The organism is Gemmatimonadaceae bacterium, from assembly GCA_035533755.1.
In the GTDB taxonomy this organism is placed as follows: domain Bacteria; phylum Gemmatimonadota; class Gemmatimonadetes; order Gemmatimonadales; family Gemmatimonadaceae; genus JAGWRI01.
In genome coordinates this window covers 115078-323223 of sequence record DATLTC010000009.1, presented here as the reverse complement: position 1 = coordinate 323223, position 208146 = coordinate 115078, and the positions used below count along the sequence as shown (strand labels likewise).

201 protein-coding genes, 2 tRNA genes and 2 rRNA genes (1 of these 205 only partly in view) are annotated in these 208146 nt (G+C 69.2%); 80 read left to right on the top strand and 125 right to left on the bottom strand.

Features of this window, described 5'->3' with window-relative positions; all coding sequences use genetic code 11:
- From VNE60_02140 to VNE60_01940, 41 genes are all read left to right on the top strand, one after another.
- Positions 1-192, top strand: a 23S ribosomal RNA gene (locus tag VNE60_02140); the annotation flags it as partial.
- A gap of 193 nt (positions 193-385) precedes the next feature.
- Positions 386-502: ribosomal RNA gene (gene rrf / locus VNE60_02135) — 5S ribosomal RNA — on the top strand.
- Between the two features lie 43 nt (positions 503-545).
- A complete protein-coding gene (gene era, locus VNE60_02130) occupies positions 546-1520 on the top strand; it encodes a GTPase Era (protein ID HVB30306.1) in 975 nt (324 codons plus the stop codon).
- On the top strand, positions 1517-1684 hold the full coding sequence (locus tag VNE60_02125; GenBank protein ID HVB30305.1) for a Trm112 family protein: 168 nt from the start codon (positions 1517-1519) through the stop codon (positions 1682-1684). The genes era and VNE60_02125 overlap by 4 nt, the downstream gene beginning before the upstream one ends.
- Positions 1665-2657 carry a hypothetical protein gene (locus VNE60_02120; GenBank protein ID HVB30304.1) on the top strand — a complete coding sequence of 331 codons (993 nt, stop codon included), beginning with the start codon at positions 1665-1667 and terminating at the stop codon, positions 2655-2657. Before VNE60_02125 ends, VNE60_02120 begins: the two co-directional genes overlap by 20 nt.
- The gene (locus VNE60_02115) at positions 2657-3490 is read left to right on the top strand and encodes a hypothetical protein (GenBank protein HVB30303.1); all 834 of its coding nucleotides are present in this window, start codon (positions 2657-2659) and stop codon (positions 3488-3490) included. Before VNE60_02120 ends, VNE60_02115 begins: the two co-directional genes overlap by 1 nt.
- Positions 3491-3613: 123 nt before the next feature.
- Positions 3614-4615: a diguanylate cyclase gene (locus VNE60_02110; protein HVB30302.1), complete on the top strand. Its 1002-nt coding sequence runs from the start codon at positions 3614-3616 to the stop codon at positions 4613-4615.
- 575 nt (positions 4616-5190) lie between these two features.
- Positions 5191-5514, top strand: coding sequence for a hypothetical protein (locus tag VNE60_02105; GenBank protein ID HVB30301.1), 324 nt, complete (start codon positions 5191-5193; stop codon positions 5512-5514).
- A gap of 95 nt (positions 5515-5609) precedes the next feature.
- Positions 5610-6717, top strand: a protein-coding gene (gene prfB / locus VNE60_02100; GenBank protein ID HVB30300.1) for a peptide chain release factor 2 whose coding sequence is annotated in 2 segments (ribosomal slippage) — positions 5610-5666 and positions 5668-6717 — 1107 coding nt in all. Because the reading frame shifts where the segments join, the coding sequence is not laid out codon by codon here.
- Complete coding sequence (gene lysS / locus VNE60_02095) at positions 6714-8204, top strand: lysine--tRNA ligase (protein ID HVB30299.1); 1491 nt, start codon at positions 6714-6716, stop codon at positions 8202-8204. Before prfB ends, lysS begins: the two co-directional genes overlap by 4 nt.
- Entirely contained in the window at positions 8201-9454 is a 1254-nt protein-coding gene (locus VNE60_02090) for an FtsX-like permease family protein (protein HVB30298.1), read from the top strand. Before lysS ends, VNE60_02090 begins: the two co-directional genes overlap by 4 nt.
- Positions 9451-10149: an ABC transporter ATP-binding protein gene (locus tag VNE60_02085; protein HVB30297.1), complete on the top strand. Its 699-nt coding sequence runs from the start codon at positions 9451-9453 to the stop codon at positions 10147-10149. Before VNE60_02090 ends, VNE60_02085 begins: the two co-directional genes overlap by 4 nt.
- Entirely contained in the window at positions 10149-10634 is a 486-nt protein-coding gene (locus VNE60_02080; GenBank protein ID HVB30296.1) for a UvrB/UvrC motif-containing protein, read from the top strand. Before VNE60_02085 ends, VNE60_02080 begins: the two co-directional genes overlap by 1 nt.
- Positions 10631-11713 (top strand): protein arginine kinase, encoded by a 1083-nt coding sequence (locus VNE60_02075; protein ID HVB30295.1) that lies wholly within the window; start codon positions 10631-10633, stop codon positions 11711-11713. The genes VNE60_02080 and VNE60_02075 overlap by 4 nt, the downstream gene beginning before the upstream one ends.
- Positions 11714-11741: 28 nt before the next feature.
- The gene (locus tag VNE60_02070; protein HVB30294.1) at positions 11742-14234 is read left to right on the top strand and encodes an ATP-dependent Clp protease ATP-binding subunit; all 2493 of its coding nucleotides are present in this window, start codon (positions 11742-11744) and stop codon (positions 14232-14234) included.
- Positions 14235-14306: 72 nt separating this feature from the next.
- Positions 14307-16745: an outer membrane protein assembly factor BamA gene (gene bamA, locus VNE60_02065; protein HVB30293.1), complete on the top strand. Its 2439-nt coding sequence runs from the start codon at positions 14307-14309 to the stop codon at positions 16743-16745.
- Positions 16746-16756: 11 nt separating this feature from the next.
- Positions 16757-17344: an OmpH family outer membrane protein gene (locus VNE60_02060; GenBank protein ID HVB30292.1), complete on the top strand. Its 588-nt coding sequence runs from the start codon at positions 16757-16759 to the stop codon at positions 17342-17344.
- Positions 17341-18408, top strand: coding sequence for a UDP-3-O-(3-hydroxymyristoyl)glucosamine N-acyltransferase (gene lpxD / locus VNE60_02055; GenBank protein HVB30291.1), 1068 nt, complete (start codon positions 17341-17343; stop codon positions 18406-18408). The genes VNE60_02060 and lpxD overlap by 4 nt, the downstream gene beginning before the upstream one ends.
- Positions 18405-19673 (top strand): UDP-3-O-acyl-N-acetylglucosamine deacetylase, encoded by a 1269-nt coding sequence (gene lpxC / locus VNE60_02050; protein ID HVB30290.1) that lies wholly within the window; start codon positions 18405-18407, stop codon positions 19671-19673. The genes lpxD and lpxC overlap by 4 nt, the downstream gene beginning before the upstream one ends.
- On the top strand, positions 19670-20446 hold the full coding sequence (gene lpxA / locus VNE60_02045) for an acyl-ACP--UDP-N-acetylglucosamine O-acyltransferase (GenBank protein HVB30289.1): 777 nt from the start codon (positions 19670-19672) through the stop codon (positions 20444-20446). The genes lpxC and lpxA overlap by 4 nt, the downstream gene beginning before the upstream one ends.
- Positions 20447-20463: 17 nt before the next feature.
- Positions 20464-21444 (top strand): Gfo/Idh/MocA family oxidoreductase, encoded by a 981-nt coding sequence (locus VNE60_02040; GenBank protein ID HVB30288.1) that lies wholly within the window; start codon positions 20464-20466, stop codon positions 21442-21444.
- Positions 21437-22561, top strand: a complete 1125-nt coding sequence (gene lpxB, locus VNE60_02035) for a lipid-A-disaccharide synthase (protein HVB30287.1) — start codon at positions 21437-21439, stop codon at positions 22559-22561. The genes VNE60_02040 and lpxB overlap by 8 nt, the downstream gene beginning before the upstream one ends.
- Positions 22558-23241, top strand: coding sequence for a lysophospholipid acyltransferase family protein (locus tag VNE60_02030; protein HVB30286.1), 684 nt, complete (start codon positions 22558-22560; stop codon positions 23239-23241). The genes lpxB and VNE60_02030 overlap by 4 nt, the downstream gene beginning before the upstream one ends.
- A gap of 8 nt (positions 23242-23249) precedes the next feature.
- Positions 23250-24272: a tetraacyldisaccharide 4'-kinase gene (gene lpxK / locus VNE60_02025; protein HVB30285.1), complete on the top strand. Its 1023-nt coding sequence runs from the start codon at positions 23250-23252 to the stop codon at positions 24270-24272.
- 22 nt (positions 24273-24294) lie between these two features.
- Positions 24295-25602 carry a Glu/Leu/Phe/Val dehydrogenase gene (locus tag VNE60_02020; GenBank protein ID HVB30284.1) on the top strand — a complete coding sequence of 436 codons (1308 nt, stop codon included), beginning with the start codon at positions 24295-24297 and terminating at the stop codon, positions 25600-25602.
- 22 nt (positions 25603-25624) lie between these two features.
- Positions 25625-26086: a 23S rRNA (pseudouridine(1915)-N(3))-methyltransferase RlmH gene (locus VNE60_02015; GenBank protein HVB30283.1), complete on the top strand. Its 462-nt coding sequence runs from the start codon at positions 25625-25627 to the stop codon at positions 26084-26086.
- A gap of 154 nt (positions 26087-26240) precedes the next feature.
- A complete protein-coding gene (bshC, locus tag VNE60_02010) occupies positions 26241-27824 on the top strand; it encodes a bacillithiol biosynthesis BshC (GenBank protein HVB30282.1) in 1584 nt (527 codons plus the stop codon).
- The gene (gene murJ / locus VNE60_02005; GenBank protein HVB30281.1) at positions 27814-29436 is read left to right on the top strand and encodes a murein biosynthesis integral membrane protein MurJ; all 1623 of its coding nucleotides are present in this window, start codon (positions 27814-27816) and stop codon (positions 29434-29436) included. Before bshC ends, murJ begins: the two co-directional genes overlap by 11 nt.
- A 37-nt stretch (positions 29437-29473) precedes the next feature.
- Positions 29474-31339, top strand: a complete 1866-nt coding sequence (gene uvrC / locus VNE60_02000; protein ID HVB30280.1) for an excinuclease ABC subunit UvrC — start codon at positions 29474-29476, stop codon at positions 31337-31339.
- A complete protein-coding gene (locus VNE60_01995) occupies positions 31336-32481 on the top strand; it encodes a threonine synthase (GenBank protein ID HVB30279.1) in 1146 nt (381 codons plus the stop codon). Before uvrC ends, VNE60_01995 begins: the two co-directional genes overlap by 4 nt.
- Before the next feature lies 1 nt (position 32482).
- A complete protein-coding gene (gene larC, locus VNE60_01990; GenBank protein ID HVB30278.1) occupies positions 32483-33655 on the top strand; it encodes a nickel pincer cofactor biosynthesis protein LarC in 1173 nt (390 codons plus the stop codon).
- Positions 33656-33729: 74 nt separating this feature from the next.
- Positions 33730-35313, top strand: a complete 1584-nt coding sequence (locus tag VNE60_01985; GenBank protein HVB30277.1) for an FxLYD domain-containing protein — start codon at positions 33730-33732, stop codon at positions 35311-35313.
- Between the two features lie 216 nt (positions 35314-35529).
- A complete protein-coding gene (locus tag VNE60_01980; GenBank protein HVB30276.1) occupies positions 35530-36831 on the top strand; it encodes a DUF512 domain-containing protein in 1302 nt (433 codons plus the stop codon).
- Positions 36828-38135 (top strand): ribosome biogenesis GTPase Der, encoded by a 1308-nt coding sequence (der, locus tag VNE60_01975; GenBank protein HVB30275.1) that lies wholly within the window; start codon positions 36828-36830, stop codon positions 38133-38135. The genes VNE60_01980 and der overlap by 4 nt, the downstream gene beginning before the upstream one ends.
- A gap of 1 nt (position 38136) precedes the next feature.
- Complete coding sequence (gene plsY / locus VNE60_01970; GenBank protein ID HVB30274.1) at positions 38137-38823, top strand: glycerol-3-phosphate 1-O-acyltransferase PlsY; 687 nt, start codon at positions 38137-38139, stop codon at positions 38821-38823.
- Positions 38823-39818 (top strand): NAD(P)H-dependent glycerol-3-phosphate dehydrogenase, encoded by a 996-nt coding sequence (locus VNE60_01965; protein ID HVB30273.1) that lies wholly within the window; start codon positions 38823-38825, stop codon positions 39816-39818. Before plsY ends, VNE60_01965 begins: the two co-directional genes overlap by 1 nt.
- Positions 39815-40177, top strand: coding sequence for a MerR family transcriptional regulator (locus tag VNE60_01960; GenBank protein HVB30272.1), 363 nt, complete (start codon positions 39815-39817; stop codon positions 40175-40177). Before VNE60_01965 ends, VNE60_01960 begins: the two co-directional genes overlap by 4 nt.
- The gene (gene surE, locus VNE60_01955) at positions 40177-40938 is read left to right on the top strand and encodes a 5'/3'-nucleotidase SurE (GenBank protein ID HVB30271.1); all 762 of its coding nucleotides are present in this window, start codon (positions 40177-40179) and stop codon (positions 40936-40938) included. The genes VNE60_01960 and surE overlap by 1 nt, the downstream gene beginning before the upstream one ends.
- Positions 40939-40946: 8 nt before the next feature.
- Positions 40947-41579 (top strand): protein-L-isoaspartate(D-aspartate) O-methyltransferase, encoded by a 633-nt coding sequence (locus VNE60_01950; protein ID HVB30270.1) that lies wholly within the window; start codon positions 40947-40949, stop codon positions 41577-41579.
- Positions 41567-41869 carry an acylphosphatase gene (locus VNE60_01945; protein HVB30269.1) on the top strand — a complete coding sequence of 101 codons (303 nt, stop codon included), beginning with the start codon at positions 41567-41569 and terminating at the stop codon, positions 41867-41869. The genes VNE60_01950 and VNE60_01945 overlap by 13 nt, the downstream gene beginning before the upstream one ends.
- 29 nt (positions 41870-41898) lie before the next feature.
- Positions 41899-42423: an adenine phosphoribosyltransferase gene (locus tag VNE60_01940; protein ID HVB30268.1), complete on the top strand. Its 525-nt coding sequence runs from the start codon at positions 41899-41901 to the stop codon at positions 42421-42423.
- A gap of 9 nt (positions 42424-42432) precedes the next feature.
- On the opposite strand, the gene VNE60_01935 is transcribed toward VNE60_01940, so the two are convergent.
- Positions 42433-43353, bottom strand: coding sequence for a LysR family transcriptional regulator (locus VNE60_01935; protein ID HVB30267.1), 921 nt, complete (start codon positions 43351-43353; stop codon positions 42433-42435).
- Positions 43354-43424: 71 nt separating this feature from the next.
- Here VNE60_01935 and VNE60_01930 point away from each other — a divergent pair, with 71 nt between their 5' ends.
- From VNE60_01930 to VNE60_01920, 3 genes are all read left to right on the top strand, one after another.
- Complete coding sequence (locus VNE60_01930) at positions 43425-44489, top strand: putative sulfate exporter family transporter (protein ID HVB30266.1); 1065 nt, start codon at positions 43425-43427, stop codon at positions 44487-44489.
- Between the two features lie 83 nt (positions 44490-44572).
- Positions 44573-44646, top strand: a tRNA-Arg gene (locus VNE60_01925).
- A gap of 19 nt (positions 44647-44665) precedes the next feature.
- A complete protein-coding gene (locus tag VNE60_01920) occupies positions 44666-45334 on the top strand; it encodes a tetratricopeptide repeat protein (GenBank protein HVB30265.1) in 669 nt (222 codons plus the stop codon).
- 403 nt (positions 45335-45737) lie between these two features.
- Here VNE60_01920 and dapF read toward each other — a convergent pair whose 3' ends face one another.
- From dapF to ndhC, 50 genes are all read right to left on the bottom strand, one after another.
- Positions 45738-46559, bottom strand: a complete 822-nt coding sequence (dapF, locus tag VNE60_01915) for a diaminopimelate epimerase (GenBank protein HVB30264.1) — start codon at positions 46557-46559, stop codon at positions 45738-45740.
- A gap of 34 nt (positions 46560-46593) precedes the next feature.
- A complete protein-coding gene (locus VNE60_01910; GenBank protein HVB30263.1) occupies positions 46594-47316 on the bottom strand; it encodes a polyprenol monophosphomannose synthase in 723 nt (240 codons plus the stop codon).
- Positions 47309-49753 (bottom strand): hypothetical protein, encoded by a 2445-nt coding sequence (locus VNE60_01905; GenBank protein HVB30262.1) that lies wholly within the window; start codon positions 49751-49753, stop codon positions 47309-47311. The genes VNE60_01910 and VNE60_01905 overlap by 8 nt, the downstream gene beginning before the upstream one ends.
- Positions 49737-50702: a lysylphosphatidylglycerol synthase domain-containing protein gene (locus tag VNE60_01900; protein ID HVB30261.1), complete on the bottom strand. Its 966-nt coding sequence runs from the start codon at positions 50700-50702 to the stop codon at positions 49737-49739. The genes VNE60_01905 and VNE60_01900 overlap by 17 nt, the downstream gene beginning before the upstream one ends.
- Complete coding sequence (locus tag VNE60_01895) at positions 50692-51855, bottom strand: glycosyltransferase (GenBank protein ID HVB30260.1); 1164 nt, start codon at positions 51853-51855, stop codon at positions 50692-50694. Before VNE60_01895 ends, VNE60_01900 begins: the two co-directional genes overlap by 11 nt.
- Positions 51856-51859: 4 nt before the next feature.
- Positions 51860-52816: a glycosyltransferase family 2 protein gene (locus VNE60_01890; protein ID HVB30259.1), complete on the bottom strand. Its 957-nt coding sequence runs from the start codon at positions 52814-52816 to the stop codon at positions 51860-51862.
- The gene (gene rpoN / locus VNE60_01885; GenBank protein ID HVB30258.1) at positions 52813-54306 is read right to left on the bottom strand and encodes an RNA polymerase factor sigma-54; all 1494 of its coding nucleotides are present in this window, start codon (positions 54304-54306) and stop codon (positions 52813-52815) included. The genes VNE60_01890 and rpoN overlap by 4 nt, the downstream gene beginning before the upstream one ends.
- Before the next feature lie 13 nt (positions 54307-54319).
- Positions 54320-55540 carry an LPS export ABC transporter ATP-binding protein gene (gene lptB / locus VNE60_01880; GenBank protein ID HVB30257.1) on the bottom strand — a complete coding sequence of 407 codons (1221 nt, stop codon included), beginning with the start codon at positions 55538-55540 and terminating at the stop codon, positions 54320-54322.
- Positions 55537-56952 carry a hypothetical protein gene (locus VNE60_01875; GenBank protein HVB30256.1) on the bottom strand — a complete coding sequence of 472 codons (1416 nt, stop codon included), beginning with the start codon at positions 56950-56952 and terminating at the stop codon, positions 55537-55539. Before VNE60_01875 ends, lptB begins: the two co-directional genes overlap by 4 nt.
- Positions 56952-57503 (bottom strand): LPS export ABC transporter periplasmic protein LptC, encoded by a 552-nt coding sequence (lptC, locus tag VNE60_01870; protein ID HVB30255.1) that lies wholly within the window; start codon positions 57501-57503, stop codon positions 56952-56954. Before lptC ends, VNE60_01875 begins: the two co-directional genes overlap by 1 nt.
- A complete protein-coding gene (locus VNE60_01865; protein ID HVB30254.1) occupies positions 57500-58465 on the bottom strand; it encodes a KpsF/GutQ family sugar-phosphate isomerase in 966 nt (321 codons plus the stop codon). The genes lptC and VNE60_01865 overlap by 4 nt, the downstream gene beginning before the upstream one ends.
- Positions 58462-59025 carry an HAD hydrolase family protein gene (locus VNE60_01860; protein HVB30253.1) on the bottom strand — a complete coding sequence of 188 codons (564 nt, stop codon included), beginning with the start codon at positions 59023-59025 and terminating at the stop codon, positions 58462-58464. Before VNE60_01860 ends, VNE60_01865 begins: the two co-directional genes overlap by 4 nt.
- Positions 59022-59831 (bottom strand): 3-deoxy-8-phosphooctulonate synthase, encoded by an 810-nt coding sequence (gene kdsA / locus VNE60_01855; protein HVB30252.1) that lies wholly within the window; start codon positions 59829-59831, stop codon positions 59022-59024. The genes VNE60_01860 and kdsA overlap by 4 nt, the downstream gene beginning before the upstream one ends.
- A 1-nt stretch (position 59832) precedes the next feature.
- Positions 59833-61503, bottom strand: coding sequence for a CTP synthase (locus tag VNE60_01850; GenBank protein HVB30251.1), 1671 nt, complete (start codon positions 61501-61503; stop codon positions 59833-59835).
- Positions 61503-62264, bottom strand: a complete 762-nt coding sequence (gene kdsB / locus VNE60_01845; protein ID HVB30250.1) for a 3-deoxy-manno-octulosonate cytidylyltransferase — start codon at positions 62262-62264, stop codon at positions 61503-61505. Before kdsB ends, VNE60_01850 begins: the two co-directional genes overlap by 1 nt.
- Positions 62265-62377: 113 nt before the next feature.
- Positions 62378-62959, bottom strand: coding sequence for an aminodeoxychorismate/anthranilate synthase component II (locus VNE60_01840; protein HVB30249.1), 582 nt, complete (start codon positions 62957-62959; stop codon positions 62378-62380).
- Positions 62960-62980: 21 nt separating this feature from the next.
- Positions 62981-63886 carry a site-specific tyrosine recombinase XerD gene (gene xerD / locus VNE60_01835; protein HVB30248.1) on the bottom strand — a complete coding sequence of 302 codons (906 nt, stop codon included), beginning with the start codon at positions 63884-63886 and terminating at the stop codon, positions 62981-62983.
- Positions 63886-64494: a DedA family protein gene (locus VNE60_01830; protein HVB30247.1), complete on the bottom strand. Its 609-nt coding sequence runs from the start codon at positions 64492-64494 to the stop codon at positions 63886-63888. The genes xerD and VNE60_01830 overlap by 1 nt, the downstream gene beginning before the upstream one ends.
- A gap of 4 nt (positions 64495-64498) precedes the next feature.
- On the bottom strand, positions 64499-64978 hold the full coding sequence (ispF, locus tag VNE60_01825; protein HVB30246.1) for a 2-C-methyl-D-erythritol 2,4-cyclodiphosphate synthase: 480 nt from the start codon (positions 64976-64978) through the stop codon (positions 64499-64501).
- Between the two features lie 56 nt (positions 64979-65034).
- Positions 65035-66069 carry a cyclic dehypoxanthinyl futalosine synthase gene (gene mqnC / locus VNE60_01820; protein HVB30245.1) on the bottom strand — a complete coding sequence of 345 codons (1035 nt, stop codon included), beginning with the start codon at positions 66067-66069 and terminating at the stop codon, positions 65035-65037.
- An 11-nt stretch (positions 66070-66080) separates the two neighbouring features.
- The gene (locus tag VNE60_01815; GenBank protein HVB30244.1) at positions 66081-66938 is read right to left on the bottom strand and encodes a menaquinone biosynthesis protein; all 858 of its coding nucleotides are present in this window, start codon (positions 66936-66938) and stop codon (positions 66081-66083) included.
- The gene (gene mqnE, locus VNE60_01810) at positions 66939-68123 is read right to left on the bottom strand and encodes an aminofutalosine synthase MqnE (protein ID HVB30243.1); all 1185 of its coding nucleotides are present in this window, start codon (positions 68121-68123) and stop codon (positions 66939-66941) included.
- A gap of 4 nt (positions 68124-68127) precedes the next feature.
- Positions 68128-69375, bottom strand: coding sequence for a beta-ketoacyl-ACP synthase II (fabF, locus tag VNE60_01805; protein ID HVB30242.1), 1248 nt, complete (start codon positions 69373-69375; stop codon positions 68128-68130).
- Complete coding sequence (locus VNE60_01800) at positions 69375-69614, bottom strand: acyl carrier protein (GenBank protein HVB30241.1); 240 nt, start codon at positions 69612-69614, stop codon at positions 69375-69377. The genes fabF and VNE60_01800 overlap by 1 nt, the downstream gene beginning before the upstream one ends.
- Before the next feature lie 69 nt (positions 69615-69683).
- On the bottom strand, positions 69684-70421 hold the full coding sequence (gene fabG, locus VNE60_01795) for a 3-oxoacyl-[acyl-carrier-protein] reductase (GenBank protein HVB30240.1): 738 nt from the start codon (positions 70419-70421) through the stop codon (positions 69684-69686).
- Positions 70418-71359, bottom strand: coding sequence for an ACP S-malonyltransferase (gene fabD, locus VNE60_01790; protein HVB30239.1), 942 nt, complete (start codon positions 71357-71359; stop codon positions 70418-70420). Before fabD ends, fabG (VNE60_01795) begins: the two co-directional genes overlap by 4 nt.
- A 2-nt stretch (positions 71360-71361) precedes the next feature.
- Entirely contained in the window at positions 71362-72351 is a 990-nt protein-coding gene (locus tag VNE60_01785) for a beta-ketoacyl-ACP synthase III (GenBank protein ID HVB30238.1), read from the bottom strand.
- On the bottom strand, positions 72348-73376 hold the full coding sequence (gene plsX, locus VNE60_01780) for a phosphate acyltransferase PlsX (GenBank protein ID HVB30237.1): 1029 nt from the start codon (positions 73374-73376) through the stop codon (positions 72348-72350). The genes VNE60_01785 and plsX overlap by 4 nt, the downstream gene beginning before the upstream one ends.
- A 2-nt stretch (positions 73377-73378) precedes the next feature.
- The gene (rpmF, locus tag VNE60_01775) at positions 73379-73561 is read right to left on the bottom strand and encodes a 50S ribosomal protein L32 (protein ID HVB30236.1); all 183 of its coding nucleotides are present in this window, start codon (positions 73559-73561) and stop codon (positions 73379-73381) included.
- 34 nt (positions 73562-73595) lie between these two features.
- Positions 73596-74108 carry a DUF177 domain-containing protein gene (locus VNE60_01770; protein HVB30235.1) on the bottom strand — a complete coding sequence of 171 codons (513 nt, stop codon included), beginning with the start codon at positions 74106-74108 and terminating at the stop codon, positions 73596-73598.
- A gap of 77 nt (positions 74109-74185) precedes the next feature.
- Positions 74186-74614, bottom strand: coding sequence for a nucleoside-diphosphate kinase (gene ndk, locus VNE60_01765; protein ID HVB30234.1), 429 nt, complete (start codon positions 74612-74614; stop codon positions 74186-74188).
- Positions 74615-74648: 34 nt separating this feature from the next.
- Positions 74649-75521 (bottom strand): succinate--CoA ligase subunit alpha, encoded by an 873-nt coding sequence (sucD, locus tag VNE60_01760; protein HVB30233.1) that lies wholly within the window; start codon positions 75519-75521, stop codon positions 74649-74651.
- Positions 75518-76663 (bottom strand): ADP-forming succinate--CoA ligase subunit beta, encoded by a 1146-nt coding sequence (gene sucC / locus VNE60_01755; protein HVB30232.1) that lies wholly within the window; start codon positions 76661-76663, stop codon positions 75518-75520. Before sucC ends, sucD begins: the two co-directional genes overlap by 4 nt.
- Before the next feature lie 2 nt (positions 76664-76665).
- Positions 76666-77622, bottom strand: a complete 957-nt coding sequence (locus tag VNE60_01750; protein ID HVB30231.1) for a carbamate kinase — start codon at positions 77620-77622, stop codon at positions 76666-76668.
- Positions 77619-80081: a UPF0182 family protein gene (locus VNE60_01745; protein HVB30230.1), complete on the bottom strand. Its 2463-nt coding sequence runs from the start codon at positions 80079-80081 to the stop codon at positions 77619-77621. The genes VNE60_01750 and VNE60_01745 overlap by 4 nt, the downstream gene beginning before the upstream one ends.
- Position 80082: 1 nt before the next feature.
- Positions 80083-81450 (bottom strand): phosphomannomutase/phosphoglucomutase, encoded by a 1368-nt coding sequence (locus VNE60_01740; GenBank protein HVB30229.1) that lies wholly within the window; start codon positions 81448-81450, stop codon positions 80083-80085.
- Between the two features lie 68 nt (positions 81451-81518).
- A complete protein-coding gene (locus VNE60_01735; protein ID HVB30228.1) occupies positions 81519-83048 on the bottom strand; it encodes an NADH-quinone oxidoreductase subunit N in 1530 nt (509 codons plus the stop codon).
- Positions 83048-84640, bottom strand: coding sequence for an NADH-quinone oxidoreductase subunit M (locus VNE60_01730; protein HVB30227.1), 1593 nt, complete (start codon positions 84638-84640; stop codon positions 83048-83050). The genes VNE60_01735 and VNE60_01730 overlap by 1 nt, the downstream gene beginning before the upstream one ends.
- Positions 84637-86829, bottom strand: coding sequence for an NADH-quinone oxidoreductase subunit L (nuoL, locus tag VNE60_01725; GenBank protein HVB30226.1), 2193 nt, complete (start codon positions 86827-86829; stop codon positions 84637-84639). The genes VNE60_01730 and nuoL overlap by 4 nt, the downstream gene beginning before the upstream one ends.
- Positions 86829-87122 (bottom strand): NADH-quinone oxidoreductase subunit NuoK, encoded by a 294-nt coding sequence (gene nuoK, locus VNE60_01720; GenBank protein ID HVB30225.1) that lies wholly within the window; start codon positions 87120-87122, stop codon positions 86829-86831. The genes nuoL and nuoK overlap by 1 nt, the downstream gene beginning before the upstream one ends.
- Complete coding sequence (locus VNE60_01715; GenBank protein ID HVB30224.1) at positions 87112-87660, bottom strand: NADH-quinone oxidoreductase subunit J; 549 nt, start codon at positions 87658-87660, stop codon at positions 87112-87114. The genes nuoK and VNE60_01715 overlap by 11 nt, the downstream gene beginning before the upstream one ends.
- The gene (locus VNE60_01710) at positions 87660-88157 is read right to left on the bottom strand and encodes an NADH-quinone oxidoreductase subunit I (GenBank protein HVB30223.1); all 498 of its coding nucleotides are present in this window, start codon (positions 88155-88157) and stop codon (positions 87660-87662) included. The genes VNE60_01715 and VNE60_01710 overlap by 1 nt, the downstream gene beginning before the upstream one ends.
- Positions 88157-89437 carry an NADH-quinone oxidoreductase subunit NuoH gene (nuoH, locus tag VNE60_01705; GenBank protein ID HVB30222.1) on the bottom strand — a complete coding sequence of 427 codons (1281 nt, stop codon included), beginning with the start codon at positions 89435-89437 and terminating at the stop codon, positions 88157-88159. Before nuoH ends, VNE60_01710 begins: the two co-directional genes overlap by 1 nt.
- Complete coding sequence (locus tag VNE60_01700) at positions 89434-91002, bottom strand: 2Fe-2S iron-sulfur cluster-binding protein (GenBank protein HVB30221.1); 1569 nt, start codon at positions 91000-91002, stop codon at positions 89434-89436. Before VNE60_01700 ends, nuoH begins: the two co-directional genes overlap by 4 nt.
- Positions 91003-92316, bottom strand: a complete 1314-nt coding sequence (nuoF, locus tag VNE60_01695) for an NADH-quinone oxidoreductase subunit NuoF (protein HVB30220.1) — start codon at positions 92314-92316, stop codon at positions 91003-91005. It lies immediately after the preceding gene.
- Positions 92316-92861, bottom strand: a complete 546-nt coding sequence (locus VNE60_01690) for an NAD(P)H-dependent oxidoreductase subunit E (protein ID HVB30219.1) — start codon at positions 92859-92861, stop codon at positions 92316-92318. Before VNE60_01690 ends, nuoF begins: the two co-directional genes overlap by 1 nt.
- Positions 92862-92904: 43 nt before the next feature.
- A complete protein-coding gene (nuoD, locus tag VNE60_01685; GenBank protein ID HVB30218.1) occupies positions 92905-94218 on the bottom strand; it encodes an NADH dehydrogenase (quinone) subunit D in 1314 nt (437 codons plus the stop codon).
- Positions 94219-94224: 6 nt separating this feature from the next.
- Entirely contained in the window at positions 94225-94929 is a 705-nt protein-coding gene (locus tag VNE60_01680) for an NADH-quinone oxidoreductase subunit C (GenBank protein ID HVB30217.1), read from the bottom strand.
- Positions 94926-95519 (bottom strand): NADH-quinone oxidoreductase subunit NuoB, encoded by a 594-nt coding sequence (gene nuoB / locus VNE60_01675; protein HVB30216.1) that lies wholly within the window; start codon positions 95517-95519, stop codon positions 94926-94928. Before nuoB ends, VNE60_01680 begins: the two co-directional genes overlap by 4 nt.
- 20 nt (positions 95520-95539) lie before the next feature.
- Positions 95540-95944, bottom strand: a complete 405-nt coding sequence (ndhC, locus tag VNE60_01670; GenBank protein ID HVB30215.1) for an NADH-quinone oxidoreductase subunit A — start codon at positions 95942-95944, stop codon at positions 95540-95542.
- Between the two features lie 185 nt (positions 95945-96129).
- Between ndhC and dcd the strand changes: the two genes are divergently transcribed.
- A complete protein-coding gene (dcd, locus tag VNE60_01665) occupies positions 96130-96684 on the top strand; it encodes a dCTP deaminase (GenBank protein ID HVB30214.1) in 555 nt (184 codons plus the stop codon).
- 9 nt (positions 96685-96693) lie between these two features.
- On the opposite strand, the gene VNE60_01660 is transcribed toward dcd, so the two are convergent.
- From VNE60_01660 to VNE60_01485, 36 genes are all read right to left on the bottom strand, one after another.
- Positions 96694-97467, bottom strand: a complete 774-nt coding sequence (locus tag VNE60_01660; protein ID HVB30213.1) for a succinate dehydrogenase/fumarate reductase iron-sulfur subunit — start codon at positions 97465-97467, stop codon at positions 96694-96696.
- Positions 97464-99377 carry a fumarate reductase/succinate dehydrogenase flavoprotein subunit gene (locus tag VNE60_01655; protein ID HVB30212.1) on the bottom strand — a complete coding sequence of 638 codons (1914 nt, stop codon included), beginning with the start codon at positions 99375-99377 and terminating at the stop codon, positions 97464-97466. Before VNE60_01655 ends, VNE60_01660 begins: the two co-directional genes overlap by 4 nt.
- Positions 99378-99379: 2 nt before the next feature.
- Entirely contained in the window at positions 99380-100063 is a 684-nt protein-coding gene (locus VNE60_01650) for a succinate dehydrogenase cytochrome b subunit (GenBank protein HVB30211.1), read from the bottom strand.
- 88 nt (positions 100064-100151) lie between these two features.
- Positions 100152-101081, bottom strand: coding sequence for a malate dehydrogenase (gene mdh, locus VNE60_01645; GenBank protein HVB30210.1), 930 nt, complete (start codon positions 101079-101081; stop codon positions 100152-100154).
- Between the two features lie 232 nt (positions 101082-101313).
- Complete coding sequence (gene moaA, locus VNE60_01640) at positions 101314-102297, bottom strand: GTP 3',8-cyclase MoaA (protein ID HVB30209.1); 984 nt, start codon at positions 102295-102297, stop codon at positions 101314-101316.
- Positions 102294-102743 (bottom strand): molybdenum cofactor biosynthesis protein MoaE, encoded by a 450-nt coding sequence (locus VNE60_01635; protein ID HVB30208.1) that lies wholly within the window; start codon positions 102741-102743, stop codon positions 102294-102296. The genes moaA and VNE60_01635 overlap by 4 nt, the downstream gene beginning before the upstream one ends.
- Positions 102740-102982: a MoaD/ThiS family protein gene (locus tag VNE60_01630; protein ID HVB30207.1), complete on the bottom strand. Its 243-nt coding sequence runs from the start codon at positions 102980-102982 to the stop codon at positions 102740-102742. The genes VNE60_01635 and VNE60_01630 overlap by 4 nt, the downstream gene beginning before the upstream one ends.
- A gap of 138 nt (positions 102983-103120) precedes the next feature.
- Positions 103121-103468, bottom strand: coding sequence for an HU family DNA-binding protein (locus tag VNE60_01625; GenBank protein ID HVB30206.1), 348 nt, complete (start codon positions 103466-103468; stop codon positions 103121-103123).
- Between the two features lie 89 nt (positions 103469-103557).
- On the bottom strand, positions 103558-104673 hold the full coding sequence (carA, locus tag VNE60_01620; protein ID HVB30205.1) for a glutamine-hydrolyzing carbamoyl-phosphate synthase small subunit: 1116 nt from the start codon (positions 104671-104673) through the stop codon (positions 103558-103560).
- A 7-nt stretch (positions 104674-104680) separates the two neighbouring features.
- Positions 104681-105094: a preprotein translocase subunit SecG gene (gene secG / locus VNE60_01615; protein ID HVB30204.1), complete on the bottom strand. Its 414-nt coding sequence runs from the start codon at positions 105092-105094 to the stop codon at positions 104681-104683.
- 95 nt (positions 105095-105189) lie between these two features.
- A complete protein-coding gene (tpiA, locus tag VNE60_01610; protein ID HVB30203.1) occupies positions 105190-105936 on the bottom strand; it encodes a triose-phosphate isomerase in 747 nt (248 codons plus the stop codon).
- On the bottom strand, positions 105936-107132 hold the full coding sequence (locus VNE60_01605; GenBank protein HVB30202.1) for a phosphoglycerate kinase: 1197 nt from the start codon (positions 107130-107132) through the stop codon (positions 105936-105938). The genes tpiA and VNE60_01605 overlap by 1 nt, the downstream gene beginning before the upstream one ends.
- Positions 107133-107139: 7 nt before the next feature.
- Complete coding sequence (gene gap, locus VNE60_01600; protein ID HVB30201.1) at positions 107140-108150, bottom strand: type I glyceraldehyde-3-phosphate dehydrogenase; 1011 nt, start codon at positions 108148-108150, stop codon at positions 107140-107142.
- Positions 108151-108168: 18 nt separating this feature from the next.
- Positions 108169-108936, bottom strand: coding sequence for a double zinc ribbon domain-containing protein (locus VNE60_01595; protein ID HVB30200.1), 768 nt, complete (start codon positions 108934-108936; stop codon positions 108169-108171).
- Entirely contained in the window at positions 108909-109724 is an 816-nt protein-coding gene (locus VNE60_01590; GenBank protein ID HVB30199.1) for a shikimate dehydrogenase, read from the bottom strand. The genes VNE60_01595 and VNE60_01590 overlap by 28 nt, the downstream gene beginning before the upstream one ends.
- Complete coding sequence (locus tag VNE60_01585; GenBank protein HVB30198.1) at positions 109721-110191, bottom strand: low molecular weight protein arginine phosphatase; 471 nt, start codon at positions 110189-110191, stop codon at positions 109721-109723. Before VNE60_01585 ends, VNE60_01590 begins: the two co-directional genes overlap by 4 nt.
- 3 nt (positions 110192-110194) lie before the next feature.
- Entirely contained in the window at positions 110195-110866 is a 672-nt protein-coding gene (locus VNE60_01580; protein ID HVB30197.1) for an L-threonylcarbamoyladenylate synthase, read from the bottom strand.
- Positions 110863-111555, bottom strand: coding sequence for a 2-C-methyl-D-erythritol 4-phosphate cytidylyltransferase (gene ispD / locus VNE60_01575; GenBank protein HVB30196.1), 693 nt, complete (start codon positions 111553-111555; stop codon positions 110863-110865). Before ispD ends, VNE60_01580 begins: the two co-directional genes overlap by 4 nt.
- Complete coding sequence (gene radA / locus VNE60_01570; GenBank protein ID HVB30195.1) at positions 111552-112949, bottom strand: DNA repair protein RadA; 1398 nt, start codon at positions 112947-112949, stop codon at positions 111552-111554. Before radA ends, ispD begins: the two co-directional genes overlap by 4 nt.
- Entirely contained in the window at positions 112946-114352 is a 1407-nt protein-coding gene (dnaB, locus tag VNE60_01565; GenBank protein HVB30194.1) for a replicative DNA helicase, read from the bottom strand. Before dnaB ends, radA begins: the two co-directional genes overlap by 4 nt.
- Positions 114303-115265: a uracil-DNA glycosylase gene (locus VNE60_01560; protein ID HVB30193.1), complete on the bottom strand. Its 963-nt coding sequence runs from the start codon at positions 115263-115265 to the stop codon at positions 114303-114305. The genes dnaB and VNE60_01560 overlap by 50 nt, the downstream gene beginning before the upstream one ends.
- Positions 115255-116475, bottom strand: coding sequence for a bifunctional phosphopantothenoylcysteine decarboxylase/phosphopantothenate--cysteine ligase CoaBC (gene coaBC / locus VNE60_01555; protein ID HVB30192.1), 1221 nt, complete (start codon positions 116473-116475; stop codon positions 115255-115257). The genes VNE60_01560 and coaBC overlap by 11 nt, the downstream gene beginning before the upstream one ends.
- Before the next feature lie 43 nt (positions 116476-116518).
- Entirely contained in the window at positions 116519-116728 is a 210-nt protein-coding gene (locus VNE60_01550) for a DNA-directed RNA polymerase subunit omega (GenBank protein HVB30191.1), read from the bottom strand.
- An 11-nt stretch (positions 116729-116739) separates the two neighbouring features.
- Positions 116740-117381 (bottom strand): guanylate kinase, encoded by a 642-nt coding sequence (gene gmk, locus VNE60_01545; GenBank protein HVB30190.1) that lies wholly within the window; start codon positions 117379-117381, stop codon positions 116740-116742.
- Positions 117378-118241, bottom strand: coding sequence for a YicC/YloC family endoribonuclease (locus VNE60_01540; protein ID HVB30189.1), 864 nt, complete (start codon positions 118239-118241; stop codon positions 117378-117380). Before VNE60_01540 ends, gmk begins: the two co-directional genes overlap by 4 nt.
- A gap of 49 nt (positions 118242-118290) precedes the next feature.
- Positions 118291-120159, bottom strand: a complete 1869-nt coding sequence (locus tag VNE60_01535; protein HVB30188.1) for a Plug domain-containing protein — start codon at positions 120157-120159, stop codon at positions 118291-118293.
- A 59-nt stretch (positions 120160-120218) separates the two neighbouring features.
- A complete protein-coding gene (locus VNE60_01530; GenBank protein HVB30187.1) occupies positions 120219-121697 on the bottom strand; it encodes a leucyl aminopeptidase in 1479 nt (492 codons plus the stop codon).
- A 40-nt stretch (positions 121698-121737) separates the two neighbouring features.
- Complete coding sequence (gene icd / locus VNE60_01525; protein HVB30186.1) at positions 121738-122985, bottom strand: isocitrate dehydrogenase (NADP(+)); 1248 nt, start codon at positions 122983-122985, stop codon at positions 121738-121740.
- 118 nt (positions 122986-123103) lie between these two features.
- The gene (locus VNE60_01520; GenBank protein HVB30185.1) at positions 123104-124369 is read right to left on the bottom strand and encodes an FAD-dependent oxidoreductase; all 1266 of its coding nucleotides are present in this window, start codon (positions 124367-124369) and stop codon (positions 123104-123106) included.
- On the bottom strand, positions 124362-124625 hold the full coding sequence (locus VNE60_01515; GenBank protein ID HVB30184.1) for a 2Fe-2S iron-sulfur cluster-binding protein: 264 nt from the start codon (positions 124623-124625) through the stop codon (positions 124362-124364). The genes VNE60_01520 and VNE60_01515 overlap by 8 nt, the downstream gene beginning before the upstream one ends.
- Positions 124622-125764, bottom strand: coding sequence for an FAD-dependent oxidoreductase (locus VNE60_01510; GenBank protein HVB30183.1), 1143 nt, complete (start codon positions 125762-125764; stop codon positions 124622-124624). The genes VNE60_01515 and VNE60_01510 overlap by 4 nt, the downstream gene beginning before the upstream one ends.
- Positions 125761-126717, bottom strand: a complete 957-nt coding sequence (locus tag VNE60_01505) for a proline racemase family protein (GenBank protein HVB30182.1) — start codon at positions 126715-126717, stop codon at positions 125761-125763. The genes VNE60_01510 and VNE60_01505 overlap by 4 nt, the downstream gene beginning before the upstream one ends.
- Positions 126714-127619, bottom strand: a complete 906-nt coding sequence (locus tag VNE60_01500; protein ID HVB30181.1) for a dihydrodipicolinate synthase family protein — start codon at positions 127617-127619, stop codon at positions 126714-126716. Before VNE60_01500 ends, VNE60_01505 begins: the two co-directional genes overlap by 4 nt.
- Before the next feature lie 9 nt (positions 127620-127628).
- Positions 127629-129077 carry an aldehyde dehydrogenase family protein gene (locus tag VNE60_01495; protein HVB30180.1) on the bottom strand — a complete coding sequence of 483 codons (1449 nt, stop codon included), beginning with the start codon at positions 129075-129077 and terminating at the stop codon, positions 127629-127631.
- Positions 129078-129083: 6 nt separating this feature from the next.
- A complete protein-coding gene (locus tag VNE60_01490; protein HVB30179.1) occupies positions 129084-129752 on the bottom strand; it encodes a GntR family transcriptional regulator in 669 nt (222 codons plus the stop codon).
- A gap of 176 nt (positions 129753-129928) precedes the next feature.
- The gene (locus VNE60_01485) at positions 129929-131950 is read right to left on the bottom strand and encodes a 3-hydroxyacyl-CoA dehydrogenase/enoyl-CoA hydratase family protein (protein HVB30178.1); all 2022 of its coding nucleotides are present in this window, start codon (positions 131948-131950) and stop codon (positions 129929-129931) included.
- A gap of 212 nt (positions 131951-132162) precedes the next feature.
- On the opposite strand from VNE60_01485, the gene bcrC reads away from it, so the two are divergent.
- From bcrC to VNE60_01385, 20 genes are all read left to right on the top strand, one after another.
- Positions 132163-133329, top strand: a complete 1167-nt coding sequence (bcrC, locus tag VNE60_01480; protein HVB30177.1) for a benzoyl-CoA reductase subunit C — start codon at positions 132163-132165, stop codon at positions 133327-133329.
- A complete protein-coding gene (gene bcrB, locus VNE60_01475) occupies positions 133329-134600 on the top strand; it encodes a benzoyl-CoA reductase subunit B (GenBank protein HVB30176.1) in 1272 nt (423 codons plus the stop codon). Before bcrC ends, bcrB begins: the two co-directional genes overlap by 1 nt.
- Positions 134597-135868 (top strand): BadF/BadG/BcrA/BcrD ATPase family protein, encoded by a 1272-nt coding sequence (locus VNE60_01470; GenBank protein ID HVB30175.1) that lies wholly within the window; start codon positions 134597-134599, stop codon positions 135866-135868. Before bcrB ends, VNE60_01470 begins: the two co-directional genes overlap by 4 nt.
- Positions 135868-136731, top strand: a complete 864-nt coding sequence (gene bcrD, locus VNE60_01465; GenBank protein ID HVB30174.1) for a benzoyl-CoA reductase subunit D — start codon at positions 135868-135870, stop codon at positions 136729-136731. Before VNE60_01470 ends, bcrD begins: the two co-directional genes overlap by 1 nt.
- A gap of 8 nt (positions 136732-136739) precedes the next feature.
- The gene (locus VNE60_01460) at positions 136740-137624 is read left to right on the top strand and encodes a xanthine dehydrogenase family protein subunit M (protein ID HVB30173.1); all 885 of its coding nucleotides are present in this window, start codon (positions 136740-136742) and stop codon (positions 137622-137624) included.
- Complete coding sequence (locus VNE60_01455; GenBank protein HVB30172.1) at positions 137621-140503, top strand: molybdopterin cofactor-binding domain-containing protein; 2883 nt, start codon at positions 137621-137623, stop codon at positions 140501-140503. The genes VNE60_01460 and VNE60_01455 overlap by 4 nt, the downstream gene beginning before the upstream one ends.
- Positions 140500-141135, top strand: coding sequence for a TetR/AcrR family transcriptional regulator (locus tag VNE60_01450; GenBank protein HVB30171.1), 636 nt, complete (start codon positions 140500-140502; stop codon positions 141133-141135). The genes VNE60_01455 and VNE60_01450 overlap by 4 nt, the downstream gene beginning before the upstream one ends.
- On the top strand, positions 141132-142346 hold the full coding sequence (locus tag VNE60_01445) for a thiolase family protein (protein ID HVB30170.1): 1215 nt from the start codon (positions 141132-141134) through the stop codon (positions 142344-142346). Before VNE60_01450 ends, VNE60_01445 begins: the two co-directional genes overlap by 4 nt.
- Before the next feature lie 32 nt (positions 142347-142378).
- Positions 142379-143362 (top strand): enoyl-CoA hydratase-related protein, encoded by a 984-nt coding sequence (locus VNE60_01440; protein HVB30169.1) that lies wholly within the window; start codon positions 142379-142381, stop codon positions 143360-143362.
- Between the two features lie 14 nt (positions 143363-143376).
- Positions 143377-144126 carry a 3-oxoacyl-ACP reductase FabG gene (gene fabG, locus VNE60_01435; protein ID HVB30168.1) on the top strand — a complete coding sequence of 250 codons (750 nt, stop codon included), beginning with the start codon at positions 143377-143379 and terminating at the stop codon, positions 144124-144126.
- A 26-nt stretch (positions 144127-144152) separates the two neighbouring features.
- Positions 144153-144938 (top strand): enoyl-CoA hydratase/isomerase family protein, encoded by a 786-nt coding sequence (locus VNE60_01430; GenBank protein ID HVB30167.1) that lies wholly within the window; start codon positions 144153-144155, stop codon positions 144936-144938.
- A 34-nt stretch (positions 144939-144972) separates the two neighbouring features.
- Positions 144973-147225 (top strand): 2-dehydropantoate 2-reductase, encoded by a 2253-nt coding sequence (locus tag VNE60_01425; GenBank protein ID HVB30166.1) that lies wholly within the window; start codon positions 144973-144975, stop codon positions 147223-147225.
- Positions 147226-147244: 19 nt separating this feature from the next.
- Positions 147245-148024: an acyl-CoA dehydratase activase gene (locus tag VNE60_01420; GenBank protein ID HVB30165.1), complete on the top strand. Its 780-nt coding sequence runs from the start codon at positions 147245-147247 to the stop codon at positions 148022-148024.
- Complete coding sequence (locus tag VNE60_01415) at positions 148021-149256, top strand: 2-hydroxyacyl-CoA dehydratase family protein (protein HVB30164.1); 1236 nt, start codon at positions 148021-148023, stop codon at positions 149254-149256. The genes VNE60_01420 and VNE60_01415 overlap by 4 nt, the downstream gene beginning before the upstream one ends.
- Entirely contained in the window at positions 149253-150050 is a 798-nt protein-coding gene (locus tag VNE60_01410) for an acyl-CoA dehydratase activase (protein HVB30163.1), read from the top strand. The genes VNE60_01415 and VNE60_01410 overlap by 4 nt, the downstream gene beginning before the upstream one ends.
- Entirely contained in the window at positions 150047-151864 is a 1818-nt protein-coding gene (locus VNE60_01405) for an AMP-binding protein (GenBank protein ID HVB30162.1), read from the top strand. Before VNE60_01410 ends, VNE60_01405 begins: the two co-directional genes overlap by 4 nt.
- Positions 151861-152937, top strand: a complete 1077-nt coding sequence (gene had / locus VNE60_01400) for a 6-hydroxycyclohex-1-ene-1-carbonyl-CoA dehydrogenase (GenBank protein HVB30161.1) — start codon at positions 151861-151863, stop codon at positions 152935-152937. Before VNE60_01405 ends, had begins: the two co-directional genes overlap by 4 nt.
- Positions 152938-152951: 14 nt before the next feature.
- A complete protein-coding gene (locus VNE60_01395; protein HVB30160.1) occupies positions 152952-153497 on the top strand; it encodes a hemerythrin domain-containing protein in 546 nt (181 codons plus the stop codon).
- 248 nt (positions 153498-153745) lie between these two features.
- Complete coding sequence (locus VNE60_01390; protein ID HVB30159.1) at positions 153746-154867, top strand: glycosyl hydrolase 53 family protein; 1122 nt, start codon at positions 153746-153748, stop codon at positions 154865-154867.
- Between the two features lie 29 nt (positions 154868-154896).
- The gene (locus VNE60_01385; GenBank protein HVB30158.1) at positions 154897-156087 is read left to right on the top strand and encodes an ATP-dependent 6-phosphofructokinase; all 1191 of its coding nucleotides are present in this window, start codon (positions 154897-154899) and stop codon (positions 156085-156087) included.
- Here VNE60_01385 and VNE60_01380 read toward each other — a convergent pair.
- The 5 genes from VNE60_01380 to VNE60_01360 form a co-directional block, all read right to left on the bottom strand.
- Positions 156071-157387: an MFS transporter gene (locus VNE60_01380; GenBank protein ID HVB30157.1), complete on the bottom strand. Its 1317-nt coding sequence runs from the start codon at positions 157385-157387 to the stop codon at positions 156071-156073. The two genes, VNE60_01385 and VNE60_01380, sit on opposite strands and share 17 nt — an antisense overlap.
- A 151-nt stretch (positions 157388-157538) precedes the next feature.
- Positions 157539-157622, bottom strand: a tRNA-Leu gene (locus tag VNE60_01375).
- A 90-nt stretch (positions 157623-157712) separates the two neighbouring features.
- Entirely contained in the window at positions 157713-158285 is a 573-nt protein-coding gene (locus tag VNE60_01370) for a hypothetical protein (GenBank protein ID HVB30156.1), read from the bottom strand.
- Between the two features lie 5 nt (positions 158286-158290).
- A complete protein-coding gene (locus VNE60_01365; GenBank protein HVB30155.1) occupies positions 158291-158836 on the bottom strand; it encodes a zf-HC2 domain-containing protein in 546 nt (181 codons plus the stop codon).
- On the bottom strand, positions 158829-159383 hold the full coding sequence (locus VNE60_01360; protein ID HVB30154.1) for an RNA polymerase sigma factor: 555 nt from the start codon (positions 159381-159383) through the stop codon (positions 158829-158831). The genes VNE60_01365 and VNE60_01360 overlap by 8 nt, the downstream gene beginning before the upstream one ends.
- A 79-nt stretch (positions 159384-159462) precedes the next feature.
- Between VNE60_01360 and VNE60_01355 the strand changes: the two genes are divergently transcribed.
- Positions 159463-160176, top strand: coding sequence for a glycerophosphodiester phosphodiesterase (locus VNE60_01355; GenBank protein ID HVB30153.1), 714 nt, complete (start codon positions 159463-159465; stop codon positions 160174-160176).
- Positions 160177-160231: 55 nt separating this feature from the next.
- Here VNE60_01355 and rpmA read toward each other — a convergent pair whose 3' ends face one another.
- The 20 genes from rpmA to aspS all read right to left on the bottom strand — a co-directional run bounded on the left by rpmA (position 160232) and on the right by aspS (position 183803).
- On the bottom strand, positions 160232-160513 hold the full coding sequence (gene rpmA, locus VNE60_01350; GenBank protein ID HVB30152.1) for a 50S ribosomal protein L27: 282 nt from the start codon (positions 160511-160513) through the stop codon (positions 160232-160234).
- A gap of 12 nt (positions 160514-160525) precedes the next feature.
- Positions 160526-160843, bottom strand: a complete 318-nt coding sequence (rplU, locus tag VNE60_01345; GenBank protein HVB30151.1) for a 50S ribosomal protein L21 — start codon at positions 160841-160843, stop codon at positions 160526-160528.
- A gap of 103 nt (positions 160844-160946) precedes the next feature.
- Entirely contained in the window at positions 160947-162605 is a 1659-nt protein-coding gene (locus tag VNE60_01340; protein HVB30150.1) for an Rne/Rng family ribonuclease, read from the bottom strand.
- Positions 162606-163002: 397 nt separating this feature from the next.
- The gene (locus VNE60_01335; protein HVB30149.1) at positions 163003-164220 is read right to left on the bottom strand and encodes an acyl-CoA dehydrogenase family protein; all 1218 of its coding nucleotides are present in this window, start codon (positions 164218-164220) and stop codon (positions 163003-163005) included.
- Positions 164221-164225: 5 nt separating this feature from the next.
- Complete coding sequence (locus tag VNE60_01330) at positions 164226-166070, bottom strand: RecQ family ATP-dependent DNA helicase (GenBank protein ID HVB30148.1); 1845 nt, start codon at positions 166068-166070, stop codon at positions 164226-164228.
- Between the two features lie 60 nt (positions 166071-166130).
- The gene (locus tag VNE60_01325; protein HVB30147.1) at positions 166131-168629 is read right to left on the bottom strand and encodes a DUF3656 domain-containing protein; all 2499 of its coding nucleotides are present in this window, start codon (positions 168627-168629) and stop codon (positions 166131-166133) included.
- Between the two features lie 32 nt (positions 168630-168661).
- Complete coding sequence (locus VNE60_01320) at positions 168662-168856, bottom strand: hypothetical protein (GenBank protein HVB30146.1); 195 nt, start codon at positions 168854-168856, stop codon at positions 168662-168664.
- Positions 168857-168861: 5 nt separating this feature from the next.
- Complete coding sequence (locus VNE60_01315; GenBank protein ID HVB30145.1) at positions 168862-169218, bottom strand: hypothetical protein; 357 nt, start codon at positions 169216-169218, stop codon at positions 168862-168864.
- Positions 169218-170579: an acyclic terpene utilization AtuA family protein gene (locus VNE60_01310; GenBank protein ID HVB30144.1), complete on the bottom strand. Its 1362-nt coding sequence runs from the start codon at positions 170577-170579 to the stop codon at positions 169218-169220. Before VNE60_01310 ends, VNE60_01315 begins: the two co-directional genes overlap by 1 nt.
- Complete coding sequence (locus VNE60_01305) at positions 170576-172186, bottom strand: acyl-CoA carboxylase subunit beta (protein HVB30143.1); 1611 nt, start codon at positions 172184-172186, stop codon at positions 170576-170578. Before VNE60_01305 ends, VNE60_01310 begins: the two co-directional genes overlap by 4 nt.
- Positions 172183-172593, bottom strand: coding sequence for a cobalamin B12-binding domain-containing protein (locus tag VNE60_01300; GenBank protein ID HVB30142.1), 411 nt, complete (start codon positions 172591-172593; stop codon positions 172183-172185). Before VNE60_01300 ends, VNE60_01305 begins: the two co-directional genes overlap by 4 nt.
- A 59-nt stretch (positions 172594-172652) precedes the next feature.
- On the bottom strand, positions 172653-173366 hold the full coding sequence (locus VNE60_01295) for a methyltransferase domain-containing protein (protein HVB30141.1): 714 nt from the start codon (positions 173364-173366) through the stop codon (positions 172653-172655).
- A 77-nt stretch (positions 173367-173443) separates the two neighbouring features.
- On the bottom strand, positions 173444-175138 hold the full coding sequence (locus VNE60_01290; protein ID HVB30140.1) for a methylmalonyl-CoA mutase family protein: 1695 nt from the start codon (positions 175136-175138) through the stop codon (positions 173444-173446).
- Positions 175135-176217 (bottom strand): methylmalonyl Co-A mutase-associated GTPase MeaB, encoded by a 1083-nt coding sequence (meaB, locus tag VNE60_01285; protein ID HVB30139.1) that lies wholly within the window; start codon positions 176215-176217, stop codon positions 175135-175137. Before meaB ends, VNE60_01290 begins: the two co-directional genes overlap by 4 nt.
- Positions 176214-177179, bottom strand: coding sequence for a CBS domain-containing protein (locus tag VNE60_01280; GenBank protein HVB30138.1), 966 nt, complete (start codon positions 177177-177179; stop codon positions 176214-176216). The genes meaB and VNE60_01280 overlap by 4 nt, the downstream gene beginning before the upstream one ends.
- On the bottom strand, positions 177176-178393 hold the full coding sequence (locus tag VNE60_01275) for a hemolysin family protein (GenBank protein ID HVB30137.1): 1218 nt from the start codon (positions 178391-178393) through the stop codon (positions 177176-177178). Before VNE60_01275 ends, VNE60_01280 begins: the two co-directional genes overlap by 4 nt.
- On the bottom strand, positions 178390-178839 hold the full coding sequence (gene ybeY / locus VNE60_01270) for an rRNA maturation RNase YbeY (GenBank protein HVB30136.1): 450 nt from the start codon (positions 178837-178839) through the stop codon (positions 178390-178392). The genes VNE60_01275 and ybeY overlap by 4 nt, the downstream gene beginning before the upstream one ends.
- The gene (locus VNE60_01265; GenBank protein ID HVB30135.1) at positions 178836-181037 is read right to left on the bottom strand and encodes an HDIG domain-containing protein; all 2202 of its coding nucleotides are present in this window, start codon (positions 181035-181037) and stop codon (positions 178836-178838) included. Before VNE60_01265 ends, ybeY begins: the two co-directional genes overlap by 4 nt.
- Positions 181038-181044: 7 nt before the next feature.
- Positions 181045-182022 (bottom strand): PhoH family protein, encoded by a 978-nt coding sequence (locus VNE60_01260; protein ID HVB30134.1) that lies wholly within the window; start codon positions 182020-182022, stop codon positions 181045-181047.
- Positions 182019-183803 (bottom strand): aspartate--tRNA ligase, encoded by a 1785-nt coding sequence (gene aspS, locus VNE60_01255; protein HVB30133.1) that lies wholly within the window; start codon positions 183801-183803, stop codon positions 182019-182021. Before aspS ends, VNE60_01260 begins: the two co-directional genes overlap by 4 nt.
- Positions 183804-184162: 359 nt before the next feature.
- On the opposite strand from aspS, the gene VNE60_01250 reads away from it, so the two are divergent.
- Complete coding sequence (locus tag VNE60_01250; GenBank protein HVB30132.1) at positions 184163-184951, top strand: hypothetical protein; 789 nt, start codon at positions 184163-184165, stop codon at positions 184949-184951.
- Positions 184948-186033, top strand: coding sequence for a 23S rRNA (adenine(2503)-C(2))-methyltransferase RlmN (gene rlmN, locus VNE60_01245; GenBank protein ID HVB30131.1), 1086 nt, complete (start codon positions 184948-184950; stop codon positions 186031-186033). Before VNE60_01250 ends, rlmN begins: the two co-directional genes overlap by 4 nt.
- On the opposite strand, the gene VNE60_01240 is transcribed toward rlmN, so the two are convergent.
- Genes VNE60_01240 through VNE60_01190 form a run of 11 tightly spaced genes read right to left on the bottom strand, consistent with a single transcriptional unit; the run spans position 185959 to position 196442 of the window.
- Entirely contained in the window at positions 185959-186393 is a 435-nt protein-coding gene (locus VNE60_01240) for a LytR C-terminal domain-containing protein (protein ID HVB30130.1), read from the bottom strand. The genes rlmN and VNE60_01240 overlap by 75 nt on opposite strands.
- The gene (locus VNE60_01235; GenBank protein HVB30129.1) at positions 186390-186935 is read right to left on the bottom strand and encodes a hypothetical protein; all 546 of its coding nucleotides are present in this window, start codon (positions 186933-186935) and stop codon (positions 186390-186392) included. The genes VNE60_01240 and VNE60_01235 overlap by 4 nt, the downstream gene beginning before the upstream one ends.
- Positions 186932-187345 (bottom strand): 2-amino-4-hydroxy-6-hydroxymethyldihydropteridine diphosphokinase, encoded by a 414-nt coding sequence (gene folK, locus VNE60_01230; GenBank protein HVB30128.1) that lies wholly within the window; start codon positions 187343-187345, stop codon positions 186932-186934. The genes VNE60_01235 and folK overlap by 4 nt, the downstream gene beginning before the upstream one ends.
- Positions 187338-187688 carry a dihydroneopterin aldolase gene (locus VNE60_01225; GenBank protein HVB30127.1) on the bottom strand — a complete coding sequence of 117 codons (351 nt, stop codon included), beginning with the start codon at positions 187686-187688 and terminating at the stop codon, positions 187338-187340. The genes folK and VNE60_01225 overlap by 8 nt, the downstream gene beginning before the upstream one ends.
- 6 nt (positions 187689-187694) lie before the next feature.
- The gene (locus tag VNE60_01220) at positions 187695-189773 is read right to left on the bottom strand and encodes a methyl-accepting chemotaxis protein (protein ID HVB30126.1); all 2079 of its coding nucleotides are present in this window, start codon (positions 189771-189773) and stop codon (positions 187695-187697) included.
- Position 189774: 1 nt separating this feature from the next.
- Positions 189775-190560, bottom strand: a complete 786-nt coding sequence (gene trpA / locus VNE60_01215) for a tryptophan synthase subunit alpha (protein ID HVB30125.1) — start codon at positions 190558-190560, stop codon at positions 189775-189777.
- Complete coding sequence (locus tag VNE60_01210; protein HVB30124.1) at positions 190544-192067, bottom strand: HD domain-containing phosphohydrolase; 1524 nt, start codon at positions 192065-192067, stop codon at positions 190544-190546. The genes trpA and VNE60_01210 overlap by 17 nt, the downstream gene beginning before the upstream one ends.
- The gene (locus VNE60_01205) at positions 192064-193791 is read right to left on the bottom strand and encodes a HEAT repeat domain-containing protein (GenBank protein HVB30123.1); all 1728 of its coding nucleotides are present in this window, start codon (positions 193789-193791) and stop codon (positions 192064-192066) included. Before VNE60_01205 ends, VNE60_01210 begins: the two co-directional genes overlap by 4 nt.
- Entirely contained in the window at positions 193788-194975 is a 1188-nt protein-coding gene (gene trpB, locus VNE60_01200) for a tryptophan synthase subunit beta (GenBank protein ID HVB30122.1), read from the bottom strand. Before trpB ends, VNE60_01205 begins: the two co-directional genes overlap by 4 nt.
- Positions 194972-195625, bottom strand: a complete 654-nt coding sequence (locus VNE60_01195; protein ID HVB30121.1) for a phosphoribosylanthranilate isomerase — start codon at positions 195623-195625, stop codon at positions 194972-194974. The genes trpB and VNE60_01195 overlap by 4 nt, the downstream gene beginning before the upstream one ends.
- The gene (locus tag VNE60_01190; GenBank protein HVB30120.1) at positions 195618-196442 is read right to left on the bottom strand and encodes an indole-3-glycerol-phosphate synthase; all 825 of its coding nucleotides are present in this window, start codon (positions 196440-196442) and stop codon (positions 195618-195620) included. Before VNE60_01190 ends, VNE60_01195 begins: the two co-directional genes overlap by 8 nt.
- 91 nt (positions 196443-196533) lie before the next feature.
- Between VNE60_01190 and lexA the strand changes: the two genes are divergently transcribed.
- Positions 196534-197142: a transcriptional repressor LexA gene (gene lexA / locus VNE60_01185; protein HVB30119.1), complete on the top strand. Its 609-nt coding sequence runs from the start codon at positions 196534-196536 to the stop codon at positions 197140-197142.
- On the opposite strand, the gene trpD is transcribed toward lexA, so the two are convergent.
- Positions 197139-198182 carry an anthranilate phosphoribosyltransferase gene (trpD, locus tag VNE60_01180; GenBank protein ID HVB30118.1) on the bottom strand — a complete coding sequence of 348 codons (1044 nt, stop codon included), beginning with the start codon at positions 198180-198182 and terminating at the stop codon, positions 197139-197141. The two genes, lexA and trpD, sit on opposite strands and share 4 nt — an antisense overlap.
- Complete coding sequence (locus VNE60_01175) at positions 198175-199476, bottom strand: GAF domain-containing protein (protein HVB30117.1); 1302 nt, start codon at positions 199474-199476, stop codon at positions 198175-198177. Before VNE60_01175 ends, trpD begins: the two co-directional genes overlap by 8 nt.
- Positions 199477-199613: 137 nt before the next feature.
- On the opposite strand from VNE60_01175, the gene truA reads away from it, so the two are divergent.
- The 11 genes in view from truA to purL are tightly spaced (at most 13 nt apart) and all read left to right on the top strand, a layout consistent with a single transcriptional unit that may run on beyond the window.
- Complete coding sequence (gene truA, locus VNE60_01170; GenBank protein ID HVB30116.1) at positions 199614-200384, top strand: tRNA pseudouridine(38-40) synthase TruA; 771 nt, start codon at positions 199614-199616, stop codon at positions 200382-200384.
- The gene (locus tag VNE60_01165) at positions 200381-201043 is read left to right on the top strand and encodes a transaldolase family protein (protein HVB30115.1); all 663 of its coding nucleotides are present in this window, start codon (positions 200381-200383) and stop codon (positions 201041-201043) included. The genes truA and VNE60_01165 overlap by 4 nt, the downstream gene beginning before the upstream one ends.
- Entirely contained in the window at positions 201040-202449 is a 1410-nt protein-coding gene (locus VNE60_01160; GenBank protein ID HVB30114.1) for a trypsin-like peptidase domain-containing protein, read from the top strand. The genes VNE60_01165 and VNE60_01160 overlap by 4 nt, the downstream gene beginning before the upstream one ends.
- Positions 202446-203876, top strand: coding sequence for an adenylosuccinate lyase (gene purB, locus VNE60_01155; protein HVB30113.1), 1431 nt, complete (start codon positions 202446-202448; stop codon positions 203874-203876). Before VNE60_01160 ends, purB begins: the two co-directional genes overlap by 4 nt.
- Positions 203873-204799 (top strand): phosphoribosylaminoimidazolesuccinocarboxamide synthase, encoded by a 927-nt coding sequence (locus VNE60_01150; protein HVB30112.1) that lies wholly within the window; start codon positions 203873-203875, stop codon positions 204797-204799. The genes purB and VNE60_01150 overlap by 4 nt, the downstream gene beginning before the upstream one ends.
- A complete protein-coding gene (locus VNE60_01145) occupies positions 204796-205449 on the top strand; it encodes a phosphatidylserine decarboxylase family protein (protein ID HVB30111.1) in 654 nt (217 codons plus the stop codon). Before VNE60_01150 ends, VNE60_01145 begins: the two co-directional genes overlap by 4 nt.
- Entirely contained in the window at positions 205446-206396 is a 951-nt protein-coding gene (gene pssA, locus VNE60_01140; protein ID HVB30110.1) for a CDP-diacylglycerol--serine O-phosphatidyltransferase, read from the top strand. The genes VNE60_01145 and pssA overlap by 4 nt, the downstream gene beginning before the upstream one ends.
- Positions 206393-206650, top strand: a complete 258-nt coding sequence (gene purS, locus VNE60_01135) for a phosphoribosylformylglycinamidine synthase subunit PurS (GenBank protein ID HVB30109.1) — start codon at positions 206393-206395, stop codon at positions 206648-206650. The genes pssA and purS overlap by 4 nt, the downstream gene beginning before the upstream one ends.
- Complete coding sequence (gene purQ / locus VNE60_01130; protein HVB30108.1) at positions 206647-207339, top strand: phosphoribosylformylglycinamidine synthase subunit PurQ; 693 nt, start codon at positions 206647-206649, stop codon at positions 207337-207339. Before purS ends, purQ begins: the two co-directional genes overlap by 4 nt.
- 13 nt (positions 207340-207352) lie before the next feature.
- Positions 207353-207745 carry a hypothetical protein gene (locus VNE60_01125; protein HVB30107.1) on the top strand — a complete coding sequence of 131 codons (393 nt, stop codon included), beginning with the start codon at positions 207353-207355 and terminating at the stop codon, positions 207743-207745.
- On the top strand, positions 207742-208146 hold the 5' portion of the coding sequence (gene purL, locus VNE60_01120; GenBank protein ID HVB30106.1) for a phosphoribosylformylglycinamidine synthase subunit PurL. 1890 nt of this gene lie beyond the right edge of the window; the window shows 405 of its 2295 coding nt (coding positions 1-405); it begins with the start codon at positions 207742-207744; its stop codon lies beyond the right edge, outside the window. Before VNE60_01125 ends, purL begins: the two co-directional genes overlap by 4 nt.

Genomic DNA, 208146 nt, shown 5'->3' with positions numbered 1-208146 from the left:
GCCGGGTAGCGATGGTCGGTCGTGATAACCGCTGAATGCATCTAAGTGGGAAGCACCTCCCAAGATGAACTCTCCCGGGGCCATGAGCCCCCTGAAGGGCCGGGGTAGACCACCCCGTCGATAGGCCGCCCGTGGAAGCGTAGCAATACGCTCCGAGCGTAGCGGTCCTAATCGCCCGTGCGGCTTGACTACTCCCAAAGTAGCAACTGCAAGCAAAGCAACACGATTTCTGTGGATTCCGTCCACGATCTACCATGCCTCCGCGGTCATTCACTGTTCGACCGTCGTGCCGTCATTCGTGCGGTGATCCCGCCCGTTGCTCCCACTCGGTGGCAACTCGCTCGATCGCTCCTCCGCACCCTTCCGGCCGACACACAACTGATTTGCTGGCGACTAGAGCGTAGGGGCCACACCCGTTCCCATTCCGAACACGGCAGTTAAGCCCTACAGCGCCGATGGTACTCCGCCCGAGAGGGCGCGGGAGAGTAGGCCGTCGCCGGCACCCTCTAACACTTCGCCCCGGTCGTGAGTCCACGGCCGGGGCGATGTGCGTTTCCGTGACCCCCGACCCGCCGTCGGTCGTCCTGCTCCGGGCCCCCGCCCGTGCCTGCACGCGTTCCCTACGCCAACCGTCCGCCATGCCCCGCGCTGGATTCATCACCGTTGCCGGAAAGCCAAACGCCGGGAAGTCCACCCTCCTCAACCGGCTCGTGGGCGAGAAACTCAGTATCGTGAGTTCCAAGCCCCAGTCCACGCGCGATCGCGTGGTAGGCATCCGCACGGTCGACGACACCCAGATGGTCATCCTCGACACCCCAGGGCTCCTCAATCCCCGGTACGCCCTCCAGCGCGCCATGCGCGCCACCGCCCTGCGCGCCCTCCAGGACGCCGACGTCATCCTCTACCTGATCGACGCTGCCGACCCGGCCCCGCTCACCCTCGCCGAGGCCGCCCAGGTCGAGTCGCCCATCCGGGGCCTGGTGCTCACCGTGTTCAACAAGATCGACACGCTGACCCCGGAGGCTCGCGCCGCCCTGGCCGCCCGTGCCCCCGACGCCCTCCGCATCTCGGCGCTCACGGGCGAAGGCGTGGACACGCTCCTCGAACAGTGCCGCCTGCACCTGCCCGAGTCGCCCTTCCTCTACCCGGACGACGAGATCAGCGCCCAGACGGTGCGCTTCTTCGTCGGGGAATTGATTCGCGAGACGGCCCTCGAGCAGCTCGAGGAGGAACTGCCGTACAGCATCGCCTGCGAGATCGAGGAGTTCCGCGAGGGGCAGTCGCCGGTGTACATTCGTGCGGTCCTTCATGTCGAGCGGGAGAGCCAGAAAAGAATCCTGATCGGCGCGAAGGGCGCGCGCGTGCGGAGCATCGGTCAGGCGGCGCGCGCCAAGATCGAAGCATTTGTGGGAGAACGGGTGTATCTCGACCTGTGGGTGAAGGTCCTGCCCAACTGGCGCAAGAACGCCGTGGCCCTCAATCGCTTCGGGTATCGGCTTCCCGAGGAGCCACCGCAATGAGCGTGTCGCCCCAACTGCTGCAGATCCTCGTGTGCCCCAAGTGCAAGGGCGACCTGGAATACCGCCCCTCGGACGAGGTCCTGGTATGCCCGGCCTGCCGACTGCGGTATCCCGTGCGCGACGACATCCCCGTCATGCTGATTGATGAGGCGACTCCCTTCTAGCCTCCGGCGTCGCATCGGCTGGTGCGCGGCGGCGGCGCTCGCCGGCATCATCGGCGCTGCCCCCGCGCGCGCGCAGGGCGGGATCGCCACGGGCGGAGGCCTGGAGCTGGTCCTGCCCGTGGGCGCGCAGGCGGTGGGCATGGGAGAGGCCGTGGTCGCCGACTTCCTGGGCAGCGAGAGCCTCTGGTGGAATCCGGCCGCCCTCGGCCGCCAGCAGTACCGCGAGCTGGCGATTCACCACAGCCAGACCTTCGCCCTCACGGGCGACGCGATCACCGCCGTGGTCCCGCTCCCGTCGATCGGCGTCGTCGCGCTCTCGGCCGATCTCTACAGCTACGGCACGCAGGACATCACCGACGCCACCGGGACCTACGGCACGTTCACGCCGCGGGCGACGATCTTCGCCGCCACCTTCGCCTCCAGCGTCGGCCCCCGGATCGACATTGGGCTGAACTACAAACTCTACGAACTCGGCATCAGCTGCAGCGGCGGGTGCGTGGGCGTCCCATCACAGAGCGCCTCCACGACCGCGCTCGACCTGGGCGCGCAGGTCCGGGTCTCGCGCGATTCCTCGCTGTACCTGGGCATCGCGCTCCGCAACGTGGGCCCGCGCCTCCAGGTGAACGACGCGCCGCAGGCCGATGCGCTGCCCACCCGGCTGGATATCGGCCTGACCTACGCGCCGCGCATCGCTTCTCTGGGACCGGACGCGGCTGTCCGGTTTGGCGTGGGGGTGGTGAACGCCATTCCCGCCACCGGGCCTGGCCTGCGATTCGGCGCCGACCTCGGGTGGCAAGAGAAGGTGCACGTGCGCGCGGGGTACGTGTACCAGGGGCCGGGCGGCTCCGGGCCCACGATCGGCGTCGGGGCCAGGACCGGCCGCCTCGATTTCGAGATCGCGAGGCTGTTCAGCGACAACGTCGCCAACACGAGCCAGCCGCCCACCTTCTTCTCGCTCCGGCTGATCTTCTGATGCGGCGCGTCGCTCTCGCCGGGCTGATGCTCGCGCTCGCCGGCCCGGCGAGCGCGCAGCGGTCCGCGGTGGTGGTGCATCCGGTGCGCCTCGGCGCACCCGACCTCGAGCGGCCGGGGCGCGTGCGCAGCGACGGCAACTCGCTGTTCGACCTTCCGCTCTGGACCGCCCCCGTGGCGTCGGCGATCCTGCCGGGCGCCGGACAGGCACTGCTGCATCAGCAGCGTTTCGTTGCCTACCTCGCGGTCGAGGGATTCGTCTGGCTGCAGTACCTCAAGGATCTCCGCGATTGGCGGCAGCAGCGCACGGCATATCGCGATCTGGCGGCACAGGTGGCACGGTCGCCGTTCACGGCGTCGCCGCCGGTGGGCAACTGGGCATATTACGAGAGCATGGAGCATTTTCTGGAGAGCGGCGTGTACAGCGTCACCGGCTCGACCACCAACGTGGAGCCCGAGTCCGACGAATCCACCTACAACGGCAGCCAGTGGCTGCTCGCGCGGCGGCTGTACTGGCCCAACCCATCGGTGCCGCCGCCGACGCAGTCGGCCGCGTACCAACAGTCCCTGGCGTTCTACGAGAGCCGGGCCGTCCGCCCCGAGTACCGCTGGTCGTGGCGGAACGCCCAGCTCGAACAGGACCTCTACCGGCGCAGCATCAACAAGGCGAACGATGCCGTGCGACGCGCCACGTCGGATCTTGGCGTCATGCTCGCCAACCACGTTCTGAGCAGCGTGGACGCGTTCGCCGCGCTGCGGCTGCGCATCAGTTCGCCGGCCCGCGACGAGTATCAGGTGGGGTGGCAGGTGGGTCTTCCCTTCGGGCAGCGGTAGGGGGCCGGTGTGTTCCATCTCCTCCGTCGACGCGTCGATTGCGCAACCTGCGACGCCGCCGGTGTTTGACTTGACCTTCCGCCGCCGGTATCTTGGCGTGCCACACGTCCCCAGCCTCGCCTCGTGACCGTCGCGAAACAACACGCCCTGGTCTTCACGCTCAACGAGCAGCCGTTCCCGGCAGTTGTAGAGGGGTGGCTGCTCGGCCTCGGGCTGTCGGTGCTGCGGGTCAGCACGTCCGACGAGCTGATGGCCGTCTCGTTGCGCGGCCGGCCGCGCGTGGTGGTATTCGACGCCAGACACCGGGCCTCCGAGGTCTTTGCGGCCTCCAAGCGCCTCAAGGCGGACTCGTACACGGCCGTCGTGCCGGCGGTGATGGTGTCCGAGGACACCCACGAATCGCTGGCCGCGGCGTTCGCGGCCGGGGCGGACGAGGTGGTGCGCATGTCGCTCAGTGCGCCCGAGGCCGCCATCCGGCTCGACGCGATGCTCCGGCGCTCCGATCGGGACCTGGTGGTGCATCCCTCCACCCGGCTGCCCGGGGCGGTGGAGATCGAGGCCGAGATCACGCGGCGGCTGCCTGGAACCGAGCTGTTCGCCATGTGCTACGCCGATCTGGACCACTTCAAGGAATACAACGACCGCTACTCGTACTACGACGGCGATCGTTGTATCCGGATCCTGGCCAAGGTGCTGCACGACGTGGTGAAGGGCCTGTGCCGCGACGACGGATTCGTGGGCCACATCGGCGGGGACGACTTCATCTTCATCATCCCCCTGGAGGCCGTGCCGGAGGTGTGTTCGGAGATCGTGTTCGTGTTCGACACCCTCATCCCGTACCAATATTCGGAACAGGACCGGCGCGCTGGTTATTTTTTTGGGAAGGATCGCCGCGGGCAGCTCCATCGCGTGCCGCTGATGACCGTTTCGATTGGGGTGGTGACCAACGAGCGGCGTCGGTTCACGCACGCGGCGCAGATGAGCGAGCTGGCTACCGAAATGAAGAGCTATGCCAAGACACTGCCGGGTTCGGTGTACACGATCGATCGGCGCACGGATGAATCGGCGCTCGACGAGATTCACGTCGAAGGGGCAGGAGCGACTGGTGGGACGGAGGAGCAGTGAACGTCACGTGTCCTGAGTGCCGATCGGTATTCCGGGTGGATCCGTCCAGGATCCCCGGCGGCGCCGTCCGCGCCCGTTGCTCGGTGTGCGGCGGCGTCATCACGATCGTCGCCGACGGGGCGGCGGCGCCCGACGAATTCGCCGTTGCCGGCGCATCCGCCACGGCGTATTCGGCGCCCCGTCCCACGCCGGTTGCGGCGCCGGTGGCTCGTGCGACTCCGCCCATTGCTCCGCCCGCGATGATCACGCCGGCCGCGGCCATGCCTTCGCCGGCCGCCGCGCCGCCGCCGCGGGTCACGCCGCGGGTCACGCCGCCGCCGCTCACGGCCCAGCGGCCGGCGATGTCGCCTGTGCCACCGGCGGGCGCCCCACGGCGCACGGTGGCGCCCTTTTCGGGGCCCCGGGCGGCGGCTACTACCCCGGGTAGCCGCGCCGTCACGGCGCCCAGCGCTCCGCCGCCGGCTGCTGCCCCAGGCGCGGCTGTCCCCGCGCGGCCGGCGGCGCCGCCTCCGGCGCCACCCGCCCCGGTGCCCGTCGTGGCGCCGCCTCCCGCGCCCGCGATCGCTGCCGCGCCCATGGCTACGCCGGTCGGGACGGCGTCCGCGACGCCCCAGCGCACCCCGATCAATCCGTTCCTGGCCAACGATCCCAATGCAAAGGCCAAGCGATTGGCGCGGGCGCTCATTTCCGACCTCATCGTGTATTTCCCGCAGAAGCGCGAGGAAGGGGTGCGCGACGGCACCCTCAAGCAGTTGTTCCGGGAAGAGATCAAGAAGAGCTATGAGGAGTTCGTGGAGCAGGTGGGGAAGGAGTTCGCGGAATCGACCACGCATTTCACCGACGCGCTGAACGACATCCTGGCCGGCGGCCAGCGGCTGTTCTCGAGCCCCGTGGGGTAGAGCGAACCCGCCGGCAGGGCTATGTTGCGGTGTGAAGCACGTGCACCGAGCCGTCCGCGTCACGCTGGGCGGCTCGTGTCTTACCGGAGAGTGGAATGGCGGAGAGCGAACGGACGAAGACGTTGCGCGGATACGACGAGCGCCTCTCCGAGTTGCGGAGGTATCTTTGACATTGACGGCAAGCGGGAGACGCTGACCGGCCTCGAGGCGCGCATGGCGGAGGGCGGCTTCTGGAACGATCAGGAGGCTGCGCAGAAGGTGGTGCAGCAGGTCAAGGCGCTCCGCGGATGGGTGGAGCCGTTCCGCACGCTGGGCGATCGGGTGCGCAGCGGGATCGAGTTGGCCGAGATGCTGGATGCCGAGCCCGAAGACGAGATGGCGGCGGAGCTGGATCGCGACACCGCGCGTCTGGGTGAAGACGTGGAAGCGTTCCGGCTGCGCTCACTCCTGTCCGGACCCGACGACTTTCGTGACGCGCAGGTGGAGATCAGCGCCGGCGCCGGCGGGACCGAGGCCCAGGATTGGGCACAGATGCTGATGCGCATGTACACGCGCTGGGCCGAACGCCGGGGCTACGGGGTCGAGATCCTGGATCTGAGCGAAGGCGAGGAGGCCGGCATCAAGGGGGCGGTCCTCGAGATCAAGGGCGCCTACGCGTTCGGATTCGTCAAGGCGGAGACGGGAGTGCACCGCCTGGTGCGGATCTCGCCGTTCGACGCGCAGGCCCGGCGCCATACGAGCTTCGCTTCGGTGTTCGTGTATCCGGTAGTCGACGAGGAGATCAACATCGAAATCCGCGACGAAGACCTGCGGATGGACGTCTTCCGGGCCTCGGGCGCCGGGGGCCAGCACGTGAACAAGACGAGTTCGGCGGTGCGCCTCACGCACATGCCGTCGGGGATCGTCGTGTCGTCGCAGGCGGAGCGGTCGCAGCACAAGAACAAGCAGACGGCGCTGAAGATGCTCAAGAACCGCCTGTATCAGATGGAGGCGGAGAAGCTGGCGAAGAAGAAGGCCGCGTTGGACGCCACCAAGGCCGACGTCACGTTCGGCAGCCAGATCCGCAGCTACGTCTTCCAGCCCTATACCATGGTGAACGACCACCGCACCGAGCTGAAGATTCCCGACGTGCAGAAGGTGATGGACGGCGGCATCGATCCGTTCATCGAGGCGTACCTCACCGGGAAGGGGTCGGCTACATGAGCGAAGATCTCAACTTCGTGCAGCGAGCGCGCCGCGAGAAGCTGGCCGAACTCGAGGCCCGCGGGGTGCCGCCGTACGCGTACCGCTTCGCGCGCTCCCACGACGCCGAGCAGGCCGTGGCGCTGCTGCCCGAGGGCCAGGAGGAGGGCCCGGTGGTCCGTGTGGCCGGCCGCGTCGTGGCCTGGCGGGCTCACGGGAAGACGACGTTCGCGCACCTGACCGACGGCAGCGGCCGCCTGCAACTGTACTTCAAGCGGGATCTGCTGGGCGAGGCGGGCTATGCGCTGCTCGAGCTATTCGACATCGGCGACATCATCGGCGTGTCGGGGCCGTTGTTCCGCACCCGGACGGGCGAGGTGACCGTGCGGGCCGAGTCGGTGGAGATGCTGGCCAAGTCGCTCCGCCCCCTGCCGTTCGGCAAGGAAGAGGTGGTGGACGGCGAGGTGGTGCGCCATTCGGGATTCGCCGATCCGGAGCAGCGGTACCGCCAACGGTACGCGGATCTTGCGGTGCACCCGGAGGTGCGCGCGCTGTTCAAGGCCCGCACGGGGATGACGCGGGCCGTTCGGGCATTCCTCGACGATCGCGACTTCCTCGAGGTGGAGACGCCGGTGTTGCAGCCCTTGTACGGCGGCGCGGCGGCCAAGCCGTTCACCACGCACCACAACGCGCTGGACATGCCGCTCTTCCTGCGCATCGCCGACGAGCTCTACCTCAAGCGCCTCGTCGTGGGCGGTCTCGAGCGCGTGTACGAGATCGGCCACGACTTCCGCAACGAGGGCATCGACCGGACACACAATCCGGAATTCACGATGCTCGAGTTCTATCAGGCATACGCCGACTACGACGACATGATGACGGTGGTCGAAGCGTTGGTGGCCGCGGCGGCGCGGGCGGTGGCGGCGGTGCCGGCGTTCGGGGACCGGGTGCCGGTGCTCGCGCCGCCGTTCCCGCGCGTGGAGTGGCTGCCGTCGCTGAACGCGGCGCTGGGCGCCGACGCGATGGCGCTGAGCGACGCCGAGTTGCGCGCCGAGGCGCGGCGTCGAGGCGTGGAGCGCACGGACGATCTGAGCCGGCCCAAACTACTCGACGAACTGTTCCAGGCCCTCGTGGAATCGCAGATCGACGCGCCGACGTTCGTGATCGACTATCCGGTGGAACTCTCGCCGCTGGCCAAGCCCAAGCGGGGCAACCCGGCGCTCACCGAGCGGTTCGAGCTGTTCGCGCGCGGCCGGGAGCTGGCCAACGCGTTCAGCGAACTCAACGATCCGATCGATCAACGGGCGCGGTTCGAGGCCCAGGCGCGTCTGCGGGCCGCCGGTGACCTCGAGGCGAGCGGCGTGGACGAGGACTACCTGCGGGCCATGGAATACGGCATGCCGCCGATGGGCGGCGTCGGGATCGGGCTCGACCGGCTGTTCATGTACCTCACCGACACGCCGAACATCCGCGACGTGATCCTCTTTCCCACGATGCGCCCGGAATGACACGTCTCGAGCTCGCGATCGCCTGGCGCTACCTGCGTAGTCGCCGCGGGTCGCGACTGCTGTCGTTGATCAGCGTGATCGCGATCGGCGGCGTCATCATCGGGGTGAGCGCGCTCATTCTGATCAACGGCGTGATGACCGGTCTCCAGACCGATCTGCGCAACAAGATCCTGCTCGGGAGCCCGGACATCCGGGTGCTGACTTACGGGGACGATCTGACGATGGCGCACTGGGACTCGATCCTCCCGATCGTGAAGCGCCAGCGCGGCGTGGTGGCCGCGGCGCCGTTCGTGCTCGTGCAGGCGATCATGACCGGCGGGCACCAGTACACCGACGGCGTGATGGTCGAGGGCATCGAGCCGAGTGGGAGCGGCCAGGCCCCGGTGACCGCGATCCGGAAGATGGTGCGTGCCGGCGACTTCTCGTTCCGTACGGCGGACGGTCGCGATCGCGGGATCGTGCTCGGCAATCGCCTGGCCGAACGCCTCGACGTCACGCCGGGCATCGATACCGTGACCCTGTTCTCCCTCGGCGGCGCGACCATCTCGCCGGTGACGGGAATGCCGGAGCCTCACGTGGAACGACTGCCGGTGACGGGCATCTTCGCGTCGGGGATGTTCGAATATGACAACACCTATGTGTTCACGTCGGTGCAGACGGCCCAGCAGATCGCGCAGCTCGGGCACGCCGTGACGGGGATCGAAGTGAAGACGCGGGATCTGTGGGGGGCGCCCGCCGTCGCGTCGGCGCTGGCCGACACGCTGGGCTATCCGTATCGCACCGAGGACTGGCAGCAGCAGAACGCGTCGCTGTTCCAGGCGCTCAAGCTGGAGAAGCTCGGCATGGCGGTCATCCTGCTGCTGATCGTGCTGGTGGCGGCGTTCAATATCGTGAGCACGCTGACGATGGTCGTGGCCGACAAGACCCGCGAGATCGGGATCCTGCGCGCGATGGGCATGCCGGCGCGGTCGATTCGCCGGATCTTCCTGGCCCAGGGAATCGTGATCGGGGTGGTGGGCACCGGCGCCGGGCTGGTGCTGGGGCTGGTCGCCGGCGTGGCGGTGGATCGCTACCGTCTGATTCCGCTCGATCCGAAGGTATATTTCATCGATCACCTGCCGGTGACGACGCATCCGCTGGATGTCTCGCTCATCGTGCTGGCGAGTCTCGCGATCGCGGCGCTGGCCACGATCTACCCGGCCGTTCAGGCCGCCAAGTTGTACCCGGTCGAAGCGATTCGGCACGAATGATGGTGCTCCAGGCCTCGGACCTCGCCAAGACGTACCTGGGCGGTGATGGCGGACTGCTCACCGTGCTGGACGGCGTGTGCCTCGACGTGGCGCGCGGCGAGATGGTGGCGATCGTCGGCGCGAGCGGGGCGGGCAAGAGCACGCTCCTCAACCTGCTCGGCGCGCTGGACCGCCCCACGCGGGGCGAGGTGCTCATCGACGGGGTGGCGGTGAGCGGTCTCGACGATGACGCGCTGTCGCGCCTCCGCAACCGGCGGATCGGGTTCGTCTTCCAGTTCCACCATCTGCTGCGGGAATTCAGCGCGCTCGAGAACGTGATGATGCCGCTGCGCCTGGGCGGCACCGAGACTGCGGCCGCGCGCGTGCGGGCCGAGGTCCTGCTCGACCGGGTGGGCCTGTCGTCGCGCATGCATCACCGGCCGGCCGAGTTGTCGGGCGGCGAGCAGCAGCGCACGGCGGTGGCCCGGGCCCTGGCCATGGATCCGGCGCTCGTCCTCGCCGACGAGCCGTCGGGCAATCTGGATCATCTCAATAGCGAACGGCTGCACGAACTCCTGTCGTCGCTGGCTCGCGATCTCTCGATCGCGATGGTCGTCGTGACGCACAATCGGTCACTGGCCTCGCGCGCCGATCGCGTGTTGCTCCTCGAGGACGGGGTGCTGCGGCCGACCGATCTGCAGGAGGTGCTGGCCTGATGCTCTGCGACAGTTGCCGGGACCGCGATGCCGTGGTGCATCTCACGCAGATCGAGAACAACACCGTGACGCAGATCCACCTGTGCGAGCGGTGCGCGGCGGAGCGCGGCGTGGAGACGACGATCGCGGAGCCGAAGCATCCGCTGGGCGAGCTCCTGCACTCGGTGCAGCAGCAGTTGGTTCCGGCGGCGGACCGCGAGGAACAGTGCGCGTTCTGCGGGTCGACGATGGCCGACTTCCGGGCCACCGGCCGATGGGGGTGCCCGCGCTGCTACGTGGCGTTCGAGTCGAGCATGCGGGGTCTGCTGCGGCGGGTGCACGGCAGTTCGCAGCACGTGGGCGAGTCGCACCTCGTGCCCCAGTCCGAGGCGGTGGAGCGCGTGGCGAAGCTGGGCGAGTTGCGGGAACGCCTCCGCCGGGCCATCGAGGCGGAGCAGTTCGAGCTGGCGGCGGATCTCCGCGACCGGATCCGGGTGCTCGAGTGATCGACCTCTCCCTGCTCCCCGACGGCGGCGTGGCGTGGCTCGACGCGTCGGGCCGGAATGCCGAGGTCGTGCTGTCCACGCGGATCCGGCTGGCGCGGAACCTCGAGGGGTTTGCGTTCACGGCGCGGGCGCGGGACGGGGAGCGGCTGCGCGTGCTGTCGCAGGTGGCGGCGGCGGTCGAGGAGATCGCGCCGCTCCGCGGCAGCCTGCTCCTGCGGGTGGACGAGATGCCCCCGCTCGACCGGCTGCTGCTCCACGAGCGGCATCTGGTGAGCAAGGAGTTGGCGGGGCTGGATGAGCAACATCCGCTCCGGAGCGGAGCCGCCGTGGTGCTGAGTGATCAGACGAGCGTGATGGTGAACGAGGAGGACCACCTGCGGCTCCAGGCGATGCGTTCCGGGTTCGCGCTGCCGGAGGCCTACGCCCAGATCCACGAGGTGGAGCGCGAACTGGGGGGGCGGCTCCCGTTCGCCTACCACCACGAGTTCGGATTCCTCACCGCCTGCCCGACCAACGTGGGCACGGGGATGCGGGCTTCCGTGCTGATCCACCTGCCCGGCCTGGTGCTCACCAAGGAGATCGCCAAGGTGCTGGCGGGGCTGCAGCAGATGGGGCTCACCTACCGCGGCCTGTACGGGGAAGGCAGCGAGGTGGTGGGCAATTTCTTCCAGATTTCGAACCAGACCACGCTCGGACGCTCCGAGGAGGAACTGCTGGACCAGATGCTCCGCGTGGTGGGGCACGTGGTGGAGCGGGAGGAGGAAGCGAGGCGTGTGCTCTGGCGGGACGCCGGTTATATTATAGAGGACAAACTGTGGCGCGCGTTCGGTACCCTCCGCTATGCCCGGAGCCTCACGTTCGACGAGGCGATGAACTTCCTCAGCGGCGTCCGGTTGGCGGCGGGGCTGAAACTGATACGCGGGCTCAGTGTATACACGCTCAACAAGCTCCTGATCTTCTCCCAAGCCGCACACCTGGCCTACGCCGAGGGACGGCCGCTCAGCGAAAGCGAAGCATGTCAGGCGCGCGCGCGGTACGTGCGGAACGCGCTCGAAACGGAAGCCGGATCGATCGAGTGACGTTGTTCCGGCCGGACTCGAGGGTACGATGAACGGCTACAACTTCACCGAGCGGGTCAGGAAAGTCCTCGCGATGGCGCGGGAAGAAGCCGCGCGCCTGCATCATGAATACGTCGGCACGGAGCACATCCTGCTCGGCCTCATCCGCGAGGGTGAGGGGGTGGCGGCTACGGTGCTGCAGAACCTGAACGTCGAACTCGACGAGGTGCAGCAGAAGATCGAGGAGACGGTCCGCAAGGGAAAGGCGGCACAGGCCACCGGTCCCGATCTGCCGTATACGTCCCGCGCCAAGAAGGTGCTCGAGCTGGCGATGGCCGAAGCACGGGAACTCAACCACAGCTACGTGGGCACCGAGCACCTGCTGCTCGGGCTCCTGCGGGAAGAGAAGGGCATCGCGGCCCAGGTGCTGACCGAGGCGGGCGTGAGCCTCGAAGCGGCGCGCGCGGAGACGCTGCGCATCCTCGGCACCGACGTACAGGCCGGGGCCACGGCGCAGCAGGGCGTGGGCCAGCCGCCGCCGACGACCGCTCCCAAGGGCGACAAGAAGTCCAAAACGCCGGCGCTGGACCATTTCTGCCGCGATCTCACCCAGCTGGCGGCCGAGGGGCAGCTCGACCCGACCATCGGCCGGGGCAAGGAGATCGAGCGCGTGATGGAGGTCCTCACGCGCCGCAAGAAGAACAACCCGGTGCTGATCGGTGAGCCCGGCGTGGGCAAGACGGCGATCGTCGAGGGCCTGGCCCAGCTGATCGCGAACGGCGAGTGCCCCGAATCGCTGCGCGACCACCGGGTCCTGTCGCTCGACATGGCGGCCGTGATCGCCGGCACCAAGTATCGCGGCCAGTTCGAGGAGCGGCTCAAGGCGGTGATGAACGAGATCGCCCAGAACAAGAACGTGATCCTGTTCATCGACGAGTTGCACACGTTGGTGGGCGCCGGCGCCGCCGAAGGCGCGATCGACGCCAGCAACATGCTCAAGCCGGCCCTGGCGCGCGGCGAACTGCAGTGCGTGGGCGCCTCCACGCTCAATGAGTACCGCAAGTACATCGAGAAGGACGGCGCGCTGGAGCGCCGCTTCCAGACCGTGATCGTCGACCCGCCGACGGTGGACGAGACGATCGAGATTCTCAAGGGGCTGCGCCAGAAGTACGAAGACCACCACCACGTGACGATCCCCGACACCACGCTGACGGCGGCGGCCAAGCTGTCGGAGCGCTACATCACCGACCGGTTCCTGCCCGACAAGGCCATCGACGTGATCGACGAAGCGGGCGCGCGGGCGCGGCTCGCCGCCCAGGCGCCGCCGCCCGAAGTGGCGGAATTGAAGGGCCAACTCGAAAAGGTCAGCGGCGACAAGGAAGCGGCGGTGCGCGATCAGAATTTCGAGCGCGCGGCCAGCCTCCGCGACACCGAGCGTGAACTGCAGGGTGAGATCCGCCAGAAGCAGGAAGCCTGGGAAAAGCGGCGCCAGTCCCACCGGCCCGTGCTCGGGGAAGAGGAAGTGGCGTTCATCGTCAGCCGCTGGACGGGCATCCCGGTGACGCGGCTCCAGGAGGCGGAAACCACGCGCCTGCTGCGCATGGAGGACGAGCTGCACCAGTCCGTGATCGGCCAGGACGAGGCGATCCGGGCCCTGGCGCGGTCCATCCGGCGCAGCCGCGCCGGCCTCAAGGACCCCAACCGGCCGATCGGGTCGTTCATCTTCAGCGGGCCGACGGGCGTGGGCAAGACGGAGTTGGCGCGCTCGCTGGCCCGGTTCCTGTTTGCCGATCCCCAGGCGTTGATCCGCGTGGACATGAGCGAATACATGGAGAAGTTCTCCGTGTCGCGCCTGATCGGCGCCCCGCCGGGGTACGTGGGATACGAGGAGTCGGGCACGCTCACCAAGGCCGTGCGGCGCAAGCCGTACAGCGTGATCCTGCTCGATGAGATCGAGAAGGCGCATCCGGACGTGTTCAACATCCTGTTGCAGGTGCTGGACGAGGGCCACCTGACCGACAACTACGGCCGGGTGATCGATTTCAAGAACACCGTGGTGATCATGACGTCCAACGTCGGCGCCCGGGACATCACCAAGGGCAAGACGCTGGGCTTCGCGACCGGAGACGGCCAGTCGAATTTCGATCGCATCGCGGAACGCGTGCGCGAGGAGCTCAAGATTACGTTCAACCCCGAGTTCCTCAACCGGTTGGACGACGTGATCGTGTTCCATCCGCTGGATCGCACCCACATCGCGCAGATCGTCCAGATCATGCTGCGCGACGTGCGCAAACGGCTGAGCGAGGAGGAGTTGACGCTGACCCTCACCGACGCGGCCACGGACTTCCTGGTCCAGCACGGGTATGATGAGAGCTACGGCGCCCGCCCCCTCAAGCGCGCCATTCAGCGGTTCATCGAAGATCCGCTCTCGGAGAAGATCCTGATGGGCGAGTTCTCGCGCGGTGAAGAGCTCGAAGTAGATGTCTCGGCGGACGGCACCAAGCTCGACTTCCGCGTGCTGGCGGGCAGCACCAAGGCGTAGGCGGTACTCACCGGCCGGCCCCGGGCCCCTGGGGGGGCCGGGCCGGCCGCATTGTGTATATTTAGGATCTCCATGCGCAGACTGGTTTTACCTCTCATCGCCATCCTCGTGACGGCGTCGGCGGCCGTTGCCCAGGACACCGGGACGGCCGGTGCGTGCACACAGCCCGATTCGGTGCTGTTCCGCGGCAATACGCGGCTCGGGGATGCGATCCTGGCCGGCGACGCCGGGATCACGCCCGGTTCGCCGCTCAACTACCGCATCCTGCAGCGGGCGATCAAGGCGCTGTACGGCACCCTGCAGTTCGATGACGTGCGGGCGATGTGCGAGCCGCGCCCGAACGGCAAGTCGGTGCTGGTGTTCCTGCTCAAGGAACGCCCGGTGCTGGTGGACGTCGACGTCGCGGGCCCGGAGCGGGTATCCATCGGCTCGGTGCGCGATCAGGTGGATCTGCTGATCGGGCGCCCGATCGATCCGCAGCAGGTGGCGCGGTCGATGGTGAAGATCGATTCGCTCTATCAGGCCAAGGGCTACGCCTTTGCCCAGGTGCGGGCCGAGACGACGTACGTGGATAGCACGTCGGCTCGCGTGCTCTTCCACGTGGACGAGGGCCGGCGCACCGCCGTGTCGGGCATCAAGGTGGAAGGCAACAAGGTGGTGTCGGCCAACGATATCGTGGCGGCGATGCAGACCAAGCCCGAAGGGTTCTTCTTCTGGCACAAGGGCGAACTCGACGACGCGGCGCTGGCCAGCGACATCACCGAGCGCATTCCCGGACTCTACGCCGATCGCGGCCTCATCGACATGCAGGTGGTGAAGGACACGACGATCCTCGATCGGGCGCGTGGCAAGGCGCTGGTCGACCTGCAGGTGAAGGAGGGCCGACAGTATCACGTGGGCGAGTTCTCGGTCGAGGGCAGCCGACAGTTCACGAGCCAGGAAATCGCCAAGATGTACCCGTTCACGCCGCACTCGAGGACGATGATGCAGACCCTGAAGGGCCTGCTCCATCCGGGCGTCGAGCAGGATGCCACGATCTTCAACCGCTCGGCGTGGGACGACGCGACCTCGCACGTCCAGGACGCGTACGCGAATGAAGGCTACATCTACGCGCGCGTGAACCCGGTGGTGGAGCGCGACATCCAGGGCGACTCGGTGGCCAAGGTCAACCTGCGGTGGGAGATCTCGGAAGGCTCGCCGGCGATCATCAACCGCGTGAACATCACCGGCAACGATATCACCGACGAGACCTGTATCCGGCGGCAGTTGATGGTGGTTCCGGGCGACGTATTCAACAAGGATCGCCTGATGCAGAGCTACCAGAACATCTCCAACCTGGGGTTCTTCGATTCGCCCCTGCCCGAGCCGAGCGTGGAGCCGTCCAATAACCAGGGCGATGTGAACATCACGTTCCATGTGAAGGAGAAGCGCACCGGCAACATCAATTTCGGCGCGTCGGTGGGACAGGGCACGGGCATCGGCGGGTTCATCGGGTTCGATCAGCCGAACCTGTTCGGGCGCTGCAAGAAGGGCTCGGTGCAGTGGCAGAAGGGGCAGTACATCAACGACTTCAGCATCTCGTACACCGACCCGGCCATTCAGGAATCGCAGTATTCGGGCTCGATCACAGCCTACCACTCGCAGTCGCGGTTCACGATCCAGAACATCGGCCAGAGCACGACCACGGGCGGCCAGATCCGGTTCGGCTTCCCGGTGGCGGGCTCCCGGTGGACCCGCCTGTTCGTGAATTACGGCGGCGAGTCGGTGAAGTACGGCAACTATGGGCTCGTGGGAACCATCCCCACGTGCAGTAACGGCAGCGGCCAGGCCACGAGCTGCTTCCGGTCCACGGTGGGCGTCACGCTCGACCGCGATACGCGGCTGGGCATGCCGTTCCCCACGTCCGGCGTCCACCAGTCCGTGGAAGCCGAATTCAACGGTGGCCCGCTGGGCGGCTCGGCGTCGTACCAACGGTACACGGGCGAGATGCGTTCCTATGCGACACTGGGCACCATCGGCGGCAGCACGCTGGCCTCGCAGCCGATGGTGGTGGTGGCGGGCCTCTCGACGCGCTGGGGCGCGCTGTTCGGCGATCCGGGACCGTTCTTCGTCTCGCAGTCGTTCGCCATGGGTGGGGTGCAGTACGGGGAACCGCTGCGCGGCTACAGCGAGTTCTCGATCACGCCGCAGGGCTACATCTCGCAGACCAACCAGTACCAGGCGCAGCGCGCGTCGTTCGGCAACGCGTTCTTCAGCGCCACGGCGGAACTCGGGCTGCGAGTGAATCAACAGTTGTATCTGGACGCCTTCTACGATGCCGGCAACGTTTATGCGACGCCGAGTGACTTCAATCCGACGCGCCTGTTCCGCGGCGTCGGATTCGGCGGCTCGGTAGTGACGCCGCTCGGCCCGTTGGGTGTTGATCTGGGGTACGGCCTCGATCGGACCGATGCCCAAGGGCGGAGGGCGCCCGCATGGCAGGTGCACTTCAAATTCGGACAGTTCTACTAATCGGAGCGTTCATGCAATCCATCGTTCGTGCGACGGCCCTGGTGGCCGTCGGTCTTGCCCTCACCGCGGCCCCAGGTCGCGCGCAGCAACCGGTTCCGCAGCCCAAGATCGTCTACGTGAACACGCAGGCGCTGCTCGACGTGGCGCCGGGCCGGGCCGCGGCCGAGTCGACGTACAACAAGGAGTCCGCCGCGTGGGGCGATGAGCTCAACAAGCTCACCACCACGATCCAGACCATGATCTCCGATTACCAGAAGGCGGAGCCGACGCTCACCGCAGCGGCCAAGGACGCGCGCCAGAAGGCGATCCAGGCCAAGCAGCAGGAGTATCAGGATCGGCAGAACCAGCTGAATCAGCAGGCGCAGGCGCGGCAGACCGAATTGATGGGCCCGGTCATGCAGGCGGTGCGGGACATGCTCGACAAGATCCGCGAGGAGAATGGCTACTCCCTGATTCTCGACCAGTCGGCGGTGGTGGACGGCGACAAGAATCTGGACATCACCGACAAGGTGGTGGCGCGGCTCAAGATCGCGGCTGCGGCGAAGAGCGACTCGTCGGCGAAGGCGGTCAAGAAGCCCAAAGATTCGCCGCTCGAGTGACGTCAGGAACGGCTCCGAACGATCGTGGCGGTGAGGGCGCTCGCGTCCTCACCGCCGGTGCTATTGCCCAGCTCGTGGGCGGGACGCTGATCGGTGATGGGGCGGCCGAGGTGCGGGGGATCGCGGCGCTCGATAGGGCGAGCCACACCCAGTTGAGTTTTTGCGGGTCGGCCAAGTACGCCGCGCTGATGGCCGGATCGTCGGCCGCCGTGATCCTCGTGTCGGCGGAGACGTCCACGTTGCCGTCGGGTGCGGCGGCGCGCATCGTCGTCGACAAGCCGCACGACGCGTTGCTCTCGTTGATCCCGCGCTTCTACCGGATGCCGGAACGGGTGCCGGGCATCCATCCCACGGCGGTCATCGGATCGGGCGTGACGATGGGGGCCGCGCCGAGCGTGGGCCCCTACGCCGTGATCGAGTCTGGCGCGGTGCTCGGCGACCGGGTGACGATCGACGCCCAGACGTTCGTGGGCGCCGGCGTGCACCTGGCGGACGACGTGCATCTCTACCCCAGCGTGACGGTCTACGCGAACGCCCGGCTGGGACGGCGCGTGATCGTGCACTCCGGGGCGCGCATCGGATCGGACGGGTTCGGCTACGTGTTCCGCGACGGCAAGCACGACAAGATCCCGCACGTGGGCGGGTGCATTCTCGAGGACGATGTCGAGGTGGGCGCCAATTCCACGATCGACCGCGGGAGCATCGACGACACGATCGTCGGCGCCGGCACGAAGATCGACAACCTCGTCCAGGTGGCGCACAACGTCCGCATCGGACGGTTGTGTCTGCTCATGTCGCAGGTGGGGGTGGCCGGCTCGGTGCACATCGAGGACGGGTGTATCCTGGCGGGGCAGGTGGGCGTGGCGGGGCACCACACGATCGGCAAAGGCGCCACGGTGGCCGCGCAGGCGGGCGTCTTCGGCGACATCCCGGCGGGCGAGACCTGGTCCGGATATCCGGCGCGTCCGCACAAGGACGCCCTGCGGGCCCAGGCCGCGCTGTTCAAGGTCGCCGGGCTGATGCGCCGCATCGAACGACTGCTCGAGAAGTCGGAGGACGTGTGAGGCGGCGCACGATCGGGGGGGCCCAGTCGGTGGAAGGCGTCGGGCTGCACCTCGGCGTGGTGTCCCGCCTGACGTTCCAGCCGGCGCCCAGCGGACAGGGGGTCGTGTTTCGCCGCACCGATCTGCCGGGCGCGCCAACCATCCCCGTGAGCGTGGATACGGCGGTCCTCACCGATCGGCGCACGCAACTGGGGCACGATCCGCAGTCGGTGCACACGGTGGAGCATGTGCTGGCGGCCGTTGGGGCGTTGGGCATCGACGACCTGACCATCGAGCTGGACGGCCCGGAGCCGCCGATCGTGGACGGGAGCGCGGCGCCGTTCGTGGACGCGCTCACCCGGGCCGGCATCGCGCCGCAGCCGGGAATCGCGCAGTATTGGGAGTTGCAGGAGCCGGTGCGCGTGGTGGACGGTGAGTCGGTGTACGAGGCGTACCCGGCGCCCGGACTCGAGCTGGATGTCACGATCGACTTTCCGCATCCGCTGATCGGACGCCAGCGCTGGGCGTCGCGCATCGATGCCGACGTCTTCGTGCGGGAGTTGGCGCAGGCACGGACCTTCGGGTTCACCCGCGAGGTGGAGTCGCTGCGCGCCATGGGCCTGATCCAGGGGGCGTCGACGCAGAACGTCGTCGTGCTCGACGAATCAGGGGTGGTGGAGAACGCCTTGCGGTGGCCCGATGAATTCGTGCGCCACAAGGCGATGGATTGTGTGGGAGATCTGGCGCTCGCCGGCGCGCGCGTCCGCGCGCGGGTGGTGGCCGTGAAGCCGAGTCATCGCGGGACCGTGCGACTCGTCCGCGCGATGCGCGCGGCGCTCAAGAAGGAGACGACTGTGCTGCAGATTGACGATATCATCAAGGTGCTGCCGCACCGATACCCGTTCCTGCTCGTGGACCGGGTGCTCGAGATGGAGCCGCGGAAGCGCATCGTGGGGCTGAAGAACGTCACGATCAACGAGCCGTTCTTCCAGGGGCATTTTCCCGGGCATCCGATCATGCCCGGCGTGCTGATCATCGAGGCGATGGCGCAGGTGGGCGGGCTGCTGCTGATGGGCGCCCTGCCCGATTCGCACAACAAAGTCGTGTATTTCACGTCGCTGGATCACGTGAAGTGGCGGCGGCCGGTCCGGCCCGGCGATCAACTGCGCTTCGAGCTCGACATGCTCCATATCCGGGGCACGATGTGCAAGATGAAGGGCGTGGCCAAGGTGGACGGCGAGATCGTGGCCGAGGCGGAGATGGGCGCCATGGTACGCGACCGATGAGCGCCGCCATCCATGCCACGGCGATCATCTCGCCCGATGCCAAGATCGGCGCCGACGTCGAGATCGGGCCCTGGGCGATCGTGGGCGAGGGATGCACGATCGGCGACGGCTGCAAGCTCGCGGCCCGCGTGGTGCTCGAGAAGAACGTGTTTCTCGCGCCGCGCGTGAAGATCGGCATCGGCTCGGTGCTGGGCGGCGACCCGCAGGATCTGAAGTACAAGGGCGAGTACACGACGGTCGAGGTGGGCGAGGATACGGTGATCCGCGAGTATTCGACGATCAATCGCGCCACCACGCAGTCGTATCACACGACCGTGGGCAAGAACTGTTTCGTGATGTCGTATGTGCACCTGGCGCATGATTGCCACGTCGGGGACCATGTCATCCTCGGCAACGCCGTGCAGTTCGCGGGGCACGTCACGGTCCATGATCGCGCGATCGTGTCGGGCCAGAGCGCCGCGCATCAGTTCGTGAAGATCGGCGCCTATGCGTTCATCGGTGGCTGCTCGCGCATCGCCAAGGACGTGCCGCCGTACGTGAAGGCGGTGGGCAACCCGATCAAGCTCTACGGGCTGAACAGCATCGGGCTCCAGCGCAACAACTTTCCGGAACCCGTGTTGCGCGAACTCAAGAAGGCGTATCGCATGTTCTTCAAGTCGGAGCTCAATGTGTCGCAGGCCAAGGCGCGGGCCCAGACCGAGCTCGAACAGTTTCCGGAAGTCGTGCGGTTCCTCCAGTTCCTCGAAGACAGCGACCGCGGGGTGGTGGTGTGAGGGATATTCGTGTCGGAGTGATCGGAGCGGGAGCGCTCGGGTTCCATCACGTGCGCATCCTGCGCGACATGCCCGGGGTGGCGTTCGCCGGCTTCTACGAGGCGAAGGCCGACCGCGCGGCCCACGTGGTGGGAGAACTCGGCGTGCGGGCGTTCGACAGCGTCGAGGCGTTGCTCGACGAGGTGGACGCGGCGACGATCGTCGTCCCCACGCCGGCCCACCACGCGGTGGCCAAGGTGGCGCTGGAGCGGGGCAAGCACCTGCTCATCGAGAAGCCCATCGCCGCCACGCTCGACGAGGCCGACGACCTCGTGCGCATCGCCGCGCGCACCGGCGCGCTCATCCAGACCGGGCACGTGGAGCGGTTCAATCGGGCCATCCGCGCCGCGCTCCCGTACGTGGATGCGCCGCGGTTCATCGAGAGCGATCGCCTGGCGCCGTTCAATCCGCGGGGCTCGGACGTCGCCGTGGTCCTCGACCTGATGATCCACGATATCGACCTCGTGCGCACGCTCGTCGGCGGGCCCGTGGCGGGCCTGACCGCGGTCGGGATTCCCGTGCTGACGCCGTTCGTGGACATCGCGAACGCGCGGCTGGAATTCGCGTCGGGCGCCGTGGCCAACATCACCGCCAGCCGCGTGTCGCGCGACCGCACGCGCAAGCTGCGCATCTTCCAGGGCAGCGGGTACCTGTCGCTCGATCTGGCGGCCGGCAACGGCGAGTTCTATCGGCTGCGCACCGACGTCGACATGGCGGCGCTGGCCAAGGCGTCGGCGTCGGTGGAGGCGTTCGTGGAGCGCGTCCCGCTCGAGGCGCCGGAGGGCGAACCGCTGCGGCTGGAATTCGAGAGTTTCCTGCAGGCGGTGCGCGGCGAGTCGCCGGTGATGGTGAGCGGCGAGGACGGACGCGAGGCGCTCGCCGTGGCGCTGCGCATCGTTCGCGAGATCGAACGCACGCTGCCGGCGCTCAAGGGCGCCGGGGTCGGCACGCGTGCGTGAGGTGCTGTTCGTCGCCGGAGAAGCGTCCGGCGACCTGCATGCGTCCGGCGTCGCGCGCGAACTGACCGCCCGCGGGGCGCCGTTCGCGCTGGTGGGCGTCGGCGGCGACCGGATGCGCGACGCCGGCGTGACGCTGCTCGAGCACGCCGATACGATGGCCGTGATGGGGTTCGTCGAGGTCCTGCGCCACCTGCCCAGGCACTGGGCGCTGCTGCGCCGGCTCGAGGCGCGCATCCGCGGCGGCCAGGTGGCGCTCGTGGTGCTCATCGACTACCCCGGCTTCAACATGAAGATCGCGAAGATCGCCGCCAGCGCCGGCGTGCCCGTGCTGTACTACATCACGCCCCAGGTGTGGGCGTGGGGCGCGGGACGGCTGGACAAGCTCGCGCGATGGGTGACGCGCGCGGCGGTCATCCTGCCCTTCGAACAGGAGTTGCTGGCCGCCCACCACATCGATGCCACGTTCGTTGGACACCCACTGCTGGATGGCGCCGCCCACATGCCCGACCGGGCCGCGGCGCGTGCCACGCTGGGTCTTCGCGACGACGCGCCGGTGCTGGCCCTCTTCCCGGGCAGCCGCGAGCAGGAGATCCTTCGCCACCTGGACGATTTCGTGCGGGTGGCCGACGAACTGCGCCGCCGCGATCCGCGACTCCAGGTCGTCGTGAGCGTGGCGCCGACCGTGGCCCTCGACCCGGCCAAGTGTCCATTCCCCATGGTGCACTCCGCCTCGTTCACCGTGCTACGAGCCGCCGATGCGGCGATGTGCAAGAGCGGAACGACGACGCTCGAAGCCGCCGTCGCGGGGTGCCCCCTCGTCGTGGCGTACCGGACGAGCGCGATCACCTTCGCCCTGGCCAAGCGGCTGGTGAAGATCCCGCACATCGGGCTCGTCAACGTGGTGGCGGGCCGGAGCGTGGCCCCGGAGTTCGTCCAGGACGCCCTGCAGCCGGCCGCCGTGGCCGACGCGCTGGAGCCTCTCCTGCGCACCGACAGCCCCGAGCGCGCGGCAATGCTGCTGGGGCTGGCAGACGTCCGCGCGGCCCTGGGAACGCCGGGTGCCGCCGGGCGCGTGGCCGACATGGCGGCGACGCTGGCCGCGGCGGGGGCCGCATGAGCGCCACCCACGACGACTGGCGCATGCGGTGGATCGTGCGCGCCGGGCTGGTGATCGTGGGACTGCTCGGACGTACCTGGCGCGTGCGCTACGTGAACGATGCCGCGCTTCGTGAAGCGCGCCGCACCAAGCAGCCGGTGGTGATCGTCATCTGGCATGGCCAGCTGTTGCCGCATCTCTGGGTCCACCGGCGCCAGAACATCAGCGTGCTGATCAGCGAACACCGTGATGGCGAGATCATCGCGCGCGTTGCCGAGGCGCTCGGCTACCGGCTGGTCCGCGGCTCGTCGTCGCGCGGGGCCAGCCGGGCACTGGTGGCGATGGTTCGCGAGCTCCAAGCGGGGTACGACGTGGGGATCACCCCCGACGGTCCGCGCGGCCCCAACCACAGCTTTGCTCCCGGCGCCCTCCTCGTGGCTCAACGCGCGAACTGTCCGGTGATTCCGTTCGGCGCCCATGTGTCGCGGGCCTGGCACCTGGGAAGCTGGGATCGATTTGCAATTCCCAAGCCCTTCGCCCGCGTCACGATCGCGTACGGTGATCCCATACCGCCACCAACGGGCGATCCTGGCAGCCTGGCAGCCCAAACACCGCGGTTTCTGGCCGCCCTGGAGGCCGCGGTGGCGGCGGCGGGCGGCCCGGCTGTGAGCGCGGCGGGGGCAGCGGGGGAGCCAGGTTGAGGTCGCTCGTGGCTCGGGTCTGGTTCGGGCGCGGTCCGGCGGCTCGGCTTGCGCGGGCCGCGCTCTGGCCGGCCGAGCTGGTCTATCGGGCGGCGTCGGCGGTCCGGAATGGGCTGTATGACTGCGGAATGCTGGCGGTGATTCCCGCTGCCATTCCCGCAATCAGCGTGGGCAACCTCACGGTGGGCGGGACAGGCAAGACCCCGGTGACGGCCTGGCTGGTGGCGGAACTGTCCCGCCGCGGCGCGCGGCCTGCGGTCGTCCTTCGCGGATACGGCGCGGACGAACCCCTGGTACACGAGCGGCTCAATCCTGGGGTGCCCGTGGTGTGCGATGCCGACCGCGCGGCGGGGCTTCGCCGGGCCAGGGCAGAGGGGGCCACGGTGGCCGTGCTCGACGACGCGTTCCAGCACCGGCGGATCGGCCGCGTGGCGGATCTGGTGTTGGTGGCGGCGGAACGCGGGCTGCAGGCCCGGCGACTCCTGCCGGCGGGCCCGTACCGGGAACCGGTCGGGGCACTCGGCCGGGCGTCACTGGTGGTCGTCACCCGCAAGACCGCCTCGCTGGAGCAGGCCGCGGCGGTGATGGCGCAGGCGGCCAAGATTTCGGACGCCCCCGGTGCGGTGGTGAGCCTGGCGCCGGCGTCGCTGGAGCGGGTGAACGGAGGTGCGTCCCTGCCGCTCGACGCGCTGCGGGGCCGGCGCGTGGTGCTGGTGACCGGAGTGGGCGAGCCGGGTATCCTGGCCGACCAGCTGCGCGCGCTCGGCGCCGAAGTGGAGCTTCACGCCTTCCCGGACCATCACGCGTTCACGGATGCCGATCTGGCCGGTGCTTCGGCCGCGGCTGCGGAAGGCGATCTGGCCCTGTGCACGCTCAAGGACGCGGTGAAGATTTCGTCGCGGTGGCCCGGCCGCGTGCCGCTATGGTATGTTTCACAACGGCTGAGCATTGAACTGGGGATGGAACACATGGAAGAGGTGCTCGAAGCAACCCTGGCGAGGCTCCGCTCCAACCCTCCAACCGCCGGATAACGCCGGTTTCTTTCCGAATCCCATGGCAACTGATCTCAGACTGCCTACCGATAGAATCGTTCGCCCCGACAAGGACCGCTTTCTCGACGAGGAGAATCCTTTTGAGGGGATGATGTCACGGTTCGATCGCGCGGCCGAATTGCTCGATCTCGAACCCGGGCTGTACAAGGTGCTGCGCCATCCCGAGAAGCAGATCATCATCTCGATTCCGGTGATGATGGACAACGGCGAGGTGGAGGTATACACCGGATACCGCGTGCTCTACAACACGTCGCGCGGGCCCGCGAAGGGCGGCATCCGGTTCGACATGCGCGTGAACCTCGAAGAGGTGAAGGCGCTCGCGGCCTGGATGACCTGGAAGTGTGCCGTCGTCAACCTGCCGTTCGGCGGGTCCAAGGGCGGCGTGATCTGCGACCCGTTGAGCATGAGCGTGGGCGAGCTGGAGCGCCTCACGCGCCGGTACACCTCGGGCATCATGAGCACGCTGGGGCCCGATTCCGATGTCCCGGCACCCGACGTCAACACCAATGAGCGCGTGATGGCGTGGGTGATGGACACGTACTCGATGCACATGCGCCACACGGTCACGGCAGTGGTCACCGGCAAGCCGGTGGAGATGGGCGGTTCGCTCGGCCGTCGCGAGGCGACCGGGCGCGGGTGCATGATCGTCACCAAGGAAGCGCTCAAGCATCTGGGCATGCCGATCAAGGGCACGACCGTGGCCGTGCAGGGCTTCGGCAACGTGGGTTCGGTGGCGGCGCAGCTCCTGGTGCGCGAGGGGTGCAAGGTCCAGGCGATCAGCGACCGCACCGGCGCCTACCACAACAAGGGCGGCATCGACATCGACGCCGCGATCAAGCACGTGCGGGACCACAAGTCGCTCGAGGGGTTCACGGGGGGCGACGCGATTACGAACGACGAGCTGCTGACGCTCGACGTGGACGTGCTGGTGCCGGCAGCGCTCGAGAACGTGATCACCAGCAAGAACGCCGGTCAGATCCGTGCCAAGATCATCTGCGAGGGCGCCAACGGTCCGACCACCGCCAACGCCGACACGATCCTCGACGAGAAGGGGGTGTTCGTGATCCCCGACATCCTGGCCAACGCCGGCGGCGTGACGGTATCGTACTTCGAATGGGTGCAGGACCGCGGCGGCTACTTCTGGACCGAGGACGTGGTGAACGAGCGCCTCACCGACATCATGCGAAACAGCTTCGCCGATGTGTTGCGCCTGTCCCTCACGCACAAGGTGAACATGCGCACGGCGGCGTACATGCTGTCGATCAGCCGCGTGGCCACCGTGCACCGGCTCCGCGGCGTGTACGCGTGATTCACGGCCGAGCCCGCTCGGCATGAAGGTCATCGTCGCCGTCGTCGGCCGGCCGCGGGATGCGGGGCTTGCGGCGGCGATCGAGTCTTACGAAGCACGGGCGGCGCGGTACTGGCCGCTCGAAGTACACGAGGTCCGGGAGGAGCCGGCGCGGTCGGCGTCCCCGGACCTCGTTCGTTCCCGCGAGGGCGAGCGCCTGGCCGCCAAGGTGAAGGGGGCCGACGTGGTGGTGTGCGACGAGCACGGCGACCGCATGACCTCGGCTGCCTTCGCGCTGTTCCTGCAGCAGGCGAGGGAGCGGGCCCGCGACGTCGCGTTCGTGGTCGGAGGCGCGTTCGGCGTGGCCCCGGCGCTCCGCGACGCCGCGGTCAAGCAGTTGGCCCTCGCGCCCTGGACGCTCCCCCACGAGATGGCGCGGCTGGTGCTCGCCGAACAGCTCTATCGCGCCGGGACGATCGTTCGGGGGGAACCGTACCACAAATGACCGCTCGGGCCGCGCCGCGTCGCCGCTCGGGCCGCTGTGGCTTGGGTCTCCCGCGTGTGGCTATCTTGGTGTCCATGTTCGCCCGCCGTCCGTACCAGATTTCCCGCCGCGTGCCCCCGCCGTCCGTCGTGACTGCGGTTGCGGCCGTCGCGCCATGAGTGCTCCGCGCGTCATCACCGAGCCGCTGGGCGGGTCCGCGCTCGCGCGTGCCGTGCAGGCGGGCTCGCTGGACGCCCGCATCGCGGTCCGGGCGCCGGTCAGCGCCGACGCCTGGCGCGCGCGGGCGCGTGAAGTGGCGGCAGGCGCGTCGCGCGGCTGGTTGCCCGCGCTGCGTGATGCGTTCGGCGCGAGCGGCGCCGCGCTCGATCGGTTGGAACGGGTGGCGGCCGCGGGCGGCGCGGTGGTCACCACCGGACAGCAGGCCGGGTTGTTCGGAGGTCCGGTCTATACCTGGGCCAAGGCGCTCGGCGCGCTGGCCATGGCGGATGCGCTGGAGCGCGAGACGGGCGTGCCGATGGCGCCGGTGTTCTGGGCGGCGACCGACGACGCCGACCACGCCGAGGCGAGCTACACCTACGTGATCGTCGACGGGCGCGTGGAACGGCTGGTGGCCGCCGACGAGCCCGCGGCAGGTACTCCGATGACGCTGGCGGCGCTTGGCGATGTCCGGCCCCAACTCGGGCGGCTGCGCGAGGCCTGCGGCTCGATGGCGTACGAACGGGCGTACACGGCGGCCGCGTCGTCATACAGCGGCCGGGCCACCGTCGGCGCGGCGTACGTGGCGTTGCTGCGGGCGCTGCTCGAACCCCTCGGGATCGCCGTGCTCGACGCGTCTCACGCGGCGGTGCGCCAGGTCGGAGCCGACGTGCTGCATTCGGCGCTCGACCGGGCGGGCGAGGTGGCGGCCGCACTCGACGCACGCCACGCCTGGCTCACGGCGGGCGGCTACGCGCCCCAGGTGGCGGATGTGGCCGGGCTGTCGACGGTGTTCGTGCATGAGGGCGGGCGCAAACGGCGCGTCCCCGTAGCGGAGGCGGCGGCGGTTGGGCGGTCCGCGCGGCCGGAAGCGCTGAGCCCGAACGTTCTGCTACGGCCGGTGATGGAACGTGCGGTGCTCCCGACGGTGGCGTACCTGGCGGGGCCTGGTGAGTTGTCGTACTTCGCGCAGGTTTCCGCGGTGGCTGACGCGCTGGGCGCCGCGCAGCCGTTGGCGGTGCCGCGGTGGTCGTGTACCATCGTCGAGCCCGCGGTGGATCGCGCCCTGGCGCGATTGGGGGCCGGGCTCGACGATCTGCAGGACGGCGCGGCGCTGGAGGCGCGGGCCGCCCGCGCCGCAGTCCCCCAGGACGTGCAACGCGCCCTCGATGATCTCCGCGCCGCGATGCGCGGCGGATTGGAGGCGCTGGGCGCGCGCGATGCCGCGGCCGAGGGGGGCGCGCTGCTCCGGCCCGAGGTGGTGCAGGGCGCGGAGCGGCAGATGGGGTTCCGCATCGAACGGCTGGAGCGGCGGCTGCTGGCGGCGGCGAAGCGGCGGGGCAGCGACGCGCTGCGCGATGCGCGGCTGGCGCGGGCGTCGATCTGGCCGGAGGGTCACCGGCAGGAGCGGACGCTCAACTTCCTCCCGTTCCTGGCGCGTCACGGGGAGGGGCTCTGGGTGGGCATGCGAGAGGCCGCGGACGCGTACGCGGCCGGGGTCGTGCGGGGCACGCCACGCGGTGGAGCGACCGGTGGCCGCTGACGCGCGCGGCGACGCGCTCGAGGACCACCGTGCGCCGCGGCGCCACACGGGGGCGGCGGCGGCGCTCGTGTCGATGGGGGTGCTGGGGTCGCGGCTCCTGGGGTTGGTCCGCAATTCGCTGATCGCGCGCTACCTGGGCACGGGCGTGGCGGCGGAGGCCTGGACGGCGGCATTCAGGATTCCTAATACCCTGCAGAATCTGTTCGGGGAGGGCGCGCTGTCGGCGGCCTTCGTCCCGGTGTATGCGCGGCTGCTCGGCGCCGGGGACGACGACGAGGCCGATCGCGTGGCCGGCGCCGTGGCGGCGATCCTCGGGTTGACGATCGCGGTCTTCGTGCTGGCGGGCGTGCTCGCGGCGCCGCTGCTGATCTACGCCATCGCGCCCGGGTTCACCGGCGAGCGCCGGGACCTGACGGTGGCGCTCACGCGGATCCTGTTTCCCGGGGCCGGCTTCCTGACGTTGTCGGCGTGGTGCCTCGGCGTGCTGAACAGCCACCGCAAGTTCCTGATCGCCTATACGGCCCCGATGGCCTGGAACCTGTCGTTGATCGTGGCGCTCGTGTGGTGGGGATCGATGCCCGACAAGGCGCACGTGGTCACCGTCATGGCCTGGGCGTCGGTGTGCGGCAGCATGCTCCAGTTCGCGGTGCAGCTGCCGGCCGTGCGGAAGGTGGCGCCGCGGCTGCGCGTGGCGCTCGAGACGACCAGCGCCAACGTGCGCGAGATTCTCCGCAACTTCGGCCCGGCGTTCGTGAGCCGCGGCGTGGTCCAGATCAGCAGTTACATCGACCAGATCCTCACCAGCTACCTGCCGTACGGGATGGTGGCGGTGTTCGGCTTCGCCACCACGCTCTACATGCTGCCGGTGAGCATGTTCGGCGCCGCGATCTCGGTGGCCGAGTTGCCGGAGATGTCGCGGGCCACGGCCGAGGAGCACGAGGCGGGCGGCATGCTGCGTCCGCGCATCGACGCCGGCCTCCGGCGCATCGCGTTCCTCGTCGTGCCGTCGGCGGTGGCGTTCGTCGCGTTGGGCGACGTGCTCATCCGCCTGGTGTACGAGCACGGCCACTTCACCGCCACCGACGCCGTATATACCTGGGCGGTGCTCTGCGGATCGGCCGTGGGGCTGCTCGCCGGCACGTTGGGACGCCTGTATTCGTCCACCTACTACGCCCTCCGCGATACGCGCACGCCGCTGCGGTTCGCGGTGATCCGCGTGGCGCTCACTGCGGTGCTCGGCGCGACCTTCGCGTTCGGCGTGCCCCGCTGGGCCGGGCTCGATGCGCACTGGGGCGCGGCGGGGCTCTCGGCCTCGGCCGGCATCGCGGCGTGGGTCGAGTTCACGCTGCTGCGCCGCCGCCTCAATGCGCGCATCGGCCCGACCGGACTCACCGGTCGGTTCACGATCACCCTCTGGGCGCTGGCCGTGGCCAGCGCGGCGCTGGCCGTGCTCGTGCAGCGCTACACGGCGGATTGGCGCCGGATGGTGGCCGGCCTCGCCGTGATCGCCATGTACGGCGCGGCGTATCTTGGTGGCGCCATGCTGTTGCGCGTGCCCGAAGCGCACGGCATTCTGGCCGGATTCGGCCGCCGGCTGCGCCCGCGGCGCTGACGCGCCGCGCCCGGCCCGCGAACGATATAATTCACCTGTGCCACCTCCGGCGAGCATTCTCGATCGGGTGAGTCATCTCCCCGAGTCTCCGGGCGTCTACCTCTGGAAGGGCGCTCAGGGGGAGGTGCTGTACGTGGGCAAGGCCAAGCGGCTGCGGTCCCGCGTGCGGAGCTACCTCGCCGCCGACCGCATCGAGAGCCCCAAGACCCGCATGATGATGCGCCAGGTGGCCGACCTCGCCACGATCGTCGTGCCGAGCGAGACGGCGGCGCTCGTCCTCGAATCGAACCTGATCAAGGAACACCGCCCCAAGTACAACGTCGTTCTCCGCGACGACAAGTCGTACCCCTACATCAAGGTGACGGTGCAGGAGTCGTTCCCGCGCGTGCTCGTCACGCGGCGCCTGCTCAACGACGGCGCCCGATACTTCGGACCCTACACCGACGTCGGGGCGATGCGGCGCGCGCTCAACGTGGTGAAGCGCATCTTCACCGTCCGCTCGTGCAACTACGACATGCCGCGCCAGATGCCCGAGCGGCCCTGTCTGGACTACTACATCAAGCGGTGCAAGGCGCCGTGCGTGGGGCTGCAGACGCGCGAGGACTACGGCGCGATGATCGACGAGGTGCTCGTGTTCCTCGATGGCCGCGCCGACGAGGTGGTGCGCCGGGTGCGCGCGCGCATGGATGCCGCCGCCGACGCGCTGGACTTCGAGCGCGCCGCCGAGCTGCGCGACACGCTCAAGCATCTGGGGCAGATGGAGGAGCCCACGGTCGTCCTCGAGGTGGAGGGCGGGGACCGCGACGCGATCGGGTTCGCGCGCGACGGCGACGACGCGTGCGTCGTGCTGCTGCGGGTCCGATCGGGCAAGCTGCTCGGGCGCGAGCACCAGTTCGCGGAACACGTCGAGGGCGAGAGCGATGCCGCCGTGCTCTCCGCGTATCTGGTGGGTGGATACCTCCCGCTCGAGGAACGGGCCGCCGACCTGCTCCTGCCGTTCTCCTGCGACGACCCCGAGTTGGTGGCGGCCTCGCTCGGCGCCGTGCGCATGTCGGTGCCGCAACGTGGGCCGAGGCGCGAACTGGTCACGCTGGCCGAGCAGAACGCGCGCCACATGCTCGAGGAGGCGCTGCTCGAGGGCGACGAGACCACCGAGCGGGCCGGCGACCCCGTCTATGAGTTGCAGCGGCAGCTCGGTCTCCAGAAGCTGCCCCGCACGCTCGTGTGCTTCGACATCTCCCACGCCCAGGGCACCGACACGGTGGCGTCGTGCGTCTGGTTCCAGAACGGGCGCCCCCATCGCGCCGAGTATCGCAAGTTCAAGGTCAAGACGGTGGACGGCATCGACGATTTCGCCTCCATGCACGAGGTGGTGACGCGCTATTTCGCCCGACGCCGCGAGGACGAGAAAGCGCTGCCCGACCTGGCCGTGATCGACGGCGGCAAGGGGCAACTCGGCGCCGCCCATAACGCGCTGGTGGAACTGGGCCTCGGCGAGATGCCGCTGATCAGCCTGGCCAAGCGGGACGAGGAGATCTTCGTGCTCGGCCGCGCGGAATCGTTGCGCCTCCCCAGGCGGTCGCCCGCGCTGCGCATGCTCCAGCAGGCCCGCGACGAAGCCCATCGGTTCGCGGTCACCTTCCAGCGCGAACGTCGGCGCGCGCGCACGGTCACCTCGGCGCTGCTCGACATACCCGGCGTCGGCGATACCAAGCGCCGCCAACTCCTGCAGGCCTTCGGATCGTTGCAGGGGATCCGCGACGCCGACCCGGCAACGATCGCCGCGCTGCCGGGCTTCAGCACGAACTCGGCCGAGCGTATCCTGGCAGCGCTCCACCATGCATCACCCACCGCGCCTCCGGCGGAGCCGGCGGCGCCCACCCTTCCCGAGGAATCGTCGTGACGCACTGGCATCTGGAATGCTCGGCCTGTTCTCACCAGGCGCCCGGCAACAGCCTGGCCACCGTCTGCCCGGAATGCGGGCAGCCGTACCTCGTGCGCTACGACATGCCCGCGCCGCGCCGCGATGCGATCGCCAGCCGGTGGGACATGTGGCGCTACCGCGCGATCATGCCGGTGCTGGCCGACGAGGAACCGGTATCGCTCGGCGAGGGCACGACGCCCATCCAGGAGTTCCCGGCGCTCGCGCGCGAGATCGGGGTGCGTCGGCTGTGGGTCAAGGACGAGGGCCTGAATCCCACCGCGTCGTTCAAGGCCCGCGGAATGAGCGCCGCGGTCACGCGCGCCGCCGGCCACAAGGTGCCTGGCCTCGTGGTGCCTACCGCGGGCAACGCCGGTGCCGCGCTCACCGCGTACGCGGCCGCCGCGGGGCTACCGGTGCGCGTCTACGCGCCGGCCACCACGCCCAAGCCCATCCTCGATACCATCGCCGCCCTCGGCGCCGACCTCCGCCTGGTGGACGGCCACATCGGCGACGCCGGCAAGCAGGCCAAGGCCTTTGCCGCCGAGAGTGGGTATTTCGACGTTTCCACGCTCCGCGAGCCATACCGCATCGAAGGCAAGAAGACGATGGGCATCGAGGTGGCGGAACAGCTCGGGTGGCGGCTCCCCACGCACATCGTGTATCCCACCGGCGGCGGCACCGGACTGATCGGCATGTGGAAGGTGTTCGCGGAACTCAAGGCGTACGGCTGGCTGTCGCCCTCCGAGGCCTTCCCGCACATGATCGTCGCCCAGGCCGAGGGGTGCGCGCCGATGGTGCGCGCCTTCCACGACGGCGCCGACCGCGCCACGCCGTGGCAGGATCCCCAGACCTATGCCAGCGGACTCCGCGTGCCCGGGCCGCTGGGCGACCGCCTGATCCTCCGCGCCCTGCGGGAGAGCGATGGCCATGCCCACGCCGTGAGCGACGATGCCATCCGCGCCGCCACCGCGCGGCTCGCCAAGGCGTCGGGCATCGATGTGTGCCCGGAGGGCGGGTGCGCGTTCGCCGTGACCGAGCAGCTGGCGGCGGCCGGGCGCATTCCGCGCGACGCCGAGGTCGTGGTGTTCAATACGGGCAGTGGCGCTTCATACCGGTTCTAAGATGCCGATCGCAATTCTCGATCCCTTCAGTGGGATCTCGGGTGACATGACGTTGGGGGCCCTGATCGCGGTCGGGCTCGATCCCGACTGGCTGCGCGCGCTCCCGGCACGGCTCGGCCTCGACGGCGTGACCGTGCGCATCCGCGACGTGGATCGCGCGGCGATCACGTGCACCAAAGTGGACTTCGATATTCCACCGCAGCCGCACGGGCGCCATCTGCGCCAGATCCGCGAGATCGTGGCCCGCTCCGAGGCGCCGCCCCACGTGCAGGCCAGGGCGGACGCCGCCTTCACCGCCATCGCCGAGCAGGAAGCGAGTATCCACGGCACGACGGTGGACCGCGTCCACCTGCACGAGGTCGGCGCCGTGGACGCCATTCTCGACGTACTGGGCTCGGTGTGGGGGTTCGATCTCCTCGGCGTGACGCGCATCTACTGCAACCCGATCAGCGTGGGCGACGGGTACGTGGACGCCGCGCACGGCCGGCTCCCGGTGCCGGCGCCCGCCACGCTGCGCCTGCTCGAAGGTCTGCGGGTAGTGCCCGGACCGCCCGAATCCGGTGAACTGGTCACCCCCACCGGCGCGGCGCTCGTCCGGGTCCTGGCCTCCGGCCCATTGGTGGGGCCCTATACCCCGGTGCGCAGCGGGTTCGGCGCCGGGACCAAGGAATTCCCCCGTCGCGCCAATGCGCTCCGGATCATCCTCGGCGAGGCGGAGCAACGCGACGGGCTCGAAGTGGAGCACCTCGTGCAACTTGCCTGCGACCTGGACGACATGACCGGCGAGTACCTGGCCGGCGCCGCCGACCGGGTGCGCGCGGAAGGGGCGTTGGACGTCGTGATCATCCCGACCGTGATGAAGAAGGGGCGGCCGGGGGCACGGATCGAGGTCCTCTGTGCGCCCGCCAGCGCCGGCGCCGTGGAGCGCGTACTATTTCGTGAGACCACGACGACCGGTATCCGCCGCACCGTCGTGGAGCGGCACGCGGTACCCCGCGAATTCCGGAGCGTGACCGTCGCCGGACACACCATCAAGGTGAAGGTGGCGATGCTGGCCGACGGCACCCGGCGGACTAAACCGGAGTATGCGGACGTTGAACGGGTGGCCCTGGCGACAGGGCGTCCCCTACGGGATATATTTTTGGAGGCCGCTTCCGAGGCGGACCGAGACTGACCCCCTTCCCCCGGGGCGTGCCCCGACGGGGACCCCCAACTCGCTGTTGCACACGAAATTTCTAGGAGATTCCGATGCTGGTCTTCCGGTCGACGGCCATCACCTCGCTCGTGTTCGCCACGATGCTGGCACTGCCTGCAGCGGCACAGGAGGCCAAGCAGTGCACGATTGACGAAGGCAAGCCATCCGAAGTCGCGCGCGCCTATCTCACGATTTCCCAGGTGGCGGGCACCCAGGGCGCGGCACCGGCCGACGAGCAGAAGAAGCTCGCGTCCGCCGTGCACATCCTCACCGAAAACACCGGCGCCGTGGAGAACCCGATCGGCCACGCCTACGAGTTGGGCAAGCTCCTCGTCCTGTGGACGGTCCAGCCCAACGTGCCGCTCACCGCGAAGCGCGGGACCATTGGCTACGCCACCAATCCCGACAGCATGGTGAACCTGCCCGCCGCCATCGATTCGGCGTTCGGGGCGGTCGAGACCGCCATGCCGGAGTGCGAGGTCGAGACGCTCAAGTGGCGCAGTCAGAAAGCCTGGATCAACCTCGTGAACGGCGCGATCCAGGAACTGAACGCCGGCAGCCTCGACTCCGCCGACGCCCACGCCCGCCTGTCGCTCCTGTTCAACAAGCGGGCGCCCTATGGCTGGATGGTCATGGCCCAGGTCGCCGACCGCCGCCAGAAGACCGATTCGGCCATCGACCTGTTCCAGCGCACCATCGCCGCCGCCAAGGACTCGGCCTACGAAGAAGTGCGCACCCAGTCGCTGCTCAACCTGGGCAACCTGGCGGCCGCGGCAGGTGCCAACGCGTCGCCCAACCAGCAGAAGTATCTGGGCGTCGCGAGGACCGCGTTCGAGACGCTGGTCAAGGACACCACCGTCAAGTCCGCCTACCGGGGCCAGGCCGGATCGGGCCTGGTGACGGTCTACCTCGCGATGGGCGACACGGCGGCCGCGCGCGCCACGTACCAGCCGCAACTGCAGAACCCCTCGGCCTACACGTTCAACGAACTGGTCCAGGCGGGCGTGTGGGCATCCAAGGCCGACGACGCCGCGGCGGGGCTCAAGCTCTTCCACGCCGCATACGAGATGAACCCGTATCACCGCGATGCGCTCGCCAATCTCACGATCTTCGAGCTCAAGGCCCAGCATTACGATACGGCGCTGGCGCTCGTGACCCGGCTGCATGAGGTCGATCCCGACGGCGACAACGGCCGGGTGGCGACGCTCACGTACGCCGGACTGGCCAAGAAGTACGGCGACATGAACCGGGACATCGTGACCCGGTTTGCGAAGACCAAGGACGCGAAGCTCAAGAAGGTGCTGACCGATTCGGCCACGATCACCGCCGACTCCAACCGGTTCTACACCGACCTGGCCGTGAAGGCCAACATCGCCACCGACAGCATGCCGGTGCGGGTGCGGTTCTCCGAGTTCAGCGACGTCGCCAACAAGGTCACTCTCGCCGGCGTGATCGAGAACAACACGGCGTCCGACAAGACGTTCACGCTGAAGGTGGATTTCCTCGACAAGGACGGGAAGGTGGTGGCGTCGCAGCAGACCACCGTGGGTCCGGTGAGCGGGCAATCGACGGGCCAATTCTCCATGACCGTCACCGCCCCGGGAATCACGGCATTCAAGTACGCGCCGCTGGACTGACGCCGGCGCCGTCTGACTATGAGTCGCGAGGGCCCGCCCAACGGCGGGCCCTTCGCTTTGTCACGCGTCTACGTGATCGGAAGTCGCGGTGGTTTCTTGATTTCCGACCATCGATCTCCTAAATTGCATGAAGCTTGGCGCGGTCGTGCGCCTCGACGGTCCGTTGCTGGGGATGTGGGCTGAGTCGCGTTCCTCCCCCTTCGCCATGGTGTTCCGATGGTCAGAGTCTCCAAGGTCAATCCCGGAAGCATCGCCGACGAGCTGGGCATGATGCCCGGCACGGAACTCGTCCGCGTGAACGGGCGCGACCTGGACGATTTTCTCGATTGGGAATTCCTGACCGCCGACGATGAGCTCGTGATCGAGGCCCGGCAGCCCGATGGCGAGACGGTGGAATTCGAGATCGAACGGCCGGAGGGCGAGGCGATCGGCGTGGAGCTCGAGCCGCCGACGGTCCGCCGCTGCGCCAACCGCTGCGAGTTCTGCTTCATCGAGGGGCTGCCCAAGGGGCTGCGGAAGCCGCTCTACGTGCGCGACGACGATTACCGGCTGTCGTTCGCGTACGGGAACTTCGCCACGCTGTCCAATCTCAAGGACCGCGACATCGCGCGAATTCTCGAGTATCGCCTGTCGCCGCTGTACGTGTCGGTGCACGCCACCCCGTGGGAAGCCCGCAAGGTGATGCTGAACAATCCGCGCGTCCCGAACGTGATGGAGCAGCTCACGCGCCTGGCCGCGGGGGGGATTCAATTCCACACGCAGATGGTGATCGTGCCCGGCCTCAACGACGGCGACGTCCTCGAGCAGTCGCTGGCTGACCTCTGGGCGCTCGGCGACGCGGTGCTCTCGGTGGCCATCGTGCCGGTGGGGCTGACGCAGTTCTCGCATCTATACACGGGCCAGTCGATGGACGCCACGATGTCGGGGCGTCTGCTGGACCATGTGCTGCGGTGGTCGACGCGCGGCACGGCCGAGCGCGGCGATCCCTGGGTGTTCGGCTCGGACGAACTCTACCTGCTGGCCGGACGCCCGCTTCCGGGCGAGGCGCACTACGGCGACTACGTCCAGATCGAGAACGGGGTAGGGGCGGTGACGGCGCTGCGCGCGCGCGTGCGCGACGGATTGGCCGGGCTACCGCGGCTCGATGGACGGCGCATCGGCATCGTGACCGGTGTGTCGATGCGTGCCCTGATGCCGGAACTGCTCGACCAACTCACGGCGCATACCGGAGCCACGTTCGAGATGATCGTCATGGAGAACTCATTGTTCGGACCCACCACGACCACGGCAGGCCTCCTCGTCGGTGCCGACATCCGGCAGGCCCTGAGCGGCCGCGCCGATCTCGACCTGGCGCTCATTCCCGCCGAGACGATCAACGACGACGGCGTGTTCCTCGACGACGAGCGGTTCGTGGCGGTCCGCGAGGAGTTGCCCATGCCGGTGTATCCGTCGTACGATTTCATCGACGTCCTGGCGCGCGAAGGGACGGCCACCCGGGCGGGAGTCCACGCCGCATGAGCATTCCCGTCGTCGCGCTCGTCGGCCGTCCCAACGTTGGCAAGTCGCAACTGTTCAACCGCATCATGGGGTCGCACACGGCCATCGTCTCGGAAGAGGCGGGCACCACGCGGGATCGGCACTTTGCCCGCGCGGAGTGGAATGGGCGGGGGTTCTGGCTGGTCGACACGGGCGGCCTCACCGACGACCCGCGCATGCCGATGGACCGCGAGATCCGGCGGCAGGTGGAGGTGGCGATCGGCGAGGCGGACCTGCTCGTCTTCGTCGTCGACGCGCTCGCCGGTCTCCATCCCAGCGACGCCCGGGTGGCCGAGCTGCTGCGGTCGAGCGGCAAGCCGTGGCTCCTCGTGGCCAACAAGGTGGACGATCCCCGGGCCACCGACTTCTACGAGTTCTACGAACTCGGGGCGGGCGATCCGGTGCCCGTATCGGCGCTCAACGGGAAGAACTCCGGCGATCTGCTCGACGTGATCGTGAACCGTCTGCCGCCCGGTGACGCGGGCGAGGACGACTCCCTCAAGGTGGCGGTCGTTGGCCGCCCCAACGTCGGCAAGTCGTCGATCGTGAACCGGCTGCTTGGTGAGGAGCGGTTGGTCGTGTCAGACGAAGCGGGCACGACGCGCGATGCGATCGACACGCCGATGCGGTTCCACGGGCGCTCGTTCGTGTTCATCGACACGGCCGGCCTGCGCCGCCAGACCAAGATCGAGGACGGGATCGAGTTCTACTCGTCGCTGCGCAGCCGGCGCGCCATCGAGCGCGCCGACATCTGCGTGCTGGTGATCGACGCCGTCGAGGGGTTGCACAATCAGGACCTCAAGATCGCGACCATGGCCTGGGATGCCGGCCGCGGGCTCATCATCGTGGTCAACAAGTGGGACCTGGCCGAGAAGGACGACAAGTCGGCGGCGCGGTTCGAGAAGAGCTGCCGCGAGAAGGCGCCCTATCTCACGTTCGTGCCCTTCCTGTTCACGTCGGCGCTCACCGGCCAGCGCATCCAGCGCCTGCTCGATCTGCTGCTCACCGTGGAGGAAGAGCGCAAGAAGCGCATCACCACGGCGCAGGTCAACGCGCGGCTCCAGGAGTTGTTGGCCCGCCTGCAACCGCCGCAGGCGGCCGGGTTCGAGGTCAAGCTGAATTACGCCACGCAGGTCGAGGTGGCGCCGCCCACGATCGCCGTGTTCGGCAACCACCCCGATCTCGTCGAAGAGCACTATGTGCGCTACCTCCACAACGGCTTCCGCGAGACCTGGGGGTTCACGGGTAACCCGCTGCGTGTCGTGATGCGGCGCAAGGCGAGCTGACGTGCATCCGCTGCTCGGCGTACTGATCGCCTACGCGGCGGGTTCGATCCCGGCGGCCTATCTCGCCGGCAGGGCGCGCGGCGTGGACTTGCGCGCCCATGGCTCGGGCAATCTGGGCGCCACGAACGTGGTGCGCGTCCTCGGCTTCAACGTCGGGCTGCTCGTGTTCACGGTGGACATGATCAAGGGGGCGTTGCCGGTGGCGCTCCTCCCGCGCGTCACGACGGGGACCATCGACCCGTCGCTGCTGGCCGTGCTCTACGGCACGGCCGCCATCGTCGGCCACGTGCGCCCCGTGTGGCTGCGGTTCGGCAAGGGCGGGAAGGGCGTGGCGACGGCGTGCGGGGTGTTCCTGGCGTTGGCCCCGGTGCCCACGCTCCTCGCCCTGGCCGTGTTCGTCACGGCGCTCGGCAGCAGCGGGTACGTGTCGCTCGCCTCGCTGGCGGCCGCGGCCTCGCTGCCGGTGATCGTTGCCGCCGCCGCGGGCATTCGCAGTCCGCTGCTCGCCGTGAGCGTGGTGGCGTCGTCCTTCGTGTTCTGGACGCACCGTCCGAACATGGCGCGGCTGCGCAGCGGCGAGGAGCATCGGTTCTCCAGACTCGGCTCGCTGCGCATTCCGGCGGCCCTCGCGCTCTCCGCCGCCGTGCTCGCGGCCGCCACCGGCTGGCTGGTCTGGAGGGGGCGCTGATGCAGTGCGCCGTGATCGGGGCCGGCGCGTGGGGGACGGCTCTGGCGCAGCTGCTCGCCAACAACGGCCACGACGTCCGCCTCTGGGCGTACGAGCCCGAGGTCGTGGCCACGATCAACGCGCGTCACGAGAATCCCGTGTTCCTGCCGGGCGCCGTGCTGCCCGACCGCATACGCGCCACGCATGGGTTCGCCGAGGCGTTGGAGGGGGCCGAACTGGTGGTGTACGCCACGCCGGCGCAGCATCTCCGCCAGATCGCGATCGCCGGCGCCGGGCACGTCCGGCCGGGTGCGATCCTCGTCGTGGCGTCCAAGGGGATCGAGCGCGGATCGCTGGCGTTGATGTCGGAGATTATCGAACACGAATTGCCGGGCCACGACGTGGTGGCGATCTCCGGGCCGAGCTTCGCCGCCGAGGTCGCGGGCGGACTCCCGACCGCGATCGTCGCCGCCTCCCGGGCGCCCGATGCCGCGAGGCGCGTCCAGGACGCGCTCAGCGGGAAGCGATTCCGTGTGTACACGCACGACGACATCGTCGGCGTGGAACTCGGCGGGGCGCTCAAGAACGTGATGGCCGTGGCCACCGGCATTCACGACGGGGTAGGGCTGGGACACAATTCCCGCGCCGCGCTCATCACGCGCGGCCTTGCCGAGATGACGCGGCTGGGCGTGGCACTCGGCGCCAATCCGGCCACGTTCGCCGGACTCGCCGGCCTGGGCGACCTCGTGCTCACGTGCACCGGGGCCCTCAGCCGCAACCGGACGCTCGGCGTGGAGATCGGGGAGGGACGTTCGTTGGCCGAGGTGCTCGTCGGCAAGCACACCGTGGCCGAAGGCGTGGAGACCACGGCCAGCACCGTGGCGCTGGCCCAGCGCGAGGGCGTGGAGATGCCGATCGCCGCGATGGCGTATCGCATTCTGTTCGAAGGACACTCGGCCCGAGCCGCCGTGCAGGAACTGATGGCGCGCGAACTGCGCGCGGAGCAAGATCGATGAACGCACCCGATCCCGTGCAGGAATTCTTCTCGATCGGCGAGGTCTGCGATCTCACCGACCTCAAGCCGCACGTGCTGCGCTACTGGGAGAGCCAGTTCAAGTTCCTGAACCCGGCCAAGAACCGGTCCGGCAACCGCGTGTACCAGCGCCGCGAAGTGGAGCTCGTGCTCCTCGTGAAGCACCTGCTATACGTGGAGAAATACACGATCGACGGGGCCCGCCAGAAGGTGGAGGAACATCGCCGATCGGGCGAGCTGCGCGACCTGGCCTACGGGGCGCTCAACGTCGAGTCGTTGGCGTCGATCGAGGTGGCGCTGCGCGAGTTGCACCAGCTGCTCGACGGCGAGGCGGACGCCTGATGCGCCTGCTGCTCACCAACGACGACGGCATCCTCGCCCACGGTCTCGACTGCCTGATCGAGGCCGCGGCGCCGCTCGGCGAGGTGACGATCGTGGCGCCGGACCGCGAGCAGAGCGCCACCAGCCATTCCCTCACGCTCCACCACCCGCTGCGTCCCGTGCAACTGGCCGAGCGCCGGTTCCAGGTGGACGGGACGCCCACCGACTGTGTGATGCTGGCGGTGGAGGCGCTGCTCCCCGACCGCCCGGACTTCGTGCTCAGCGGCATCAATCATGGGCACAACATGGGCGAGGACGTGCTGTATTCCGGCACGGTGGCGGCGGCGATGGAAGGGCTGTCGCTCGGCATCCCGTCGATCGCCGTCTCGTTCGCCGGCGGCGACCTCCGCGCCGATCTGTCGCACCTCCAGGCGCAGGTGCCGGTGCTCACGCCGCTGCTCAAGCACCTCACGTCGCTGCCGCACTTTCCCGCGCACACGTTGTTCAACGTGAATCTGCCGCCGGTGCCGGCCACGGGCGTCAAGGGCGTGCGCCTGACGCGTTTGGGCCGGCGGGCCTATTCAGGATCGCTCAAGCCGATGCAGGATCCCTGGGGGCGTCAGATCTACTGGATCGGTGGCGGTTCGATCAGCTGGAGCGGCGAGGACGACTCGGATTTCCGTGCCATCGAGGACGGCTATATCTCGGTGACGCCGCTGCACCTGGACGTCACCAACTTCGACATCCTGCGCACGGCGAGCGAATGGTGGCACGACCTGTAGAGGTGGAGATGCGCGGGCCGCGCCAGCGGCTCGTCGAGACCCTGCGCGAGAAGGGGGTGTCCGATCTCGCCGTGCTCCGCGCCTTCGAGCTCACGCCGCGCCATGCGTTCGTGCCCACCGGCATTCGCCACCGCGCGTACGACGATACCGCGCTCCCGATCGGCAACGGGCAGACCATCTCGCAGCCGTCGATCCACGGGCGCTACCTCCAGCTCCTGCGGCTGGGCGGCCGCGAACGGGTGCTCGAGATCGGCACCGGCTCCGGATACCAGACGGTGCTGCTGTCGCACCTCGTGGATCAGGTCTTCTCCGTGGAACGCGTGGCGGCGCTGATGGACACCGCCCGCGAGACCATCCGCGCGCTCGACGCCAAGAACGTCTCGCTGCTCGTGGGCGACGGGACGGTGGGGTGGCGGGACTACGCGCCCTACGATGCGATCCTCGTCAGCGCCGCCTCCCCCGACGTGCCCGCGCCGCTGCTCGACCAGTTGGGCGAGGGGGGACGGCTCCTCGTCCCCGTGGGCGGGCGCGCCGAGCAGACACTCGTGATGGTGACGCGCACCGGCACGTCGTTCGAGCGCCAGGACCTCGACGCCGTCCGGTTCGTTCCGCTCCTCGGGCGCCACGGATGGACGCCGTAGCCCCGGGCGGCGCGCGAATCGAGCGGCGCGTGGTGGTCAGCGGGCAGGTGCAGGGCGTGGGCTACCGGTGGTTCGCCCGCGAGACGGCGCACGCGCTCGGCGTGGTGGGGTGGGTGCGGAACATGCCCGATGGATCCGTGGCGCTGGAAATCGCCGCCGCCGCGGAGGTGCTCGACGCGTATACCGCGCAGCTGAGACTGGGCCCGCCCGCCGCCGATGTGACCGCCGTGCGGGTGAGCGAGCGCGTGGACCGCTCGCCCTTGCCGGATCGATTCACCGTCGTACGTTGAGCACCGTCACCTTCTTCGCCGGACGTGCCGTGTCACTCGCCGTCGATATCCAGGCCGCCATTCGCGACGTGCCCGACTTTCCCAAGCCGGGGATCATGTTCAAGGACATCACGCCCGTGCTCCTCGATCCGGTGCTCTTCGGCCGCGTGATCGAGGCGCTGGCGGCGCCGTTCGCCGCCGACGGCGTCACGCACGTGGTGGCGATCGAGAGCCGGGGGTTCATCCTCGGCGCGCCGGTCGCGCTCCGGCTCGGCGCCGGCCTCGTGCCGATGCGCAAACCGGGCAAACTCCCCGCGGCGCGCGAGCGCGAGGACTATGCGCTGGAGTACGGCAGCGACGCGCTCGAGATGCACACCGACGCCGTCGCGCCCGGGGCGCGCGTGCTGATCGTGGACGACGTCCTGGCCACCGGCGGGACCGCCGCCGCGGCGTGCCGGCTCGTGGAGCGCGTGGGCGCGTCGGTGGTTGGGTTGAGCGTGCTGTTGACGCTGGAATTCCTGGCCGGCCGCGACGAACTGGCGGGGCGGCGCCTGGAGACGCTCGTCAGCGTGTGACGCCGGGCGTCAACTGCGCAGCGGGCCGCTGATCGCCTGCAGGAGTGCGCGGTCGAGGTGCACGAGGGTGCGGCCGGGCCGATGGATCGCGCTCAACGCCCGGGTCATCGTCACGCCCTGGATGGCGACATGGACCACCTGGCGCGAGGCCAGGAATGGACGCGCCACGAGGGACGACACGATCGCCACGCCGGCGCCCGCGGCCACGGCGGCGACGATGCCCCGTGAATCGGCAATCCGCAACACGGGCCGCACGCGGACGCCCTGGCCGGCCAGCACCGCTTCGTGGATCGCGGCCGTGCCCGATCCCGACTCGCGGGCGATGAACGGCGCTCCCTCGAGGTCGCGGGCCCTGATCGCTCGCCGGCGCGTCCACGCATGCTTGGGCGGCACGACGAGGATCAACTCGTCCTCGAGAAACGTTCGCGACACCAGGTGCGTCGCATCCACCGGACCTTCCACCAGTCCCCACGAGAGCTCGCCGTCCCCGATCAGCGCCGCGACCTGCGCCGTGTTGCCCACCCGGACCTCGATCTCGATATCCGGGTGCGTGCGGCGGAACGCCGCGAGGGCGGCGGGCAGGACATAGCCGGCGATGGTCGTGCTCGCCGCCAGCCGCACGTAGCCCCGGGACTGGGCGCCCAGTCCGTGCCAGAGCTGGTCGGCGTCCTGCGCCAACGCGAGCGCGCGGTCGGCGGCGGCGCGGAGGGTCTCCCCGGTCGGGGTGAGTCGCACGCCGCGTCCGAGCCGCTCGAACACGGGCTCGCCCACCCGCTGCTCCAGGCGTCGCACGCGCGCCGAGATCGAGGGCTGGCTGATGCCCAGCACCGCGGCGGCGCGGGTGAACGAACGCTCGCGGGCGATCACGGCGAGGACGACCAGGAGGTCGAGGTTGGCGGTCGGGGCGGCGGGGACATCCGGACGAGACATAGAGTGACGTTATGGTATGTATGGCATCCAGGCAATGGTTGTCCGCTGCGCGCGCGGCCATGCTTCGGCCCATGACCGCCACCGATATCATCACGCCGAATGCGGCCGCGCCCGCGCTCACGGCCCGCGCCGCCCGTTGGGGAATGCACGTCACCCCAGGACTCCTGCTCTGTCTCGCCATCTCCGCGGCGGCCTACCTTGGACAGGCGGCCGAGAATCGCTTCCTCGGCCATGCGCTCTTCGAGGCCCTCGTGCTCGCGATCCTCATTGGCGTGGCCGTACGGGCGGCGCGCCCGCTGGACGCGCGCTGGGAGCCGGGCATCCGGCTGGCCGCCAAGCCGCTCCTCGAAGTCGCCGTGCTGCTGTTGGGCGCGTCGGTCGATCTTCCCGCGCTCCTGCATGCCGGGCCCGCATTGCTCGTGGGGATCGTGCTCACCGTGACCATCGGCATCTTCGTCAGTTATGGCATCTCGAGATCGCTGGGGCTCACCCACCGGATGTCGCTGCTCGTGGCCTGCGGAAACTCGATCTGCGGCAATTCGGCCATCGCGGCCGTTGCGCCGGTCATCGGCGCCGACGGCAAGGACGTGGCGTCCTCGATCGCGTTCACGGCGATCCTCGGGGTCGTGCTCGTGCTCCTGCTGCCCATGGCCGGCCGCATGCTGGGGTTGTCGCTCTACCAGTACGGCGTGGTGGCCGGGCTGACGGTGTACGCCGTGCCCCAGGTCATGGCGGCGACGTTCCCGATCAGCGAACTCTCGGGGCAGGTGGGCACCCTCGTCAAACTGGCGCGCGTTCTGCTCCTGGGACCCGTAGTGCTCATCCTGGCGCTCGGCCACCGCTCGACCGGCGGCGGCCAGCGCCTCAAGCTGCACCACTTCGTGCCGTGGTTCATCGTCGGATTCGTGGCGTTGGCCATCGCGCGCTCGGCGGGGCTCGTGCCGTCAGGGCTGATCGAGCCCATGCGGCTGGCCACGGCGTTCCTGATGGTCCTTTCGATGGCGGCGCTGGGACTGGGCGTCGAACTGCGCGGGCTGGCCGCGGTGGGCTCCCGGGTGACCCTTGCCGTGAGCGCATCGCTCGTCGGCCTGCTCGTGGCGAGCGTCAGCCTGATCCACGTGCTGCGCATCCATTAGGGCGGCGGTGCATCTGGGCGCTTTACCGGCGGGGGCCGGCGCCGTAAATTAAAGGATTCTGGTTGTTTACGACTGTGACACCTGCCCCTGTAGCTCAGGTGGATAGAGCAGCGGTTTCCTAAACCGTTGGCCGGGTGTTCGAGTCACCCCAGGGGCACCTCACACCCACCATCGTCATGACCGAGCCTGTCGTAGAGACTCCCGTCCGCACCAACCGCGAAGAAAGCGTCATCGAGTGGCTGCAGCGAAACGCGCGCCTGCTCACCATCTCCGCGGTCGTCGTCGCCGCGGGTGGGGCCGGCTACTGGTTCTATGCCAGGTCCGTCCAGATCCGCGACCAGAATGCCGAGCGGGCGCTGAACACGGCGCTGCAGTCGGTGGGGGCGGGGAACGCGGCGTTGGCCGTGAGCGACCTGAACAAGGTCGTGGACCGGTACTCCAATACGCAGTCCGGGATCGAGGCCGGCATGCTGCTGGCCCAGATGAACTACAACGCCGGCAAGGTCCAGGCCGGGATTGCGGTGCTCCAGAAGCTGCTGCCCAGCAGCGCGGCGTCGATGGACATGCCGGACATCTACGGGCTGATCGGCGACGGCCAGATGCAGAGCAACAAGCCGGCCGATGCGGCACAGTCCTACCAGAAGGCGGCCGACGCCGCCAAGGCCGACGACTACAAGGCGTACCAGCTCTCCAAAGCCGCTCGGGCCTTCCTGGCGGCGCACGATACGGCGACCGCCACGAAGATCTGGGAGAAGCTGGCGGACGACCCCAAGGCCCAGGGAGTGGCCGCCGAAGCCCGGGTGCGGCTCGGTGAGGTCCAGGCCAAGCCCGCGTCCAAGGGCTAGTCTGCGGGCCTCCTGAGCTGGACGGCGTGCATGGAAACGCCGGGCCAGGAATTCTGACAATCGTGTAGCCATGGACTGAGGCCGCGAGCGCCGACCAGCGTTCGCGGCCTCGATCGCGTGGCACTAGGCTGAGGCCTGCTGCGCCGATCATTGGGCCAGTTGGGCGCCCGTGTGGCGACAGTCTGTCGCCAAGTTAGTTCGTATAAGAAAGATTATGTCAACTAAGACTGTTGAAAAGCCTGGCTCTTGTGGGCAGATTGGCTGGCGCTCTGCGTAACATTGCAATGGTATGCAATGAGTTACACAGTCTATGTGATGTTGTTTGTTACGATGTTGGCTTTTCGGGACCTGTCGGCGCCTGGCTCCGGTGCCCCGGTGCGCGGCCAGTCTCCAGTGGGCTGGGTCAGACCTCGCCCAGCTGGCCTCGGTAGACGATCCTGGCTTCGCCGGCCAAGGACGGAAGCACCCGGTCCTGATCGGTCTCGAGGCGGATGGTCAGCGGCTTGCCGGACCTGGTCACGATCGTCTCGCGCGCCGCCCCGATGCCCCAGCGGCTCAGAACCGCGGCGGACGCCACGGCGCCCGTTCCGCAGGCCAGGGTCTCGCCCTCCACCCCGCGCTCGTAGGTCCGCATGTGCCAGGAACCGTCGGAACCGCGGGCCACGAAGTCCACGTTGGTGCCTTCGGCGAACCCCGGATCGAAGCGGAGCCCACGGCCCCGACCCGCGACGTCCACCAGCTCCAGGTCATCACAGAGCACCACCAGATGCGGAATCCCCACCTTGGCGAACCCCATGCGCCGTTCTCCCGGCGCCAGCGCGGGGTGTGCGTCGGGGGTCATTTCGGCCACGGCCGGCATCCCGACCTCAGGACCTTGTGGGCCTATGACCGCCTGGAGCACGCCGGCCGCCGATTCTATGGTGAACGGCTGCCCCGGACGAGCCCCCCCCAACTCCACGAACAGCCGGGCTGTGCAGAGGGTGGCGTTGCCGCAGAGGGCCGCGACCGAACCATCGCTGTTCAGATAGCGCATCCGGACCGATGCGACGGCACTCTGCTCGAGGAAGACGATGCCGTCGGCCCCTACCCCGGTGCCGCGGGCACAGATCGCCTGGATCGTCGCCACCTGATCGAGTGGTCCGGGGGCTTGGGTTCGGGCATCCACGAACACGAAGTCGTTGCCCGACCCGCTCATCTTGAAGAATTCGCGGCCCGACGGGATCATCGGCTCTCCCGCTCGATCACGGAGGCCGTGGCGCTCACAGCCGGCCGGCGATGGACTTGAGCCGGAGCCACCAGACCATCCAGATCGCTTCGCGGACGATCGCCTTGGACATCTTGCTCGTTCCTTCGGTGCGGTCCACGAACACAATCGGAATCTCGGCGATCCGGAATCGCTTTTTCCAGGCCCGGAAGCTCATCTCGATCTGGAAGGCGTAGCCGTTGGAGTGAACTCGCGTCAGATCAATGGCTTCCAGGACCGTTCGGCGAAAGCACTTGAAGCCACCGGTGGAGTCCCATACCGGCAGGCCGGTCACGCCGCGGGCGTACACGTTGGCAAAGTAGCTCAGCAGGAGGCGTGAGATGGGCCAGTTCACCACGCTCACACGCCCGTTGAGGTACCGGGAGCCCAGCACGAGATCGGCGTCCTGGATGGCGCGCAGGAACTGCGGCAGATGGGCGGGATCGTGCGAGAAGTCGGCGTCCATCTCGAACACGTAGTCGAACGTTTGCTCCAGCGCCCACGCGAAGCCCGCCAGATACGCGGTGCCCAGCCCCAGTTTCTTCGCCCGCTCCAGGATGTGTACGCGGGGGGTACGCTCCATGATCCCCCGGACGATGGCGGCCGTCCCATCGGGGGATCCGTCGTCCACGATCAGCACCTCGAGCCGCGGGTCCTGCCCCAGGACGGCGTCGATGATGCGCGCGATGTTCTCGCGCTCGTTGTAGGTGGGAATGACCACCAGGGCGCGTTCAGGCACGGTGCGTCCGATCGGCGATGAGTCCGGCTCCCGTCAACAGGAGGGCGATGGCAAGGGCGACGAGCGTGACGCTCTTCCCCGTGTCGTAGGCGGCGTCGTCGAACGTGAGCTCGACGTGGCGCGCGCCGGCGGGCAGCGCGAGCCCGATGAGCGACACGTCGGCGCGGCCGATGGACGCATCGGGTTTGCCGTCCACCGTGGCGTGCCAGCCGGGATAGTAGTTCTCGGAGACGACGAGCGACGAGCCCTCGGGCGCGGGAGCACTGAGGTCGAGCACGATGTGGCCTGGCGCGTACGAGGCGACCGACGTCGTGATGGGGAGCGGCGCCGGGAGGGCCGACAACCTGGCCGGAGTCACGGCAGCCGACGTGTCGAACACGGCGACGGTGGCCGGGTTGAACTTGGGGTCGAGCATGGTGGGCAGCGACTGATCCTCGGCGGCCTTGACGAGCGCGGGCGTGACCCACGCGAAGGGGTCGTTCTGCGAGGGCCTGAGCAGGTAGACCATCGAGCCGGCGGAGTTGCGCACCGGGCCGACCAGCCTGGTGAACGTGACGTCGGGCCGCTTGAGCTGCGTGGCGTAGAGAGTGTCGAGCGTCGGGGCGTCCACGTTGGTGTACACGTACTGGACGTTGGTCAGCCGCCAGAATTCCGGATTGATCTCATTCTCGTACTGCGGGCCCTGCTTGTTCCCGAGCTGCTCGTAGGCCCCGAGTTCATTGCCGTGATATCCGATCACCGACCGGATGCCGTGCACCATGAAGGCGTCGCCCTGGAAGTACGGGTCGCGGGTGGCGGCCATGCCCGCATCGCTGGCGGCGAGCGGCAGCACACGGCCCGGTTGGGGCTGGTGCTGCATGTACGCGATGGCCGGATCGGATGCGTACAGCGTCGACGCGGGGGGCGAGAACATCCAGTAGTTGTGGTCGATGCTCAGGAGGTCCACCGCCACGAGGGCCACGAACGCGATGGCCGCGGTGCGCAGCGGGATGCGGTCGCGGGCGATGGCGAGCAACAGCCCGCACGCGACGGCGGCGACGATGAACGAGCGCCATGCGCCGAGGATGAGGGCCGTATTGTTGGCCTGCACGCGCTCGAACAGCTGCGCCCCCGCAAACGACGCCGCGATGGTCTGGGCCATGTTCGTGAGCATGCCGCCGCTGGCGAGGAGCGTGATGAGGCCGGCGGCCCCCAGCCAGCTGAGCGCATAGGTCATGCTGACGCGGCGCGCGAGCGCGCGCTCGAGCCCCACGGTGGCGAGCATCACGACCGCGAAGCTGGTCATGAAGAAGATGGTGCTGGGGGCCCGGAAGAACTTCGTGCCCGGCACGACGGCGTACACGATGTGATAGAACGGCGTCGCACTGCCCAGGGCCCACAAGGCCGTCACGACGGCGGTCCACAGCCAGAACGACCGGAATCCGCGCCGCGCCGTGGCGCCGAACGCCGCGCCCATGAGAATGAGCACGCTGACGCCGAGGTATTCGCTGTGGAGGTGGATGCCGTTGCGCCCCCAGTAGTGGTCGAGCATGCCCGTGAACTGCGGCAGATACGTGTTGAAGAACTCCTCCACGGGCATGGAATACTGCGTGGAGAAGGCGTATCCTCCGCGGCCGCCGGCGCGGGGCGACCAACTGACGTATTCCTTGACGGGCAGGAATTGCACGGCGCCGATGGTCATCCCCAGCGCGACGGCGCCGAGGGCGAATGCCAGGCGTTGGAGAGCCACCTTGCGCGGCAGGGCCCCCCTGCCCTCGTGGTCGCTGAACGCCAGATACAGCGCGAATGCCCCCGACCCCAGAAGCATGTACTGGAAGAGCTGCGGGTGCGGACTCAACTCCGCCAACCCGACGGTGAGCGCGAGGCCTCCCCATGCCGACGCCCGGCCGTCCCGCATGCCGCGCAGCAGCATCCAGAGGGCCAGCGGGAACAGGGCGCTGACGAACAGCTTGCCGTCGTGTCCCGGCGACGCGAGCGACGCGATCTGCCCGCTGAGCATGTAGGCGGCCCCGCCGAACAGCGACGCGAAGAACCCGAAGCCCCAGGCCCGCAGGAACCCGTAGGTGAAGAGACCGGCGAGGAAGAGGTGGATGGCGAAGCCCCACGTCATCGCGAGATCGGTGCGCATGAGCATGCGCAGCGCGAACGTGGGATAGAAGATGTCGCCGTGCATGGCGGCGATGTACGGGAGCCCGCCCAGGATGTACGGGTTCCAGAGCGGGAACCCGTGGCCGGCGCGCAGCCACTGCGCGGCGAAATCACGGAACGCATATCCGGCGATGTACTGGTCGCTGTTGGGGTTCACGAGGAACTGCCCCGCGAATACCGGATACGCGAGCACGAGCGTGCACAGGGCGTAGGTGAGCGCCGCCCAGGCGGCAGCAAAGCGCGGCGCCGGAAGGACGGGCGCCGCGAGCGTCTCATCGCGACGAAGCATTCGGTCTCGGTTGCGAAGTGGATCGGCGACGCCAGGCGTCGACGGCGAGAAAGAGAAATCCGGGCACGACGTCCAGGATGGAGGTCAAGAGGCGCGACGCGACCGCGATCAGCAGGGCCTGCGGGCCCGTCATGAGCCTGAACGCCGGCAGGGCCGCGGCCATGGAGCCATCGCGGACGCCAGCTCCCGCCGGCAGGAACACCACGATGTAGCCGAGCACGTACGACGCGCTATAAACTGCGATGTAGCTCGAGAGGGCGCCAGTTGCCCGTCCCAGGACGCCGATGACGAGCAGATAGAGCGCGAGTCCGTACAGGAACCAGGCGATCAGGTTGCCCACGATGGCGTAGGCGATGACGCGCGGCGGGACGGTGGCCTCCGGGATGTCGCGGCCCGTCGCCCGGCGCAGTACGGCGAGAATCCCCGGCATGGCCACGGGCAGCGCCACGAGGCCGGCGATCGCGGCGAGGGTCAGGACGAACGCCACCCGGCTGGTGCCGGGATGGAGCGCATCGAGCGCCACCGACCCGGAGCCGAGGGCGATGGCGAAGCCGGTGGTGATGTTGACGATCGTGCTGAGGATCGAGGATCCCGTGGCGGCGATCGGCGACACGCCCTCCCGCTGGGCCATCACGCCCATGGCGCCGATCTGCCACACCCATCCTGGCACGTAGCGGTACAGATTGGTGACGCTCCAGATGTGCGCGGCCCGCCAGAAGGAGAGCCGCCCGCCCCACTCCACGAGCATGATCCGCCACGTCTGCACGAGCACGGCGTACGCGGTGACGATCACGCCGCCCGACGCCAGCACCATCCCCCACCGCAGGTGCGTCTCGAGCGGTTGCGAGGTGTACGCCTTCCAGTTCCTGGACATCGCCCAGCCGACGTACGCCACCACCGCGATCGAGAGCACGGCGCTCAGGGCGCGGACCCATGCCTTACGCCCCACGCACCACGCTCCGGTACAGGTCGGCGTACCGGGCCGCGACGGCGGCCGGCGAGAACCGGTCGAGGACGACCGTGCGGGCCAGCAGGCCCAGGGCGCGTGCCTGGTCGGGGGCCCCCGCGAGCTTGTCGAGCGCCGCCGCGAGGGCACGCGGCGTGCGTTCGGCCAGCAGGTGTCCCGTGCGTCCCTCCTGGACCACGTCGGGCAGGCCGCCGGAGTCGAACGCCACGGCGGGCGTGCCGCAGAGCATGGCTTCGACGGCGACCAGTCCCAGCCCCTCATCGTGCGACGGGACGACGAGGGCGAGGGCGTCTCGATAGAAGCGCACGAGTTCGGACTGCGGTTTCGCGCCATGCCACACCACGCGGTCGGCGATGCCCAGTTCGGTGGCGAGCGCCTCGAGGTGGCCGCGAATGGGACCGTCGCCCACGATATCGAGGTCCACGCGATGGCGCATCGCGGCCAGCGCCTCGAGCAGCAGGTCGATGCCCTTCTGCGGCATCACGCGCCCGACGAACAGCAGCCGCGAGCCGGCGGCGGGCCGGTCGGCCGGTGTGAACAGCGCCGTGGACACGGGCATCGGAGCGACGAGCGGTTCCACGCCGGGCGCGAGCGCGCGCACTTCCTTGGCCAGCCACGTGGAGACGGTGGTCACGGCGCCCGAGTTGCGCATCACGAACCGGAACCCCCCGCGGGACGCAGGCACCGCTCGCGCCATGCGGACGTCGGTGCCGTGCATGGTGGTCACGAGCGGGACGTGAGCGCGCGATGCGGCCCAGGCCGCGGAGAGCCCGGACGGGAACCACCAGTGCGCGTGGACGACGTCCGGGCGGTCGAGGCGGATGTGGCGCGACGTGCAGCGCGCGGCGGCGGTGAGGAGTCCGAGGAGGCCGAGCTTGGCGGAGAACGCGGCGCCCACCTGCTCGGCCATCGTGCCGGTATAGGCCAGGGTCTCGAAGCGCGTGGGCGCGTAGCGGAAGCGGGTGACCGGGATGCCCTGCAGGACGGCGTGGCGGCTCAACCCGGGGGCCGCCGGCGCGAGGACGTGCACGTGCACGTCGTGCTCGGCGAGGGCAGCGGCGAGGCCGAGAAGAAAGTTCCCCGCCGCGTCCCCGTCGATGCGCGGAAACGAATGCGTCAGCCAGAGGGCGCGCACGCGATTACCGCGACGCGTTCGGGTCGCGTTCGACGGCCAACTCCTCGAGGCGGCGCCGCAACTCGCGAACTTCGGCCCGTTGCCCGGCGATCTGCTCTCCCATGAGCCCGGTGGCGAAGAAGACGCTGCCCAGCAGCAGGCAGGTCTGGATCACCGTCCAGACGGCGCGCAGTCCCTCGCCCGTGAGCCAGAGCCAGAGGAGCGCGGCGATGCCGGAGACGACGCCGATCGCGAACAGGGCGGCGCCGAGCATGCCGAAGGCGAGGAGCGGCTTCTTGCCGAACCGGAGTTCGAACCAGACGGACAGCATGTCGAGGACGCCGACCGGGATGCGCGAGATGCCGAACTTGGACTTGCCGGCGTGGCGCGGATACAGCGGGACGGGAATCTCGGTGACCGTGAACCCCTGAGCGGCCGCGAGCACGATCATGTACCGATGCCAATCGGGGCGCACGGGGAGCGCGTCCATGATCTCCCGCCGATAGGCCTTGACCGAATTCAGGTCCTTCACCGGCACGTGGAAGAGCAGCCGGCTGAGCCCGTTGTAGATGCGGGAGACGAACGCCTTGTCGTACTTGCCCTGTTTGAAGCCGGTGACCATGTCGGCTTCATCGGCGAGGATGGGCTGGACGAGTCGCGGGATGTCCTCGGGTTTGAACTGCAGGTCGGCGGGGTAGAAGACCAGCACGTCGCCGCGCGCGTTCAGGTACCCGGTGCGCAGGGCGTCGGCGATGCCGCGTTGGGCGCGGTGCCGCACGGCGCGCAGGAACGGATAGCGCGCCTGCAGGGTGTGGAGCACGGCCCAGGTGGCGTCGGTGCTGCCGTCGTCGATGACGATCACCTCGTAGCGCGCGTCCGACGACCGGAAGGCGGCCTCGGCCTGTTCCATGAACAGCGGGAGATTCTCGGCCTCATCCTTGGCCGGAACGAGCACCGAGACGTCCACGGGGGCCGCCGTCATACGCGTTTCCGCATGCGCGCCGAGAGCACGCCCAACTGATCGCGATACTTGGCCACGGTCCGGCGGGCGATCTGCACGCCCTGGCGCTGGAGGATGTCCACGATTTCCTGGTCGGTGAGCGGATGCTGGGCGGATTCTTCGCGCACCAGCTTCTCGATCTGGGCGCGGATGCCGCGGGCCGAGACGTCGTCGCCGCCGGTGGTGGTGAGGCCGGAGGAGAAGAAGAACTTGAGCGGGAGGACGCCCCGCGGCGTCTGCACCCACTTCTCGTTGGTCACGCGGCTGATCGTGGACTCATGCATGCCGATGGCTTCGGCCACTTCACGAAGGGTGAGCGGCTTGAGGTGCTGGATGCCCTTCTCGAAGAACTCGTGCTGTCGCTCGACGATGTAGTTCATGACCTTGAGCATGGTTTGGCGCCGCTGCTCGATGGCCTGGATCATCCAGGTGGCGGCATTGAGCTTGGTGGCGATGAAGTCCTTGTTCTCCCCCTGGAATTTACCCTTGTCGCGAGCGATTTCCTGATAGGCCCGGCTCAGCCGCAGGCGTGGAAGATTGGCGTCGTTGAGCGACACCCGGTACTTGCTGTCGATGCGGTCGACGATCAGGTCGGGGATGATGTAGTGCTCTTCGGTCTTGCTGAACCGGAGGCCGGGCTTGGGATCGAGCTTCTGGATCTCGTCGGCCGCGGCCTGGACCTCCTGCACGGTGAGCCCGTAGCGTCGCGCGACCTCGGGCCAGCGGTGGGCGATCAGGTCATCGAAGGCGTCGTGGACCAGGCGGTACGGCAGCGCATCGGCCCGTTGATGGTCGCGGAGCTGGAGCAGGAGGCACTCGCGGAGGTCGCGGGCGCCCACTCCCGCCGGATCGAGCGCCTGGATGACGTGCAGCATGGCCTCGGCCTCCTCGATCGTGAACAGCGGGAGCGTCGAGAGGTCCTCGCCCTCGCGGTCGGCGGCCGCGCGGACCGCCTCATTCACGCTCGCGAGCAGTTCCTCGACCGTGCAGGCCAGGTATCCGTCCTCGGCGATGTCGCCCACGAACTCGGTGGCCAGGACTTCCTGGCGTGGGGTGAGATCGAGGAGGGAGAGCTGCTCCATGAGGTGATCGGAGAGATCGCCCCGGTCCACCGTGACCGGTTCGTACTGTTCGCGGATCTCGCTCTCGGCCGGCGCGCCGCCCGCGTCGAACCCATCGAGGAGGATCTCCTCCCAATCGATGGCGTCGTCCTTGGCCGCGTCGTGCTCCGCGGCGTCGTCCTCGGCCGCGGCATCGAGCGCGGGGCTCTCCTCTTCCCCGGGTTCCGCTTCCTCGTTCTCGTCGTCCTCGGGCTCGATGAGGTCGAGGAACGGATTGTTGAGGAGTTCCTGTTTCAGGTGCTGCTGGAGGTCCAGCAGCGGCATGTAGAGCAGGTCCATCGCCTGGTACAGGCGCGGATTGATCTTCAGTTCCTGCCGCAGGCTGGTGCTTTGCTGAAGACCTGCTTTCATGCGCGGAGGCGGATCAACCGCCGGCGGAAGCGAAACGCGCTCGCAGGCGCGCGGTGAGCGTGGGGCCCAGATAGATGTCGGCCACCGTATCGTCGAACACGAGATCCCGGACGGTGCCGGATACCTTGACCTGTCCATCGAACATGATGTAGGCCCGGTCCACAATGTCCAGGGTCTGCTCCACATTGTGGTCCGAGATGAGGACGCCGATGCCGCGATGGCGCAGCCGGGAGACGATGGTCTGGATGTCGTTGACGGCGATCGGATCGACGCCCGCGAACGGCTCGTCGAGCATCATGAACTTGGGCTGGGTGACGAGGGCCCGGGTGATCTCGAGGCGACGGCGTTCGCCTCCCGAGAGCGCGAATGCCTTCTGGTGGCGCAGGTGCTTGATGCCCAACTCGTCGAGCAGCGTCTCGAGCCGCCGCTCGCGCTCGGCGGAGGGAATGGAGAGCGTCTCGAGGATCGCCAGGATGTTGTCTTCCACCGACAGCTTGCGGAAGATGGACGGCTCCTGCGACAGATAGCCGATGCCGAGCCGCGCCCGCTTGTACATCGGCAGGTTGGTGATGTCGACGCCGTCGAACAGGATGCGGCCGGCCATCGGCTGGATGAGGCCGACGATCATGTAGAAGGTGGTGGTCTTGCCCGCCCCGTTCGGCCCCAACAGCCCCACGATCTCGCCCTGCCGCAGGTGGACGGCCACATCGTTCACCACACGCCGCCGGCGGTACATCTTGACCAGGCCCTGCGCATCGAGCGTGCTGTTGCCGGGGACGGCGGCGGCCTCCGGTTCGGCCCCGGCGTGCTCGGCGGCGCTGGTCGGGAGTTCGCCGGTCTGCCGCATGGCGGCGGCCACTTCGGCGCGGCTCGCCATGATGTCACGCCATATCGATTCGGTGAAGCGGATCGTGGCATCGGGGCTGGCCAGCCCTTCGGGCGGGAGCACGATGAATCCTTCGGCGGCGAGCCTGGGGAACACCGAGCGGGTGAGGTGTTCGCGGACCTCGTCCAGGCTCAGGCGACCGGCCTCGCGTTCGGCGTCGCGTCCGGCGGCGCGGAGGGTGGCCAGGTGATCGTCGCGGTACACGACGGCGGCGCGATCGAACGCCGCCGCCCCATCCTCCCCCGCGACGCTGATCAGGGCGTGGAGGGCGAGCGCGGTGGACCGGTCGCCGTGGGAGATCCGCTCGACGAGCGCGACGAACTTTTCGGAAACGGCAGAATCGCTCATGGGCGGGGCACGGCGGGTGGAAGGACGATCGGATCGACGCCGGGCGGCGGGACGGGATGTCCCGGTGGCTTGGCGGGCGGCTTCTTGTCCGGCGGCTTCTTGGCCGGCGGCTTGCCGCACAGGGTCGTGGTGGTCGAGTCGGGCGTGGGCTCGAGGAGGAGGCCGCGCGACTTGCCGATGACGTCGACGTTCTTGACCCCGCCGTCCTCCTTGAACGTGGCGATGATGCGCTGGCCCACCGAGTAGCTGACGGCGGGGGCGCAGAGCGATGTATCGCGCGGCGCCATGTTGTAGAAGGCGCTGGCGCTGTCGATGGAGACGAGCCGGCGAATCTGCGGCGACTTCGCGGTGTCCTTGGCCGGGAGCGTATCGAAGTAGGCGATGATCGTGTCGCCCTTCATCCAGTCCATGTCCTTGGTGCGGAACTTGACGGTGTCGGGCTTGCTCTCCGCGTAGGCGTGTCCGATGGCGTGGATCTCGCGGGCGCGCTGGCCCGGCATGACGACGTCGATCGAATCGGCGAGGAGGCTGTCGGTGGCGGACCTGGCGCTCGCCCGCCCGGGGCCCCAGGCGATGGCGCGATCGAGCACATCCTGCTCCAGTCGCAGGTCGATGGTGTCGGCGCGGAGCTTGAGGTCCTGGCTGTTGGCCACGGCTTTGCCCTTGGCCACGACGCGGCGCAGCTTGCGGTTGCGCGAGAACAGATCGATGAGCGTGCCGACGAGCGTGAACGGCTTGGCGTCCTTCTTGCCCTGGATTTCGGGGCCACGCAGGAGGTGCATGATCTCGTGCCGGCCGTCGAGGAACATCGAGTCGCCGTGGGCGGTGAACTCCTGCCGGGCGATCTGTACATCCCCGCCGGCGTAGACCAGGCTGTCACCGTCCATGAACACGTTGTTGGCCACGACCTGCATGGGCGGGGCGGGCTTGCCCGTGGAGTCCTGCTGCACGAGGGTGATGGTGGGGCGGCCGGTGGCCGTCATCTGGGCGAGGGGGCGCGTTTTGGGAATGGGGCGGAGATAGGTGGCCACCGGCCCCTTGAGGCGCGAGCCGCTGGGCATCGTGGCATCGACGTTGCCCGTGGCGACGACCCGCTCGTCCGTCATGAAGTAGTTGAGAAAATCAGAATGGAGGTTGAACCTCGGCTCCTGATAATACACGTGCCCCACGAGATAGAAGCGCTTGTCGTCGCCGTACTGCTCCATGCTGTCGGCCCGGAGGTTGATCTTCTTGGCCGGGCAATGCACCACCACGCCGCCGCCGAGGTACGTGTTGTACTGGCCGCTCGGCATCTTGACCATGATCTGCCGCGTGGAATCGGTGTTGATGGCGTTGCAGCGCGTGGCCTGGGCGGCGGCCGTCGCCGGGGCCCACGCCACGGCCGCGAGGATCGCGCAAATGCGGGTGCGCATCAGTGATCCGGCAGCGTGGTGAGGACACCCGAACCGCCGGCGGCACGCCGGATGGAGATCCGGTTGAGATCGGGATCGGCGCTGAAGCCGATCCCGCGCTGGACGCGGTCGCCCTGGGTGAGCACGAACGACGTGTCGCTCGAGATGAGGTTCGTGGCCTGGTTGTAGCGCAACTGCGGGGTCTCGAGCTTCTTGCCGTCGAGCGTCGTGATCACCACGTGTCCCCAGCCCTCGAGCACCAGCGTGCGCATGTTGTAGCGGCCGCTATCGGCCTGCATCGTGCCGTTGGGCTCGCCGGTGACCGTCCGGAAATTCACGCGCACGTTGCGGAAATCGAACACCGTCTGATCGTTGAACACGAGGGCCGTGTCGGCGGTCATCGTGCCGCGCTCCACGCCCTGGTTGGTGAGGATCGAGGAGAACTGGAACATCACCTGCTCGGCGCTGTCGGCCACCGACGGCATATGCGTGACCGGCGGCGCGGCGGTGGGCTTGCAGGCGGTGGCGCCGAGCGCGGCGGCGGCGAGGAGCGCGAGGAGCGATCGGGTCATCGGATCCGTGCCCGCATCAGGTCGTGGAGGTGGACGACGCCGACGAGGTGGTCGTCGGCGTCGACCACCGGCATCGCCATGATGCCGTGTTGTTCCATGCGGAAGGCGACGGCACTCGCGAGTTCGTCGTCGCGGGCGATCTTCGGGGCCCGCACGAGCACGCGGTCCATGGTCACGGAGAGAATATCGGCTTCACGTTCCATCATGCGCGTCAGGTCGCCGGCGGTCATGATCCCCACGATGTGATCGGTGTCGTCCAGTTGGATGGCGATGCCGCGCTTCTCGGCGAGCAGTACGATTGCATCGCGCATCGTGCCGCCGCGCCGCAGCACGGGCAGGTCATCCCGCGTCATCACGTCGCCCACCCGCGTGAGCAGGCGCCGCCCCAGCGATCCGCCGGGATGGAGGCGCGCGAAGTCCTCGCGCCGGAACCCCTTCACTTCGAGCAGCGCCACGGCGAGCGCGTCGCCCAGCGCCAGGGCGACGGTGGTGCTCGTCGTTGGCGCGAGATCGTGCGGACAGGCCTCTTCTCGTACCCACCCGTCCAACCAGAGGTCCGCGAGTCGGGCCAGGGTCGAGTCGCCCTCGGCGGTGAGGGCGATGAGCTTCACGCCCAGGCCCTTGAGCTGCTCGAGGAGTCCGAGCAGTTCGTCGGATTCCCCGCTTTTCGAAATCAGTATGGCCACGTCGTCGCGGCCGACGATGCCGAGATCGCCGTGGGCGCTGTCCACGGGGTGCAGGAAGGCCGCCGGCGTACCCGTCGACGTGAGCGTGGCCGCGATCTTGCGGCCGATCAACCCCGACTTGCCGACGCCGGCGACGATCACCCGCCCCTTGGATTCGGCGATGAGATGCACCGCGTCGGCGAACGATTCGCCGATCCGCGATTCGGTGGCGGCCAGGGCTTCGGACTCGAGGCGCACGACGCGCCGGCCGAGGGCGATGATCTCCGGGCGCTTCATCGGACCCCGGCCCCCGTCATCGACCGTTCACCGACATAGGCCTGCCAGAGGGGCTCCCACTCGCCCCGCGCCCCGAGCAGCGCCTCGGCGAACTCGCGCACCGCCCCGTGCCCGCCGGGCCGGGTGAGCACGAGCGCGCACTCGCGGCGCACCTCGGCCACGGCATTCGCGGCGGCCACGGGCAGGCCCACGGCGCGCATGACCGCGAGGTCGGGGAAGTCGTCGCCCACGAACGCCACGTCGGCCGCGGCGATGTGGTGGCGCTGCAGGATGGCGGTGAGGGCCGGCAGCTTCTGGGCGTTGGTCCCCTGCGCCACGTCGTCGATCTCGAGTTCGGCCGCCCGCACGCGGACGCTCTCGGACACGCGGCCGGTGATGATCGCCACCCGCAGGCCCGCGCGACGCAGGAGGTGAATGCCGAGTCCGTCCTGGATGTCGTAGCGCTTGAACTCCAGGGGCTGGCCCTGCACGGCGCCGAGGTAGATGCCGCCGTCGGTGAGCACCCCGTCCACGTCGAGGGCCACCAGCTTGATGCGGCGGGCGAGGGCGGCGTCGATCATGCGCGCACCAGCGCCCACAGGGCCACGGCCCGCTCGATCAGCGCGTCCAGCTGCTCGAGCGGCACCATGTTCGGTCCGTCGCTGGGGGCGTGGTCGGGATCGGGATGCGTCTCCATGAACAGGCCGCTGGCGCCGGCGCCCACGGCGGCGAGCGTGAGCGGCGGAATGAACTCGCGCGCCCCGCCGCTGGCGCCGCCCGTGCCCTGGCCGGGCCGCTGCACGCTGTGCGTGGCGTCGAAGATCACCGGCGCATCGCATGCCTGGCGCATGCGGATGAAGTCGCGCATGTCGACCACCAGATCGCCGTACCCGAAGAAGGTGCCGCGCTCCGTGACCGCGACTTCCGGAGGCGTGGCGGCGGCCTCGCGCACCTTGTCCACGGCGCCCCGCATGCCTTCGGGGTGCATCCACTGCCCCTTCTTGATGTTCACCGGCTTGCCGGTGGCTCCCGCCGCGACGAGGAGGTCGGTCTGGCGGCAGAGGAAGGCGGGAATCTGGAGCACGTCCACGACCTGGGCGGCGGGCGCACACTGCTCCGGCAGATGGACGTCGGTGAGGATGCGCAGGCCCGTGGCCTGCCGCACGCGGTCGAGCGCGGCCAGCCCCTCGTCCAGTCCGGGCCCGCGGTGCGCGCCCGCATTCGAGCGATTGGCCTTGTCGAACGACGCCTTGTAGATGATGCCGCCAGGCACGCGTTCCGCGAGCGCCGCCAGATGGTCGGCCACGCGCAGATTGAGCGCTTCGTCCTCGAGGACGCAGGGACCGGCGATCAGGAAGAAGGCGTCGGTGGGAAAGGCGCGTGGCACGTCAGTCCGCCGCCTCGACCAGCCGGCCCGGCTCGCCCTGCGGCGCGCCGGCATGCTTGGCCCGATACGCCGCGGCGATGAACCCCGCGAACAGCGGATGGGGGCGCATCGGGCGCGACTTGAGTTCGGGGTGGAACTGGCAGCCGATGAACCACGGATGGGCCGGCAGTTCGACGATCTCCACCAGTTGGCCGTCCGGACTCAGGCCGGAGAGCTTCAGCCCCCGCTGCACGAACAGGTCACGGTACGCGTTGGAGACCTCATAGCGGTGGCGATGCCGCTCGCTGACCTCGGCCATGCCGTACACCTCCGCGGCCCTGGACCCGCGCGCCAGGCGGCACGGATACGCGCCGAGGCGCATCGTGCCGCCCATGTCGGTCACGTGCTGTTGCGATTCCATGAGCGAGATCACCGGATTGTCGCAGGACGGCGCGAACTCCGACGAATGGCTGTCGTCGAGCGCGCAGACGTCGCGCGCGAACTCGATGATCGCCACCTGCATGCCGAGGCAGATCCCGAAGAACGGCAGGCCGGACTCCCGCGCATAGCGAATGGCCTCGACCATGCCGTCCACGCCGCGCACGCCGAACCCACCCGGCACGAGCAGGCCATCGTAGCCGTGCAGCAGGTCGGCGGCCCGTTCCGGGGACGTGAATTCGTCGCTAGACAGCCAGTGGATGTCCACGCCCACATCGTTGGCGATGCCGCCGTGGATGAGGGCCTCCTGCACGCTCTTGTAGCTGTCCACGAACTCCGTGTACTTGCCCACGACGGCGATGCGCACGCGCTCGCGGGGGGCGAGCACGCGCTCGACCATCGTCCGCCACGCCGACAGGTCGGGCGCGGGGCGCGCGATGCCCAGCTTCTGCAGCACCATCTCGTCGAACCCCTGGTCATGGAACGCGAGCGGGATCTGGTAGATGGTCCGCACGTCGGGGCTCTCGATGACGCAGCCGAATTCGACGTTGCAGAACAGCGCGATCTTGCGCTTGATCTCATCCGACACCGGGCGTTCGGTGCGCACGATGAGGAGGTCGGGCTGGATGCCGATCTCCATGAGGTCGCGCACCGAATGCTGGGTGGGCTTGGTCTTGAGTTCGCCGGCCGCGGCGATGTACGGGATGAGGGTGAGATGGACGAAGATCGAGTTCTCGCGGCCGATGTCGTGGCGGAACTGACGGATCGCCTCCAGGAACGGCAGCGATTCGATGTCGCCGACCGTGCCGCCGATCTCGACGATCACCACGTCGTTGTCCGGCGCGATGCGGCGCATGGCCGCCTTGATCTCGTCGGTGATGTGCGGGATCACCTGCACCGTGGACCCCAGGTATTCGCCGCGGCGTTCCTTGGTGATCACGTTGAGGTAGATCCGGCCCGTGGTGACGTTGTTCGCCTGGGAGAGCGCCCGATCGATGAATCGCTCATAGTGGCCGAGGTCGAGATCGGTCTCGGCGCCGTCGTCGGTGACGAACACCTCGCCGTGCTGGAACGGCGACATCGTCCCCGGGTCGACGTTGATGTACGGATCGAACTTCATCATCGAGACCCGCAGGCCGCGTTCCACCAGGAGGCGCCCCAGGGAGGCGGCGGCAATGCCCTTGCCGAGTGACGAGACGACCCCGCCCGTGACGAAGATGAACTTCGTCGTGTGTTGGCTCCCGGTGGTTGGCATCAGTTCTCACCCTGGTTGAAGTTCGTCCACTCGGCGTTGGCGCGGATGAGATCGTCTTCGGTATCGATCCCCACCCGCGCCGGCTCCTCGATGTGTGCCACGCCCATGGCCAGACCCGCGGCCAGGGGACGGAGCTGCTCCAGTCGTTCGATACGCTCCAGCGGATGCTCCGGCAGCGCCACCCACTGGGCGAGCGCGGCACGGGTATACGCGTAGATGCCCAGGTGTTGCCATACCCGGCCGGCCAGCTGCCGCGCATCCGTTGGGTCGCGAAGAAACGGAATGGCCGCCCGTGAAAAATACATGGCGCGCCCATCGTCGGCCGCGACCACCTTGACCACGTTGGGATCCCCCAGGATCTCGGGGCCGGCTGCGACGGCCGCCGTGCCGAGCGAAAATCCGCCTCCCGCCACCATGGCGGCGGCTCCCCGCACGGCGGCCGCCGCCACGAACGGCTCGTCGCCCTGCACGTTGACGATCGCGTCGAAGCCGGCGAATTCCGCGCGTGAGGCAACTTCGGCCACCCGGTCGGTGCCCGACGGATGGCGGGATGCCGTGAGCGCCACCTCGGCCCCATGCTGCCGGGCCGCCTCGGCGACCTCCTCACTGTCGGTGGCGATGATGCACCGCTCGGCCACGCCCATGGCCTGCACACGTTCCCACACGCGGATCACGAGGGGACGGCCGGCAAGAAGGCGAAGGGGTTTGCGGGGGAGGCGCGTCGCGCCCAGGCGTGCTGGGATGACGGCAAGCGTCCTCATGGGCGGCGCCAAGCCGCGCGACCGGCCGCAAGATTCACGCCAGCTAATTTACGCGCGCCGCGGCAGAAACGCAAATACAACGCGCGCAAGTGGTTTCGCGGCGTCGGGCAAGCCTACGCGGCCCGCGAAAGCTCGAGGAAATTGCGGAGAATGGCCTTCCCGTGTTCGGTCTTGATGGATTCCGGGTGAAACTGCACGCCGAACACCGGATGCTCGCGGTGCCGCAGCCCCTGGATCTCTCCCGGATCGTCCGCCGAGTGGGCCACGACCTCGAGCGCCGCAGGCAGCGAATGCGATTCCACCACGAGTGAGTGGTAGCGCATCACTTCCATCGGGCTCGGAAGGCCGGCGAATACGCCGGTGGCCTGATGCACGACGTGGGAGGTCTTGCCGTGCATGACCTGCGCGGCCCGAACCACGCGCCCCCCGTACGCCTCACCGATCGCCTGGTGGCCCAGGCACACGCCGAGGATGGGAATCGTGGCTCCCCACCGGCGTACCGTCTCGACGGTGATCCCCGCCTGCGCCGGCGCGCACGGCCCCGGCGAGAGGACGATGGCCGTCGGCGCGAGGGTCGCGATGTCCTCGACCGCGATCGCGTCGTTGCGCTCGACGAGGAGATCGGCTCCCAACTCGCCCAGGTACTGCACGAGGTTGTAGGTGAACGAGTCGTAGTTGTCGATGACGAGGATCATGATCGTGTCCGGGAGCGTTGGTCAGGCCCGTGGATGATACTGCCGATGCACGCTTCGCAGGTACTCCCGGTCCACGTGGGTGTAGATCTGCGTGGTGGAGATGTCGGTGTGTCCAAGCATCTCCTGCACCGCCCGCAGGTCCGCCCCGCCCTCCAGGAGGTGGGTGGCGAATGAGTGGCGGAGCGTGTGCGGCGAGACGTGCTTCTCGATCCGCGCGCGCTCGACGTACTTCTTGAGGATGGTCCAAGCGCCCATGCGCGACAGGGGTTCCCCGCGGGCGTTCAGGAACAGCACGCCCCGGCCCTTGCCCCGCTCGAGGCGCGGCCGCAGTTCTCGCAGATAGATGGCCATGGCGGAGATCGCGTTGCGGCCGATCGGCACGAGCCGCTCCTTGCTGCCCTTGCCCAGCACGCGCACCACGCCGTCGGCCATCAGGATGTCCTTCACGCCGATCGTGATCCACTCCGACACGCGCAGCCCGGCGCCGTACGCCAGTTCGAGCATGGCCCGGTCCCGGAAGTACAGCGGATCGTCCATCGTCGGCGCGGCGAGCAGCGTGGCCACCTCGTCCACCGAGAGCACGTCGGGCAGCGTGCGCCACTTCTTGGGGGTTTCCAGCCGCTCGCTGGGATCCTGCAGCAGGACGCCGTCGCCGAGCAGGAAGCGGAAGTAGGTCCGCACCCCGGAGACGCTGCGGCGAATGGACGCCGGCGCGAGGCCGAGATCCTTGAGGTGGTACACGTATTCGCGCAGCAGCTTGGAGGTGACATCGGCCGGCGTGCGCGCGCCCTTTGCGGTGGCGAACTCCGCCAGGCGATTCACGTCGCGGGCATAGGCCTCCTGCGTGCGCGGCGACGCGCCCTCCTCCAACGAGAGGAAGTCGCTGAACCGTTCGAGCAGGAAGCCCCGGGCCGCGGCGTCGTCCATCAGCGCCGGCTCCGTTGCATCCATCGCGCGAACACGAGCGCCGCGATGACGGCGGCGGCGACGGCGGCGATCAGGCCGCCGTCCCGCGACAGCACGCGGACGACGGCGGGCCAATCGGCGCCGAGCGTGAATCCCACGTAGCTCACGGTGCCGTACCAGATGGCCGAGGCGACGCCGATGAGGAGCGCCGCGGTGAATGCCGGCACGCGCAGCGCGCCGGCGAATGGGGGGACGAGGGCTCGCAGGCCGGGCACGAACCGCCCGAAGAAGATCGCCGCCAGCCCGAACCGGCCGTAGTAGTCGGTGAGCCGCCGTTCCATCTGCTCGGCCTTGTTGCCGAGCAACCGGCGTTCCAGGCGCTCGGCGCCGTACCGCCGGCCGAGCGCGTACATCCCCATGGCGCCGGCCACATTCCCGATCCAGACCGCGGCCACGGCCGCGAGCGCCGAGCCATGGCCGCGCGCGGCCAGGAAGCTGCCGAACGCGACGACGCTGTCGGCGGGGAGCGGCGGGAAGACGTTCTCCGCGGCGGCGATGCCGGCGAGGCACACGTACAGGGCGCCCAGCGGCAGCGCGCCGAGCCAGTCGAGCAGCGCGGTCACCCCCACGCGCTCATCCCTCGCGAACGATGCTGGCGACCGCGATGCAGGCGAGCCCTTCGCCGCGGCCCACCCACCCCATTCCCTCGTTGGACTTGCCCTTGATGCTGACGTCGGCCGGCGTCACGCCGAGCGCTTCGGCCAGGCAGATACGCATGGCGTCGCGGTGGGGGCCGATACGCGGGTATTCGGTAACGATCGTCACGTCCACCTGCTGCACGCGCCACCCGGTGGCGCGCACCCGGGCCACGCCGGCGCGAAGCATTTCGACGGAGTCGCGGTTCTCGTTGGCGGGATCGGTGTCGGGGTACATCTGGCCGATGTCGCCGATCGCGGCGGCGCCGAGCACGGCGTCGGTGAGGGCGTGCGCCACGGCGTCGCCGTCGGAATGACCGGCCAACCGCACGTCGCTCTGGATCGTCACGCCGCCGAGGATGAGCGGCCCCGGAGGAGCGAAGCGATGCGAATCGTATCCGATGCCGGTACGCGTCATGGCGGGGGGCCGGGCGCGGACATCTCCGCGCGACTGTTGTCGACGGGCGGTGCGGCCTAGGCGGCCGCCTCGGCCAGCGCGGGAATGATCGAGTAGTCCTGCCGCCGGCGGGCCGGCGCGAATCCGGCGTCGCGGATCAGCCGCTCCATCTCGTCGGTGGTGGTGCGGAACGTGGTGTTGGCCGCCGAGACGACGTTCTCCTCGATCATCAACGAGCCGAAGTCGTTGCAGCCGAAGCGCAGGGCGATCTGGCCGATCTTCATTCCCATCGTGACCCAACTGGCCTGGAGATTGGGCACGTTGTCGAGGACGATGCGCGCCATGGCGACGGTGCGGAGATAGTCCACGGCGTCGGTCTTGGGCATGTGCGACATCGCGGGCGTGTTCTCCGGCTGCAGCGGCCAGCAGATGAACGCCGTGAAGCCGTGCGTGCGCGCCTGCACCTCGCGCACCCGCTGCAGGTGCTCGATGCGCTCGTCCAGCGTCTCGCCGATGCCGTACATCATGGTGACCGAGGTCTTCATGCCCGCCTGGTGGGCCAGTTCCATGATCTCGAGCCAGCGGTCGGCGCCGGCCTTCTTCCGGGCCACCTGGTCCCGCACGCGCTGGACGAGAATCTCGCCGCCGCCGCCGGGAATCGAGTCGAGGCCGGCCTGCATCAACTCGCGGATGACGTCGCGCGCGTCGAGGCGGAACAGCTTGGCGAAGAAGTCCACTTCGCTGGGGCTGAATCCGTGGATGTGGATGGGGTGGTACCGCTTGATGTAGCGCAGCAGGTCGAGGTACCACTCGAACGGGATGTACGGATTGTGGCCGCCCTGCATGAGGATCTGGACGGCGCCCATCTCCTTGGCTTCGTCGATCTTGGCGCCGATCTGCTCGTACGAGAGCGTCCAGCCCTCGGCGTGCTTGGGGCGCCGATAGAACGCGCAGAAGCCGCAGTCGGCCACGCAGACGTTGGTGTAGTTGATATTGCGATCGATGATGAACGTCACCATGCCGTCGGGATGCTTCTCGCGCCGCACGCGATCGGCTTCGGCGCCGAGTTCGAGCAGCGGGGCGTTGGTGTAGAAATCGAGGAGATCGCGCATGGAGATACCTGCTACGCCGCGGGGAGGAAGGCGAGCGACCCGTCGGGCACCCGCCCCGCCGCGACCAGACGGCGGAAGAACTCGGTGAGTCCGGCCAGGTGGCCGTAGGACAGCCGGTAGTCGAGGCCGGACAGATATTCGAGACACACCGGCTGGCTGACGCCGGTGGCGTGCGATGCCTGGGCGGCGAGGGTGTCGAGATGCGCCAGCCCCCAATCGCGGGACGCGATGAGTTCGCCGTGCACCCGCAGAGCGTCCTGGACGTCGGCCGTGCGCTGGGCCACCCAGACGGCGAACACGAACGGCAGCCCGGTCCACTGCTTCCACTCGGCGCCGAGATCGTAGGCGTGGCGGTAGTCGGTGCGTGGAGCGAGCGCTTCGGCGCGGCCGGCGTGGAGGCGCGTGTTGAGCAGCAGCGCCGCGTCGCCGATCACGAGGCGCGCGTCGTGATCGTCCTGGCCGAACGTGGCGATGTCCGACAACTCGGCGTCGGCGGGGACGAACTGGGGCGTGGCGTGCCAGACGTTCTCGAACAGGAGCTGGAGGAGCGCCACGCTGGTCATCGAGCTGCGGCTCACCAGCACCCGCTGGCCGGAGAGGGCTTCGGCCGGCCGCTTGGAGAACATCATGACGCTGCGCACCGGGCCGTCGCTGGTGATGGCGAGGTCCGGGAGCAGCAGGTAGCGCGACGCGTCGGTGGCGTATTCGACGGCGGAGATCACGCTCACGTCCAGCGTGCCGTCGCGCATCATGCGGTTGAGCACGGTGGGCACGCCGTCGACGAGGGCGCCGTGGAGGGGCACGATTCCGCGATCGACCGCCCCGTAGACGGGGTAGCAGTTGATGTACGGAATGCGGCCGATGCGCATCTAGGCCGCCTGGTCCGCGGCGGCGGCGTGGCCGTCGAACGTGCGCACCACCTGGTAGAACGAGTCGCGCTCCACGGGAATCTTGCCGGCGCCGCGGATGAGGCCGAGCAGGTTGTCGAGCGCCATCGCCTGGGCGGTGTGGGCGCCGGCTTCGTGGTAGATCTTCTCATGCACCATCGTGCCTTCCATGTCGTTGACGCCGAAGTGCAGCGCCGTCTGGGATAGGAAGGGCGTGACCATCACCCAGTGGGTCTTCATGTGGGGGATGTTGTCCAGGTAGAGCCGGCCCACGGCGAGATTGCGCAGATCGTCGAAGCCCGACGTGGCGGTGCCCTCGCGGTGCAGCGTCTCGCCGAGTTCGTTGTTGTCGGGATGGTAGGCCAGCGGGATGTAGGCCAGGAACCCGCCCGTCTCGCTCTGGAGGTCGCGGAGCATGGTCAGGTGATTGATGCGGTCCGGGATCGACTCCACGTGCCCGTAGAGCATGGTGCAGTTGGTGCGGATGCCGAGCTGATGGGCCTCGCGGTGGACGCCGATCCATTCGTCGCCGGCGAGTTTCTTGTCGGCGATCGTGGCGCGCACGCCGGGGCTGAACACCTCGGCGCCGCCGCCGGGCATCGTGTCGAGGCCCGCCTCGCGGAGCGCGATCAGGACGTCGCGCACGGTCATCTTCTCGATGCGCGCGATGTGCGCGATCTCGACGGCGGTGAGGCCCTTGATGTGGACCTGCGGATGGCGGGCCTTGAGGGCGCGGAACATCTCGGCGTAGTACGCGAGGCCGGCCTTCATGTCGAGCCCGCCCACGATGTGGAACTCGCGGGTGAGCGTGGTGTTGGCCTCGTCCGCCTCGGCCAGCACCTGCTCGAGCGTGTACCGGTACGCGCCGTCTTCCTTGGGCAGCCTGGCGTACGAGCAGAATACGCAGGTCTTGCGCAGCGTGCAGATGTTGGTGGGATTGATGTGCTGATTGGCGGCGAACATGACGCGATCGCCGTGCAGCGCGCGGTTCCGGGCGTCGGCGAGTGTGCCGAGGCCGAGCAGGTCGGCGGTCTGGAACAGCGTGATCCCTTCGTCGGGAGTCAGGCGCTCGCCGCGCTCGACCTTGTCGGCGATGGGCAGCAGCGCGCGGTCGGTGACGCGGCGGCGATCGACGACGGGCGCGATGGGGGCGACGGCGGCTGACACAGGATCACTCCTCCCACTTGCGGACGGCGAGCGTGACGTTGTGGCCGCCGAATCCGAAGTTGTTGGTCAGGGCCACGGTCAGGTCGCGCTTGACGGCGGTGTTCGGCGTGCAGTTCAAGCGGATGGCCGGATCGGGCGTGTGGTAGTTGATCGTCGGCGGCACGACGCCGTGGAACACGGCGAGCGTGGTGATCAGGAACTCCACGGCGCCGGCGGCGCCGAGCATGTGCCCGGTGGCCGACTTGGTGGAACTGATGTTGATGCCGGCCGCATGCTCGCCGAACACGTGCTCGACGGCCAGCGTCTCGGCCACGTCGCCGACGGGCGTGGACGTGCCGTGGGCGTTGATGTACTGGATGTCGGCCGCGGTGAGGCCGGCGTCCTTGAGGGCGCGCCGCATGGCCCGCTGGGCGCCCTCGCCCTCGGGCGCGGGCGCCGTGACGTGGTAGGCGTCGGCGGTGGCGCCGTAGCCGACGATCTCGGCGTAGATGCGCGCGCCGCGCGCGCGCGCGTGCTCCAGCTCTTCGATCACGACGATGCCGCTGCCCTCGCCCATCACGAATCCGTCGCGCGTGAGGTCGAAGGGGCGCGACGCCGTGGCCGGCGAATCGTTGCGCTCGGAGAGCGCCCTCATACTGGCAAAGCCGCCGATGGCCATCGGGGTCACCGTGGCTTCGGCGCCGCCGCAGATCATGACGTCGGCGTCGCCGTACTGGATGGTGCGGCACCCCTCGCCCACGGCGTGGGCGCCGGTGGCGCAGGCGCTCACCGTGGAGAAGTTGGGGCCGCGCGCCTTGAAGCGCATGGAGACCAGCCCCCCCGCGATGTCGGAAATGAACATCGGGATGAAGAACGGGCTGATCTTGCCGGCGCCGCGCTCCCGGTATGTATCGTGCTGCTCCTCGAACGTCTTGAGCCCGCCGATGCCGCTGCCGACGATGACGCCGGTGCGCTCGGACAGCTCGCCGCTCAGTTCGTCGCCGAATCCGGCGTCGGTCATCGCCTGCACCGACGCGGCAATGGCGTACTGCGCGAACGGGTCGGACCGCTTGGCTTCCTTGCGATCCATGTACTGCAGCGGATCGAACCCCTTCACCTCGCAGGCGAACCGCGACGGAAAGGTGGAGGCGTCGAACTTCGTGATCGGCCCCGCGCCCGACACGCCGGCGAGCAGGGCGCGCCAGGTCTCCGCCACGTCGTTGCCGACTGGCGTGATCGTTCCAACGCCGGTGACAACGACCCGTCGCCTCATCAACCGCTGACCTTCTGGTTCAGGTAGGCCACGGCGTCGCCGACGGTCCGCAGCTTCTCGGCATCTTCATCGGGAATGTCGATGTTGAACTCCTTCTCGAACTCCATGACGAGCTCGACGATGTCGAGGCTGTCCGCGCCCAGGTCTTCGATGAAGCTTGCTTCGTCGGTGAGCTTCTCACGCTCCACGCCGAGTTCCTTCTCGATGATATCACGGACTTTCTGTGCATTGTCGGCCATGGGAAGGGGCTCTCCTCTGAAGGTGTGTGTAAACGATATAATCTATCAACAGCGAGGGGCGGTCGTCAGTCACATCACCATGCCGCCGTCCACCACGAGCACCTGCCCGGTGATGTACGCGGCATGGTCCGACGCGAGAAAGGCCACCACCCCGGCGACGTCTTCCGGGGTGCCCAGCCGTTCCAGCGGGATCTGCTGCGACAGGACGGTTCGCGCCTCGGCGGTCATCGCCGCCGTCATGTCGGTTTCGATGAATCCGGGGGCCACGACGTTGGCCAGGACGTTGCGCGACGCCAGCTCCTTGGCCACCGACTTGGTGAGCCCGATGAGCCCCGCCTTGCTGGCCGCATAGTTGGCCTGTCCCTTGTTGCCCACGAGGCCCACGACGCTCGCGATATTGATGATCCGGCCCCAGCGCCGCTTCATCATCCCGCGGGCCGCGGCCCGGACGGCCGCGAACGCCCCCCGGAGATTGGCGTCGAGGACCGCGTCCCAGTCCTCATCCTTGAGGCGGAACAGCACGTTGTCGCGCGTGATGCCGGCGTTGTTGACCAGGATGTCGAGGCCGCCGAACGCCTCCTCCGCCGCAGCCACCAGCGCCGTGACCGACGCCGTGTCGCTCACGTCGCACGCGAACCCCCTGGCCTCGGGCGAGATGGCCGCGGCGACCTCCTGGGCCCTGGCCAGGTCGCGCCCCACCACGCCCACCCGGGCGCCGCAGCCGGCCAGCTCCTGCGCGATGGCGCGGCCGATGCCGCGCGTGCTGCCCGTGACGAGCGCCGACTTTCCGGTGAGATCGATCTTCATGTGGCGACAAGCTCCATCAGGCGTTGAACGTCGGCGGGAGTGCCGCAGGCCATCGCGCGGAGCTGCGGCGCAATTTTCTTGAGCAGCCCCACGAGCACCGATCCGGGCCCCATCTCGAGAAAGGTGGCCTCGGGGTGGGCGGCCGCCATGGCGAGCACCTCGTCCGTCCAGCGCACGGGGCTCGTGAGCTGCTTCACCAGGACCTCGCGTGCCCGTGTGGCCGCCGTCCCGGAATCCGCGCTGACGTTGGAGTACACCGGAAAGTTAGCATCTACAAACGGTGTATCGGCAATAGCTTGAGCCAGTCCACTTAAAGCAGATTCCATTAGCGGCGAATGGAACGCGCCGCTCACGTTGAGCTTGATGGCGCGCTTGGCCCCGAGTTCCTTGGCCAGGACCATCGCCCGCTCCACGCCGGCCGCCTCGCCACTGATCACAACCTGGCCGGGCGAATTGTAGTTTGCCGGCACGACGAGCCCTGCCTCGGCGGTGGCGCGCGCACAGATGGCATCGATGGGCTGGGTCGTGTTGCCGAGCACTGCAGCCATCGTCCCGGGCCTGGCCACCCCGCTGTCGTACATCAGTTGGCCGCGGCGGCGGACCAGGCGCACGCCATCGGCGAGGCCCAGCGACCCTGCGGCGTGGTAGGCCGTGAACTCGCCCAGCGAGTGTCCGCCCGCCGCCCGCACGCGGCCCGCCAGGGCCTCTCGGACCACGGCCCACACCGCTGCGCCGTGAGCGAGCAGCGCCGGCTGCGCGTTGTGGGTGAGCGTGAGCTCGTCGGCGGGCCCGTGGAAGCAGAGAGCGCTGAGGTTGACGCCCAGGGCGTCGTCCGCGGCCTGGAACACGATCCGAGCGGCCGGGAAGGCGTCGGCCAGCTCCCGCCCCATTCCCGGCGCCTGCGAGCCCTGCCCGGGGAAGACCAGAACGAAGTCCACGGTCAGAACCGGATGACCATCGAACCCCAGGTAAAGCCGGCACCGAAGCCCACGAGCAGCACCGTCATGCCCTCGGTCACGCGTCCGGTCTCGATGGCCTCGTCGAGGGCGATCGGAATGGACGCCGACGACGTATTGCCGTAGCGGTCCACGTTCACGTAGACCTTGTCCATCGGCATGTTCGCGTGCTTCGCGGTGGCCTCGATGATCCGGTTGTTGGCCTGGTGCGGGATGAGCAGGTCGATGTTGGCGCTGGTGAGCTTGGCGGCGTCGAGCACGCGGTCGCAGGCGTCGGCCATCGATCGCACGGCGTGCTTGAACACTTCGCGGCCGGCCATCTTGACGTAGAAGCTGCGGTCCTGCAGCACCTGCTCGTCGAACGGGTGGGCGGCACCGCCGGCCGGGCGGTAGAGCAGATTGGCGAGGGCGCCGTCGCTCCGGATGAACGTGCCGAGGACGCCGCGGTCCCGCTTGGCGGGACGCACGATGGCGGCGCCCGCCCCGTCGCCGAAGAGGACGCAGGTGGCGCGGTCCTTCCAGTCGATGATCGAACTCATCTTCTCGGCGCCCACCACGAGCACCGTCTGCGCCGTGCCGGCGGCGATCAGCCCCTCGGCGATGGTCGTGCCGTAGATGAACCCGGCGCAGGCAGCGCTGATGTCGAACGCCGCCGCGCGCGTAGCGCCGAGTTCGGCCTGCAGGTCGACGGCCGTGGACGGCAGCAAACGGTCGGTGGTGGCCGTGCTGAGGACGATCGTGTCGATGTCGCCCGCGTGGATGCCGGCCCGCTCCATGGCCTGACGGGCCGCGACGGCAGCCATGGTGCAGGTGGTCTCGCCGGCGGCGGCGATGTGCCGCTCGCGGATGCCGGTGCGCTCGACGATCCATTCGTCGGACGTCTCGACCCCGATGGCCGCGAAGTCGTGGTTGGTCATCACGCGCTCGGGAATGCCCCGACCGGTGCCTGCGAAGTACACGATGGGACGTTTCATGCGGTGGCTCCTGCGGCGCCTTCGGGACCGGCCAGGCGCTTGCCGATGTGTTCGGCGAGGTGGTTGTCCACCGCTTGCACGGCGACTTTGATCGCGCTCGCGATCGCGCGGGGCGAAGAGCGGCCGTGGCAGATGATGCTCACGCCGCGGACGCCGAGCAGCGGAGCGCCGCCGTACTCGGAGTAGTCGAGTTGGCGGAGGGCGCCCATGATGCGGTCTTTGGGCAGGCCCGCTTTGACGAGCAGTCCGACCATGAGCGGGGCGACGGCCTCGTAGAATTTGAGAATCGCGTTGCCCACGAAGCCGTCGCATACCACGACGTCGAGGGCGCTCTGGTGGTTGTGGCCGGCCGGCAGATCGCGGCCTTCGACGTTGCCCACGAAGTGGAGGCCCGACTGCGCGAGGAGCGCGTGGGCTTCCTTGGTCACGGCGTTCCCCTTCTCGGCTTCCTCACCAATGTTCAGGAGGCCGACGGCCGGGTTGGCGCGGCCGAGCATGTCGTGGGCATAGACGGCGCCGAGTCGCGCGAACTGCACGAGTTCGGCGGCGGAGCAATCGACGTTCGCGCCGGCGTCGAGGACGACGACGGGCTTCTCGGCCGTGGGGAAGATCGTGACGATGGCGGGCCGCTTGAGGCCTTCGTACAGGCGGAGGAGGACCATGGACGCAGCCATCTGGGCGCCGGTGTTACCTGCCGAGACGAAGGCATCGCACGCGCCCTCGGCATGCATGCGCAGCCCCACCATCATCGAACTGTTGGGCTTGGCGCGGATGGCCGCGCTCGGCTTCTCGGCCATCTCGATGATCTCGGGGGCGTCGACGACGCGCAGGCGGTCGCGAAACGTGGCGAGCGCGGCATGCTCGCCACGCAACGCCTCGTCCAGCGTCTGCTCGATGATCGCCGACCGGCCGACGAGTACTACGGAATGCGCGGGATCGAGCTCGGCGACGGCGAGGAGGGCGCCGGCAACGGTCGCCTGCGGGGCGTGATCGCCCCCCATGGCGTCCAACGCGATCCGCGCCAAGGTCAGGCTTCCTTGGCGGCGACTCGCTGTTTACCGGCGTAATATCCGCATTCGTCACAGACCCGATGCGGGCGCTTCATTGCCTGACACCGCGGGCACTTCTGGAGCGCGATTGCCGGCGCCTTCTTGTGGGTGTTGCGGGCGCGCTTCTTGCGCTTGGAGGTTCTACGCTTCGGGACGGCCATGGCTCGATGAAATCGTTGAGAGTCTGAAGGAAAGCTACGTGCTGGGGGAAGAATCGAGTTTGTGCAGCGTGTCCCAACGCGCATCGTGGGCGGTGGGGCAACCACAGGAACCGGCGTTCAGGTCGGCCCCGCAGGTGGGACAGAGTCCCTTGCAGTCCTCCCTGCACAGCACGAACGTCGGCGCATTGAGCAGCCACAATTCCCGGACAGCCGGGCGAAGATCGAGCTCCCTGTCCCGCGGCCCGAACATATACACGTCCGGGTCCTCAGGTTCTTCACCGCCGGTGGCGGCAAAGATGAGATGCGCCTCATCCTGCACCGCGACCGGGGTGTCGGTCAAACAGCGCCGACACGGCATCGTCGCGCTGCCGGCGAGACGGCCGTGCCAGTAGAACCGCCCGGGGCCGGCCGCCGAGAGGCGACCGGTCACACGAACGCCATCGGGTGGCACCGGATCTCCGGGCTGCCAGATCGGGTCGGCGGCGGACAGCGTGGTATCCACCGCCACCGCATTGGACTCGAGGTCCCGAATGTCGAAGGACAGCATAGCCATGAAACCTACTCGTCTGGAAAGGCCTTCACAAGTCCGCGCCACCAGAGAAGTTAGCCAGCCTTGGCGTGGGGTTACATGGCGGCGATCTGATCGCTCTCCGCGAAGAAGAAGCGGGACTCGCGCTCGGCGTTCTCGTCACTGTCCGAGGCGTGGATGGCGTTCCGCTCCTTGGACTCCGCGTACAATTTGCGCACCGTGCCCGCTTCGGCCTCTGCGGGGTCGGTGGCGCCGATCGCCTTGCGCAGGGCCGCAACCGCGTCGGGCTTCTCGAGCACGATGGGCATGCACGGGCCGGAGGTCATGAAGGTGACGAGCGAGGCGTAGAACGGCCGGTCGCGGTGGACGGCGTAGAACTCGCCGGCCTGCGCCTGGGTGAGGTGCATCACGCGCGCGGCGCGGATCACGAACCCCTGCCCTTCGAGATGGGCGATGATCTTGCCGGCTTTCCCGGCCGCGAAGGCGTCGGGCTTGATGATGGTCAGCGTCTGATGGTGCGCCATTGGGAAACGGTGGGGTTGGGTGTGACGGCGCGCGCTACTTGAGGCGCGCCTTGATCAGGTCCACGAAATCGATCGGGCGCTTGGCGATGCCCATGCCGGCGGCCTCGAACGCGGCGATCTTCTCGGCCGCCGTGCCCGACGATCCCGAGATGATCGCGCCGGCGTGGCCCATGCGGCGGCCCGGCGGCGCGGTCTGGCCGGCGATGAATCCGACCACGGGCTTGGTCATGTGCTGCTTGACGAACGCGGCCGCTTCCTGCTCGTCGGTGCCGCCGATCTCGCCCATCATCGCCACGGCTCTGGTGTGCGGGTCCTTCTCGAACGCCGCCAGGCAGTCGATGAAGTTGGTGCCGTTGATCGGGTCGCCGCCGATGCCCACGCAGGTGGACTGGCCGAGGCCGGCCCGGGTGAGCTGGTAGACGATCTCGTAGGTGAGGGTGCCGGAGCGGCTCACGACGCCGACGTGGCCGAGGGTGCAGATGCGGCCGGGAATGATGCCCACCTTGGATTGTCCCGGCGTGATGAGCCCCGGGCAGTTGGGGCCGAGCAGGCGGGCGCCCTTCTCCTTCACGAACGGGTACACCCGCGTCATGTCGAGCACGGGCACGCCTTCGGTGATGGCGACGATGAACTTGATGCCGGCATCGGCGGCTTCCATGATCGCGTCGGCGGCGAACACCGGCGGCACGTAGATGACGCTCGTGTTGGCGCCGGTGGCGGCCACGGCGTCGTGCATCGTGTTGAAGATCGGCACCGTGTTCTCGAACGTCTGGCCGCCTTTGCCCGGCGTGACGCCGCCGACGACCTTGGTGCCGTATTCGATCATCTGCTTGGTGTGGAACGAGCCGTCGCGGCCGGTGATGCCCTGCACGATGACGGTGGTGGAATTGTCGATGAAGATGCTCACGCGGCCTTCCCTCCCTTGGCGAGGGCCACGGCCTGTTTCACCGCTTCGTCCATGTCGGCGGACGCCGAGAATCCGTTGTCCTTGAGAATCTTCACCGCGATTTCCTCGTTCGTGCCGGTCAGCCGAATCACGATCGGCACCTTGAGTGGATTGGCTCTGGTGGCGGTCACGATGCCGTTGGCCACGTCGTCGGTGCGGGTGATGCCGCCGAAGATGTTGAACAGGATGGCCTTCACGCTCGCGTCGGCGGTGATGATGCGGAGCGCGTTCACCACCTTCTCGGGGTTGGACGAGCCGCCGATGTCCAGGAAGTTGGCGGGTTCGCCGCCGTAGTACTTGACCAGGTCCATGGTAGCCATGGCGAGGCCCGCCCCGTTCACCACGCAGCCCACGTCACCCTCGAGCTTGATGAAGGTGAGGTTGGACTTGCGCGCGTCCACCTCGCTGGGGGCTTCGGAGCTCTCGTCGCGCAGGGCGGCGATCTCGGGACGGCGATCGAGCTCGTTATCATCGATCACCATCTTGGCGTCGAGCGCCACGACGTCGCCGGCCACGGTGACGACGAGCGGATTGATCTCGGCCAGCGACGCGCCGCTCTGCATGAACGCCGCGTACAGCTTCTGCATGATGGCGCCGGCGGCGCGCGCTTTCTTGAGGTCGTCGTAGAGAAAGAATCCGAGCTCCAGCGCCTGATACCCGAGGAGTCCATAGCGCGTGTCCACGGGGAGCCGCCGGATCTTGTCCGGGGTCTTGGCGGCGACCTCCTCGATGTCGATGCCGCCGGCCGGGCTCACCATGAACACCGGGCGCTTGGAGGCACGATCGAGGATGACGCCCACGTACGCCTCGCTGGCGATGTCGGCGGCCGGAGTCACCAGCACCTTCTCCACGGTGAGCCCCTTGATGTGCATGCCGAGGATCTTCGCCGCCACGGCGCGGGCCTCGGCGGGATCCTTGGCGAGCTTCACGCCGCCCGCCTTGCCGCGGCCGCCGGCGTGCACCTGCGCCTTGATGACCACGGTGCCACCGAACTTCTTCGCGATCGCTTCTGCCTGGTCCGGGGTGGTGGCCACTTCGCCCGGGGGGATCGGCACGCCCTGGGCGCGCAGAATCTCCTTGGCCTGATACTCGTGAATGTTCACGCCTACTCCGCGGTGATGGTCGTTCCGGCTGCGCCGCGAACCGCGTCGCGTCCCCGGCTCAGCTCTGTGATGATCGCGCGGCCGCCGGTGCGGCGCACGAAGTCTATCGCCGCGCGGATCTTCGGGGCCATGCTCCCTTCCCCGAATGCGCCCGCGCGGTCCATGCGGGCCGCGTCGTCCGCCGTCAGAGTCGACAGCGGCCGTTGTCGCGGCGTTCCCCAATCTGCATAGACGGCGTCGACGTCGGTGAGGATGAGCAGCAACTCAGCGCCCAGATCGCGCGCCAGCACTGCTGCCGCCAGATCCTTGTCCACGACGGCGTCGACACCCTCCCAACCTAGCGACGGATCATCGTAAATGGGCGCCCCGCCGCCGCCGCACGCGATCACGACCACGCCGGCGTCGAGCAGCCGCCGCACGACCGAAGCCTCGTGCACGGCGAGCGGCGCGGGACTTCCCACCACGCGCCGCAGGCGGCCGCGTCCGTCGGGCCGCACCGCGTACCCCTCGGCCTCCACCTGACGCGCGCGTTCCGGCGTGAGCGGATGGCCGATGAACTTGGTGGGCGTCCCGAGCGCCGGGTCGTGGCGGTCGACCTGGACCTGCGTGATGACCGTGACGACCTCGCGGGGGTGCCCGGCCCGCCGGAGCGCATTGTCGAGCGATTGCTGGATCATGTAGCCGATCCAGCCGGCGGTCTCGGCCACGAGCACGCCGAGCGGCAGCGGACTCGCGTCGCGGCGCGCCAACTCGTTGCGCACCAACTCGTCGCCCACCTGCGGCCCGTTGCCGTGGACGATGCACATGTTCCAGCCGGCGATTATCAGATCGACGATCGGGGCCAGGCTCTCGCGCGCGTGGCGGAACTGGTCGTGGACGGTCGAGGCCTCCCCGGACGGCGCGAGGGCGTTGCCGCCCAGCGCGACGATGGCGGTGTGCGGCGCGGGGCGCTCGGTCATGGCTGGGGCCTGGACAGGAGCGCGCCCAGCGTGTCGAACGCCTTGCCGAACGCGTCCCAATCGCCGCGGCGCAGCGCGTCGCGCATTTCCTGGTAGAGCGCGAGCATCGTCTGCCGGGTCCGGCGGCTGGCGGGCCCGGAGTCGGTGGACGGCAGGACGACGCCCGCGGCGCCGCGCAGCGTGGGCGCGATACGCACGGTGTCGTTGACGAGATACGCCACGTGGAGGAGCGCCGGGACGGCGCCGGGCGTCCATCGATACGTGGGCTGCATGAACGCCACGCCGCGTCCGAGCGCGAAGGCGCGAACCACGCCGTGCACCGCCGTCACGTTGGCGGGGCGCGCGATGCTATCGGCCGCGCCGAGGCGGTCGAGCACCGCCTGCCAGGACGGAAGGGGCCCGGCGTTCGCGAGCCACACGGTGCGGTGGCGGGCGCCGCCCTCGCCCACCAGAATGCCGCGCACACGCTCCGCCGCGTCGAGGAGCGGAATCTCGAGCGCCGTGGGACCGCCGCGCGGGAGCGCGAATACGGGGAGCTGTGCGGCGAGCATACTGTCGGCGCCGTCCACGACGGCCGGATGCCCGGGCGCGCCGCTGTTGATCCGGGTGCCATAGCGGCCGAACGCCAGCGATTGCGCGCGCAGGCCGTCGATGGCCGGCGGGAGGTCGCCGAGCAGCGGCGGCTCGACGGCGCCCGCGCGCACGAACAGCGCGGGGAACGCCTGGACCCAGGTGGCGGCGAGGGGGTCGAGCACGCTGTCGGCGACCAGGCGCACGACCCCGGTGCTGGAGGCGACGAGTGCGGTGGCCGCGTGCTGGAAGTAGCTCCGCTCCTTGCCGGCCATGACGAACCGCTGGCTGAGGGGATATGTGGACGAGGCCGAGTACAGGTCGATGGCCCAGGTCAGCGAGTCGCCCACCACCAGTGGGACGACTTCGCTGCCCTGCGCGAAGAAGGGCGCGACGGCGGCGACGCGTTGGCGCGCGTCGCGCACGGTGACGAGCACGGGACGCGGCTCGGGCAGTTCCTGGAACCAGAGGCGCAGGTTCTGCACGCTCAGCGCTTCGGCGAGCCGTTCGAGTGGCGACGTGAGCGGTGCGCCGGCCACGCGGCCGCCCGAGTCGGGGACCACGGCGTACCCGCTGGCCGTGTCGAGGATGATCGACGGCGCGAGCAGCAGCGCGTCGTCGTCGCTCCCGGCCGCGGGCAGCCGAACCGGCGCGCCGCGCGCATCGGCCGCCGAGGCCAGCGTGCGTACCACGATGCCCACGGGGGCCGCTTGGCCGGGCGCCGGTGGCGGCTGCGGCGATGCGATCACGCCCACGAGCCCGTCGCGGCGGCTCTCCCAGGCAACCCGGGCGCCCGGACCGAGCCGAGACTCGGATTCCACGGCGCGCGCCAACGGACGGGCGTCCCAATCGGGCACGCCGACGGCGGCTTCGGCGAGCGTGGCGAACGCGGCGCTCGAGTCGGAAACGACGATCCGGTCCACGGCATAGGCGCGCCGCGTGTAGCCGGCTCGCGTCGCCTCGTACGGGCGCTCGCGCGCGGCGGCGTCGGGACCGTCCTCGAAGATGCGCCGGGCCACGATCGGCGCGACGTCGCGCGTGGCGACACCCGCGACGAGGGCGCCGAGCAACGCCGTGAGCGCCAGGCGCCGCTGTCCGGTGCCGCCCGCCCAGACCACGATCAAGCCGCAGGCGAACGTGATCATGGACAGCAGCAGGCTGCCCGGAATGCGCACGCGGTGATCAACCGCGGTGAGCGCGCCGTTCGGGCCGGTGCCGTCGAGGAGCGTGCCGTACATCTCGAGCCGGAAGTGCCACGCGAGCAGGAGCATGATCACGCCGCCGAGCACGGCGAGGTGGCGGCGCACGTACTCCGAGAGATGCAGCCGGCCCTGCTCCCACCGGAGGCCGGGGGTGAGGACGTACAGGAACACGACGACGGCGGCCACGCAGAGCGTGCTGGCGGTGGCCCAGGTGAACAGCGTGACCTCGAACGGAAGCCGGTACACGAAGAACCCGAGGTCGGCGGCGAAATACGGATCGGTCTCCCCGAACGGCCGGCCGATCCGAGCCAGCAGGAAGCCCGTCCAATCGGTGAGGGACAGCGCGAGGGCCGCGGCGACGATCAGGGCGAGTCCCAGCGCCATGCTGGTGAGCGCGCGGCTGGAGACCTCCTCGCCGATGTCCAGATTCCCGATGCGCCGCGGCAGCACCAGCGAGACCACCGATTGGCGCACGGCGTAGAAGTTGGCGAACGCGAACACAGAGAGGGCGGCGCCGCCGGCGAGCCGGAGCAGCAGCAGCGAGGAGAGGCGGGCCTCCCAGAGCGAGAGCGCCCCCGCCGCCCGGTACCAGCGATACCCGGCATAGAACTGCGACAGTTCGCGGGCCACCAGCAGCGAGACGGCGCCGGCGACGAGGAGCAGGGCGAGCCAGCGCCGGGACGTCACGTCACACCCGCACGCCCTGGGCGCGCAGCCAGCCTTCCATCTCGGCGCGGATCTCGCGCAGCCGGGTCTCGGTGCGGGCTTCGAACCGCGTGACGATCACCGGCTGCGTGTTCGAGGCCCGGATGAGGCCCCAGCCGTCGCCGAACAGGACGCGGATGCCGTCGACGTCGATGACGTCGTGGGTGGAACGAAAATGCTGCACGGCGCGCGCCACGATATCGAACTTGAGCTCGTCGGGACACTCCACCCGCAGCTCCGGCGTGGCGTGATACGCGGGCACGTCGGCCAGCAGTTCGCGCACGGTGCGTCCGGCCTCGGCCACGATGCGGAGCAGGCGCGCCGCGCCGTAGAGCGCGTCATCGTGTCCGTAGAACCCCTCCGTGAAGAACATGTGGCCCGACATCTCGCCGGCGAGCGGTGCGTGCAGTTCCTTCATCTTCTCCTTGATCAGCGAGTGGCCCGTCTTCCACATCACGGGCTCGCCGCCGGCGGCGCGGATGGCGTCGGGCAGGGCCTGGGAGCATTTCACGTCGAAGATGACGGACTGCCCCTGCCCCGTGCGCCGCAGCACATCGCGGGCGTACAGGATCAACAGACGGTCGCCCCAGATGATGGTGCCGTCGCCATCGACGATGCCAATCCGATCGGCGTCGCCGTCGAACGCGATGCCCAACTCGGCGCCGTCCTCGCGTACGGCGGCGACGAGGGCTTCGAGGTTCTCGGGCACCGTGGGGTCGGGGTGGTGATTGGGAAACGTGCCGTCGCTCTCGCAGAACAATCCGCGCCCGGCGACGCCCAGCCGCCGGAAGAGCTGGGGCGCCACCAGGGCGCCCGCCCCGTTCCCGCAGTCGAACACCACGCGCACGCGGCGCGCGAGCGGGCCGATCCGCGCGGCGATGTCGTCGATATAGCGATCGATGATCGCCTCGTGGCGCACCGTGCCCTGGCCGCGGGGGCCGCCGCCGCGTTGGGCGAGCTCGCGCAACGTCTGGATCTCGGCGCCGTACACCGACGCGGTCCCGAGGCAGATCTTGAACCCGTTGAACTCGGGCGGGTTGTGGGAGCCGGTGATCTGGATGCCGCCCGCCACGCCGAGGTGATGGAGCCCCCAGTACATCAGGGGCGTGGGGACGACCCCGATGTCCACGACGTCGACGCCGCTCGCCGTCAGTCCGTCGACGAGCGCATCGCGGAGCGCCCCGCCGCTGGGGCGGTTGTCGCGCCCCACGACCAGCGGGCCGTGGACGCCGCGCTGCGCCAGATAGGCGGCGTAGGCCGCCCCGACCGCGCGCGCGGCCTCGGTGGTGAGGTCGGCCCCGACCACCCCGCGGATGTCGTACTCGCGAAAGATTCCGGATGCAACGGTCATCGAAGTCCTCGAAATGCGGACGGGGCCGTACGAGGCCCCGTCCGTGGTGCGCGTTCCGGGCCGGCGCGCTATGGCCGGGCCGCGCTCACGGTGTTGGACGTTGCGGCAGCGTACGGCACGTTCGGGAGCATTCCCGCCCCGGCCAGGCGCGCGAAGCGATCCGGCATGACGCCGAGCAGCAGGATGGCGACCACGCTGGCCACGACCACCACCCGGGTGAGCAGCGGCGTGGCGCCGGGAACCGGGGCGCCGTCCTGACGCGGCTTCATGAACATCACCATCACGACACGCAGATAGTAGCCCGCGGACACCACGGTGGTGAGCACGAGGACCACAGCCAGCGTGGCCTGCGGGACCGGGGTCTGGATGGCGGCCTGCAGCACGTACCACTTGGCGAAGAAGCCGGCGCCGCCGAAGATCGGGAACCCGAGCAGCGACAGCATCAGGATGCCCATGCCGAGCGCCAACCATGGCCGCACCGACCAGAGGCCCGCGAAGTCGTCGATCAGCACCGGGCGGTCGCCGGTCTGCGACATGACGATGATCACGGCGAAGGCGCCGAAGGTGGCCAGCGTATACGCGAGGAGATAGAACAGCATCGCCGAGCCCGCCTGCGAACTGCCGGAGGCCAGGGCGACGAGCAGGAATCCCGCATGGGCGATGCTCGAATATGCGAGCATGCGCTTGATGTTGCGCTGGGCGAGTCCCACGGCGTTGCCCACGACCATCGTCGCGATCGCGATGGCGCCGAGGGCGGGTCGCCAGGCGTCATACGCCGCCGGGAACGCCTGCATCCACACGCGCAGGAGCGCGGCGAAGGCCGCCGCCTTGACCGTGGCGGCCATGAAGGCGGTGATCGGCGACGGCGCGCCGTCGTACACGTCGGGCGCCCACATGTGGAACGGCACCGCCGCCACCTTGAAGGCGAAGCCGATCAGCATCAACCCCACGCCGATCACGAGCAGCGGACTGCGCAGCAGGGCCAGGCGCTGGATCCGATCGGCGATGTCGGCGAGGTTGGTGGATCCGGTGGCGCCGTAGACCAGCGCCATTCCGTACAGCAGGAACGCGGTGGCGAACGCCCCGAGCAGGAAATACTTGAGTGCTCCTTCGGCACCGCGGGCGCTGCGGCGATTGATGCCCGCCAGGGCGTACACGGAGAGCGACATCATCTCCACGCCGAGGAACACGATCATGAGGTCGTGGGCGGCGGCGAGGAGCATCATGCCCGACGTGGCGAACAGGATGAGCACGTGGGACTCGGCCACCGTGATCCCCTGCCGGTCGTTGTCATCGATCGTGAGGGCGATCGCGAACAGCGCGCCGAGCAGGATGACCAGATCGGCCATCCAGCGAAAGTTGTCGACGGCGATCGGCCCGGATGTGGCCGTGCGCATCTGATAGAGGTACCAGACCGTGACCCCGCCCGTGATCACGGTGAGGATCAAGCTGCCGATGCCGACGGCGCGCTGGTGGGCCGCGCTGGCGGGACGCCAGGCCGCCCAGAGGAGCAGCAGCATCGCGCCCACCATGAGCACGATGTCGGGCCCCAGCGCCGCCATGAGCTGCGACGGGACGGAGAGATCGAATGGCGGCATCAGTTGCCCCCTCCGACGGCCGCCATCAGCTGGGCCCGGTCCTGCACCGTCTGCACGAAGTGCTGCGCCGAGACCTGCATGCGGTCGAGCACCGGCTTGGGATAGACGCCCAGCCAGATGATGGCGGCGAGGAGCGGCACGAGGAGGGCCAGCTCGCGGCGATTGAGATCGGGGATGTGGAAGTTCACGGGCTTGTCGAGCGGGTTGAACAGGATCCGCTGGATGGCCCACAGCATGTAGGCGGCCGAGAAGATCACCGCCGTCGTGGCGACGAAGGCGAACATCGGGTACGTGCGGAAGGCGCCGATGAGCACGAGGAACTCACCGACGAACCCGTTGGTGCCGGGCACCCCGATGCTGCTGAAGGTCACGAGGGTGAGGGCCGCCGCGAACATCGGGACGACGCGGGCGAGGCCGCCGTAGTCCTCGATGAGGCGGGTGTGGCGCCGTTCGTAGATCATGCCGATGAGAAAGAACAGCGCGCCGGTGGAGATGCCGTGGTTGATCATCACCATCAGCGCGCCCTGCACGCTCTGCACGGTGAGCGCGAAGATGCCGAGCATCACGAAGCCCAGATGGCTCACCGACGAATAGGCCACGAGTTTCTTGAAGTCGGGTTGGACCAGAGACACCAGCGCGCCGTACACGATGCCGATCACGGCCAGCGAGAGGATGATGGCCCGCACGGTGTCGTTGGTGGCGACGGCCGGGAACAACGGCACGGCGAGCCGCAGGAACCCGAAGGTGCCCAGCTTGAGCATGATGCTGGCCAGCACCACCGATCCGGCGGTGGGGGCCTCGACGTGCGCATCGGGCAGCCAGGTATGGAACGGGAACATCGGCACCTTGACCGCGAATGCGAGGAAGAAGGCGCCGAAGAGCCAGAACGCGGTCGACGGCGGAATCTTGGCCGTCTGCATGATCACGTCGTAGCTGAAGTTCGGGATGCCGGTCATCGGCGACCGCGCCGCGATCCCGAGATACACGATGGCGACCAGCATCAGCATCGAGCCGATCATCGTGTAGAGGAAGAACTTGAGGCTGGCGTAGATGCGCCGCTCCCCGCCCCATACGCCGATGATGAAGTACATCGGCACGAGCATCACTTCCCACATCACGTAGAACAGGAAGAGATCGAGCGCCATGAAGACGCCGAGCATGCCCGTGGTGAGGAGGAGCAACAAGGCGTAGTACGTGTGCGTCCGCTTGCGCACGCTCGTCCAACTGCCGAGGACGGCCAGGAACATCGTCCCCGTGGTGAGCAGGATCATCATCAGCGAGATGCCGTCGATGCCCACCGTGAACCGGATGCCCCAGGCGCCGATCCACGGGCGGTCGAACACCGCCTGCCATCCCGCCGAGGCGGCGTCGAACGACCACCAGAGGCCGGCCGACACGACGAATTCGATGCCGAAGGTGATGAGGGCCATCACCCGCGGGACGGACGCGGCGCCCGACGCGACGTCGTCGTCGCCGGGAAGTCCGCCCGGGGCGCCCTGGATCCAGATGGCCACCGCGCCGAGCACGGGGAGCAGTAGCAGCACCGGAAGCACCCAGTGCATGTACCCGATCGAGGTCAGGAATGCGTTCATGGCAGCACCGCGTGGTGGAAGGCGCCGAGGACGAGGAGTACGCCGAGCACCAGGACCCACGCGTATGTGCCAAGCTGTCCGGACTGCAGTTGCGACCCGATCCAGCCCGCGAATCGCGCTGCCCACGCGGTGCCGTTGACCATGAGCCCGTCGATCAGGCCCACATCGATGCCGCGCCAGAGGAGGTTGCGGGCCGTGCCGTACGTGCCCTTCACGACGGTCGCGTCGTAGATCTCGTCCACGTAGTACTTGTTGGCGAGCACCCGGGCAAACCCTTCTTCGGGCTTGGCCTGCGCCTTGGGGACGAGCGCTGCCGGCTTGAGCTTCACCACGGCGATCGCGATGCCGGCCACCGCCACGGCGACGGCCACCGCGATCAGCAACGCCTCGGTGCCGGGCGCGGCCTGCGCGGGACCGGTCCCGATGACCTCGGCCGTGCTCCGCCCCACCACGGGGTCGAGCCAGCGCTCCAGGCTGCCGGTGGGACCGAGCGGGAGGTAGTGGGTGACCACTTCGGGGAGGTTGAACCAGCCGCCGACCGCGCTCAGGATGGCGAGGACGATGAGCGGCCCGGTCATGATCCACGGCGCCTCGTGCAGATGCTCGCGCTCGTGCTCGCCGGTCCGGTTGGGCCCATGGAAGGTGTACAGCATCATCCGGGTCATGTAGACCGCGGTCAGGAGCGCCGCCGCGAGGCCAACCGTGTAGGCCGCGTAGAGCACCACCGTGCCGGGAATGCCGAGCCAGTGCGCCTGGGCGAGCGTGCTGCCGTTGGCGCGGGCGAACACGGTGCCGAGGATCTCATCCTTGGAGAAGAATCCGGCAAACGGCGGAATGCCGCAGATGGCCAGGGTGGCAATCCACATGACCACCCAGGTGGCCTTCATGTGGTGCCGGAGCCCGCCCATGTTCCGCATGTCCTGCGCGTCGTCATGATTGTTGGTGTGGTGATAGGCCCGGTGCATGGCATAGATCACCGAGCCGGATCCCAGGAACAGCAGCGCCTTGAAGAACGCGTGCGTCATCAGGTGGAAGATGCCTGCCACGTAGGCCCCTGCGCCCACGCCCACGAACATGTAGCCGAGCTGCGAGACGGTGGAGTATGCGAGGACCTTCTTGATGTCCCACTGCTTGAGGCCGATCGTGGCCGCGAACAGCGCCGTGGCGGCGCCCACCACGACCACCGTGAGGCCGGCCACCGGGGCCGCCGCGAACACGAAGTTGCTGCGGGCGATGAGATACACGCCGGCCGTGACCATCGTCGCGGCATGGATCAGCGCCGAGACGGGCGTCGGACCGGCCATCGCGTCGGGGAGCCAGATGTACAACGGAATCTGGGCGCTCTTGCCGGCGCAGCCGAGGAAGAAGAAGAGCGCGATCGTCGTGATCAGCGCCCCGCCGAACACGAACTGCCCGGACATCGCCTGCAGGCGGCTGAAGTCCAGCGTGCCGAAGTTCGCGAACAGCAGGAACATCGCGATCAGGAAGCCGAAGTCGCCGATGCGGTTGACGATGAACGCCTTCTTGCCGGCGTCGGCGTTGGCCTTCTCGCTGAACCAGAATCCGATCAGCAGGTAGGAGCAGAGGCCCACGCCCTCCCATCCGATGAACAGGATCGGGTAGTTGGCGCCGAGCACCAGCACCAGCATGAAGAAGACGAACAGGTTGAGGTACGCGAAGTAGCGCGGGTACCCCGGATCGTCCTGCATGTAGCCGACGCTGAACAGGTGGATGAGCATGCCGACGCCGGTCACCACCAGCACCATGACCATCGACAGCTGGTCGAGCCGGAACGCGACGTCGATCGTGAGTTGGCCCACCGGCATCCAGGCGAAGTACCGCTGGATGAACGGCTCGGCCATCTCGCCGAGGCCCTGCATGCGGACGAAGATCGCGAGCGCGAGCAGGAACGTCGCGACGAGGACGCCCGGCCCGACGATGCTCGTGACGGCCGCGAACCGATGCCGGGTGGGAGCGTGCGCGTCGTGGCCGGCGGGATGGTCGGACGCCTCGGCGTCGTGCGATCCGGCGCCGGGGTCGGCGGGCCCGAAGTGGGCCACGGCCTTGAGCGACAGGGCGCCGTTGATCAGGAACCCGAGTAAGGGCAACAGGGGGATGGCCCACAACCAGTCGGCAACGGTGCCGGCAAGCGGATGGCCCCCCGTGGATGCTACGGATTGCAGGAGCATCAGCCCTTCAGGAGGTTGATGTTCTGAAGATTGACCGTGTGCCGATGGCGGAAGAGCGCGATGATGATCGCGAGGCCAACGGCGGCCTCGGCGGCCGCGACGGTCATGACGAGGAACACGAACACCTGGCCGCCGGCGCCGTACACGCGCGAGAAGGCCACGAACGTCAGGTTGACGGCGTTGAGCATGAGCTCGACGCACATGAACAGGATGATGGCGTTGCGGCGCGTGAGCACGCCGACGACGCCGATCGAGAATAGGACGGCGGAAAAGAACAGCGCCTCAGCGAGCATCGGTCCTCCGCTTGCCGAGGACCACGGCGCCGACGATCGCGGCCAGCAGCACCATGCTCGTGATCTCGAATGCCAGCAGGTATTGGTGGAACAACGGCCCGGCGATCGGGGCGATCGCACCCTGGGCGGCCACCTGCTCGGCCGCGTATCCGGCCGGCAGTGCGAACGGCTGGGCGGCGGTGCCGTGGACCAGCGTGAACAGCTCGGCCAGCAACCCGAGGCCCACCGCGCCGGCGGCGAGCTTCCAGCCCAGCGACCTGGCATCGGCGATCGCCGCCGGCTCCCCGAGGTTGAGGAGCATGATCACGAACAGGAACACGACCATGATCGCGCCCGCATACACGATCACCTGGATGGCCCCGATGAACTGGGCGTCGAGCAGCACGTAGAGCGCCGCCAGGCAGAACATCGTCACCACGAGCCAGAGCGCCGCCGCGACCGGACTCTTCCGGGTGACGAAGACGAGGGCGGACGCGATCGCGATGAGGCCGAACAGGTAGAAATGGAATTCGTAGAAGAGCGAGATCTGCCCTGGCATCACTCCCCCTTGGGGTCGGCGGGATCCCACATCTCGCACACCGGGTGGGTCTGCGCCGTCAGCCGTTCGAGGTCGTAGACAAAGCCCTGGCGGCTGTATTCCGCGTTCTCGTAGTGGCGGCCGACGTGGATCGCCTCCTCGGGGCACACTTCCTGGCAGTAGCCGCAGAAGATGCAGCGGAACTCGTCGATCTCGAACACCAGCGGATAGCGGTTGCCCTTCTCGTCCTCGCCCGGCACGAGCTTGATGCAGTTGGCCGGACAGACGGTGGGACAGAGCCCGCAGGCGACGCACTTGGCCTTGCCGTCCTCGGTGGTCAGCATCCGGTGCGTACCGCGCCAGCGGGGCGAGAGCGACTTCTTCTGCTCGGGATACTGGGTGGTCACCTTCTGGGGATTGAGCAGGTGCTTGGCGGTGAGGACCATGCCCTTGAGCGTGGCACGCACGTAGCTGCTCTGGTCGATCGGGCGGTCCAGCACCTTGATGCCGATTGCCATCAGTCGCGCCCCTCCCTCATCAGTGACGACTCAGCCGCCGCGGCGCGGAGCGTGTCGAGATTGCGTTTGTCGAGCCGGGAATAGGCCGGGCTGATCAGCCGGCCGCGGTCGATGAACAAGAACAGGATCGCGACGAGGACCACGTTGAGCGCCAGCAACGACAGGCCGAACGCCCACGACCCGCGGGCCACGCCGGCGGCGTCGAGTCCGAGGATCGCGCTCGCCATCACCACGATGTAGCTCAGCGACAGCGGCAGCATGAACTTCCATCCCAGCGCCATCAACTGATCGTAGCGGAACCGCGGCAGAGTCCAGCGGATCCACATGTAGAAGAACAGGAAGAACAGCACCTTGAACAGGAAGAACCCGCCGGTGGCGAAGGTCTTGAGGACGCTCCACGGCGCCACGTCCCACTGCCCCGGGATGTCCCAGCCGCCGAAGAACAGCGTCACCATCAGCGCGCTGGCGGTGACCATGTTCGCGTATTCGGCGATGAAGAACATCGAGAACTTCATGGCGCTGTATTCCGAGTGGTAACCGGCCACGAGCTCGGATTCGGCTTCGGGCATGTCGAACGGCAGCCGGTTGGTCTCGGCGAACGCCGCCACGAGGAAGATGAAGAACGCCACGGTGAGCCCGAGCACGTTCCACAGGCCGTGCGCCTGCTGGAGCACGATGTCGTTGAGGGCGACGTTGCCGGCCAGCAGCAGCACCGGGATCGTCGCCATCCCCATGGCGATCTCGTACGACACCATCTGCGCGCTCGCCCGGAGGCCTCCCAGCAGCGCGTACTTGTTGTTGGAGCTCCACCCGGCGAGGACGATGCCGTACACCCCCAGCGAGGAGATCGCGAGGATGAACAGGTAGCCGATCGGCAGCGGCGCGATGACCATGTCGATGAGGCCCCAGCGCGTGGGCAACGGCGCGGCGAACGGGATCACGCACCACGTGAGCATGGCCGGCACGAATGCCATTATCGGCGCGAGCACGAACAGCGGGATGTTCGCCGCGTCGGGGTACGTCTCCTCCTTCATGATGTTCTTGAGCCCATCGGCCGCCGGCTGGAGGAGGCCGCCGGGCCCCACGCGGTTGGGGCCGTGCCGATCCTGGATCCACGCCGAGACCTTGCGTTCGGCCAGCGTGAGCAAGGCCACGCCCACCATGTAGAGCGAGAACAGCACCACGATCTTGATCACCGTCGCCACGAAGAACACGACGTTGGACGGCGGCGGCAGTTGCGGACTCGCGATCTGGAGCAGCGCGTTGCCGAGGATCGTCATGCGACGGCCCCCGCGCCCGCGCTCGGGACGACGGCGCCGGAGAGTCCGAGCGTGTCATACGACATCCCGGCGAACTCCGGATGCGCCGCGGCGAGCGCGGCGAACACTTCGTTGGCGAGCATGTAGGGCGCGGCGTCCCCCACCGCGGTGAGGAGATCGGCCAGCACGAGCCAACTCGGGCGGGCGAAGCCGGGCCCCGCCTTGGCCTGCCGGAACCGCTGCACGCGCCCGCGGAGGTTGGTGAACGTGCCCTCCTCCTCGGCCATGTTGTTGATCGGCAGCACCACCGCGGCCAGGTGGCGCGCCCAGCCGGGCAACGTGGTGCCGATGACGATGATCGCGCCCGCCTTGGCCACGTCGGGCGCGTCGACCCCGGCCAACTCCTCGTCGGCCACGATCAGCACGTCGCCGGCCTGCAGCTTGGCGAGCGGCGCGGAGTCACGCGCCAGGCCCATCAGCTCGGCGCCGCGCCCGTTGGCGGCCCGATCGGCCCGCCGCGCGAGGTCGGCGACTCCGGGCAGCGGCGCTTCGGACCCCTGGCGCACGCGGAACGCGCCGACGCCACCCGTCTTCTTCACGAGCCGGGAGATCAGATAGAGCGCTTCGTTCGGCAGGTTGGGCGAGGCGAGCACGAACGTTCGCTTGCCGGCCACCAGCGCGGCGGCGGCGGACACGGCGGCCTCCCACTCGGCGGTCGCCAGCGCTTCGCCCTGCCGGACCATCGGGTATTCCACGCGATCCTGGCGATTCATCCAGCGGTAGTCCAGCCGGCCCTCGTCGCACAGGAAGTACTGGTTCACGGCATCGTTGGCGCGCGGGCGGAGGCGCACGACCATGTTGTCGCGCGTCTCGATGATCATGTTGCATCCCTGCGAACAGCCCGGGCAGATGGACGCGGTGCGATCGACTTCCCACGCCCGCACCTTGTTGAGCGAATCCTTGGACAGGAGGGCGCCGACCGGACAGAGGTCGATGACGTTGCCGGCCCACGGGTGCGTGAGATCCTTGCCCTCGAACTTGCCGATGAGCGCGCGGTCGCCGCGTTCGCTCACGTTGAGGGCGGCGTCCTGGGCCACATCGCCCATGAACCGCACGCAGCGCGTGCAGAGAATGCAGCGATTGGCCACGTACATCACGTCGCCGCCGAAGTCCTCAACGGGATTGAACCGCTTGGGCTCGCGCAGCCGCCCCTCGGACCGGCCTTCCTGGAACGTGTAGTCCTGGAGCTCGCACTCGCCGGCCTGGTCGCAGATCGGACAGTCGAGCGGGTGGTTGATGAGCAGCATCTCGAGCACGCCCTTGCGCGCCTCGAGCGCCTTGGGGGAATGCACGTGCACCACCTGGCCCTCGCCCACCGTCGTGGCGCAGGAGGGGGCCAGCTTGGGCATCTTCTCGACCTCGACCAGGCACATGCGGCACACGCCGGCCACCGGGAGCCCCGGGTGGTAGCAGTAGTGCGGCACGAGCACGCCCGCCGCCTTGGCCGCTTCGAGAATCGACGTGCCCTCGGGGACGGAGACCGCCCGCCCTTCGATCGTCAGGTTGACCAACTTCGCATCGGGCATTTACACCACCGCCGGGACGTGATGGACCGTCTTCTTCTTGATGAGCGCCTCGAAGTCGCCGCGGAACTTCTTGATGCCCGACACCACGGGCACGGCGCACGAGTCGCTGAGCACGCAGATCGTCTTTCCGGTCATGTTGTCGGCGATGTCGAGCAGGGTGTCGAGGTCCTCGGCCGTACCGTCGCCGGCCACGATCCGATCGAGGATGCGCGTGGTCCACGCCGTGCCTTCGCGGCACTGCGTGCACTGGGCGCAACTCTCGTGGGCGAAGAAGCGCGCCGCCCGCGCGATCTGCTTGACCAGGTTCTGCGCGTCGTCGATCACGATCACGCCCCCCGAGCCGAGCATCGTGCCCTGGTCCACGAACCCCTCGTAGTCCATGAGGCTCGCCTCGGCTTCCTCCACCGTCTGGATGGGCACGGAGATGCCGCCGGGGATGATCGCCTTGAACCGGCGTCCCGGCCGCGGACCACCGCACAGATCGTAGAGGAAATCCTTGAACGGGAAGCCGAGCGTCACTTCGTAGTTGCCCGGCCGCTGCACGTTGCCACAGACCGAGAACAGCTTGGTGCCCGTGCTCTTGGGATTGTCGGCGCGCCCGAACTGCTTGTACCACGCGCCGCCGTGGTTGAGGATGTGGGGGATGGCGGCCAGCGTCTCGACGTTGTTGATCGTGGTCGGCTGCGCGAACACGCCCGACACCGCCGGGAAGGGCGGCTTGATGCGCGGATTGCCGCGCCGCCCCTCGATGGAGTTCATGAGCGCCGTCTCCTCACCGCAGATGTAGGCGCCCGCCCCCTTGTGCACGTAGACGTTGACCGTCTTGCCGGTGCCCATCGCGTTCTTGCCGAGGATGCCGGCGGCGTACGCTTCGACGAGCGCCGCTTCCATGCGGACGATGGGCTCGGTGAATTCGCCGCGGATGTAGATGTAGCAGGTCTCGGCGCCGATCGCGTAGGCGCCGATCGCGCAGCCCTCGATGAGGGCGTGCGGCGTCCAGCGCATGATCTCGCGGTCCTTGAACGTGCCCGGTTCCGATTCATCGGCGTTGCAGCACAGGTAGTGCGGCTTGCCGTCCCCCGGCTTCATGAACGACCATTTCACGCCCGTGGGGAATCCGGCGCCGCCGCGCCCGCGCAGGCCCGACTCCTTCACGATGTTGACGATCTCTGCCGGTTCCATGGCCAGCGCCTTGCGCAGCGCGGTGTAGCCCCCCCGCGTCTTCCAGCCGTCGAGCGAAACCGCCTCCCGGTCTCCGAAATACTTGGAGAGCAGCAGCGTCTCGCGAGCGTGCGGTGCGTGCGGATATCCCATTATTTCAAACCAGAGAGGATCTCGGGCACCTTCTCGGGCGTCACCGATTCCAGGAATTGCTCGTTGATCATCACCGGCGTCGCGAATCCGCAGGCGCCCAGGCACTCGACCTCGATCACCGTGAACCGTCCGTCCTGCGACGTGACGCCGAGCTCCTCGCACCCCGTATGGCGGAGGAAGGCGTCGCGCACGTCCTCGGCCCCGCACACGGCGCACGGCGAGGTGGTGCAGACCTGGATGAAGTGCCGTCCCACCGGGTGCTGGTGGTACATCGTGTAGAAGGTCACCACGCCCTTCACGTATGCGGGGGTGAGCTCCAGCACGGTGGCCACCTCGGCCATCCCTTCTTCGCTGATCCAGCCGCGGTCTTCCTGGACCATCCACAGGGCCGGCAGCAGCGCCGCCATCCTGGTCGGGTAGCGCGTGAACAGCTCGTCGAGCTGCCGGCGCCGATCGCCGACGAACACCGGCTGGTAGTGCTCCGCGTGGTGCCCGTGCGATGCGTCGGCGGGGGCGTCCACGCCGCCCATGTCTTGCGCGTTCACCGGCCGGAATCTCCTTCGAAGGTATGCTCGAGCAGGCGGGCCGTCATCGGTCGATCTCGCCCATGACGATGTCGATGCTCGCGTTGATGGCGATCACGTCCGACAGCAGGTGGCCCTCCACCATCTTCGGGATGGCGGACAGATTCACGAACGACGGAGGCCGGATGCGCCAGCGCACCGGCTTCGACGTGCCGTCGGACACCATGTAGTAGCCCTTCTCGCCCTTGGGACTCTCCACCGCCACGTAGCACTCGCCGGCCGGCGGCCGCGGACCTTCCATGACCTGCTTGAAGTGATGGATCATCGACTCCATGTCGCTCGTGGCCTTGCTCTTGGGCGGCAGGATCACGCGGTGGTCGTCGACGTTCACCGGGCCGTCGGGCAGCCGCCGGATGGCCTGCTCGAGGATCCGCACCGACTGGCGCAGCTCTTCCACGCGCACCAGATACCGGTCGTACACGTCGCCGCTCGTGCCCACCGGCACGTCGAAGTCGTACGTCTCGTAATCCAGATACGGGAAGTCGCGGCGGACGTCGTACGCCACGCCGGACGCCCGGAGCATCGGGCCCGAGAGGCCGTAGTTCATCGCCTCGTCGGCCGACATCGCCCCGAGGCCGACCGTGCGCCCCACCCACACCGCGTTCTTCGACAGCATCCGCTCGGCTTCGTCGATCGTCTTGGGGAAGCTCTTCACGAAGCCGGTGAGCTTGTCCATGAAGCCGTCGGGGATGTCGGCGCCCATGCCGCCGACGCGGGTCAGCGACGTCGTGAGCCGGGCGCCGATCCACATCTCGATCAACTCGTACACCCGTTCGCGCTCCTGGAACAGCCAGAGGAACGGCGTGAACGCGCCGATGTCGATGCAGGTGGTGCCCCACCAGACGAGGTGCGAGATGATCCGCGACAGCTCCATCGCGATCACCCGGAGCACCGTGCAGCGTTCCGTGATCTCGATCCCGAACAGCCGCTCGGCGCCGAGCACGAAGGCGACGTTGTTGCCCGGGGAGTTGAGGTAGTCCTCGCGATCCGTCCACGGGATGATCTGATTGTACTGGCGATATTCGCCGATCTTCTCGAAGCCGCAGTGCAGGTACCCGATGTGCGGAATGCAACGCACCACGGTCTCGCCGTCGAGTTCGAGCACCAGCCGGAGCACGCCGTGCGTGGCCGGGTGCTGCGGACCGATGTTGATGAGCATGTGCTCGCCGGCGAGATCGGGCTCCATCGCCTCGGGCGCTTCCATGGCCACGGCGTTGCCCCGGTCGTCGGTCACCAGGGGCACCCGCACCGGACGGCCCTGCGCATCGAGGCCCGTGGTCGAGAGTTCGACTTCCACCGTACGCTTGGTCGTTGGCATGGCGCGCTATTCCCCCGCCTGCTCGCCGCCGCTCAGGCGGCGCCGCATTTCCTGCGGGAGGTCCTCGAACGCGTCGGCGATCGACAGCTCTTCCATCGAGTAGCGGGCTTCGGGATTGGCCGCCAGCGCCTGCCGGAGCTGCTCCGACCGGCTGAACCGGCCCCGCAGCGGGAAGTCCTTCCGGAGGGGGAACCCTTCGCGGTATCCCTCCCACATCAGAATGCGGCGCAGATCGGGGTGGCCGCGAAACGCGATGCCGAACATGTCGTAGCACTCGCGCTCCAGCCAATCCGCTCCCTTGTACACGTCCCAGACGCTGGACACGGCGAGCGGTTCGCCCCGGGTCAGCTCCACCTTGAGCCGCAGGAACCGCCGGTACACGATGGAGCGCAGGTGCCACACCACCTCGATCGGCTGCTCGGGGTCGCGGAACTCCACCGCCGTCACGTCGGAGAGGTACTCGTACTGCTGCGACGGATCGTCGTGCAGCCAGCGCACGATGTCGAGCAGGGAGGCGTCGGCGACGACGACGTTGGTCTCGCCGCGCACCACGTGCACGCGGCGCACCGCGTCACCGAAGCGCGCCTGCAACGCCGCGGCCGACGGATTGGCGTCGCCGCCGGCCAACGCCACATGGTGCGGGGTGGCGGGCGACGGCGCGCCGGCGCCGAGGGCGCTGCCGGCCACCAGGGGCGTGAACGGCGCGCTCACAGGCCCGACCGGGTCTGGTGGACCGAATTCCCGAACGGCTCCGACAGTTCGTCGATCAGCGACGGCGGGATGTAGAGCTGGCTCTTGGGGTCGGGCTCCATCTCGTTGCGGAGCGTCTTGTCGGCCGCGCGCTCCTTCTTGACCTTCTCCTGGAGGAGCATGATCCCGTAGATCAGGCCTTCCGGCCGCGGCGGGCACCCGGGGACGTACACGTCCACCGGAATGATGGTGTCGATGCCCTGCACCACCGCATAGTTGTCGAACATCCCGCCCGACGACGCGCAGGCGCCCATGGAGATCGCCCACTTGGGCTGCGGCATCTGCTGCCAGATGCGACGCAGCACGGGCGCCAGCTTGAACGGCACACGGCCGGCGCAGATCAGCACGTCGGCCTGGCGCGGGGAGAAGCTCATCCGCTCCATGCCGAACCGCGCGAGGTCGAAGTCGCTCGCGGCGCTGGCCATGAATTCGATGGCGCAGCACGCGGTGCCGAACGGCATTGGCCAGAGCGAGCTGGCGCGGGCCCAGTTGACGAGAAAGTCGAGCTTCGTGGCCACCCAGCCTTCCTGTGAGGCCGGATTGTACGACACGGTCGACTCCGGGCGCGGGGTCAGTCCCATTGCAGGGCACCCTTCTTCCAGACGTAGAGGAAACCGACGAGGAGAATGGCCATGAACACCAGCATCTCCCCGAGGCCGAAGAACGAGATCTGTCCTGCCGGACAGGCGCCGCCCACGAGGGGCACCGCGCACGACAGTTCGCGGAAGTTCGCACCCCACGGAATCATGAACACGGTCTCGATGTCGAAGATGATGAAGAGCACCGCGACCATGTAGAACTTGACCGAGAATCGCTCACGGGCGTCGCCCAGCGGCGGCATGCCGGATTCGTACGCGGCCTGTTTGACCGGCGTCGGGCGCGGACGCAGCGTGAGATGGGAGAGCCCCAGCATCACCACCGCGTTGACGATGGCGAAGCCGAGCAGGAGCAGGACGGGGAAATACGTGCGTTCCATGGCGCTCCAGACTTCGTGAAAACTTTCACTAGCTCCAGCGCGGAAAAGTTATCCAGCGTGTTGGCGGGGGTCAACCGGATTCCTCACGTCCCGCCGACACGCTTGGCGCGTGTGGCGTGGGTGGATACATTCCGGCGCGCGGCCAGCCGTCCCCGCCCCCACCGCCACCCTCTCTCGGGCCCCTCATGAGCATCATGTCCGATCGCTGGATCACCCGCATGGCCAAGGAACACGGGATGATCGAGCCCTTCGAAGACCGCCAGGTGCGCGCCGGCGTCATCTCCTATGGCGTCAGCTCGTACGGCTACGACATGCGCGTGGCGCGGGAGTTCCGGATCTTCACGAACGTGCTGAACTCGATCGTGGATCCCAAGGACTTCGATCCCAAGAGCTTCGTGGAGTTCGAGGGGGACGTCTGCATCGTCCCGCCCAACTCGTTTGCCCTGGCCCGCTCGGTGGAGTACTTCCGCATCCCGAGGAACATCCTCACGGTGACGGTGGGCAAGTCCACCTACGCCCGGTGCGGCATCATCACCAACGTCACGCCCTTCGAGCCGGAATGGGAGGGATTCGTGACCCTGGAGATCTCGAACACCACGCCGCTCCCCGCCAAGATCTACGCCAATGAGGGGATCGCCCAGGTGCTCTTCTTCAAGGGCGAAGAGGAGCCCGAGATCTCCTACAAGGACAAGAAGGGCAAGTACCAGGGGCAGCATGGGGTGACGCTGCCGCGGCTCTGATCCGTCGCGTCAGCCCGCGCCGCCCACCGCCTTCTCCGGGCGCTCGGTCACCACGGCGCCCAGATAGTCGCGGTTCATCCGCGCGATGAAGTCGATGCTGATGCCCTTGGGACACGCTTCCTGGCACTCGCCGAACAGGGTGCACCCGCCGAAGTTCTCGAGATCCATCTGCGCCACCATCCGCAGGGCGCGCCGGTAGCGCTCCGGCTGCCCCTGGGGCAACAGCCCGAGATGTGAGATCTTGGCGGCCGTGAACAGCGATGCCGAGCCGTTGGGGCACGCTGCCACGCAGGCGCCGCAGCCGATGCAGGCCGCGGCGTCCATCGCCTCATCGGCGTCCTGCTTGGATACCGGAATCGCGTTCGCGTCCTGGGCGGCGCCCGTGGGCGCGCTGATGAACCCTCCCGCCTGGATGATCCGGTCGAAGGCGCTGCGATCCACCACCAGATCCTTCACGACGTGGAACGCCCGGGCCCGCCACGGCTCGATCCACAACTCGTCGCCGTCCTTGAAATGCCGCATGTGCAGCTGGCAGGTAGTGGTCATCTTCATCGGCCCATGCGCCACGCCGTTCACCACCATGCCACACATGCCGCAGATCCCCTCGCGACAGTCGTGATCGAACGCGATCGGCACCTGGCCCTGGGCGATGAGTCCCTCGTTCACCACGTCGAGCATCTCGAGGAACGACATGTCGGGGCTGACGTCGGGCGCTTCATATCGCTCGAACCGCCCTCCGGCATTGGCCGCCGGCTGCCGCCATACGTGAAGGGTGAGTCTCACTTATAGCTCCGTGTGGCCAGGTGCACGTTGTCGAATGCCAGCGGTTCCTTGTGGAGCGCCGGCGCCTTCCCGTCGCCCTGGTACTCCCAGGCCGCCACGTACGCGAAGTGCTCGTCGTCGCGCTTGGCCTCGCCGTCCGCCGTCTGATGCTCCACGCGAAAGTGGCCGCCGCACGACTCTTCCCGGTGGAGCGCGTCGGTGCACATCAGCTCGGCGAGTTCGAAGAAATCGGCCACGCGCCCCGCATGCTCCAGCGACTGATTCAACTCCACGCCCGTGCCCGGCACCGTGACGTTGCGCCAGAACTCCTCGCGGAGCTTGGGGATCTCGGCCAGCGCATGCTTGAGCCCGTCGGCGCTGCGCGCCATGCCGCAGTACTCCCACATGAGCTTGCCCAGCTCGCGGTGGAACGAGGTGACCGAGCGCTTCCCGTTCACCGACAGCAGGCGCTTGGTGCGCTCGGTCACGGCCGTCTCGGCGGCGCGGACCTCGGGATGATCGGGCGTGATCGGCTCGAGTTTGTTGGACCCCAGGTAGTCGCCGATCGTGAGCGGGATGACGAAATACCCGTCGGCAAGCCCCTGCATCAGCGCGCTTGCGCCGAGGCGGTTGGCGCCGTGGTCGGAGAAGTTCGCTTCGCCGATCACGTGGAGGCCGGGGATGGTGCTCATCAGATTGTAGTCCACCCACAGCCCGCCCATGGTGTAGTGGACGGCGGGATAGATGCGCATCGGCACCTTGTACGGATTCTCGCCGGTGATCCGTTCGTACATCTCGAACAGATTGCCATAGCGCTCGGCGATCAGGTCCTGGCCAAGCCGCGCGATGGCGTCGGCGAAGTCGAGGTAGACGCCTCGACCGCCCGGCCCCACGCCGCGCCCTTCGTCGCACACTTCCTTGGCCGCGCGCGACGAGATGTCGCGCGGCGACAGATTCCCGAAGCTCGGATACTTCCGTTCGAGATAATAGTCGCGCTCCGCCTCGGGAATCTGGCCCGGCGCGCGCGTGTCGCCGGCCTTCTTGGGCACCCAGACGCGCCCGTCGTTGCGCAGCGACTCGCTCATCAGCGTGAGCTTGGACTGGTGCTCGCCGCTCACCGGGATGCAGGTGGGATGGATCTGCGTGTAACAGGGGTTGGCGAACGCCGCCCCGCGCTTGTAGGCGCGCCAGGCGGCGGTCACGTTCGACCCCTTGGCGTTGGTGGACAGGAAGAACACGTTGCCGTACCCGCCGGTGCCCAGCACCACGGCGTCGGCGAGGTGGCTCTCGATCTTGCCCGTGACGAGGTCGCGCACCACGATGCCCCGCGCCCGCCCGTCGACGACGATCACGTCGAGCATCTCGGTGCGCGGATACATCGTCACGCCGCCCTTGGCGATCTCCTTTTCCAGCGCCTGATACGCGCCCAGGAGCAGTTGCTGCCCCGTCTGCCCGCGCGCATAGAACGTGCGCGAGACCTGCGCCCCGCCGAACGACCGGTTGGTGAGCAGCCCGCCATACTCGCGCGCGAACGGCACGCCCTGCGCCACGCACTGGTCGATGATCTGCACGCTCACCTGCGCCAGCCGGTATACGTTGGACTCGCGCGACCGGAAGTCGCCGCCCTTGACCGTGTCGTAGAACAGGCGCCAGATGCTGTCGCCGTCGTTGGGATAGTTCTTGGCGGCGTTGATGCCGCCCTGGGCGGCGATGCTGTGGGCCCGCCGCGGCGAGTCCTGGAAGCAGAAGTTCTTGACGTTGTACCCCAGCTCGCTCATCGAAGCGGCGGCCGAGGCGCCGGCGAGCCCCGAGCCGACCACGATGACCGTGTACTTTCGCTTGTTGGCGGGGTTCACGAGCTTCATGTCGAACTTGTGCTTGTCCCACGCCTCGGCGACCGGTCCCGAGGGGGTGCGCGACTTGAGTTCCATGGCTAGTGCACGATGCCGGCGATGACGCCGAGCGGAACGAGGGTGAAGCCGAGCCAGACCGCGATCGCCACGGCGGCCGCGATGCGCCGATGCAGCGGATGCTCCGACGGGCGCGCCACGCCCAGGGTGCGCAACGAACTCCACGCGCCGTGGAACAGGTGCAGCCCCAGGAACGCCATCGACAGGAGGTAGAACCCCGATACCCACCAGATGCGGAAGCTGGCCACGACGTCGCCGTAGATGTCATGCCGCCCCGCGGCGTCGGTGGTGTGGAACACCCCCGCCGGGTCGATCGTCCCCACCGTGAAGTGCAGGATGTGGAACACGATGAATGCCAGCAGCAACACCCCGCCCCACCGCATGGTGCGCGAGGCCAGCGTGGAGACCTGCGCCTGGCGCATGCGGTAGTCCACCGGCCGCGCGGCGTGAGCCCGCTGCGTGAGCTGCCAGGCCATCAGCACGTGGAGGAGCACCGCGGCCACGAGCACGGCGCGAGCCACCCAGAGCACTTCGGCGAGCGGCCCGTGGAGCAGCGCGGCGTATGCGTCGAACTTGTCCTGACCGATGAAGACCTGGAGGTTGCCCACCATGTGCAGCACCACGAAGGCGATACCGATCAGCCCCGTGACCGCCATGATGATCTTCTTCCCGATTGTGGACCGGTACAGATTGACGAACCAGCTCATCGTGATCGGAAGTTCGGGTGGGGAACGCCGGAACGCGCGATGCGGGAAGTGGACCGGTTGGTCCGCCTTCCCGCATCGCGTGATCCGCTCATAGTTTGACCGCGCTCATCGGTTCGCGTACCGCGTCGGCGCTCTTGGCCAACGCCGCGCGCTCCTCCGACGTGAGTTCCACCTCGAGCACGCGCTCGATGCCCTTGCGTCCCAGCTTGCAGGGCACGCCGAGGAAGATGCCCTTCTGGCCGTACTCGCCCTCGAGCCACGCCGCGCAGGGCAGGATGCGCTTCTCGTCATTCACGATCGCTTCGGCCATCTGGACGGCGCCCGACGACGGCGCGTAGTACGCCGAACCGGTCTTGAGGTACTTCACGATCTCGGCCCCGCCGGCGCGCGTCCGCTCGACGATCGCGTCGAGCTTGCTGCGGTCGATGAGCTGCGTGACCGGAATGCCGCTCACCGTGGTGTACGAGATCAGCGGTACCATCGTGTCGCCGTGGCCGCCGAGGACCATCGCCTGGATGTCGCGCACCGAGATGTCCAGCGCTTCGGCCAGGAACGCGCGGTAGCGCGCCGTGTCGAGCACCCCCGCCATGCCGATCACCCGCTGCCGCGGGAAGCCCGTGACTTCCTTGGCCACGTAGCACATCACGTCGAGCGGATTGGACACGACGATGATGATCGCATTGGGCGACGTCTTCTTGATCTGTTCGCTCACCGACTTCACGATGCCGGCGTTGGTGTTCAGCAAATCGTCGCGCGACATCCCGGGCTTGCGGGCGATGCCGGCGGTGATGATGACGATGTCCGAATCGGCGGTATCGTCGTAGTTGTTGGTGCCGATGACACGGGTGTCGAATCCTTCAATGGGAGCCGACTCCCACTGGTCAAGACCCTTGCCCTGTGGAATGCCCTCGACCACGTCCACCATCACGACCGTGCGGGCGAGTTGCTTCTCTGCAACGCGTTGGGCGGTCGTCGCGCCGACGTTGCCTGCGCCGACCACCGTGATCTTGTTGACCATGAGTCCATCGCGGAAGAAGAAGTAGTGAACAGCCAAAGAAAAGTATTCCGCTGCCCGAGTGCGAGCAACGCTCCCGGCAGATCCGTTGTGCCGGGAGCGGACCGCCGAGCACGCGCGCCACGCGGCATCGGGGTCTCGCGCGCGACGCACGAAGGGGACCCAGCAGGTCCCCATTGCATCGTGCCGCCCGTGCGCGACGCCATGGCGGCGCGTGCCGTGCCGTCCGGCCTGGCTAACCCCCGACCTGCGACAACGCCCGGAGCCCGCCGATCTGCATCTGCAGCAACGCGTGCTCCTTGGGCTTCTCGGCCAGCGCCCGGCGGAAGAACGGCTCCAATGGCTCGCCGGCGCGCAGCGGGGTGCGCAGGTCCACTTCGTGGTCGCCGAACAGGCAGGTGCGCAACCGCCCATCGGCGGTGAGGCGGACGCGGTTGCAGGAGCCGCAATACGTGTGCGACATCGGCGTGATGACGCCGATCGACCCGGCGGCGCCCGGCAGACGGTAGTACACCGCCGGACCATTGCCGCGCGCGGGCCCCGGAGCCGCCGCCAGTTCGCCCAGCGTGCGAAGGCGCACCAGCAGCTCGTCGCTCGGGACCACGTGCTCCCAGGTGAGGTCGCGCATGTCTCCCACGGGCATCAGCTCGATGAATCGCACGTGCCACGGATGCTCCAGCGTGAGACGCGCGAAATCCTCCACCTCGTCGTCGTTCACGCCGCGCATGACCACGACGTTGATCTTGATGGGATCGAGCCCCGCGTCCTGCGCCGCCGTGGCCGCCGCCACCGGATCGAACCCGAGGTTCCGCCGCGCGATGGCCGCGATCCGGTCGGGACGCAGACTGTCGGCGCTGATGTTGACGCGGTCCAGTCCCACCTCGCGCAGCCGGGCGCCGAGCGCGCCCAGGCGCACGCCGTTGGTGGAGAGCGCGATGTCTTCGATGCCCGGCACGGCCCTGAGCATCCGAACGAGTTGGTCGAGGTCGGGCCGAATCGTGGGCTCGCCGCCGGTGATGCGCAGCCGGCGCAGCCCGAGCGGCGCGAGCTGTCGAACCGTCTCGGCGATCTCCTCGTACGAGAGGATCTCCGTCTTGGGCAGCCACTGCAGTCCCTCGGCGGGCATGCAGTACAGGCACCGGAAGTTGCACCGGTCGGTGACCGAGATCCGCAGGTACTCGATGCTGCGGCCGAACTGATCGCGCAGCGCCTCGCTCATCGCGCCTGCTCCGCGGGCTGCGCCAGGCCCGTTCCGGCGTGCACCCACTCCCGCGTGCCGTCGGCGTAGTGCTCGCGCTTCCAGATGGGAAGCCGGCGCTTGATCTCCTCGATCACGTGGCGCGAGGCGTCGTATGCCGCGCCGCGGTGCGCGTGTCCCACGGCGATCACCACGCTCGCCTCGCCCAGCCCCAGGGTGCCCAACCGGTGTTCCACCACCGCGCGCGCGCCGGGAAACCGGGCGCCCGTCTCGCGAAGGATGTCGGCCAACTCGCGCTCGGCCATCTCGCGGTACGCCGTATACTCGATGCCGCGAACGCCGCGCCCACCGTTCGTATCGCGCACGGCGCCCACGAAGAGCACGGCCGCGCCATGGGCGGGGTCCGAGGCTTCGGCGAGCAGCGCTGAGGGATCGAGCGGACGGTCCACGATCGCGCCTCGCATCATCCCCCCGCCACCGGAGGGATGATCGCCACTTCATCGGCCGCCGTGACCGGGGTGCCCAGGCCGGCGTAGCGCTGGTTCACGGCCACGAGGGGAGCCGGCGGAAGCCGGTGCGCGCCGGGCCGGCGTCGCAAGGCGTCGAGCAGCTCGCGCACGGTGGATCCGTCGGGGAGGTCCAGCCGGATCTCCGGACCACCGAGAACGTCGGCATAGGAGGCGAAGAGCAGCACGCGCACGGTCATGGGGCGAATGCTATGCGAAGAGGGGACCGGAGGAAAGCACGACACGGTGTCGGCTTGGCCGCGAGCGCTCGGCAGCAGTTGTCCAAACAAAACGCCCCGGCGTCAGACGCCGGGGCGGTAAGGGAACCCGGGATCGGGTCAGGCCTTGGAGACCTCGATCGAGTCGGTATCGTCTTCGATGTCCTCGATGTCCAGATCGGCCACCAGAGCGCGCAACTCCTTGGAGGGCTTGAACACCGGCACTGGGCGGGCGGACACTTCGACGGGAGATCCGGTGCGCGGATTGCGCGCCATCCGGGTCTTGCGATGGCGAATCTTGAAGGTGCCGAACCCGCGGACTTCGATGTTTTTCTGATCGTGCAGCGCGTCTTTAATGGCTTCGAGAAAGGCGTCGACGACGCGAGCGCAGTCCTTCTTCGAGATCATCGGCCCGGCAGTCCGGGCGATCTGCGCCGTTACATGCTCGACCAGATCGGCTTTGGTCATTGAAGAGCCTCGGGGTCAGGCGCTCTGAGGCTTGAGCGCTCCCCGAACTTATGGCCGTTAAGTGTTGTGTGTCAAGAGGTTGTGGGCTTTCAGACGCCGGAATTGCGGACCACGTCCATGAATTGGTCGAACAATGGCCTGGCGTCATGGGGGCCTGGAGCCGCCTCGGGGTGATATTGCACCGCAAAAATCGGTAACTCCTTGTGGCGCAAGCCCTCTATGCTCCCGTCATTGAGATTGACGTGCGTGACCTCCAGCGCCGGCGCGCCAGGAATGCCCCGTTCGTCTCCCGCCACCGCAAACCCATGGTTCTGGGACGTGATGAGGACGTGTCCCGTGGCCACGGCCCTGACCGGATGGTTTCCGCCCCTGTGGCCATAGGCCATCTTCTCGGTCCTGGCGCCGAACGTCAGCGCCAGGATCTGATGTCCGAGGCAGATCCCGAAGATCGGCACGCCCGCCGCGGCGATCTTGCGAACCGTTGCGGGCGCGTAGGTCACGGCCGCCGGATCGCCCGGCCCGTTGGCGAGGAAGATCCCGTCCGGTTGGAGTTCGAGCGCCATCTCGGCCGGCGTCTCCGCGGGGAGCACCGTGACCCGACAATCATGCGCCTCGAACAGGCGGAGGATGTTCCGTTTGATGCCGTAGTCGTACGCCACGATGTGGTTGGACGCGGCGGGATTGCCCCAGGTATACGGCTCGCGGGTCGTGACGCGAGATGCCAGGTCCAGGCCTTCCATGGACGGGCACGCCTCGAGCTCGGCGCGCGCGTCGTCGGTGGGCGCGTCGCCGGCCCCGATCACGCCGCGCATCACGCCCACGGTTCTCAGGTGCCGAGTGAGGCGGCGCGTATCAACGTCTTCGAGAATCGGAACTTGGGCTCGCCCCAGCCACCCGGCCAGATCGCCATCGGCGCGCCAGCTCGAGTACTCGTTGGACAGTTCGCGCACGATGACGCCGGCCACCTGCACGCCGGCCGACTCCGGGTCTTCCTCATTGATGCCGTAGTTGCCGATCATCGGCGCCGTCATGACGACGATCTGGCCGCGATACGACGGATCGGTGAAGACTTCCTGGTAGCCGCTCATGTTGGTCGTGAACACGACCTCAGCCACCGTCGTGGGAGCGTCGGTGCGCAGCGCGCCGTGAAAAAGGGTTCCGTCCTCGAGGAGGAGGAACCCTGGTTGGTGCCGTGTGAGTGTCACCTGCGCGTCAGGGCTTCTTGGTGCCTGAAGGGGCGGCGGGAGGCGTCTTCGCGGCCGGCGCTGCCGGCTGCGTGGTGGCCGGCGCGGTCTGCAGCGGGATGGCGCCACCGCCGGTGGTCACCGGTGGCGGGGCGGCAGGCGGCGTCTGGAAGGTGTTGTCCAGCACCGACTGCGGCGTGGTGCTCCGCGAGGACGCGAGCGACAGCATGAACGCCAGGGCGAGGAACAGCCCTCCGCCCCACCACGATGTCTTGGTCAGCAGGTTGCCTGCCTGGCGGCTGCCGAAGATGGCATCCGCCGAGCTGCTCGCGCCGCCGAATGTGGCCGCCATGCCGCCGCCCTGCCCGCTCTGGAGCAGGATGGCCGCGAGGAGGACCAGACTATCGATGACGAGGAGAACCAGGAGAATCGAGTACAGCATTGGTATGCGGAGATGGAGAATGGAATCTGTCGTAAGCTCTAAATATCACGACACTTACGACCGTGCGTCAAGTCCGCGGGCCAAATTCCCCGCCTTCACCCGGCGTTCACCACCGCTTGCCAGGACTCCGGGTTGAGACTGGCGCCACCGACAAGCAATCCGTCCACACCGTCGGCGCCCAGGAGGCTCGCGGCGTTGGCGGGGCTCACGCTGCCGCCGTACAGGATCGGCACGCGCATCCGGGCGCCCAGCTTTGCCACCTCCGAGCGCAGCACCGTGTGGACCGCGGCGGCGTCGTCCGGCGTGGCGTTGCGTCCGGTCCCGATGGCCCATACGGGCTCGTAGGCGAGCACCAACTGGTCGAGTTGCGCGGCTGCCAGCTTGCTCACGCCCACGCGCAGCTGCCGCAGCACGACGGAGTCGGTGTGCCCGGCCTGGCGCTCGTCGAGCGTTTCGCCCACGCACAGCACGGGCGTCAATCCGTGCGCCAGGGCCAGCGCGCACTTGTCCGCCGTGGCCTGGTCGGTCTCGCCGAACACGTGGCGCCGCTCGGAGTGGCCCACGAGCACGCACGTGGCGCCGGCGTCGCGTGCGATCGGCGCCGAGTTCTCGCCGGTGAACGCGCCCTTCTCCGCCGCGGCGATGTTCTGCACGCCGAACCAGAGGTCGGCTCGCGCGCCGGCCGCGGCGCGCGCAGCGGCGAAGGCGAGCGCCGAAGGAAAGAACATCACGGTGCGATCGTCGCGCGCCGGGTACGCGGCGATGAACGTCTGCATGAAGGCGCGCGCCTCGGTGGGCCCGAGGTTGAGTTTCCAGTTGGCGGCGAAGATCGGCGCTTGCATCAGGCGTCGTCGAGCGCGGCGACGCCGGGGAGCGTCTTGCCTTCGAGAAATTCCAGCGCCGCGCCGCCGCCGGTGGACACGTGGCTCATGCGCGACGACAAGCCGGCCTGGTCGACGGCGGCCGCGGAATCGCCGCCGCCGACGATCGTGGTTGCGCCGGTGGCGGTGGCGTCGGCCATGGCGCGCGCCACGGCGGTGGTGCCGGCATCGAACGGCGGTGTTTCGAATACGCCCATCGGGCCGTTCCAGAGGATGGTCCGGGCGGTGGCGATGGCCCGCGCGTACGACTTCGCGGTGTCGGGGCCGATGTCGAGCATCGCCTCGCCTGCGGGGATGGCGTCGCGCTTGACGGCGTGGGCCTTGCCGGGTTCGCGCATGGACGGCGCGACGGTGGCGTCGTGCGGCAGGATGATGCGCGTGCCGGCGCGCTCGAGCAGATCGCGGGCCATGTCCACGCGATCGTCCTCCACCAGCGACGTGCCGGTCTCGAAGCCCAGCGCCTTGTAGAACGTGCACGCCATGGCGCCGCCGATGAGCAGCGCGTCCACTTTGGGGAGCAAGGCCTCGACGACGTCGATCTTGCCCGAGATCTTGCTGCCGCCGAGGATGGCGATGAACGGCCGCGTGGGATCGGCGAGGGCGGCGCCCAGGTACTGCAGTTCGCGTTCCATGAGCAGGCCGGCCACGCCCGGCCTGAGGTACCGCGCCACGCCCTCGGTGGAGGCGTGCGCGCGGTGGGCGCTGCCGAAGGCGTCGTTCACGTAGAAGTCGCCGAGTTCGGCCATCTTTCGGGCCACCGCATCGTCGTTCTTCTCCTCGCCGGCAAAGAACCGCGTGTTCTCGAGCAGCACGACGTCTGCGGCCGGGTCGCGCGTCGCGGCCACGGCGTCGGGGCCCAGGGTGGCGTCCACGAACACGACCCGCTGCCCGGGCAGCAACTCGGCGAGGCGCGCCTGCACGGCCCGCAACGAGTACTTCGCGTCGGGCTTGCCCTTGGGCCGACCGAGGTGCGACAGCAGCACCACGCGGGCGCCGCGCTGGCGCAGCAGTTGGATGGTGGGGAGCGCGGCGCGGATGCGGGTGTCGTCGGTGATGCGCCCCTGATCGTCGAACGGCACGTTGAAGTCCACGCGCACCAGCGCGCGACGACCCTGAACTTGGGCGTCCGGCAGGTCGCGTACGGTTTTCTTGTTCACGCCGGGCTCACAGCTTCTGGGCGACGAGCCGCAACAGGTCCACGCAGCGGGCGGCGTAGCCCCATTCGTTGTCGTACCATCCGCACACCTTGACGAGCCCGCCGTCGATCACCGCCGTGGTCTTGGCGTCGAAGATGCACGAGTGGGGATTGCCGACGTAGTCCACGCTCACCAGTTCCTCCTCGGTGTACTGCAGGATGCCCTTGAGCGGGCCGGCGGCGGCGGCCTTGAAGGCGGCGTTCACGGCGTCCACCGTGGTCGGCTTCTCGGTGACGACCACGAGGTCGGTGAGCGAAACGTCGGGCGTGGGCACGCGCACGGCGATGCCGTCGATCTTGCCCTTGAGTTCCGGGATCACCAGCGCCGTGGCCTTGGCGGCGCCGGTGGTGGTGGGAATGATGGAGACCGCGGCCGCGCGGGCGCGGCGCAGATCCTTGTGCGGCAGGTCGAGGATGTTCTGGTCGTTGGTGTAGCTGTGGACCGTGGTCATGCTGCCGCGCACGAAGCCGAAGTTGTCGCGAATCACCTTCACCATCGGCACCAGGCAGTTGGTGGTGCACGACGCATTGGAGATGATGTGGTGCTTGGCGGCATCGTACTTGTCGTGGTTCACCCCCATCACGAGGGTGATGTCCTCGCCGGTGGCGGGCGCGGAGATCACCACCTTGCGGGCGCCGCCGTCGATGTGCTTGTGCGCGTCGGCGGCCTTGGTGAACCGGCCGGTGGACTCGAGGACGATGTCCACACCCAGCGCCTTCCACGGCAGCTTGGCGGGATCCTTCTCGGCCAGCACCTTCACCGTGTGGCCGTCCACGGTGATCGCGTCGGCGCTGGCGGTCACCGTGCCGTCGTAGGTGCCGTGCACCGAGTCGTACTTGAACAGGTGCGCCAGCGTGCGGGTATCCGTCAGGTCGTTGACGGCCACGAACTCGAGGTCGGTCACGCCCTGCAGCTTCGCCGCCCGCAGCACCTGGCGTCCAATGCGGCCGAAGCCGTTGATGCCCACACGAATCGCCATCGTCGTCTCCCATGTCGGTTACCGGTCGCCCACCGCGGGCGCCCGGCCGAAGGTCACAAAACTGATAACGCGTGCGCCGGCCGCGTGCAGGGCGGCGGCACATGCATTGAGAGTGGCGGCGGTCGTCACCACGTCGTCCACGAGCACGACGTGCGATCGTCGCAGCGCGGCACGCGCCACCTCTGGCGCGCCGAACGCGCCTGAAACGTTCACCAGGCGCTGCTCCGGTGTCAATCGTGTCTGGGTCGTGGTGTGGCGGATGCGTTCCACGGCGTGCGCCCACACGGGGACGTCCCAATGCACCGCCAGCGCGCGCGCCAGGCGTTCGCTCTGATTGTACCCGCGTTCGCGCTCGCGGCCGGCGGCGAGCGGCACCGGCACCAGGGCCGCCCGCTCGCGCACCACGTCGGCCGGCCACGGGATCCGCGCCATGCGGTCCGCCATCCCGGCGGCCACGGCGTGCCACCCGCGGTACTTGAGGGCGTACACGATGGCTTGGCCGGTGCCCCGGTGCACCCAGGCCACCGACCGGGCGGCGCGCACGAACGGGGGCAGGAGTTCGCACCAGGCGCACTCGGGTCGCGTGCGCGGATGCCCGCATCGCGGGCAGAGGGGGTGCGGCAGCAGCGCCAGCCGCGACCAGCACCGCCCGCAGACGATGCCCGGCTCCCCGGCGTCGAGTGGGCGCGCGCACGCGGCGCACACGAGCGGCAACAACAGATCGCGCAGGGCGTGGGCCGCTCCGCGCGCGCGCCTGCTCAGCGGCCCGGGGTCACCGTCGCCCACATCAGGGCCCGGTCCGGCGCGACGCCGAACCAGCGTTCGAAGGCGCACGCGCCCTGCTCCACCAGCATGCGCAGGCCGTCGTCCGCGCGGTGGCCGCGCGCCGCAGCCGATCGAACCAGCGGGGTGCGTCCGGGGCGGTACACGAGATCGAGCACGGCAGCGTCGGGAAGCAGCGCATCGAGCGGGAACGGCAGGGAGTCGTCGGCGAGTCCGATCGCCGTGGCGTTGACGACGAGGGCGGCGCCGGACACCGCGTCCTCGGCAGACCGGACCACCTGCGTGACGCCGGCAAAGCGTGCCGCCAGGTGGTGCGCCCGGTCCACCGTGCGATTGTACAGCCGCGCGCGGCAGCCGTCCCATCGTTCGATTGCGGCGAGAACCGCCGCCGCGGCGCCGCCGGCGCCCACCACGCCGATCTCCGCGCCCGAGGGCGCTCCGCCCATGAGGGCGCGCACCGCGGCGTCGAAGCCATCGACGTCGGTGTTGTCGCCCACGAGCACGTTCCCGTCGGTCCAGAAGGTGTTGACGGCGCCCGTGCGCTCGGCCAGCGGCGCGAGACGCGCGCAACGCGCGGCGACGTGCGTCTTGTGGGGGATGGTCACATTGCCCGCCGCCCCCTGGGCGATCAGCGCCTCGAGCACGGCGTCGAGGTCGGCGGGAGCCACGTCCAGCGGCTCATAGACCAGCGGGATGCCGGCGGCGCGCAGCGCGGCGTTCTGGAACCGGGGAGAGAGCGAATGGCCCACCGGGTGCCCCAGCAGCACCAGCCGCCCGGGACGCGGATTCACGCCGGTCCCGAGCCGTGTTCAGCCGCGACGCGATCGAGGACCAGCAGCACCTCGCGCTCCAGCTCGTCCGCGGTGGCGCGGTACACGTCGAGTTCGCCACCCATCGGGTCGTTCACCGGACGGGCCTGCGTGCCGCGCGACGCGTACGCGGTGAGCAGGTGGCCCTTGCCCGCGCCGCCCAGCGCCTCGATGCGTTCCAGGTGATGGGGTCCCATGGCCAGCACGAGATCGGCCGACTGCACGAGATCACGATCGAGCTGCCGCGACCGATGCGCGTTCAAGTCGAGCCCGCGTTCCAGGCCCACGAGCAGGGCGCCATCGGACGCCGACGCACCGTCCCACGCGCTCGTGCCGGCGCTGGCCACGTCGATGTCCACGATGCCGCGCTCGATGGTCAGCTTGCGGGCGATGGCTTCGGCCAGCGCGCTGCGGCAGGTATTGCCGGTGCACACGAACAGGATGCGCACGGCTCAAGCGTCTCCGATGAGTGTGGGAACGCTCTCCCTGAGCACGCGGGCCGGAATGGCGCCCGGACGGATCACGCGCGGATGACGACCCATGCAGTCCACCACGGTTGACGGCGGCGAGGGCGCGAGGCGACCGCCGTCGAGGACGCGGAGATCGCCCCGGGCCACGGCCTCGCCCCACTGGGCCAGAATCTCCCCCGCGGTGGTGGCCGGCGGAACCCCCGGGCGGTTGGCGCTCGTTGAAGTCATGGCGTCGCCGTGGGCGCGGATGAGCCGCGCGATGCCCGGGTGGCTGGTCCAGCGCACGGCCACGCCGCCCTCCGGGCCGCGGAGCTGGGAGGACACGCGGCGCTCGCCGCCCGCCAGCACGAGCGTGAGTGGGCCGGGCCAGTGGCGGGCGGCGAGATTGGCCGCGTAGCTGGGCAGCGACAGATCCAGCCGAGCGAGCGTCTCGCTGCCGTCGACGAGCAGCAGAAACGGTTTGCCGGGCGGACGCCGCTTGAGGCGGATGAGCGCGGCGACCGAATCGCGATCGATCGCGCCGCCGAACCCGTACACGGTCTCGGTGGGATACGCGAGGACGCGGCGCCGCTCCATCTGCTCGAGCGCGGGGCGGATCGCGGCGGTGATCTCCTCGTCCGACCAGAACGGATAGCTGAGCGAGTCGGCTCTCATGGCGCGAGCGGGAACAGCGCCTCGGCGCGCGCGAAGTCGGCCTCCTCGGTGACCTTGAGCGCGCGTTCGCTGCCGCGGACCGCGGCCACCGGGACTCCCAACTGCTCGCACAGCGCGGCGTCGTCGGTGGCCTGGAGGCGCCGCGCGTGGGCCGCGCGATGCACGCGCACGATCGTCTCGCGGGAAAATCCCTGCGGCGTCTGGGCGCGCCAGAGGCGCGCGCGGTCCACCGTGCGCACCACCTGCATGGCGTCGTCGAGTTCCTTGAGCGTGTCCACGACCGGCATCGCGGCCACCGTGGCCGTGCCCTGCTCCACGCCCGCGATCACGCGGTCGATCGTGGCCAGATCCACGAACGGCCGCGCGGCGTCGTGGACGAGCACGATCTGCGCCTCGTCGGCGAGATCGTCGAGTCCGTTGGCCACCGACTCGGTGCGCGTGCGGCCGCCCACCGAGACGAGCAGGCGGTCCACGTCGCACTGGAAGATCCAGGGCGGCGGATCGCCGGCGAAGCGCTGCGGCAGCACGCACACCACGGTGAGCACGCGGGGATGCGCCATGAAGGTCTGGAGGGAGTGCAGGAGCATCGGCTTGCCGGCGATCCACCGGAACTGCTTGAGTTCCTCGCCTCCCGCGCGCGTGCCGGCGCCGGCGGCGACGATCACCACGCCCACGTCGCGCGGCGTCATCCGAACAGCCGCCCGAACAGTTGGTCCACCGTGCGGATGCCCACCGTGCGGATGCGCGGATCACGACGCTTGGGAATGCCGCGCTCGGCAAGATACGCCGTGGTGATTCCCTGGTTGGCGGCTTCGGCCAGGCGCCGTTCGGCTTGCGACACGGGGCGGACCTCGCCGCCCAGTCCGACCTCGCCCAGGAAGATCACGTCGGGCGGGAGCGCGCGATCGTGGATGCTGGACGCGAGGGCGGCGGCGACGGCCAGATCGCCGGCTGGCTCCTGCAGCCGCATGCCGCCGACGACGTTCACGAAGACGTCGAGCTGCGCGAACGTGAGGCCGGCGCGTTTGTCGAGCACGGCGAGGAGGAGGGCCAGCCGGCGTCCTTCGAGTCCGGTGCTCACGCGCTGCGGCGTGCCGAAGCCGGCCTTGGTGACGAGTGCCTGGACCTCGAGCAGCATGGGGCGCGAGCCCTCGAGCAGCGCGGTGACGGCGCTGCCCGACGCGGACGCGAGGCGGTCGCCGAGAAAGAGCTCGGACGGATTGGCCACCGGCTCGAGCCCCTGCTGCGTCATCCGGAAGACGCCGATCTCGTCCACGCTGCCGAACCGGTTCTTGGTGGCGCGCAGCACGCGGTAGTCGAGCGTGCCGTCCCCTTCGAAGTAGAGCACCGTGTCGACGATGTGTTCGAGCGTCTTGGGGCCGGCGATGCCTCCGCCCTTGGTGACGTGCCCCACGACCATGACCGCGGTGCCGCTCTCCTTGGCAAAGCGCATGAGGCGGGCCGCGCACTCGCGCACCTGGCCCACGTTGCCCGGCGCGCCTTCGAGATCGGTGGTGAACAGCGTCTGGATGGAGTCGACCACGAGCAGCGCCGGGGCGCGCTCGGCGGCGGTGGCGATGACCGTTTCCAGGTTGGTCTCGGCGAGCAACGGCACTTCGGCGGCCGAGCCGCCGAGGCGGTCGGCGCGCAGCTTGACCTGGAACGCCGATTCCTCGCCGGAGGCATACAGCGTGGGCCGGCCCGCGGCTTCGAGCTGCGCCGCGACCTGCAGCAGCAGCGTGGACTTGCCGATGCCGGGCTCGCCGCCCACGAGCACCATCGAGCCGGGCACGAGGCCGCCGCCCAGCACGAAGTCGAATTCATCGAGCCGGGTGGGCCAGCGTGCCGTGGCGCCGCCCTGGACCTCGCGCAGCCGCGGCGCCGGGGCGACACTGCCGCCGTGTCCGAACGCGCGGACTCCCGCGGCGCGGCGCTGGGCGCCCGAGCCCGCCGTGGCCTTGGGCGTGACCGGCTCCTCGACCAGGGCGTTCCACTCGCCGCAACTCTCGCACCGGCCGGCCCACTTGGCGTGCTCCGCCCCGCACTCCGTGCAGCGGTAGGCGGTCCGTGCCTTGGGGCTCACGGGCCCACGACGCGCTGCGCGTAGTTCTCGAACCGCGTGTAGTGCTTGTGGAAGTACAGGTTCACGATGCCGGTTGGGCCGTTGCGCTGCTTGCCCACGATGACTTCCGCCTTGCCTTCGAGGGAGTTGCCGTCCTTGTCCGTCGGACCGTCGTAGAATTCCTGACGGTAGAGGAACATGATAAGGTCGGCGTCCTGTTCGATGGCACCAGATTCCCGCAGGTCGGACAGTTGTGGCCGTTTGTTCTCGCCGGTGCGGAGTTCGGGCGCGCGGGAGAGCTGCGACAGCGCCACGACGGGCACCGCCAACTCCTTGGCCAGCGCCTTGAGGCCGCGCGAGATCTGGCTGACCTCCTGCTGGCGGCTCTCGGAGTTGGACGGCCCGGACATCAGTTGCAGATAGTCCACGATGACGAGCCCGACGTTGGCGTCCACCTTGAGGCGGCGCGCCTTGGAGCGCATCTCGAGGAGCGTGATGCCGGGCGTGTCGTCGATCCAGATCGGCGCCGAACTGAGGATCCCGGCGGCGCGCGCCAGCCGCGGCAGGTCGTCGTCGCGCAGCGTGGCCTTGCGCAGCCGCTGCGCGTCCACGCGGGCTTCGCTGGTGAGCATGCGCTGCACCAGCGCTTCCTTGCTCATCTCGAGCGAGAAGAACGCCACCGGCGTGTTGTGCTCGATGGCCGCGTGCTGCGCGATGTTCAGCGTGAACGCCGTCTTCCCCATCGAGGGACGCGCCGCGACGATGATCAGGTCGGCATTCTGGAATCCCGAAGTGATCTCGTCGAGATCGTTGAAGCCGCTTCCCACGCCGGTGATCGTCTTGCCGCCGCGCTGGAGCGCTTCGATGCGCTCCATCGCGGGCCACATCAGCTCCTTGATGCGCGTGAAGCCCTCGTTCTGGCGCTGCTGGCTGACCTGGAAGATGCGGGATTCCGCGGCGTCGAGCAGCTCGGCGGAGGTGTGCTGGCCGGCGTAGGCGTCGGTGACGATGCCGGTGGACACCTGGATGAGCGACCGGATGAGCGCCTTCTCACGGACGATCTTGGCGTGGTACTCGACGTTGGCCGCCGTGGGCACGGCGTCGACCAGGAACCCGATGTATTCCTTGCCGCCGGCGGCTTCGAGATCCCCGCGGCGGGTGAGCTCGTCGGCGAGCGTGAGCGGATCGACGACCGTGCTTCGCTGGGTGATGGCGGCCATGGCGCGGAACACGCGGCGGTTCCGCTCGACGTAGAACATCGCGTCGTCGAGCACCTCCACGGCGCGCAGAATCGCGTCCTGGTCCATGAGCATGGCGGACAGGACGGCGACTTCGGCGTCTTCGGAATACGGCGGCTGCCGATCCCGGAAGGCGTCACCCTCGTGCGCGGGCGTCATCGAGTATTCGGCGGGCGAGCTGGACATCTTCCCAGGTGGGTCGCTTCCAGGAGGGGTTTCGGAGTAGGGCGGCCGGGTGATAAGTGACGATCAACGGCACGCCATAGTATCGGTGAATCTGACCGCGAAGCTTGCCGATCGTGAGCTTGGTGTCCAGGAGCGTCTGGGCGGCGAAGGTCCCGAGGGCGAGGATGACCTTGGGCCGGATCAGTTCGATCTGGCGGATGAGGTACGGGCTGCATGCCCGGACCTCGTCGGGCAGCGGGTTGCGATTACCCGGCGGACGGTGCTTGAGCACGTTGCCGATGAACACGTCTTCGCGCTTGAGATCGATCGCTTCGAGGATCTTGGTCAGGAGCTGGCCGGCCTGGCCGACGAACGGGCGCCCCGTCTCGTCCTCCACGGCGCCCGGGGCCTCGCCCACGCACATGAAGTCGGCGTCGGGATTGCCCTCGCCGGGCACGGCCTGCTTGGCGCCGCTGTACAGCGTGCACTTGGTGCAGCCGCGCACCGCGTCGGCGATCTGGTCCAGCGACGCGAACTGCGGGGGATCACCCCCGAAGAGTTCGCGCGATGCGGTGCCGACCACGAGGCCCGCGGGCGGCAGTGGCGTCGGCGCGCCCGTGGGCGGCGGGACCACGGCGGCGGGCTCGGCCACCGGCTGCACCGGCTGGCTGCGCGGCGGCTCGGGTGGCGGGACGGGCGGACGCTCTCGGGCGGCGGGTGCCGCTGCCGGCGCCGGTGCGGGACTCACCGGCGACGGTCCGGCGCCGGCCTGCGTGAGTGCGGCGCGCCAGTCGGTGCCCGACGCCCCGGTGCGATCGCCGGCGCCGAGCATGCGCAGCGCGTCCTCCACGGAGAGGCCGTCGAGCACCATCTCCGATTCCCCCATCTCGCGCCGTTGTTCGAGATATCGGCGCAGCTGTTCTCTAGCGTCCATCGACGAGGCGCTCCACGCGATCGAGAATCGCATCGGCCACCGCGGTCTTGGGCATCAATTCCAGGCGTTCTTCGCGGCCCGCGCGGTCGAGCAGCGTCACCCGGTTGGTGTCCACGCCGAATCCGGCGCCCGGCTCCGTGGCGTCGTTCACCACGATCAGGTCCAGGTCCTTGGCTTCGAGCTTGGCGCGGGCATTGGCCAGCACGTCGTTGGTCTCGAGCGCGAATCCCACGATCACCGCGCCCGGCCGGCGGGCGCCGCGCGTAGCGGCGAGGATGTCGACCGTGAAGTCGAGCGCAACGGCCGGCGCCTTCGCGCCCTTCTTGATCTTGCTCGGCATGGGGTGGGCTGGCGTGAAATCCGCCGGTGCCGCGGCCATGACCAGCAGGTCGGCGTCCGGCAGCGCCTCCCGCACCGCGCGGGCCATCTCCTCGGTGGACTCCACCTGGGTCAGTCGTGGCCCGACCGGGGGCTGGATGGCCAGCGGACCGGCGATGAGCTCCACGTCGGCGCCGCGGCGCCACGCCGCGGCGGCAACGGCGGCGCCCATCCGGCCGCTGCTGTGGTTGGAGATGTAGCGCACGGGATCGAGCGCTTCGCGCGTGGGGCCCGCCGTGACGACGACGCGCTTTCCGGCGAGCGGACCGGCGGGTTCGAGCAGACGCCCCACGTGAGCAACGATCGTCTCCGGCTCCGGCATCCGACCGGGACCGCTGCCCTCGCCCGCGGCGAGCATGCCCTCGTCGGGCGGGAGGACGCGGTACCCGAGGCCGGCCAGGTGGGCGACATTGCGCTGGGTCTGCGGGTGGGCCCACATACGGTCGTTCATCGCCGGGACGAGCAGCACCGGGCAGGTAGCGGCAAGGAGGCAGGCGGTGAGCAGGTCATCGGCTTGCCCCGCCGCGGCGCGCGCCATGAAGTCGGCGGTGGCCGGCGCGACGACGATGACGTGGGCCGCACGGGCCAGCGTGATGTGTTCGAGGGCATGGCCGGCGTCGAACAGGCCGGCGTGCACCGGGCGCCCGGTGAGGGCTTCGAACGTGATCGGCCCCACGAATTCGGTGGCCGCGCGCGTCATGACCACGTCCACTTCCGCGCCGGCCTTGGTGAGCAGCCGGGCCACCCAGGCGGACTTGTAGCTGGCGATTCCGCCCGTGATGCCGAGCAGAATGCGCCGCGATGCGAAGGGTCGAGTGGGCGTGAGACTCATGCGACGCGATGAGAGGGCGAGCGCCGGCCCGCGGCGGCGGAGATTACTCGCCGCGCAGGCGCGGCACGACGCGATACGTGAGCTTGCCGCTCGACAGATCTTCCATGGCGCGCGTGGTCAGCTTCTTCTCGCCCATGGCCGAACGGTCGCGCGGGAACTCGTTGAGCACCCGGGCGTACTTCGCCGCGACGAGCACGCCGAGGTACTTGTTGGCCGCGTGCTTGGCGATTTCGAGGGGAGTGAATACTCGCATGATTGAGTCCGTCAGAAGGATTGGCTTTCGATTTCCCGCTCCAGGCGCTCGATGAGCAACGTGACCTGATGCCGCAGGTCCGCCACCCGCTCGCGACTGGCCACTTCCGCATCGATGATCGACGATACGAGACTCACCGCGCTCTCGAGCTCGTCGTTCACCACCACGTATTGGTACTCGTCCACCGCCTGCAGTTCCTGAAGCGCCGACTGCAACCGGCTCACCAATTGCGACCCGCTTTCCGTATCGCGCTCGCGCAGGCGCTGCAGCAGCACCTCGCCCGAGGGCGGCAGGACGAACACGCTCACCGACTGCGGGAAGGCGCGCCGGAACTGGAGCGCACCCTGCACGTCGATGTCCATGATCACGTGCTGTCCGGCGCGCAACACCCGGTCCACCTCGGACTGGAGCGTGCCGTACAGATTGCCGTGCACTTCAGCCGACTCCGCGAACTCCCCCCGCTCCTGGCGATCGATGAACTCCCGACGCGACAGAAACTGGTAATCCCTGCCCTCCACCTCGCCCGGCCGCGGGCTCCGCGTGGTGCACGACACCGAGTATCCGACGTCCGTGCGCCGAGCGAGCACCGCCTTGGCGATCGTGGTCTTGCCGCCTCCAGATGGCGCCGAGAGGATGACCGGGAATGCGCTCATTCGAGATTCTCCACCTGCTCGCGAGTGCGCTCCAGCTCTTCCTTGATCAGCACCACGTCACCCACCACGACCGCGTCGTTCGCCTTGCTCCCCGTGGTGTTGGCCTCGCGGAGCATCTCCTGCAACAGAAATCCCAGCCGCTTGCCCACCCCGTCTTCCGGTCCCGCCCGGAGCGTGTCGCGGAACGCCGCCAGGTGGGCGCGGAACCGCGACAGTTCCTCACTTACATCCAACCGGTCGGCCAGAATCGCGATCTCCTGCTCCAGCCGCGCATCGTCCACCGACACGCCGGCCGCGATCTCCCGTACCGACGCCCGCAGGCGGTCGCGCTGCTCCACCAGCCGCTTGGGCGCCCGTTCGGCGATCCGGTCCAGCGCCGATCCGACATTCTCCAGGCGCTCCACCAGATACTCCGCCAGCCGCTCCCCTTCGGCCCCGCGCATCGCCGTGAGCGCGGCCACCGCCCGATCCACCACCGCCAGCAATTCCTCCACCGTTCCCGCAGCCGGTTCGGCGCCACCCGACACCACGACCTCGGGCAGTCGCAGCACCGTCGCCAGATCGAGCGGCTCGGAGAAACCGAACCGTTGCTGCAACTCGCGCAGCCGCGTGACGTACTCGCCCAAGCGATGCTCGTCGATGCCGACGCCCGACGCCGCCGTGTGATCGATGCGGGCGGAGAGGGTCACGGCGCCGCGGCCGATCCCGCGCCGCAGGGCTTCACGCACCTCGACTTCCCACCGCGCCAGCGCATTGGGGAGTTTGATGGACGGATTAAAAAAGCGGTGGTTGACCGAGCGCACTTCGACCGTGACCCGTGCCCCACCCACCGCTCCTTCCGCGGTCCCGAACCCCGTCATGCTTCGAATCATTGGCAGTCACGTAAGTTACGGCACCACAATGACCTTGTCAATTCCAGAACTCCCACCGAACTCCGTAGATCGAGGCCTGGCGAGGCATGAAGAATCCGGGCACCTGCGTGTACTTCTCCCCCAGCACGTTGCTGAACTGGTAGGAGAGCACGGCTCGCTCGATCCGGATTTCCAGCTGGGCGCCGATGGTGCGGTAGCCGTCCACGCGCTCGGCCGAGCCGTCGGCCAGGGGGAAGAAGGTGGCCGAGCGGTACTCGTGCGTGAGGCCCAGGAAGAAGTGGAAGGTGTTGTCGGGAAACCGGTTGAGAAGCGACGTGCTGATATACAGCTGGCTCCTGGCCTGGAATTGGGGCCGGTAGTACCCGGTGCTGTCGTTCCACCGCAGGGCAAACACGTCGGCGTTTATGCCCCGCCACACGCGCCCCTGGACGTTCACGAACTTGGCGCTGGCCGAGGGCTCGCGAACGCTGGTCAGCGAGTCGTTGACCAGCGTTGGGGCGGCGAGGGCGACGGCCCCTCGGGTGATCGTTCCGCCGCCGATCCAGAAATCGTGGATGCGCAAACCCGCTTCGAGCCGCCGATACTGCGGACTCAGCACGCTGTCGCGCACCATGGCGTCGCGGGCCTGGCCGACGGACGCCGAGAACCGGATGAAGCTCAGCGGCATGATGGTGGCGCTGACTTCGCGGCGCGAAGTGGAGTCGCGTCCCTTACCCTCGCTGAACGCGGCGAGCGAGAGGCCACGCCAGTCGTAGCTGGCGCGAACGCTCGGCACCGCCAGCGAGCGATGGAGCGCGACGAAGTAGTGTTCGGCGCCGCTGAACCGCACGCCCCAGCGGGAGAACCCGCCGGTGAGCAGATACTGGCTGCCGGACACCGCGGTATCGCTCTTGACCGCAGCGGAGTCGGCGGCGGTCGTGTCGGTGGGGATCGTCACCCCCGTGGTGGTGGCCGGACTGCCGCCGAAGGCGTACCGCGTGGTGCCGGCCACTCCCTGGATCCAGGGCCCCTGATCCGGATCGCCGTACCCCAGGCGCACGTAGGCGTCGCGGCGCGTGGACGCGAGCTGGGGGATCGAATCGAGGGTGTACGGATCGACGATGGATCCGCGGTGGCTGGCCACCTGCAGCATGAAGGCATCCACGCTGAACGCGCCGCGGGCCCAGCCAACGCGTCCCATGAGCGAGAGCTGGTCGCTGGTGGCGCCGGCGCGCTCCGGAGTCGTTCCGTACTGCTGGACGCCGAACTGGAGCGCTTCGCCGTGAGCAAACCGGCGTCCAAAGAACGCGCGATAGAGGTTGGTCTGCTGGTCGCCCGTGGCGATGTCGGTGCGGGTGTAGGGCGTGGTGCGATTCACGCGCCAGGTGTTGAGGTACACGCGCACCTCGGACGCCGACCGCTCGACGGTGATCTCCTCGATGGGCCACAGCGGCAGCTGCGAATAGTCCACCGCCCCGCCGTCGTGAGGATTGAACGAATCGTACTCGAGCCCGTCCATGAACACGCGCACGCGTCCCGCGTCGCCCAGATAGGCGGACGTCATCGGGGTGGCGATCCATCCCGTGCGGAGTCCCGTCACGCCGGGCAGGCGATCGAGCAGATCGCCCACGCTCCGCGCTCCGCTGGCGAAGATCTGGGCGCGGTCCAGCCGGTAGCTGCCGGTGGGATCCGCGAGCTGCGGCGATTCGGCGTGCGCGAGCGGCGCCTTGATGGTGTCCTTGGGCACCACGCGCTTGGCGATGGAATCGGGTACGGCCGGCAGGGGCACGAGCGCGCCCCCGGTGTCGGACTTCACCGTGGTGTCGCGCTTGGCGAGCGAGTCGCGTTTGGCCAGCGAGTCGCGTTTGGCCAGCGTATCTCGCCGGGCGAGGGTGTCACGCCCCTGGGCATGCGCGGCGGCAGGCAAAACGGCCCCGACCAGGAGGCCGAGGCCGGCACACCAGAGCGAGCGTCGCAGGAGCCGGATCAGGTCGCGCGCCCTCGAACGAGTTCCACGAACGTTCCCACCGGCACGCCGGTGGGGCCGCTCGGCATCACGACAAGATCGGTTTCGCTGTAGGCGGTGCCTGCGATGTCGAGGTGCACCCACGGGTACGACTCCGTGAATTCGGCCAGGAACAGCGCGGCGGTGATCGTGCCGGCGCCACGCCCGCCGGTGTTCTTGATGTCGGCCACTTCGGACTTGATGAGGGGCTTGTACTCGTCCCACATCGGGAGCTGCCACCCGCGTTCGCCCGAGCGATCGCCCGCGGCCAGCACTTCGGCGACGAGCGATTGGTCGGACCCCATGACGCCCGTGGCCAGATGGCCGAGCGCGATCACGCAGGCGCCGGTGAGCGTCGCGGCGTCCACGACGGCGGCCGGATCGAAGCGGCGCGCATACGAGAGCACGTCGGCGAGCACGAGCCGTCCTTCGGCGTCGGTGTTGATGATCTCGATGTACTTGCCGAGGTGGCTTTTCACCACGTCGCCCGGCTTGACCGCGGTACCGGACGGCATGTTGGTGGTGGAGCCCACGAGTCCGACGACGTTCACGCGGAGCCCGAGGCGGCCGATCGCTTCCATGGCGCCGAGCACGCCGGCGGCGCCGCACATGTCGTACTTCATCCACTCCATGCTCTGGGCAGGCTTGATCGAGATCCCGCCCGAGTCGAAACACAGGCCCTTGCCGACGAGCACCACCGGCTTGGCGCCCTTTGCTCCCTTGCGGTATTCCATGACGATGAGCTTGGGATCCTGCGGCGTGCCCTGGGCCACCGAGAGGAACGATCCCATGCCCTCCTGCTCCATCTCCGCGCGCCCGAGCACGGTGCACTGCATGCCGTGGCGCTTGGCGATATCGCGCGCGGTCTCGGCCAGGAAATCGGGCGTGCACAGGTTGCCGGGCATCATGCCGAGGGTGCGGGCCAGCGAGTGTCCGGCGCCGATCGCCACGCCCGCCGCGACGCCCTGCTCGGCGGCGGCCATGTCGGATCCAAGCACCACGCCGTTGGTGAGCGGCGCGCGCTGCTCGGCGGCCGGCGGCGGGGTCTTCACGTCGTCGTAGCGCCACGAACCGGCGATGAGGCCGAGCGTGATCGCCTCCGCATCGGCGGCGGTGAGGGCGCCCGCATGAAACGCCACCGAGCCGGTGCCCAGGCGCGCGGCCTGGCGGGCGGCCAGCATGGCGGCCCGGCGCAGCGCATCGGTGCGCTGCGTGACCTTGCCCATGCCCACGAGCAGCACGCGGCGAATGCCGGCGGCGCCACCGGCAAGGAACAGGAGTTCGTCGCGACTGCCGCGGAAGTCGCGCGCCGTGAGCGCGCGTCCCAGCGCCCCGCCGGTGGCGGCGTCGACCGGGGCGAGATCGGGCGTGAGGGCGGCGCCGTCAGCCAGCGCCAGCGCCAGCAACGGCGTGTCGAGCGCGGCGAAGGCGGCTGGTTGGGCTGAGATGGGGATCGGCATGGCTCCGAAGGAAGAAGAATACGTGAGGTCGGTGTGCCGCTCAGCCCGCCATCCCCTTGATGATCTGGTCGGCGAATCCCGAGGTGGACACTTCCGTGGCCCCCGGCATCTGACGGGCGAGATCGTAGGTGACGTGCCGGGACGTGATGGCGTTCTCGAGACCGCGAACGATCATCGTGGCGGCCTCGTTCCACCCGAGATACTCGAACATCATCACACCGGAAAGGATCACGCTGCCCGGATTGATCTTGTCGAGGTTGGCGTACTTGGGCGCCGTCCCGTGCGTGGCTTCGAATACCGCCACGCCGTCGCCAACGTTCCCGCCTGGCGCGATGCCCAGCCCGCCCACCTGCGCCGCGGCGGCGTCGGAGAGGTAGTCGCCATTGAGATTGGGCGTGGCGAGCACGGAATATTCGTTGGGCCGCAGGAGCATCTGCTGGAACATGGAGTCGGCGATGCGATCCTTGATGATCACGGCGTCGGCCCTGGCGTTGACGCCGGCCTTGCCGACGTCGGCTTCCGCCACGGTGACTTCGGGAAACTCGTTCCGCGCCACTTCGTACCCCCAATCGCGGAACGCGCCCTCGGTGAACTTCATGATGTTGCCTTTGTGCACCAGCGTCACCGACGGCAGGTTGTGCTTGAGCGCGTGCTGGATGGCCATGCGGATGAGCCGCTTGGACCCGAACTCCGACATCGGTTTGATCCCGATGGCCGAGTGTTCGCGGATGTCCGCGCCGAGTTCCGTCTTGATGAACGCACGCAGCTTGTCGGCCTCGGGGGAGCCGGCCTTCCATTCGATGCCCGCGTACACGTCCTCGGTGTTCTCGCGGAACACGATGATGTCGAGGAGCGCTGGTTGCTTCATGGGGCTGCCCACGCCCTCGAAGTAACGCACCGGCCGGATGCAGGCGTAGAGGTCGAGCATCTGCCGCAACGCCACGTTCAGCGATCGGATGCCGCCGCCGATCGGCGTCGTGAGCGGACCCTTGATGGCGACGCGGAACTCCTTCATGGCGTCCACGGTTTCCTGCGGCAGCCAATCCTTATAGTTGGTGAACGCCTTCTCGCCGGCGAATACCTCCATCCAGGCGACCTTGCGTTTGCCGCCGTAGCACTTGGCCACCGCGGCATCGAACACGCGCACCGAGGCGCGCCAGATGTCGGCGCCGGTACCGTCGCCTTCGATGAACGGGATGATCGGGTGGTCGGGGACCTTCAGCTCGCCGTTGGCGTAGCCGATGCGTTCCCCGGTCGCGGGGACGGTTGCGTATTTGTACGTCGCCATTGGGGGCGCCTGTAGTGAACGGTGAAACCGCACGGTGAAGAGCGTCGCTTAAGGTAAAGGCCGTGCCGGAGGCCGGGCAACCGCTCCGGCAGTGATTCGGCGCCGCGCTGCTCAGCGCTCAGCGCGCCGCGCCGGGCGTGTGGGCGAGTTCGCGCACCGGCACCGGAGTGACCGGCGGGCGGACGCTGGGCGCGGTCCAATCGAACAGGCATGCCATGGCGGCCCCGCAGACGCGGCCCTGGCAGGCGCCCATGCCGGCCCGTGTGGCGAGCTTGGCCTGGCGAGCGCCCCAGTCGGCCTGCAGGTCTTCCATGCGCACGTCCTCGCATCGGCACACCACGGTGTCGGCTTCGGGCCGCGCCCGAAGCTCCGGCCGTGCGGCGAACGCGTTGGCCAGCCGGCGCGCAAACTGCCGGCCGCGGCGCCGCGCGCCGAGCAGCGCCGCGGCGCGTGCTCCCTGCCCCGTGGCGGCGAGTCCGGCGATTTGCCCTTCGATGATCGCCAGGTCTTCGCCGCCCACGCCGGCGCACTCGCCGGCCGCGAACACACCGGGCACCGACGTCTGTTGATCGTGGTTCACGGTCAGCGCGCCGCCCCGGACTTCGCAGCCCAACCAGGTCCCGAGTTCGACGTTCGGAATCAGCCCGCACGCGGTGGCCACCAGGTCGCACGGCACGCGCCAACTCGCGTCGCCATCGGTGAGGGTGGCGCTGCGCACGCGGTCGTCGCCGTGCACCCGTTCAATCCAGACGCCGGCGCGGAACCGCGCCAGCGGGAACCTCGCGCGGTACGTCGCGGCGGTGATCAGCTTGGCGGGCGACCGCCAGAGGCCGGCGGCGAATGCCAGGACGTCGCCGAGCGGAGCCTGCTCACAGACGGCGGACAGGCGTGCTCCGTGCTGTGCGGCGGTGGCCGCCACGGGCAGGACGAGCGGCCCCGACCCGGCGATCACCACGCGCTTGCCGCGCACGTCGGCTCCCGCCTTGATGAGCGCCTGTAGCCCGCCAACGCCCATCACGTTGGGCAACGTCCACCCGGGAAACGGCAGCAGCAGCTCGCGCGCTCCCGTGGCGAGGACGATCGCGCCGGCCTCGATCGCGGTTGCCCCGGACGCGGAATGGATCCAGAGGCGGCCCGGTGCCGCGTCGAACACCGACGCATTGGGCATCCATCGCGCGCCCGAGGCGTGGAACCGCTCGATCCAGGCCCGGGCGGCTGGGGGAAGCGTGGCGCGGTCGCGATGGCGCCAGATCTGCCCGCCCGGGTGCGCCGACTGGTCGACGACGGTCACGCGGGCGCCACCCTCCGCGGCGCGCACGGCGGCGGCGAGTCCAGCCGGCCCGGCGCCCACGATCACCACGTCCTGACGGAGCGACTCAGTCACGCGGCGGCGCTCCGGTCTCGATCACCATCCCTTCTTCGCAATCCACGAGGCAGGCGCGTTGGTGCGCCGCACCGTCGATCGTCACGCGGCATTCATAACAGATGCCCATGCCGCACACCGGCCCGCGCGGCTCGCCGCGCACCGAGCGGCGAAAGCGCACCACGTCTGCATCGAGCAGCGCGACGGCTACCGAGGCGCCGGCCGCCACCGACACGCGGCGGCCATCGATCGTCACGGTCAGCGCGCGCGACGTCATGCCACCGCCAGCGCCGGCATCGGGCGGGTGGGCAGAAAGGGCTCGGCCGCGATCGGCGGCGGCCCGCCAAGCAGGCCCGCGGCGATGAGCGCCGCCGTGCCGGTCGCCGTGGTGATGCCGAGTCCCTCGTGGCCGGCCGCGATCCAGACGCCGGGCACGTCGGGCCAGGGTCCGATGAGCGGCAGCTTGTCGGGCGTGGCCGGTCGGAACCCGGTCCACGTGCGGATGGCCAGACAGTCGCCGAGTTTGGGAACGAACTCCACGGCGCGCTGCACCATGTCGTGCACGATGCGGCGGTTCACCGACGGGTCGCGCCCGACGAGTTCGCGGGACGATCCGATCAGCACCTGCCCGGTGGCGCGCGGCTGGAGATTGAACGCGGTGGACGCGCCGGTCATGGCATGGGCGCTCTGGAGGTATCCGAGTTCCACCAGCTGGCTGCGAATGAGGTCCGGGTAGCGATCGGTGATCACCAGGTGTCCCTTGCGCGGCACGATGGCGAGTCCGGGAACGACGGACGGCGTATCGATGCCCATGGCGAGGATGATCGCGCCCGCCGAAACGATTTCCGATGCGCCATTGGCGTGCAGCGTCACCGACGACGGTGCCACCGACAGGGCGCGCGTGCCGAGGCGCACCGTGGCACCCTTGGCGACGGCGGCGTCGAGCAGCCAGCGCGCCGCGCCCGGAGGATAGATGACGCGATCGTCGGGCACGAACAGCGCGCCGGCAAGACCCGGGCGCAGATTGGGTTCGGCGTCGGCGAGCCCGCATTCGTCGAGCACGTGGGAGGCCACCCCCATGCGCTTGCACAACGCGTGCTTCTCCGCCACGACGCCCATCTCGTCGGCAGTCGCGGCCACCCAGAGCGTGCCCGGCCGCTCGTCTTCACACGTTGGCGAGAGACTGGGCGCAAGCTCGGACCAGAGGCGACGCGACAGCACCGTGAGCGCGAGCTGGGCGGGCGAGTCGTCCATCACCACGATGTGGCCCATGCCGGCCGCCGTGGCGCCGCCGCCGGGAAAGTCCGCGTCGCAGACGAGGACGCGGAGTCCGCGCGCGGCGAGCGCATGTGCGCAGGCGGCCCCGACGATCCCTGCTCCGACGATCACGGCGTCGGGGCGCGCCGCACCGTTCATCCGGCGTTCCACCCGTAGCGGAACGGATCGCCAGGGTCGAAGTGGAGGGCGGTGCGTCCGGTGATGTAGGCGCGGCCGCGAATGTGGGGCACGAGCTGTCCGTCCTGTTCCTCGAGCCAGCCGGTGAAGGTGCTGCCGGTGATGCTCTCCTGCGTCCATGGTTCGCGCGGCGCCAGCTCGCCCCGGGCATGGAGCACGGCGAGCTTGGCCGACGTGCCGGTGCCGCACGGCGAACGGTCGTACGCGGCGCCGGGACAGAGCACGAAGTTGCGGCTGTTGGCGTCGGGGCGCGAAGCCGGCCCGAACAACTCGATGTGATCCACGTCGGCGCCGTCCGCGCCGCGCACGCCCTGCGCGCGGAGCGCGTCGCGAATCGCCATCGTGAGGCGCGTGAGCTCGGGAATGTTGTCGGCGCGCAGCGCCGGCTCGGCGTGTTCCACGAGGAAGAACCAGTTGCCGCCCCATGCGACGTCGCCGCGTATTGCGCCGACGCCCTCCACCTGCACCTCCACGCCGGCCTGCCACCGATACGCGGGCACGTTGGTGACCGTCACCGAGCCGTCGGCGTCGAGGTGCGCCGCCACGGTTCCCACGGGGGTGTCGAGCCGCACGTCGCCGGGCGCCAGCCGGCCCAGATACTCGAGCGTGCGCACGACCCCGATGGTGCCGTGGCCGCACATGCCGAGGTACCCGACGTCGTTGAAGAACACGACGCCGGCCGCGGACCCCGCTTCGACCGGCGGCGTGAGCAGGGCGCCGACGATCGCGTCGTGGCCCCGCGGCTCGAGCACCACGCCGCGGCGCAGATGGTCGAAGCGGCGCCGCATGTCGTCGCGGCGCTCGGCCATCGTGGCGCCCTCCGGCATCGGCCACCCGTCGAGAACCACCCGTGTGGGCTCGCCCTCGGTGTGCGAGTCCACGACGTGGATCGTCGCGGTGGACGGCGCCGTCATACGATGCGCTGCGGCAGGGCGGCCAGTTGCGCGCGAATGAGCGTCAGCGCGTCGTCGCGTTCGGCCCCGGCGAGCTCGAGGCGCGGCGGGCGCACGCGTTCACTGCCCATGCCCACTTCCTGCTGCACGAGCTTGATGAGTTGCACGAACTTGGGCACGGTGTCGAGCCGCAGCAGCGGCAGGAACCAGTGGTACAGCTCGCGCGCCTCCTCGGCCGTTCCGTCCATGGCCAGTTCGAACAGCTGCACCGATTCGTCCGGGAGCGCGTTGACGAGCCCGGCAATCCATCCCACCGCGCCAGCGGCGATGCCCTCGACGATCGCATCGTCCAGGCCCACGAACACGCGGAAGCGATCGCCGTGACGCTCCCCGATCTCGGTCACGCGGCGGATGTCGCCGCTCGATTCCTTGACCGCGTGCAGATTGGCATGCTCGGCGAGATCGCCCAGCTGACGGGGCGTGATGTCGGTGCCGTAGGCGATCGGGTTGTTGTAGAGCATGCAGGAGAGCGGCGTGGCCTCGATCACGGCGCGCAGGTGGGCGAGCGTCTCGCGCGCATCGCCGCGGTACACGTAGGGCGGCAACACCATGAGGCCGTCGCACCCCACGCGCTCGGCGCCGCGCGCCAGCGCCACGGCGTCGATCGTGGACAGGGTGCCGATGCCGGCCACGAGCGGCACCCGGCCGCGCGTGGCCTCGCGGCAGGTGGCCAGGACCTCGACTTTCTCTGATGCGCTCAGGGCGGCGCCTTCGCCGAGCGACCCGAGCGGGACGATGCCGCGCACTCCATGGTCCACGAGCCACGTGACGTGGCGGGCGAGAAAGGCGTGGTCCACGGAGCGGTCGTCGCGAAACGGCGTGGTGATCGCGGTGAACACACCGGACCAGTCGTGCTGGAGCATGGCAGGGCCTCAGGGATTGATTTGAACGGTCTTGAGCTCGGTGTAGAATTCGCGCGCCGCCGGCCCCTGCTCGCGACTTCCCGAGCTGGAGCCGCGCATGCCGCCGAACGGGGCGTGCGGATCCACCCCGGTGGTGTCGCCGTTCACGCGCACGAGTCCGACGTCGATACGCCGGATGTACTCCAGAGCGTGGGCGATGTTCTTGGTGAACAGCGAGGCGCTGAGCCCGTATCTGGTGCCGTTGGCCAGGGCCAGCGCGTGGTCCAGGTCGTCGGCGGGCAGCCAGGCCAGTACGGGGCCGAACAGTTCCTGTTGCGCCACCGGCGCGTCGGGCGATACGCCGCGGACGATCGTCGGGGCTACGAAGAACCCGTGCGCGAAGTCGTCGCCGGCGGGCAATGGCGCGGGCACGATCTGCTCGCCGCCCGCCTGTTCGAGAGCGCGCCGGATGGACGCGCGCGATGTCTCGCTGATCACGGGGCCCACCGCCGCGCTGGGGTCGGTGACCGGCCCCAGGCGGAGCCCGGCCACCTGCTCGCGCAGGCGCGCCAGGAACGCACCCTCCACCTCGCGCGCCACGATGACGCGGCTGGTGGCCGTGCACTTCTGCCCCGCAAATCGCATGGCGCCGGCGGCCGTGAGCGATGCCGCCTGCCCGAGATCGGCGTCGGCGAGGACGATGGCCACGTTCTTGCCGCCCATCTCGGTCTGATACCGGATATTGCGCTCGGCCCCGGCGGCGGCGATCTGCGCGCCCACGGCGCTTGATCCGGTAAAGCTCACGCCGCGCACCGCGGGTGCATGCAGGAGCACGGGGCCGAGCACCGCACCGGAGCCGAGCACCACGTTGAACACGCCGGCAGGGAGCCCCGCCGCGTGCGCGGTCTCGGCGAGGAGCGTGGCCACGTGCGATGCACTCTCCGCCGGCTTGAGCACGACGGTGTTGCCGAACGCGATCGCCGGTGCCGCCTTCCACATCGGGATCGCAGCCGGGAAGTTCCATGGGGTGATGAGCAGCACCACGCCCAGCGGTTCGCGCAGCGAGAACTGGAGGGCCGTTGCCGCCTGCGCCGGGATCACGTCGCCGATGTTGCGAACGGCTTCGCCCGCGTAGTAACGCAGGATGGCCACGCAGCGCGCCGCTTCGCCACGCGACTCGCCGATCGGCTTGCCCACCTCGCGCGTCATCGCCTGGGCCAGCGCCTCCTGCTGCTCGGCCATCACGGCGGCCCAGCGGTGGAGGTGCTCGGCGCGCGCCGGCCCGGACAGCGAGCGCCATCCGGCCTGCGCCTGCTCGGCGGCGCGCACCGCCGCGTGCGCATCGTCGGGCGTGCCGCGCGGCGTGTTGGCCACGATGTCGCGGGCGTCGGAGGGATTGTGATCGACGATCCATTCGTCGCCGGTGCTGGCGGTCCACGTGCCGCCCAGATAATGCGAGAGCTTGCGTGTCTGTGTCATGAGAACCTACGCGCCGCGGGGCGCGGGCAGGTGTGCGGCCCGATCCGCGGCGTCGAGTTGGGCGTGGAGAAATTCCAGCAGGGCGCGACCGGCGCCCAGAATGTGCTCGCGCATGAGCGCGGTGGATTGCTTGGCGTCGCGCTGGCGCATGGCGGCCGTGATCTCGCGGTGCTCCTTGTTGGCGCGCGCTTCCCCGTGGGTGAGGGCCAGCTGCATGCGCGAATAGCGGTCGCTGTGCTGGTGCAGCCGGTGCACCACGCCCATGGTCACCGGGCGTTCGGCCGCGGCGTAGAGGGTGGAATGGAACTGCCAGTTGAGTCCGCCCCACCCGGCCACCTGGCCGCCGCGCAGCGACGCTTCGTAGGTGTCGAGCACCTCCTCGGCGCGATCGATCCGCTCGTCGGAGATGCGGGGGACGGCGCGGCGGATGAGGTCGGTCTCGATGAACGCGCGGAGTTCGAACAGCTCTTCGATCTCCCCCAGCGACAGGGTGGAGACCACGGCGCCGCGGTGCGGATTGAAGGTGACCAGCCCTTCGGCCTCGAGCAGCCGCAGGGCCTCGCGCACGGGGATGCGGCTCACGCCGAGCTGGTCGGCGAGGGCGTCCTGGCGCAGCGGTTCGCCGGCGGGATAGGAGCCGCGCAGAATGCGGTCGCGAATGGCGTCGCGGGTCATGCTGGTGACCGTCTGCCGCTCGATCGGCGCGAGGGCGGGCGCCTGCGGGGATGGCGCAGGCGGCTGGCGGCGATCGGATTTTCGTGGCGGCACGAGGAGCACCTCGGGGCAACGGTTGGATACAATATGCATCGCGGGCCAGCACACAGGAACCCGCCGCCCGCCAACCGGCGCGCCTACCGGTGGACGAACTCCGCCCGCGCCCGCGGCCCGTGCTCGAAGAAGTTCCGCACCCCGATGCGCATGTCCTCCGTTGCGCAGCAAGCGCCGAACATCTCCGACTCGAACCGCAGCCCGCCCTCGAGCGGCTGCCGGCACCCCTCGACGATGGCCCTGCACATGAGCCCGTCGATGGCCCGGCTGAGATGCCCGAGGGCCACTTCGGGGAGGGCGGCCGGAACCTCGATCGGCCGTCGGTCCAGGCCGGCCAGAGTCACCTGCCCGTCCGCCGCCGCTCGCGCGAGGTGGATTGCCGCGTCCACGACGTCGCCGTCCACCTCCTCCCGGATCAGCCCCCAGGCCACCGCCTCGGCGCCCGACAGCCCCCGCCCCGTCCGCAGCATCTCCGCCGCCCGCTCCACGCCCACGAGCCGCGGCAGGCGCTGCGTGGCGCCCGCGCCCGGCACGATGCCCAGATTCGCCTCCGGCTGCGCCATGGCCACCGACAGCCCGGACCGCGCGATCCGCGCCGAGCAGCACATCGCGAGTTCGCTCCCGCCGCCGAACGCCGAGCCGTTGAGCGCACAGATGACCGGTTTGCCCAGTTGCTCGATCAGATTCCCGGCGGCTTTGGAACGTTCGGACGTGCGGAACCCCTCGTCCGGCGTCGTGATGGACGCCAGGAAGTTGATGTCCGCGCCCGACACGAACGCCTTGGTCCCGAATCCCGTGAGCACGACGGCACGGATCCCGGCGTCGTCCCGCAGCGCGGCGAACCGGTCGTGGAGTTGGCGGTAGACCTCGTCGTTCAACGCGTTCAGCACCTGCGGCCGCCGGATGGTGAGCACGGCGACATCGCCGGCATCGCGACGCAGGACATATGGAATCTCAAATGGACGCCCGCCGCGCGCCTGCCGGGCGATGGCCCCGGGCACCGGAAAGCCCGGATGGCCCGCCGCGTACGCCTCGACCAGCTTCAGGGCGCGGGCGACACCAATCTGGTTCATGAACGCGAACGGCGCCCGCACGGCGAGTCCGATCTCGACGGAGAGCTCCAGGTCGCCGAGGGAGATGATGCCGCTGTCGAGGATCTCGCCGACCAGCCCGAAATACGCACCCATCATCGCGTCGCCGATCACCCGTTCGCGGTCGGCCGGCAGCTCCACGACTTCATTGCGCTTGGCCACATCCCAGGGCCGGCCTGAAGCCATCGCGTCCTTCATGAGCGCGGGCGATCGGAACCAGGGACCGACGCGGGTTGTCATCTCGTCCAGCGCGTGGTCGGTGATCGGATTCCCGCCGGTGAGATTCATGGCCGTGAACGGACCGATGCCGAGGCCGAGGGCGCGCTTGGCCGCGGCGTCCACCTCCTTCACCGTCCCCAATCCCTCCTCGACACACAGCGCGGCGGCCAGGAAGAGGCCCTCGAACACGGGATTCACGGCGTACCCGTACCGGCCGCCCACGCGCACGGGCACCTTGCCGATTGCCTCATAGAAGCCGAGCAGGTCGTCCGCCAACGCCGCGCTGGTGTCGGGACCCGAGACGACCTCAACCACGGGGTTCCGCTCGGCGGGAAAGAAGTAATGAAGCACCAGCGCCCGCCGGCGGTCGCGCAGGCCGGCGAAGATCAGTTCCGGCTCGATGTGAGAGGAATTGGACGCGAGGATGGCGTCGCCAGGCACCAGCGACTCGAGCTGGGCGAAGATGCGCTTCTTGACGTCGAGATTCTCCGTGGCCGCCTCGACCACCAGCCCGGCGTCGGCGAGCCGGGAGTAGTCGTCGGTGAACGTGACGTGGCCGAGGATGGCGTCGGCCTGCCGGTCGGTGTACGCGCCACTCTCGCGGCCCTTGGCCACCTTCTGCTCGAGCTTCGCGCGCCCGCGCGCGAGCGCCTCGGGCGCGACATCGACGACCACCACGGCGACGTCGGAGGACGCGAGCGCCTTGGCGAAGTGGAGCGCGATGTCTGGGCCGATGTTGCCAGACCCGACGACGCCGACCTTCGAGAGCGACAGTCCGCGGAAGTGGTAAGCCATGCCCGTCCCCTCTCCTGCCGTCCGGGTGAGGCGTAGGACGGCGTCAGGGCGCTCGGACTCCGGTCCGGGCGCCGAAAATTCGCTATTGACAGTTCGACCATCGGTCCCATTATAACCGGTCGAACGTTCGTTCGAAATAGAAACGTCGCGGACAGGGCCGTCAAGCGGCGGCGTCTCTTCCCCCAACCGGGTCCCCTCCATAAGGAGGCCGAGTGTCTCGAGCCACTGTCGTCGACTGGGCGCGTGAGCTGTACGAGGATCTCGATTTCGGTACGGTGCACCGCTGGCTCGATCAGCATCCGGGGAGCAAGGCCGCCGGATATCTGCCCGTCTACGTCCCCCGCGAGCTCCTTCACGCCTGCGGCTTCCTGCCCGTTGGGATCCACGGCGGCGGCGACCGCCTGGAGATCATCCGCGGCGACGCCTTCTATCAGTCGTACATCTGCCACCTGCCGCGGTCGGTCATCGAGCTGGCGCAGTCTGGGCGGCTGGACATGCTCTCGGCGGTGCTCTTTCCGTCCACGTGCGACGTCATCCGCAACCTGTCGGGCATGTGGAAGCTGCTGTACCCCGACACGTACGTCCGCTACATCGACATCCCGCAGGTGCCCGACGCGGCGGCCGCGGCGCAGTTCTATGAAGGGGAGTTGCACCGTCTGGTGAACGACCTGGGCGCGGTTTCGGGAAAGGTGCCGACGCCCGAGGACCTCGCGGCATCGATCGGGCTGTACAACGCGATGCGCTCGGCGATCCGGGCGTTGTACGCGGCGCGGCAGGAGCGGCCGTGGGACGTTCCCACCGAGGAGCTGTACCTGCTGCTCCGTGCCGGCGAGGTGGTGCCGCCGGAGGAGTTCATCGCCCGGGTGGGCGAATACCTGGACGGCGTGAATGCCGACCGCCGCCGGCCGCGCGACAACAGCCGGGTGGTGATCGCCGGCGCGTTCTGCGAGCAGCCGCCGTTGGGGCTGATCAAGTCGATCGAGAAGGCCGGCTGCTACGTGGTGGACGATGACTTCCTGCTCGGCGACCGGTTCATGACGCGCGATGTGCCGCTGGACGGCGATCCGCTGCGCAATCTGGCCGACGCGTTCGTGCGCAACGACCTCAAGACCTCGGTGCTGTTCGAGGGCGATCCGGACGGCAAGCGCAACCTCATGAAGCAGCGTGCCGCCGCCGCGCACGCCGACGGGATCATCTTCGCGACGCCCAGCTTCTGCGATCCGGCGCTGCTCGACCAGCCGATGCTGCGCAACGGCGCCGAGCGCGCGGGGTTGCCGTGCATCGCGTTCAAGTATGCGGAGAACACGGGCCAGTTCCAGCAGTTCCGCGAGCAGGCCGGAACGTTCTCCGATTCGCTCAAGCTCTGGGGGGCTGCCTGATGGCCGAGGTGCTCAAGGATCAATCGATGCTGCTCCAGAAGGAGATGATCGCGCAGCACTTCGCGCGGTTGGAGCAGGCCCCGGAGCGGCACGAGCCCGTGGTCTACACGTTCGTGCCGGGCAATCTCACGGAGCTCATCCGCTCGTTCGGGGCCCTGCCCGTGCTGCCCGAGATCAACGCGCTGCAATCGGGCATGCGCAAGCAGTCGGGGGAGTACATCGCCGAAGCGGAGCGGTCGGGGCACTCGGAGGACGTGTGCGCGTACGTGAAGTGTGACATCGGCATGATGAAGTCGGGCAACATCTCGCCGGCGGGCACCAAGCTGCCCAAGCCCGACCTGCTGCTGCTGTCGTACACGGGGTGTTACACGTTCATGAAGTGGTTCGAACTGCTGCGCGAGGAGTACGACTGTCCGGCGGTGTTCTTTCACGTGCCCTATCAGGGCGACGGCGTGCTGGAGCCGGAGCATCGCGAGTACATGATCCGGCAGCTCCGCGACACGGTGATCCCGGCGCTGGAGAAGGCCACCGGCCGCAAGTACGACGAGGAGGAACTGCGCCGCCGCCTGGCGCTCTCGGCGCGCGCCGAGGACGACCTGGTGGCCGTGCTGGAATCGGCGAAGCAGCGGCCGAGTCCGATCGACGGCTACTTCGGCACGGTGTACTACGTGGGGCCGATCTTCAGCGCCTTCCGCGGCACGGAGGAGGGGGTGGAGTACTACCGCGCGCTGCGCGAGGAGATCGAGGCGCGCGCCGCGGCGGGGCTGGGTCCGATCACGCCCTCGGGCTCGCTCGACGACCAGCGTTACCGGCTGGTGGTGGAGGGGCCGCCGAGCTGGACGCACTTCCGGGACTTCTGGAAGATGTTCACCGACGAGAAGGCGGTGGTGGTGGCGTCCACGTACACCAAGGTGGGTGGGACGTACGACACCGGCTTCCGCCACGATCCCAACGACCCGCTCGGCACGATGGCCGACTACTGCAGCGGGTGCTACACGAACCTCAATCTCCCGTCGCGCATCGACACGATCGCGCGGTACATCCGGGAGTACGAGGCGGACGGCTTCGTGATCAATTCCATCAAGTCGTGCAACTCGTTCTCGGCCGGGCAGCTGATGATCCTGCGCGAGGTGGAGAAGCGGACGGGGGTTCCCGGCGCGTTCATCGAGAGCGACCTGGTGGATCCGCGGTACTTCTCGTCGGCCAACATCAAGAACCGGCTCGAGAGCTACTTCCAGATGATCGACGCCAGACGGAGGTCGGCCGCATGAGCTGCGTGATCGGGATCGACCTCGGCTCGACGACGACCAAGGCCGTCGTCCTGGACGGGAACGGCGCGATGCTCGGGCGCGGGATCACCAATTCGCGCTCCAACTACGATCTGGCGGCGGCAGTGGCGCGCACCGAGGCGCTGATCAACGCGCGGTTCGGGCTGATCCAGCAGCGGCTGTCGGGCGCCGAGCGCGAGGACGCCGTGGCCCGTCTCCGGCGTGCGTTCGTGCTCGAGCAGATGCTGCATCAGTTGCGGCGGCTCGAAGAGTTGATGCGCGAAGAGGTGGACCGCTCGGCGCCGAGCGACCTGCGCGCCGCGTTCACCGAGGCGTTGGAGCGGATCTGTGGCCGGATCGCGGATGAGGAGGTGGCGCTCTTCCAGGAGCCACCGGCCACGCGCTCCGACTTCTTCCGCGACGCGGCCGGCTCGGCGTTCATGCGCATTGCCGAGGAGGTGGCCGATCCGACGGGCGTGTCCTTCGACCGGCTGATCGGCGTGTACGACAAGTGCATCATCCGGGTGGAGAACGAGCCGCTTGATCTCGACTTCCGGGATCACATCGCCGACGCGCTCAAGCGCGTGGGCACCCCGGAGGGCCTGGCCGAAGCGGTGGACCATGCGGTGGCCACGGACCTCACGCCGGTGGCGACCGTGGGCACGGGCTACGGTCGCGCGCGGCTGCCGTTTCCCAAGGAGCAGATCCGGAGCGAGATCCTCTGCCACGGCCTCGGGGCGCACGAGCTGTTTCCGAACACGCGCACCGTGCTCGACATCGGCGGCCAGGACACGAAGGCGATCCAGGTGGACCCCGCGGGCATCGTGACGAGCTTCCAGATGAACGATCGCTGCGCGGCCGGGTGCGGGCGGTACCTGGGCTACATCGCGGATGAGATGAACCTGGGGTTGCACGAGTTGGGGCCGCTGGCCGAGCAATCGCGTCACGCGGTGAAGATCAACTCGACGTGCACCGTGTTCGCCGGCGCCGAATTGCGCGAACTGCTCGGCCTGGGCCAGAAGCGGGAGGACATCCTGGCTGGATTGCACCGCGCGATCATTCTCCGCGCGATGAGCCTGCTCGCCCGGTCGGGCGGCGTGAGCGACGAGTTCACCTTCACCGGCGGCGTGGCCAAGAATGCCGCGGCCGTGGGGGCCATCCGCGATCTGGTGGACGAGAACTACGGAGCGCGGACAATCAACATTTCGGCGGACAGCATCTACACCGGGGCGCTCGGTGCCGCGCTGTTCGCCAACCGGATGGTGGCCTGATGCGCACTGTGAGCGCGGGAATCGACGTGGGCAGCGGGGCCGTGAAGGTGGTGATCATGCGAACGGACGCCGACGGTGACGCGACGATGCTCACGCAGCAATCGGCGCGCATCCGCCGCCGCGTGGTGGCGAAGGTGGTGGACGAAGTCTTCCAGGCGGCCACCGACGCGGCCGGGGTCGACGCGATCCACTACATCGCGACGACGGGCGAGGGGGCGGAGTTCCCGTTCGCCACCGGGCACTTCTACGGCATGACGGCGCATGCGCGGGGAGCGCTGCACCTGGCGCCGCCGGCGCGCGCGGTGCTCGATGTCGGCGCGCTGCACACGCGCGCGCTGGCGATGGACGAGCACGGGCGGGTGCTGGACTACAAGATGACCAGCCAGTGCGCCTCCGGGTCGGGGCAGTTTCTCGAGAACATCGCCCGCTATCTGGGCGTGTCGCACGACGAGATCGGGCCGCTGTCGCTCCAGGCGGACGAGCCGGAGAAGGTGAGTTCGATCTGCGCCGTGCTGGCCGAGACCGACGTGATCAACATGGTGTCGCGGGGGATCACGACGGCCAACATCCTGCGCGGCGTGCACCAGAGCATGGCCGACCGGTTCGCGCGGCTGCTGCGGTCGCTGCAGTTCGACGGACCGGTGTTCGTGAGCGGCGGCCTGGCCGGCGACGTGGGGATGCTGGCCGCGCTGCGGGACGCGATGAGCAAGAAGGCGCCGGGCACCGGCGCCGGGGCGGCCGACGTCGTGACCGACGAGTCCGCGATCTACGCCGGCGCGATCGGGGCGGCGCTGTGGGGCGGCTTCCGATTCCGGAAGTTGGAACTCTCCGACGTCGCGTGGTCGGCGGCGGTCGTGAGTTGAGACGCCGAGTGCCCACCCTGCCCTTCACGTACCACCGACCGGCGTCGCTGGCCGAGGCCTGCGCGCTGGGCCAGCGGCTTGGCGGCGACGCGGCGTTCCTGGCGGGCGGCACCGAGCTGGTGCCCGACTACCAGCGCGGCCGGGAGACGGCGAGGCATCTGATCGCGCTCGGGAGCATTGCCGAGTTGCGCGGGATCGCGCGCGACGGCGACCGTCTGCGCATCGGCGCGCTCACCACGGTGGGCGCGATCGCCGCGAGCGCCGACGTGCAGGGTTGGCTGCCGGCACTCGCCGAGGCCGCGCGGTCGCTGGGCAGTCCGCAGATCCGGAGTCTGGCGACCATCGGCGGCAACTTCTGTCGCGCGGTGTCGTGCGCCGACCTGCCGCCGGCCGCCATGGTCGGCGACGCGCGGCTGCGCATCGTGTCGGGCGCCGGGGAGCGGGTCATCGGCGCCGCGGAGCTGTTCGCCGGCCCCAGACGAACGGTGCTCGAACCGGGGGAAGTGCTGGCCGAGATCATCATCCCCGCGGCGGCGCCGCACAGCGGCAGCAGCTTCCAGCGGTTCGCGCTGCGCCGGGGGATGGCGCTCGCCGTAGCGTCGGCTGCCGCGAGCGTGGTGTTCGCCGGCGCGCGGATCACGCGCGCGTCCGTGGCGTTGGGCGCCGTGGGCCCGGTTCCGCTGATGGTGCCGCGGGTGTCGAGCCTGCTCGAGGGCGAGATCGCGACGGAGGAGCTGTTCGCGGTGGCCGGCGCGGTGTGCGCGGACGCCGCGCTCCCGATCTCGGATATCCGCGGGTCGGAGGCGTTCCGGCGCGACATCGTCGCCGTGCTCGTGCGGCGGGCGCTGGCCCAGGCCGCGGCGCGTGCGCACGCGGCGGGCGGTGTGGCATGACGACGGGGGGGCACCTGGTGCGCCTCGACGTGAACGGCGAGCCGCGCACCGTGGCGGTGGCGCCGGGGACGACGCTGCTCGCCGTGCTGCGCGATGAACTCGGCCTCACCGGCACCAAGCGCGGCTGCGGCACGGGCGACTGCGGCGCGTGCACGGTGCACGTGGACGGCGAGCCGGTGAACGCGTGTCTGCAGCTCGCCGTCGAGGCGGACGGCAAGGCAATCGCGACCGTGGAGGGTCTGGCGACGGGCGGCGATCTGCATCCCCTGCAGAAGGCGTTCGTCAAGCATGGCGCGCTCCAGTGCGGCTTCTGCACGGCGGGCGCGCTGATGTCGGCCAAGGCGCTCATCGACCGGAACCCCGCCCCGAGCGAGGACGACGTCAAGGACGCGCTGAGCGGGAATCTCTGCCGCTGCGCCACGTATCCGCGGATGATCCGCGCCGTGCGGTCGTGGCAGGAGTTCGACGGCGTGCCGCTCGATGCGCATCCGCACGACGAGGGCGAGCGCGATCAGAAGCGCGATCACGCGATCGTCGGACATGGGGTGACCCGCTACGACGGGCCGGACAAAGTCACGGGGCGCGCCAGGTACACGGCGGACCATCGCCCGCCGGGCACCATCTTCGGAAAGATCCTTGGCAGTCCGATCGCGCACGGGATCGTCACGCGGATCGACGTCAGCAAGGCGCGGGCGCTGCCCGGCGTGCTGGCCGTGATCACGGCGGACGACGTTCCCGCCACGTGGTACGGCGTGAGCCCGGCGCGCGAGGACGAGCAGATCTTCGCCCGCGAGCGAGTGCGCTACATCGGCGACGAGGTGGCGGCGGTGGCCGCGGTGGACGAGGCGACGGCGGAGCGCGCGGTGGCGCTGATCGAAGTGGAATACCAGGAGCTCCCGGCGGTGTTCGACGCGGAGGCGGCGATGGCGCCCGGCGCGCCGCTGGTGCATCCCGAGCATCCGCGCTACGCCAACAACGTGAATACGCGGGTCGAGTGGCATTTCGGCGACGTCGAGCAGGGGTTCGCCCAGGCCGACCTCGTGCGCGAGCAGCGGTTCGTGGGCAATCGCACGTACCAGGCGCCGCTGGAGCCGCACGCGGCGCTCGCCCAGTGGGAGGCCCACGGCGACCGCCTCACGCTCTGGTCGTCCACTCAGACGCCGCACTATCTGCACCGGTCGCTGTCGCGCACGCTCGGAATTCCGATGGGCAGCATCCGGGTGATCCGTCCGGCGGTGGGTGGCGGGTTCGGCGTCAAGGCCGAGGCGACGCCGCTGGACTTCTGCGCCGCGATCCTGTCGCGCAAGACCGGGCGACCGGTGCTCATGGAGTACTCGCGCGAGGAGATGTTCCGGCACTTCCGGGGGCGGCACAAGCAGACCATCGATCTCAAGATCGGCGTGACGCGCGACGGGACGATCACTGCGGTGCAGCAGCGCGTGGTGCTGGATGGCGGCGCGTACACGTCGTTCGGGGTGATCACGGCGTACTACGCCGGATCGATGCTCCCCACGCTGTACCGGATGCCGAACTACAAGTACGACGGGGTGCGCGTCTACACCAATCTGCCGGCGAGCGGCGCGTTTCGCGGACATGGGGTGCCGCAGCCGCGGTTCGCGTTCGAGTCGCTGCTCGACATGATCGCCGAGGAGTTGGGCATCGATCCGATCGACATCCGGCTGAAGAATGCGATGCAGCCCAACACGCGGACGGTGAACGCGCTCGACGTGTCGTCGTGCGAATTCACGCGCACGCTCGAGCAGGCGCGCGACGCCACCGACTGGCGGGCCAAGCGCGGCCATCTGCCGCCGGGCAAAGGGATCGGCGTGGGCAGCGGCGGCTTCGTGTCCGGCGCCGGATATCCGATCTACCGCTCCGACTTCCCGCACTCGAACGCCATGATCCGCGTGCACGAGGACGGCACGGCCGTGTCGCTGCACATCGCGGCGGCGGAGATCGGCCAGGGGTCCGACACGGTGCTGGTGCAGATCGCGGCCGAGGAGTTGGGCGTGCCGTTCGAGTGGGTATGGATGGCGGAGTGCGATTCGACGCTGAGCCCGCTGGATCTGGGCTCGTATTCCAGCCGCGTGACGCTGATGGGGGGCAACGCGGTGCGCGAGGCGGCGCTCGTGGTGAAGCGGCAGGTGCTCGAGGCGGCGGCGCGGGCCCTGGCGTGCGACGTGGGCAGCCTGGTGGCGCGCAGCGGCCGCGTATTCGTGGCGCAGTTCCCCACCGTGGGCATGGATTGGGCGGCGGCCGCCCGGCTGGCGTTTGCCAAGCACGGCCCGATCGTCGGCACCGGCTCCTACCAACCGCCCAAGGATCTCGGGGGCGGGTTCAAGGGGAGCGCGGTGGGCACGTCGCCCGCATACAGCTTCTCGACGGCGATCGCCGAGGTCACGGTCGATCTCGAGACCGGGTTTGTGAGCGTTGACCGGGTCACGGACTTCAGCGATGCGGGCACGGTCATCAATCCCCTCACGTTCCACGGGCAGGTGGAGGGCTCCATCATCATGGGGCTCGGCGAAACGTTGATGGAGGATACGGTCGTCGGCGCGGGCGGGCGTCTCGTGAATCCCAATCTGCACGACTACCTGATCCCCACGATCTGCGACGCCCCCCAGATGCGTTCGGTGGCCGTGGAGAGCTACGAACCGCGCGGCCCGTTCGGCGCCAAGGAAATCGGCGAGGGCTCGTTGCTCCCCATGCTCGGCGCCATCGCCAACGCCATCTACGACGCCTGCGGCGTGCGCGTGACCGAGCTGCCGATCACGGCCGAGAAGATCCTGCATGGACTCAAGCAGCGCGCGACGTCACCGGCCGCGGCGCGCGCGCCGGCATCCGACGCCGGGCCAGCCCTTGGAGCACGGAGCCGATGAATCCGAACAGCAGCGACGACACGTCCACCGCGCCTCGGCGTCGAGGGCCCCGGGCCGCGACGCAGCAGAAGTTGGAAACGCTGCTCGAAACGGCAGCGGCGCTGATCGCCGACAAGGGATTCGAGGCGACGTCCATGCGCGATGTGAGCCGCGCGCTGGGTGTGAGCCTCGCCGGCCTCTACCACTATTTCGACTCCAAAGAGGAACTGCTCTACCAGATCCAGTATCGGACGTTCGCTGCGCTGCTCGCGGCGCAGGAAGAGCGGGCGTCGCAGCCCGGCACGCCGGAAGAGCGGTTACGACGGCTCGTGATCGGGCATCTCGCGTTCTTCACCAGTCATCCGAACGAGCTCAAGGTGTGCACGTACGAACTCGCGTCGCTGCAGGGGGAGCGCTACGAGACCACGGAGTCGCTGCGCCGGCGGTACTACCATCTCTTCACCGCCGTGGTCAGCGCGTTGATGGGAGAGGCCGGCGACGCCACATCGCGCCGCAGCCGGCACGCGGCATTGTTCGCGTTCGGCATGCTGAACTGGATCTTCATGTGGTACGACCCGGCCCGGTACGGGACGGTGGAGGAGATCGGTGAGGAGATGATCGACCTGATCCTGAATGGAGTGCGCAAACGATGAGCAACGTGCAGTTCGAGACGGTATACATCCCCTACGGCGCCTACTGGTCGTCGCCGTTCTGTGCCTGGCAGGGTTCGTTCGCCACCCTGGCGCCGATCCCGCTCGCTGCCGAGTTGGCGCGGCGGGCGCTCGACGAGCGCGGCATCGCGGCGAGCGACATCGACGGCATGAGCCTCGGCACGACCGTGGCCAGCAAGGGCTCCTTCTACGGCGCGCCGTGGTTCGCGGGTCTCGCCGGGCTCGGCCACATCAGTGGTCCGACCATCAATCAGGCGTGCGCCACGTCGGCGCGGTGCGTGGTGGAGGGCGCGCAGGAGCTGACCTCAGGGAGCGCCAACGTGTACCTGGCCGCAGCCGTGGACCGGACGAGCAACGGGCCGCACGTGTATTACCCCAATCCCGGCGGCGCCGGCGGCACCGGCGAGCACGAGGATCTGGTGCTCGACAGCTTCGGCCACGATCCGTACGCCAAGAACTCGATGCTGCAGACGGCCGAGAACGTCGCCCGCGAGAGCGCGATCACGCGCCAGGCGCAGGAAGAGATGACGCTGTTGCGCTACGCGCAGTACGCCCGCGCGCTGGCCGACGACGGCGCGTTTCTCGGCCGGTTCATGGTGCGGCCCGTCGAGGTGAAGCGCGGGAAGAAGGTCGTGGCCACGGTCACCGGCGACGAAGGCGTATTCCCGACCACGGCGGCCGGGCTGGCCGCATTGCGGCCGGTCACCGAGGGCGGCAGCGTCACGTTCGGCACCCAGACGCACCCGGCCGACGGTAGCGCCGGGATGGTGCTCACCGGGAACCGGGATCGCGCGCGCGCCCTGTCGCGCGACGAACACGTGGAGGTGCGGCTGCTCTCGTTCGGCCAGGCCCGCGTGAAACCGGGGTTCATGCCGATGGCCATCGTGCCGGCCGCGCAGACGGCGCTGGCCCGGGCGGGGATCGCCGCCGGCCAACTCGCGAGCACCACGACCCACAATCCGTTCGCGGTGAACGACGTCCTGCTGGCGCGCTCGCTGCAGCTCGACCCCGAGAAGATGAACCGTTTCGGATCCTCGCTGGTCTGGGGGCATCCCCAGGGCCCGACCGGGCTGCGCGCGATCATCGAACTCGTGGAGGACCTGGTGACGCAGGGTGGAGGATACGGCCTGTTCACCGGATGCGCCGCCGGCGATTCGGCGGCGGCGGTCGTCGTGAAAGTGGATATCCGCTGAGCGGCCGGCATGACATCAACCAGAGCCAACCCATGACCTCGCTGATCGACTATTTCACCTCGAAGTCGCCTCGCAGCCTGGACTTCAAGGACATTCTCTACGACAAGAAGGACTTCGTTGCCCGGATCACGATCAACCGCCCCGAGGCGTACAACGCGTACACCACCGACACGCTGCGGGAGTTGATCCGCGCGTTCGACGACGCATCGCAGGACGACCAGGTGGGGGTGATCGTGTACACCGGCGCCGGGGAGAAGGCGTTCTGCACCGGCGGCGACGTGAAGGAGTATGCGTCGGTCTACACCAAGCGGCCGCACGACTACTTCAAGTACATGGGCCTGTTCAGCCGCTACATCGAGTCGATCTTCCGCAATGGCAAGGTGACGATCGCCCGGATCAATGGGATCGCGGTGGGCGGCGGCAACGAGTCGCAGCTCGCCTGCGACCTCGCCGTGATGGCCGACGACTGCTACCTGGGCCAGGTCGGCACCAGCGTGGGGAGCGTCGCCGCCGGTGGCGCCACGCAGTGGTTGTCCATCCACGTGGGCGATCGTCGCGCGCGGGAGATGCTCTTTCTCAACCCCCGCATCCCGGCCGCGCAGGCCCTGGAGTGGGGCCTCGTGAACCGGGTGGTGCCGCGGGCGAAGCTGGACGACACGGTGAACGAGTTGGCGCAGAAGCTGCTGAACACCTTCCCCGAATGCACGCGCTACACCAAGCAGCAGGTGAACTACTGGAAGGAGGCGGCGTGGTTTGCCACCATCGGCCACGCGCGCGACTGGCTGTCCACGCACTTCACCACGCTCGAGCCCTACGAGGGCATGCAGGCCTTCGTCGAGAAGCGGAAGATCGACTACCGCGGCATCCGCAGCCGGGCGGCCGACGGGGGGAGCAGCGAGTTCCTGTGGGGCCCGTACGAGCACACCTGTGCCCAATGCGGCGCCAAGGGAATTCCCGCCGCGTTCGAATTCTGCGGGCAGTGCGGCGCGAAGCTGAACGGCGCCCAGGGCGCCTGACCACCGGGAGCGCGATGGACCTGGAACTGGCGGGACAGACCGCGGTCATCACCGGCGGCGGGCGCGGCATCGGGGCCGCGGTGGCGCAGGCGTTGGCCGGCGAGGGGTGCCACGTGGCCCTCGTGGACGCCGGCGCATTCGAGGAGGCGCGGGCGGTGGCGGATGCCATCCGCGCCGGCGGCGGGCGCGCGATCGCCCTCGAAGCCGACGTCTCGGACGTCGGCGCCGCGGAACGGTGTGTGGCGGCCGCGCTGCAGGAGTTCGGGCGTGTCGACATCCTCGTTGCCAACGCCGGCGTGGCCCGGGATGCCGTGGTCTGGAAGATGACCGAGGCGCAGTGGGATGAAGTGCTCGGCGTCAATCTGAAGGGGTGCTTTGCCTACTGCCGCGCGATCGCGCCGGCGCTTCGCGCACAGAAGCATGGGCGCATCGTGACGATGGCGAGCATCAACGGGCTGCGCGGCAAGTTCGGCCAGGCCAACTACGCCGCGTCCAAGGCGGGGGTCATCGCCCTCACCAAGACGCTGGCCCGCGAGCTGGGCAGCGCCGGTGTGACGGCGAACTGCGTGGCGCCGGGGCTGGTGCGCACCGAGATGACCGCGAGCCTGCCGGCGGAGGTCGTGGAGAACGCCAAACGGGAATCGGCGCTGGGCCGGGTGGCGGAGCCGGAGGACGTGGCGCAGGCGGTCGCGTTCCTCTGCTCGGCGCGCGCCCGGCACATAACGGGCACGGTGATGAAGGTCGATGGAGGCCAGTACATCTAGCCGCGGCGCGCGGCGGGAGCGAACACATGGCGGCCTCCACGGCGCAGATCCAGACGACGGTGCAATACGAGGTGCGCGACGCCATCGCGCACGTCACGCTCGACGCCCCGCCCCTCAATATTCTGACCGCGGCCGTGATGGCAGATCTCGCCACGGCCGTGGAGCGCGCGCAGGCGGACCGCGCCGTGGTCGCGCTCTCCGTAACGGCCACCGGCACCGCGTTCTCGGCGGGCGCCGACGTGGGCGAGCACCGGCCGGAGAACGCGCCGGTGATGATCGCGGCGTTCAGCCGCCTGTTCGCGGCGTTCGGCGCCTGTGAACTGCCGATCGTGATGGCCGTGGACGGCGCCGCTCTGGGTGCCGGGTTCGAACTCGCGCTCATGGCCGACATCCTCATTGCGAGCACGAAGGCCACGTTCGGCCAGCCCGAGATCCGACTGGGATTCTTCGCGCCCGTGGGGGTGTCGTGGCTGTCGGCGCGCGTGGGGCCGGCTCGCGCCATCGAGATCACGAGCACGGGGCACGCGTACACGGCCGCCGAGATGGCGGCGATGGGGCTGGTGTCACATGTCGTGCCACCCGCGGAGTTGGCCGACAAGCTGGCGTCGGTACTCGGGGAGCTCCGGCGGGCGAGCCCGGCCGTGATGCGCCTGAACGTGCGGCTCGTGCGGGAGTTGCAGGGGCGGCCGTTCGAGGCGGGGCGGCTCGAAGCCGAGCACGTGTTCCTGAACGAGCTGATGGCGCTGGACGATGTCGGTGAGGGGATCGCGTCATTCTTTGAGAAGCGGAGGCCCGTATGGCACAACCGCTGAGCGGCGCCACGGGCGCCGCGGGAGGCCAGCGAGCATGCGAACCCTGATCGTCGGAGCCGGGGCCCTTGGCGGACTCGTGGGCGCCAACCTGACGCGCGCCGGCGAGGACGTGGCCCTGCTCGAGGTGAACACGGCGCGGGCGGCGTTGTTGAACGACGCCGGATTGCTCGTCAGCCGGATGGGCGAGGAAGAGGTGTGCGTGCCGGTGTTCGTGGTCTCGACCGTGGACGGCCTGGCGCCGTTCGATCTGGTGTTCGTGGCCGTGAAGACGTACGAGACCGAGGACGCGGTCCGGTCGGTGTTGCCGGCGTGCGGCCCCCGGACGCTGTTCCTCTCGCTCCAGAACGGGATCGGTAACGCCGAGAAGATCGCCGGGCTCGTGGGCGGCGAGCGTGTGCTCTGCGGCATCACATATCACAGCATCCAGCATGCGGGGCCGCGGCGGCTCAACTATCGGGCGGGCATCAAACCGATCCAGATCGCTCCGTTCGGCGGTGCCGACCGGGCGCAGATCGAGGCCATCGCCGAAGTGTTCCGCACCGCCGGCATGGCCACGGAGGTCGTGCCCCACGTGGACCATGCGATCTGGCAGAAGCTGCTGCACAATGCGGTCGTGAATCCCACCTCGGCGCTCACCGGCCTCACGTGCCGCGAGATGCTGGCCGACGAGCACCTGATGGCGTTCATGCGCGATCTCTGCGGCGAGATCATCGCCGTGATGCGGGCGCGAGGCATTCCGATCGTGGACGAGGAGGATCCGTTCCGGCCGATCATCGGCTCGCTCAAGGCGCTGGGCAAGAACCGCCCGTCCATGTGGCAGGATCTCTCGCGCGGCAAGCGCACGGAAGTCGACGCCCTGAACGGCGCGGTGGCGGACGAGGCCGCGCGTCTCGGGCTGACCGCGCCGCACAACCGGGCCATCGTCGATTTCATCCATTCCCGCGAACGCCAGAAATTCCTGAACAAGCAGGCCATCGCCGTCCGCCTCGGGCTGGACCATCCGCCGATGGCGGGCGCGCCGATGCTGCGCGGCGCGGACGGCGGGATGACGCCCAGCGGGCCGCCGCTCGAGAGCACCCGTCGCCTCAAAGAGCTCATGCGCGCCTACTATCGGGATCTCGCGGCGGCCTCGGCCGATCCGTCGCGTCTCGTGGCGGCGTGCTCGGCACTGGGCCCGGTGGAGATCGTGCGCGCATTGGGCATCGCGCCGTATTTCCCGGAGAATCATGCGGCGCTCATCGCGGCCACCCGCCAGGGCGGGCACGCGATCGCGCGCGCCACGGCCCACGGCCTGTCGCAGTTCGCCAGTTCGGCGATGCGGGCCGACGTCGGCGCGCTGCTCGAGGGCACGAGCCCGCTCGTCGCGGCGCACGGCATCTCCGGGGTCCCACGCCCGGACGTCGTGGTGTACAGCACCAACACGGGCCATCAACTGCTCCGCTGGTTCGAGTTCTATGGGTCGCACTACGATGTGCCGGTGGACGGGCTCCACCCCCCGCCGGCGCTGCACGAACTGGAGCCGATCGACGTGGACGCCGGGGTGGACCAACTGCTCCGGCTCGTGTCGCGGCTCGAGCGATCCACCGGCCGCACGCTCGAGATGGATCGTCTGAGCGAGACGGTCGGGTACAGCGGCGACGCCAGCACCCTCTGGGACGACATCCTCGCGCTCGCCCGCGCCGTGCCCGCGCCGATGACCTTCTTCGACGCGGTGGTCCATCTCGCGCCGATGGTGCTGCTGCGCGGCACGCCGGCGGCGGTGTCGTACTACCGGGAGTTGAAGGACGAGTTGGAGGATCGGGTGGCTCGGGGCATCGGTGCCGTCCCCAACGAGACGCATCGCTTCTACTGGGACGGCCCGCCGATCTGGTGCGCGCTGCGGCCCCTGTCGCGGCTGTTCGCCGACGCCGGCGTGGCGATCGTGGCCTCCACGTTCTGCGGGGAGTTCGTGCTGCCGGGCCTCGACCGCGACGATCCGATTGCCAGCATGGCGCGCGCGTACACCGGGGTGTTCGGCAATCGGTCGGAAGAGTTCAAGACGGCATACCTCGCATCCAAGTTCGACGAGTATGGCGTGGACGCGGCGGTCTACCACGATTGCCGCACGACGCCGGAGGCGAGCCATGTCCGGTTCGGCCTCGCGGTGCGAGCGGAGCGCGCGACCGCGGTGCCGTCGTTCGTACTCGAAGCCGATTCCCACGACCTGCGGCTGTTCTCCACCGAGCGGCTGCAGGGTCAGCTGTCCGCTTTCCTCGAGCAGCACGTCGAAGGGTTGGCCGCCCACTAGGCGGCGAGGAGCATATTCGATGCTGGAACAAGGAGCCAGGGCCGCCGCCGGCGTGGACGTCGGGACGGAATGCGTGAAAGCCGTGGTCGCCGGTGCCGACGGCCGGATCCTCGGGCGCGCCGTGGCTCCCACCCGGGGCTATTTCCAGGCGTGCAGCTACGAGGTCCTCACGGCGGCGCTCGACGACGCGCAGCTCCAACAGGCGGACCTGGCGGGGATTGGCGCCACGGGGTTCGCGATGAACTGCGTGCGCGATGCCACGACGACGGCCACTGAGGCGTGCTGCCACGCCCTCGGCGCGTACCACCATGCCCCCTACGCGATGACGCTGGTCGATATCGGCGGGCGCGATCCGCACGTCATGCACGTAGCCGGCGATGGCCGGCGTCTCGACGCGCACGGCGTGCGCCGTTGCGCCGTCGGCATCGGCAGCTTCCTGATGTTCGCCGCTCGCCACCTCGACATCGCGCCCTCGGGACTCCAGGAGCTTGCCGCAGCGGCTTCGGCGCCGGCGCCGGTGAGCAGCTACTGCTCGGTGTTCTCCGCCAGCGAGGTGCTCGAGCGGCTGCGCGAGGGCGCCACCCGGGAGGAGATCGCGCTCGGCTGCATGCACTCGGTGGCCGAACGGATCGTCGAGATCGGAGGGTTCACGCATCCGCTGGTCGTCTGCGGCGGCGTCGTCGAATACTTCCCCGGCGTGCTGCACGCCATACAGGAGCTCTCGGGAATCGAGGCGCGGGCGGTCCCCGACGCGATCTACACCGGGGCGCTCGGCGCCGCGCTCAAGGCGCTGCAATGACCGGCCTCCGGAGCGCGGCGGCGCTGAAGGACACGATGGGCCACTACTTCCGCGCCGTGGGCGAGGCGGCCGAGCGGAAGACCGCGCCCGTGGCCTGGTGCTCGAGCGTGGGGCCGGCGGAACTGCTCCGGGCCCTCGGTTTCCAGGTGTTCTTTCCGGAGAACCACGCGGCCATGCTCGGCGCCGCCCGCAGCGCCAACCGCTACATGCCGCTCGCCCATGCGCAGGGCTACTCGCAGGACGTCTGCTCCTACCTCACCAGCGACGTGGGCGCGTACCTCGCCGGCGAGACGCCCCTGGCCGCATTCGGGCTGAGCGGCACGCCGCGCGCCGACGTGCTCGTCTTCAACACCAATCAGTGCCGCGACGTGCGCGATTGGTTCGAGTGGTACGGGCGAACGTGGAACGTGCCCGTGATCGGCGTGCGGTCGCCGCGCGCCATCGAGCAGGTGTACGACACCGACGTGGACGGCGTCGCGGCGCAACTCGAGCGGCTCGTGCCGACGCTGGAAGCGGTGGCGGGATCCCGCCTCGACGCGACGCGGCTGGCCGACGCCGTGCGCGTGTCGCGGGAATGTTCCGACCTCTGGGAAGCCTGCCTTCGCACCGCCACGCGGCACCCCGCCCCACTGACCTTCTTCGACGGGACCATCCACATGGGGCCGGCCGTCGTCCTGCGCGGCGCGCCCGAGGCGTGTGACTACTACCGGCTGCTGCTCGCCGAGCTCGACGAACTGGGGCGGGCGGCGCAGGCGGCCGTGCCGCGCGAGGCGTTCCGCCTGTACTGGGAAGGGATGCCGGTGTGGGGACGCCTGCGCGCGCTGTCGTCGCTGTTCGCGGAGTTCCGCACCGCGGTGGTCGCGTCCACGTACTGCAACAGTTGGATCTTCTCGGCGCTGGACCCTGCCGATCCCATGCGCTCCATGGCGCGCGCGTCGCTGGAGCTGTTCATCGTGCGCTCCGAGGACGCCAAGGAGGCGTACATCGAGCGCATGCTCTCGCTGTACGACGTGGACGGCATCGTCTTTCACGACTGTCGTACCTGTCCGAACAACTCGAACACGCGCTACGGCATGCCGCGGCGCATCGCCGAGCGACTCGGCATCCCGACCCTCACGCTCGACGGTGACGTGAACGACCTCCGCTGTTTCTCCGACGAGCAGGTGCGCACGAACGTCGAGGGCTTCGTGGAGCAACTGGCCGACGCGCGGCCGGCGGGAGCGCGCGCATGAAACGCTTCGTCGGCGTGGACAGCGGCTCGTGGAACACCAAGGCCGTCGTCATCGACGACGAGGCGCGCGTCCTGGCGCGGGCCGTGGTGCGCTCGGGCGCCGACCTCGCCGGCGCCGCCGAGCAGGCGTTGGCCCTCGCCCTCGCCCGCGCTCCCGGCGGACAGAGCGACGTCCACGCGATCTGGGCCACGGGGTTCGGTCGCCAGACCGTCTCGTTCGCCGATGGGTCGCGGACCGAGCTCGACTGCCACGGCCGGGGCGCCGCGTTCTACGTCAAGGGACCGATGCTCGTGATCGACATCGGCGGCCAGGACGCCAAGGTGATTCGCCTCGACGCGAACGGGCAGCGCCTGGCGCACCGGATGAACCGGAAGTGTGCCGCCGGCACGGGCAGCTTCCTCGACGAGATCGCGCTCCGGCTGGGCATCGACGTGGCCGGTCTGGACGACCTGGCGTCGCGGTCCACCGAGGCTCTGGAGCTTTCCAGCTTCTGCACCGTGTTCGCCGGCACCGAGCTCCTCACGCTCATCCGGGCCGGGCATCGGCCGGCCGATCTCGCGATGGCGGCGTATCGCTCGCTGGTGAAGCGCGTGGTGGCGATGGACGTGCTGCACGGTCGCGTGGTGGCCACGGGCGGCGTCGTGGCGTACCACCCCACCGTGGCGCGGCTGCTGGGCGAGGAGATGCACGCCGAGGTGCTGGTGCCGCCGCACCCGCAGGAGATGGGGGCGTTCGGCGCCGCGCTTGCCGCCCGTGACGGCGCCGTGTCCGTGGGGCCGGAGGTGGCGGTATGAGACAGGGTACGCATGCGCGCGCCGCGGTACGGGAGGGCGACCGCATCCGGTCGCTGCTCGAGCCCACCGGTACCAGCGAGACGATCGCGTCGTTCGTGTTGCGGAATGCGGCCAGGCATGGTGAGCGTGCCGTCTATCGCGAACGCAGCCTCGGGGCCATCCGGACCGTGACCTGGCGCCAGCTCGCCGACGACGTCGTCGCATTCGGTCGGTATCTGGAACACGCGGGGGTCGCCCCCGGCGACCGCGTCGTCGTCATCTCGCCCAATCGTGGTGAGATGCTCGTCACCGAGCTGGCGACGATGAGCCTGGGGGCCGTGTACACGCCGCTCTTTGCCGGCTACTCGCCGGACCAGACCAACGATCTGCTTGCCCACGCGGCGCCGGCGGCGGTGGTGTTGCCCGATGCCGGCTGGCGGGCGCGCCTGCGCCTGCCCGCCAGCGCGCGAGCGGTGGTCACCTTTGCCGAGTTCCGTGACATCCTCGCGCCGTTCCGCTCGACGCCGCGCAACGCGGCCCGGCACGCATTCCTGGAGCGCGGCGCGTCGCTCGATCCCGGCGCGCCGTGCCTGATGATGTACACGTCGGGCACGAGCGGCGCGCTGAAGGGCGTGCTCCTGACCCACGACAACATCCTCTCCCAACGGCGCGCCCTGGCCGAGATCTGGGACATCGGCCCCGAGGATCGGTTCCTGTCGTACCTGCCCTGGCATCACAGCTTCGGCGGCATCTTCGAGAAGTACAGTGCGTTGTACAATGGCGCCGCGCTCACGATCGACGACTCGTACGGTCGGGACTTCGATGTGCTGCTCCGGAATTGGATGGAGATCCGGCCGACGATCTATTTCAGCGTGCCCAAGGTGTACCAGCAGCTCGTGGCCCACATCCAGTCGCATCCCGAGGACGAGGAGCGAATCTTCCATCCCGAGTTGCGATTCGTGTTCACCGCGGCCGCGCCGCTCCCCGCCAACCTCTCGGAGTTCTTCGCGGCCCGCCACATCGCCGTGGCCGAAGGCTGGGGGCTGACCGAGACGGCGCCCTGCTGCACGCTCACCGATCTTAACGAATCGCGGTCGGCGCCGGGCAAGGTGGGCTATCCCCTGCCCGGCGTGACGGTGAAGATCGCCGACGACGGGGAGATCCTCATCCGGGGCCCCAACGTGATGCGGGGTTACTACCGCGACGACGAGGCCACCACCAAGGCGCTTCCCGGAGACGGCTGGTTCCATACCGGCGACCTCGGCGAGTTGATGGGGTCCGCGTTGAAGCTGATCGCGCGCAAGGACCGGGTGTTCAAGCTGCTGAACGCGGAGAAGGTCGTGCCTACGGAGATCGAGAACCGGCTCGCCGGCATGAATCCGTACATCCGGCACGTCCTCGTCGCCGGCGGGGGACGCGACTTCCTCTGTGCCCTGATCTTCCCCGACTTCTTCCGCATCGGCGAGGAATTCGGCGCCGATCGCGCGACCGCCGACCGCGTGGTGGCGGCGTCGCTGCGCGACACGATCGCCGAGTTCAACCGCACGCATGCCGTCAAGTACGAGCACATCCGGGCGGTGGCGGTCATCAGCAAGGAGCTGACGATCGAGGATCAGGAGTTGACGCCGTCGCTCAAGGTGCGGGTGCGCAACGTGCTGGCCGACGCCGAGGGCTACCTCCAGGCCGTGTACGAACCAACCGCCGAGTGCGATTGCCGCTTCCTGCGCAAGGTGCTGCGGGTGGCCGGCGACGCGCGGCCGTGCTTTGGCGGGCGGGCCAAGACGCTCGACCGATGCTACGAATGTGGAAGCTTGCTCTTCGGAGAACGCCAATGACGACGACGATCGGAACCACGTACAGCGCCTGGGTCATGACCACGCCGGGCGCCGCCCTCGACCGGGTGGACCTGCCGTGGATCGAGCCCGCGGCCGGTGAAGCGCTGATCGAGGTGGCGGGTTGCGGCGTGTGCCACACCGATCTCTCGTACCTCTACGGCGGCGTGAAGACGCGCGGGCCCCTGCCGTTGGTCCTCGGGCACGAGATCAGCGGCATCGTGCGCGCGGTCGGCGCCGGCGCCGACCCTGCCCTCGTCGGCCAGGCGGTGGTCGTCCCCGCCGTGCTGCCGTGCGGGGAGTGTGACCTGTGCCGTGCCGGCCGCCGCGCCATCTGCCGGCGGCAGGTGATGCCGGGCAACGACCGTCATGGGGGCTTCGCGTCGCACGTCGTCGTGCCGGCGCGGTATCTCTGCCCCGTGCCGGCTGCGGCCCTGGTCGAGCACGAACTCTGGGAATTGTCGGTCGTGGCCGATGCCCTCTCGACGCCCTTCCAGGCCGTGAAGCGCTCCGGCCTCCTGCCCGGGGAGTTGGCGATCGTCGTCGGCGTGGGCGGCATCGGCGTCCACGCCGTGCAGGTGGCCCGCGCCGCGGGCGCCACGGTGATCGCCATCGACATCGACGCGCGCAAGCTCGAGCAGGCCACGGCGGCGGGCGCGCGCGGCGTGATCGACGTGCGCGGCATGCCGCTCAAGGAGGTCCGCAAGCAAGCGCGGGCGCTGGCGGAATCGCTCGGTGCGCCGCCGCACCTGTGGAAGATCTTCGAGACCTCCGGCACCAAAGCCGGTCAGGAGACGGCGTACGCGCTGGTCGGCTTCGGCGCATCGTTGGGCGTGGTGGGCTACACGATGGACAAGATCGAGATCTGCCTGTCGAACCTCATGGCCTACGACGCCGAAGCGCACGGCAACTGGGGCGCCGACCCGGAGATCTATCCCGAACTGCTGCAGTGGATCGCCGCCGGCCGCCTGGCCGTGAAGCCGTACGTGGAGCGCCATCCGCTCTCGGAGATCAACGCGGTGTTCGAGGCGGCGCACCATGGGCGGCTGACCAGGCGAGCGGTCCTCGTGCCGTGACCACACCGACCGACGTGCTGATGGCCGAGCACCGGGTCATCGAGCAGGTGCTCGACGCGCTCGAAGCGGCGGCGGCCGTACTCGCGCGTGGCGGCAACGTGCGGCCGGGATTCTTCGTGGACGTCTCCGATTTCGTGTCGGGCTTTGCCGATGGCTGCCATCACGGCAAGGAAGAAGGCGTGCTGTTCGAGGCGATGATCGCACATGGCGCGCCGCCGCACGGGGGCGCCATCGCCATGATGCTCGACGAGCATGAGCAGGGGCGCGCCTACAACCGTGCCTTGCGCGACGCGGCCCGGGGCCTGGACGGCGGCGATCCGCAGGCACGCCGCCACATCGTGTCGAATGCCAAGGGCTACGTCGCGCTGCTCCGCGACCACATCGTTAAGGAAGACGAGATGCTCTTCCCGATGGCCGACGAGCTCATCCCGCGTCCTGCGGCGGACGCCATGCTCGCGGCGTTCGACCAAGTGGCGCGCGCGGAGCGCCCCGATGCGGACGCCCACTTCACGGCGCTCGCGGCACGAATCGTCCACGAGGCGACGACGCTTTCGGACTAGCGAAACCGGGACCGCGCGAGCACAATTCGAGTGACAGAGTTGATGTTGGCGCGTCCCCCCGGCGCTCTTCCGTCCACGAGGTTTTACGCACCCGTTTCGCCGCGTCGGCTCGACCGGCGCCGCGCCGCCAGGCACGTTGCCACGTCAGAAGCGGGTCGAGGATCGCCATGCACCGCCGCAGAACAAGACTTGCCGTGCCATTCCCGCGTTGGTGGCCGGTTCGCGCCATCCAATGCCTCGCTGCGGGGGTGCTTCTCGTCTCGCCAGGGTGCGCCAGGACTACGGGTCCGGCGCCGACTCCCGGGCCCGAAGCGGCGCCCGCGCGGCCGTTCTTCCTCGGGGCCGACGTCTCCGCCCTGGATGCGCCGAGCCGCTTCGGCCGTCCCGCGCCCACGTACCAGGAAGGCGGAACGCCGAGCGATGAGCCCACCATTCTCATGCGCCACGGATGGAAGGTGTTTCGCCTGCGCGTGTTCGTGTCGCCGGTTCGGGACGCGCCGGACAACTCGCTCGCCAACACGATTCCGTTGGCGCGGCGCATCAAGGATTCCGGGGCGACGCTGCTCCTGGACATCCACTACTCGGATACGTGGGCCGATCCGCAGCACCAGGACACCCCCGTCGCCTGGCGCGGTCTGGGCTTCGATTCGCTGGAGCGTCAGGTCGAGACCTACAGCCGCAACACGATCAAGGCATTCAAGGATGCCGGCGCCATGCCGGATTGGGTGCAGGTCGGCAACGAGATCACGCGGGGCATGCTGTGGCCGATGGGACAGGTCGAGGTTCCGGGCTCCGAGCAGTACCTGCCGCCGCAGCCGTACGACTCGGTCACGCAGTGGGACCATCTGACCGGGCTGTTGAAGGCCGGCATTCGCGGCGTGATGGAAGGCGCCGGCGACACGCCGCCGCGGATCGCCATCCACATCGACCGGGGCGGCGACTGGGCCACCACCAAGTGGTTCTTCGACCATCTGGACGCCGCGCACGTGAACTACGACATCATCGCCGAGAGCTTCTATCCGCCCTGGCGGCATGGAACGCTCGACGATCTGTGGAATAACATGCAGCAGTCCGCGAAGCGCTTCGACAAGGACTTCCTGGTTGCCGAGACGGGATACGGTCCGTCGCATTATCCGGACAATCTGGACATGCTGTGGCCGGTGACGCCGCAGGGGCGCCTGCAGTTCATGGTGGACCTCGTCAACACGGTGCGGAAGGCCCCGCATGGGTTGGGCGTGATGTACTGGGCGCCGGAGTACGACCTCTGGAACCAGGACGGCAGTCCGGGTCCGGCCGTCTTCACCATGGACCATTTGAAGGATCTGACGGCACGTCCGGCAAGCCACGCGCCGGCCGCGGTGAACAAGTAGCGGGCAGCAACCACATACGGAGAGCACAGATGGCGGGGACGCAGCGCACGATCGCAATTCTCACCGGCGGCGGGGACGTGCCCGGATTGAATCCGGCCATCCGCGCCATCACCATCCGCGCGCTGCGCGATGGGTATCGCGTGGTCGGGATACGACACGGCTGGGCCGGGCTCGTGGACTACGTGCCCGACGCGACCGCCGACAACAGCGAGCACGTGCAGGTGCTGTCCGAAGCCATCGTGAATCGCGCCGGTCGCACGGGCGGGACCTTCCTGCACACGTCGCGGGCGCGGCCCAGCCACCTGCCGCTCGAACGGGTGCCGGCGCACATGTCCGGCTACGACCAGCCGATCAACGACGTGACCAAGGACGTCCTCAAGCACCTCGAGCACATCGGGGTGGACGTGCTGATCCCCATCGGCGGGGACGACACGCTCAGCTACGGCAAGCGTCTGCACGACGAGGGGGTGAACGTCGTCGCGATTCCGAAGACGATGGACAACGACGTGCACGGCACCGACTACTGCATCGGGTTCAGCACCTGCGTGACCCGTACGATCGAATTGACGCACCGCCTGCGCACGTCGGCCGGCTCGCACGAGCGGTTTCTCGTGATCGAGGTGTTCGGGCGGTACGCGGGCTTCACGGCGCTCCTGCCGACCATGGCCGGCGCGGCGGATCGGTGCGTGATTCCCGAACACCCGTTGGACGTGGATCGTCTGGCGGAATTGCTCACCGGCGATCGCAACCGCAACCCCAGCCGCTACGCGGTGGTCCTCGTCTCGGAGGGCGCGCGCCTGTCCACGCACGACGCCATGACCTTCGCCAGTGAAGAGGCGGACATGTTCGGACACCGGAAGCTGGGCGGGATCGGTGACCAGGTGGCCGCGGCGCTCAAGGCCGCGTCGGCGAAGTACAACAATGGGCGTCGCATCGACATCGTGAACCAGCGACTCGGCTATCTGGTGCGCTCCGGCGACCCCGATGCCCTCGATTCCATCGTCCCGATGGCGTTCGGCAACCTGGCGATCGACCTGATCATGAAGAAGCAGTACGGCCGCCTGGTCAGCATCCACCGCGGGTTCTACGACAGCGTGCCCCTGTCGAGCGTGACGTCGGAGAAGAAGGTGGTGAACGTCGCCAAGTACTACGACACCGACCGGCTGCGGCCGATCTACGACTTCGACGGCGCGCCGCTGTTCATCATGACAAGCGATTGAGCGCCGGCCAGTCGCGCGGCTCGTCCGACACGCGACGCACGATCGCCAACCCCGCGAGCATCATCGCGAGCAGCGACAGAATGGCAAAGGCCTCGCCCCGCACCACCGGCATGTGTCCCCGCTCGACGGTGAGCCACGTCGTGGCTCCCCACAGGATGGGGCCGGTCACGGCCGAGAACCGTCCCACCATGCCGTACAGGCCGTAGAACTCCCCTACGCGATCGGGCGGCGTGAGGCGCAGCATCAGCGGCCGGTCCGACGCCCACGTGCCGCCCAGGCAGATGCCCGCGCCGCACGCCACCACGAAGAGCCACGCGATCGGGAGATGCAGGAAGCCCACGAACGCCGCGAGCGTGAACGTGGCCACCCACCCGGTGAGCACGATCATGAGCGTCCGCTTGGAGCCCAGGCGGTCGACGGCGAACCCCCACAGGATGCCGCCGAAGATCGCCGCCGTGATGGCCGACATCAGCACGAGCTGGGCCTTCTGCTGTCCGTCCTCCTTGGAGAGCCCGGTGGAGATCGCCACGTTCACCGTGTAGAGCGACATGAAGATGATCACGGTGTTGATGGCGTCGGTGTAGAACGCGCGCCCGACGAGAAACCGCAGCAGTCCCGGATACCTGTTGCCGGATTGCAGCGTGCGGACCGTCTGCCGCACCGACTCGGTGACCGCGGTCCACGTGAAGATCGGCCGCGGATGCGCGTTGCCCCGCTCCCGCACGAACACGAAGCACGGCAGCGCGAGCGCGAGGAACGCCAGCGCGACGAACAGGAAATACTTCGCAAAGGGGAAGTCGCCGGTCGTGGACGACATCCAGAGGCCCCCGCCGACCGCGATGTACGACCCCAGGTATCCGAGCCCGATCGCCATGCCGTTGATGCGTCCGCGGTTCTCTTCCGTGGTCACCTCCGGCAGGAGCGAGTCGTAGAACTGCACGCCGGCCTGGTAGGCGCCGTTCGCGATCACGAACAGGACCGCGCTCAGCATGAACGGCCCACGGGCGATGAGGGCCGTGCAGGCGCAGCAGATGAGCGTGGCCCAGACCAGAAAGGGCAGTCGTCGTCGCGCCCGGTCCGTCATCGCGCCGAGCAACGGCGACAGGCAGAACATGATCCCCATCGACAGCGCGCTGATCCCCCCGAGCAGACTGTCGGCGCGATCGGCGCCCACTTCCGCCCGCACGTACAACGAGAAGTAGAGCGAGATCACGCCCATCGAGAAGATGACGTTGGCGAGATCGTACAACATCCAGCTGAGGACCGCGCGCCGCGGGATCACCCGGGTGGGAGAATTCATGGAGGAAAATGTGCGGACCGCGGCACCGAAGAGCCATAGTCGATGCGCCGAACGCCGCGTGGACGCCCGTCTCACCACCAACGCCAAACGTGCTCCCGAGACCGGAAGCACGTTTGTGATGACTGCACCAACTTCCCCTATGACAACCGAATGCCCGAGGCGGGACTCGAACCCGCACGCCGTTGCCGGTGGGGGATTTTGAGTCCCCTGCGTCTACCAATTCCGCCACCCGGGCCGCTGCGCGGAACATAGCAGCGCGGGAGCGGCGCCTCAACGCCGCTCCCGCTCCCGCCCCCCCCGCGCGCGCCCGCCACGATCCCGGCGCCTACCGCGGACCGCCTCCTGGCGGAAGCACCGGCCTGGCCGAATCGCCCGCCGCATGGCGCATCATCGTCAACTGACGCTGCACCTTCTCCTGCAGCGCCCGGTACTTGGCCAACTGCACCGGCGTCATGATGCCCCCCAACGCCTTGCCCTCGGCGTCCATCAGGTCGAGGCGCTGGCGCTGGAACACGTCCATCTGGTCCAGATACTGCTGCACCCTGGCCTGGTCCGGCTCCGGCTTGGCCAACTCGTCGCGAAGCCCCATGCGGGTCTGCCGCTCCTGGGCGCCCAGCGCCTGCCGCTGCTGGACGAACCGGCGGTTGATCGGCGCCAGCTTCCGCATCTGGTCGTCGCTCAGGCCCACCTGCGTCCGCACCGCATGCGTGAACGCCTGACGGATCATCCGCTGGATGCGAGCCCGCTCGGGCGACATCTGGCCCATCCGCCCTCCGCGGGGCGGACGCACGGGTTGCTGCGTCGCGCTCACCTCGCGCTGCGCCACGCCCTGTCCCCGCGCGCGCGCCGGCGCCATCACCATGACCGCCGCCAGCCACCCCACCGCGAATCTCGACATGATCATCATGCGCCCCCGTTGCTCAACGTCACGTTCGGCACCGTGGCGTCCGTTTCTGTGCTCGGCATCGCGTTGATCTGCTGGACGTCCTTGAGGAGGGCCAGCAACTGGGCATCGGTCAACTCACTGTAGCCGTATCCGACGTTCAACTCCACGTCCCCTGACGCGCCGCGCCCTGAGTCGACGGCCGAGTCATGGGCCGGGGACAGAGTGGCGACACGCACGCTGTCTGTGGGGCGTGATCCGGCAAAATGCGCCACGAGCGACGATCCCCCTGCCGCAAGCACCACGATCGCCGCGGCGATCCGCCAGGAATTCGCCGTCCACCGCCGGGGTGCGCGCGGCGCCGGCAGCGCGGCGACGATCCCCGCCACGTCCAGCCTCGGAGTGGGCGCCACGGCGCGAAGACTCCGCAGCAACGCCAGTTCGCCCCGGCATTCCTCGCACCCGCGCAGATGCGCCTCGACGCGCGTGCGCGTCGCCCCATCGAGGCGATCGTGCAGCAGGTCGGGCAGCAGGTCGCGCAGTTCCGCGTTCGGACAGTCAGTCATTGAGAAACTCCTTGATCGCATGCACGGCGTTGTGATAGTGCACGCGCGCCGCGCCTTCCGTCGTACCCACCACGTCGGCGATTTCCTTGTAGCTCAGCCCTTCGTTCACCCGCAAGGCGAACACTTCCCGCTGCCGCGGCGACAGCCCCGCCACGGCAGCGCGCAACTGCTGGCGGGTCTCGTCCGCCACCACCCCGTCCAGCGCATCGAACTCGGTGACTGCGTCCCCCTCCTCGATCTCCACCCGGTCGCGCCGGCGCCGTTCGGCCCGGATCCGGTCGAGCAACAGCCGGCGCGCGATCGTGAACAGCCACGTCCGCAGCGAGCTGTCGGCGCGGAACGTATCGAGCGAGCCGAAGGCCCGCACGAACGTGTCCTGCACCACCTCGTCCACCTCGCGGCGCTCGCCACAGCTCGCGACGAATCGAGCCAGCGCCGGCGCGTGGCGTTCCACCAGCGACGTTGCCGCCCGCTGGTCTCCCGCCTGCCATGCCGCGATGAGCTCGAGATCCGGCCGTTCATCACCGCTCCGTGCGCTGTCGGTCATTCGCTCCGTAAAGTGAGACGTTGGCTGATCCGCCGCGTTAAGAGCTTGCCGAATTGAAGGTTGGCCAATATACACCGGCATGCCCCACGCGCTGCCCCGCTTCGAGCGGATCGCCCACCGCGGCGCCCCGCGCGAATTTCCCGAGAATAGCCTCGAGGGCTTTCTGCGCGCCCTGGAACGCGGGGCCGACGCCGTGGAACTCGACGTCCACAAGACGCGCGACGGCGGGGTCGTGATACACCACGATCCCGACGTTCGCACCCCCGACGGCGCCCTCCGCCCGATTTCCGGGCTCTCCCGGGCCGAGGTCGAGAGCTGCCGGCTCGCCGGCGGCCTCCGCGTCCCCTCGCTCGCGCAAGCGCTCGAGGCCATCGGCCCGCGCGCCACCGTCTACATCGAGCTCAAGGGCCACGATGTGGGTGCGGCGGCCGCGGCCGTGGCCAGTGCCCACGGCGCCCGCTATGCCCTGCACAGCTTCGACCACGACGCCATCCGGGCACTGTCCGCGAGCCTGCCGCAGCTGTCGTATGGGATCCTCCTAGACGCCGGAACCCCGGACCCGGCCGCCGTGGCTGCGGCCTTTTCCGGGCGCGACATCTGGGCCCACTGGACCCTGGCCGATGCCGCCCTCGCCCGCCGCATCCATGCCCGCGCACAACGGCTCCTGGCGTGGACGGTGAATGATCCGGCGGAGGCCGACCGCCTGCGCCTGGCCGGGGTCGACGGGGTGTGCACCGACGACGTGCGGCTACTTGGCGGCGGGGTCGGCCGGGACACGACCGGGCCTGCCTGAAATGCAAAGCGCCCCCGCGAACGGGGGCGCTGGCGAACGATCGGCAGGCCGGATGTCAGGCCGCGGAGGTCGTCTCGGTGGCGACGGTGGGGTACACGCTCACCTTGTACCGCGCCTTGCTGTGGTGTTCGAACTTCACCACGCCGTCGATCAGCGAATAGAGGGTGTAGTCGGTGCCCATGCCCACGTTGCGGCCCGGGTGCCACTTGGTGCCGCACTGGCGCACGATGATGTTGCCCGCGATTACGGGCTCGCCACCGTACTTCTTGATGCCGCGGTACTTCGGGTTGCTGTCGCGGCCGTTGCGCGACGAGCCGACGCCCTTTTTATGTGCCATGGCGAATCGTCCTCAGCCCAGCGTGATGTCGTTGATCATGACTTCGGTAAAGCCCTGCCGGTGCCCCTGCTTTTTAGCGTAGTTCTTGCGGCGCTTCATCTTGAACACGACGATTTTGTCGCCGCGTCCCTGCCGGAGAATTTCGCCGGTGACCTTGGCGCCCGAGAGCGTGGGCACGCCGGTCTTGACGGCGGTGCCGTCGGAGCCGAGGAGGACCTCGTTGAATTCCACGACGCCGCCCGGCTCACCGGGGAGCGAAGGGATCTTGTAGTATCTGCCCGGTTCGACACGGAACTGCTTGCCGCCGGTGCGAATGATTGCGTAGGCCATATGACTGATGGGGATTTTGTACGTGCGAGCCTTCAAAGTTAGACGACCGCTATCTCGTTGTCAACGAGTAGCCTAGCGGGCTTTTCCACGGGCCCGATGCTCCCTAGGCCACGGCGTACTGCTGGGTGACGTCCCGGCCGGCGCTCTTGACCACCAGCTTGAACTCGTCCGGGCGCAGGAGCGGGTCGTCCCGGAACTCGAGCCCGAAGCCGGCCGCCTTCTCGAGCTTCTTCACCAGGTCCCTCTCCTGCTCGAGCACGTACATCGCCACGTCGGGGTGGAGCTTCACGATCAGCGGATCGCGCTTGCCCTCCACGATCATCCGGCGCACCGAGCGCTCCATGCGGCGAATGATCGTCTCGGCGGTGAACACGCGGCCCGTGCCGGCGCAGGTGGGGCAGGCCTCGGTCATGTTCTGCAGATGGCTCTGCCGCACGCGCTGGCGGGTCATCTCGATCAACCCCAGATCGCTCACCGCGAACGCCTTGGTGCGGGCCCGGTCGCGACTCAGATGGGTGCGCATCTCCTGCAACACCCGGTCGCGATTGGCCTTGGTCTCCATGTCGATGAAATCGCAGACGATGATGCCGCCGATGTCGCGAAGCCGAATCTGCCGCGCCACCTCACGCGCCCCTTCGAGATTGGTGCGGAGGATCGTCTTCTCCGGATCCTTCTTGCCCGTGTAGCGGCCCGAGTTCACGTCCACCGACACCAGCGCCTCGGTGGGCTCGATGATCAGGTAGCCACCCGAGGGCAGATCGCAGCGCCGCTTGAAGAGGTCGCGAATCTCGGGTTCGATGCCCGCCTTGTCGAATACCGGGACCTGCTCCTCGTACAGCTTCACGCGGTCCACGAGGTCGGGGGCCACGCCCTTGAGATACTCGATGATCTCGTTGAACACCTGCTTCGAGTCCACCGTCACCTGCTCCACCTTCTCGCTGAACAGGTCGCGGATGAGGCCGCGGGTGAGGTTGGTCTCGCGATGGATGAGCGCCGGCGCGCGCACGAAATGCGTCTTGCGCTTGATCCGGTTCCACTGGCCGATCAGCGTGTCGAGCTCGCGCTTGAACGTCTCCTTGGTGGCATCCTCGCCCACCGTCCGCGCAATCACGCCGCCGGAGTCCGGGGGCAACACGCTCTGGACCATCTCGCGCAACCGTCCACGCTCGGCGCGGTCGCCGATCTTCCGGCTCACGCCCACCCGGGACGCGAACGGCATGAACACCAGGAACCGGCCGGCCATGGAGACCTGCGCCGTGACGCGGGGGCCCTTGGTGGAGATCGGCTCCTTGGAGATCTGGACGATGATATCCTGGCCGCGCTTGAGCACGTCCTGGATGGCCGGCGCCTTGGCGCGCTGGCGGCGCCGGCCGCCGCGGCGCGGACCCGGCTGCTCCCCTTCCTCGGGCTCGTCGGCGGCGCTCTCTTCGGCCTCGGGCTCCGCCTCGCCGTCGTCGTCCTCGTCGTCGCCGTCTTCCGGATACACCAGGTCGGAGGCGTGCAGGAACGCGCTCTTCTCGGTGCCGATGTCGACGAAGGCCGCTTGGATGCCGGGGAGGACCGCTTCTACCCGGCCAAAATAGATGTCGCCGACCATGCGCCGAGCATCGGGCCGGTCGACGAGGAGTTCAACGAGTTGCTCGTCTTCCAGGATCGCAACCCGCGTCTCGCGCGGGTTTGCATTGATGAGGATCTCGCGTTTCATCGGGAACCGCCGGCGCAGATCCACGCGGCGACTCGGCGCGCGGACAGGGACGGTCATGGGGAAAGAGGGTGGTGGCGAGCGCGGCGGCCAACGGGCCGCCGGCGGCCGGAACCTGATGGGGTGTCCACCGCTCGGGCGTGATCGACCATGCCGAACCCGGCTGCCGCAGTGCCCGGCGCGCGACGCGCGCCAGGAGCTCCCACCATCGGGAAAGCGTCAGCATCCCACGGGTCAGCGTGCGATCGGCTTCAGAACGAAGGCCGTGCGCCGCGAGGGGGACGACTGCACAAACGGCGGCCAATGCTGCTTCGGCCGCCGCTGCGCATGGAAAGCCTCGACCGCGCCGCGAGTCGCGCGGCTGAGCCAGGGCGGGAAACGCATACGAATGATTCACTGAAGGAATGACTAGTGCGCGCGCGTCGTTTCCGCAAGACTGGCAAGGACTTACGGATGCTCAGTCCAACAATCCCTTGAGCAGGTGCCGGGCGATCACGATGCGCTGGATTTCGGAGGTGCCCTCTCCAATCTCACAAATCTTGGCGTCCCGCATCATCCGTTCCACGGGGTAGTCCTTGGTGTACCCGTACCCGCCGTGGAGCTGCACGGCCGTGATCGTGGCCCGCATGGCCAGCTCGGAACAGAAGAGCTTGGCCATGGCCGCCTCCTTGGAGTACGGCTTGCCGTGCTGCGCCAGCCAGGCCGCATGGAACATCAGGTGCTTGCCGGCCTCGATTTCGGTGGCCATGTCGGACAGCTGGAAATGGACCCCCTGGAACTTGGCGATCGCCTGCCCGAACTGCTTGCGCACGGCGGTGTACTTGAGCGCCTCGGCGAACGCCCCTTCGGCGATCCCGAGCGACAGCGCGGCGATGCCGATGCGTCCGGCATCGAGGGTGCGCATGAAGTTCTTGAACCCGCGGCCTTCCTCGCCGAGCCGGTTCTCCACCGGCACCTCGACGTCCTCCATGATCAGTTCTGCCGTGTCCGACGCGCGCCACCCCAGCTTGTCCTCCTTCTTGCCGGCGCGGAATCCGCGCATCGCGGGGAGCGACGGATCGTGTCCCACGCCCGCCGCCGCTGCCGCGTCGAGATCGCCGGTTGGCTTGGTGAGGATGAACGAGCTGATGCCCTTGGTGCCCTGCCCCGGCGTGGTCACGGCCGTCACGACGAAGATCTCTCCCACGTATCCGTGCGTGATGAACCGCTTCACGCCGTTGAGCACGTAGTGGTCCTTCTTGCGCACGGCCGTGGTGCGGGTGCCGCCGGCGTCACTGCCGGCCTCGGGCTCGGTGAGGCCGAACCCGCCCATCACCTTGCCGGCCGCCAGGAGGGGCACGTAGCGGAGCTTCTGCTCCTCGGTGCCGAAGTGGACGATGGGCGACGTGCCGAGCGTGGTGTGGGCCGACACGGTGAGCCCGTGCGACGCGTCCACCTTGGCCAGCTCCTCGATGACGATCATGTAGCTGATGAGATCGAGGCCGGCGCCACCCAGCGCTTCGGGCCACGGCACCCCGAGCAGTCCCAGCTCGCCCATGCGCTTCACGTTCGCCCACGGGAACGTCGCGTCGGCGTCGCACTTCGCGGCCACGGGGGCCACTTCATCGCGCGCGAACTCGCGGACCATCTCGCGCACGGCCACGTGCTGCTCGGAGAAATAGAGGGCGTCGTCCATGTCAATCAGGAGGCGTCAGCGTCTCGACGGCGACGCGGGGCGCGCGGTGGATGATCGGGCGGAGGCAGTGGCACCAGCACGTCGTCGGTGCTGATGAACGTGTGCTTGACGCGTTTGCCGGTGGGCCGGCGACGCGCCGTTCGTGCTTTGGCCGGACCCAGACAATTGTCGCACGCCCCGCATTCCGGGCGTGCCGAAGGGTCTCCGAAATATCGGAGCACGAACGCTCGGCGGCAACGGTCGGTGTACGCATATCGCTGCACGGCTTCGAGCTTGTCGAAGTCGGCCCGCACGCGGCGCTCGATGGAGGCCCAGTCGATCCGGAACGCCTCGAGCGGCGCCTCCGGCCGGGTGAGCGCGGGCCCGGCGGTGACCCGCGAGAACTCCAGGAACTGCTCACCCTGCAGGGCGTCAAGGAGGGTGAACGCCGTGCCGCCGCCGATGGCCGGGGGCAGCCCGTCCACGTCGATGTCCATGCCGTCGTACAGCTGATCGCGGCCCACTCGCCACAGCGCGCGGAGCAGGCCGAGCTCGAGCGCCCGGTCCTCGCCCAACTGCTCGCGAATGCGCGCCGCGGTGGCGAGCAGGCGCACGCGAACGCGCATCGACCCGCCCGGCTCGCCGCGCCAGGCGCCGGTGCGTTCGAGCAGCCGCAGCGCGGCGTCCACGTCGCGCGCGTTCACCTGGCGGCCCAGCCGCTTGGCCAACTGCGCGGAATCGGGCGTCGCGCCCGCCGGTGGCGATGCCTGCAGCAGGCGGTACAGGGGCTCGACCACTTCGCGGCGGGGGTGGCCCGCCTTGAGGAAATATTCGTGCGTGAAGCGGTCGCGGTAGGCATGCAGCAACACGCACTCGGCCGGCTCCCCGTCCCGCCCCGCCCGTCCCGCTTCCTGGTAGTAGGCTTCGAGCGTGCCGGGCATGGCGTGATGCACCACGAGCCGGACGTTGGGCTTGTCGATGCCCATGCCGAACGCGTTGGTGGCCACGATCACGCGCGCCTGCTCGTGCATGAACGCATCCTGCACGTCGCGCCGGTGGGCATCGTCGAGCCCGGCGTGGTACGGCAGCGCCCGGATGCGGCGGCGGGTGAGCATGCCGGCAATGCGTTCCACCGCCTTGCGCGTGGAGGCATAGACGATGGCCAGCCCGGCGCGTGCCTTCAACTCGTCGACCAGGGCCGTGTCCTTGTCGTCGTCGGTGCGGCACGACCGCACGTGGTAGGTGAGGTTGACGCGATCGAACCCGGTGACGATCGTGGTCGGCCGGCCCATCTGGAGCTGGCGGATGATGTCCTCGCGCACCTGCGGCGTGGCGGTGGCGGTGAGGGCGATCAGCGTGGGGTTGCCCAGCCGCTCGCGCACCGGCGCCAGCCGCAGGTAGCTCGGCCGGAAGTCGTGCCCCCATTCGCTGATGCAGTGCGCCTCGTCGATGGCGAGCAGCGACACGTTGGCGTCCCGCAATCGGTCGAGCGTGGGCCCGGCGTCGAATCGTTCCGGCGCCACGTACAGCAGCTTGAGGTCGCCGTTGCGGGCGCGCGCGATCCGATCGCTCACCTGCGCCGACGACAGGGAACTGTTGATGAACGCCGCGGGGATGTTGCGCCGCTCGAGCGCGTCCACCTGATCCTTCATCAGCGAGATGAGGGGCGAGACGACGAGCGTGAGGCCGGGGAGCATGAGCGCCGGCACCTGATAGCACAGCGACTTGCCGCCGCCCGTGGGCAGGATGACCACGGTCTCCTTGCCGGCGAGCACGCTGGCCACCGCCTCCGCCTGCCCGGGCCGGAAGGCGGGATAGCCGAATCGTTGTTCGAGCACGGCGAGTGCTGCGTCGGACGGGCGGACGGTCATGGGCACAGCGTATGCCCCGCCCCGCCGGGGCGCGTCATCCGACGAGGGCGCATGGCGCCCTTACACCGCACGCGCGAAATGCCCGCGAGTGAACGCGCCGCCCACCAGTTCGCGCACGCGAGACGGACGGGCGCGTTCGCCCCGCGCCAGCCCCTCGAGCGATTCCCGATAGCCCGCCACGATCTCGGCCACGCGATCGCCCGGCACGTTGAACACCGCCCGGTAGCCGCGGACCCCGGCGTCCCACAAGCGCGGCATGAACTCGGACCCCTCCACGGGCCGCGAGTGCAGGAGCCGGTTGCGGCACGCCGAATCGGTGGCCACCGGGAACGCGTATCCGGTGGGATCGGTGAGCTGCACGTTGGGATGCTTCTGGACGCACAGATCGCGACAGGTGGTGGGCTCGCGATCGAACGCCGCCGACAGCACGCAGTGCTCGAGTGTCATGCCCTCCGGCCGCCCGTACACCAGCACGTCGAACCCCCGGCCCGCCCACGGCGCCACCAGATCGCGGATCTCGTCCGCCGTGAGTTCGATGGACGCGGTGAGGCGTCGCGCCCCCAGCCGGAAGATCTCGGCCGCCGTGTGCGCGTTCATCACGTTCACCGCATAGTCGGCCGTCACGTCGCGGCCCTGGCGGGAAAGTTCGGCGACGAGCCCCAGGTGGCCCGTCTGCACCGGGAGCCCCAGGTCGAGCCACTTCTGGATGGCGCGGCGGTCCTCGGGGCGCACGATCGTCGGCGCGCGCAGCCGGAGCGAGACGCCGCGCGCGGAGAGCGTCTGGGCCAGCGTCTTCACCTGCGACAGCGCGGGCGCCGGATGCCGCAGGAACGGATCGAGCACGATCTCGGTGGCGCCCGCATCGGCGGCTGCCGCCGCGTCGTCGAGATCGTAGACCTCGGCCAGCAACCGGTACGCCGGCGGGGTCGAGGCCGCCGCGTCCGGCGCGGTGCCGGCGTCCACGTCCTGCGTCGCGCGTTCGACGTTCGCGCGTCGTTCGGCGTGCGCCGCTTCGAGCGCCCAGTTGCGGCGGCGCAGCAACTCGTCCACGGCGCGTTGGCGCAGGTGATTGAGCTCGCTCACCGGGATGAACAGTCCGGACGCCAGCCCGCCGCTGTCGAGCCGGGTGAGCGCGAACGGCGTGTCGCCCAGCCGGCCCAGCTGTTCGCGCAGAACGGCGCTGTCGAGCGGACGCTTGGTGGCCGGCGAGAGCGTGGCTTCGCTCTGCACGGTGACGGATTCGCCGCCGGCGGCGAACGTGGCCTTGAGGGGCGATCCCGCCGTGCCGAACAGCCGCACGTCGAGGCGGGCCTTGTGCGCGCGGATGTGCGACGGCAGGGCGCTGAACGACGCGCGCGCCTGGGCCAGCAACGCGGCCTCCGACGTGCGCAGCACCTTCCAGCCGGGCTCCACGCGGAAGCGCGGCGAGATGGCCTGGCGCACGGTGCCGCCGGAGGACAGCGTGCGCAGCGCGCTCACCGTGCCGCCCACCGATGCGCCGCCCAGCCCGTCGGGCGCCTCGAATCCCACGCCGTCTCCCACCTGCAGCGGCGTGGAGAGCTCGACGATCACCTCACCGCGCTCCACGTCGACCACGGTGCCGAGCAGCGCGCCGCGGTTATCGGGCTGGGTGCGCGTGACGTAGTCCTTGCCGGCGCGCCCACCGAACATGCCGCCCGTGAAGCCGCGGCTGAAGATCTGGACCAGCGGCTGCACTTCGGATTCGTCGATCGGCGTGCGATCGCCCCGGGCCACGCGGTCGAGGAATCCCCGGTAGGTGCGGGTGACGGTGGCCACGTACTCCGGCTTCTTCTTCCGTCCCTCCACCTTGAGGCAGGCGATGCCGCTGTCGGCGATCTCGGGCAGATGTTCGTAGGCCGCGAGGTCGCGGGCCGAGATCAGGTAGCCCCGATCGAGTTCCGCGCCGTTGGCGACGTCGGTGAGCACGTAGTCCTTGCGGCACGACTGCGCGCACGAGCCGCGGTTGGCGCTGCGTTCCGAGATCATCCCCGACATGTAGCACTGGCCGGAGTACGAGATACAGAGCGCGCCGTGGACGAACGACTCGAGGCCCAGCTCCGGCACGGCGGCGCGGATGCTGCGGATGTCGTCGAGCGTATTCTCGCGGGCCAGCACCACGCGATCCACGCCGAGCTCGCGGAGCACCGCGGCGCCGCTGGCGTCGTGCACCGTCATCTGGGTGGAGCCGTGGATCTCGAGGTGCGGATAGATGCGCTGGATGAGCCGGATGGCGCCGATGTCCTGGACGATGGCGGCGTCGATGCCGCGGTCGACGGCCTCGCCCAGGAAGAGCAGCGCGTCCACCAACTCGGCGGGCTTGAACAGGATGTTGAACGTGAGGTAGATGCGGCGGCCGCGCTCGTGCGCCAGCCGGCAGGCCTCTTCCACCTCGTCGAGCGAGAGCTGGGCGCCCTCGTCGCGGGCGTTCCATCGCTCGGCGCCCATGTACACGGCGTCGGCCCCATTGGCCAGCGCGGCGCGCACGGCGTCGAGCGACCCCGCGGGGGCGAGCAGTTCGGGAATGGGCGAGGCCGGCATCCGCGCAAGTTAGCGGCTCCGTCCCGCTCCCTCTATGGGCGGCTTCGATCTCCGTCCATGGCGCGCCCGTCGATGCGATCGCGCAGTGTGGCCGGCAACAGGCGAAGGGCCACCGCCACGGCGATCACGATCATGCCGGCAACGCGCGTCGGCGAGCTGTCGATCCGGGCGCCGTACGCCCAGACAACGAATCCGACGGCCGCCACCGTCACCTTGAGGAGCGCCATCCGCGTCATCCGTCGGCGCTCGGGAGCCGGAGCGCCGCCGCTCGCGCGTCGGGCACGTCGAACACCAGGCGCAGCAACGCCGTGGAATAGACCTTGCCCTGCGCGTCCGTCTTGAGGGACAGCGTACCGCCGCCGTCGAGCGCCCCGTGCAACAGGAAGTTGAGGGCGTGCAGATTGGGCAACTCGAAGCGCTCCACGCCGCCGGTGATCAGGCCGCGAAAGTGGCCGGCCACGCGGTCGGCGGTGAGATCCTCCACCAGCAGTGGATACCACTCGGGCTTGAGCGCGATCACGCCGACGTTGGCGGTGTCGCCCTTGTCGCCGGATCGCGCGTGCGCGAGGTCGAGCAGTCGGACGCGCATCAGAGGATCTCCACCGCGGTCTGGACCACGGTCTTGTCGATGAGGGCCGGCCAGTAGGCGACGATCTCCTCGACCTTGGGCCGTCCGGCGGCGAAGCCGGTGACGCTGGGCGGTCCATTGAGCACCAGCGGGACGATCTCGCGGGTGAACCGCTCGACCGCGGCGCGGTCCTGCCCGCGCACCCCGATGCGGAACTGCACCTCGGGCGCGTTCCTGCCCGCGTCGCCGGCCAGGCGGCCGTGGGTGGCCGACGCGCCCACGAACTCGGTGAGGATGTGGTCGAAGCGCAGCCCCAGGCGGTCGAGCCGTTCGCGGAGCACGCGATCGGCGAGCTCGGCTTTCTCGAGCGCGTCGGGCCAGACGTACACCAGCGAGCCGACCGCCTTGTAGCCGTCGCGGTAGGCGATCGAGACCTTGAGCTTGTCGGTGGGGGCGCGTCCCTGGATGCCGAACACGCGCACGCGGTTCTCGCCGGCCTGTTCCAGGCGAATGGACGAGAAGTCGGCGATCACGTCGGGGGTGATGTACGAGTGCGGGTCGCCCATTTCGTACACCAGCTGCTCGCTCACCGAGGGCACGTCGATGCGGCCGCCGGTGCCCGGGTGCTTGGTGACGACGAAGGTGCCGTCCTCGTGGCCCTCGACGATCGGGTAGCCCACGTTGGCGAGATCGGGGATGGACCGCCAGTCGTGGAGGCAGTTGCCGCCGGAGCACTGGGCGCCGCACTCGATGATGTGGCCGGCGATGATGCCGGCGGCGAGCCGGTTCCAGTCGGTGTCGCCCCAGCCGAACTCGAAGCGGAGCGGCGCCATGGTGAGCGCGGTGTCGGTGGACCGTCCGGTGACGACGACGTTGGCGCCGCGGCGCAGCGCCTCGACGATCGGCGTCGAACCGATATATGCGTTCGCGGATAACACGCGGTCGCGGACGGAGGCCAGCGGGGCCCCGGTCTCCATGTGGGCCAGGGCGTGTCCGTCGGCCATCAACTGGTCGAGGCGCGGCAGCAGGTCGTCGCCGGTGACCACGCCCACGTGGAGCTTGCCGGCGGCGCCGGCCTTGCCGGCCGCGGCGCGGATGGCGGCGGCGCAGGCGGGCGGGTTCACGCCGCCGGCGTTGGCGATCACGCGCACGCCGCGCGCGATGACCGCGGGGAGCACGCTCTCCATGGCGCCCACGAAGTCGCGGGCGTAGCCCATGTTCGGGTCACGTTCCTTCTGCTTCTGCAGAATGGACATCGTGACCTCGGCCAGGTAATCGAGCATCAGGTAGTCCACCGGACCGCCCTCGACCTGGCGGCGCGGGGCTTCCAGCCAATCGCCCCAGAAGCCCTGTCCGGAGGCTACACGCACGATGCGAGTCATGAGTCGTTGAAGTGTGCGGGAAGTACGAACGCGCCCAGGTGCGGCCCCGGATTCTGGGCCGCGGCGCGAAAGGCCATGGCGAGCGTGCGGCGGGTGTGTTCGGGATACACGATGGCGTCCACGTACCCGCGGGCGCCGGCGTACCTGGCGTCCAGCTGGTGCTCGTAGTCCTCGCGCATCTCGTCCATGGCGCTCGTGACCTCGGCCGCCGGCGCCTTGCCGGCGGCTCGGGCTGCCTCGATGGCCGGCCCGTGCACCGCCTGCACCGCCGATTCACCCTCCATCACCGCCATGCGGCCGGTGGGCCAGCTGAAGATGAAATCGGGGTCGAACCCCTGCCCCGCCATGGCGTAGTAGCCGGCGCCGGAGGCGTGGTTCACGGTGAGCACCACCTTGGGCACGCGGGCCGTGGCCATCGCCTCCACGAACCGGGCGCCGGCACGGATGATCCCCTCGTGCTCGGCGTCGGGGCCGACCATGAACCCCGAGACATCCTGCACGAACAGCAGCGGGATGCGCTGGCGGTCGCAGCGGTCGATGAAGAACGCCACCTTCTCGGCGCTCTCCGCGTAGACGATGCCGCCGAATCTCGGGCGCTCGCCGGCGCGGCCCTTGATGAGCCCGCGCTGGTTGGCGATCACACCCACCGGAATGCCCTCGATGTGCGCGTCGCCGCAGATCATCTCGCGCGCCAGGTCGGCCTGGAATTCGTCGATCCGGCCGCCGTCGAGCACCGCGCCCAGGATCTCGTGCATGTCGTACGACATGCGGTGATCGGCGGGCAGCAGGTCGTAGAGCGACTCGGGGTCACGGGCCGGCGGCTCGGCCGGGCGCCATGCCGGCAGCGTGGGGGGCGGGAGCATGGCCATGAGGGCGCGCAGCTTCTCGAGGCCGGCGGCATCGTGGTCCACCGCGTAGTGGGCCACGCCGCTGATGGCGGTATGGGTGCCGGCGCCGCCCAGGGTCTCGCCGTCGATCACCTGCCCGGTGGCGCCCTTCACCAGATTCGGCCCGCCCAGCCCCATGAACGAGGTGCCCTTGACCATCACGATCACGTCGGAGAGCGCCGGCAGATAGGCGCCGCCGGCGATGCACGGGCCCATGACGGCGGCCAGCTGCGGCACGTGCAGGTACCGCCGCATAATGGAATTGTAATAGAAGATGCGACTGGCGCCGTACTGCCCGGGAAACACGCCGCCCTGATACGGCAGGTTCACCCCCGCCGAATCGACCAGGTAGACGATCGGGATGTGGCAGCGCATGGCGATCTCCTGGGCGCGGAGGATCTTGCGGATCGTCTCCGGCCACCACGAACCGGCCTTCACGGTCGCGTCGTTGGCGACGATGACCGTCTCGCGCCCCTCGACCAGCCCGATGCCGGTCACGACGCCGGCGCCGGGCGCCTGGCCGTCGTATTGATCGTGGGCCACGAGCAGCCCGATCTCGAGAAAGGGCGTATCGGCGTCGCACAGTTTGGCCACGCGCTCGCGCGCCGTGAGTTTTCCCTGCTTGTGCTGGCGGGCGATCTTGTCGGGCCCGCCCCCCTGGCGGAGGCGATCCTCGAGTTCGCGCAGGGCGTCGCTGAGCGCCCGCAGCCGCGCCGTCACGCTTCCTGCCGGGACCGCTCTTCGAACCAGGCGCGGATATAGTCCACGAGGTCCGAGGTTCGCGTTCCGGGACCGAACAGCTGCCCCACGCCCTGGGCGCGCAGCGCGTCCATGTCCTCGCGGGGAATGATCCCGCCGCCCGTGACGAGGATGTCGTCGCGCCCGTGTTCGTGCAGCAGTGCCTTGACGCGCGGGAAGAGCGTCATGTGGGCGCCGCTGAGGATCGACAGGCCCACGACGTCCACATCCTCCTGGACGGCGGCGTTGGCGATCATCTCCGGAGTCTGGTGCAGCCCGGTGTAGATCACTTCCATGCCGGCGTCCCGGAGCGCCGCGGCGACGACCTTGGCGCCGCGGTCATGACCGTCGAGACCGGGTTTGGCGACGAGAACTCGAATGGGGCGCATGGACTGCCGGGTCGAGGGGTTCCGTGCGCCGCCGCGCGTCAACGGCACACGCGAACAAGCTAGCGGGCGCGTCGCCGCCGGGGCAACTCGCGCTTGCGGGCCACGAGCAGCATCTCGCTGGATCGCCGGGTGAGGGGGCGGTCGGTCCACCCGTCGTAGGACTCCTCCACCACCAGCCCGGCGTCGGCCATGAGCGCGGCCAGCGCCGACGGCGTGTACAGCCGGATGCGATGCTCCCGCTCACCCGTGCCCTGCGGGCCGTACCAGGTGGAGACCACGGTGAGCACGCCGGACAGCGAGTCGAAGGAGCGCTCCTGCGCCACCAGCGTGCCGTCGGCGGTGCGCCACCAGTCCCGCGTCAGGAACCGGGCCATGACCCCATCCCGGCTGCCTCCGTGCCAGAGCAGCGTGCCGCCCGGCTTGAGCACACGGGCAAACTCATGCAGGGTCCGGGCGTCATCCGCCGGGTCGATGAAGAACCCGAACGACGTGAAGAGGTTCACCACGGCATCGAAGCAGGCCGTCCAGCGAGCCGGCAGCTGCCGCATGTCGCCCTGGTGGTAGCGCAGCGACGGCCCGGTGCCGCGGGCGCGGGCGTGGTGCAGCAATGCGCGCGAGTAATCCAGCCCGTCCACGCGGAACCCGGCCTCGGCCAGCGGATGCGCGTGCCGGCCCTGCCCGCAGGGGACATCGAGCAGGCGCGCCCCCACCGGGAGGCCCAGCAGTTCGATGACGCGGGTGACGTCCTTGCGGGCCCGGTCCGGGGTGAAGATCGGTTCGTATTCGAGCAGATATTGCGCGTCGAAATACGCGCGCCACCACTCGGCACCCTTGGTGCGGGGCCGGCCGCTCAGAAGAACACCGGCTCGCGATAGGCGCCGAACACTTCTTCCATGGCGGCACGGATCTCGTACAGCGTGCAGTAGGCGCGCGCGCAGTCGAGGATCAGCGGCATCAGATTCTGCGTGCCCCGGGCGGCCTCGCGCAGGGCGTGCAGCGCGGCCGTGCACCGGGCGTCGTCGCGCTCGGCGCGCAGCCGGGCCATGCGCTCCTGCTGCCGGCGCTCCGCGTCGCGGCCCACCTTGAGCACGGGAATGGTGAGTTCCGGCTCGTCGGTCACGAACTCGTTCACGCCCACCACCGCGCGCCGGTGCTGCTCGATCTCCCACTGCTGGCGGGCCGCCGACTCGGCGATCTTGCGCTGCAGCCACCCCGTCTCGAGGGCGCGCACCACGCCGCCCATGGCGTCGATCTCGATGAACAGCGCCTCGGCCTCGCGTTCCATCTGGTCGGTGAGCGCCTCCACGTAGTACGATCCGCCCAGCGGATCGAGGACGTTCGGCACGCCGGTCTCGTACGCCAGGATCTGCTGGGTGCGCAGGGCCACCTGCACCGCCTCTTCCGTGGGCAGCGCGAGCGTCTCGTCCATGGAATTCGTGTGCAGCGACTGCGTGCCGCCGAGCACGGCGGCCAGCGCCTGGTACGCCACGCGCACCACGTTGTTCATGGGCTGCTGCGCGGTGAGGGTGACGCCGGCCGTCTGGGAATGGAAGCGCATCATCCACGCCCGCGGATCCTTGGCGCCGAAGCGCTCCTTCATGTGCCGCGCCCAGATGCGGCGCGCCGCGCGGAGCTTGGCGATCTCCTCGAAGAAATCGTTGTGGATATCCCAGAAGAACGACAGCCGCCGCGAGAAATCGTCCACGTCGAGCCCGCGGGCGATGCCCCGTTCCACGTACGTGAAGCCGTCGGCCAGCGTGAACGCCAGCTCCTGCGCCGCCGTGGAGCCCGCTTCGCGGATGTGGTAGCCGGAGATCGAGATCGTGTTCCAGAGCGGCGCGTGGCGCGATCCCCACTCGAAGCAATCCACGATGAGCCGCAACGCCGGCTCCACCGGGAAGCACCACGCGTGCTGCGCCATGTACTCCTTGAGGATGTCGTTCTGGATCGTCCCGCGCAGCTGCTCCGACGACACGCCCTGCTTCTCGGCCGCCGCGATGTAGAACGCCCAGAGGATGATCGCCGGTCCGTTGATCGTCATCGACGTCGAGACCTGGTCCAACGGGATGCCGTCGAACAGCACCTCCATGTCGGCCAGGCTGGAGATGGCGACGCCGGTCTTTCCCACCTCGCCCAGCGACCGCGGGTGGTCGGAGTCGTACCCCATCAGCGTCGGGAAGTCGAACGCCGTGGACAGCCCCGTCTGCCCATGTTCGAGCAGGAACTTGAACCGTGCGTTCGTGTCCTCGGCGCTGCCGAACCCGGCGAACTGGCGCATGGTCCACAGCTTGCCGCGATAGCCCGTGGGGTGGATGCCGCGGGTGAACGGGAACGCGCCCGGCACGCCGAGGTCCGGCTCGCCGCCGCCGGCAACGTCGAGCGGCGTGTACAGCGGCGCGACCTCGGTGGCCGAATTCACGAACGCGACATCGCGCATCTCGCCGCGCGCGTAGCGGGCCCGCCACTGCTCCACTTCGGCGCGCAGCAGGTCGAGCTCGGCGCGCTGCTCGGCCATCGTATCGGGCAATCCTCGCGTGGACGTCATCGCGTCACCTGCGTCAGAAGGGTTCCACTCCGGGCGAGCAGCGCGTCGGCCACGGCAAAGGGATTCGTCCGTCCGGTCTCGAGCGCCGGCAACTGTTCGTCCAGCCACGCGATGGTCGCGGCGTCGCGCCAGAGCCGGTCGCGGACCCGCGTCTCGACCACGCCCATGACCCGGTCCCGCAACCGCCGGCGCCGCCGCGTTCGCAACTCGCCGCTCTGCTCAAGATAATGAACGTGGCGCTCCAGTGCGTCGAGGAGCTCGGTCGTGCCCTCGCCCTTGGCCGCCACCGTGCGCAAAACGGGCGGCGTCCAGCGTTCGGGTTCCGCCTCGCGCGCCGCCTCCCGCGCCAGGCGGGCCGGGTTCATGCGCGACAGATCCACGCCGTGGTGCGCCGGCACGTGTTTCAGCGTGTGCCCGCCGCGCAGGCCCAGCATCAACTCGAGTTCGTTGCGCAGCCGGTCGGCGCCCGGACGGTCGGCCTTGTTCACCACGAACACGTCGGCAATCTCCATGAGCCCGGCCTTGAGCGTCTGGATGGAATCGCCCGACTCGGGCACGAGCACCACCACGCTCGAGTCGGCGATGCGCGAGATGTCGAGTTCGCTCTGGCCCACGCCCACGGTCTCGATGAGAATGCGATCGACGCCGAACGCATCGAGCACATCGGCTACCTCGCTCGTCGTGGCGGCGAGCCCGCCGAGCGATCCGCGGGTGGCCATGGAGCGGATGAACACTCCTGGGTCGAGCGCCACCGACTCCATGCGGATGCGGTCCCCGAGGAGCGCGCCGCCGGTGAACGGCGACGTGGGATCCACCGCCACGACCCCGACGGTGAGTCCCTCGGCGCGATACGCCTGCACCATGAGCGCGGTGAGCGTGCTCTTGCCGGCGCCGGGCGGACCGGTGAGCCCCACCCTGCGGGCGCGCCCCAAGCGCGGCTGCCAGGTGGCGAGCAGTTGATCGAACCCGGCCCGATGGTTCTCGACGATGCTCACGGCGCGCGCGAGGGCGGCGGGGCGGCCGGCCGCGAAATCGCGGAGCAGCGCGTGCTGGGAGGCGGGGGCGGCGGACGCGGTCATGCGGGATTGGGGGACGGTTCGTCATGCTCGTCGCGGATGTCCCCGACGAGCTCTTCGAGCAGGTCTTCGAGAGTCACGAGGCCGAGCGTGCGCCCGGCCGTTTCCTGGACGATCGCCAGGTGCCGGTGGTCTCGCAGCATCTGGAACAATAGCTCGGAGCAGCGGGTGGCCGGCGTGGTGCGGGCCACCGGCCGCGGCGAGGCCAGCGCCTGCTCGGGTCCCTGGAGCAGATCGAACGCATGCAGGATCCCGCGCACCTGATCCAACGACCCGTGGTAGACGGGCACGCGGCTGTACGCGGAACGCGCCACGCGCTCCGCCGCCTGCTGCGCCGGTTCGGCGTCGTCGATCGCGAACACCTGATCGCGCGGCGTCATCACGTCGCGCACCACCTTGTCGCCGAACTGCACCACTCCGGTGATGATCGCCGCGTCGTCGTGAGCGCTCACGCCCTCGAGTTCGCCTTCACGCAGCAGCCGCTCGATCGCGGCGCGCTCCCCGTCGGGGCCGGCCGCGGCCGCCAGGCGCGGCGCGCCGGGCGCGCGCCACACGATCGCCAGCAACGGCGCGGTGACGATCTCGGCCGCGCGCAGCACCGGAAGCGTCCACGGCGCGAGCGCCGAGGGCCAGTGCCGGGCGGCCGCGCGAGCCAGCAGCTGGGCGAGAAAGACGATCACCACGGCGCAGCCGAGCAGCGCGCCGGCCACATGGAGCACCGGCTCGTCCAGGTGGGAAGCCAGCTGCATGCCGGCCACGGCGAGCACGAGGCCGACGGCGACGCTCGCCGCGGCGAGGAGCTGCCGCGGACGCGTGATCGACGCCAGCGTCGCCGTGGGACCGCGCAGGCCCCGCTCGGCCCAATGGCGCAGCCAGATGCGACTCACCAGCCGCACCACGGTGGCGCCGGCCACGATCCAGGCGATGAGCACGGCCGCGAGGGCCACGACGATGCCGTCCGTCACGAGTCCTCCGGCATCGGCGGGGGCGCTGTCGACAGCCGCTCGAAGTACACGCGCTCCACGCGCCGTCGGCGCACCCGCTCCACGATGACGCGGAAGTCGCCGATCGTCGTGCTGTCGCCCGGGTGCGGGACGTGGCCGAACGCGTCGTAGACCAGCCCGCCCACCGTCGTCACGTCCTCGCGTTCCAACGGCGCGCCCACGATGTCCGACAGCTCGCTCAACGGCACCTTGCCGTCCACCCAGAACCGCTCGTTGCCCTCGCGTTCCACGGCGGGCTCTTCCTGGTCGCGCTCGTCGCGGATCTCACCGACGATCTCCTCGAGCACGTCCTCGATCGTGACCAGGCCGGCCGTGCCCCCGAATTCATCGACGACGATGGCGATATGGGTGCCGCTCTTCCGGAATTCGCGCAGTTGCCGGTCGATGGACTTGGAGCCGGGAATGAACGCCGCCGCCCGCACGAGGGATTCCCATCCCGCCGGCGGCTCGTCACCCTGGAGCACCCAGAGCAGCAGGTCCTTGGCGTACAGGACGCCCACGATGTCGTCCAGCGTGTCGCGAAACGCGGGGAGCCGCGCGTGCTCCGAACTCCGCACCCGGTCCAGCACCTCCGACCACGGGGTGCTGACTTCGACTCCGACGATGTCCACCCGCGGCACCATGATCTCTTCCACCGTCGTCTGCCCCAGCGCGAACGCGCGGTGCAACAGCGCCGCCTCGTCGCGGGTCACGTCGGCCTCTGCTTCCACCACCTCGCGGAGTTGCACCGCCGTGGCCTCGCGCTCGGCTCGCGGGTCGCTCCGCGCCGGGATGATGCGATTCAGGGCGGCCTCGATCGCCGTGCCGACGCGCACCACGGGCCGCAGCACCAGCGAGACGAGGACGGTGAATGGGCGCATGCCCGCGGCCACGGCCAGTCCGTGCGCCCCGGCCGCCGAGCGGATCGATGCGTCGGTCACCAGCACCAATGCGAGCAGGGCGACGATGGCCGCGAACTGGGCCGGCGCCGCGAGGCCCAGCCGGAACACGCCGCGGCCGATGCCGGCGCCGACGGCCAGGTACGCGAACACGCGCGCCATGGCGAGCGCCCGGTGCGCGTCGTCGGACCCGGCGATGTGGCGGCACTCCGGCGCCGCCAGCGCGCCGTCGGCGGCCGCCGTGCCCATCGCGATCGCGGCACCGGCGGCCGCCACGGCCCACGCCATGGCGCTCATCGCGCGCCCGCGCGCAGCACGCGCTTCACGATGCGCTCCTGGAGTTGCCACATCGGCGATGCCACGCGCGACTCGTCCTCGGGGTGATCGAACCCGAGCACGTGCAGCGTGCCGTGCACGACGAGCCGCACCAACTCCTCGCGCGGGGCGAGCCGGCGGACGCGAGCGGAGCGGCGCGCGACCTCGGGAGCGATGTAGATGTCTCCCACCACGGGCGCCGCGGGGCCCGCCGGCTCGAAGCCGAACGCGATCACGTCGGTCGTCCCGCGTCGGCCCAGATGCCGGCGATTGAGGGCGGCCATCCGGCGATCGCTCACGAACGTGATGGACAGCACGGCGCGACCGGCGCGCTGGGAGCGGAGGGCGGCCGTCGCGGCGCGCACCACCAGCGTCCTCGGCACGCCCAGGCGCACGGCGTCGACGGCCACGTCCACCACGGCGCTCATCGGGACGCGAACCTCGCCGACACGCCGCCGTCGGCCGCCGGGTACTCGATGCGCACGTGGTGCATGCCCGCGAGGACGCGCGTGAACTCCTCCTTCACGCGCTCCAGCTGGCGCAGCGTGAGCGGCGCGTCGTTGAGTTGCCCCTGCTCCAGCCGCTGCCCCACGATGTGGTCCACGACGTCGCGGATGCGGGCCGGCGTGGGTTCGTGGATCACCCGTGCCGCCGCTTCGGCGCCGTCGGCCAGCATCAGCACCGCCGTCTCGGCACTCCGGGGAATGGGACCGGCGTACCGGTAGTCGGCCACGTCGGGGGCGGCGCCGCCCTGTTCGCGGGCCCGCGCCAGAAAATAGGAGATCGTCGCCGTCCCGTGATGCTCGGCGATGAACGCCCGCAGCACGCGCGGGACCCGGTACTCCTCCGCGAGCTGCAGCCCCTCGCGCACGTGATCTCGGATGATCCGCGCGCTCTGGAGCGGCGTCAGCTTGTCGTGGGGGTTCCGTCCCTCCGACTGGTTCTCCACGAAATACTGCGGCCGCGCCAGCTTGCCGATGTCGTGATAGTAGGCCCCCACCCGCGCCAGCCCGGCGTTGGCGCCGATGGCGCGGCAGCCGGCCTCGGCAAGATTGGCGATCACCATCGAGTGACCGAACGTGCCGGGCGCCTCGAGGCTCAACCGCTGCATGAGCGGGCGATTGAGGTCGGACCACTCGAGCAGCGTGAGGTCGGTCTCGATGCCGGTGTACCGCTCGGCGAGCGGCAGCAGGAGCAGCGCCGCGAGCACGCTGATCGCGGCGTTGAGCGCGCCGTACCCCGACCATGCGACGATCGCGCGCACCGGCAGGTCGAGCATGAGCCCGATCGCCACCGAGGCGGCGCCATACGCGGCCGCGATCACGGCGATCCAACCGTAGGCCTGCTGCCGCGTGCGCACGGCCCGCACGCTGAACGCCGCGGTGGCGCCGCCGATGATGTTCACGAACAGCGCGTTGGCGCCACGCCACTCCGCCTGGCCGGCCAGCAGCGCGGCGAGCAGCACCGCCACGATCATCGCGATGCGCCGATCGAACAACGCGCTGATCACGATCGCGGCGATGCTGACGGGGATGAGTTCCGGCCGGATCGGTCGCAGGTGCGAGACCCCCGCGCCGCCGGCGATCACGAGCCCGATCACCGCCGCGATGACGAACAGCGACCGCAGCGATGCGTAGACGTGCGGCCGGAAGATCAGGATCGTGAGTCCGAGCAGGCCCAGAAGCAGCGCATCGAACAGCAGCGCGCCGGCCACCCGACGGAGCGCGGGCACGGTGCTCCGCCGCTCATCCATGGCCCGGCGCAGCGCGACGAGCTTCTCGTGCTGGTCGGCGCCCACCACCTCGTTCGCGCCGACGATCAACTCGCCGGCCCGCACGTCGTACTTGCTCACCGGCACCGACGCCCCGAGTTGCTCGCGCCGGGTGGCGGTGGCGGCGCGGTCGGCAACGATCGTCGGGTGAAAGAACGCGCGCAGCAGACCAGCGAACGCGCGGCGCGCCACGGCCGATCGTACATCGGGCTGGAAGGCGTGCGCCAGCACGGCGAATTCGCCATACGTGCGCACGCTGTCCGCCGCCACCGAGCGCTCCTCCTGTTGGCCTACCAGGGTCACGTTGCCGCGCACGCCGTCCAACGCGCCCGAATCGGCCACGCCGCCCGAGAGCCAGCGCCCGTACGCCTGCCCCACGGCGTCGAGCAGGAGCGCGCGCGCCGCGGGGTCGGCGAGATACCGCGCCTCGCCCGCATCGAGGGTCACCCCGTGTGACGCGGCCACCGCCTGGACGGCCGCCGCGCTGCCCGCGTGCGCCCGCAGCGTATCGGCGACCGCGGCGGCGAATGCCCGCAGTGACCCGCGCGCCGTGTCGAGCGCGGCCGGCGCGAACACGAATACCGGATCGACGGTCCGCGCGAGCGCTTCCCGTTCCCGCGCCAACTCGGCGCCGCTCTTGAGCACCCGGAAGGCGAACGGCGCGATCACGTTGTCGCCGGCCACCGACCCCGCCGCGTACGTCGGATAGCTGGCGGCCGGCACGGCGGGGAACAGCGCGTACGTGAGGATGACGAGGGCCACGGCCAGCGCGATGCGCGGCCCGTGGTCCACCCGCTGCCCGTCGCCGGATGGAGGCTCGTCGCGCTCCCGGTCCGTCCGCCCGCGCGGATTCACGGCGCGCTCAACTCCCCGCGTCCGTCGCGTATGCCCGGATGATCTCCCGCACCAGGCGGTGGCGCACCACGTCGCTCTCGTCGAAGTAGTGGAACGAGATCCCCTCGATGCCGTTGAGGATCCGCTCCACCTGCAGGAGTCCCGACTCCTCGCGCTTCGGCAGGTCCACCTGCGTCTTGTCGCCGGTCACGACCACCTTGGAATTCACGCCGAGCCGGGTCAGGAACATCTTCATCTGCATTGCCGTCGCGTTCTGCGCTTCGTCGAGGATCACGAACGCATCGGCCAGCGTGCGGCCGCGCATGAACGCCAGCGGCGCGATCTCGATGACGCGCGTCTCGAGCGCCTTCTGCACCCGGTCGAACGGCATCATCTCGTCAAGCGCGTCGTACAGCGGCCGCAGGTACGGATCCACCTTCGCCTGCATGTCGCCGGGCAGGAAGCCGAGCGATTCGCCCGCCTCCACGGCCGGCCGCGCCAGCACGATCCGGCGCACGCGCTTGCGCGTGAGCGCATCGACGGCCGCCGCCACGGCGAGATAGGTCTTGCCGGTGCCGGCCGGCCCGATGCCCACCACGATGTCCTGCTCCGCGATCTTGGCCAGGTACGCCGCCTGCCCCGGCGTCTTGGCCTGCACCACCTTGCGCACGCCCGGCAGCGCGATCCGCGACGTCGCCGCGCCGCTCTCCGGGCCGCCGGCGCCGTCCTCCCGCTCCTCGATGCCGAGCTCCGAGAACCGCAGCACGTCGTCGGCCGACAGGCTCAACCGCTGGCGTGCCACGTCGACCATGCGCTGCCCCACCGGCGCGGCCCGCCCCACCATCTCTTCGGGACCGGTGATCGCCAGCGCCTCGCCGCGCAGCGCCACCCGCACGCCGAACAGCCGCGACAGCTCCACGAGGTTCACATCGTTCACCCCGGCGAGCGTGAGCAGGTCGGCCCCCTCGGTGGAGATCCGACGCGTGGTGCTGGTGGGGTCCGTCACGTCCGCGGTCCGGTGATCGCGATGTGCAGGTCGCGCAGTTCCTCAGGCGGCACCGGCGCCGGCGCGCCCTCGAACAGCGCGCGCGCCGCCGTCGTCTTGGGGAACGCGATCACGTCGCGCAGCGACGACGCGCCCGCGAGCATCATCGCGATGCGATCGAACCCGAGCGCGATCCCGCCGTGCGGCGGCGCGCCGGCCCGCAGCCCCTCGAGCAGGAAGCCGAATCGCGCCTGCGCCGTCGCCTCGTCGATGCCGAGGAGCGTGAACATCCGGCTCTGCAGCGCCGGATCGCCGATCCGGATGCTGCCGCCGCCCAGCTCCGTGCCGTTGAACACCACGTCGTACGCCTGCGCGCGCACGCGCTCCGGCGCCGAGTCCAGCAGCGGCACGTCGTCGGGATGCGGCGACGTGAACGGGTGATGCACCGAGGCGAGCTGGCCGGTGGCCGGATCGAGATCGAACAGCGGAAAATCGGTGACCCAGAGGAATGCGTGCGCGGTGGGCGGCACCAACTCCAGCCGGCGCGCCACGTCCTGCCGCACGCGATCGAGCGCCGGATTCGCCACGCGGTCGGTGGCCGCCACGTACAGCCCCACGGCGCCTTCCGGCAGCCCGAGCCTGGCGGCCGCGCCCTCGCCGAGGAATTTGGCCGCCGGCCCTTCCAGCGCGCCGTTCACGTGCTTGATCCGCAACAGCCCCATCGCCCCAGCCGCCTTGGCTTCGGCCTCGATCTCGTCGAGCTGCTTGCGCGACAGCGCCGCGCCGCCGGGCACGACGATGCCGCGAACGCGCCCCCCCTGCTCCAGCGCCGACCGGGCAATCCCGAAGTCGGTGCCGCGGAACACGTCGCTCACGTCGGTGATCTCGAGTCCGTAGCGCAGGTCCGGGCGGTCGCAGCCGAATCGCTCCATCGCGTCGGCGTACGTCATCCGCGGAAACTCCGCGGGCACGGTGTATCCCCCTTCGCCCCATACCGCGGCCACGAGGCCTTCCGTGAGCCGCACGATGTCCTCCTGCCCGATGAACGACGCCTCGATGTCGATCTGCGTGAACTCGGGCTGGCGGTCGGCGCGCAGATCCTCGTCGCGGAAGCAGCGCGCAATCTGGAAGTAGCGGTCGTAGCCCGCCACCATCAGGAGCTGCTTGTAGAGTTGCGGCGACTGCGGGAGCGCATAGAACTCGCCGGCGTGGACCCGGCTGGGCACCAGATAGTCGCGCGCCCCCTCGGGCGTGGGCTTGGTCAGGATCGGCGTCTCGATTTCCAGGAACCCGCGCTCGCTCAGGAAGCGCCGCGTGACCTGCATGAGCCGGTGACGGAGCACCAGGTTCTCCTGCAACTCCGGGCGCCGGAGGTCGAGGTACCGATGGCGCAGCCGGAGATCCTCGGCCGGCAGATTCTCGCCGCGCGTACGGGCCACGGGGATGGCCGGCACCGCGGCCGGCCCCACTACGCGCAGAGACGACACGCGCACCTCGATCTCCCCCGTGGAGAGTTCGGAGTTCTGCATGGTCGCCGGCCGCAGCGCCACCTCGCCCTCCATCAGGACCACCGTCTCATTGCCGAGCGCGGCCGCCTGGTCGCACAGCGCCTTGGGCGCCCGCTGCGGATCGAACGAGGCCTGGACGATGCCGCTCAGGTCGCGCAGATCCACGAACACGAGCCCGCCCAGGTTCCGCGCCCGGTGAACCCAGCCGCCGAGGCGAACGCGTTGACCAACGTGCTCGGCGCGCAGGGCGCCACAGCGATGGGTACGTAAGGTGGTGGAGAGGTCGGTTTGCATGAACAGTTGAGATTGGATCGGCGGCTCAGCTGCCGCCGGGGGCGTGGCACGCATGCCCGGGGACGCGGCTTCGCGGATCAGTGCGCCGGCCGTCGGCCGGACGCACAAACCGACCCGGAAAGCCTGGGCCGGGTCGGCGGAGATGGGCGGTAACCGGGGAATGACGCATCGAACCTTCTATGATAATGCCGGACTGTGACTTACGGTAGCCGCTCGCTTGACGCACGAGATCGCCACCAATTAGCATTAAGTGTATGCGCCGCTTGCTTTTCGCCGCTCTCATCTGCTGCAGTCTGGTAACTCCGTTGAGAGCCCAACTGGTTCCAGCGCGCGACCTCCTGGACTTCCCGATCGGGTCCATGGCCGAGCCCGGGGCGCTGTCGATGCAGATGTCGAGCGGCCTGTGGAACCCCGCGGCAGTCAGCATTCCCAACGGCGAGCGTGTGCAGGCAGGGCTGGTGGCACTCAACTCGCCCATCGAACAGGGCGTTTCGGCTCAACTCGCGGCCGGCTCCGTGGTCCTGCCCCGCGATGCCATTCTCACCGCCTCGGTGCTGCGGGCGACGGTCACCGATCTGGTGCAGACGCAGACCGATCCGCAGAGCGTCGGCGCCGAGATTCCATACGGCACGACGGTGTTCTCCGTGGGACTCTCGCGCCGCTTCGCGGGTGTCACGGCCGGGATCGCAACGCGCATCCGCACCGGCACCGCCGATTTCATCCAGCGCACCGCGATGTCCATCGACGGCGGCGTGGTGGTGGACCGGCTGTTCGGCACCCCGGTGCGCGTGGCGGCATCCACGTTCCTCCTCAGCCCGTCGCGGTCACGCGAGGTGCCGACGCTCCTCGGGGCGGCCGATCTGCCGGTGTACGCGCGCGGGACGCTCTTCGAGGCACGGGCCGGACTCGCCGCCTCAGCTACCGACGGGCGCGGTTCGGAACAGTATTTGTACGGGGCGCTGCGCTACGCGGGGCTCGAAGCCCGAGGGGGCATTGCGCGAGCGCGGCAGTTCGGCGCCACGTCGGACCACCTGCGGCTCGGGCTCGACATGCGTTACGCGCGCTACGCCGTCGGCATAGCGCGCGAGGAAGAGGGCGCCGGCCTCGGCGCCGTGTATCAGTTCATGCTCACTTCGGAGTTTCCATGAGTGCCCAGGAGAATCTCCTCGATCTGACGCCGGCGCAGGCGTTGGACCGGCTCACTGCGTTCATGAAGGGCGCCGGACTGCCCGCATACCGGGCCAGGCAGATCGTGCGCCACCTCTGGGTGACGCCGGCGCCCGACTTCGCGAGCATGAGCGACCTGCCGTCCTCGCTGCGCCAGCAGCTTGCCGAGCATTTCACGATCCCGCGGCTGGAGATCGCGGCGCGGGAAACGTCGTCGGACGGCACCGAGAAGTTCCTGTTCCGTCTGGCCGATGGCGAGGCGATCGAGACGGTGGCGATCCCCGACGGGAATCGCATCACGCTGTGCGTGTCGTCGCAGGCCGGGTGCGCCCTGCAGTGCGCCTTCTGTGCCACCGGCGCCATGGGCTTCGCGCGGAACCTCGCGGTGCACGAGATCGCCGGCCAGGTGCGCGAGATGCGGTTGCTCGACCCGCCGATCACGGTGACCAACGTCGTGTTCATGGGCATGGGCGAGCCGCTCATGAACTGGAAGGCGGTGGATGCCACGCTGACGATTCTCAACGAACCGAACGGGTTCGGCATCGGCGCGCGCCACATCACGGTGTCCACCGTGGGCGTGCTGCCCGGCATCGTGGCTCTGGGCAAGCGGCCGGAGCAGTTCCGGCTCGCGATCTCCATTCACGCGCCGAGCGATTCGCTGCGCCGTGAGTTGATGCCCATCAACACCAAGTTTCCGTTGGCCGACGTGATCCAGGCCGCCAAGGTGTTCGATCGGCGGGTGACGTTCGAGTATGTGATGCTCGGCGGGGTGAACGACGCCGAGGAGCACGCCCTCAACCTGGCGAACCTGGCCCTCGAGTGCCGCGCGTTCGTGAACCTGATTCCCCTGCATCCGGGCGGGGCGCGCGGCTTCACGCCCAGCACGCGCGACAAGATCACCGCGTTCGCGCGCGAGTTGCGTGCCCAGGGGGTGGAGGTCGCCGTCCGGAAGAGCCGCGGCATGGACATCGCCGCGGCCTGTGGCCAGCTACGGGTTGAGCGGCTCGGGCGGCGCGCGCCAGGTACGCCCCAGCAGGACGGTGACGTCCACGTAGTGCGTTGAATCGGGGCGCGCCTCCACGCGCGCCCCGCCGAGCGCGTCGGCCACGCGCTGCGCCCACTCCGGATGGTTCGAACGGTCCAGCACCAGGGTGCTGTCCTGCTGCGCGGACTCGGTGCCGATGAGCACCACATCCAGGCCCTGATCACGCAGCACGAACGTGGCGCGGCGCGCCAGGCCACGAATCTTGGTCGCGTTGAGCACCTCCACGCGAACGCGCTGGCGGTTGGGCGCGGTGAGGTCGGGCGGCGGCGCCACGGCTGCTGCCCTTGCCGCGACCGCGTGCACCCGCCATGCGTACCATCCGCCGCCGACGGTGGCGCATACGATGCAGGTGGCGACCAGCAGACGGACCCGCGTCACTGCAGGTGGTTCCAGAGCGCGATCGTTTCCTCGAACACCGGATGCCCCTCGCGTAGCGCCCATTCGATGCGCGCCCGCACCACCTGACGGAACACACCGTCGAAGTCGTGCGGTACCTGGGCGGCGAGAAACGCCCGGTCGGCGCGCGCGAACTTCCGGCCGGGCTCGAGGAAGTCCGCCATGTACAGCGCCTGGCCCGTGCGCGCCCAGTCCGGATGCCCGATCGTATGGAACCGGATCGCCGCGAGCAGCTCGCGACGCGTCTCGCCTTCGCGGGCGAGCGCGGTGGCCGCCGCCGGCCCGTGCAGCATGGAGGCCCGGCTCGTCGCGTCGCCGGTGAGGGCGCGCAACGTGGCGTCGGGCGCGTCGCGGAGCGCGTCGTGCCACCGGCCGGCGTCGCGCCATTCGGCGCGTTCGGCGATCGACAACCCGAGCGCCGCGCTCCATGTGTCGAGCAGCGCGGTCACGCGTTCGATGTGGGCTCGGCGGGACTCCCCGACCTGCGCCCAGACGGGTAGCGCCAGCGAGTCGCCCGCGCTCACGCCGCCACGCCTCGCAGCAGCGCGATCTCACGCTGCCAGAAGGCGCGATCGAGGAGGCCCGGATGCGGCACCGTGAGCCGCGCGTCGTCGATGCACCGGTCGCCGAACTCCACGATATCGAGGTCGAGGATGCGCGGGCCCCAGCGCACACGCCGGGTGCGGCCGGCGTCGCGCTCGATGGCCTGCAGGGCGTCGAGCAGCTGGTGCGGCGAGAGCACCGTCTCGACCGCGACCATCTGGTTCAGATATGGATCCTGGCCCGGGGGCCCGAACGGCTCCGTCTCCTCCACCGGCGTCTCGGCCACGACGCGGGTGTCGGGGATCGCGCGCAGCGCGGCGCGCGCGCGGTCCAGCGCGCCGGCGCGGTCGCCGAGGTTGGATCCGAGCGCCACGTACACCAGTTCACCCATGGACGGGGCGATGGATCGTGACTTCCACGTACTCGAGTGGCGCGCCGAGCGGCACGTTCGGCTTGCGCACCGTGACCACGACGCCCGCCACGCCGGGCACCGCCAGGGCGCCGCGGGCCACGCGCTCCGCGATCTCCTCGATGAACTCGCGCGGCGATTCCATCACTGCGTCGCGGGCCGCCGCGTGCAGCGCGCGGTAGTCCACCACGCCGGCCCGTCCGGGCGTGATGTCGGCCGCGAGGTCCACCTCGAGCGGTTGCGGGTGTTCACGCTCATGGGGCAGGATGCCCACGAGCACGTGAAAGCGCATGGCGCGCAGGGTGATGCGATCGAATGGCGACATGGAGGGTCAGCCTACGCTGGTGATCCGATGGGTGAGCTCGCTCAGATAGACGGCGACGGCGCGCAACTCCTGGGTCGCGCCCTCGAGCTCGCGGAGCGCCGCCGCCTGGTCTTTGGCGGAGGCCGTCACGGATTCGGCGCCGGCGCGGTTGCGCTGCGAGATCACGGCGATGCGGGCCACGCGCTCGCGCAGCTTCCCGAACTCGAGTTCCTGAGCGCGCGACGTCTGCGCAATGCGCTGGGCGCCGGCGGCGGACGCCGCGGTGGCCTCGACGATCAGGTCGAGCGCCGAGCGCGCCGATTCGGAGAGCGACTCGACGTCGCTCACGATCGCCTGGCCGCGCCCCATCTGCAGCGCCACGCGGCGCATCTGCTCCTCGAACCCCATCAGCACGTCGCTGGCGTCGTCGGCGGCGCCGGCGCTCTGCTCCGCGAGCTTGCGCACTTCGTCGGCCACCACCGCGAATCCCTGTCCCTGCTCGCCCGCCCGCGCCGCTTCGATGGCGGCGTTGAGCGCGAGCAGGTTGGTCTGGTCGGCCAGCGACCGGATGACCGAGATGAACTCGGTGATGCGGTGCGTGGCCTGCGCCAGCGCTTCCACCTGCGCCCCGCTCTCGCCCACGAATCCCTTCGCGTTCACGAGCCGCTCGATGGCCGTGGCGATGGTGAACCGGTGCTCGGCGGCGATCTCGGTGGCGCGCTGGCTGGCCGACGCCGCTTCGTTGCCGTCCCGGGCCACCTCCGCCGTGGCGCCGTGCAGCGACGTCGTGGCCTCGAGGCTGCGATCGATCTGCTCGTTCTCTTCCACCACGCCGCGGCCCATGTCGGCGATGGTCCGCGCCACGCTCTCGCCGCCCGTGCGCAGCGCGCGCGCCGATTCGGTGAGCGTGTCGAGTTGCGAGCTCACCCGGGTCATGGCTTCGAGCAACGGCTGCCGGAGGTCATGGATATGAAGCGTGGTCGCGAGCTGGTTGGCGAACCGCCGGATGAGTCCCACTTCCTTGAGCGAGTATGCGTTGCGCTTGTGGTGTTCGAGCTCCAGGAGCCCCACGTTGCGATCGCCGAAGCGCAGCGGGATCACCGCCACGCTCTCGATGTTCGGCATCGGGACCTCCACGCGCGGGTCGTGCTGCGCATCGCCCACGATCACCGGCTGTCCTTCCTCCAGCGCCGTCCGGCGCAGGCGATCGGCCGAGACGGCCACCGCGACGGCGCCCTCCACCGTGCCGCCCGCGCGATTCCAGACGAGCGACAGCTGATCGCCCTGCAGGCGATAGATGCTGAACGACCGCCAGTCCACCAGCCGATGGGCCAGGGCTTCGATGCGCCGGAAGGCGTCGGCCAACCCGACGTCCGACGACACCACCTGCTCCATGGCGAGGATCTTGTTCAGTTCCTCGGCGGCCACCGCCTCCTCGAGAATTCGCTTCAGCAGCAGGCCGGCCAACGCCAGCACCAGTCCCACCACGACCCAACCGGCGGGCCCGAGCTCGGTGATCGTCAGGAGGATGATCGCGATGGCGATCACGCCGGCCCCGAACCCGATCACCTCGTAGCGCAGGATGAGGGACTTCTCCTCCTCCAGCAGCTTGTCGCGGAATACCAGCGTGAAGTAGAGGAGCGCGCGGCTGATGAAGAAATACGCGAACATCAGCAGCGCCAGCGGCGGGATGCTGTCGGCCGAGAGCGTGGAGCCCACGGCGCCGGTGAGGCGGGCCGACCACGCGTACATGCCCACCGCCGAGACCAGCGCGAGCACCTCGCGGCCGGCATTGATCCACGCCGATTCCAGCGGCTTGCGCAGGATCACGCGGTCGGCCACGAACACCCCGACGTACAGGCCGATCGCCGTGGCCGGCGCGCCCACGACCACCGCGCCGGCCACGGCCGGGATGCCCAGCAGGTTCAGCGCGCCATACTTGGTGAGCGGAATCTGCTGGATGCGCAGGAACAGCGCGGCCACGGCGAGCACGCCGATGCCGATGCCCTGCCCCATCCAACGCGGATCGACGGCCACCGCGCCAACCAGCGCCAGCATGCCGATGGTGCCGAGCGTGCGCGCGTAGAACCGGAGAAAGAACTGCACGCTACGCCGAATCGATGGCGGCGCGCAGCGACGCCGCGAACGCCACCGCCGCGTCCACGCTCCGGCCCGCGGCCTCGACGATCGCGCTCCCGACCACGACCCCATCGGCCAACCGCGCCACCGTCGCGGCCTGTTCAGGTCCCGTCACGCCGAATCCCACGCAGATCGGGAGCGACGTGACGCTCCGGAGCCGCGCCACCGTGGCCGGCAGTTCGGGCGGAAGGTCGGCCCGCATCCCGGTCACGCCCAGCCGGCTGATCACGTACACGAATCCGCTGCCGTGCATGGCGATCTGGCGCATCCGCTCGGCGGGGGTGGTCGGCGCCACGAGCCGGATGAAGGCCAGCGGACTCTCGCCGAACCAGCGCTCCCGCTCCGCATCGGCGCCAACCGGCAGGTCGGTCACCAACACGCCGTGCACGCCGGCCTGCGCGGCCCGCTCGAGCGCGTCGGGGCCGGCGGCGAGGATCGGATTGAGATAGCTGAACAGCACCACGGGCACCGCCAGACGCGCCTCGGCGATGACCTCCAGCACGCGGGCGTAGGTCATCCCCTGCGCGAGCGCCGCCTGCGAGCTGGCCTGGATCACGGGCCCATCGGCCAGCGGATCGGAGAACGGCACGCCCACCTCGATCACGTCGGCGCCGACGCCGGCCAGCCCCTGGAGGAGCGCCACCGACCGCGCGCGATCCGGGTGGCCCGCCGTCACGTAGGGAACGAACGCCTTCCGACCAGAGGACTTGAGGGCGGCGAACCGCGCCGCGATGGCGTCAGACGAAATAGTCACCGACACGAATACCGTACCGCTCCGGATTCTCAGTCTTGATGATGGTGCGGCGGAAATTCCCGTCCGCATCGCGATCGGCGAGGTCCATCAATTCGCCGGGGTGGAGCAGATTGCCCATCGGGTCACTGATCACGCGCACGATCGGCCGCGACAGCATGTCCTGCAGCGGGTTCACCGCGTGCACCACCCCCAACTCGAACGTGTCGAGCACGACCAGCGTGCCCACGGGATAGATGCCCGTCAGGTTCACGAACGCCTTGACCAGCACCGGATCCATGCCGCGCCGCGGATTGTCCCGCATCTCCTGCATCACGAGCGCCGGATTCATCGGCGTCGTCTGGTACGACCGCCGCGACGTGGCGGCGTCGAACCCGTCCGCCACGGCGACGATCTTGCTGAACATACTCATCTTGCGCGGACGGATCGGCCGCGGATAGCCGGTGAGATCCGTCTTCATGTGGTGCTCCATGGCCACGACCATCGACCGGTAGGGAAACTCCTGCTGGCCGCGCACCTGGAACAGCGCCAGCACGCCCAGCCACGGATGCGATGCGATCAGCCGCCACTCGTCGTCGGTGAGGCCGCCGGACTTGTTGAGCACTTCGGACGGCACGCGCTGCTTGCCGATGTCGTGGAACAGCGCGGCGAGGCCGAGATCGTACAACTGCAGTTTGGTGAGGCCCAGGCGCTTGCCGATCGAGACCGAGAAGATGCACACGTTCACACTGTGGGTGAACGTGTACTCGTCGTAGTCGCGAATGGCCGTCAGGCCGATCAGCGACGACTCCTCGTTCAGAATCTGGTCGACGATGCTCTGCACCACGCGCTTGATCTTCTTGATGTTCGGGCTCTTGCCCAGCCGCACCGAGGTCATCAGGTCCTTGGCCACCGACACCGACTGCGAGTAGGTGCGTTTGGCGCGCTCCTTGGCCTTCTCCACGTCGCCGCTGGCCGCTTCGGTGGGGGGGCCCGGCGTCAGCGCCGTGACACCCGCCGCGGCGAGCTTGCTGACGAGCGTCTCCAGGCGCTGTTCCGGCGATTCCCCCGTCAGGGACTGCAGCAGCGACAACAGGACCATCCACTGCTTGGCCGTGGCGCCCTCGGTCACGTGCAGCGCGCCCACGCCGCCGGCCCGGAAGATCGACAGGATGTGGCTGAAGCTCGCGTAGTTGTCGAGATCGATGCGCAGGCGGATCGCGTTCACGAAGATGAACTCGCCCGACACCCGGATCTGCACCTCCTGCTCCTTGGCCAGGAGATCGTTGGCGCACGCCGTCAGATCGGCGAGCGCCTTCTGCACCGCCGCGTTCTCCACCGGATACAGCTTGATGGCGCGCAGGCCGGCGTAGAGGTTGCGCACCAGGTCGCGTCCGGCCCGCCGCACGAACGAATCGTCGTGGCGCTCGGCCTCCGCCCCCGCCGTCGATACCTGCATCGTGGCGCGGGCAAGCGTCTGCGTGGACCGCGCCGCGGCCGCCGGGGCGTCTGTCCGATCGTCCTGTGTCAACCGAGCCCTCCGCGTAGCGCTTTGCTCACCGCGTTGCGCACCACCACGTCCTTCTCCGCGGATGCACGCCTCAGGCTCTGCTGAGCCGAGTCCGTGTTCACGCGGCCCAGCGCCATCGCCGCACACGCCCGCACTTCGGGATCTTCGCGCCGGCCCAGGAACCCCTTGCCGTTGAGGATGCCGTCCAGGAACGACACGCTCGATTCGCCGCCGAGCATGCCGTAGGCCTCGAAGAACGCCACCTTCTCGGTCAGGTCGGCGTCGCGGAGCGCCTTGCCCTTCACCGCGTTCTCCACGCGCGACAGCACCGGCCGGTAGCCCCGGCTGGCCAGCGTGCGGACCGCGGCCACCCGGGTGTCGCGGTCGCCGTCCGCCACCCACGGCTCCAGCGCCTGCAGAGCGCCCGCCGATCCGATTTCGGCCAGCGCCTGCACGCACGCCAACCGAAGCTCCGGGTCCGCCGCGGCGATCACCCGCCCCAGCGGAGCAACCGCGGCCTGGATCTTCAACGCGCCAGACCGGCGCACGGCTTCGAGCGCCACCCCGTAGTCGTTCGATTGAATCAGCTTCACCAGTTCCGCCGTATTGGCCGCGGTGAGCCGCCCCGCCGCCTGCTCCAGAAGGGGCCGCAGGCGCGGATTCTGCAACCGGCCGAGCCAGGCGAACAGGGTGCCCAGCGCCATCGGCCGCAGTTGCTCGAACAGTTCCGTGAGCTCGTCCACCGGCGGGAGGTCCGCCGATTCGTCGAGCGCCTGCAGGAGTTGTCCGAGCGGCTCGGGCTGGCTCAGCCGGCCCGGGATCTGCGCCAGACGGTCGCGTTGCTCGGGCGTCACGTCCTTGCCGCGCTGCGCCGCGGCCTGGGCTTCGCGCAACAGATAGGCCACGTTGCGGAGATTTCCGCTCGCCAACAGGTAGAGCAGCATCGTCTCGACAAGATCGGCGACCTCGCCGCGGACCGCGGCATCGCTCTGCGCTTCGAAGATGTCGAACAGCGTGGCCGCCACCGTCTGCCGCAGGTCGGCGGCGTATTCGCGGTCGATCTCGCCTTGGAGGTAGTCGATCTCCTTCTCGTCCAGGAAGTACAGCGTGGCGTCGAAGTCGGCCATGTTCACCACGCCGGGCCGCGACTCTTCCATGGCGGAATCGTCTGCCGTGCCTCCCCCGGCCACCGCGTCGCGCACCTCGCCGGGGGTGAGCAGTCGGGGCGGCTCGCCGCCCTCGTGCACGGGTTCCGCCGAATCCGCGCCGAGGTCCACGTACCGATACCGCAGATTGACGAAGTCGTGCTCCCACAACAGCGACAGGAGATCATCCTCGTCGGGCGACGCCTTGCGCACGCGCTGCAGGATCGTGAGCAGCTGTACCAGCTCGTCCTGTTCGAAGCCCTTCACCAGGGTCAGCTCGCGCACTCCGTCCTTGTAGAACAGCCATGCCAGGCTGTCGCTCGACTTGGTGTTCTCCTGCATCACGGGGTGCCCGAACCAGAGCACCTGCGTCTCGGAGAAGGTGAACACCAGATCGTCCGCCTGGTCCCACACGGGCGCGAACGCGTTCCGCACGGTATCGATCGCGCTTTTATAGATGGGGTTGTTCGGCAGATACAGCTGGTGCGCGCGCAGCGCCTTCATGAACGTCCGGAGCAACTCCTCGATGGAGGTGCTCGGAAACGGAAGTTCAGGCAGCTCCGCCTGTTCCTGGCTGTTCCGTGGACTCGGCGAGGTCACGACCCCAAGATACCCATTTCCATAACTTGCGCCACATCCTTGTCACCCCGCCCGCTCACGCAGAGCAGGACCGGGGTGTCCGCCTGCCAGCGGTCCCTCTGCAAGGCGATCCAGGCCACGGCATGGGCCGACTCCAGGGCCGGGATGATGCCCTCCAACCGGGCCAGCAGTTCGAACCCGTGCAGCGCCTGCGCGTCGGTCACGGACTCGTACGTCGCCCGCCCGATGTCCTTCAGATAGGCGTGCTCGGGCCCCACCCCCGGATAGTCCAGCCCCGCCGATATCGAATGCGCCGGATGCACCTGCCCGGCCGCGTCCTGGAGCAGGTAGCTCAACGTGCCGTGCAACACCCCCGGGGTGCCCCGGGACAGCGACGCCGAGTGGCGACCCGTGTCCAACCCCTCGCCCGCCGCCTCTACGCCCACAAGTTCCACGTCCGCGTCGTCCACGAAGGCATGGAACGTTCCGATGGCGTTGGAACCGCCGCCCACGCAGGCTACCACGGTCTGCGGCAGCCGCCCAGTGCGCGCCAGCACCTGCGTCCGCGCCTCACGGCCGATCACCGCCTGGAAGTCGCGCACCATACGGGGGTATGGGGCCGGTCCCACCACCGACCCGATGATGTAGTGGCTCGTGCGCACCGTGGTCACCCAATCCCGGATGGCCTCCGTGGTCGCGTCCTTCAGCGTCCGCGTGCCGCTCGACACCGGCACCACCTGCGCCCCCATGAGCCGCATGCGGTAGACGTTCAGCGACTGCCGCCGCATGTCCTCTTCCCCCATGTACACCACGCACTCGAGCCCGAACCGGGCGCACACCGTGGCCGTGGCGACGCCGTGCTGGCCGGCGCCCGTCTCGGCGATGATCCGTTGCTTGCCCATGCGCCGCGCCAGGAGTGCTTGGCCCACGGTGTTGTTGATCTTGTGGGCTCCGGTGTGGTTCAGGTCCTCCCGTTTGAGCAGGATCCGCGCCCCCACTTGCGCCGAGAAGCGCGGCGCCTCGCTGAGCGGCGACGGCCGCCCCACGTAGTCGGCGAGCATCGTGTCCAGTTCGGCGCGGAACGCCGGATCGCGCATGGCGTCGTCGTAGGCCTGCTCCAGTTCGTCGAGCGCCGGAATGAGCGTCTCGGGCACGTACCGACCCCCGAACGCACCGAACCGATCACGCGCCTGTTCCACACTCATTGTCCCACCTCGACAGAACGCACCGCGTCCCGAAAGGCGCGCATGCGCGCCGGGTCCTTGATGCCGACACTCGATTCCACCCCGGACGACACGTCCACGACGTCGGGGTCGAGCGCGCGGATGGCAATCGCAACGTTGTCCGGGCGGAGTCCCCCCGCCAGTACCAGCCGCCGTCCCGCGGGCCGCACGCTCTCCAATTGACGCGCCAGGTCGCCCCAGGGCAGCGCGACGCCCGTCCCCCCAAGTCCGCCGGCCACCTTGGCATCCAGCAGCACGGCGTCGGCCACCGCGAACAACTCCTCGACGCCCGGGGGAAGTTCCGCCCCGGCCACGCGGACCGTCGCCCAGATCTCGCCCGGCCACAGCGCCCGGAGGGCGGCGATCGCCGCCGGCGAGGGATCGGCATGCAATTGAACGGCGGTGAGCTCGAGCGCCACGGCCCGCGCCGCGATCGCCGCCGGACTCTCCGGGCCGAACACCCCCACGCGCGCGACGCCCCGCGGCACGCCGGCGAACACCGCCCTCGCCGAGGTCTCGTCCTGTCGCCGCGGCCCGCCCGCGAACACCACGCCCACATAAGCCGCTCCGAGCCCGGCCGCCACCGCCGCATCCTCGGCGCGCGTCAGCCCGCAGAACTTGATTTCAGCCACGGATGCCGGTCCTTCGCTGGATCGCGGCAAGCGCACGCACCGCCTGCGCCGGGTCGCTCGCTGCCGACACCGCGGACCCCACCAGGACGGCGTCCGCCCCCGATGCGGCGGCATGCTCCACGTCCGCCGGGGTCGCGATGCCACTCTCCCACACGGCAATCACACCGGGCGGAATCCGCGCCACCAGCCACTCCGCCACTCGGGCGTCCATCTCGAGCGTCTGCAGGTCCCGGCAGTTGACGCCCACCACGCCGGCGCCGGCCGCGAGGGCGCCCTCCAACTCCGCTTCACTCCGCACCTCCACCAGGGTTTCCAGCCCCAGGCCCCTGGCCTCGTCGACGAGGCCGGCGAGCGCTGCGGGGTGGATGGCCCGCGCGATCAGCAGCGCGGCCGACGCCCCCAGCACCCGCGCTTCCAGGAGCTGAACCGGATCGAGATGGAAGTCCTTCTTGAGCACCGGTATCCGCACCAGATCGCGCACTGCCCGCAGGTCGTCGTTGGATCCGCCGAAGTGCGTCGGCTCGGTGAGCACCGAGATGGCCGCGGCCCCACCGGCCGCGTATGCGGCGGCCTGGGATGGCGCGTCGAGCCCCGCATTGATCGTCCCCCTGGACGGAGACCGCCGCTTCACCTCGGCGATCACGGCCAGCCGCGCCCCACGCAGGGCTGCCGCGAACGGCACCGGCGCCGGCGCGTGAGCCAGCGCCCGGCGGAGTTCGCCGGCGCGGGCCCGCAACGCCATCACCCGCTCCGTCGTCTCTCCGACGATTGCCCCGAGGGTCCCGGTGGGTGGGGTCCAGGAAGTGGACGCTTGCACTTCGGTTCCTGTTCGGTTAATGTGCCTTCGGTGGGTATTCGGGACAGGTGGCACCAGCCGCCGCGAACCGCTGCAACACGGAGTGCTCCGCATGCCGCTCACGAAACGCCAACGCGAAATACTAAACTATCTGACCACGCATGCCGAGCACCACGGGTATGCGCCCAGTTTCGAGGAAATCGCGGAGAACTTCCACTTCAGTTCGCTGGCCACGGTGCACGAGCACCTCAGCAATCTGGAGCGCAAGGGCTACATCAAGCGGTCGTACAATGAGAGCCGCGCCATCGAGATTCTCCCGTCCGACGCCGTGGCGCGGGCCATCGAGTTGCCGCTCCTGGGCGCGGTCGCGGCCGGCACCCCCATCGAGGCCATGGACCACGGGGAAACGGTCACCGTCCCCGAGTCGCTCGTGCAGCGGAGCGGGAACCACTACGTGCTCCGGGTGCGCGGCAATTCGATGATCGACGAACAGATCCGGGACGGCGACTTCGTGGTCGTCAACGAGCGCCCACGGGCCGACAACGGAGAGACGGTCATCGCCCTCATCGACGGCACCGCCGCCACGGTCAAGAAGTACTTTCGCGAGCGGGACGGACGTGTGCGGTTGCAGCCGGCCAACGAGACCATGGCCCCCATCTACGTCAATGAGAACGACATTCGTATCCAGGGCGTGGTGGTCGGGGTGATGCGCCGCTACTAGGCTTCGGCGGCAAAGGCGGTGCGCAGCCGATCGAGCGCGTCGAGTCCGGCGCCGGCGCGGAGCGCCGCCTCTGCCAGCTCCAGTCCTGCTTCGTAGGACGCCGCCTTGCCCGCCACGTAGAGCGCGGCGGCGGCGTTGAGCACCACGGCTGACGTAGCCCCGGGCAGCCCCTTGCCCCCCAGCACGTTCAGGATGGCGTGTGCATTGGCCGCCGGCGGGCCGCCGGCCAACTCCCCGGGCGTCGCACTCCCGTAGCCCAGCGCCACCGGATCGATCGTCCATTCCGTGACCTGCCCCCGCCGCACCTCCAGCACGCGGGTGGGCCCCAGCGGCGAGATCTCGTCCATGCCCGCTCCGTGGACCACCAACGCGTGCTCGGTGCCCAACTCCGCGAGCGCGCCGGCGAGCAGCGTCAGCCGGTCGGCGTCGCCAACCCCGATCACCTGGCGGCCGGCGCGCGCCGGATTCGCCAGCGGCCCCACGATGTTCATGACGGTCGGAATGCCGAGTTCGCGGCGCACCGGCCCCACGTGCCGCATGGCCGGGTGCAGCAGTGGCGCGAACATGAACACGATGCCGGCCTCGCGCAGCGCGCGCTCCATGACCGGCACCGGGCGGTCGATGATCACCCCCAGCGCTTCGAGCACGTCCGCGCTGCCGCACTGCGTGGTGAACGACCGGTTGCCGTGTTTGGCGATGCGCGCCCCGGCGCCGGCGGCCAGCAGGGCGGCGGCGGTGGAGATGTTGAACGTCGGGACCGATCCGCCCCCCGTGCCGCAGGTGTCCACCAGGGAGGCCGGATCGTCGGCGTGCAGGGGGACCATGGCCGTCTGGAGCGCGCGCACGACGGCGGCCACTTCGGACGCCGTTTCTCCCTTGACCCGGAGTCCCACGAGGACGGCGGCCAGCTGCGCCGCCGTCGCCTCGCCCGCCATGATCCGGTCGAACGCTGCCGTCAGGTCGGCGGGCGCCAGCGGCGCCGCCAGGGCGAGCCGCCGGATGACCGCCTGCAGCGGGTCGGCGGCCGCGCCGCTAGACACTCATCGTCTCCACGAGCCGCTCGGGCAGCCGAGCGTTGGCGGCGGCGAGCGCGATCACGAGGCCCAACAGCCGCACGCGCTCCACGTCCTCATCCACGAACACGCCGGCCATGCGGCGGTTGGTGAGGTTGACCACGCCGACCAGGGTATCGCGATAGACGAGCGGGAAGCTGAGAAAGGACCCCGTGGTGTAGTACGCGTCGCGGAGCAGCGGATGTTCCCGGGCCTCCCCCACGTCCTGCACCAGCAGCGGTTCGCGCGTGGCGGCCACGCGTCCGGAAATGCCACTGCCGATGGAGACGCGCTTGCCTTCGGCCACGTTGGGCGCGATGCCGCGGGCCGCGGCCAGATACAGCGCGTCCTCGCCCGGCGCGCGCAGCAGCAGCGAGCAGCGTTCGGCGTTCATGTCGTCACCGACCAGCGACAGCAACCCCTCGGCGAGTTCGCGGGGGCTGTCGGTGGCGGCATCCAGCGCCAGCACGCGTTCGAGCAGGTACAGCGTGCGCGTCTTCTGCCGCAGTTGCTCGCTGCGCCGGTGCAATTCGATGTGCGCCTTCTCGAGCTGCTCCACGGCCGAGCCGATGGTTGCCTCGACGGCCTCCGCGCGGCGCGATGCGCGTCGCGCGTCTTCGCGCGCCGACGCGAGTTCGCGTTCGAGCGATACCGTCCGGCTCTGATCGCCATGGGCCGTGAACTCCCCCGTGGCGCGCAGCAGCTGTTGTTCGAGCGTCGCGAGCTTGCGTTCGTATTCGCCGTGCACGCGCTGGGTGACGTCCTCGAGTGTGCGCACGGCCTCGTGTCGCGCCTCGGCTTCGAGGAACCGCGCGAACCCGAGTTCGAACAGCGCCACCGCGGGCTGGACGCGTTCCATGGTGCGCGTGCCGAAGATCTTGCGAGGTTCGAAGAGCGCGAGGATGCCGGCCAGGGAGCCTTCGAAGTGGAGCCCCTTGAGCGCCAGGAATCCCCCTTCGGGGATCTCGGGCATGGCGATCAGCCGCGCGACTTCGGCCGACGCGTCGCCGAAGTCCACGAACTCGGCGCCGCTGGTGATGGCGGTGCGCTCGCGCGTGGCCAGATGATCGAGCGTGGTGTCGATGGTTCGCGACTCCACGCCGTCCGGCCGGGCGAGCTTCCGGTCGCGCATCAGCGCGCGCCGCGGATCGAAGGTGATGAGCGCGACGTGGGAGAACCGATCGATCTCCGCCAGGCCATCGGCGAGCGCCACCAGCGCCGCGTCCAGATCGGGCGCGGCGTTGAGCGCATGGGCAAGCGATGCGAGAGTCCGCGGCGGCATGGAAGAGGGGCGGTTCGGCGCGGCGGGCGCCGCGTGGCACGAACGCGAAATGTGAGCCCGTACGTCGAGCAATGTCAATCGCTTCCGTGCGTCGGCGGTTGCTTGACTTCACTCCCGGCCGGGGTAGGTTTCACGCAATGGCGGAGCGCAGTGTGCAGCTCGTGTTGCACTATGACGGCTCGGGGTTCAGCGGGTGGCAACGCCAGCCTGAGCAGCGCACCGTGCAAGGAGTCATGGAAGCAGCGCTTGAGCGCCTCTGCGGCGCGCCGGTCGGCGTGCTGGGCGCGGGACGGACCGATGCGGGGGTGCATGCACGCGGCCAGGCGGCTGGCGTACGGGTGCCCGAGCGATGGACGCCATCCGCGCTTCGAAGGGCGCTCAACGCGGTGCTTCCGCCGGACGTCTGGGTCGCCGCTGCGCACGAGATGCGCGCCACCTTCCACGCCCGGTACAGCGCTGTTGCGCGTCGCTACAGGTACTACGTCGGGACGGACGAGGAAGCCGACTCGCCCTTTCGCCGCCGGCTGGAGTTCGCGATCCGGCGCCCCCTCGATCGGGGCGCCCTCGACGCGACGGCCGCCGGGCTGCTCGGGGAGCACGGGTTCCGCGCGTTCGCGGTCCAGGGCACCGCACCACCCGACGACGATCACCGCTGTCACGTGCACGTTGCGCGATGGCTGGATCGACCGGGCGGCGTGGTGTTCGAAATCGAGGCCAACCGCTTTCTGCATCACATGGTGAGATTCCTCGTCGGCACGATGTTGGACATTGCCACCGGCCGCCGGCCCCAGCAGGATATGGCCGCGCTGTTGGCCGCCGTCGACAACCGCGCCGTCTCGCCGCCTGCCCCGGCGCACGCGCTCTTCCTGGAGGCCGTCGTGTATCCCGCGGACCTGTACCTCCGATGAAGCTCCTCCTTGCCACCGCGGATCTGGACGACATTCGCTGGGCCGTGACCAACGGGCTGCTCGATGGGGTGATGACCTCCCCGGCCCTGCTCCGCGACGCGGGCGCCGACGGCGATCACGATCGCATCCGGGAGATCTGCCAGGCGCACCCCACCCCGGTGTACGTGGCCGTCCACGCCGTGTCCGGCGATGACATCTACCGCGACGCGCGTGAACTCGCCCGACTGTCCGACCAGATCATCGTCCAGGTTCCCCTCGTGGAAGAGGCGTTCGGCGCCATGCATCGCCTGCACGCCGACGGCGTGCGAACGGCCGCCATGCTGGTGTTCAACGCCGCTCAGGCGCTGCTCGCCGCCAAGGCCGGCGCATCCACGGTGATCACCCCCCTCGACCAACTCGACGCCGTGGGACACAGCGGCGCCGATGTGGTGCGCGACCTGCGTCGCGTGTTCGACGCGTCACGCACCGAATGCGACATCCTCGCCATCCGGCCCACCAGCGCTCAGCAGTTCTCGGAGTCGGCGCTGGCCGGCGCCGACGGCGTGGCCGTTTCTCCCGACGTGCTGCGGTCGTTGCTCCTCCACCCCCTCACCGACCGCGGCGTCGATCAATTCCTCAACGACGTATCCAAGCTTCATGGGGGCTGGTCCGATCGATGATTGCCCGCCGCTTCTTCTCGCTCGCCGCCGTCGCCGCCGCCTTCGCGGCCTGCTCCCGACCCGCGGAGTCGTCCGCGCAGACCTCCCGGGCCCTGCCGCCGCCCCCGAGCCGCAGTGACTCGGTGAGCGACAGCCGCCAGAATGCGATCACCCGCGCCGTGGCGAAGGTCTCCCCCGCCGTGGTCACCGTGCAGACGGAACAGGTCCAGCAGGTGCAGCCCGACATGTGGAACTGGTTCCTCAACAGCGGGCCCACGTCGCGCGCCGAAGCCGGCCTCGGCACCGGCGTCGTGATCCGCGCCGACGGCGTGATCGTCACCAATGCCCACGTGGTGGCCGGCGCCCAGAAGATCTCCGTGATGCTGCCCGATGGCGCGGTGTATCCGGCCAAGATCCTCGGGGTGGATGCCACGCAGGACGTGGCCGTGATCAAGATCGACGCCAGGAATCTGCCCGTAGCCACGCTCGGCAACTCCGATCACGTGCTCGTGGGCGAGTGGGCAATCGCGATCGGCAATCCGTACGGCTTCATGCTCGGAAATCCGGAGCCCAGCGTCACCGTGGGCGTGATCAGCGGCACGGGGCGCAACCTCGTGGCCGGCGCCAACGGGCCGCAGGCCTACTTCGACATGATCCAGACCGACGCCGCCATCAATCCGGGCAATTCGGGCGGCGCGCTGGTCGACGCCGACGGCGACGTGATCGGCGTCAACAGTTCGATCTACACGCCGAGCGGCGGCTCGGTGGGCCTGGGATTCGCGATCCCGATCAACCGCGTGCGGCACGACGTGGACGACCTCCTCGCGCACGGCGAGGTGCGGCGCCCGTGGATCGGCGTCAAGCTGCAGGTGCCGAGCAGCGACAACGTCCGCGACGCCATCGCGCAGCACGCCGTGATCGCCACCGTGGTGCCGGGCTCGCCGGCGGCGCGGGCCGGCCTCCGCCCCGGCGACGTGATCGTGCGCGAGAACGACCGCACCATCCACAACATGTACGACTGGGAAGGGGCGCTGCTCGACCTCGGCGTGGGCCAGAGCGTGCGTCTGCACATGCGCCGCGGCGACCGTGAGTTCGACACCACCGTCAACACGGTCGACCTGCCCGAGGTGGACGCGCCCAAGGTGGAGGTGCTCAAGCAGCTCGAACTCGTGACCGTGACGCCGGCCATTCGTGCCGAGCGCAACCTGCGGAGCCAGGCGGGCGCGCTCGTCTTCAAGGTCAGCGACAGCATGGCCCAGCAACTCGGCATCCAGACGGGAGACGTCATCGTGCGCATCAACGACGTCAACATTCGAACGGCGGACGACGCCTCCCGGGCGCTCGACCACTTCGCGGGCGGCGGCCCCATCCGCATGTACCTCGAACGGTCGGGCACCTACTACGCAACCGACTTCGAGATCCGATGACCACGTCCGATCAGTACTCCTCGCCGCTGGCCGAACGGTACGCCTCGCGTGCGATGCTGCAGCTGTGGGGGCCGAATACGCGTTACGGCCTCTGGCGCCGGCTCTGGCTGGCCCTGGCCGAGGCGGAGCAGGCGCTCGGCGTGCCGATCCCCGCCGAGGCCATCGCCCAGATGCGGGCCCACCTCGACGACATCGATTTCGAGGCCGTGGCCGCCTACGAGCGGCGCTACCGTCATGACGTGATGGCGCACGTCCACGCATTCGGCGATGTGGCCCCCGCGGCGCGGAAGTTCATCCATCTGGGCGCGACGAGCGCGTTCGTCACCGACAACGCCGACCTCATCCTCATGCGGCGCGGCCTCGATCTGCTGCGTGGCAAGCTCGTGCACGTGCTGCGGGGGCTGGGCGAATTCGCGCGACGGTGGCGCGACCTGCCCACGCTCGGCTCCACGCACCTCCAGCCCGCGCAGCCCACCACCGTGGGCAAGCGCGCCACGCTCTGGATGCAGGACCTCGCCCTCGATCTCGCCGAGCTCGATCACCGCCGCGATACCCTCCCGTGCCGCGGCGTGAAGGGGACCACCGGCACGCAGGCGTCGTTCCTCGATCTGTTCGGCGGCGACCACGACAAGGTGCGCCGCCTGGAGCGCACCGTGACCGCGGCGATCGGGTTCCGATCGGCGCTCCCGGTGACGGGACAGACCTACACGCGCAAGCTCGATGCCGCCGTGCTCGACGTGGTGGCCGGCGTGGCGGCCAGCGCCGCCAAGTTCAGCGGCGACATCCGCATGCTGCAGTCCTATGGCGAGATCGAGGAGCCGTTCGAGGAGGAGCAGATCGGGTCGTCGGCCATGGCCTACAAGCGGAATCCCATGCGTTGCGAACGCATCGCATCGCTGGCCCGGTTCGTGCTGACGCTCGAGCCGAACGCCAATCTCACGCACAGCGTCCAGTTCTTCGAGCGCACGCTCGACGACAGCGCCAATCGCCGCCTGTCCATCCCCGAGGCGTTCCTGGCCACCGACGCCATCCTCGTGATCATGGAAAACGTGGTGGACGGCCTGGAGGTGCATCCGGCGCGGATCGCTCGCCGGCTCGGCGACGAGTTGCCGTTCATGGCCACTGAAGCGTTGATCATCCGCGCCGTGCAGCGCGGGGTCGATCGCCAGGATGCGCATGAGCAGATCCGCCGGGCCAGCATCGCCGCGGCGCGCGCGGTCAAGGACGGCGCGCCGTCCAACGACATGCTGCTCCGCCTCGCCGCCGAGCCCACGTGGCCGGTGCCTGCCGACGAGATGCACGCCCTGCTCGACCCGCTCAATTTCATCGGTCGCGCCCGGGAGCAGGTGGACGAGTTTCTCACCGAGGTCGTGGAGCCCTTGCTCCGCGGCGCCCCCCCCGCCGAGCGGGAGGACGTACGGGTATGAGCATCGTGACGCTGGCCCCGCTCCCCCTGCGCCATCTGCGCCGCGGCAAGGTGCGCGAGGTGTATGTGGTGGACCCGCTGCATCTGCTCATCGTGGCTACCGATCGCGTGAGCGCGTTCGACGTCGTGATGAAAGAGCCGATCCCGTACAAGGGCGCGGTGCTCACGCAGACCACCGCCTGGTGGCTGCGGCAGTTCGAAGGCGAGGTGCACCACCATCTGATCACCGCCGACGCCGACGAGATCGTGCGCCGCGTGCCGTCGCTGATGGGGCATCGCGCGACCATCGCCGGCCGCGCCATGCTGTGCCGCCGCACGGAGGTGTTCCCCATCGAGTGCGTGGTGCGCGGCTACATCTCCGGCTCGGCGTGGAAGGAATACCAGGCGCACGGGACGCTGGCCGGCGAGCCGCTGCCGCCGGGCCTCCGCGAGGCCGACCGATTCGAGACGCCGCTGTTCAGCCCGGCCACCAAGGCGGAGAGCGGCCACGACGAGAACATCACGCCGGCCGAGGTCGCGGCCCGCCTCGGCCCCGACGTGGCCGCGGAGTTGGAGCGGCTCAGCCGCCACGTGTACGAGATGGGCCGGGCCCTCGCCGCCGACCGCGGCATCATCATCGCCGACACCAAGTTCGAGTTCGGGCGCGACGCCTCGGGCCGGATCACGCTGATCGACGAGGTGCTCACCCCCGACAGCTCCCGGTTCTGGCCCGCCGATCAGTACGCCCCGGGCCACACGCAGCCGAGCTTCGACAAGCAACCGTTGCGCGATTATCTCGACGGCGAGCGGCGCGCCGGCCGCTGGAACGGCGAAGCCCCGCCGCCGCCTCTGCCCACCTCGGTGATCACGGCGACCAGCGAGCGCTACCTGGACGCATACCGCCGCATCACCGGCGCCGCGCTCGATCGGGCGGGGCTCGCGTGAGCTTCGCGCGCGAGGGGGTCCCGTTCATCGCCGGCGCCGCCGTCATCGCCGCCGGCGCCTACGCGCTGGCCCTCGACCGGCGGTCTTGGCCGTTGTGGGTGCTGGCCTTCCTGCTTACCGTGATCGCCCTCTGGGTGGCGTATTTCTTCCGCGATCCCGAACGGAACGGCCCGCGCGGCGACGCCCTCGTCATCGCGCCGGCCGACGGACGCATCGTGCACATCACGGAGGTCGATGAGCCGACGTTCCTCGGCGGCCGCGCCCTCCGGATATCGGTCTTCATGAACGTGTTCAACGTGCACGTGAACCGCTATCCGGTGAGCGGCGTCGTGCGCTACGTGCACTACAATCCCGGCAAATTCCTCAATGCCGCCGTGGAGAAGGCCAGTCTCGAGAACGAGCAGATGTCGGTGGGCATCGCGCACGGCGCCACGCGCGTGCTCATGCGCCAGATCGCCGGGCTCATCGCGCGACGGATCGTCACGTACAGCAAGGTCGGCGACGAGGCGCGCCAGGGCGAACGGATGGGACTCATCCGGTTCGGATCGCGCGTCGACGTGTTTCTTCCCACCACCGCCGCGATCCGCGTGGCGGTGGGTCAGACCACGAAGGCGGGCATGACCGTGCTCGCGGAGCTGACCTCGCCATGACCCCCCCAGGACCCCGTACGAACGTACGCCGCGCGGTGGTGCTGTTCCCGAGCGGACTCACGCTCGGGAACCTCTTCTTCGGCATGTTCGCCATCGTCGCCGCCACCCGCGGCGACTACACGCAGGCCGGCTGGTTCGTCGTCCTCGGCGGCGTGATGGACATGCTCGACGGACGCGTGGCCCGCGCCACCAACACCGGCGGCCGCTTCGGCGAGGAGCTCGACTCCCTCGTCGACGCGATCACGTTCGGCGTGGCGCCGTCGCTGATCATGTACTTCGCCGTGTTCAACCGCGAAGGGTGGGACTGGCTGTTCTGCTTCCTGTTCACCGCGTGCGCGGTGCTGCGGCTGGCGCGCTTTAACGTCGAGCAGGCGGGCACCGCGAAGACCTATTTCCAGGGCCTCCCCACACCTGCCGCCGGCATGACGCTGGCCACCTACTACTGGTTCAGCCAAACACCGCTGTACCAGGAGACGGTCATCGCCAACCTGCCGTGGCACGTCCTGCTCCGCTACATCATGATCGCCTTGAGCTTCCTGATGGTGAGCAACGTGCCGTACCCCGTGATGCCGAACGTCGGCCTGCGGAGCGTGCGCGGGGTCATCGGGCTGCTGCTCGTGGTGGGCGGCATCGTGGCGCTCGTGTTCCTGCCCAATCAGTTCTTCTTCCCCGCCGCGGTGGTCTACGTCGCGTTCGGCATCGCCCGCGCCGCCACGCTCGGCCTGCTCGACCGGCGGGGCGTCACGCCCGGCGTCGCGGCGGAGCACGCGATGCCCTCCCGTTCCCGCGACGTCAGCCGCCGCGAAGACGTGGGTGACGAGCCGTGGCCGGACGCGCGGCCCCGCCGCCGCCGGCGCGGCCGCCGCAGCGAGGGACCGGTCCCCGGCGCTCCGCCGCCCGCCGGCCCCCGGTCTCCCAATCCTTCACCCGAGTCAACCGCCGAATGAGTCGCTTTCGCGTATCGCTCCACATCACCCCACGCCGCGGCCTCCTCGACCCGCAGGGCAAGGCCGTGGCCGACGCCCTTCACACCCTCGGTTTCGCCTCGGTGCGCGACGTGCACGTGGGACGGCACCTCACCGTGGAACTCGACGCGGCCGATGCGGCAGCCGCCGAGCACGAGGTGCGCGCCATGTGCGAGCGCCTGCTGGCCAATCCGGTGACCGAGGACTTCGACGTCGTGTCGGTGGGCGCCGCATGAAGTTCGGCATCGTGACCTTCCCCGGCTCCAACTGCGATTACGACGCCTACCGCGCCGTGATCGACGCCGTCGGCGAAGAAGCCGTGTATCTCTGGCACAAGGACCACGACCTGCACGGCGCCGACGTCGTGATCCTGCCCGGCGGATTCAGCTACGGCGACTATCTGCGGCCCGGCGCGATCGCGCGCTTCAGCCCGATCATGACCGAGGTCGTCGCGCACGCCAGACGCGGGGCGCCGGTGCTCGCCATCTGCAACGGATTCCAGATTGCCTGCGAGGCCGGACTGCTGCCCGGCGCGCTGCTGCGCAACGAAGGGTTGAAATTCGTCTGCGAACTGGTCCAGCTACGGGTGGAGAATGCCACCACCATGTTCACCAACCGCTACCACCGCGGGCAGACGATCGCCGTCCCGATCGCTCACGGCGACGGCCGCTACACGGCCGATGCCCGGACCCTGGAGCGAATGGAAGGCAATGGCCAGGTAGTATTCCGATACGTCTCCGGCTCCGGCGACGCCGATGAGTGGTGGAGCCCGAACGGCTCCATGCACGCCATCGCCGGCATCGTCAGCGCCGAGGGCAATGTGCTCGGCATGATGCCGCACCCGGAGCGGGCCGTGAGCCCGCTGCTCGGTTCGGACGACGGCATCGGCGTGTTCGAATCGCTCCTCGCGAAGGTCGCCGCTTGAACCGGAGGTTCGTATGATCGGTCGCGCACTCTCGATGGTCGTGCTGGCAACGTCCCTCGCCGCCGCGCAGAGGACCGCGCCGCGCGCGATCGATCCCGGCATGAACCTGGCCCAGGTCACGCAACGGCTGGGGCGCCCCGCCGTGACGCGCACGGCGGGCGAGTACACCTATCTGTTCTACCCCAATTCGTGCGGCCGTCGCTGCGGCATGAACGACCTCGTCGTGCTCAGGAAGGACTCCGTGGTGGACGCGATCTTCCGCTCGCCGGAGCGCAAATACACCGGCACCAGCAGCTCACCGGTGGCCATCCCGCCGGATCGGGCCGACGCCATGGATCCTGTGCACAAGACTCCCCCGCCCCGCGGCGGCCGCGAACTTCTCGACCCTTCTTCCCACACCAAGTGACCGTCCAGCCCCGCCCCGGCGATCCCGCCATCACCCCGGCCCTCGTGGCCGAGCACGGGCTCACCGATGATGAGTATCGCCGCCTGATCGACATGCTCGGCCGCACGCCCACGTTCACCGAACTCGGCATCGTGAGCGCGCTCTGGAGCGAGCACTGCTCCTACAAGCACTCGCGCCCGCTCCTCCGGACGCTCCCGACAACGGCCGACTACGTGCTGCAGGGACCCGGCGAGAACGCCGGGGTGATCGCGATCGGCGATGGTCTCGCCGTGGCGTTCAAGATCGAGTCCCACAACCACCCGTCGGCGGTGGAGCCGTACCAGGGCGCGGCCACGGGCGTGGGTGGCATCCTGCGCGACGTGTTCACCATGGGCGCCCGGCCCATCGCGATGCTCAATTCG

Coding starts and splice junctions, on each gene's coding strand:
- era (HVB30306.1), top strand. CDS start 546: ATGTGCGTTTCCGTGACCCCCGACCCGCCGTCGGTCGTCCTGCTCCGG.
- VNE60_02125 (HVB30305.1), top strand. CDS start 1,517: ATGAGCGTGTCGCCCCAACTGCTGCAGATCCTCGTGTGCCCCAAGTGC.
- VNE60_02120 (HVB30304.1), top strand. CDS start 1,665: ATGAGGCGACTCCCTTCTAGCCTCCGGCGTCGCATCGGCTGGTGCGCG.
- VNE60_02115 (HVB30303.1), top strand. CDS start 2,657: ATGCGGCGCGTCGCTCTCGCCGGGCTGATGCTCGCGCTCGCCGGCCCG.
- VNE60_02105 (HVB30301.1), top strand. CDS start 5,191: ATGGCTACGCCGGTCGGGACGGCGTCCGCGACGCCCCAGCGCACCCCG.
- lysS (HVB30299.1), top strand. CDS start 6,714: ATGAGCGAAGATCTCAACTTCGTGCAGCGAGCGCGCCGCGAGAAGCTG.
- VNE60_02090 (HVB30298.1), top strand. CDS start 8,201: ATGACACGTCTCGAGCTCGCGATCGCCTGGCGCTACCTGCGTAGTCGC.
- VNE60_02085 (HVB30297.1), top strand. CDS start 9,451: ATGATGGTGCTCCAGGCCTCGGACCTCGCCAAGACGTACCTGGGCGGT.
- VNE60_02080 (HVB30296.1), top strand. CDS start 10,149: ATGCTCTGCGACAGTTGCCGGGACCGCGATGCCGTGGTGCATCTCACG.
- VNE60_02070 (HVB30294.1), top strand. CDS start 11,742: ATGAACGGCTACAACTTCACCGAGCGGGTCAGGAAAGTCCTCGCGATG.
- bamA (HVB30293.1), top strand. CDS start 14,307: ATGCGCAGACTGGTTTTACCTCTCATCGCCATCCTCGTGACGGCGTCG.
- VNE60_02060 (HVB30292.1), top strand. CDS start 16,757: ATGCAATCCATCGTTCGTGCGACGGCCCTGGTGGCCGTCGGTCTTGCC.
- lpxA (HVB30289.1), top strand. CDS start 19,670: ATGAGCGCCGCCATCCATGCCACGGCGATCATCTCGCCCGATGCCAAG.
- VNE60_02030 (HVB30286.1), top strand. CDS start 22,558: ATGAGCGCCACCCACGACGACTGGCGCATGCGGTGGATCGTGCGCGCC.
- VNE60_02020 (HVB30284.1), top strand. CDS start 24,295: ATGGCAACTGATCTCAGACTGCCTACCGATAGAATCGTTCGCCCCGAC.
- VNE60_02015 (HVB30283.1), top strand. CDS start 25,625: ATGAAGGTCATCGTCGCCGTCGTCGGCCGGCCGCGGGATGCGGGGCTT.
- bshC (HVB30282.1), top strand. CDS start 26,241: ATGAGTGCTCCGCGCGTCATCACCGAGCCGCTGGGCGGGTCCGCGCTC.
- larC (HVB30278.1), top strand. CDS start 32,483: ATGCCGATCGCAATTCTCGATCCCTTCAGTGGGATCTCGGGTGACATG.
- VNE60_01985 (HVB30277.1), top strand. CDS start 33,730: ATGCTGGTCTTCCGGTCGACGGCCATCACCTCGCTCGTGTTCGCCACG.
- VNE60_01980 (HVB30276.1), top strand. CDS start 35,530: ATGGTCAGAGTCTCCAAGGTCAATCCCGGAAGCATCGCCGACGAGCTG.
- der (HVB30275.1), top strand. CDS start 36,828: ATGAGCATTCCCGTCGTCGCGCTCGTCGGCCGTCCCAACGTTGGCAAG.
- VNE60_01965 (HVB30273.1), top strand. CDS start 38,823: ATGCAGTGCGCCGTGATCGGGGCCGGCGCGTGGGGGACGGCTCTGGCG.
- VNE60_01960 (HVB30272.1), top strand. CDS start 39,815: ATGAACGCACCCGATCCCGTGCAGGAATTCTTCTCGATCGGCGAGGTC.
- surE (HVB30271.1), top strand. CDS start 40,177: ATGCGCCTGCTGCTCACCAACGACGACGGCATCCTCGCCCACGGTCTC.
- VNE60_01950 (HVB30270.1), top strand. CDS start 40,947: ATGCGCGGGCCGCGCCAGCGGCTCGTCGAGACCCTGCGCGAGAAGGGG.
- VNE60_01945 (HVB30269.1), top strand. CDS start 41,567: ATGGACGCCGTAGCCCCGGGCGGCGCGCGAATCGAGCGGCGCGTGGTG.
- VNE60_01935 (HVB30267.1), bottom strand. CDS start 43,353: ATGTCTCGTCCGGATGTCCCCGCCGCCCCGACCGCCAACCTCGACCTC.
- VNE60_01930 (HVB30266.1), top strand. CDS start 43,425: ATGACCGCCACCGATATCATCACGCCGAATGCGGCCGCGCCCGCGCTC.
- VNE60_01920 (HVB30265.1), top strand. CDS start 44,666: ATGACCGAGCCTGTCGTAGAGACTCCCGTCCGCACCAACCGCGAAGAA.
- dapF (HVB30264.1), bottom strand. CDS start 46,559: ATGATCCCGTCGGGCCGCGAATTCTTCAAGATGAGCGGGTCGGGCAAC.
- VNE60_01905 (HVB30262.1), bottom strand. CDS start 49,753: ATGCTTCGTCGCGATGAGACGCTCGCGGCGCCCGTCCTTCCGGCGCCG.
- VNE60_01890 (HVB30259.1), bottom strand. CDS start 52,816: ATGACGGCGGCCCCCGTGGACGTCTCGGTGCTCGTTCCGGCCAAGGAT.
- rpoN (HVB30258.1), bottom strand. CDS start 54,306: ATGAAAGCAGGTCTTCAGCAAAGCACCAGCCTGCGGCAGGAACTGAAG.
- lptB (HVB30257.1), bottom strand. CDS start 55,540: ATGAGCGATTCTGCCGTTTCCGAAAAGTTCGTCGCGCTCGTCGAGCGG.
- VNE60_01875 (HVB30256.1), bottom strand. CDS start 56,952: ATGCGCACCCGCATTTGCGCGATCCTCGCGGCCGTGGCGTGGGCCCCG.
- lptC (HVB30255.1), bottom strand. CDS start 57,503: ATGACCCGATCGCTCCTCGCGCTCCTCGCCGCCGCCGCGCTCGGCGCC.
- VNE60_01865 (HVB30254.1), bottom strand. CDS start 58,465: ATGAAGCGCCCGGAGATCATCGCCCTCGGCCGGCGCGTCGTGCGCCTC.
- VNE60_01860 (HVB30253.1), bottom strand. CDS start 59,025: ATGATCGACGCCGCCCTCGCCCGCCGCATCAAGCTGGTGGCCCTCGAC.
- VNE60_01850 (HVB30251.1), bottom strand. CDS start 61,503: ATGCCAACCACCGGGAGCCAACACACGACGAAGTTCATCTTCGTCACG.
- kdsB (HVB30250.1), bottom strand. CDS start 62,264: ATGAGGACGCTTGCCGTCATCCCAGCACGCCTGGGCGCGACGCGCCTC.
- VNE60_01840 (HVB30249.1), bottom strand. CDS start 62,959: ATGATCCTCGTCATCGACAACTACGACTCGTTCACCTACAACCTCGTG.
- xerD (HVB30248.1), bottom strand. CDS start 63,886: ATGGACGACGCCGCGGCCCGGGGCTTCCTGCTCGAACGGTTCAGCGAC.
- ispF (HVB30246.1), bottom strand. CDS start 64,978: ATGACGCGTACCGGCATCGGATACGATTCGCATCGCTTCGCTCCTCCG.
- mqnC (HVB30245.1), bottom strand. CDS start 66,069: ATGCGCGATCTCCTCGATTTCTACACCAACGCCCCGCTGCTCGAACTC.
- VNE60_01815 (HVB30244.1), bottom strand. CDS start 66,938: ATGCGCATCGGCCGCATTCCGTACATCAACTGCTACCCCGTCTACGGG.
- fabF (HVB30242.1), bottom strand. CDS start 69,375: ATGAGGCGACGGGTCGTTGTCACCGGCGTTGGAACGATCACGCCAGTC.
- VNE60_01800 (HVB30241.1), bottom strand. CDS start 69,614: ATGGCCGACAATGCACAGAAAGTCCGTGATATCATCGAGAAGGAACTC.
- fabG (HVB30240.1), bottom strand. CDS start 70,421: ATGAAGATCGATCTCACCGGAAAGTCGGCGCTCGTCACGGGCAGCACG.
- VNE60_01785 (HVB30238.1), bottom strand. CDS start 72,351: ATGAAACGTCCCATCGTGTACTTCGCAGGCACCGGTCGGGGCATTCCC.
- rpmF (HVB30236.1), bottom strand. CDS start 73,561: ATGGCCGTCCCGAAGCGTAGAACCTCCAAGCGCAAGAAGCGCGCCCGC.
- VNE60_01770 (HVB30235.1), bottom strand. CDS start 74,108: ATGCTGTCCTTCGACATTCGGGACCTCGAGTCCAATGCGGTGGCGGTG.
- ndk (HVB30234.1), bottom strand. CDS start 74,614: ATGGCGCACCATCAGACGCTGACCATCATCAAGCCCGACGCCTTCGCG.
- VNE60_01750 (HVB30231.1), bottom strand. CDS start 77,622: ATGACCGAGCGCCCCGCGCCGCACACCGCCATCGTCGCGCTGGGCGGC.
- VNE60_01740 (HVB30229.1), bottom strand. CDS start 81,450: ATGACCGTTGCATCCGGAATCTTTCGCGAGTACGACATCCGCGGGGTG.
- VNE60_01735 (HVB30228.1), bottom strand. CDS start 83,048: ATGCCGCCATTCGATCTCTCCGTCCCGTCGCAGCTCATGGCGGCGCTG.
- VNE60_01730 (HVB30227.1), bottom strand. CDS start 84,640: ATGAACGCATTCCTGACCTCGATCGGGTACATGCACTGGGTGCTTCCG.
- nuoL (HVB30226.1), bottom strand. CDS start 86,829: ATGCTCCTGCAATCCGTAGCATCCACGGGGGGCCATCCGCTTGCCGGC.
- nuoK (HVB30225.1), bottom strand. CDS start 87,122: ATGCTCGCTGAGGCGCTGTTCTTTTCCGCCGTCCTATTCTCGATCGGC.
- VNE60_01715 (HVB30224.1), bottom strand. CDS start 87,660: ATGCCAGGGCAGATCTCGCTCTTCTACGAATTCCATTTCTACCTGTTC.
- VNE60_01710 (HVB30223.1), bottom strand. CDS start 88,157: ATGGCAATCGGCATCAAGGTGCTGGACCGCCCGATCGACCAGAGCAGC.
- nuoH (HVB30222.1), bottom strand. CDS start 89,437: ATGACGATCCTCGGCAACGCGCTGCTCCAGATCGCGAGTCCGCAACTG.
- VNE60_01700 (HVB30221.1), bottom strand. CDS start 91,002: ATGCCCGATGCGAAGTTGGTCAACCTGACGATCGAAGGGCGGGCGGTC.
- nuoF (HVB30220.1), bottom strand. CDS start 92,316: ATGGGATATCCGCACGCACCGCACGCTCGCGAGACGCTGCTGCTCTCC.
- nuoD (HVB30218.1), bottom strand. CDS start 94,218: ATGCCAACGACCAAGCGTACGGTGGAAGTCGAACTCTCGACCACGGGC.
- ndhC (HVB30215.1), bottom strand. CDS start 95,944: ATGGAACGCACGTATTTCCCCGTCCTGCTCCTGCTCGGCTTCGCCATC.
- dcd (HVB30214.1), top strand. CDS start 96,130: ATGAGCATCATGTCCGATCGCTGGATCACCCGCATGGCCAAGGAACAC.
- VNE60_01655 (HVB30212.1), bottom strand. CDS start 99,377: ATGGAACTCAAGTCGCGCACCCCCTCGGGACCGGTCGCCGAGGCGTGG.
- VNE60_01650 (HVB30211.1), bottom strand. CDS start 100,063: ATGAGCTGGTTCGTCAATCTGTACCGGTCCACAATCGGGAAGAAGATC.
- mdh (HVB30210.1), bottom strand. CDS start 101,081: ATGGTCAACAAGATCACGGTGGTCGGCGCAGGCAACGTCGGCGCGACG.
- moaA (HVB30209.1), bottom strand. CDS start 102,297: ATGAGCGAGGCGCTGCGCGATCAGTTCGGCCGCAGCATCGAGTACCTG.
- VNE60_01635 (HVB30208.1), bottom strand. CDS start 102,743: ATGATGCGAGGCGCGATCGTGGACCGTCCGCTCGATCCCTCAGCGCTG.
- VNE60_01630 (HVB30207.1), bottom strand. CDS start 102,982: ATGACCGTGCGCGTGCTGCTCTTCGCCTCCTATGCCGACGTTCTCGGT.
- VNE60_01625 (HVB30206.1), bottom strand. CDS start 103,468: ATGACCAAAGCCGATCTGGTCGAGCATGTAACGGCGCAGATCGCCCGG.
- secG (HVB30204.1), bottom strand. CDS start 105,094: ATGCTGTACTCGATTCTCCTGGTTCTCCTCGTCATCGATAGTCTGGTC.
- tpiA (HVB30203.1), bottom strand. CDS start 105,936: ATGCAAGCGCCGATCTTCGCCGCCAACTGGAAACTCAACCTCGGGCCC.
- gap (HVB30201.1), bottom strand. CDS start 108,150: ATGGCGATTCGTGTGGGCATCAACGGCTTCGGCCGCATTGGACGCCAG.
- VNE60_01580 (HVB30197.1), bottom strand. CDS start 110,866: ATGAGAGCCGACTCGCTCAGCTATCCGTTCTGGTCGGACGAGGAGATC.
- ispD (HVB30196.1), bottom strand. CDS start 111,555: ATGACGCCGCGCGACGTGGGCGTGGTGATCGTCGCCGCCGGCGCCGGC.
- dnaB (HVB30194.1), bottom strand. CDS start 114,352: ATGTCCAGCTCGCCCGCCGAATACTCGATGACGCCCGCGCACGAGGGT.
- VNE60_01560 (HVB30193.1), bottom strand. CDS start 115,265: ATGGACGCTAGAGAACAGCTGCGCCGATATCTCGAACAACGGCGCGAG.
- coaBC (HVB30192.1), bottom strand. CDS start 116,475: ATGAGTCTCACGCCCACTCGACCCTTCGCATCGCGGCGCATTCTGCTC.
- VNE60_01550 (HVB30191.1), bottom strand. CDS start 116,728: ATGCGAGTATTCACTCCCCTCGAAATCGCCAAGCACGCGGCCAACAAG.
- gmk (HVB30190.1), bottom strand. CDS start 117,381: ATGAGCGCATTCCCGGTCATCCTCTCGGCGCCATCTGGAGGCGGCAAG.
- VNE60_01540 (HVB30189.1), bottom strand. CDS start 118,241: ATGACGGGGTTCGGGACCGCGGAAGGAGCGGTGGGTGGGGCACGGGTC.
- VNE60_01530 (HVB30187.1), bottom strand. CDS start 121,697: ATGCCGATCCCCATCTCAGCCCAACCAGCCGCCTTCGCCGCGCTCGAC.
- icd (HVB30186.1), bottom strand. CDS start 122,985: ATGGCGACGTACAAATACGCAACCGTCCCCGCGACCGGGGAACGCATC.
- VNE60_01515 (HVB30184.1), bottom strand. CDS start 124,625: ATGACGTCGCGCGCGCTGACCGTGACGATCGATGGCCGCCGCGTGTCG.
- VNE60_01510 (HVB30183.1), bottom strand. CDS start 125,764: ATGAACGGTGCGGCGCGCCCCGACGCCGTGATCGTCGGAGCAGGGATC.
- VNE60_01505 (HVB30182.1), bottom strand. CDS start 126,717: ATGACGGCGCCGTCCACCGCGACGATCCACGTCGTGGACTCGCACACC.
- VNE60_01500 (HVB30181.1), bottom strand. CDS start 127,619: ATGCTCCAGCACGACTGGTCCGGTGTGTTCACCGCGATCACCACGCCG.
- VNE60_01495 (HVB30180.1), bottom strand. CDS start 129,077: ATGACACAGACACGCAAGCTCTCGCATTATCTGGGCGGCACGTGGACC.
- VNE60_01490 (HVB30179.1), bottom strand. CDS start 129,752: ATGACCCGCGACGCCATTCGCGACCGCATTCTGCGCGGCTCCTATCCC.
- VNE60_01485 (HVB30178.1), bottom strand. CDS start 131,950: ATGGCTTACCACTTCCGCGGACTGTCGCTCTCGAAGGTCGGCGTCGTC.
- bcrB (HVB30176.1), top strand. CDS start 133,329: ATGGCCGAGGTGCTCAAGGATCAATCGATGCTGCTCCAGAAGGAGATG.
- VNE60_01470 (HVB30175.1), top strand. CDS start 134,597: ATGAGCTGCGTGATCGGGATCGACCTCGGCTCGACGACGACCAAGGCC.
- bcrD (HVB30174.1), top strand. CDS start 135,868: ATGCGCACTGTGAGCGCGGGAATCGACGTGGGCAGCGGGGCCGTGAAG.
- VNE60_01455 (HVB30172.1), top strand. CDS start 137,621: ATGACGACGGGGGGGCACCTGGTGCGCCTCGACGTGAACGGCGAGCCG.
- VNE60_01450 (HVB30171.1), top strand. CDS start 140,500: ATGAATCCGAACAGCAGCGACGACACGTCCACCGCGCCTCGGCGTCGA.
- VNE60_01445 (HVB30170.1), top strand. CDS start 141,132: ATGAGCAACGTGCAGTTCGAGACGGTATACATCCCCTACGGCGCCTAC.
- VNE60_01440 (HVB30169.1), top strand. CDS start 142,379: ATGACCTCGCTGATCGACTATTTCACCTCGAAGTCGCCTCGCAGCCTG.
- fabG (HVB30168.1), top strand. CDS start 143,377: ATGGACCTGGAACTGGCGGGACAGACCGCGGTCATCACCGGCGGCGGG.
- VNE60_01430 (HVB30167.1), top strand. CDS start 144,153: ATGGCGGCCTCCACGGCGCAGATCCAGACGACGGTGCAATACGAGGTG.
- VNE60_01425 (HVB30166.1), top strand. CDS start 144,973: ATGCGAACCCTGATCGTCGGAGCCGGGGCCCTTGGCGGACTCGTGGGC.
- VNE60_01420 (HVB30165.1), top strand. CDS start 147,245: ATGCTGGAACAAGGAGCCAGGGCCGCCGCCGGCGTGGACGTCGGGACG.
- VNE60_01415 (HVB30164.1), top strand. CDS start 148,021: ATGACCGGCCTCCGGAGCGCGGCGGCGCTGAAGGACACGATGGGCCAC.
- VNE60_01410 (HVB30163.1), top strand. CDS start 149,253: ATGAAACGCTTCGTCGGCGTGGACAGCGGCTCGTGGAACACCAAGGCC.
- VNE60_01405 (HVB30162.1), top strand. CDS start 150,047: ATGAGACAGGGTACGCATGCGCGCGCCGCGGTACGGGAGGGCGACCGC.
- had (HVB30161.1), top strand. CDS start 151,861: ATGACGACGACGATCGGAACCACGTACAGCGCCTGGGTCATGACCACG.
- VNE60_01385 (HVB30158.1), top strand. CDS start 154,897: ATGGCGGGGACGCAGCGCACGATCGCAATTCTCACCGGCGGCGGGGAC.
- VNE60_01380 (HVB30157.1), bottom strand. CDS start 157,387: ATGAATTCTCCCACCCGGGTGATCCCGCGGCGCGCGGTCCTCAGCTGG.
- VNE60_01370 (HVB30156.1), bottom strand. CDS start 158,285: ATGTCGAGATTCGCGGTGGGGTGGCTGGCGGCGGTCATGGTGATGGCG.
- VNE60_01365 (HVB30155.1), bottom strand. CDS start 158,836: ATGACTGACTGTCCGAACGCGGAACTGCGCGACCTGCTGCCCGACCTG.
- VNE60_01360 (HVB30154.1), bottom strand. CDS start 159,383: ATGACCGACAGCGCACGGAGCGGTGATGAACGGCCGGATCTCGAGCTC.
- VNE60_01355 (HVB30153.1), top strand. CDS start 159,463: ATGCCCCACGCGCTGCCCCGCTTCGAGCGGATCGCCCACCGCGGCGCC.
- rpmA (HVB30152.1), bottom strand. CDS start 160,513: ATGGCACATAAAAAGGGCGTCGGCTCGTCGCGCAACGGCCGCGACAGC.
- rplU (HVB30151.1), bottom strand. CDS start 160,843: ATGGCCTACGCAATCATTCGCACCGGCGGCAAGCAGTTCCGTGTCGAA.
- VNE60_01340 (HVB30150.1), bottom strand. CDS start 162,605: ATGACCGTCCCTGTCCGCGCGCCGAGTCGCCGCGTGGATCTGCGCCGG.
- VNE60_01335 (HVB30149.1), bottom strand. CDS start 164,220: ATGGACGACGCCCTCTATTTCTCCGAGCAGCACGTGGCCGTGCGCGAG.
- VNE60_01330 (HVB30148.1), bottom strand. CDS start 166,070: ATGACCGTCCGCCCGTCCGACGCAGCACTCGCCGTGCTCGAACAACGA.
- VNE60_01325 (HVB30147.1), bottom strand. CDS start 168,629: ATGCCGGCCTCGCCCATTCCCGAACTGCTCGCCCCCGCGGGGTCGCTC.
- VNE60_01320 (HVB30146.1), bottom strand. CDS start 168,856: ATGGCGCTCCTCAAGGTGACGGTGGCGGCCGTCGGATTCGTTGTCTGG.
- VNE60_01315 (HVB30145.1), bottom strand. CDS start 169,218: ATGCGCGTCCGACTGCTCGACCTCGCGCACGCGCGATCCGGCGACAAG.
- VNE60_01310 (HVB30144.1), bottom strand. CDS start 170,579: ATGACTCGCATCGTGCGTGTAGCCTCCGGACAGGGCTTCTGGGGCGAT.
- VNE60_01300 (HVB30142.1), bottom strand. CDS start 172,593: ATGCGCCCCATTCGAGTTCTCGTCGCCAAACCCGGTCTCGACGGTCAT.
- VNE60_01290 (HVB30140.1), bottom strand. CDS start 175,138: ATGACGTCCACGCGAGGATTGCCCGATACGATGGCCGAGCAGCGCGCC.
- meaB (HVB30139.1), bottom strand. CDS start 176,217: ATGACCGCGTCCGCCGCCCCCGCCTCCCAGCACGCGCTGCTCCGCGAT.
- VNE60_01275 (HVB30137.1), bottom strand. CDS start 178,393: ATGAGCGCCATGGCGTGGGCCGTGGCGGCCGCCGGTGCCGCGATCGCG.
- ybeY (HVB30136.1), bottom strand. CDS start 178,839: ATGAGCGCCGTGGTGGACGTGGCCGTCGACGCCGTGCGCCTGGGCGTG.
- aspS (HVB30133.1), bottom strand. CDS start 183,803: ATGCAAACCGACCTCTCCACCACCTTACGTACCCATCGCTGTGGCGCC.
- VNE60_01250 (HVB30132.1), top strand. CDS start 184,163: ATGGCCGAGCCCGGGGCGCTGTCGATGCAGATGTCGAGCGGCCTGTGG.
- rlmN (HVB30131.1), top strand. CDS start 184,948: ATGAGTGCCCAGGAGAATCTCCTCGATCTGACGCCGGCGCAGGCGTTG.
- folK (HVB30128.1), bottom strand. CDS start 187,345: ATGGGTGAACTGGTGTACGTGGCGCTCGGATCCAACCTCGGCGACCGC.
- VNE60_01225 (HVB30127.1), bottom strand. CDS start 187,688: ATGTCGCCATTCGATCGCATCACCCTGCGCGCCATGCGCTTTCACGTG.
- trpB (HVB30122.1), bottom strand. CDS start 194,975: ATGAGTGTGGAACAGGCGCGTGATCGGTTCGGTGCGTTCGGGGGTCGG.
- lexA (HVB30119.1), top strand. CDS start 196,534: ATGCCGCTCACGAAACGCCAACGCGAAATACTAAACTATCTGACCACG.
- VNE60_01175 (HVB30117.1), bottom strand. CDS start 199,476: ATGCCGCCGCGGACTCTCGCATCGCTTGCCCATGCGCTCAACGCCGCG.
- truA (HVB30116.1), top strand. CDS start 199,614: ATGGCGGAGCGCAGTGTGCAGCTCGTGTTGCACTATGACGGCTCGGGG.
- VNE60_01165 (HVB30115.1), top strand. CDS start 200,381: ATGAAGCTCCTCCTTGCCACCGCGGATCTGGACGACATTCGCTGGGCC.
- VNE60_01160 (HVB30114.1), top strand. CDS start 201,040: ATGATTGCCCGCCGCTTCTTCTCGCTCGCCGCCGTCGCCGCCGCCTTC.
- purB (HVB30113.1), top strand. CDS start 202,446: ATGACCACGTCCGATCAGTACTCCTCGCCGCTGGCCGAACGGTACGCC.
- VNE60_01150 (HVB30112.1), top strand. CDS start 203,873: ATGAGCATCGTGACGCTGGCCCCGCTCCCCCTGCGCCATCTGCGCCGC.
- pssA (HVB30110.1), top strand. CDS start 205,446: ATGACCCCCCCAGGACCCCGTACGAACGTACGCCGCGCGGTGGTGCTG.
- purS (HVB30109.1), top strand. CDS start 206,393: ATGAGTCGCTTTCGCGTATCGCTCCACATCACCCCACGCCGCGGCCTC.
- purQ (HVB30108.1), top strand. CDS start 206,647: ATGAAGTTCGGCATCGTGACCTTCCCCGGCTCCAACTGCGATTACGAC.
- VNE60_01125 (HVB30107.1), top strand. CDS start 207,353: ATGATCGGTCGCGCACTCTCGATGGTCGTGCTGGCAACGTCCCTCGCC.